A 230686-nucleotide genomic window follows, 5' to 3' on the forward strand; every position below is an offset into this window, starting at 1 on the left:
GGTGCCGGACGACAACGGTGTGCGCCACGATCTGGCTGTCGATTACTGGCGACGGGTGGTCGAGCCGCTCGCGGCGCAGGACGATGGCTTCGCGGCTTGGCTCGTCGATCGCAAACGCTCGCCGGGCACGCTCACCGACCAGTTGGCGCGCCGCCTGAAGAAGCCGATGTCGGCGTTGCGTTGGCCGCCTGCCGTCGACGCCGCCCCGCCATCGCCCGACGACGCCCTGCTCGCGACCTACCGGGCCGCGCGCGAATGCTGGGAGGCGCAAGCCGCGGTCATCGCCGACCTGATGCGCGCCGCGCTGCCGTCGTACAAAAAGAACATCTATCACGAAGGATCGCTCTCCCAGGCGGTTGCCGCGTGGCGCCGTTACCTGTCGGCAGGCGACGTCGGCGCGCCGCTCGGGCAGAAGGCCGAACTGCTCACGAGCGCACGTCTGGCCAAGGACATCAAGAAGGGGGAGACGCCGCCCGATCATCGGTTCTTCGACATGGCGGATGTGCTGGTTCGTGCGCGCGCCGACGCCGACGATCGCTACGCCATGCAATGGCTGCGAATCCTGCGCGACTGGCTGGCGCAGGCGCCCGAGCAACTGGCGCTTCGCAAGCGCGAGTTGCGTGTGGTGTCGTTCGACGACCTGCTCGGCAACATCGCACGTGCACTCATGCAGCATCCGGAGTTGGCCGATGCCCTGCGAGAGCGCTATCCCTGCGCGCTGATCGACGAGTTTCAGGACACCGATCCGTTGCAGTTCGCCATCTTCAGCGCGGTTTACGGAAACGGTGGACACGGCGGACACGATGGACACAGCGGGCACCGTGGACAGCGCACGCCCACCTCGCCCGCGCAGGGGCGTGGACCGATGTTCATGGTGGGCGACCCGAAGCAGGCCATCTACAGTTTCCGCGCGGCCGATCTGCACACTTATCTGTCCGCGCGCCAGAACGCCGATGCCGCCTATACGCTGGCGGTCAATCAGCGTTCGACGCCGGCCATCATCGACGCCGGCAACCGCCTGTTCGGCGCCAACGACCGGGCGTTCGTGCTCGAAGGGCTCGAATATCCGCCGGTACGTCCGGGCGCGCGGCGTCGTCCTCCGCTCACCGACGTGCGGGACGTCGCCGACTTCACGGTCTGGTGGCTGCCCGACGATGACGAGCCGCTGTCGAAGGACGACGCGTTGCAGGCCTGCGCGAAGGCCACCGCTGCCGAGGTGGCGCGCTTGCTGGCCGGTGCCTCGCGCGGGGACGTCCTCGTCGGCGAGCGCCCTCTCGCGCCGGGCGATATTGCCGTGATCGTCCAGACGCACCGCCAGGGGGCGCTGATGAAGGCGCGCCTTGCCGAACACGCCGTGGGTAGCGTGGAACTCACGCAGGATTCCGTATTCGCGAGCGAAGAGGCGGAAACCCTGTTGCGGGTGTTGCGAGCGGTGGAGTCGCCGGGCGATGTTCGTGCGCTGCGCTCGGCGCTGGCGACGGAACTGTTCGGTCTCGACGCCACCGCGTTGTATCGCATGCAGACGAGCGAGGCGTCCGACGCCGAAGCCATTGCGTGGATCGAGCGACTTCAGCGGTATCGTCAGTTATGGGCGGACCGGGGCTTCTCAGCGATGTGGCGCACGCTCATGCGCGAACTTGGACTGGCGGCGCGCCTGGTGGCGCAGCCCGGCGGCGAGCGACGGCTGACCAATTTCATGCACCTGGCCGAGCTGGCGCAGGCGCGCTGGGCCGAGCAGCCGGGCATGCCGGCGTTGCTGCGCTGGCTGGCCTCGCAGCGCAACGCCGGCGGTGGCGAGGAGGCCCAGTTGCGTCTCGAGTCGGACCAGAACCTGGTGCAGATCGTGACCGTGCACAAATCGAAAGGCCTGGAATACGGCGTGGTGTTCTGCCCGTTCCTGTGGGACGGCGCGGTGCGCGACGGCGGTGGTCTCGACGGGCTCGAGTATCACGACGGACCGACGGCAGTGATCGATTTCACCGACGCCGCGGGCAAGGGCTCACCGGCCGCCGCCGCGCTGCGGCAGGAGCAATCGGCGGAGCAGGCGAGGCTGCTTTACGTTGCGTTGACTCGCGCCGTCTACCGCTGCTATCTGGCCGCCGGCATTTACTCGTCGCGGCGCAGCGTGAAGGAAGCGTGCGGCGGCATGCTCAACTGGCTCGCGGCCGGGCAGGGGATCGCGTTCGACGCGTGGATCGCATCGACGATCGATACGGACGAACGGGTGCAAACCATCCGGGCCGCATGGAAGTCCCTGATCGGTGGCCCGCTCGATGTGGTGCCGTTGCCCATCGGCGATGCGCTCGACGCGGCCACGCGTGTCGCACCTTCGATGGCCCCCGAACTCGCCACGCGCACCAGCACACGCGCATTGCGTGAAGCGTGGCGCATCGGCAGCTTCTCGGGCCTGCTGGCCGGGATGCACGCCGGGCCGCAATTGGGGGGCGGTCAACTCAGCGCGCCCGAACGCACGCGTCCCGACTACGACGCGCAGGCCAACGCGGGGCCGACATTTGCCTTGCCCCCGGAAGGCGACGACGTCTGGCCGCCGTCCGATGACATTCTTCGCTTTCCGCGCGGCCCTGCGGCCGGCGAGAGCCTGCACCGGGTATTCGAACTGGCGGATTTCCAGTCGCGTGCGCAGTGGCCTCACGCCGTATCGCGTGCACTGCGGGAGCGTCCACCGGGACGAGGTGCCGAGAGCAACGACACCTGGCGCGCCATGATGATGAACATGCTCGCCGACACGCTTGCCACGTCACTGCGCCCCGGCATGCAGCTCGCCGACGTGTCGCTGGCCGAGCGACTCACCGAAATGGAATTCACCTATCCGGCCGATGCCGTCCCGCTCGAAGCGCTGCGAGGTTTGCTTCGACAGTTCGGCTATCCGGACCTGCCACTCGACGCCACGGTACTGCGCGGCTATCTCAAAGGGTTCATCGACCTGGTGTTTCGCCATGGCGGGCAGTGGTGGATTCTCGACTGGAAGTCGAACTACCTGGGCACCGCCCCGGAAAACTACGGTTCCGAGGGCTTGCGCGAGGCGATGGCCGAGCATGGCTACCATTTGCAGTATCTGCTCTACACACTGGCGTTGCATCGCTATCTGCGGCGCCGTTTGCCCGATTACGACTACGACCGCGACATGGGCGGAAGCCTCTACCTCTTTGTTCGGGGCGTGCGCCCCGACTGGGCCAACGCCCATCTGGCCGGTGACGATGTCCCCGGCGTCTTCTTCGACAAGCCGTCGCTCGACATGGTGAACGCGCTGGATCGTCTATTCGCCGCAGGGGACAACGCCGCGCTGGCGCAGGCGCTGGCGCTGGACGCGCCACCGGCCCCGCTGACGGCCGATGGGGAGGACGCATGAACGAGCTGCGTCGCACCGCCGACACGCCGTCGGGGGCGCAAGCCGACAGCGGTGTCGTGCGTCTCGCGCAAGGTTTCGCACGCCGCATGGCCCTGCTCGCCAAGGGCAACGGCGCCGACGAGGTGACGTGCCGCTATGTCTGGCGTGCCTCGCTTGCCGTAAGCCTCGCGACTGCGGAAGGTCATGTGTGCGTGCCCCTCGGCGACCTGCTCGACACCCAGGCCAGCGGCGAGTTGTTTCCTGGCGACGCCCCTTCGCTGGCCGTCTGGCGAGAGGCCCTTTTCGCCAGTGGTCTGTGCGCGCGGGCAAGCCTTGCGCATGCATTGACGAACCATGCGCCCACAGGCGCGTCGACTGGCGCGTCGACGATCGATGCGCCGGCCGAGGCGTTTCCGCTGTTGCTCGACGAGCGCGATCGTCTCTATCTGGCGCGCTATTACGGCTACGAGGCGCGTCTGGCGACGGCGCTCGGGCGCAAGCTCTCGACGGGGCAGCGCATGGCCGTCACCTCCGAGGACCGCGCTCGCTTGCGACGATACTTCGGCGAGGGGGTGCTGACGGGGGCGGACGGACAACCGGAACCGAACTGGCAGATGGCGGCTGCCGCGCTGGCGCTCCAACGCTCGTTGGTGGTGCTCAGCGGCGGCCCCGGCACCGGCAAGACCACGACAGTGGTCGGTTTGCTAGCCTGCCTGCTGGAGCGCGACGCCGATCTGCGCGTCGCGCTGGCGGCGCCCACGGGCAAGGCCGCGCAACGCATGCAGGAGGCGCTCACCGCGCGCCAGGATCTGCCCGAGACCGTGCGGCAGGCGCTGCCCGAGGCGGCACTCACCCTGCACCGTCTGCTCGGCGTGCTTCCCGAGTCCGCGGATCAGGTCGGACGTCGCTTCCGGCATCATGCGGGCAATCCGCTGCCCTACGATCTGATCGTGGTGGACGAGGCATCGATGATCGACTTGTCGATGGCGACGCAACTGCTGGAAGCCGTGCCGGAGGGCGCCCGTCTGATTCTCCTGGGCGACAAGGACCAGTTGGCGGCCGTGGAGGCCGGGGCGGTCTTCGGCGAACTGAGCGCGCAGCGTGCGTTTTCGCCACAGATGCGTTCGCGTCTGCTCGACGCGCTGGGGTGGCCGAGGGATCGTCCACCGCTCACGGGGCCGTTGGCCGGGCCTGGTGCGCACGGTCAAGGCGGTGTCGACGCAACTGCCGATGATGCCGAAGCGGCGAACACGCAGCACACGCAGCGCGCCCGCGGGCTTGAAGATGCGGTGGTCTGGCTCGAACGCACCTATCGGTTCGGTGCCCACTCGGCCATTGGCCGACTGGCTACCGCCATCAAGGCGGGCAAGGTCATCGAGGCGCGCAAGGAGTGTGTCGCGCCGGACACCGTCCAGATGGCGGAAGTGGTGGATATGACGGAAATGGCGGGAGCGGACAGGGTGACGCTGACCGAGGACGGCGGCATCCAGTTGTCGCCGACGAATCTTCATGCGCTCGCCGACGGGTATTCGGCTTACCTCGACGCGCTGACGCAGGCCTTCGAGACGATCGATCGGCTCGGCGACCCTGCGGCGGCGAGTGCGTCTGACGTCGCCATGGTCGCGCAGCCGGTTTTCGCCGCCTTCGGACAATTCCGCGTGCTGTGCGCCACGCGCGGTGCTCGCCGCGGCGTCGAGTTCCTCGGCGCACAACTGACGGCCGTGCTGGCGCGACGCGCGGGCGTCGCCCTCGGCGCTGGCGGCGGGGCATGGTTTGCAGGGCGTCCGGTACTGGTCACGCAGAACGAGTACGCGTTGAACCTGTTCAACGGCGACATCGGCATAGCCCTGCCGCTCGGTCCGTCCGGTACGCTGCGTGTGGCGTTCGCCACGCCGGACGGCGGCTACCGACTGTACTCGCCGGCAAGCCTGCCCGCACACGAGACCGCGTTCGCGATGACGATTCACAAGTCGCAAGGCTCGGAGTTCGATCGCGTCGCGATCGTCCTGCCCGAGCAGGCGAGCCGTGTGCTCTCGCGGGAATTGATCTACACGGGCGTGACGCGTGCCCGCCGGCAAGCCGCGCTTTATGCGCCGTGGCCGGTCATCGCATCTGCCATCGCGCGGCCGACGCAGCGCGACGGCGGCTTGACCGACCGCTTGCGCGAGGTGTTGGCTACGATGCCGGCTTCGCCGCCGCAATCGCGGCTTCCGTGACGGCGCCCAGGCGCGTGACGAGCAACTGGTCGATCTTGTAGTTGTCGATGTCGACCACTTCGAATTTGTAGCCGGCGGCCTCCGTTGCTTCCGATTTCTTCGGAATGCGCTTGAGTTGATAGATCATGAAGCCGGCGATGGTCTCGAACTCGCCTTCGCCCGGCAATTCGTCAATGCCAAGCGCTTTCTTGACGTCTTCGACCGACGTCACGCCGTCGACGAGCCAGGAGTGCTCGTCGCGCTGCACGATCTGGTCCTCGTCGGCGGGGTGGACCACGTCGCCCATGAGGGCGCCGACGATGTCGTTGAGTGTCACGACACCGACGACGAGGCCGTATTCGTTGATGATGACGGCGAAACCCTCGCGGGTTTCCTTGAAGCGCGCAAGTGCCTCGGACAGGTTCAACGTGTCGGGAATCACCAGCAGCTTCTTGGCATAAAGGCGATCCAGGTTGCGGATGACGCTCGACAGGTCTTCGCTGGCAATGCGCTGGAGCAGATCCTTCGAGTCGACGTAACCGAGCACGTTGTCGATTTCATCGCGGCAGACGAGATACTTCGAATGCGGGCTTTCGGTGATTTTCTGGCGAATGCTGCGCTCGTCCTCTGCGATGGTGAAGTACACCACGTCGTCCCGGAATGTCATCACCGATCCGACCGTGCGCGACTCGAGCTCGAAGACGTTTTCGATCAGATGCAGCTCCTGCTTGCGCAGGACCCCGGCCTGAGCGCCGGCCCCTACCATCGCCGCGATGTCTTCGGACGTGATGTTCTCGATGGCGTGCGTGGGCAGCTTGAAGATGCGCAGGAACAGGTTCGCGACGCCGTTGAAGACGAACACCAGCGGGCGCAGGACCTTCAGGCACAACAGCATCGGATCGATGATGGCCGTGGCGACACGCTCGGGATTGACCATCGCCAGACGCTTCGGAATCAGGTCCGCGAACTGAATGAAGGCGATGGTGATGAACAGGAATGAGCCGATGCCGGAGAGCCGCAAGGCCAGCGCCTGATCCACGAACGGGGAAATCCAGGCAAACAGATAGCCGGTGAGGAAGCTCTCGCCAAGGACGCCGCCGAGCACGGCCACGGCGTTCACACCAATTTGCACGACCGTGAAGAAATTGCCGGGTTGTTCCTTGAGCGCGAGCACCTTCACGGCTTGCTGGTCGCCCTTTTCCATGAGCACCTGGAGTTTGGTGCGCTTGGCGGCGGTCAGCGAGATCTCCGCGGCGGAAAAGAAGGCGCTTGCCAGCACCAACAGAAAGATACTGAAAAGAAAGCCGTAACCACTCATATTGTTTTCCCTGAACGTGCGATGGCGGTACCTGGCCGCGACGCAGGCCGGACCGGTTCGCACGGGGGAGGGTCCGGTGGCAGGGAGACATTTCAAAACAAGGCCCGTGGGGGCCGTCATTTTGAGATGCCTTCGGGCTGGGCGCGCAGTGCGCGTCCGGGGTCGGTCCTGCCGTCTGGCGGGCCGCGTCAGCCGTTCGGGCTGTACCGCTGTCCGATAGCATGCCATAAGTCGGGGCCGTATCGTCAGGCGATCCTGCCGTCATGAGCGGAATGGGACACGCCATGCGTCGCGGACGACGGTCGTGTCCCACGGGCCCCCCGTCATGCGGCACACGCCTTGTCTACTCCCGGGCGGTGGCTTGCACGAGCTGCGAGACACGCCGTACAGAACCGACAATCGGCGCAGCGCCTCTCGTGCATCGTGATGCCTGCCTCGACACGGTGTCGGGGCCGTGGCCACGAACCACGCCTTCTCCGATGAGGACTTCACGATGATGCATGGCATTCAACCCGCAATCCACGCGCCCGGCATGGGCGGTCTGACATCGCTTTCCCCGCTCGCACCCACGGAGTCGGTTTTCCGGGCGGGCGGCGTCGCCGGCACTGCATTGGCGCACGTTGCGAACGCACGTGCGTCGGTGTCCCACCACCCGTGGTCGGTGAACCAGGCTTCGGCCAGGCCGATTCCGGTGGTTGGGAACCACGCGATGCGCCCCGATTTCCAGGCGGTCTCATCCGGCGGCGACGTTGGCGTCGTGACGGCCGGATCAGTGGAATCGATGCAGTCGATGGAATCGGCCGAAGCCGACCCGACGCATGGGGGCGACTCCCTGCTCATGGCACCACGCACCGGCGCCCCGCGTGTTGCGCAGCCGGTACTTTGCCCATCTGCGCTGGCGGCGCTACATGTCTGTGCAAGCCTGCCGTCGCCCAATGCGCGCGGCGCGTCGATCGATGGGCGCCAACATCCGGTCGTCATGCCGGACGGACGCAGCGAACGCGCGCAGCTCTGCCGCGACATCGTCGCGGGCGCCTTGCTCGGTACGGAAGGGCGTAATGGCACCGTGCCGTTCGAGCCCACCCGGGAAACGGTGACGCGAACCGTGGCCGATACCGCGCGTCGCTGGACGGGCAAGCCGTCGCTCGCGGGCAAGAAGGAGTGGACGCAGGCGTGCATGACGTTCGAGGCGCCGGGCGGCTTCATCGGCAGACTCAACGATCGGCTGCATTCGGGAGCGCGGGTTCTGCCAGACGCGCAAAGCACCGAATGGATGCTTCGGGTCGGGTTCGCCGACAGTTTGCCGATGCATCAGGCTCTGGTCCGCGGCGACTTGCCACCGTCCGTTGGCATGGGCACCGACGAATGGGCGCGGCTGGCGCTGGGCGTCGAGCATCTGGGGGCGCGCCACTGGGAGATGCGCCACACCGAAGTGATGGACGCGGCAGTGCTGCCCGCAACGAACACCAAGGCATTCACCGCCCTCGCCACGTCGATGTCGACGCTGCCGGCGCACATCGCCACGCAACGCCTGCGCAACAAGTTCTCGATGTACGGCGTGCCGACGGCACCCGCGCCAGGCACCAGTACCGCGCCATCGGTCGGTTGAGGGGCTTGCACGTGGCAGTCGCGCGGCGCGAATGAAAAAAGCGCCCGGGGTGAAGTGCCCCGGGCGCTTTGCACTGCAACGTCCGCGCCGACGCACAGGGCGTCGGCACGCGGCGAGGCATCAGGTACGACGATAGATCTCGGCGCCGCTCTTGACGAACTCGACGGCCTTGACTTCCATGCCCTGCTTGAGGGCGGCTTCGTCCGTGATGCCTTGCTTGGCCGCGTAATCGCGCACGTCCTGCGTGATCTTCATCGAGCAGAAGTGCGGACCGCACATCGAGCAGAAGTGCGCGACCTTGGCCGAATCCTTCGGCAGCGTTTCGTCGTGGAATTCGCGCGCCTTGTCCGGATCGAGACCCAGGTTGAACTGGTCTTCCCAACGGAATTCGAAACGCGCCTTCGACAGCGCGTTGTCGCGAATCTGCGAACCGGGGTGGCCCTTGGCGAGATCGGCGGCGTGCGCGGCGAGCTTGTACGTGATGATGCCTTCCTTGACGTCGTCCTTGTTCGGCAGACCCAGGTGTTCCTTCGGCGTGACGTAGCACAGCATGGCCGTGCCGTACCAGCCGATGGTCGCCGCACCGATGCCCGACGTGATGTGGTCGTAGCCCGGCGCGATGTCCGTCGTGAGCGGTCCGAGCGTATAGAACGGCGCTTCGTCGCAGTACTCGAGCTGGAGATCCATGTTCTCCTTGATGAGTTGCATCGGCACGTGGCCCGGGCCTTCGATCATCACCTGGACGTCGTGCTTCCACGCGATCTGGGTGAGTTCGCCCAGCGTCTTGAGTTCGGAGAGCTGCGCTTCGTCGTTGGCGTCGTAGATCGAGCCGGGGCGCAGGCCGTCACCCAGCGAGAAGGCGACGTCGTACGCCTTCATAATTTCGCAGATTTCTTCGAAGTGCGTGTACAGGAAGCTTTCCTTGTGATGCGCGAGACACCACTTGGCCATGATCGAGCCGCCGCGGCTGACGATGCCGGTCATGCGGTTGGCCGTCATCGGCACGTAGGCGAGACGCACGCCGGCGTGGATCGTGAAGTAGTCGACGCCTTGCTCGGCCTGCTCGATGAGCGTGTCGCGGAACATTTCCCACGTCAGTTCCTCGGCCTTGCCGTTGACCTTTTCGAGCGCCTGATAGATCGGCACGGTGCCGATGGGCACCGGGCTGTTACGCAGAATCCACTCGCGCGTTTCGTGGATGTGCTTGCCGGTCGACAGATCCATCACCGTGTCGCCGCCCCAGCGGATCGCCCACGTCATCTTGTCGACTTCCTCGCCGATCGACGACGTCACGGCCGAGTTGCCGATGTTCGCGTTGATTTTCACGAGGAAGTTGCGGCCGATGATCATCGGCTCCGATTCCGGGTGGTTGATGTTGTTCGGGATGATGGCGCGCCCGCGTGCGATTTCGCTGCGCACGAACTCCGGCGTGATCTCCGCCGGGATGCTGGCGCCGAAATGCTGGCCGGGATGCTGGCGCGAGAGCAGCTTGGCCAGACGCTCGCCTTGCGGGCCCGTCTGGCGCACGCTTTCGATATATTCCTGACGGCGGAGGTTTTCGCGGATCGCGATGTATTCCATTTCGGGCGTGATGATGCCCTGACGCGCGTAGTGCATCTGCGTCACGTTCTTGCCGGCCTTGGCGCGACGCGGCGTGCGATGCAGGCCCGGGAAGCGCAGCTCCGCGGTCGCGGCGTCGGCGGCGCGCTCGCGGCCGTAGGCCGAGGTCAGGCCCGGTAGCGCTTCGGTGTCGCCGCGCGCTTCGATCCATGCGGCACGCAGGGCCGGCAGGCCGGAGCGGATGTCGATCTTGGCGTTCGGATCGGTGTACGGGCCCGAGGTGTCGTACACGTAGATCGGCGGGTTCTTTTCGCCGCCGAAGCTCGTCGGGGTGTCGGCTTGCGAGATTTCACGCATCGGCACCTGGATGTCCGGGCGCGAGCCTTGCACGTAGATCTTGCGGGAATTCGGCAGCGGTGCGATCGCGGCTTCGTCCACGCGCGCGTTGGCTGAGAGGAACTTCGGGTTGGCGTTCATGCAATGTCTCCTGGCGGGGCACGTGTTGACGCCGACAATTTCGGCGCAAAGCGGCTCAGGAGCATGAACGGGGGCGAGGAATTTCTACGCTCCCTGCGCTGGCATTATCCAGATCAGGTTCTAAGGGTATTTCTCACCCACAACTCACGTTGCAGGACCCCTGCGCTTAGCTTTGCGGCAACGATACACCGACATGCCGGGCGAACACAAGCATGATGTGTCCCGAAAAACGTGAACGGATGATGGTGCAATGCGTCATGCGCGCACGCCCCACGCCAGGTTCGCTGGCGAGCGCACAATGCGGGCCGCGCGGTTCCCCGGACCGGGGATGTCGGCGACTTGGCCGACGTTGGCCTGGCGAATTTATTCGCTTTTGGCTCTTTTGATTCAGGCAGGAGGTGCGTATCGTCAACGATGTGAATGCCGGATCCGAACTGACTTCAATCGAACGGAGGGACCATCCATGCTGCGCCTGAACTACATCAAAGCCGCTCCGCGCCCGTATGAATACCTGAGCACACTGAGCCACTACTTCCACGATTGCGGACTGCCGGACGGCCTCGTCGAACTCGTGTGGCTGCGCGCCTCGCAGCTCAATGGCTGTGCGTACTGCATCGACATGCACGTGACAGACGCGCTGAAAGTCGGCATCGAGCCGCGCCGCGTGCATCTGCTCGATGCCTGGCGGGAGACGGAGCTTTATTCGCCGGCCGAGCGCGCGGCGCTCGCATGGACGGAAGCCGTCACCAACGTGCAGGACGGACACGTGCCAGACGACGTGTTCGCCGAACTGCGCGCGCATTACGATGACAAGGAGATCTCCGACCTGACCTTCGCCGTTGCCACGATCAACGCGTGGAACCGGATGGCCATCGCATTTCGCGCACCGCTGCCAAAGGTGCCGCACGGCGTGCGCTGAACTGCGTCCGAATGCACGTTGGCGGTGCGATGGGCCTGCGCCGGGCCCGGCGCGACTTCCGTTTGCGCACTATCGCCGATCGACCGTGCGTGACCGATGTGCGGGCGAGCCGCGACCGTGTGGCGCAGACTCACTGTGCCAGCCGGACTTCGCGCTGAAACTCGCGCGGCACGAGCCGAAGCACGTCGCGAAAGAAGCGCCGATCGGGGGGCGGAAGCATCGGCAGCACCCTTCCCAGCGAGTGAGCCGCGTGCAACGCCTGCGGGGAGTCGCCGTCCTGGTGCAGCGCGAACCACAACATCTCGAACCACAGGTTGGCGAGCTGCAACGGCTCGAAGCCAACACGCCCCTCTTCGTGATCGGCGAGCGTGGTGGCCAGCACGTCGGTCCAGCGGGTGAATCCCTTGGCGCGCGAAAACGGTGCGCCGAACGGCTGCACGGCGTCGAGAAATGCGTCGACGGCGAGCGGCGTGCTCGCGCGCAACGTTGCAAGATCGGGATCGCGCCGTGCCGGCACGGCACCGCGCGCGATGCGCAATAAAAAAACGGTGTTCCAGACGGAGTTGCCGCCCACGCCGAAGCGGTCGCAGATCCATTCGGACAAGCCAATCCAGCGCAACGCCTGACGCTGCACGTCGGCGGCGGCGAGGCGGCGTCCCGGGTCGATGAGCGCACCCTGCCAGAACAACCAAAGCGTCAGCCCGATGTTGGCCGCAACGTGTTGCGCCAGTTCGATCGAATCGCCTTCGAACGCGGCCTGCAGCGCGTCGGAAAAGGCGGCCAGCGCATCGGCGGCCGATTTGGCGCGCGCCGGCATCGGACCCGGACGGGCGGCGTGCGACTTATGCAGCAATGCCTGCAGATTTCGGCTCTCGAAGCGAATCCGCGGGTTGTAGACGAGACACGGGGCAAGCGTCGTGTCGTCGCCGATGCGTTGCAGATGGGCGAACGCGCCGGCTTCGTCGCGCAACGCGTAGGCTTGCCACGCCTGCACGATCCAGTGCATGGCGCGCAGCGTGGGCGAGCCCGGCGGGTTCGTGCCGAACGTTTCCGCCAGCGTGGTGAGGGTCCGCTTCGTGCGTGCGGCGTCGCCCATGCGGCGCCAGACGATCGTCTCGGCGAGCAGCGCGATGCCTCGCTGCACGTCGTCGACGGCGCAAACCTGCGCGGCATGGAACGAGGGGATGGCGCCCGTGCGCTGACGCCGCACGTCACCCGGCGCGCTTGCTTGCGGTGGCGCGAAGAACACGCCGTCCTGCATGTCGCGCTTGCCCAGCGTCAGGTGATGCCAGAACGCGATGTCCTGCATGACGTAATCGAGGGCGGGGGAGTGTGTATCGGGCGCCGTGTCCTGCGGGAGGCCGAGAAAGGCGGCAATCGCGCGGCGCGGGCTGTCCGGCGCGGCATTGCCAATCGTCACGCGGACCCGCGGAATTTCCCGGGGCGCGAGCCAGAACGGCCCTTTGCCACGCCCGCGCGTGGGCAGCAGACGCGGGTCGGCGTGGCGATCCTCGCCCCAGCCGACCGCGACATGCCAGCGCGCGAAATCCGAAAAAGCGCGACTGATCAGCATGCGCAGATCGCCCGCCGCACCGGACGTCTGTCCGAAGCGGGACTTCAGCGATGCCAGCGAGACGGGCGAATTCTCGTAAAGCGCCGCGTAATACACCCGCATGAGCAGCCAAAGGCTTTGGTAGCGGACCGCCTCGCCATTGATCGTTTGTGGCGCGTCGAGGCGTACGGCGAGGGGGGAGGCGCCAGTGGCGCTGACGTTCGTGTCGGTGGCGGGAATGTCGGGCATGGCGTCGAGTTTCGTCGAATGACGTCGGAGAAGCGCCCGCTTCGCGCCGGGGCGGCGTGCAGCCTGCGCCGCAATCTCACGGTCTTCGGGAGGGGCGCACCGATGATACGGCGGTTACGTCGGTTACGGTAGCTTTGCTTTGCGTCTGTCGAAACCCGCACTAAGCTGCATATGCTCTCGAGAACCGGCGCCTGGCCAGCGTCCTGACAGCATGCCGGCGATGCCCCGGAGGGTCCGCAACGTCCCGCATGTCCGACGAACCTCCCATGAAATCAGGACAACGAAATGAATACGATAATTTCTCGCCGGTGGCGTGCCGGCCTGTGGCGGCGGCTGGTCGGCGCGGTCGTCTTGCCCGCAACGCTCGCCGCCACCCCTGCGGCCTATGCGGCCGACGTGCCGAAAGCCGCGCCGGGGCGCATCACCGAGCGCGCCGACTGGGGCAAGCTGTTCACCGCGGAGGGCGTGAAGGGCACGATCGTGGTGCTCGACGCACGCACGCAAACCTATCAGGCCTACGACGCCGCACGTGCCGAGAAGCGCATGTCGCCGGCGTCGACTTACAAGATATTCAACAGCCTGCTGGCGCTCGACTCCGGGGCGCTGGACAACGAACGCGCGATCATTCCCTGGGATGGCAAGCCGCGACGCATCAAGAACTGGAACGCGGCGATGGACCTGAGGACCGCGTTTCGCGTGTCATGCCTGCCCTGCTATCAGGTCGTCTCGCACAAGATCGGGCGCCGGTACGCGCAGGCGAAGCTGAACGAGGTCGGGTATGGCAACCGCACCATTGGCGGCGCGCCGGACGCCTATTGGGTCGACGACAGTCTGCAGATTTCGGCGCGTGAGCAGGTGGACTTCCTGCAGCGTCTCGCGCGTGGCACGTTGCCGTTCTCTGCGCGCTCGCAGGACATCGTGCGCCAGATGTCGATCGTCGAAGCCACGCCGGACTATGTGCTTCACGGCAAGACGGGCTGGTTCGTCGACAAGAAGCCCGATATCGGCTGGTGGGTAGGGTGGATCGAGCGCGACGGCAACATCGCCAGCGTCGCGATCAACATCGACATGCTGTCGGAGGCGGACGCCCCGAAACGGGCACGCATCGTGAAGTCGGTGCTGAAGGACCTGAAGCTGATCTGATCGCGCGGCGGCGCATCGTGGTCGGGCGTGCCGTTTACCGTTGTCAGGCGCTGCGCTGTGGGAACGCCTTCGGGCGTGACCACCGCGCAACGCCTGGCGAGGATTACAGTGCGCGTCCGTGTTTGAGGGCGGCCGCAATTTCGGCCACGTGCCGGCCTTGCGTGCGGGCGATCTTCAATTCGTTCTCGCTCGGCTGGCGAGAGCCGTCGGCAGCCGCCAGCGTGGTTGCGCCGTACGGCGTGCCTCCGGTGATTTCCGCCATGTTGGTCAGCGCGGGTTCCGTGTAAGGCACGCCCACGATGACCATGCCATGGTGCAGCAACGTGGTGTGGAAGCTCGTGATCGTCGTCTCCTGTCCGCCGTGTTGCGTGGCGGTGCTGGCGAACACGCTGCCGACCTTCCCGGCGAGCGCTCCCTTGGCCCACAAACCGCCGGTCTGGTCGAGGAAGTTACGCATCTGGGCCGTCATGTTGCCGAAGCGCGTGGGTGTGCCGAAGATGATCGCGTCGTAGTCGGGCAGTTGATCGACGCGCGCGACCGGTACGTTCGCAAAGGCTGCCCGTGCCGCTTTCGCGCCGCTCTTTTCCAGCACGTCGTCGGGAACGAGTTCGGGGACCTGCATGACGCTCACTTCCGCACCGGCGACGCCGCGCGCCCCTTCGGCAACGGCTTCGGCCATCTTGTAGATGTGCCCGTACATGCTGTAGAACACCACCAGGATCTTGGCATTGGCCATGGGAATCTCCTTTGGGTCGAGGAAGGCTGGCGTCGCGGGCGACATGCCACGCGAGGCGAGCCGTTCCATCATAGTCGACGCACATGACGAAACGTGAGCGCGACGACGCGCGGCACGGGGCCGGCGTGTTGTCTTCCTGATGCGGACCTGACGCCGGCCGGATGCCAACTCGATCCTGACCTGATGCCGATGCGGTGCTCGCGCCTTGCCCCCACTGCGGGCGCGATGTTGCGACGAGCGGGGAGTTACGCGGGGATCAACGCAGGCGCGAGCCGATGAGGCAACCCAGCGCGAGTGCCGCCATCAATACCGCGACGCTGGCCGATACGCCACCCGCCAGTGCCAGCCCGGTCGCGGCAAGGCCGTGCGCCAGCAGGGCCGCGGGCACGAGCAGCATGGCGCTTACAACGCTCCAGCGCATCACATATCGCCACAGGAACCGACTCACGACGTGCATGCGTGCGTCGAGTTGATGCCGCTGCCAGAACGACAGATCGGCCGCCGCATGGAAGAGCCAAAGCGGGCTGAAGTATTTGATGAACAAGTCCATGACGCCATACGAGAAACACAATGCCCGCCGGGGGCGGGCATGGCGTCGAGGCGCGATGGCGAGACCGTCACGCGCTTTGTGGGGGGGAGTCGACGCCCCACAATTGTAGCAGGCGCTCACTCACAATGCTCGGACGGTTTGCGATTCCCTTGGACTTATTTCGTTGAATATCGATCAATCGTAGGTCAATAGTGCTCTTTATTCGTTATTTGTGGTTATTTTTTTGGTGTCGCCGTCTTCGCTCCGCGTGCGGCCTTGCGGGAAGGGGCCGCGAGCGCGTGTGGCGAGGCGGCCGTGACCTGCTGGATCAGCTCCCACACGGACTGTGCGGCGGGCGAAAGGGTGCGGTTCTTGCGGCGTACGAGCGTGATCGTCCGGTCGATCTGGGGCACGAGCGGCAGGGCGATGAGCCGCCCGTCGTTCTTGGGTCCGGGCATCGTGGGCAGCGCAAGCGCCGGCATGATGCTGATGCCGATGCCCGCCTCGACCATGCGGAACACGGTGATGGCGTGTCCGACTTCCTGCGCCACCTGGCAGTAAGCCCCATGCGCTGCCAGCGCACGGTCGATGAGCGGGCGGCTACCCGACGCATAGTCGAGCAGCACGAGTTTCTCGCCATTGAGCGCTTTCCACTCCACGGTCGTCCGTCCGGCGAACCGATGTGAGCGATCGCACACCACCAGGAATGGCTCGACCATGATCGGCTCGCCGACGAGGTCGTCGGTGCCCTCGGACGCGACGATTACCCCGAAATCGACTTCGCCATGACGCACGCTGTCGGTCGCCAGCGTCTGGACCTGGTCGCGCAGCATCAGCGTGATGTCCGGGAAGCGAGTGGCACAGGCCGAAATACATTCCGGCATGAGATTGGCCGAAATGGTTGGCGCGCTGGCTACGCGAACCCGGCCACGACGCTCCTCGGCCAGGCCGTGCGTGTCGCGAAGGGCGCTTTCCAGCTCGTCGAGCACCCGGGCGAGGGTGGCGGAGAGGCTGGCGCCCACTTCGGTCAGCGTGACTTCCCGCGTGGTACGGTCCACGAGCTTGAGTCCGAGTTCTTGTTCGAGCTCCCGAATACAACGGCTGACGGCCGGCTGAGTCAGGCCAATATCCTCTCCGGCGCGGCTGAAGCTGCCGAGGTCGGCCACTGCGAGGAACACCTTGAGCTGGCGCAGCGAGATATTCATGCGAATTTTGTATGAATAAAATTTTTAAATGAATTTGTATTTTAACTGTCCTTGCGGTCTAATACGTGAAAACCCGTATCGCGAGCGCACACTTCCGGTCACTTCCGATCGCCCGCCGATCGATTGAGACCCGCAGGCGGCGACATGCCGCCGGTGCGTGTCCTGGCGTACGGGCTTTGTCTTTTCAGGCGTATTCGAGATCGACAATGGCCAGACCGCGTTTTCTTCCCGACAATTTCACGTTGATGCTGGTGGCGACCGTCGCGTTGGCCAGCTTTCTGCCGGCGCATGGCGAGGGCGGGGTGGCCTTCAATCTGCTGACCAACGTGGCGATTGCGGCCCTGTTCTTCCTGCACGGCGCGAAGCTCTCGCGTGAAGCCGTGCTCGCCGGCGCCACGCACTGGCGCCTGCACCTGCTGGTGTTTGCCAGCACGTTCGCCATCTTCCCGATCGTCGGTGTGGCGCTCAAGCCGGTGCTCTCCTGGATGGTGACACCCGAGCTATACCTCGGCGTGCTGTTCCTGTGCACGCTGCCGGCAACGGTGCAGTCGGCGATCGCGTTCACGTCCATCGCGCGCGGCAATGTGCCGGCGGCCGTGTGCAGTGCCTCGGCGTCGAGCCTGTTCGGCATTTTCATTACGCCGCTGCTGGTCGGGCTGGTCGTGGTTCATCACGACGGCAACACCGGCGCGTCGCCGTTCGACTCGATCGGCAACATCATGCTCCAGCTGCTCGTGCCGTTCATCGCGGGGCAACTCTCGCGCAAGGCGATCGGCAAATGGGTCGAACGCAATCGCGGGCTGCTCAAGTTCGTCGATCAGGGCTCGATTCTGCTGGTGGTGTACACGGCGTTCAGCGAGGCCGTGAACACGGGGCTTTGGCACCAGATTCCGCCGCTCGCGCTGCTGGGCCTGCTTGGCTGTTGCGCCGTGATCCTCGCGATCATGCTTGCATTCACCACCTTCTCGGCACGCTGGCTTGGCTTCTCGCGAGAAGACGAAATCACGATCGTGTTCTGCGGTTCGAAGAAAAGCCTCGCCAGCGGAATTCCGATGGCCAAGGTGCTGTTCGCGACCGGCCCGCTGGGCGCCATCGTGCTGCCGCTCATGCTGTTTCATCAGATGCAACTGATGGTGTGTGCCGTGTTGGCGCAGCGATACGCAAATCGCCAGCGTGCGGCGCAATCGTCGAAGACGCTCAAGGCCGGCGCCGCCAAGCCGGTCGCGCGCGATGCGAAATCCGACGGCAGCGCCAACGCCGGCGCGGGCCGCTGAGCGTCGTCGCGCCCGCACTACGGCCCGGCAAGGGCCGTTGTCACACGTTGGTCGTGCGCAAGTGCTAGAATTGCGGTTGTTTCGCTTCTTGACGACCACCCCGGTCCGGCGGCGCCCGACGCATCTGTCCCCTGACAGGCCCCTCTCGCGCCAGCCTTGAGCATGGCGCGCAGCGCCCCTTGAATCTTCGCGAGTGAGCTTTGATGCGGATCCTTCCGCGTGGCGGCCCCCGTTTTTTTAAAGAGATGTCCCATCATCATGGCTGATGTAAATGCTGTTCCGACCCCCGGCTTCGATAGCTTTGGGCTGCATGCGGACATCTTGCGGGCCATTGCCGAGCAGGGCTACACCCAGCCGACGCCGATCCAGGCGCAGGCCATCCCGGTGGTGCTGTCCGGTCGTGACGTCATGGGTGCCGCGCAGACGGGGACCGGCAAGACCGCGAGTTTCTCCCTGCCGATCATCCAGCGGCTGCTCCCTGACGCGAACACGAGTGCATCGCCCGCCCGCCATCCGGTGCGCGCGCTGATCCTCACGCCGACGCGCGAACTCGCCGATCAGGTGGCCGACAACGTGCGCTCGTACGCGGGGCACACGCCGCTGCGCAACACCGTGGTGTTCGGCGGCGTCGACATGAACCCGCAGAAGGACACATTGCGCCGCGGTGTGGAAATCCTGATCGCCACGCCGGGACGCCTGCTCGATCACGTCGAGCAAAAGACGGTCAACCTCAGCCAGGTCAAGATGCTCGTGCTCGACGAAGCCGACCGCATGCTCGACATGGGCTTCCTGCCGGACCTGCAACGCATTCTGAACCTGCTGCCCAAGCAGCGTCAGACGCTGCTGTTCTCGGCGACGTTCTCGAACGAGATCAAGAAGCTCGCATCGAGCTATCTCACGAATCCGGTCACGATCGAAGTGGCGCGTCGCAACGCGACGGCCGACAAGGTCGAGCAGACCGTCTATGAGGTCGACGAAGACGACAAGCGTGCCGCCGTGGTGCAGATCCTTGGCGAGCGCGACCTCAAGCAGGTCATCGTGTTCGTCAACAGCAAGATCGGCGCGAGCCGTCTGGCGCGTCAGCTCGAGCGCGATGGCATCGTGACGGCCGCCATTCACGGCGACAAGTCGCAAAACGAGCGCATGCTGGCACTCGAGGCCTTCAAGCAGGGCGGTATCCGCGCACTGGTCGCCACCGACGTGGCCGCACGCGGTCTCGATATTTCCGATCTGCCTGGGGTGATCAACTACGATCTGCCTTACAACGCCGAGGACTACGTGCACCGGATTGGCCGCACGGGCCGTGCGGGGGCGTCGGGCGAAGCGATTTCGCTGTGCGCGCCGGACGAGCGCAAGCAGCTCGTGGAAATCGAAAAGCTGATCAAGCGCGAGCTCAAGCGCGGCCAACTGACACTGGAGCGCCGCAGCCGTTCGCGCGACGACCGAGGCGATCGCTACGAGCGCAGCGACCGGGGCGAGCGCACTGAGCGCACTGAGCGCACCGAGCGCCACAGCCGTCATGAAGGCTTGCGTGTTGGCCGCAGTGGTGGCAGCGGCGCGCCGCGTCGTGTGCGCCCGGAGGACGAATTCTTCTACAAGCCGTACGAGCCGTCGCCGAGCGCATCGGACGCGCAACGCGACAGCAACCGTGCCGCACAAGAGGCCGGCGCTCCGACGGCATTCGGCGCGCTGCCGGAAAAGGCACCGAAGCGGCAGGTCGCCGCCCTGCTCGCGGGGTTCCCCCGCAAGGCAGGCAACTGAGGGCCTGGACGTCGTGTCGGATTGAGCCCCGTCTGCCGCCGATAACAATGAGCCAGCGCGAATGCGCTGGCTTTTTTGTTGGCGGAACGCTGGCGAGGGGGCGGTTACGGGCGGCCTGGCGACTGATCGGGTCGATCGGGCCGATCAGGCCGATCCGGCCGGTTTGCGATTGAATCGTCGGCGCCCGTCACGTGTTGCTGGACAGTGTGGCGACCTGTTGTTCTTCCTGGGCCTATTGGCCCCATCGCTCCCGCCACGCCTGGGTCGCCGCGGCATAGAAGTCCTCGCGGTGCGATAACGTGGCGAGCGAGGGCGGCAGGCCGAGGTGTCGCGCGGCATCCCTGAGCGCTGCGAGCACGGCGTCCGGCGTTTCCAGCGCGAGCGGCGAGGCGCCATTCTGCTTGCTCAGCTTCTCGCCGTCGTCGGCCATCACGAGCGGTACGTGCAGGTAGCGCGGCGTGGGGGCATCGAGACAGGTCTGCAAATAAATCTGACGCGCCGTCGAATCCAGCAAGTCGGCGCCGCGTACGACATCGGTGATGTGCTGCGACTGATCGTCGACGACCACGGCCAACTGGTAAGCCCACTGACCGTCGGCGCGCTTGAGCACGAAGTCGCCGACTTCCGTGGCCAGATTCTGCGACTGCGCGCCCATCCAGCGGTCCTCGAAGTCGATGCGCGCGGCGTCGCCGTCGGGCACGCGCAGACGCCATGCGCGGGCCGTCCTGCCATGTAGGCCGTCGCGGCAGGTTCCCGGGTACGCGAGTGTGGTGTGACGCGCATGCACGCGCGTGAGCGAATCGGCGATTTCGCGGCGCGTGCAGCCGCATGGATAGATCCGTCCGCGGGCCGTGAGCGAGGCCAACGCGGCTTCATAGCGCGCATGGCGTTGGCTTTGCCAGACGATCGGCTCGTCCGAGTGCAGACCCAGACGTTCCAGGGTGCGTAGAATGTCGTCGGCCGCGCCGGGCACGCACCGCGGCTCGTCCAGATCCTCCATGCGCACCATCCAGATGCCGTCATGGGCGCGGGCATCGAGCCAACTGGCCAGCGCGGTGACGAGCGAGCCGCGATGCAGCGGCCCGGTTGGCGAGGGGGCAAAGCGGCCGCGGTATTGGCTGCGCGAGGATCGGCTGTGAGACGCTTCCGGCCCTTCGGGAGCGGCTTGCACATCCCCCACGTCGCAGGTCTCGCGCGCTTCACGCGCCGGATGCCCGTCGTTTCCCCGGGGCGCGGGGCCATCCGGTGAGCACGCGCCGTTCGCCGGCAAACGGTTCACCGATGCGCTCAGGCCGACGCCGCCAGCGACGCGGCGCGCTCGGCCGCCTGCGCCTGGGCATCGGCGCTCGTACGGGTGCCGGCGCACGCCGGACACTGTTCGCCTTCGATGTATTCGGCGCTGCGCTGCGCCTGTTCCGTGACGACGGCACGGCATGCGAAGCACTGTTTCGTCGTGGACGGGGCGAGCTCGGGCGTGAGCGCTGTGCGGTAGTCGAATACGAAGCAGTCGCCCTGATAGTGCGCGCCGCCCACGTCCTCGAAGTACTTGAGAATGCCGCCGTCGAGCTGGTAGGTGTGCTCCAGGCCGATGTCGCGCATGTAGATTGCGGCCTTCTCGCAGCGGATGCCACCCGTGCAGAACGACACGATGGTCTTGCCCTCGAACTCGGCGCGATGCGCGGCGATCACGTCGGGGAATTCCGAGAATTTGGCGAGGCGATAATCGACGGCGTTCTCGAACGTGCCGACATCGACTTCGAAATCGTTGCGCGTATCGAGCATCACGACCGGACGGCCCTCGTCGTCCTGCCCGGCGTCGAGCCAGCGCTTGAGCGTGACGGGGTCGACGCCGGGGGCGCGACCGTCCGCCGGCTTGATGACCGGCATCTTCATCGTGATGATTTCTTTCTTGGGGCGCACGAGCATCCGCCGGAACGGCTGCGTGTCCGAGAGGCTTTCCTTGACCTCGAGATCGGCGAAGCGGGCGTCGGCCCGCAGGCCGGCGAGAAACGCATCGATGGCATTGCGCGCGCCGGCGAGAAACAGATTGATGCCTTCCGGCGCGAGGAGAATGGTGCCCTTCAGGTCGAGTGCCTGGCAGCGTTCGAGCAGGGCCGGACGCAGGGTCGCGATGTCGTCGAGCGTGACGAACTTGTACGCAGCGATATTGACGATGGACATGGCAACGGAATTCGCAGGATGCGTGAAACAATAAAGCGCCATTATCGCCGATTCGGTACACGTTCGTGCTTGATTCAGGGCAAATCGCCCCCGGGTGCCGTCGGCAAGCCGCCGGAGATCGGGACATGGCGCGTCGGCGCGCGTCGCGGGGTGGGGCGCGCTGTTATCGGTGGTCAGGACGCGGTGCGGCGACGAGACCTTGTTGCGCGACCCCCTGTTATTTTGGATAGCGCGCGCGCTCGGCGATTCCTTTATTCGCTCATGCGGCGCGTGGCAGTCCGTCACCCGGCAGACGCGGCGATTTCGGAATTCCGGAAGACGCTGAAGACGGGGAGGGCGCGTTACAATGTCGCCCATGTCAGAACCTCGCTTCGTCCACCTCCGCCTCCATTCCGAATACTCGATCGCCGATGGCATCGTGCGGCTCGATGATGTCGTCAAGGCCGCCGCCAAGGACGGTCAGGGCGCGCTTGCGCTCACCGACCTCGCGAACATGTTCGGCGCCATTCGTTTCTACAAGGGAGCCCGCGGCAAGGGCGTCAAGCCGATCATCGGCTGCGATGCCTGGATCACGAACCCGGCCGACCGCGACAAGCCCTCGCGGCTGCTGCTGCTTGCGCGCGACCGTGAAGGCTACCTGAACCTCTGCCAGTTGCTTTCCCGGGCATGGCTGGGCAACCAGTGGCGCGGGCGGGCGGAAATTGACGCGTCGTGGTTGCAGCCCGACGGTCTGGCGCGCGGTCTGCTGGCGTTGTCAGGCGCGCAGATGGGCGACGTCGGCATGGCGCTGGCGGCGGGCAATCCGGAATTGGCGCTGCAATGCGCCAGGCATTGGGCCGACGTATTCCCGGGCGCGTTCTATATCGAGTTGCAGCGCACGGGCCAGCCGGGCATGGAGGCGTACGTGCAGCAGGCCGTGCAGCTCGCGGCCAGGGCCGGGTTGCCGGTCGTGGCCACGCACCCGATCCAGTTCATGACGGCCGACGATTTCACGGCGCACGAAGCGCGCGTGTGTATTTCGGAAGGCGAGATGCTCGGCAATGCGCGCCGAGTACGGCGCTTCACGCAGGACCAGAGTTTCCGCACGCAGGACGACATGATCGCCGCGTTCGAAGACGTGCCGTCGGCGATCGCCAACACCGTCGAGATCGCCAAGCGCTGCAACCTCACGCTCGAACTGGGCAAGCCGAAGCTGCCGCTGTTCCCGACGCCCGACGGCATGTCGCTCGACGACTACCTCGTACAGTTGTCCAAGGAGGGGCTGGAGAAGCGTCTCGAGCTGCTTTTCCCCGACGAGGCCGAGCGCGACAAGCAGCGTCCCGATTACTACAAGCGGCTCGAATTCGAGACGGGCACCATCATCAAGATGGGCTTTCCCGGCTACTTCCTGATCGTGGCCGACTTCATTCAGTGGGCGAAGAACAACGGCGTGCCGGTGGGGCCGGGTCGCGGCTCCGGCGCGGGCTCGCTCGTTGCCTACGCGCTCGGCATTACCGACCTCGACCCGCTCAAATACAACCTGCTGTTCGAGCGCTTCCTCAACCCGGAACGCGTGTCGATGCCCGACTTCGACATCGACTTCTGCCAGGATGGGCGCGACCGGGTCATTCAGTACGTGAAAGAGAAGTACGGCGCCGACGCCGTTTCGCAGATCGCCACCTTCGGCTCGATGGCAGCCAAGGCCGCGGTACGCGACGTGGGTCGCGTGCTCGATCTGGGCTACAACTTCGTTGACGGCATCTCCAAGCTGATCCCGTTCAAGCCCGGCAAGCACGTCACCATCGACGACGCGCTCAAGGAAGAGCCGCAACTGGCCGAGCGCTATCAGACGGAAGATGAAGTCAAGCAACTGATCGAGCTGGCGCAGCGTGTCGAGGGGCTGACGCGAAACGTCGGCATGCACGCGGGCGGTGTGCTGATCGCCCCGGGCAAGCTGACCGACTTCTGCCCGCTCTACACGCAGGGCGGCGGCGAAGACGCCAGTGGGGTCGTGAGTCAGTACGACAAGGACGACGTGGAAGCGGTCGGCCTCGTGAAGTTCGACTTTCTGGGACTGACCACGCTCACGATCCTGAACTGGGCGGAGCGCTACATCAAGCGATTGCATCCGGAAATGAAGGACTGGTCGCTCGATCAGGTCTCGCTCACCGACCCGGCGGCGTTCAGCATTCTGAAAAAAGCCAATACGGTGGCGGTGTTCCAGCTGGAAAGCCGGGGCATGCAGGGCATGTTGAAGGATGCCCAGCCCGACCGCTTCGAAGACATCATCGCGCTCGTGGCGTTGTACCGTCCGGGCCCGATGGACCTGATTCCGAGCTTCTGTGCGCGAAAGCATGGCCGGGAAAAGGTGGAATACCCGGATCCGCGCGTCGAGCCGGTGCTCCAGGAGACCTACGGCATCATGGTCTATCAGGAGCAGGTGATGCAGATGGCGCAGATCATCGGCGGTTACTCGCTCGGCGGCGCCGACTTGCTGCGTCGTGCGATGGGCAAGAAGAAGGCCGAGGAGATGGCCGAGCACCGCGAGATCTTCGCCAAGGGGGCCGCCGCCAACGGCCTCACGCGTGAAAAGTCGGACGAAATCTTCGACTTGATGGAGAAGTTCGCGGGCTACGGCTTCAACAAGTCGCACGCCGCCGCCTACGCGCTGCTGGCGTATTACACCGCATGGCTCAAGGCACACCATCCTGCCGAATTCATGGCCGCCAACATGAGCTTGGCCATGGACGACACGGACAAGGTCAAGATTCTCTACGAGGACTGCCTGGCGAACGGTCTCGGTGTGTTGCCCCCCGACGTGAACGTCTCGGCCTACCGCTTCGAGCCGGCCGACGCGAAAACCGTGCGCTACGGTCTGGGCGCCATCAAGGGCAGTGGTCAGTCGGCCATCGAGGAAATCCTGCGGGCACGCGAAGGCAAGCCGTTTACCGATCTGTTCGATTTTTGCGCGCGCATCGACCGTCGCGTCGTGAACCGTCGCACCATCGAAGCGTTGATTCGCGCCGGGGCGTTCGACACGATTCACGAAAACCGGGCCCAGTTGATGGCATCGGTGCCGATGGCGATGGAGGCCGCGGAGCAGGCGAGCGCCGCGGCCAATCAGGTCAGCCTGTTCGATCTCGGCGACGAGAGCCTTCAGGCGCCGCTGGAGTTGGCCGACGAGCCGGCCTGGACCGACAAGCGCAAGCTGCAGGAAGAAAAGCAGGCACTCGGCTTCTATCTGTCGGGGCACATGTTCGACTCCTACGTGGAGGAAGTGCGGCGTTTCGTGCGCACGCGGATTCGCGACCTCACGGACGGCCGCGACAAGCTGGTCGCCGGCGTGATCTCCAGCATGCGCACGATGATGACCCAGCGCGGCAAGATGCTGATCGTGCAGCTCGATGACGGCACGTCCACGCTCGAAGTCACGATCTTCAATGAGCAGTTCGAGGCCAACAAGCATTTGTTCAAGGAAGACGAGTTGCTGATCGTCCAGGGCAATGCGCGGCCGGACAGCTTCACGGGCGGGCTGCGTTTCACCACCGAAAGCGTGATGGACCTCGGCCGTGCGCGTGCACGTTTTGCGCGGGCGCTCAAGTTGTCGTTCAACGGCAATGCCGACTGGACGCGCCTGCGCGCCACCCTCCAGCCGCATTGCACGATGTATCGCGTGGCCGCGACGGCCGGGGCGGGCGGTGGTGGTGGCGGCTTCAATGGTGGCGGCGGGTTCAACGGCGGTGGCGGTGGTGGCTTTGGCCGGCGCAACGGTAGCGGCAACGGCGATGGTGACGGCGAAAAGCAGAACGGCCTGCCGGTGCACATCGTGTATCGCCGCCCGGACGCCGAATGCGAGTCGAGGCTGGGCGACGACTGGAAGGTGCAGCCGGGCGACGAGTTGCTCGGCGAACTTCGCCAGTGGCTCACGACCGACTCGGTGCAGATCATCTACTGACACGAGCGGTCCGGCGCCGGAATGCGCGCAGGATCGGCAGCGTTGTGCGGCGCCGCGTTGCGCCGCCGCCGAAAGACACAACAAGGAAACCCCGATGTTCTCCATCATCGTTCCGACGTGGAACAACCTGGCGCTGCTGCAACTTTGCGTGCGCAGTATTCGCCAGAACTCGCGCTACGCCCACCAGATCATCGTGCACGTGAACGATGGTTCCGATGGTTCGCTCGACTGGGTGCGTGCCGAGGGCCTCGAACATACCGCATCGCCCGACAACATCGGTATCTGTTACGCGGTGAACCAGGCGGCGGCGCTTGCGCGCGAGAAGTACATCGTCTATCTGAACGACGACATGTATTGTTGCCCCGGGTGGGATACCGCGCTGATCGAGCGGGCGCAAGCGATGCCGGACACCGCGTTCATGCTGTCGGGCACGATGATCGAGCCGGTGGACACGGGCAATCCGTGTGTGCTGGTACATGACTTCGGCCGAGAGGTCGACACGTTCGACGAAGCCGCGCTGCTTGCCGCCGTGCCGAACTACCGCAAGCCCGACTGGTTTGGCGCCACCTGGCCGCCGACCCTCGTGCATCGCGACTGGTGGTTCCTGGTGGGCGGATACAGCACCGAGCTGAGCCCGGGGATGAGCAGCGACAACGACTTCTCCATGAAGATGTGGGCCGCGGGCGCCCGGCGTTTCGTCGGCGTGGGCGCGAGCCTCGTGTATCACTTCCAGTGCAAGAGCACGGGCAAGGTTGTGAAGAACGACGGACGCACCCAGTTTCTGCGCAAGTGGGGCATGACACAGTCGATCTTCGATCGCTACTACCTGCGTCGCGGCAAGCCGGTTCCGGCCGGCAATGACGGACGCCTGGCCGAGCCCGTCGAGGACGGGAAGTTGCGTTGGGAGCTTTTCCGTTCCCGCGTGAAGCGGGCGTTGGCCAGGTAACGCGCCGGCGCGGACGCGCAGGCCGCGACCGCCGTTCCGCCTGGGACGCGTCAGCTCTCCCCGCGTCGCAGCAGATCGTACTTCAGAAAGGCGCTGCGCGCGTTCATCCGTGCGATGGCGGCGCCGGTCGCGCCATCCAGGAAGCCTCGGCGCAGGAAGTAGGTGCGAACAAAGGCCCATCCACCATTGATCCACGGTTTGAGCGGCGAGACCCGCTTGCCACGCAATGCCATCTCCTTGGCGCCGGCGCGCGCGTAACGCTGGATCTTGTCCTCAACCTGACGCGCTTCCGTGTAGCTGTAGTGCAGCAGATGGTGCGACAGCGTGCCGATCGCACCGTCGACGATCACCCGTTCGTGGACGAGATTGTCGGAGAAGCGTCCGGCTTCGCGGCGGAATAGCCGCAGCACATGGTCGGGATACCAGCCGCAGTGCCGCACCCAGTGGCCCAGAAACTGCGACAGCCGGGGCATGCGGTAGCCGGCACGGGAAGTGTCGCCGAGCGCGGCCGCGATCTCGGTCGCCAACTCGGGCGTTACGCGTTCGTCGGCATCGAGTGAAAGGACCCACGGTTGCGTGGCGTACGACAAGGCCCGATTCTTCTGCGGGCCAAAACCCGGCCAATCAGGCGTGACATACACCTCGGCGCCGGCGGCGCGGGCGATGTCGGCGGTGCCGTCGGTGCTCGCGTTGTCCACCACGACGATCTGCGACGCAAACGATTGCACCGATGCGATGCACTCGGCGATGTTGTGGCGCTCATTGCGCGTGAGGATCGTCACCGTCAGTGGCAGGCGCTGCGCCGCAGCGGCACTCAACGGCGCAGCGGACAATGAGGTTTCGGTCATGAACGCTCACGAAATAGCAATATCGGGGCCGAGGCCCGGACGTGGTGTCGACGCCGGTCGGATCGACGCGTCGCGCGCCTAGGCATTGAGCAGCTCGACGAGGGCTTCGCCATAGCGCTCGATTTTCGCTTCGCCGAGACCGGTAATATCGGCCAGCCCTTCACGATGTCGCGGACGGCGCTGTGCGAGTTCGCGCAGGGTGCGGTCATGCAGGATAACGTAAGCCGGCACCTGCTGTGTCTTGGCCATGTCCTGCCGCCAGGCGCGCAGCGTTTCGAACAGTTTCTGATCGGCAACGTCGAGCTCGATTGCCGGCGCCGAGGCGTAACCGGCAAACCGCCCCTTCTTGCCCACGGCGGCGCGCTGACGTCGCAGCATCAGCGTCGTTTCTCCCTTGAGCACCGGCTTGGCCGCCGCGTTGAGCGTGAGCGCACCGTACTGGCTGCTGTCCGGCTCGATCAGGCCGTGGGCGATCAGTTGGCGGAAGACGGCGCGCCAACCCTGATCGTCGAGTTCACCGCCCACGCCGAATGTCGGCAGCGACTCATGACCGAACATGCGGATTTTGTCGGTACTGCGCCCGCGCAGCAGATCGATGAGGTGACCGGCGCCGAAACGCTGGCCCGTGCGGAGAATCGCCGAGAGGGCCTTTTGAGCGGCGACGGTCCCGTCGAAAACTTCGGGCGGGTTCAGGCAGACGTCGCAGTTGCCGCAAGGCTCGCTCGTCTCGCCGAAATATGACAACAGCACGGTGCGTCGGCAACGCGGCGCCTCGCAATAGCCAAGCAGGGCGTCGAGCTTTTGCCGCTCGATGCGCTTCTGCAGCTCGGGCGCATTCGACTCGTCGATGCGGCTGCGATGGACCACCACGTCGTTCAGCCCGTATGTCATCCAAGCTTCGGCCGGCTCGCCGTCCCGTCCCGCGCGCCCCGTCTCCTGATAGTACGCTTCGAGACTCTTGGGCAGATCCAGATGCGCGACGAAGCGCACGTCCGGCTTGTCGATGCCCATGCCGAAGGCGACCGTGGCCGCCATGACCAGCCCTTCCTCGCGCAGGAACCGCTGCTGGTGCGTGCGTCGGACCTCGGCATCGAGCCCAGCGTGATACGGCAGGGCCGGAATACCCTGAGTCTCGAGCCAGGCTGCCGTCTCCTCCACCTTCTTGCGCGACAGACAGTAGACGATGCCGGCCTCGCCGCGATGCCGCCCGAGAAAGGCGAGCAACTGCTTGCGGGGATTGTCGCGATCGACGATCTCATACCGGATGTTCGGCCGATCGAAACTGGAGACGAAAAGGCGCGCCTCGGTCAGTCCCAGGCGGGTCTGGATCTCGTCGCGCGTCGCGGCATCCGCAGTGGCGGTCAGCGCGATGCGCGGCACGCGCGGATAGCGTTCGTGCAGTGCGGAGAGCTGGATGTACTCCGGGCGGAAGTCGTGGCCCCATTGCGAGACGCAATGCGCTTCGTCGATGGCGAACAGCGCCAGTTGCCCGCGCTCGTCGAGCCGGTCGAGCAGATCGAGAAAGCGCTCGGTCAGCAGGCGCTCGGGCGCGACGTACAGCAGATCGAGCTCGCCGCGTGCGGCGCGGCGCTCGGTATCGAGCGCTTCGTCGAAGCCGAGGCTGGAATTCAGATAGGCGGCGCGCACCCCGGCTTGCAGCAACGCATCGACCTGATCCTGCATGAGTGCGATGAGCGGCGAGACGACGATACCGATACCGGGGCGCAGCAACGCCGGAATCTGATAGCACAGCGACTTGCCGCCGCCGGTGGGCATCAGGACGAGCGCATCGCCCCCGTCGGCCACATGGTCGACGATGGCGGCCTGATCGCCACGGAATGCGTTATAGCCGAATACGGTACGGAGGACTTCGAGTGCGCTTGCCATGGGCGGGAGTATACCGGTTCCCCCCGCACTGCGGCGCGCCAGACGACCCGGATCGCGGGCTCCGCGGCGAATTTTGCGGCGGCGTCCGAGTCTCGCTCGGACACGTCCCGGCGAGACCGGCCGGTACGTTAGAATAGCGGTTTTTCCGCCGTTCCCGACTTACATGAGCGCAACGCACAAGCCCACCGGCCCGATTCTTCGCCGTCTGCTGGGCTATCTCCAGCCCTATTGGCATATGGGCCTGCTGGCCGTTCTTGCCATGGCGCTCGTGGCGGGAACGGAAGCCGCCATCCCGGCCGTTCTCAAGCCGGTGCTCGACAAGGGCTTTTCGGGGGGCGACCCGTGGAAGCTGTGGTACGTGCCTGCCGCGGTCATCGGCCTGGCGGTCATCCGGGGGCTGGCGCAGTATTCGGCCAACTACATGCTCTCCTGGGTGTCGAACCGCGTGCTGCTCGACCTGCGCGTGCGGATGTTCGAGCGTCTGCTGCACGCCCCGGCGGCGTATTTCCAGCGCGAGACGACCAGCACGCTCATCAACGCCATCGTCTACGAAGTCAACCAGGTGCTCGGCGTGCTGACCACGGTGCTCATCACGCTGGTGCGCGACTCGCTCACCGTCGTCGGTCTGCTGGGCTATCTGTTCTATCTGAACTGGCGGCTCACGCTCGTGGTGGCCGTCATTCTGCCGCTCATCGGCTGGCTGGTCGGCAAGATCAACCGTCGTCTGCGCCGCCTGAATCGCGAGCAGCAGACGCTGACCAATGCGCTGTCGTACGTGGTCGAAGAGGCGGTGGGCGGCTACAAGGTCGTGAAGATCCACAACGGCGAAGCCTACGAAAAGTCGCGTTTCGACAAGATGACCGGCACGCTGCGCGGTTACGCCATGCGCGTGACTGTGTCGGGCGGGCTTGCCCAACCGGTCACGCAGGCGCTCGCGTCGCTCGCGCTGGCCATCGTCATCACAGTGGCGATGATCGAATCGTCATCGGGCGAGATGACCGTGGGTGGCTTCACCGCCTTCGTGACAGCGTTGCTGCTGGTGGTCTCGCCGCTCAAGCATCTGATGGACGTCAACCAGCCGCTGCAACGCGGTGTGACGGCCGCCGAGCTGATTTTCGACGTGATGGACGTGGAAGTCGAGCCCACGGGCGGCGATCGCCGGCTCGAGCGCGCCAAGGGGCGCGTGACGTTCGATCAGGTGAGCTTCAATTACGGTGCGGCCGAGCGTCCGACGCTCGACAGGATTTCGCTCGATGTCGCGCCCGGCGAGATGGTGGCGCTGGTGGGGCCGTCCGGCAGCGGCAAGACGACACTGGTCAATCTGGTGCCGCGCTTCTTCGATCCTACCGGCGGGCGCATTCTGCTCGACGATATGCCGCTCGACGAACTACGTCTGGCCGACCTGCGCAGCCAGATCGCGTTCGTGAGCCAGGACGTGGTGCTGTTCAACGACACCATCGCCGCGAACGTGGCCTACGGTCAGGAAATCGATCCGGAGCGCGTGCAGGCGGCGCTGCGGGCGGCCAATCTCGCCGATGCGGTCGCGGCCATGCCCGACGGCGTGCAGACGATGGTGGGCGACAATGGCATGCGCCTATCGGGTGGCCAGCGTCAGCGCCTGGCGATTGCCCGCGCGATCTACAAGGACGCACCGATTCTGATCCTCGACGAAGCGACCTCCGCCCTCGACTCGGAGTCCGAGCGTCACGTGCAGGCGGCGCTCGAGGTACTGATGGAAGGGCGCACCACGCTGGTGATCGCGCACCGTCTGTCGACCATCGAGCGCGCCGATCGCATCGTGGTGCTGGAACATGGCCGCATCGTGGAGCAGGGCTCGCACAACGAACTGGTGGCGCATAATGGCCTTTACGCCCATTTGCACCGTATCCAGTACGCCCAGCAACAGGAAGCCTGAGGGCGTTCCTTGCGTCGCAGGCGCCAGGGACCTGCCCCGCCCGTCAATGAGGAGAACACGATGCGCCAACCACCGATCAGTCGCTTTCCCGTACCGGATCTCGCCGGGCTGCCGGCCGATATCCGGGCGCGCATCGACGAAGTGCAGGAAAAGGCGGGGTTCGTGCCCAATGTATTCCTGACGCTGGCGCATCGCCCCGACGAATTCCGGGCATTTTTCGCCTATCACGATGCCCTCATGCTCAAGGATGGCCATCTGAGCAAGGGCGAGCGCGAAATGATCGTGGTCGCAACCAGCGCGGCGAATCAGTGTCTGTATTGCGTGGTGGCGCATGGCGCGCTGGTGCGCATCTACGAGAAGCAGCCGTTGCTGGCCGACCAGGTGGCGGTCAACTATTTGAAGGCGGACCTCACGCCGCGCCAGAAGGCGATACTCGCGTATGCCATGAAGGTGTGCGAGCGCTCGCACGAAGTAAGCGACGACGATTACGCCACGCTGCGTGCGCACGGTCTTGACGACGAGGACATTTGGGACATCGCCGCGATCACGGCTTTCTTCGGGATGTCCAACCGTCTGGCCAATGCGATTTCGATGCGCCCGAACGACGAATTCTTCCTGATGGGGCGCGTGCCGCGCAGCCGCTGACCCGACTTCCCAACCCATTTCGACACTTATGATCTTTGTGACAGGCGGCGCTGGCTTTATTGGCGCGAACTTCGTTCTGGACTGGCTCTCGCAACACGACGAGCCCGTCGTTACCATCGACAAGCTGACCTACGCCGGCAATCTGGCGAATCTGGCAAGTCTGGAACATGATTCCCGCCACCACTTCGCGCAGGTCGATATTTGCGATCGCGTGGCGCTTGATCGCTTGTATGCCGAGCATCGTCCGCGCGCGGTGCTGCATTTCGCCGCCGAGAGCCACGTTGATCGCTCGATCCACGGCCCGGGCGATTTCGTGCAGACGAACATTGTCGGCACGTTCACGATGCTCGAAGCCGCGCGTGCCTACTGGGGCTCGCTCGCGGGCGAAGCGCGCGACGCCTTTCGTTTCCTGCATGTGTCGACCGACGAAGTCTACGGTTCGCTGAGCCCGACCGATCCGGCCTTCACCGAAACGACGCCGTACGCACCCAACAGTCCGTACTCGGCCTCGAAGGCCGGCTCCGATCATCTGGTGCGCGCGTACCACCACACCTACGGCCTGCCGGTGCTCACGACCAACTGCTCGAACAACTACGGCCCTTACCAGTTCCCCGAGAAGCTGATTCCGCTAGTGATCGCGAATGCCGTCGCGGGCAAACCCCTGCCGATCTACGGCGACGGCAGCAACGTGCGCGACTGGTTGTACGTCGGCGATCATTGCTCGGCGATTCGCGAAGTGCTCGCCAGGGGAGCGCCGGGCGAGGTGTACAACGTGGGGGGCTGGAACGAGCAGAACAATCTGTCGGTGGTGAACCATCTGTGCAAGTTGCTCGACGAACTGTCTCCGCGCGCCGATGGCAAGTCGTACACCGACCAGATCACGTTCGTCACCGACCGCCCCGGCCATGATCGCCGCTACGCCATCGATGCGCGCAAGCTCGAGCGCGAACTGGGTTGGCGCCCGGCCGAGACCTTCGAGACTGGCATGCGCAAGACGGTTCAGTGGTACCTCGCCAATGGCGAGTGGGTGCGCCAGGTGCAATCGGGCGAATATCAGCGCTGGATCGAGACGCACTATCGTAGGAACGACTGAGGCACGTATGGGCATTCAACGCAAAGGCATCATTCTGGCCGGAGGCTCGGGCACGCGCCTGTACCCCGCCACGCTGGCCGTCTCCAAGCAACTGCTGCCGGTGTACGACAAGCCGATGATCTATTACCCGCTCACCACGCTGATGCTGGCGGGGATTCGCGACGTATTGGTCATCTCGACGCCGCAGGACACGCCGCGGTTCGAGCAATTGCTCGGCGATGGCAGCCAGTGGGGGCTGAACCTGCAATATGCCGTGCAGCCGTCGCCGGACGGCCTGGCGCAGGCGTTCCTCATCGGGGCGGACTTCATCGGCCGCGACCCTTGTGCACTGGTGCTTGGCGACAACCTGTTCTACGGGCACGACTTCGCGGGTTTGCTGTCCGCGGCCAACGCACAGCAGGAAGGTGCGTCCGTATTTGCATATCCGGTGCACGATCCCGAGCGCTATGGCGTGGTGACGTTCGACGAGGCCGGCAAGGCGATCGAGCTCGTCGAGAAGCCCAAGGAGCCGAAGTCGCGTTACGCCGTCACGGGGCTTTACTTTTGCGATAACGACGTGATCGACATCGCGCGCGCCATCAAACCGTCCGCGCGAGGTGAGCTGGAGATTACCGACGTCAACAACGAGTACCTGCGCCGCGGCAAGCTCAATGTGCAGATCATGGGGCGGGGTTACGCATGGCTCGACACCGGCACGCATGAATCGATGCTGGAGGCCAGTACCTTCATTCAGACCATTGAAAGCCGTCAGGGTCTCAAGGTCGCCTGTCCGGAAGAGATCGCCTATCGACGTGGGTGGATCTCGGCGTCGGATATCGAAACGCTGGCGCAGCCGCTCGCGAAGACCGGCTACGGCCAGTATCTGCTGGCGATGTTGCGAGAGCGCGTTTTCTGACCGCCCTCACCTTTAGGTCTTTTTATGCAACTGATTGCTACCGCCATTCCCGACGTCAAGGTCGTCGAGCCGAAAGTGTTCGGCGATACCCGGGGCTATTTCTTCGAGAGCTTCAACCAGCGCAACTTCGACACCGCGCTGGGCGAGACGCTCACGTTCGTGCAGGACAACCAGTCGCGGTCGGCGCGCGGCGTGCTGCGCGGGTTGCACTATCAGGTGCAGCAGCCGCAAGGCAAGCTCGTGCGCGTGCTTCAGGGGGAGATCTACGACGTGGCCGTCGACATCCGCGAAGGCTCGCCGACCTTCGGCAAGTGGGTCGCCGAAGTGCTGAGTGCCGAGAACAAGAAGCAGCTGTGGATTCCCGCGGGGTTTGCCCATGGATTCGTCGTGACGTCGGAGACGGCCGAGGTGCTGTACAAGACGACCGACTATTGGGCGCCGCAATTCGAGCGTTGCATCCGCTGGGACGATCCGACGCTGGCGATTCCCTGGCCGCTGGAGGGCATCACGCCGCTCGTCTCCGACAAGGACCGACAGGGCATGCTGTTCGCGGACTACCGGCACGAAGGTTGATGTCGCGACGGGGCGTCGCTTGCCCCGTCAGGTCCTGGTGTCCGATCCGCATCGGCCGCCGTGGTGCTCGCGTCAACCGACCGAGAGCCCGGCGGCCGATTCATTTTTTGGCTACGGAGTGGCGCCGGGGGTGTCGGCGCCGGCGTCTGCCGCCATTGCCGACGTCTCGCCCGTCACCCGAAGTACGCGGACGTGACGCAGCCCGAGCGGGGCGAAGTGCGCGGCGAGTGCGTCGGCGACCGTCTGCGACGCCCGTTCCATGGCGCCATCGGTCGGCTCGGCAGAGTATGCGGGCGGCGCCGGTTCAGGTTGGGTTTCGACGGTCACGTCGGCCTCCAGCCTGTTGTTCAGATAGTGCAGATTGACGTCGCGCAGGGCCAGGCCATTGGCCCGGCACAGGACTTCGGCCGCGCCCACGACCACGGCGCGCGCCGGCCACTCCTGCAAGGCGGTGCCCTTGGCGTCGCTCTCCGGATCGACGTGCACGAGCACGTCGAGAATCTGCGGCTCGCGCATGACGGCGGCGCGAGCCTGTTCGGCGATGTAGTGCCCTTCGGATACCGACAGCCGGGCGTCGACGAGCACGTGCACATCGACGACAATCTCGTCGCCCATGCGTCGCGTGCGCAGCATGTCGAGCGCACGCACGCCGGGTGTGGCGAGCAGACGTTCGCGAATCGTGATGGTGGTGGCGTCATCCACGCCGCGGTCGATGAGATCCTGCAAGGCGTTCCAGCCGAACTTCCAGCCGGTGCGCCCGATCATCAGCCCCACGAGAGCGGCCGCGAGCGGGTCGAGAATGCGATAGCCGGCAAGGTTGCCAAGGATGCCGCACGCGACCACGAGCGACGACAGGGCGTCGGAGCGGGCGTGCCAGGCGTTGGCGACGAGCATTGCCGAGCGCACGCGCTGGGCTGCGCGCAGCATGTAACGAAACAGGCCTTCCTTGCTCACCAGCACGAACACCGCGACCAGCAGGGCAATCATGTGGACTTCCGGAATTTCCTCCGGATGCAGCAAACGCTCGATGCCCCGCCACAACATGCCGGCGCCCACGGCGAGCAGGATCGCGCCGAGAAACAGCGAGGCCGCGTTTTCGTAGCGGCTGTGTCCGTACGGGTGATCGGCGTCCGGCGCGCGCGCGCTGCCACGGGCGGCGGCGAGCACCACGAAATCGGACACGATGTCCGACAGCGAGTGAATCCCGTCGGCGATCAGCGCCTGCGAGCGCGCGAAAATGCCCACGACGATCTGCGCCGCCGTGAGCACCACATTGACCCAGATGCTCACCCAGGTCGAGTGACGTGCAACCGCGTGCTTGTCGAGCGCCTCGCTCGATGCCGCAAGATTGTCGTAGTTCGTGTAAGGCATGGCGTCGGCGCGAACGAGGGATAAGACCCGTTACATCAGAATGATGTCGTACTGCTCCTGGTGGAACGTCGATTCCACTTGCAGCGAGATGGGCTTGCCGATGAAGTCGATGAGCATCGCCAGATGCTGCGACTCCTCTTCGAGGAACAGGTCGACGACTTCCTGCGAGGCGATCAGACGAAACTCGCGCGGGTTGAACTGGCGCGATTCGCGCAGGATTTCGCGCAGGATGTCATAGCACAGCGTACGTGGCGTTTTCACCTGGCCCTTGCCCTGGCACACAGCACATGGCTCGCACAGCACGTGGGCGAGCGATTCTCGCGTGCGCTTGCGCGTCATCTCGACCAGCCCCAATTGCGAGAAGCCATTCACGGTGATGCGGGTGCGGTCCCGGGCGAGCGCCTTCTTCAGCTCGGCAAGCACCGAGTCGCGATGCTCGGCACTTTCCATGTCGATGAAGTCGATGATGATGATCCCGCCCAGGTTGCGCAGCCGCAACTGGCGCGCAATCATCAGCGCCGCTTCGAGGTTCGTCTTGAAGATCGTGTCGTCGAAGTTGCGCGCACCGACGTAGCCGCCGGTGTTCACATCGATGGTCGTCATCGCTTCGGTCTGATCGATCATCAGGTACCCGCCGGACTTCAGGTCGACGCGACGCGACAGCGCCCGCTCGATCTCCGTCTCCACGTTGTACAGATCGAACAGCGGACGCTCCCCGGTGTAGTGCGTCAGCTTGCCGAGCACCGCCGGGGTGTAGGTGGCGGCGAATTCGGCCAGCTTCTGAAACGTCTCGCGCGAGTCGACGAGAATCTTGCCCGTTTCCTCGTGGACGAAATCGCGCAGTACACGCTGCGCCAGGTTCAGGTCCTGGTAGAGCAGCGCCGGCGCGGGCACGCGCGTGCTCTGTTCTCCGATGGTCTGCCACGACTTGCGCAGGTAGGCGATGTCGTTGGCCAGCTCGGCGTCGGCCGCGTCTTCGGCGATCGTGCGCACGATGAAGCCGCCTTTCTCGTCGGCGGGCACCAGCGCCTGGATCTTGCTGCGCAACGCTTCGCGCTCGGCTTCGCTCTCGATACGTTGCGAGATGCCGATGTGCGGCTCCTGCGGCAGGTAGACGAGCGTGCGCCCGGCGATGCTGATCTGCGTCGAGAGGCGAGCGCCCTTGGTGCCGATCGGATCCTTGATGACCTGCACCATGAGCGTCTGGCCCTCGAAAACCGTTTTTTCGATGGGCGGCTGGGGGTGCGGCGTGGACGTATCGTTGTTCGTGCGCGGGTGCCAGATATCGGCCACGTGCAGGAAGGCGGCGCGCTCGAGCCCGATATCGATGAACGCCGATTGCATGCCCGGCAGTACGCGCACGACCTTGCCCAGATAGATGTTGCCGACCAGCCCTCGCGAGAGCGTACGCTCGATGTGCAGTTCCTGCACCGCGCCGAGCTGCATGAGCGCCACACGGGTTTCCTGTGGCGTGATGTTGACCAGAATGTCTTCGTTCATAAGGTGTCGACCGGACTCGAATGGCTTGGCAAATGCAGTACGCGTCAGAAGTCGACGCCCGCCTGGCGCAACAGCGCGGCGGTCTCACACAGCGGCAGTCCCATGATGCCGGAGTAGCTGCCGTCGATTCGCATGACGAATTCCGCGGCCTTGCCCTGGATGCCGTAGGCGCCTGCCTTGCCTTTCGGTTCGCCCGACGCGACGTAGCGCTCGATTTCCTCGCGACGCAACGGTCGGAACCAGACATGCGAGATGTTCAGGGCCTGGTGAATCTGCCCGTGCGCGAACACCGCCACGGCGGTCAGTACGCGATGACGCGTGCCGGACAGGCGGGCGAGCACGGCACGCGCGTCGGCGTCGTCGAAGGGTTTGCCGAGGATGGTGCCGTCGAGGCAGACCGTCGTGTCGGCGCTCAGAAGGGGCGCGGCGGGCAGGCCGGCGCGGGCCAGGCGCGCCACGCCGGCTTCGGCCTTGGCGCGCGTGACGCGCTGCACGTAATCGTCGGGCGGCTCGCCAGGCAGTACGGCTTCAAGCGCTTCGGCGTCTTCGTCGGCCCCGGGCAGCAGCAGTTCGTAGCGAACACCGAGCTGGTGCAGCAGCTCCTGACGGCGGGGACTTTGCGACGCGAGATAGATGTACGGCATGGCGGCTTGGCTTGAATTCGTCCAGCCCGGCACACGAATTCGTTTCGATTCGCAATGGTGTGCCGGGCCGCTGGATGGGCTGGGCGAGGGAACGCCCTATTATGCCGCCTTGCGTCCACGCCCGCCAGCGTGGGGCGGGGGACGCACGAGGGCATTTCTCAGGGCGTTCAGGCGCCTTCGAGGAAGTCGGCGCCGATCAGGTCGATGCGGTCGGTGCAGATGGCGTCGACCCCCCAGGCGGCCAACTCGCGTGCCAGCCCCGGGTCGTTGACCGTGTAGACGAGCATGTGCAGCCCGGCCGCCTTGATTTGCGCGACCCTGGGGCCGTCCAGATGTCGATGGCTGGTGTGCAGGGAGACGGTCGCGAGTCGGCGGGCGTCATCGCGCCAGTGTTCGGGAATCGCCTCGTAGAGCATGCCGCGCGGCAATTCGGGCACGGCCGCAGCCGCGGCTTCGAGCGCTTCATACGAGAACGACGACAGCAGCGGCATCTGTGCCTGTCCATCCCACAGCGCCCGCACGGCTTCGGCGACGCGCTTGCCGGTGTGAGCCTCCCGGCCCGGGCTCGGCTTGATCTCGACGTTCGCGGCGAGTCCCAGCGCGAGACACCGTTTCGCGACCTGCTCGAGGGTGGGCATCGTCTGTCCGGCGAACCGGGCGTCGAACCAACTGCCCGCATCGAGCTTCTCGATCTCGGCGTACGTCATGTGCGCGGCGTCGCCATGGCCGTTGCTGGTCCGGTCGACGGTGTCGTCATGCAGCAGGAACACCACGTCGTCGGCCGAGAGCTTGGCATCGAACTCCACCATGCGCAGGCCGAGCGAGGCGCCCATGTCGAACGCCGCCAGCGTGTTCTCAGGGGCCAGCTTACCGCCGCCGCGGTGCGACACAATGCGCGGATAGGGCCAGTGGGGCCACAAATGCGAGGAGAGGGGCGCGTCGCTCATGCTTCGACTCGCTTGCCCGTGGCCGGATCGAACAGATGCAGCGCCTTGGCGGAGATGGCCAGCGGCACGACCGAGCCCGCCGCCGGGCGCAGTTCGTGCGGCAGGCGTACGGTCACGCTCTGATCGCCCCAGCGGCCATGCACGAGGTTGTCGGCGCCGAGCAGTTCGAGCTGGTCGACCTTGATGCTGGTCTGTGCGGCGAAGGCGCCCAGCCCGTTTTGCTGTTCGGCGGGAATCAGGTGCTCGGGACGCACGCCGAGCACGAGTTCGCGGTTGGCGTGCGCGAGGCTCGTGGGCGGCAGGCGCAGCGACGGGCCGCCACCGTCGACCTGGAAGGTGCGACCTTCCGAGTCGATGCGCCCCTTGAGCAGGTTCATCGCGGGCGAGCCCATGAAGCCGGCCACGAAGAGCGAGGCGGGGCGCTCGTAGACTTCCGTGGGCGTGCCGATCTGCTCGGCGTAGCCCTTGTTCATGACGATCACGCGATCGGCGAGCGTCATGGCTTCGACCTGATCGTGCGTGACGTACAGGCTGGTGGTTTTCAGGCGGGCATGCAGGCGCTGGATTTCAAGACGCATTTGCACGCGCAGTTTGGCGTCGAGATTCGAGAGCGGCTCGTCGAACAGGAACACGGCCGGTTCGCGCACGATGGCGCGCCCCATCGCCACACGCTGGCGCTGACCGCCCGAGAGTTCGCGCGGCTTGCGCGCAAGCAGCGGTTCGAGCTCGAGAATGCGGGCCGCGGCGAGCACACGCTCGTCGATGGTCTTCTTGTCGATGCCGCGAATCTTCAGGCCGTACGACATGTTCTGGCGCACGTCCATATGCGGATAGAGCGCGTAGTTCTGGAACACCATCGCAATGTTGCGATCCTTCGGCTCGAGCTGATTGACGACCTGCGAGCCGATCAGGATGCTGCCCTCGCTCACCGATTCCAGTCCGGCGACCATGCGCAGCAGCGTGGATTTGCCGCAACCCGACGGGCCGACGATGACCACGAACTCGCCGTCCTCGATGTCGATATCGACCCCGTGCAGGACGTAGTTCTTCTGGTCGTAGGTTTTCTTGACGCTATGGAGTTTGAGATTTGCCATGATTACTTTTCCGAATCGACCAGACCGCGCACGAACCACCGCTGCATGAGCAGCACCACCGCGAGCGGGGGCAGCATGGCGAGCAGCGTGGCGCTCATGACGAGTTGCCATTGCGTGGCGGTGTCGCCGCTGCCGATCATGCTCTTGATGCCCACCACGGCCGTCGTCATCGACGGCGCGTTGGTCACGAGAATCGGCCACAGGTACTGATTCCAGCCATAGATGAAGGTGATGACGAACAGCGCCGCGATGTTGGTCTTCGACAGCGGCAGCACCACGTCGACGAAGAAGCGCATCGGACCGGCACCGTCGATGCGCGCGGCTTCGACGAGTTCGTCGGGCAGCGTCATGAAGAACTGCCGGAACAGGAAGGTGGCGGTGGCCGACGCGATGAGCGGCACCGTCAGGCCCACATAACTGTTGATGAGCCCGAGGCTCGAGATCACCTGCACCGTCGGGAAGATGCGCACCTCGACCGGCAGCATCAGCGTGACGAAGATGAGCCAGAAGAACAGATTGCGCAGCGGGAAGCGAAAATACACGATGGCGAAGGCCGACAGGATCGACACCGAGATCTTGCCGATCGTGATGACCAGCGCCATGAGCAGGCTGTTGCCGAGCATCAGCCCGAACGGCATGGCCGCGTCGCCCGTGCCCTGTCCCCAGATGGTCGAGAGGTTCTCGAACAGATGGCTGCTCGGGATGAGCGATAGCGGAACGTTGAAGATTTCCCGCTCGTTCATCGTGGCGGCGACGAACGCCACATAGAGCGGGAAGACGACCAGCAGCACGCCGATGACCAGCATGACGTGGCAGAAGATATCCAGGCCGCGACGGTTCTCGATCATGCGTATTGCACCTTGCGTTCGATGAAACGGAACTGCACGACCGTGAGCACGATGACGATCGCCATCAGCACCACCGACTGGGCAGCCGAGCTGCCGAGGTCGAGCCCCTTGAAGCCTTCCGAGTAGATCTTGTAGATCAGCGTCATCGTCGACTGGCCCGGGCCGCCGCCGGTCGCGGCATCGATCACCGGGAACGTGTCGAAGAACGAGTACACGAGGTTCACCACGAGCAGGAAGAAGGTCGTCGGCGAGATCAGCGGCAGTACCAGACCGAAGAAGCGCCGCACCGGGCCTGCACCGTCGATCGCCGCCGCTTCCACCAGCGAGCGGGGAATGGCCTGCAAGCCGGCGTAGAAGAACAGGAAGTTATAGCTGATCTGCTTCCAGATCGAGGCGAGCACGACGAGGAACATCGCCTGGCCGCCGTTCAGGGCGTGGTTCCACTCGATCCCGAGCTTGGCCAGACCGTACGTGACGAGTCCGATGCTGGGATTGAAGAGGAAGGCCCACAGCACCGCGGCGATCGCGGGTGCCACGGCGTACGGCCAGATGAGCAGCGTCTGGTAGACGCGCTTGCCGCGCGTGACGCGATCGGCCATGGCCGCGAGCAGCAGCGAGATGACGAGCCCGCAGACCGTGACCAGTCCGCTGAAGATCATCGTGGTACGAAACGATGCGAGGTAGAGCGGATCGCCCCACAGCGCGGTGAAGTTGTCCAGGCCGACGAACTGGCTCGACAGGCCGAAGGCGTCCTGCGCCGAGGTGGACTGCCACAGGGCCTCGCCCGCCGGCCACAGGAAGAAGACGACCGTAATGAGGAGCTGCGGGGCGACGAGCGCGTAGGGCAGCCAGCCGGTGCCGAAGCGGGGGCGTTCTCTGGTGTTATGCGCCATAAACGTATCGATCAAAAAAAACCAACCCGGCCCGCGTTGTCGGCGAGCCGGGTGGTGTCATTGTAACGTCGCGAGTTTCGCGGCGATCGCGGGAATCGTCCCTGCGGCACCGGCGTCGTCGCGCGTCAGGGGCGGCTTAGCTGCCCTGCTTCTCGAAGCGGCGCAGGAGGTCGTCGCCACGGCTGACCGCCTTGTCCAGTGCGGCTTTGGGCGTTTGCTTGCCATTCCACACGCCTTCGAGCTCCTCGTCGATGACGGTGCGGATCTGCGGCATGTTACCCAGACGCAGGCCGCGCGTGAACGGCAGGGGCGGCTTGTTGAGCATCTGTTTGATGGCCATGTCGGCGCCCGGGTTCTTCGCGTAGAAGCCCTGCTTCTCGGTCAGTTCATAGGCCGCCTTCGTGACGGGCAGGTAGCCGGTGTCCTGGTGCCACTTCGCCGCCACGGCCGGCGAGGCGAGGTAGTTCAGGAACTTGGCCACGCCCTTGTACTCGGCGGCCGACTTGCCCGCGAGCACCCACAGGCTGGCGCCGCCGATGATGGCGTTCTGCGGTGCGCCCTTCACGTCGGCGTCGTACGGCATCATGCCCACGCCGTAGCTGAACTTCGCGTACTTGGCGATGTTCGCGAGCGCGCCCGACGTCGTCATGGCGATACCGCAATCGCCGCTGTAGAACTTCGAGGTCACCTCATCCTTGCGGCCCACATACGTGAACGAACCTTCCTTGGCCATGTCGGCCAGGAACTGGATGTGTTTGGTCTGCTGCGGGCCGTTGAATTCCAGCTTGGCATCCAGACCGTCGAAGCCATTGTTCTTCGTGGCGAACGGCAGGCCGTGCCACGCGCTGTAGTTCTCGAGCTGCGTCCAGCTCTGCCAGCCCATGGTGAAACCGCACGACAGGCCGGCGGCCTTGAGTTTCTGGGCATCGGTGCGCACGTCGGCCCAGGTCTTCGGCGGCGTGTTCGGGTCGAGGCCCGCCTTCTTGAAGGCGTCCTTGTTGTAGTACAGCACCGGGGTCGAGCTGTTGAACGGCATCGACACGAGGTGGTTGGTCTTGCTGTCGGCGTAGTAGCTGGCCACGGTCGGCACGAAGGCCTTCTCGTCGAACGGCTCGCCGGCGTCCTTCATGACTTGCCAGACTGGCTTCACGGCCTTCTTGGCCTGCATCATGGTGGCGGTGCCGACTTCGTACACCTGAAGAATGGCCGGCGCGTTGCCGGCGCGGAATGCCGCGATACCGGCGGCGAGGCCCTGCTCGTAATTGCCCTTGTAGATCGGGACGATCTTGTAATCGCTCTGCGACGCGTTGAAGTCGTTGGCGATCTGGTTGACGCGTTCGCCGAGGGCCGATTCCATCGAATGCCAGAACTGGATCTCGGTGGCGGCCAGGGCGGACGCGCTCATGCCGAGCATCATTGCGGCGCCAACGCCGGCGAGGGCGAACTTGCGCAGGGAAGGTTGCTTCATGCCAATCTCCGGTGGTTCACGAGAAGTCTTGTTGTTCGCGATGCGAACCTTGTAGCGCCGCGTAGACTAACACGCTGTCATGTTTTTTCCACTCGCAGTGCACAAACGCTGTTGCAACGCCACGTCTGGCGGGGATTGACAACGTTGGGGGACCGGCCTGCCGACGCAGGGTTGCGGGCAGCGGCAAGCGCGGTGCAACGGGGCGTTGCACCGCACAAGACGGTATGACTTATTTCTGTCTTACTGCCGACATCGGGAAGATCGGGGTCGCAGGCGACGCCGAGACGTGCTTAGACCCGGTGATAGGGGTGATTGGCGTTGATGCTCCACGCGCGATACAGCTGCTCGGCGAGGAGTACGCGCACCATGCCGTGGGGCAGGGTGAGGCTGGAGAGCCGGATAAGGGTGTCCGCGCGCGCCTTGAGCGCAGGGTCGAGCCCGTCGGCACCGCCGATCACGAACGCCACGTCGCGCCCGTCCTGCTGCCAGCCGGTGAGCGACTGCGCGAGGCGCATGGTGGTGAGATCCTGCCCGCGCTCGTCCAGGCACACGATACGGCAGCCCCGGGGCAGGGCGGCGTCGATGCGCTGCGCTTCGGCGGCCATGACCGTCTCGGCCGTGCGGGAATTGGAGCGCTGCTCGGGCTTGATTTCCTTGAGTTCGATGCGCAGCTCGGGCGGCATGCGCTTGGCGTACTCGGCGAAGGCGGTCTCGATCCAGCCGGGCATCTTGTGCCCGACCGCGAGAATGAACAGACGCATGACGGCAGGAACCTGGGAGCGGCCTACGCCAGACTTACTTTGCCTTGCGGCGCGTCGACGGGGCGCTCGCTTCGCCGCTCTCGTCGCCCTCGTCATCCTCGTCGTCCGGGGCGTCCACGCTGGCCTTGGCGCCGGCCCGGGTGCCGGCGGCCTTCAGGCGTACCGGCTTCTCGCCCCAGATCTCTTCGAGGTTGTAGTACTGGCGCAGGGCCGGCTGCATGATGTGCACGATGGCGTCGCCCGTGTCGACCAGCACCCATTCGCCCACGTCCTCGCCTTCAATGCTCACGATGTCGCCACCGGCGGCCTTGACCTTGTCGCGCACGCTTGCGGCGAGTGCCTTGGTCTGGCGGTTCGAGGTGCCGCTGGCGATGATCACGCGCTCGAACAGGGCGGTGAGGTGCTCGGTGTTGAACACCTTGATGTCCTGTGCCTTGACGTCCTCGAGGGCGTCGACGATGAGGCGCTGCAGTTTACGAATATCCATAGTGCGTCTATTTGGTGATACAGGGGCGCCGGGTGGCGGTCCGGCGGTTCGATGCGGGGCCGTCAGGCGCGGTACAGGTGTTGCGCGCGAATGTATCGCCACACGGGTTCGGGCAGGTTCGCCGGGGGCGTGGCCGCGTCTCGCGCGTGCGCCAGCGTGGCGCGCAACTCGGTGGCGGAGATGTCGACGGCCAGTGAGTCGTCGATCAGGATGCCGCCGCATGGCGTGGATTGTACCCCGAGCGCGGACTTTTCCCGCGCGGCGAACACCTCGCGCAGTTCGGCGGAGGCGGCGTCGCGGTCGAAACCCGGTCTGGCCGCCGCGCAAACGTGTGCATAGTCGAACAGTTCGCGCCAGGCGTGCCAGGTGTCCAGGCGGACCAGCTGGTCCGAGCCGATGAGCAGCGAGAGCGAGGCTTGCGGCCCGAGTTCCCGGCGCATTTCCCGCAGCGTGTCGACCGTATAGCTGGGACCGGCGCGTTCGATCTCGCGGGTGCTCACGAGCAGCTGCGTAAACGGTCGCGAGTGTTCGAGCTCGGCCGCGAGCTGTTGCGCGGCCAGACGCGTCATCGCCAGCCGGTGCGCCGCGGGCGTGCTGCCCTGCTTTTGCGGCTGCTGCCCGGCAGGCATCAGTACGAGTTCATCGAGGGCAAGCGTACGGGCGAACAGCGCGCCGAGCGCCAGATGGCCGGTGTGAATCGGATCGAACGTGCCGCCGAGCACGCCGATGCGCCGCGGCCGGGCGCCCATGGCCGCAGTGACGGCGCTTGCGGCGCTGGTGGCCGTTGCGGGCGCCGAGGCGGGGGCGTCGGAGGTGGCGGGTGCGGCGTGCGCGTCGCGGGTATGCGGTGCAACGGAAGACGAGACGGTCATGCGTACGCGGCCCTTACACCCACTCGCGGCGCACGAGGAAGTCGGTATAGAGCTGCGCTTCCGGCGTGCCCGGTTCCGGCTTCCAGTCGTAATGCCACTTCACGATCGGGGGCATCGACATGAGGATCGACTCGGTGCGCCCGCCCGATTGCAGGCCGAAGTGCGTGCCACGGTCCCAGACCAGGTTGAATTCGACGTAGCGGCCGCGGCGATGCGCCTGAAAATCGCGCTCGCGCTCGCCGTACGGCATGCCGCGGCGACGTTCGACGATGGGCACATAGGCGTCGAGGAAGGCGTTGCCCACGCTTTGCATCACGGCAAAGCCCGTATCGAAGCCGCCGCCGGAGAAGTCGTCGAAGAAAATGCCGCCGATGCCGCGCGGTTCCTGACGGTGTTTCAGGTAGAAGTACTCGTCGCACCAGGTCTTGAAGCGCGGATACCACTCGGCGCCGAAGGGGTCGAGCGCGTCCTTGCAGGTCTGGTGGAAGTGCTGGCAGTCCTCTTCGAACGGGTAGTACGGCGTGAGGTCCATGCCGCCGCCGAACCAGTACGCGGGTGCTTCACCCGCGGCAGTTGCAATCAGGATCCGCACGTTGAAGTGCACCGTCGGGCAGTATGGATTGCGCGGGTGAAGCACCAGCGAGACGCCGAGGGCTTCGAAGCCGCGCCCCGCAAGTTCAGGGCGCGAGGCGCTGGCGGAGCCCGGCAGCTTGTCGCCGACCACGTGTGAGAAGTTCACGCCGCCGCGCTCGAAGAAGTCGCCGTCGTCGAGCACCCGGGTGCGACCGTCGCCGCGCAGCGCGCCATCGGCCGGACGTTGCCAGTCGTCGGCGAAGAAACGTTTGCCGTCGAGGCGCTCCAGCGTCTCGACGATGCGGTCCTGAAGCCCGAGGAGATAGGTGCGTACCGCGCCCGTATCCGGTGCCGGTGCGGCGTCTTGCGCTGCCATGCTGTGACTTCCCTGAACGTAGTAGTTACCGCGATTGTACCGGCTGCTACCGGTTCGGGGGCAGACCCGCGTGGCGCGCCGTCCGGCCAAATGCCACCCGGATGACCTGCATCAAGCCATCCGGCCGGATCCCGGTCATGCCGGCGAATTGGGCAGCGGCGGGGCCGAAGCCGTGCCGGTCGCCGGTGCGGCGGGCATGGCCTTGGGCATCTCGCCCGGGGGCGGCATGAAGATCTGGCGCGGCGCGGGCACCGGCCAGTGCGCCGTGCCACCGACTTCCGCGATCGCCCGGTTGGTGTCGAAGTACACCTGCCAGTAATCCCGGTTGTGGCAGTAAGGACGCACCGCCAGCACGGGGCCGGACGGATTGAACTCGAGGATGGCCACGTCGACCGCCGGCGTGGGCATCACGTTGGGAATCTGGGCGACCCGCGTCTTGAGCCGCGCCACGGCGTCCTGCACGTCGACCGTATGCGCGAGCTGCGCGGTCAGGTCGACGCGACGAAACGCGTTCGCGTCGAAGACGGTGATGTTGTCGCTGAACACCTTGGTGTTGCCAACGTACACCCGCAAGTTGTCCGCCGTTGTCATCGTGGTCACGAACAGTCCGATTTCGTCGACCACCCCGGTCACGCCGCCCGCGCTGATCATGTCGCCGGTCTTGAACGGACGCAGCACGATCAGGAAGATGCCGGACGCGAAGTTCGACAGCAGGCCGGACCATGCCGCCCCGATGGCGACACCGGCGGCGGCGAGCAACGCGGCGAACGACGTCGTCTCGATGCCGCAGACGCTCAGAATGGAGATGATCAGGGCGATGCGCAGGGCGATGCGCAGCGTCGATTCGGTGTAGCGAACGAGGGTGGGATCGATGGCCCGCCGGGTCATCGCGCCGCGCACGAGGCGCGCCACCACGTTGATGACGATGCCGCCCACGATCCAGATGACGACGGCCATCAGGATCTTCAGGCCGAAAGGCACCAGATAGTCATTGACCAGCTTGTCGAGGTCGAACATGTGAGTCTCCGTCGAGCGAGGGGTCCGTCGGGAAAACTGCATGAATTCCGCCGAGGCTGGCCGGATACGCGGAACGCGGTGTCCACGCGGTGCCAGCGTGCCAAGTTGCCCCTCGCTTGTCAATCATGCCGGCGCGACGATGTGACGGACCCCAAACGACAACGGCCCGGGCGGACGCAAAGTCCCCGGGCCGTTGCCGATGGGCCGGCGCGCGAGCTGACTTCCCGCACCCCGGTCCGTGACGCCGGATTACTCCGGCTTGCGCGCGAGCGCGCGATTGCCGATGTCGTGGCGATACTGCATGCCGTCGAAGTTGATCTGGTTGACGGTCTGGTAGGCCACGCTCTGCGCGCCGCGCACGGTGTCGGACAGGCCGACCACGCACAGCACGCGCCCGCCCGTGACCTTGAGTACGTCGCCGTCGAGTTGGGTGCCCGCGTGGAAGGTCACGCAATCCGCGGTCTCCGCGGGAATCTCGGAGATGCGGTCGCCCTTGCGAGGGGTGTCCGGATAGCCGTGTGCGGCGAGCACGACGCCCAGCGCATAGCGGCGGTCCCAGTCGAGTTCGACCTTGTCGAGCGTGCCTGCGATCGCGTGCTCGACCACCACCGAGAAGTCGCCCTTCAGGCGGGCCATGATCGGCTGCGTTTCCGGGTCGCCCATGCGGCAGTTGAACTCGAGCGTCTTGACGTTGCCGTCGGCGTCGATCATCAGGCCAGCGTACAGGAAGCCGGTGAAGCGGATCCCGTCGGTCTCCATGCCGCGCACGGTCGGCATGATGATCTCGCGCATGACTTTCGCGTGGATTTGCGGCGTGACGATCGGTGCCGGCGAATAGGCACCCATGCCGCCGGTGTTCGGGCCCTGATCGTTGTCGAGCAAACGCTTGTGATCCTGCGACGTGGCCAGCGGCAACACGTTCTTGCCGTCGACCATCACGATGAAGCTGGCTTCCTCGCCCTGCAGGAACTCCTCGATCACCACGCGGGCGCCGGCGTCGCCGAGCTTGTTGTCCGCGAGCATCATGTCCACGGCGTGGTGCGCTTCGTCGAGCGACATCGCCACGACCACGCCCTTGCCGGCGGCGAGGCCGTCGGCCTTGATGACGATCGGCGCACCCTTGGCGTCGATATAGGCGTGCGCGGCGGTGGCGTCGGAAAACGTCTCGTAGTCGGCCGTCGGAATGCCGTGGCGCTTCATGAACGCCTTGGCGAAATCCTTCGACGATTCGAGCTGTGCGGCTTCCTTCGTCGGGCCGAAGATCTTCAGGCCGCGAGCGCGGAAGATATTGACGATACCGGCGGCGAGCGGCGTTTCCGGACCCACGACGGTGAGGGCGATGCCTTCGCGCGCGGCGAACTCGGCCAGCACGTTCGGATCGGAGATCGGCACATTGCGCAGGCGCTCGTCGAGCGCCGTGCCGCCGTTGCCCGGGGCGACGTAGACCAGCTGGATGCGCGGCGATTGCGCGAGCTTCCAGGCCAGCGCGTGTTCGCGGCCACCCGAGCCGACAACCATGATTTTCATCTTATTCCTCGATGACGGCGTTGGTGAACACTTCCTGCACGTCGTCGAGGTTTTCGAGCGCGTCGAGCAGCTTTTGCATCTTCACGGCGTCCTCGCCGGTGAAGACCACTTCGGTTTGCGGTTTCATGGTGACTTCGGCAACTTCGGCCTTCAGGCCGGCCGCTTCGAGCTTGTCCTTGACGGACTGGAAGTCGTTGGGCGGGCAGACCACTTCGAAGCTGCCGTCGTCGTTGGTGATGACGTCGTCGGCGCCGGCGTCGAGTGCCACTTCCATCAGCTTGTCTTCCGGCGTTTCCGGCGAGAACAGGAACTGGCCGCAATGCGTGAAGAGGAAGGCCACCGAGCCGTCGGTGCCCATGTTGCCGCCGAACTTGGAGAAGGCGTGACGCACTTCCGCCACCGTGCGCACGCGGTTGTCCGTCATGGTGTCGACGATCACCGCCGCGCCGTTGATGCCGTAACCTTCGTAGCGGATTTCTTCATAGTTGGCGCCGTCCAGACCGCCCACGCCGCGATCGATCGCGCGCTTGACGTTGTCCTTGGGCATGTTGGCGTCGGCGGCCTTTTCCACGGCCAGACGCAGGCGCGGGTTGCTGTCCGCGTCGCCGCCGCCCAGGCGGGCGGCCACCGTGATTTCCTTGATCAGGCGTGTCCAGACTTTACCGCGCTTGGCATCGGCTGCTGCCTTCTTGTGTTTGATGTTGGCCCATTTGCTATGACCCGCCATGAATTTCTCCGTCGTGCCGCGCTCGGCGGCGATGTGTGCCCTGTCGTTCGAGCGGCAAGCTGCCGCTATAATCGGAGGCAATTTTATCATGCCGCCGCACCGTGCCACGGGTGTTTGCTGCGCCGTGTCACGATCCCCGCCGCGTCTACCGCCGAGGTCTCTCATGCCCAAGAAGCCCGTGCCGTCGCAAGCCTCCGCAAGCGCAGGCATTGTCGACGATCAAGCCGCCCAGGCGGTCCAGGCCACCCCGAACGATCCCGCGGCCGACGCCGGAGACGGCCTCTTCATCGCCCGCAACGACCGGCACGTGCTGCGTCTGCTGCCCGCGATGGGCAACCGCCACGGGCTGATCACCGGTGCCACCGGAACCGGCAAGACCATCACGCTGCAAGTCATGGCGCAGGCATTCTCCGACATCGGCGTGCCGGTCTTTCTCGCGGACGTGAAGGGCGACCTGACCGGCATCACGCAGCCCGGCGTCGAGACGCCCAAGCTCAAGGAGCGCATCGCGAATCTCGGCTTCGACGCGCCCGACTGGCACGGCAGTCCCGCCACGTTGTGGGATGTCTTCGGCGAGCAGGGGCATCCGGTGCGCGCGACCGTCTCCGATCTCGGCCCGCTGCTGCTCGCGCGCCTGCTCGGCCTGAACGAGACGCAGACCGGCGTGCTCAATCTCGTCTTCAAGATTGCCGACGACAACGGCCTGCTGCTGCTCGACAGCAAGGACCTGCGGGCCATGCTCCAGCACGTGGGCGACAACGCCTCGACCTTCACCACCCAGTACGGCAACATCTCGGCCGCGTCGATCGGTGCCATCCAGCGCGGACTGCTCACGCTGGAGCAACAGGGCGCGGACAAGTTCTTCGGCGAGCCGATGCTCAACATCGAAGACTTCATGCAGACGGACGCCCAGGGACGCGGCATCGTCAACATTCTCGCCGCCGACAAGCTGCTGGCCGCGCCGCGTATCTACGCGACGTTCCTGCTGTGGCTGCTCGCGGAGCTGTTCGAGCGTCTGCCCGAAGTGGGCGACCCGGACAAGCCCAAGCTCGTCTTCTTCTTCGACGAGGCACACCTGCTGTTCAACGAGGCGCCCAAGTCGCTGCTCGAACGCATCGAGCAGATGGTGCGCCTGATTCGTTCGAAGGGCGTGGGTGTTTATTTCGTGACGCAAAACCCGGTCGATGTGCCCGATACCGTGCTGGGCCAGTTGGGCAATCGCGTCCAGCATGCGCTGCGCGCCTATTCGCCGCGCGACCAGAAGGCGGTGAAGGTGGCGGCCCAGACGATGCGCGCCAATCCGTCGCTCGATATCGAGACGGTCATCGGCGAGCTTGGCGTGGGCGAGGCGCTGGTGTCGTTGCTCGACGAGAAGGGGCGCCCGGCGGTCACGGAGCGGGCGTTCATTGCGCCGCCGGCCTCGCGCATCGGCCCCATCACGCCGCAGGAGCGGGCGGCGCTGATGGCGGGCTCGCTCGTGGCCGGCGTGTATGAGAACGCCGTGGACCGCGAATCCGCGTACGAGAAGCTCGTCGGTCGCACGCAGGCGCGGCAACCCGAGGGCACGCCGGCGCCACCGTCGCCGGGTGGCGCCGAATCGTCGTCCGGCGGTGGACTGCTCGACGCCATGAAGGACTCGCTCGGCGGCCTGCTGGGCGGGGCGGGCGGCTCGCGACGCAAGGACACCGCCGTCGAAGCCATGGTCAAGAGCACGATGCGCACCGTCGGCAGCCAGTTGGGCCGGGAGATCGTGCGCGGCGTGCTGGGCAGCATTCTGGGCGGCAACCGTCGCCGATAGTCCGATAGTCCGATAGTCCGATAGGGCCGCAACGCAGGAAGGGAATCTCGCCAACTCATGTCGCTGAAATCCTCGATGGCACCGGTGCGCACCGGGGTCGCTCACGATCCGCTGTGGCTGCGCGCCGCGCCGCTCATCTTTCTGTTCCTGTGGTCGGTCGGCTTTACCGTGGCGAAGATCGGACTGGCCTATGCCGATCCGCTGACCTTCCTCGCCTTGCGTTACGGACTGGTGCTCGTGCTGCTCGCGCCGCTGGCGGTCGTCATGCGCCCGCCGCTGCCGAAGACGGCCGCCGCCTGGGGACATCTGGTCGTCATCGGTCTGCTGATCCAGGCGCTGTATTTCAGCATGACGTATCTGGCCTTGCGGCTGGGAGTTTCGGCGGGTAGCGTGGCGCTGATCACGTCGCTGCAGCCGATCCTCGTGGCGCTGGCCGTGCCTTATCTGGTGGGCGAACGCGTGAGCGGGTTGAACTGGATCGGTCTCGGATTGGGACTCGCGGGCGCGGCGCTCGTGATCGTGGCGCGCTCGGCGGTCGAGGCCACCTCCGCGCTGGGGCTGGGGCTCACGTTCGTGGCGCTCGGCGCCATTACCTGCGGCACGCTGTACGAGAAGCGCTTCGGTGTAGGGCAGCACCCCATCACCTCGAATCTCGTGCAGTACGCCGTGGGGTTCGCGGCCACGCTGCCGCTGGCGTGGTGGCTCGAGCCGATGCGCGTCGACTGGACCTGGCAGCTCGGCCTGACGCTCGTCTATCTCGTGATCGGCAATTCCATCGTGGCGATCTCGTTGCTGCTGGCGATGATTCGTCGCGGCGAGGCGTCGCGCGTGTCCGCGCTGTTCTTCCTCGTGCCGCCTTGCGCGGCGCTCGCGGCGTGGGCCATGGTCGGCGAGCACATGCCGCCGCTGGCCTGGGCCGGGATGGTGCTGGCGGCCATCGGCGTGGCGATGGCCACGCGGCGCAGGGCGGGCCGAGGCCAATGAAAAAAGCCCCGGTTCGACCGGGGCTTCTTACGTCCGCTTCAGTTCTTGGTGCCGAACAGGCGATCGCCCGCGTCACCCAGGCCCGGAATGATGTACGCGTGATCGTCCAGGCGCTCGTCGAGCGAGGCGACGTACAGCTTCACGCCGGGATGCGCGTCGTGCAACACCTTGACGCCTTCGGGCGCGGCCACGAGTGCGAGGAAGGCGATGTTCTCTTCGGCCACGCCGCGCTTGCGCAGCACATCCACGGCATGCACGGCCGAATAGCCCGTGGCGACCATCGGATCGCACAGAATGAAACTGCGGTCGGCCACGTCGGGCAGGCGTACCAGATACTCAACCGGACGATGTTGCTCGTCGCGATACACGCCGATGTGGCCGACGCGCGCCGACGGCACCAGATCGAGCAGACCGTCGCTCATGCCGACGCCCGCGCGCAGCACGGGGACGATGGCAAGCTTCTTTCCGGCGATGACGGGGGCGTCCATGGCGACCATCGGCGTGTCGATGCGCTCGGTCGTGAGCGGCAGGTCGCGCGTGATTTCGTATCCCATGAGCAAGGTAATCTCGCGCAGCAGGCCGCGGAACGTGCGCGTCGAGGTTTCCTTGTCGCGCATGTGCGAGAGCTTGTGCTGGATCAGCGGGTGATCGCAGATATAGAGATTGGGGAAGCGGGTGTCTTGTTTCATGGCAGGCAATCGGGGGCAGGGCCGGTGTGGCCCGCATGGCCGCGATTTTAACCGATGCGGATGGCAGCGGCGTGCCCGCGATTCCCTTAGAATCGCGGGGAGATGGCCCGAGGGCCGTATCCGACCAATGCGTGACTTGTCTGGAAGACCGAACATGGATCTGGGAATCAAGGGCCGCACCGCACTCGTGTGCGGCGCGAGCAAGGGCCTGGGGCGCGCCTGTGCGCAGGCGCTGGCCGAGGCGGGTGTGAACCTCGTCATCGTCGCGCGCACGGCTGACGCCCTGAACGCCGCGGCGAACGAGATTCGCGCCGCGACCGGCGTTGACGTGAGCGCGGTGGCCTGCGACATCACCACGCCCGAGGGGCGCGCCCAGGCGCTCGCCGCCTGTCCGCAGCCCGATATTCTCGTGACGAATGCGGGCGGTCCGCCTCCGGGCGACTTCCGCGACTGGCAGCGCGACGACTGGATTCGCGCGCTCGACGCGAACATGCTCACCCCCATCGAACTGATCAAGGCGACCGTGGATGGCATGATCGCGGGCGGTTTCGGGCGCATCGTGAATATCACGTCGTCGGCCGTGAAGGCGCCGATCGACATTCTCGGCCTGTCCAACGGCGCACGCTCGGGGCTGACCGGTTTTGTTGCGGGGCTGGCGCGCACGACCGTCTCGCACAACGTCACCATCAACAATCTGTTGCCGGGTGCGTTCGATACCGACCGTCTCGCGGGCACCATGCGGGCGTGGGCCGACAAGAGCGGGCAGACGGTGGACGAAGCGCGGGCCCGGCGGGCCGCGGCCATTCCGGCGCGCCGTTTCGGGCAGCCGCAGGAGTTCGGCGCGACCTGCGCTTTCCTGTGCAGCGCGCAGGCGGGCTACATTACCGGACAGAACGTGCTGATCGACGGCGGCGCGTATCCGGGCACCTTCTGAACCGTCCTCACCACACCGTGTCTCGACCCAGCGAAGGGATCGCATCAATGACTGTATCGACCGTACCCAAAGTCCGAATCGCGCTCATCGCGCACGACAAGAAGAAGGACGAGATTCTCGCGGTCGCGCGCGACTACGTGGAAGTCCTGCGTCAATGCCAGCTCGTGGCCACGGGCACCACGGGCGGGCGCATCGCCACCGAACTGGGCCTGGAGGTGGAGCGCATGCTCTCGGGGCCGCACGGCGGCGACCTCCAGATCGGCGCGCAACTGGCCGAAGGGCGGGTGGACATGGTGCTGTTCCTGCGCGACCCGATGACGCCACAGCCCCATGAACCCGACATCAACGCGCTGGTGCGCGCGTGCGACGTGCACAACGTGCCGTGCGCGACCAACAGTGCCACGGCGCGGCTGCTGCTCGAACAACTGATCGTGCGTCTGGCGGCGCAGCCGCGGGGCTGACGCGTCGCGACAGGCGGCCTGATAACCCAAGCATCGAAGGAGCGAGGATGACCAAAGCGATTCGCATTGAACAGAATGGTGGGCCGGAAGTGATGAAGTGGGTCGACGTCGAAGTTGGCGACCCCGGTCCGGGCGAGGCGCGCGTGCGTCACAACGCCGTCGGTCTGAATTACATCGACGTCTATTTCCGGACCGGTCTGTATCCGCAGCCGCTGCCTGCCGGCCTCGGCATGGAAGCCGCGGGCGTGGTCGAAGCGGTCGGTGAGGGCGTGACGCATGTCAGGCCGGGCGACCGCGTGGCTTATGCGGGCCGTCCGTGCGGCGCCTATTCGCAGGCGCGCGTCATGCCCGCCGCGCCGCTGGTGCGTGTGCCGGACGCGATCAGCGACGACCAGGCCGCCGCGATGATGCTGCAAGGCATGACCGCGCAGTATCTGCTGCGCCGCACCTACCCGGTCAAGGCGGGCGACACGATCCTGATTCATGCGGCCGCAGGCGGCGTGGGCCTGATCGTCTGTCAGTGGGCTAGGGCGCTCGGCGCGACGGTGATCGGCACCGTCGGCTCCGACGAGAAGGCGGCGCTCGCACGCCGGCATGGCTGCGATCACCCGATCGTGTACACCCGCGAGAACTTTGTCGAGCGGGTCAAGGAAATCACGGGCGGTGAAGGCGTGCCGGTCGTCTACGATTCCATCGGCAAGGACACTTTCATCGGTTCGCTCGACTGCCTGCGTCCGCTGGGCATGATGGTGAACTTCGGCAGCGCCTCCGGGCCCGTGACGCAGATCAACACGGCTGACCTCGTGTCGCGCGGCTCGCTGTTCTTCACGCGTCCGACGCTGTTCAGCTACACGGCCAAACGCGCCGATCTCGAGGCCAGCGCGAACGAGTTGTTCGACGTCGTGGCCCGGGGGGACGTGAAGATCGAGGTCAATCAACGCTATGCGCTGGCCGATGTGGCGCAGGCGCACCGCGATCTCGAAGCGCGCAAGACGACCGGCTCGACGCTGCTCATGCCCTGAGGCCGGGCAGCCATCCCGACGCGCCCGCGGCCGGTAACCCGACCTGGCGGCGGGAGCGCCGGATCGACCCGGCATCGATTCCGGTGTCCGGACTCAGGCGCGTTGCGTGAACACGTGGGCGCGGGCGTCCTCGCGGACATCGAACGGCAGACGGCCGATCAGCCAGTGCACCACCATGCCGATCACGACCACGTCGTCGAGCAAACCGAACACTGGCACGAAATCGGGGATGAGATCGAACGGGCTCAGCAGGTACACGACGAGCAGACCCACGGCGGGCAACAGCCACCATGGACGACGCGGGTCGCGGGCCGCGTGCCAAAGTACGCGGAAGTCGTGGCGGGCGATCTGCCACAGGCGGAGAAAACGCTTCACTTGCAGGCTCCTGATACTCACGTGCCCGCCAGACAGCGACGGGCATTTTTTCGTCCAATGGTGGCGAACCGCGCCCAAATTGGATGAATGTCTTGCATATTGTCGCGATTATACGCGCGGCCTTTCGGTCTCGCCGACGAGGCGCGGCCGCTCAACGCGTGACAACGCATTTCGACATCGCTGCGACGGGACGGTTTCATCGCCGCGTTCAGGGCGAGTTCGGGCGAGTTCGGGCAATCGTCGTCCATCGCCATGCCGCAAGCGGCTTGCCGCGCGATCGGCTTTCCCGGTTGCGGTGGGATCGGGGCGGCGGGATAATTTCCCGGCCGCAGTGGTCAATCCATCTTTCCCCCCTTCGCGGACGCCTTCCAAACGCCATCATGACCGACGCTCAAGACCCGAAATCGCCGCAGCAGCCCCAGAAGCCTGAATCCGAGACGAGCAAGAGCGCAACGCCACAACCGATACATCCGGCCACCGACACCGGCAGCATTGCCGGCGCGTCCGGGGGCACGGCATCGACCTCATCCACGCCATCATCCGACTACGCGACGTCGGCCACACCGGCCTCGCCGCGGGCCACCGCCAAGCCGGTCGCCGGCACGGCGGAAGGCTCGTCGGACATGCCGCCGAATCCCGACACGCTGACGCGCCCGGTCCAGCCCGGTGATGCCCAGGCGCAGCCTTCCCAGCCCGCGGCGGCCCCGTCCGCCAAACCCGTCGCCCAGGCGTCCGCTGCGGAGGTGGCGTCGGATCGCAATCCGATCGGCGCGCCGACGCCGGCATCGGGCGACGACGTCAAGGCGGCCGGCGTCGGCAGCGCGGGCGGTCAGATCGGGGAGGCGGGGGAGACGGGGGGCGCCGCGGGCGGTGGTGGTGTGGAGCCACCGCATCAGCCGTCGTTCGGCTCGGCGCCGCGTCCCGGCAGTCCGGCGTCGATGGGCGGTCAGCCGTCCTACCTTCAGGCGGGGGACTCCCCGTGGTCGGTTCTGCGACGCATCATGTCGGCCCGCTTTCGCGCCTGGTACGACCGTGCGGGCCAGCGCATCACGCAGCGCACGCTGAAGATCGGTATCTCGGCACGCATCTTTCATCCGGAGCCCGGTTCGAAGGGGTTGCGCAGCAAGACGCTGCAATACCTCGAAGAGTCGATCGCGCACTGGGTGATGTCGCGCGACGTGCTGGTGTTCATGATTCCGACGGTCGACACACAAGGCCTGCTTCATCCAAGCCACATTCGCCTGCACGATTACGCGAAGCATCTGGATGGTCTGGTGCTGCAGGGCGGGGCGGACGTCTCGCCGCTGACCTATTCGGAAGTGGCGACGCGTCACGAATGGCAGGGCGACCGCATGCGCGACATGTACGAACTCGAACTGCTGCACGAGTTCGTCGAACAGGGCAAGCCGATTCTCGGCGTGTGCCGGGGGTGCCAGCTCATCAACGTGGCGTTCGGCGGCACGTTGCACCAGGATATTGCGACCGATCTGCCTGAAGCGATTCCGCACGTCACCGAGACGTACGAGCACAACCGTCATACGCTGACGTTCCCCGAGGGATCGTCGCTCGCGCAAATGCTCGCGCCGGTCGATGTGCCGATCGTCAACTCGATCCACCACCAGTCGGTGAAAACGCTCGGGCGCGACCTGAGCGTGGAGGCGGTGTGCGCGGAAGACGGCGTGGTCGAGGCAATCCGCTACCGCAAGGCGCCGTTCGTGATGGGCTTGCAGTGGCACCCGGAGTTTCACCGGGCCGGCGGGCCGGAGTTCCTCGATTGCACGCCGGTACTCGACAACTTCCTGCGTGCGGCGCGCGAGACGCGCTTCTGAGGCGAAGCGAAGAGAAGGGGGGCGACGCTGCCGAGCGCAGGCGTCGCGCCCACGAAAAAAGGGCAGCCCGGAGGCTGCCCTTTTTTGTGTCAGGCGTACCGCGATGTCGCTGCGGTACGCGCGCCGCCTGGCTTAGAAGCGGTGACGGATACCCGTGCCCACAACGGTTTGCGAGCTGGTCGACGACATACCGCCGGCAGCGCCGACACCGGCTGCGAGGCCCGTGCCTTCGTTGTCGGAGATGTGCTGGTACGAACCCGTCAGGTACACATCGGTGCGCTTCGACAGACGGTAGTCGGCTTGCAGCGTAACGGTGTGGAACTTCGGCTTCTTGTCCGTCGAATCCTGCTTGGCCATCGTGTACGTGTACGCGGCCGACAGCGAGACTGCCGGGGTCAGCATGTAGCGACCGTTGACTTCGAAGTTGTCGAACTTCAGACCGTCGTTGTTGAAGCCAACGGCGGTGCTGTTGAAGTTGATGCCCGACAGGCCTTGGAGTTGCGTGTGGGTGTACACCAGGCCGACAGTTGCCGGGCCGAAGGCGTAGTTACCACCGATACCCCAGACGCGTTGCTTCTGCGCGTTGAAGACCGAGTCGCCACCGGCCGACGTATCGACGGCGCCGCTTGCGTTGTTGTTACCCGGATTGCCTTGGCGCTCCAGGTAAGCGGCGGCAACCGTCAGCGGGCCGTTCGCGTAGTTCACGCCGGCGCTGAATGCACGGTTGTTGGCGAAATCGCCGGCCTTGTTCGAGAAGCCATACAGGCCGCCGAAGGTCAGGCCGTTGTAGTTGGCGCTCGAGTACTTGACCGAGTTGTTCACACGGAACGAGTTGTTCGTGTTGTCGTTATCGTACGGGTGCGCTGCGATCGTGCCGCCGAACGACGAACCGTTCAGGGTCAGCGGAGCCAGGTAATCAACCAGCGAGTCGTACTGACGACCGATCGTGACCGAGCCGAACTTGTCGTTCTGCAGGCCGACGAAGGCTTGACGACCGAACATGCGGTTGTTTTGGCCCAGGCTGCCGTTGTTGATCGAGAAACCGTTTTCCAGCACGAAGATGGCCTTGTTACCGCCACCCAGGTCTTCCGAGCCCTTCAGGCCCCAACGGCTGCCGTTGACCAGGCCGCTCGTGGCGCGGAAGTTCTTCGAACCCGAAGCACCGATCGTGTTGGTCGAGTTGCTGGTGTAGGCAACGCCAGCGTCGATCAAGCCGTACAGGGTGACGCTGCTTTGTGCGTGCGCGCCCACCGAGAACGCGCCGATGGCGGCCGCGGCAAGAAGAGTTTTTTTCATGGTTTAAGCTCCAGTAACGTGACACGAATCGCAGAATTCGCGTGAAAACAGAACGCGGCGAAACAGAACATGTCGAGGTGACGGTTTGTCATTCGCGGACCCGATCAGGTATCGGCACTGCTCTGTTGACAGGGGGCAGTGTATGAGTGAGCGCTACTCCCGCCTATTTCAGAATCCGCAAGAATCTATTTCATATCTGAAAAGAATCATGCAAACGTGTCGCAAAGCGTTGTGTGACAAGGGATCGGCTTGATTAAGCGTAGGCGAGAAATGCCGATGCAAGCGAAGTGTGTTGCGCTCGGGACACAGTGAGAGCGACCTGCGAAAGCGCGTCGGAAGCGTTGTCAGTGCTGGATTTGCGCGCGACACGCGTGGGTCCGATTAGTTCCGGCGCTGCGTGATCATGTCGCAGAGGCGGTTCGCGCGGCGGGCGCATCGCACGAAACGTGTCGCGTCGACGTAGGCCTCGTTTTCGACACCTCGTACCTCATCGCTGATGACGATGAAATCGAAAAGCGCACGTGACATGCAAGTGGGCCCCGATGAGCACATCATCGCCTTGCCTCCATCGCGCGTAATGAGTGATGTCTTAGATTTTTGCGCGTGGAAAAACTCGGGCCTCACCGAAAAACCCTTTATTCATGCAGTTTTACGAGACTATTGCGAGTCCTCGAATAATTCATTGCGTCGAATGATGACAATGATTTTCGACGCCAGACCTATACTACGTTCCGCGAGAAGTAGACTTTTGCGTTGAGTGAAAAGTCTCCAAACCTTGGCGCGGCCTCATTGGCCGCGCTTTTTTTTGCCCGCGCTTTTCCCATGCCCCGTGCGACCTTCATTGTCGTCTGGCGTCGCCGCCACCCGACACCTCGACCGTTGCGTCGCCTCTACGCGAAGTGAGCCGCATTGAGGGCGTCGCCGCAATCGCGCACATGCGGAATGCTCAACTGCTTGAGCTTTCGATATAGCGACGCACGACAGAACCCGAGCGTGCGCGCGGCGGCCGAAATATTCCAGCGATGTTGCGCGAGCGCCTGCAGAATGCGCTCCCGCTCGACTTCGCTCTCGTTTCCCTGGCGCGCATCACGGGCCTGACGGTCGTGCACCCCGCCAGGTATTTCGCGCGACATCGCCGAAGCCTCGATTTCGACGCGCGACGAGGTCGCGGGCGCCATCGGTGTACTCCCCGCCGACGTGCCGCGCGACGCCCCAACGAGTTCCGGCGGCAGATCGTTTACACACAACTGGTTTGTGCTCATGACGGCACATGCGTAGCGCAACGCGGCGCGCATTTGGCGCAGGTTTCCCGGCCATGCGTGGGTGAGCAGACAAGACAGCGCTTGCGGTGACACGCGGGCGAGCGCCTGATCGGCGCGCAGTCCGGGCCACTCGTCGCAAAGCATGCGCGCGATCAGCTCCGATTTATCCTCGCGCTCGCGCAGCGTGGGCAGCGTGAGAACGCCGACCGCGATGCGGTAATAAAGATCTTCGCGGAATGTCCCGTTCGCTACGGCGCTGGCCAGATCCTGGTGCGTGGCGCAAATCAGTTGCACGTCGACGGGCACGGGATGGCTCCCGCCCAGCGGCGTGACCTCGCGCTCGGACAGCACCCGCAGCAGGCGCGTCTGCATCGCAAAGGGCATGTCGCCGATCTCATCGAGAAAGAGGGTGCCGCCGTCGGCCTGTTGCAGCTTGCCCTTCATCCCGCCCGGAAGGGCGCCGGAAAATGCGCCGCGCTGATATCCGAACAACTCGCTCTCGACGAGATGCTCCGGCAACGACGCCGTATTGATGGCGACGAATGCCTGCGCGCGCCGCTCGCTGTAGGCATGCAGCGCGCGGGCGAGAAACTCCTTGCCGGTGCCTGTCTCTCCGAGAATCAGTACCGGGATGCCGCGATCGACGAAGCGCTTGCCGCGCGCGAGCAGTTCGCGCATGCGGGCATCGGTGCCGCTCAGATCGTCGATGGCGAGATAGTCGGGGCGCATGCCGCGGGTCGATGCCGAATCGGGCGCGGCGGCGGTGATGGGGGCGGCAGGGGGGACCGGCAGGCGGGCGATGCGTTCGGCGATCGCGGCGATGCTGCTGAACGCGGTATTGGCATTGGCGGCGCCGTGGGGGGCGGCGTGGCCGACAGGTCGAGCGGGGGCGGACGCTACAGCGAGGTGAGCGGGCATGACTTGTCTCCTTCTCGTATCGGTACGAAAGGGCGCCGTCGGTGGCTTGTGGCCTGGCGATTCCTGACGTCTCTTTATATTGCGACCGGCTCGGGTGGCCAATCGCCAATGCAGGATACGACTCGAGAGTCATAACATCCAATACAATATTGATGCGCTATTAATACCTCTGAGGTATCAGATGATCGAGCTGCGTCATTTCCAATATTTCGTGGTGCTCGCGGAGACCCTGCATTTCGGCCGCGCGGCCCAGCAGCTGCACATCTCGCAGCCGCCGTTATCGCGCCAGATTGCCCTCATGGAGGCCGAGCTGGGCGTGCGGTTGTTCGAGCGCACGCGCAGAAGCGTGAGACTCACGCGCGCGGGGGCCCGCTTCTATCAGGATGCAGTGGAAATCCTCAACTCGGTCGACCGCGCGCGGCGCAATGTGGTCGCGGCGAGCCGGGGAGAGGACGGCGCCATCACGGTTGGCTTCATGATGTCCTCGGCGTACAACATTCTGCCGGCGCTTACGCGCACATACGCCGCGGCGTACTCGCGCGTCGACATGAAACTCGCGGAGACGCTGCCGAACCTGTTGGCCGACGCGGTGCGGGCGGGGAAGATCGACGTCGGCATCATGTACCGTCCCGAAGATCTCACAGGGGTGGAGACGGCGACGGTGTTTCGCGAGGAGATGGTGGCGGTATTGCCGCGCACGCACGCCCTGGCGTCGGTCGACGTGCTCGACGCCTCCCAGCTCGCCGAAGAGTCGTTCGTGAGCATTCCGCGCGAGATCGCGCCGCTCGTCTACGACCTGATCGTCGACCATTGCCGCCGCGCGGGCTTTTCGCCGCATATCCGGCTCGAGACCAATCTTCAGCAGACGATTATCAACCTCGTGGGGGAAGGGCTGGGTGTCGCGATGGTGCCGATGTCGATGAGCAGCACGAGCGCGTCGGGCAGTGCGGTCTTCAAGCCCTTGCACAACGCGCCGGTGGCCGAAGTGGCGTTGCTGTGGAGCCGGGACAATCACAACCCGTGCGTCGCCACGTTCGTGGAAAATGCGCGCGAGGTGTGGCGCGAGATGCAGCGCGCGCCGGGGGCGCGGCTGGTGCCCGACCTGCCGGACACCCGCCTGCGCTGAGCGATGGGGGCGAAGTGACGCGCCCGGGCGGCGTCAGATCTCGAGAATACCGGCCGCCACGAAACCGCCGTCGACTGGCAGGATATGACCAGTGACATACGACGAATCTTCCGACGCCAGGAAGCTGACCGCGCCCGCGATCTCACGCGGTTGGCCGTAGCGCCCCAGCGGCGTGGTCTCCGTATAGTGACGGCGCGAGATGTCGGAATGCAGCGCTTGCGTGAGCGGCGTGTCGACCGGACCCGGGGCGATGCCGTTTGCCGTAATGCCGAAGGGGGCGAGTTCGATGGCCATCTGACGGGTGAGACCGATGACCGCCGCCTTCGACGTGCCGTAGGCCGTGCGCCCGGCGCTGGCCAAGATGCCCGCGACCGACGCCAGATTCACGATCCGCCCCCAGCGCTGCTCGCGCATGAGACGCGCGGCGTGCTGACCGCACAGCAGCGTGCCGGTGAGGTTCACATTCATCACCTGATGCCAGTGATCGATCGGATAGTCGAGGAACGGAAACGTCTTGGCGATCCCTGCGTTGTTCACGAGCACGTCGCAGCGCCCGTGACGCTGCGCGACCTGTGCAAAGCCGTCGGCGATCGATTGCGCATCGCCCACATTCATGGTCAGCGCCCACGCGTTGCCACCTGCCGCGCTCAGCTTCGCCGCCGTCTCCGCCGCCGCGCCTTCGTTCAGATCGGCCACCACCACCGTCATGCCGTCCTTGACCAATCGTTCGCAAATGGCGGCGCCAATGCCCATGCCGCCGCCCGTGACCACTGCAACTTTCTCCGTCATGCTATGGACTCCTAAATTTATTGACTTCTACAGCACGGGCCCCGCCGCCAGCTGCGCGGCGGAGCCCGTCGGTAAAAACGTTAGTGAATGTGTCTTACTTCAGGAAACCGATCGAGATCCAGGGGACGAAGACCACGATGAGCAAGGCCACGAGCAGCGCGCCCATATAGGTCCACATCCGGTTGAAGACCTTGTCCGGTGAGGTCTTGCCGATGGCGCATGCGGCGTAGAAGCCCACGCCCAGCGGCGGTGCGAACAGGCCCATGCCCATCGACAGGATCACGACCATGGCGTAGTGCACGTCGTGAATGCCCATCGAACGGGCGACCGGGAAGAGCAGCGGCCCGAACAGCACGATGGCGGGAATGCCCTCGAGCACGCTGCCGAGCACGATGAACACGACCATCGAGATGAGCAGGAAGCCGATCTGCCCGCCCGGCACGCCATGCATCAGGCCGACGAGCTTCGCGGAGAAGCCCGACTGCGTCAGTGCCCATGCCATGGCGGTGGCCATGCCGATGATGAGCAGGATGGCACCGGACAGCGCGGCCGTCTCGGTGAGCAGCGGGTACAGGCGCTTGAAGTCGAGATGCTTCTTGAAGATGTGGACGATCAGGCCGATCACGATCGTGTACGCGATGCCGACGGTCGAGACCTCGGTGGCCGTGGCGGCGCCCTCGATCACGGCCGTGCGAATCAGGATCGGCAGGGCCAGGGCGGGCAGCGCCACGATGAACGTCTTGCCGATCACGCTCCACGGCGCGCGTTTCGCCGCGTGCGGCGCTTCCTTGCGCGAGCGGGCAAAGCAGACGACCACGATGGCGAGCGTGGCGATGACCGCGGGCAGCAGGCCGCCGACGAACAGGGCCGTGATCGACACGCCGCACACCGCACCGATGGTAATCAGCACGAGACTTGGCGGAATCGTCTCGGTCATGGCGCCGGTCGACGAGAGCAGCGCGACGAGGTCTTCCGGCTTGGAGCCGCGGCGTTGCATTTCGGGAAAGAGTGCCGGGGCCACGGCCGCCATGTCGGCAGCCTTTGAGCCGGAGATGCCGGACACGAGGAACATCGCGCCGAGCAGCACGTATTGCAGGCCGCCGCGCACATGCCCGAGCAGCGAGGCCATGAATTCGATCAGGCTGCGGGCGAGACCGCTCATCTCGATGAGCGCGCCGAGCAGCACGAACAGCGGCACCGACAGCAGGATGAGACCGGACATGCCTTCGTCCATGCGGCTCACCACGATCTGCAACGGTGCGTCGGTGACCAGCGCGAGATACGCCAGTGTCGCGGTGCCGAACGCGAAGGCGATGGGAATGCCGCCTGCCACGCAGGCGCCCACGATCAGCACGAAGAACACCAGCAGGTTGTAGTTGCCCATGGCGATGAGCGCCGGGCGCCCGAGCCAGAGTGCCGCACCGAGGGCGGCCACGACCAGCACGCCCAGGCCCAGCTGGCGCATGCTCGAGCAGCGAGCCAGGCGCGATATCGCGGCGATGAGCATCAGACCGGCGCCGACCGGGAGCGCCGCGGCGCGCAGCCCGTCCGGAATTTCCAGTGCCGGTGTGGTGATGTCCATCTGTTCGATGGCATGCGTGTATGCGGGCATGATGATGAGTGCCACGAACACGCAGACCGTGAGCGCGGCCATGGTCTGAAACCATTCGCGCCACGCAACGGGGAGCTTGTTGACGATGGCGGACAAACGCATGTGCTCGCCCCGGTCGAGCGCCAGCACGGCGCCGAGCATCGATAGCCAGATGAACAGGATCTGGGCGAGCTCGTCCGACCACGTGAGCGGATTGTCGAACCCGTAACGCGAGATCACGCCCGCGAGCAGGATGAGTGTCTCCGCCACCACCAGCAGCACGGCAACCGCCTCGGTGACTTTCATCACCGCGCGGTTGACGTGGCAGAAGAGGCGGGCGAGCGCGTGCGTCGGCTCGGCCGTCATCGTCAACGTTTCCATTTACGCGAGCTTCCCGGTGTACTTTTCCAACATGGCCCAAGCCTCATCGCCGAACTTCTTGTGCCATTCGGCATAGAAGCCCGCGCTGCGAAGCTTGTCGCGGAATTGCTCGTTGTTCGGCGCATTGAACACGAGGCCCTTCTGCTTGAGCTCCGCCATCACGCCGTCGTTGAGCTTGCGCACGTCGTCGCGCTGCGCCATGGCGGCAGCGTTCACGTTGGCCGTCACGATCGCCTGCAGATCCTTGGGCAGCTTGTCCCACTTCTGCTTGTTGGCGAGGAACCAGAAGCCGTCCCACATGTGATTCGTCATCGATACGTACTTCTGCACTTCGTAGAGCTTGGCCGTGGTCAGCAATGCCAGCGGGTTTTCCTGCGCTTCGACGATGTGCGTCTGCAGGGCCGAATACACTTCGGCGAAGTTGATCGACGTGGGCGATGCGTCGAACGCCTTGAACATCGACGTCCACAGCGGGCTCGTCGGGACGCGGATCTTCAGGCCCTTGAGATCGGCGGGCGAGTTGATCGGGCGGCTGCTCGTGGTGATCTGTCGATAGCCGTTCTCCCAGATCTTGTCGAAGGCGAACACCGAGGTCTTGGCGATCTGGCCGCGCACGTGCGCACCGAGGTCGCCGTCCATGGCGGCCCACACCTGGCTGTAGTCCTTGAATGCGAAGCCCACGCCGGAGATCTGTGCCGACGGCACGAGCGTGCCGAGAATCAGCGGCGAGAGCGTGAAGTAGTCGATCGCGCCTGCGCGGATCTGGCTCAGCATGTCGCTGTCGCTGCCGAGCTGGTTGTTCGGATAGATCTGGAAGTCGATGCGGCCCTTCGACTGCTCGGCGATCTTCTGCGCCATCTCCTTGGCGCGGATATTCATCGGGTGGCTGACGGGGAGATTGTTCGCGAACTTCAGCGTGAATTCGGCGGCGTGTGCCTGCGTCTGGTACAACCCCGTCGCGGCGGCTGCCGACGTGGCTGCCACGACCTTGATGAAGTGGCGGCGATCCATGGTGCTCATACTGCATGTCTCCTGTTTATTGGTTTGGTGACCGCATCTGAAGCGCGAGGCGCGCCAGCGTGTTGCCTTGCAGCGCCCCGGCCGGCTCGCGTCCTGCGGCGTGCGAGTGGCCTGGCTATCTTACGCAAGTCGAATGCCAGATCGCGCGCCGGGCGGGAAAACCCTTACGTTGTTAAGCATCGGTGAATTCCCTCGCATCGCCGCCACGCGCCACCACGCGCGCCCCGCGCTGTCTCGCTGGCTTTCGCTTGATGGGAACGGCGCGCGGCGCGACCGGTTCGCCCCTCGGCGATGACGAAGCCGCTGGCGTGCGCGACGCGTCGCGGTGCGACAGGTGTCGCATCCGCCGCGCAGTTTGCGACACCTGTCGCAGGCCGGGCATCGTCGCGATGCGACAGGTGTCGCATCGACCGCGCGACATACCCGGCGTGTTGCGGCACAGCAAATTCGCCTCACGCGGGGTGCACTCGAATTCACTTGCCCGGCGGGTGACACGCGCTTTACGCTTGCGTCAATTGCCGGCGCGCCACAAGCGTCGCCGCTGCAAGGAGGACGCAGGGGGCAGGTCGACGCCGCCCGCGCCGCACCGAATGGCGCCCGCATCACGTCAAATCGGGCAGGCGCATTTGTCTGGCATCGAAATTGCTCACCGGAGTCTGGATGACCCCAATTTTCCGGAGAACACTTCATGGTTGCTGCATGCCTTACCGGCTGGGCCCACTCCCAGTTCGGCAAACTCGATAACGTCGATGCCGAAGTTCTGCTGGCCGATGTCGCACAAGCCGCTCTCGACGACGCGGGCCTCGCGCCCGAGCAGATCGACTCGATTCATGTCGGCACCTTCAACGGCGGTTTCCTGTATCAGGACTTCCCGTCCTCGCTCGTCTTCAACCGCATTCCCGGGCTGCGCTTCAAGCCCGCCACGCGTTACGAGAACGCCTGCGCCACGGGTTCGGCCGCGGTGCACGGCGGCTTGCAATCCATCGAGGCCGGCAAGGCGACGCACGTGCTCGTGATCGGCTTCGAGAAGATGACCGAGCTGGCCACCCCGCAAGTCGGTGACGTCCTGCTCAAATGCAGCTACGCGCGGGAAGAGGCGGGCATTCCCGGCGGCTTTGCCGGCGTGTTCGGCACGATCGCGCAAACCTACTTCGAGCGTTACGGCGATCAGTCCGACGCGCTTGCACGCATCGCAGCGAAGAATCATCGCAATGGCTCGGTGAATCCCTACGCGCACATGCGCCGCGACTTCGGCTACGACTTCTGCCGTAACGTCTCGGAGAAGAATCCGTTCGTCGCCGGACCGCTCAAGCGCACCGATTGCTCGATGGTCTCCGACGGGGCCGCCGCGCTGGTGATCTCCTCGGCCGACGTCGCACGCACGATGCCCAAGGCCGTGGGCTTTCGCGCGGCCGTGCAGGTCAACGATTACCTGCCGCTTTCGCGCCGTGACCCGCTGGCCTTCGAGGGCGGTCAGCACGCCTGGCGTCAGGCGCTGGGCGTGGCGGGCGTGTCGCTGAAGGACTTGTCGCTGGTCGAGACGCATGACTGTTTCACCATCGCCGAACTGATCGAGTACGAGGCGATGGGACTCGCGAAGCCCGGCCAGGGGGCCAACGTGATCGCCGAGGGCCTGACGGAGAAGAATGGTCTGCTACCGGTCAACCCGTCGGGCGGCCTCAAGGCCAAGGGACATCCGGTCGGCGCGACGGGCGTGTCGATGCACGTGATGGCGGCCATGCAGCTCACGGGCACCGCCGGCGAGATGCAGATCCCCAACGCGAAGCTTGCGGGCGTGTTCAACATGGGCGGCGCGGCCGTCGCCAATTACGTCAGCATTCTCGAGGCGCGATGAGGCGTAGTCCGGCGCACTGAGGTGCATCGATGCGCATGGGTGTGCATCAGTGCGCATCGCGTCGCAAGCCACATCGAAGTCCATCGACGCACGCCGGACCGTTGGGGGGTGCGAAGCATGTCAGGCAGGTGGCCCGGCGCTGGCCGGGCCCGTCATATCGCAAGACTGAGCCATAAGAAAGTAGAGGAGACGAGCGACATGCTCAAGAAGGTCATGAATCTCGGCCGGCTGCTGGCCGACGTTGCCCGGCGTCACCCGGACGAGCCCGGATTGATCGTCGGCGACAAGGTCACCACTTGGGCGCAGATCGACGCTCGCGTGAACGCGGCCGTCGACGCGCTGCGCAAGTTGGGCGTGGGCAAGGGCGACAAGTTGCTGGTGCACTCGCGCAACAACCTGCCGATTTTCGAGAGCGCGTGGATCGCGTTTCGCCTCGGCGCCGTGTGGGTGCCGACGAACTTCCGCATTACCGCACCCGAGGCGGCGTATCTCGGGCAATCGAGCGGCGCGTGCGTGATGATCTACGACGCCGGCTTCGAGGGACACGTCGACGCCGTGCGTGCCGCGTCGCCCGCCCTGCGTCATGTGATCGCGCTGGGTGCGCCGCGTGCGGGCGAGTTCCATTACGAAACGCTCGTGGCCGCGCATATGGGCGCGGCCGGTTACGAGGCGGAAGTCGAGTACGAGGACCCGCTGTGGTTCTTCTACACGTCCGGCACGACCGGACATCCGAAAGCGGGTGTGCTCTCGCACGGGCAGATGGCGTTCGTCGTCACGAACCATCTGGCCGACCTGATGCCCGGCATCACGTATCGCAGCCGCTCGATGGTCGTCGCACCGCTCTCGCACGGTGCCGGTATCCACGCCATCGTCAACACCGCGCGCGGCGCGGCGAGCGTGCTGCTGCCGGGCGAAAAGATGGACGCGGCGCAGGTGTGGCAGGCGATCGAGCGCCATCGCGTGGACAACATGTTCACGGTGCCCACCATCGTGAAGATGCTCGTGGAGGATCCGGCGGTGGACCAGTACGACCACAGCTCGCTGCGTTTCGTGATCTACGCGGGTGCGCCCATGTATCGCGCCGACCAGAAATACGCGCTGCGGAAGCTGGGGCGTGTGCTGGTGCAGTACTACGGGCTGGGCGAGGTGACCGGCAACATCACTGTGTTGCCGCCGTGGCTGCATGGCGAAGACGACGATGCGCCCGATGCGCGCGTGGGCACGTGCGGCATGCCGCGCACCGGCATGGAGGTGGCGATTCTCGACGAGCGCGGCGAGCGTCAGCCGCCGTTCGCCTCGGGTGAGATCTGCGTGCGCGGTCCCGCCGTCTTCATGGGCTATCACAACAATCCGGATGCGAATGCCAAGGCGTTCAAGGATGACTGGTTCCATACGGGCGACCTGGGCCACGTCGACGCGCAGGGCTTCCTCTACATCACGGGACGCGCGTCCGACATGTACATTTCGGGCGGCTCGAACGTCTATCCGCGCGAAATCGAGGAGGCCCTGCTCACGCATCCGGCCGTGTCGGAGTGTGCGGTGCTCGGCGTGCCCGACCCGAAGTGGGGCGAGAGCGGGCTCGCGGTGGTGGTCGCCCGGGAAGGCATGGCCGCACAGGCCGATGAACTGCTCGGACATCTCGAGGCGCGCATTGCCCGATACAAGTGGCCGCGTCGCTTCGTTTTCTGGAATGCCATGCCCAAGTCGGGCTACGGCAAGATCGTGAAGAAGCAAATCAAGACGATGCTCGAAGAGCAAGGAGACTATCGACTATGAAACCTGCGCTTTCGCGGATCTATCGGCATGCAGGCGTCCCCACGTTACCCCGTGTGGAAGACTGCGTGTTGAGCGGGCAGCACGAACTGCGCGTGACGATCCGGTCTGGTGCGAATCTCGGCGAGTCCCTGCGTGCGGCGTTATCCCGCTATACGTATGGTGGCGGCGTCGGCCGTTTCTGCGCGGGCACCGCGCGAGGACTGCGGTATCACATGATCGAGACCACTGCCGACGCTGAGCGCCCGTTCGGCTACGGGGCGCCGGTCGACGAAACCCGCGAGGTGGATCTGATCGGCGGGGCCATCACGATAGGCCGTACCGCCGATGGCGCCACGCTGCTGCATTGCCATGCCGGGTTTTCCGACCCCGGCGGCGATTTGCACGGCGGCCATCTGATTCTCGATCACACCTGGGCCGGCGAGGAGCCCGTGGTGATTCGTCTGTGTCTGTTCGAACATGGCGGCTACGTGACCGGGGACGATGAGGAAACGCGCTTTCACTTGTTGCGTCCCGCGGCGATGCGACCGGGAGAGCACTCATGAGCGCGGCGCTGGAGGTTCCGGTCGCCATCGAGAACGGCACACTGGGTCGGCTGGTCGTGGCCCGTCTCAAACCCAATCAGGATCTGACCGAAAGCATCGAGGCACTGTGCGCCGAGCATGGCATTGCGCGGGCCATCGTACGCGGCGCGGTCGGCAGCCTGATCGACGCGCGTCTCGCGTTCCGAGCAGGCGACAGTTGGCGCGAGCAGCTGGTGAGCGGCCCGGGGGTGGAAATCCTCAATGTGTTCGGCGAGGTCGACGTGCGCCCCGAAGCCGCCCAGACGCTGCCCATGCTGCACGGCATGGTGGCCGACACCGAAGGCCGCATGTTCGCCGGGCGCTTCGTTCGTGGCGGCAATCTGTCGTTCATCACCATCGAGGTCACGTTGCAGGAGTGGCTGCCTGCCTAGCGCGACGTCGACACCATCGATCGCATGTTTTGACGAGGAGGCTTTTGCCTCCTCTTTTTTATCGTCAGGACGTGCCGAACGGGAACTCTCCCGCACGCGCGGCGACGCTTTTCGGAATTCGGTCGTCAGGCCAGCAGGTGTAATCGTGCCGGACATCCCGAATCGTCTGTCACATCATCCTCAGAAGGAGCGCGTCATGTTTCGTACGATATCGATGATCGTGGGCACACTTGCCGTTTTCGGTCCAACGGCGGCGCACGCGGAGATCAATGCCTGTCCGGCCGTGGCCGACATCCACCAAAGCGTGGGCAACGAGACGATCGTCTACACGGCCAACGCCAACGGCGGCACGTGGCACGGCGAGCAACCGAGAGCCTCCGAGGGCATGCTCGCGCACCTTCGCTTTTCGGGGGCTCGCTTCGATGCCAGGAAGCACAGGGTCATGTGCGACTATGTCGCCGACCCGGCACTCGGGGGTGGTTTGCGCATGAGTCTTTCGGATGCGACCCGCGCCGTGGGCGCTGCATGGGTCGCGTCGTCCGATGTCAGTTCGGGGCCCGCGTGGACTTGTGCGGAGCGCAATCCCGTGAACTGTTCGTTCAGCACGAAGTCGCGGCGGGATCCGGGGCATCGGGGTGATATGCGCCCCGATGCCGGTTGACCGTATTGCGGGGCGTGGTTCAGGCCACGGTCGGCTGGATCAGACCGTCTTCGCGGAACATGTGCTTGATGCCACGTACGGCCTGACGAATGCGCGATTCGTTCTCGATCAGGGCGAAGCGCACATACTCGTCGCCGTACTCGCCGAAGCCGATGCCCGGCGAGACCGAGACCTTGGCCTGGGCGAGCAGTTTCTTGGCGAATTCGAGTGAGCCGAGCGCCCGATACGGTTCGGGAATGCGCGCCCAGATGTACATCGACGCGCGCGGCAGGTCGACGGCCCAGCCCGCTTCCGTGAGCCCCTTGTAGAGCACGTCGCGGCGGCGCTGGTACTGCTCGCGGATCTCCTCGACGCACTGCTGGTCGCCTTCTAGCGCGGCGATGGCGGCGACCTGAACTGGCGTGAACGTGCCGTAGTCGTGATAGCTCTTGATGCGCGCGAGCGCCGCGACCAGCTCGGCGTTGCCGACCATGAAGCCGATGCGCCAGCCGGCCATGTTGTAGCTCTTGGACAGCGTGAAGAATTCGACGGCCACGTCCTTTGCGCCGGGCACTTGCATGATCGACGGCGCCTTGTACCCGTCGTACACGATATCGGCGTACGCGAGGTCGTGCACCACGAGAATGTCGTGCTTGCGCGCGAGGTCGATCACGCGCTCGAAGAATTCCAGCTCGACGCACTGCGCCGTGGGGTTCGACGGGAAGCCGAGAATCACCATCTTGGGCTTCGGATGACTCTCGCGAATGCCGCGCTCCAACTCGGTGAAGAAGTCGATGCCCGGCGTCATCGGCACGGAGCGGATGTTCGCGCCCGCGATGACCGCGCCGTAGATATGGATCGGATACGACGGGTTCGGCACCAGCACCGTGTCGCCCTGATCCAGCGTGGCGAGCATCAGGTGGGCGAGACCTTCCTTCGAGCCGATGGTGACGATGGCTTCGCGCTCGGGGTCGAGCTCGACGTCGTAGCGATCCTTGTACCAGCGTGTGATGGCGCGACGCAGGCGCGGAATGCCGCGCGAGGTCGAATAGCCGTGCGTATCGGGGCGTTGCGCGACCTCGACGAGCTTGCTGACGATATGCGGGGGCGTGGCACCGTCGGGATTGCCCATGGACAGGTCGATGATGTCTTCGCCTCGGCGGCGTGCCGCCATCTTTAGCTCGGCGGTGATGTTGAATACGTACGGGGGAAGGCGATTGATGCGCGAAAAGCTGCGCGAGCTCGGGGAGCTGGACATGGGAATCCTGGAACGTAAGCGCCCGGAACCGTCCGAGCGACGCCGATGTGCTGGCCACACCGTGATGGCGAATGTAGCGCGGCGTGCGTCGCTTAGGCAAGCGATTTCTGCCGTTCGCTTTTCCGGCGGACGAAGGGATGGCGGGAAGCACCTGCCGGGTAGACGTTGGGAGAGCGCAGCAGGCACCACGGGGGCCGACGAAGCTGACGCAGCCGATAAAGCTGATAACGCCGATAAAGGCGATGATGCCAACAAAGTCGAGGAAGGCAAGGAAGCGCCAGGGCGGCAAATTGGCAAAGCGGCGTCGGTTATGATGAGCGCCCGAGCGTTCGAGCAAAGGGGAGGAGGGCGATGCCGTATCTGTATCTGCTGGTAGCGATCGTGGCGGAGGTCATTGCAACGTCGGCTCTGAAAGCGTCGGAGGGATTTACGCGGGTGGGGCCGGTCGCGCTGGTGGTCGTGGGGTACGGCCTGGCGTTCTACATGCTTTCGCTCACGTTGCGCTCGATTCCCGTGGGCATCGCGTACGCGATGTGGTCGGGCCTTGGCATCGTGCTGATCTCGATTGCCTCGCGCGTGCTGTTCGGGCAGAAGCTCGACGCCCCGGCCATGGTTGGCATGGCGCTCATCATCGCGGGCGTGCTGGTCATGAATCTCTGGTCGAAGTCGTCGGCACACTGAGCGGACGCGACGCGCGCAATTTGCCGGAATGGCGAGGACTGGCTGAGTCGTCCGATGCGTCCGACTCGTTCGATTTGTTCGATTTGTTCGATTTGTTCGGATTGCCTAGTGCTTTCGTCCCGCTGACTGGCGGGCGTTCTCACACGTTCGCTTCGGCTTCGGCGAGTACGGCCTTGAGCGCGGAGATGCACAGATCGATGTCGGCGCGCTCGATGACGAGCGGCGGTGCGAGTCGCAGCACGGTCGAGCGTGTCTCCTTCGCGAGCACTCGGCGGTGCAGCAGCCGCAGTGCGAGGTTGTGCGCGTCGGCCAGTGCCGGATCGATCTCGATGCCGACCCAGAGTCCGCGCCCACGAATTTCGCGCACGAGCGGCGAGTGGATCGCATGCAGGCGGACAAGCAGGTACTCCCCCATCTCCGCACTGCGGCCGGGCAGGTCTTCGTCGGCCATCACGTCGAGGGCTTCGAGCGCGACGGTGGCCGCGAGCGCGTTGCCGCCGAATGTCGAACCGTGGCTGCCGGGTTCGAACAGATCGATGATGTCGCGGCGTGCCACGAAGGCCGAGACAGGGAGCAGTCCGCCGCCGAGCGCCTTGCCGAGCATGACGCCGTCGGGCACCACGTCTTCGTGCTGATAAGCGAACCAGCGCCCTGTGCGTCCCAGCCCGGACTGGATTTCGTCGAGGAGCATGAGCACGTTGCGCTCGGTGCACAGCGCGCGCAGGTCACGCAGAAAGCCGTCCGGCGGGATCACGATACCGCCCTCGCCCTGAATCGTTTCGAAGAGCACGGCGCAGGTGTTGGGGGTGATGGCGGCGCGTACGGCGTCGATATCGCCGAAGGGCACGCGCACGAAGCCGGGCGCGAAGGGGCCGAAGTCGGCGCGATAGGAGGGTTCGGAGGAGAACCCCACGACGGTGGTGGTTCGCCCGTGGAAGTTGCCGTCGGCCACGACGATCTCGGCCTTGTCCGCGGGGATGCGCTTGACGCTGTAGCCCCAGCGGCGCGCGGCCTTGATGGCGGTCTCGACGGCCTCGGCGCCGGTATTCATGGGCAGGGCGCCGCCAAGCGTGGTGAGGTCACACAGGCGTTCGAGGAAGGCGCCGAGCCGATCCGTGTAGAACGCCCGGGAAACGACGGCGAGCCGTTGCGCCTGCGCGGTGAGCGCGGCGACCAGACGCGGGTGCGCGTGGCCGTGGCTGACGGCGGAATAGGCGCTCATCATGTCGAGATAACGATTGCCCTCGACGTCCCAGACCCAGACGCCTTTGGCGTGCGAGAGCACGACGGGCAGCGGCGCGTAATTGTGAGCGCCAAAGCGTTGTTCGCGTTCGATTTCGTTCATGAGCGCGCTCCTCCACGTCACCAGTCTAGATGCGAACGCGCTGATACGTAAAGAGGACAACTTCTGCAACGGCGTCGATGAAAATGGCATGCGCGTGCGCTATAATCCGCGATTACCCTTGCGTGACTCGGTCGCGTTGCGCGAAGGGTGCGCCGACAGCGGTATCAGGCCGCCGCCGCACGCGTCATCAAGTCACGCACGCACTGCCCATAGCTCAGTTGGATAGAGCATCGGCCTTCTAAGCCGACGGTCGGGGGTTCGAATCCCTCTGGGCAGGCCAGTATTCACCAGGACACATTGTCGCGTCGGAAATCAGCGCCGAGCGACGGTGCTGGTTTCACATCGTTACTTTCCCGCCATATCCAGCGACGCCACCAGCGCAATTCGCTCGGCGCGCAATTGCTCGTCGTCGCGAAACGCGGTTCCCTGGAGCGCCAGGAACCGAAGCGACTTCAGCCCGATGCAGGCGAATGCCGCGCGCAGGTAAGGCGTGAGGAAGTCGGGCTGCTTCGCATGCTCTCCGGTGAAGACCCCGCCGGATGCGATGCCGACATATACCGGCTTGTCCTGCAGCAGCCCGATCTTCTCGCCCGTGGGCGCGGTGCCGATCGTGCGTCTCACGCGCAACACCTGATCGATCCACGCCTTCAGATTGGACGGCACCGTGAAGTTGTTGACGGGCGTGCCGATGACGAGCGCGTCGGCGTCTTCGACCTCGCGGATCAGTTGCTCCGAGAGTTGCGTCGCGGTCAGTGCCTGCTCGGCGTCGAGCGACGCAGGTGACGACAGGGCATTGGCGTAACTGGCGTCCGCATGCGGGACGGGCTCGCGCCCCAGGTCGCGTCGGATGATGCTTGCCCCGGGGGCGAACGCGAGAAGACGCACCACGATGTCCGCCGACATCTTGCGGCTGTGCGATACGTCTCTCGGGCTGCAGTCGATGTGCAGGATCTTCATGAAGTTGGCGCTTGTCGCAAAAGGTTACTGGCGCATGCCGATCGCCAGGCGGTTGAACGCGCTCATCAAGGCAATCGCAAAAGTAAGATCGGAAATCTCCACGTCGCTGAAGCAGGTTTCGAGCGGCGTGTAATCCTCGTCCGGTGCGTGGGTCTGGTCGACGTGCGTGAGCGATTCCGTCCATGCCAGCGCGGCACGCTCGCGATCCGTGAAGTATTCGCTCACGCGCCATCCGGCGAGACTGTCCAGCTTCGCCTCCGGCATGCCGCTCGAACGCAATGCCTTGGTGTGCATCTCCAGACAATACGCGCAGCCGTTGATTTGGGATATCCGCAACCACACCAGTTCGATCATCTCCTTGCCCAGCGGGCCCTTGAACAAGGCAGTCTTGGTGGCGCCCAGGCCGCGATAGGCGTCGGCGGAAAGCGTGTTGTATGGCAGGCGTTTCGGTGTACTCATGATTAGCTCGGATGTTGCGAGATCTCGGAATTCGAGAGACTCAAGGGAAAAAAGGAAGGTGACAGAGCGGTGCCGGGCTTACAGCGCCTGACGGAAGTGCATGCCCATGGCCAACAGCCCTTGCCGGAAATAGAAGCGTTGCGCGAGCGCATTGCCAAGACCCGTGTCGAGCACGAAGTGCGCACATTCGTGACGGCGCGCCTCGTCGCGCAGCGCGTCCAGTAGCCTGGCACCCAGCCCGTGACTGCGCACGTCGGCAGTGGTGACCAGATCGTCCACGTAAAGGAAGCGTCCGTAGATCGTGTTTTCCTGCAGACGGTAGCCGGCCAACGCCTTGACCTGATCGTCCTGCCAGGCGGCCAGAATCCGGTATCCCTGCCTGGCCTGCCGATGTACCTGGGCGGTGAACGTCACGGCGTCGGTCAAATGCGGGCGCAGCTCCCGCATCACGCCGAAGCCGGCCTCAATGTCCTGATCGCTGTCGAGATGACGCAATTGAAAGGTTGTCATGGGATGTTCCTTGTCGTCGAGCCATTAATGTAGACTTTCGATGGCCTACTCCATAGGTCCAAGAATTGAAGATATTAGTGGGGCATCGATGATGGACTTTCAGCAACTCAAACCGAGTCGGGATCACAGCGGTCCGGTCTATCTGCAGCTGTACCGGCGCTATCGGGAGGCCATCGCCAGCGGCATGCTGGGGCCGGGCGACCGCGTGCCGTCGGTGCGCAGTCTCGCCAGCGCCCTGAACCTTGCACGCGGTACCGTCGAGACGGCCTACCAGATGCTGGCGAGCGAGGGGTATTTCGTGACGCGCGGCGCGGCGGGGACGGTGGTGTCACCGCGGCTCGCGAACCTGCCCGATCCGGCGATTGCCGGTGCGAGGGTGCCGTCCGGGGCCGATGCCTGGCGGGCGCCGCAGGCGGCATCCGGCGACGTCGCACCGTTTCAACTCGGGTTGCCCGCGTTGGACGCGTTTCCGCGCAAGGTATGGGCGCGTCTGGCCGGGCGAAGCGTGCGTGCGCTGGAGACGGCGGCCATGACCGTTCCCGATTCCGCCGGGTACGCGCCGCTCCGGCATGCGATCGCCGGATACCTCGGCATCTCCCGGGGCATCGTTTGCGCCCCGGAGCAGGTTTTCGTGACGCCAGGGTATCGCGGCGCGCTCGATCTGGTATGCCGCGCACTACTCGAGCCCAGGGATGCCGGGTGGTACGAGGATCCGGGGTACCTGTTCGCGCGTGAGTGTCTGACGCGCGCAGGTATGGCGCTGACGCCGGTGCCTGTGGACGACGAGGGGCTGAACGTAAAGACAGGGCAGCAGCGTGCGCCGAAGGCGCGCTTCGCCGTGGTGACGCCAACGCACCAGAGTCCCACCGGGGTGGCGCTGTCGTTGCCGCGGCGACTGGAACTGCTGGCGTGGGCACAAGACTCGCGGGCGTGGATCATCGAGGACGACTACGACAGCGAGTTCCGCTACCACGGTCGCCCGCTACCGGCGCTCAAGAGTCTGGATCAGAACGATCGCGTGCTTTATACGGGCACCTTCAGCAAGGTGCTGTTCCCGGGCCTGCGCCTGGCCTATCTTGTGGTGCCGCGGTCGCAGATCGCCAGGTTTCGGGATATCGTCGTCCACATGCCGGGCCCCGGCGCGATTCTGCTGCAGGGCATGGTCGCCGATTTCATGGAACAGGGACACTTTGCCCGGCACTTGCGCAAGATGCGCAGCCTGTACGCGCAACGCCGGGGCTATCTCGTCGACGCATTGGCGCAAACCTTTGGCGAGCGCCTGCTCGTGCAACCGCAGGCCGGCGGGATTCATGTGCTGGCGCATCTGGCGCGAGGCGAGAACGACAGCGCACTGGCCGCGGCGGCACGCGCACGCGGGCTGGCGGTGCAGGCGTTGAGCGACTGGCGGGCACGGCGGGGCGGCAAGGGCGGCCTGCTGATGGGTTTCGCCAATTTTGCATCGGACGCCGCGGCGCTTGCCGCAGTCACGCGGCTGGCCGCCGCACTGCCCGGCGACTGAGTCCCGCGCCAAGCAATCGTCCGCGTCTCGGGAGGCGACGCGACATGCCCGGCACCGACGCCCCTTCGCTATGCGCGGTCGCCGAGTACCGTGGCGCGCGTGAAGGCTTCGATGTTGTCCAGCAGGGCGTCCAGCCCTTCGCCCGCCCGTTTGACATCGCCGGCCGCAATCGCTTCGGCGACTTCCGCGTGCAAACGCGCCATGGTCGGCAGGTCTGCCGCTTCCTTGTAGTGGTAGTACCAGAAGCGGCGCGACAGACCATGCATCAGGCGCATGGCGCCTTCGGCGAATTCGTTGCGCGCGGCCACCAGGCAAAGTTCGTTGAACTCGCGATCGGCGCGCACGAACTCCACGTCCTTGCCGCTTCGCGCCGAGCTCCTGAAGGCCTTGGCGAGGCGCGTGAAATGTGCGCGCTGCTCGACGGTCGCCTTCTTCGCCGCGCTTCTCGCGATGAGGCGCTCCACCTCCCGACGCGTCTCGAGCAATCGCAGTTGCTTGGCCACGTCCATCGGCGGCACCAGCAGTCCGCGCTGCGGCAACACCACGATCAAATGCTCTCGCGCCAGCCGCTGGATCGCCTCGCGAATCGGCGTACGGCCGAACCCCGTCATTTCGCTCAACTGCAATTCCGAAAGCGTGGAGCCCGGTGCGAGCCGCAGCGTCACGATGGCCTCTTCGATCCACTCGTACGCCATGTCGACCATTCGGCCACGCGGAATGACATCCGTTCGGGCGCCCGAAGCCGCCATCACTTCCGATTTTTCTGTGCGTTGCGTCGTTTTTCTTGTGGCCATTTGGTCAAAGCCGAGAACAAATATTAATTGTATATCACCTGCTTCCGGCGCCGTTTCCGCCTGCGATCGCGCGCGTTCGGCCTTCATTTCGGCCACGCAGGGGGCGGATATTGCGCCGCCTGCGTCTCGTCTTCCCCCTGGAATGCCTTGCATGCCCTCCGGGATTTCCCCGGGGGGAAGGCGACTTGTTCACGTCATCTGATGTGCTATTACTAATCAACTAATATATTACTAGCGTGGGGCACGCAGGCAATGGACATTCGACGTGTAGGGAATCCCGATGGTTTTCCGGTGGTGGCCTTGCACGGCATACAGGGAACGAGCGACGCTTGGACGCCTTTGGCGACCGCGCTCGGCGATACCTTCCTGTTCATCCTGCCCAACATGCCCGGTCGTGGTCGCGCGGGCTATCCCGCATCGCCCGACGAATGCCGCGCGGACGCCTTCGCACGGCGGGCGAGTGAAGTCATCGAGCGTGAAGTCGGAGATCGTCCCTTTGCCCTTGCGGGCTGGAGCATGGGGGTGTCGGTCATTTTCGAGTTGCTCACGCGTCTGGCGGGTGGTGCTGCCCGCCATGCGCCGCCGATGGCCACGGTGCTGATGTCCGGTACGGCGCAACTCGACGAGGTGGCGTGGTTCGGTGCGTCCGACGAGGCCGCCCTTCTCGACGAGATCCGGCAACGCGAGCGGCGATTGGGGCTCACGCAGGCGGCGCACCCCGAAGTCGTTGCGTGGACCTGGCGCGCGTTGCGACCGGTCTCGCATCTCGCGAATCTGGTTCACGTCACCATGCCCACGCTGATCGTGCATGGCAGCGACGATGAGGATTGTCCCGTCGCCCACGCCCGGCGAATGCAGGCCGGCATGCGCCACGCCACGTTGCAGGTGATACCCGGCGCGCGTCATTCGCTGCTGACACAGAACACACAGCAGGTCGGCGCGGCGATGCGGGCATTTCTGAGCGCACACGGCGCTACCCCGCGACCGGCGATTCAACACGAGGAGAATTCATGAGAATCGAAGACTGCATCCATTTCTGCGCGCCATCGCGGCTCGTCATCGAACTGGGCTATCGCCACAAGCTTCCCCGCTTGCTCCAGACGCTGGGCTACCGGCGCGGCGTGCTCGTCACCGACGCGTTTTTCGAGCACAAGACGCCATGGGTATCCGATTACGTGGCTGCGTGTGCGCGTCTCGGGATTCACGTCGACGTCTACGCCGCGGGGGCGCCTGATCCCACGACCGACCTGTGCGATCGCGCGAGCGCCGAACTTCGCGGCATGCTCGGTACCCAACTGCCTGATCACGTCGTCTCGCTCGGTGGCGGCAGCAACATCGATCTGGCCAAGGCGCTGTGCCTGACACTGGCCTCGGGGCGACCGATACGCGACTACGGCGCCGGCGTGCCCACCGACGCGCCGGTCATCGACCATATCTCGATGCCGACCACCGCGGGGACCGGCTCCGAGCTAACGCCGGGCACGATTCTGTTCGATCCCGAAACCGGCATCAAAACGGCGGTCATGGACAACCGGCTGCGCCCGGTGATTGCCGTCATCGACCCCGAACTGACATTCACCTGTCCGCCGAGGGTCACGGCAGAGTCCGGCCTCGACGCGCTGACTCACGCGCTCGAATCGTTCGTCACGCTCGATTCGAGCCGCTTCGACCGTGCCGGCAGCGTCGACCCCGGTTACAGCGGACGCAATGGCCTGACCATGATCTTCGCGCGCGAGTCCATCCGCCTGGCCGCGAAATATCTCGTGCGCTGCTATGAGAACGGCGGCGATGTCGAGGCGCGGGTGGGCATGTGTTACGCAAGCGTCTACGCCGCGATGTCGTACGGCAGCGCGGGGCTCAACGCCGTACACGGCATTGCCTACGGGGTGGCCGCACTCACACACAAGTCGCACGGTGCCACGAACGCCGTGGTCCTGCCCTATGTGATCGACGCACTCACGCACAGCCGGCGCGCCGAGTTGCTCGAAGTCGCGCGCCTGTTCGGCATCGATACCTCCGACGAGGACCAGGCGGTTCGCGCGCTGCCACGCGCGCTGCGCGATCTCGTCGGCAGGCTCGGCATTCCCACCGACCTCGATGCCTTTGGTGTTGCACAGGCATCTCTGGATCATCTGCTGGCCGACTCGCTTGGCGTGACTCGGCTGGCCAAGGCATTCCCTGTCGGGAATATCGAAGCGAGCTATGCGCAAATTATCGACAACGCATGGCGAGGAGCGCTTCGAGACGAGAAGGCGGAGAGGCTCTCGGCTGCCTGAGCACGCCGGGGCGAGGCCTTGCGCCTGGCGCCGGCGTGGCGGGTCAGCCGCGCAAAGACACCAATCGATACTCGGCCGGACCACCGGTCGCTTTGCGCCTCGAAGTCTAATATGTTAGCTGATCATTAGCAGCCTGCATTGGAGGAGACACAAGCATGGACATGTCAGCAGCCGCATCGCGGCTGGGCGTTGGTGTCGTCGCGCGTCTTGAGCGACTACCGATGACCCGTTATCAACGAACACTTTTCTCGATCATCGCCACGGCGTGGTTCTTCGATTCGATGGACCTTGGTCTGATGACGTTCGTTCTCGGCTCGATCAAGGCGGAGTTCGGGTTGTCCGCGTCACAGGCGGGGCTACTCGCCAGCTCGAGCTTTCTGGGGATGTTCGTGGGGGCGGCCACAGCCGGGCTGCTGGCGGACAAGTTCGGGCGCAAGCCGATCTTCCAGGTGAGCATGATTTTCTGGGGCGTGGGCAGTCTGATGTGCGGCTTCGCCCACAATGTCGAGTCACTGATGCTCTATCGCGTGGTGCTCGGCTTCGGCATGGGCATGGAGTTTCCCATCGGCCTGTCGATGGTCTCGGAAATCGTGCCCGCTCGCAGTCGCGGCAAGTACGTGGCGATTCTCGAGGGGTTCTGGCCGATCGGCTTCATTGCGGCAGGGGCCTTCGCGTACTTCATGCTGCCCGTGATCGGCTGGCGCGGCATATTCATCGCCCTGGCCGTGCCGGCGGCTTTCGTTTTCGTCGTCCGCAGAATGGTTCCGGAGTCGCCTCGTTGGCTCGAAGATACCGGGCGGATGAAAGAGGCGGCCGACGTGATGCGCCACATCGAGGCAAAGGTGGAGCACGCGTACGGCCGCAAGTTGCCCGAGCCGAGCATGGCCGCCACCGCGCCGCGTCTGTCGTCCGGACGCAAGGCGCTCCTCGCGGAGATCTGGACCGGCGTCTACGCGAAGCGGACCTTCATGCTGTGGACCACGTGGTTCTTCGCGCTGCTCGGCTACTACGGACTCACGACATGGCTGGGCGCGCTGCTCCAGCAAGCGGGATACGAAATCACCAAGTCCGTGCTCTATACGGTCTACATCTCGCTTGCCGGCATTCCCGGATTCCTCTTCTCGGCATGGTTGCTCGAAAAGTGGGGACGAAAACCCACCTGCGCACTGATGCTGCTCGGCAGCGCCGTATCCGCCTATCTGTACGGGCAGGCCGCGGGCACACGCGCACCGATCGAGCAGTTGATCGCGGCGGGGCTGATGATGCAGTTCTTCCTCTTTGGCATGTGGTCCGTTCTCTACGCCTACACACCGGAACTGTACCCGACGCGGACGCGGGCAACCGGGTCGGGGTTCGCCTCGTCCATCGGACGCGTTGGCTCGCTGGCAGGTCCGTTCGCGATCGGCGTGCTGCTCCCGAGCTGGGGGCAAACCGGCGTGTTCACGATGGGGGCCGTGTCCTTCGTGATTGCCGCACTCGCGGTGATCGTGCTTGGCGTCGAAACCAAGGGCCGCGCGCTGGAGGATGTGTCGCACTGAAGTAGCGCAGACGCCCCGACGCGACGCGTACCGCCGACACCCATGTCGGCGCGTGCAGCGACATGGGCGTCGGCGGGGCGCAGGGCTTGCCGTCGCCTGCGGCGCCGTTACCCGCTCGCCATCGAAGCACCGCCGAAACATCGATCGCCCGGACGCGTCGCGCATTCCGAATGCCGCCAGACGCGTCCCCCCTTCCCGAAGACATCCGCGCACGAGTTTGTTGACATTTGTGCTTGGCTAACTAACATATTAGTTGTGTATTTGATGGGATCGCAGCATTCGGACACCGGAGACAAACCATGATTACCGAGCGTCAATTGAAGTTCAGGGAGCAGTACAAGTCGAACATCAGCCCGATGTACAACGGCCTGTTGCATATCGTCGTGATGTATATCGTCGCGATCGGTGCGGTGTGGTACGCCGTGAGCCAGTTGCGCCAGCCGACGTGGGAGTGGTTCCTGATCATCCCCGTGTTCCTCGCCGGCAACTTTGCCGAGTGGTTCATGCACCGTTTCGTGATGCATCGCCGCGTGGATGTCTGGGGCCTTCGCGAGATCTACAACCGGCACACGCGGCAGCACCATCAGTACTTCACCGACCAGTTGTCGACGATCGACACGACGCGCGAATTCCGGATCGTGTTCTTTCCGTGGCGCGTGCTGGCCACGCTTGGCGTGGGGGGCGGCGTGCTCGGGTATGCGACTTCACTCGTCCTGAACGCCAACGCCGGCTGGATGGTGTTCCTCACGATGGTGGGGCAGTACGTGATCTACGAAACCTTTCATTATTGCTGCCACTGCCACGAGAACTGGTTCGTGCGCAACATGCCGTTCATCAACACGATTCGTCGTCATCATACGGCGCATCACAACATGGGCATCATGATGAAGTACAACATGAACCTGACGTTCCCGATCGCCGACTGGTACATGGGAAGCAGCGATCTGCGCCGCGGCCTGCTGGGCCATCTTTTCAACGGCTACAGCGACAAGCACGTCAAGGAAGAGCTCAGGCCGATCATCGCGAAGTTCCGGGACGACCATTCGCGCGTCACGCTCGACGGCCCGATCCTCACGGACGACGAGAAGCGCGCCATGACCGCGATCTGACGGCGCCGAGGCGAGGAGCCCGCGGCGGCGCTACTCGGGCAGGGTGGGGATCTGGCATTCCACATGGTGGGCCACGAAAACGATCCGCACGGCGAGTTGGCGGCATTGCACAGTCCCAAGTGGCGTGGGCAAGCGCAGCAGTTGCACCGTCCGGACCGGACGCCACGGTGGTCGCATTGTCGATGGATCGAGCGAGAGGTGCGGTGCGCCGCACGCGTGCCCCTGGCTTATCATGTGCGTTTTCGATTGTGCCCACCGCCATGCATGTCCTCGTCGATGCCGACGCCTGTCCTGCCGTCATCAAGGAAATTCTCTTTCGCGCCGCCAGGCGCGAGGAAATTCCGGTCACGCTGGTCGCCAACCAGTTTCTGCGCACGCCGCCGTCGCCCTTCATCCGTGCGGTTCAGGTGCCGGCGGGATTCGACGTGGCCGATGCACGCATCGTCGAGATGGCGGTGACGGGCGATCTGGTCGTGACGGCCGATATACCGCTGGCCGCCGCGGTGATCGAGAAGGGCGCCAACGCGCTCGATCCGCGCGGCAACTGGTTCACGCCGGAGAACATCCGGGAGCGCCTGTCGGTGCGCGACATGATGGAGCAATTGCGCAACGCCGGCATCGAGACGGGGGGACCCGCGCCGTTCAGCGCGCGCGACGGCAAGGCGTTCGCCGGGCAACTCGACCGCTTCCTCGTGCGCCTGCGCACGTCGGCGGCCGGCGGACCCCGCGTACCCTGAGCGTCAAATTTCCTGCGAGCTGGCCCGCAACAATTCGGCGAATCGCGCCTCGCACCAGCGCATGACGTCGTTGGGCTCCCGCCCAAAACGCCAGAGCATGCGGACCGGCAATTGCGGCAGTCCCACATCGTCGCAGCGAAGTTCGTGAAGATCCTCGTATTCCGCAATGTCGATGGGCAGGATCGCCCAGCCGAGCTTGTCGACCACCATGCTTGCGATCACGTAGGAGCTGTCCGCCCGCCAGATGGACGGACTCAGCTGCAACGGCGTGAAGTCGTCCATCTGCATCAGAATCTGCCGATATTTGGCGAGATCGCCGCGCGTGACCTGATCGCGAAAGGCCAGCGGATGATCGCCCGCGACGAACACCCCCTGCACGGCCGAGCCCACGTACTTGTGGCCCAACGCCGAGGAAATCGCCCCGCGATCGACGTGAAAGCCGATATCCGCGCGTTGCTTCTCCACATACTCGGCCACTTCGGTCGAGGTGCCATTGAGCAAGGTGAGTTCCAGATACGCGAACTGATAGGCGAGATCGCGTACCAGCTCGCTCACGGCCTGATAGGGCAGCGCCTCGTCGAGCGCGAGCGAGAGCTGCGGCTGTTCGCCAAAGGCCAGGGCATTGGCGCGATGGTTCAGGCCCTCGGCCTGTCGCAACAACTCCTTCGCCTCGAGCAGCATCACCTCGCCCTGATCGGTGAGGCGCGCATTACGGCGGCTGCGGTCGAATAGCTCGAAGCCCAGATCGGCTTCGAGCAACGAAATCGCCGTGCTCACCGCTGACTGTGCCTTGCCCAGCCGTCGCGCGGCAGCCGATATCGATCCCTCCTCCGCCGCCGCCACAAAGTAGCGCAATTGTTCAATTGTCCAGTTCATTTATCCATTTTATAGATGGGTTCCAACTTTTTCTAACATCAATTTCGCGTCAGAATCGCGTTCTCCAGAATAAAACGCCAGATTGAAACGCCAGCATAGGCGAGGCGGCAGACGACCGGATCCCCCGGTCCGGAGGTTCCGGGCATGGACCTTCGTGCATCGCGCAGCTGCCACCCACGGCGCTCAAGGAGCGATGCGGGCCCCCGGTTTCCCTCATCGGTGGCATTCGCCATTCGTCGACGCCGCGCACCGAACGCGGACTCGACATGCCGACCGGATGTCGTCAATCCAACGCTATTACATGTCATCGAAAATCGACTACCGAAGCCGCTTCGGAATGCGAACTGGCGCGTGCGCCAGCCTGATCGTCAGTGGGCTCGTGCTCGCCGCCTGTTCGGACCGCGGTGGCAAGCACGATGCCGACGCCGCGCAGCAAGCCGTGGTGCGCACCGTGGAGCGGCACGCCGAGCCGCTCACGACGCTGCAGCCGGGCCGTCTGGAAGCCTATCGCAGTGCCGATGTGCGCGCGCGCGCCAGCGGCGTCGTCATGGAGCGTCGTTACCAGGAAGGGCAGACGGTCGCCAAGGGCGACGTGCTCTTTCGCATCGATCCGCAACCGCTCTCGGCGGCGCTCGACGCCGCGCGTGGCGCGCTCGCCAAGGCGCAGGCCGAGCACGATTCGGCACGCGACAAGGTGGAGCGCTATCGCGGCCTGCTCGAAGCGCGTGCCATCAGCGCACGCGAGGACGCCGAGTCCCGTGCGGCCGAGGCGCGTACGCGCGCCGAAGTGCTCGCCGCGCGTGCCGAGGTGCGCAAGGCGGAGCTCAATCTTGGCTATACGAAGGTCGAGTCGCCCATTGCGGGGCGCGTGCGTCGGGCCGAAGTTACCGAAGGCGCGCTCGTCGGCGTCGATTCGCCCACGCTGCTCACCCGTGTGGAGCAGATCGATCCCATCTATGTGAACTTCTCGCAGCCGGCCGCCGAGGTGTACGCCATGACGCGCGATCTGCGCGCCGGCAAGCTGCGGCATGGCAACGACGCCGCCGCGCCGGAGGTGCATGTCACGCTTCCGGACGGGCGCGAGTACGCATTGCCCGGCAAGCTGCGTTTCACGGACCTGGCCGTCGATCCCGGCACGGACACCATCGCCATGCGCGCGCTGTTGCCGAACCCGGACGGCGTGCTGCTGCCTGGCGCGTTCGTGCAGGTACGCATGCAGGGGGCGGTCAACCCGAACGTCGTGCGCGTGCCCCGCGAATCGCTGACTCGCACGGTCGACGGCGCCGTGGTGCGCGTGGTCGATGCACAGGGCAGGGTTCACGACACGAAGGTGCGCGCCGAAGCGATCGACGGGCGCGAGTGGCTGGTGACGGACGGCCTCAAGGGTGGCGAGCAGGTGATCGTGCAGAACGTTGCGCAGTTCTCCGACGGCATGCAGGTCAAGGTAAAGCCCGAGGTCGCCTCGGCCGAGGCCGATAAGTCCGATAAATCGGGTAGGGCTGGCAAAGTCGATACCCCCGGACCGCAGGACAACGCCAAAACGGCGACGCCCGCGCGCGCCGGACCGGCCTCCCATGCGGAGACGCAATAATCATGGCTCGCTTCTTTATCGATCGCCCGGTCTTCGCCTGGGTGATTTCCCTGCTGATCACGCTCGTCGGCATACTCGCGATCCGGGCGCTGCCTGTCGCGCAATATCCGGACATCGCGCCGCCAATGGTCAGCGTGTGGAGCAGCTACCCCGGTGCATCGGCGAAAGTCGTCGAGGATTCCGTCACGGCGATCATCGAGCGCCAGATGAACGGTGCGCCCGGCCTCATGTATACGTCGGCCACCAGCGGCAACGGCGAGTCGTCGGTGAACCTGACCTTCCGCCAGGGCACGAGCCTCGATCTGGCGGCCGTGGAGGTGCAGAACCGGCTCAAGACGGTCGAGTCGCGTCTGCCGGAGGTCGTGCGTCGCTACGGCGTGAAGGTCGAGCGCGCGGCTGACAACATTCACATGATCGTGACGCTGTCGTCGCGCAATCCCGCCATCGGCGAGTTCGACCTGGGCGAGATTGCCGCCTCGCAGGTCATGAACCAGCTCAAGCGCGTGCCGGGCGTGGGGCAGGTGCAGTTCTGGGGCACGGAAAAGGCCATTCGTATCTGGCCCGATCCGGCTCGGCTCGTGGCGCTCGACCTCACGGCCTCCGACATCGTCTCCAAGGTGCGCGCCTACAACGCCCGGGTGACGATCGGCGACATCGGCTCAGGCGCGACGCCGGCGTCGGCGCCGATCAACGCGAACGTCGTCTCCGACAGCACGCTCTCCACGCCGGAAGCGTTCGCGGACATTCCGCTGCGTGTGCGCGCCGACGGCTCGGCCATCCGGCTGGGCGACGTTGCCCGCGTGGAGCTGGGGGCGTCGGACTACAACTACTCGGCGCGCGTGGACGGCCTGCCGGCCACCGCGATGGGGATCAAGCTCGCCGCCGGCTCGAACGCCGTCGAAGTCATGAAGGCGGTTCGCAAGGTGATGGACGAGCAGGCGAGCCTGTTCCCGGCGGGCGTGGCGTACCAGATGCCTTACGAGACGGCCTCGTTCGTGAAGGTGTCGATCCAGAAGGTGCTCAAGACGCTGCTCGAAGCGGTGGTGCTGGTTTTCCTTGTGATGTACCTGTTCATGCAGAACCTGCGCGCCACGCTGATTCCGACACTGGTGGTACCCGTCGCCTTGCTGGGCACCTTCGGCGTCCTGCTCGGGCTCGGCTACTCGATCAATACGCTGACGATGTTCGGCATGGTGCTGGCCATCGGCATTCTGGTCGACGATGCCATCGTCGTGGTCGAGAACACCGAGCGAATCATGGTCGAGGAGGGGCTCTCGCCGTATGCGGCCACCGTCAAGGCGATGTCGCAGATCAGCGGGGCCATCGTCGGGATCACGGTGGTACTCGTCACGGTGTTCGTGCCGATGGCGTTCTTCTCGGGCGCGGTGGGCAACATCTACCGTCAGTTCGCGCTCACGCTCGCGGTGTCGATCGGCTTCTCCGCGTTCCTCGCGCTGTCGCTCACGCCGGCGTTGTGCGCCACGCTGCTGCGCCCGGTCGCGCACGACCACCACGACAAGCGCGGCTTCTTCGGCTGGTTCAACCGCACGTTCGCGTTGGGCACCGAGCGTTACACGCGCACGGTCGGCAACACACTGCGGCGCCCGTGGCGCGCGCTGGTCGTGTACGGGCTCGTGCTGATCGCCGTGCCGCTCGCGTTCCTGCGCCTGCCGTCGGCCTTCATTCCGGAAGAGGACACGGGCAGCTTCATGGTGATGGCCTCGGAGCCGCAGGGCGCCACGCTGCCCGAGGCGATGACCGCGCTCAAGCGCATCGAGCAATACCTGATGCGGCATGAACCGGTCAAGCACGTGTTCCTGCTGGGCGGCTGGAACGAGTTCGGCGCGGGTCCCGGCGGCGGCATGTTGTACGTCACGCTCAAGGACTGGCACGAGCGCACCTCGAAGCACGACGGCGTGAATGCCATCGTCGAGCGCGTCAACGAGAGATTCACCGGCCAGCCCGATCGCATGATGATCGCGATGAACAGTCCGGCGCTGCCGGAGCTGGGGTCGTCCAACGGCTTCAACCTGCGACTGCAGGACCGCGCCGGCGTGGGCAAGGACACGTTTATCGCCGCCCGCGACGATTTGCTGCAAAGGGCCGCGCGCGACCCTGTACTCAGGAACGTGATTTTCGCGGGGCAGGGCGACGTGCCGCAGATCGACGTGGCGATCGATCGCCGCAAGATGGAAGCGCTCAAGGTCGGCATGGACGATGTGAACACCACGCTCGCGACGATGTTCGGTTCGGACTACGTGGGTGACTTCATGCTTGGCGCGGAGAACCGTCGTGTGATCGTGCAGGCCGAAGGGCGCCAGCGTGTGTCTCCCGAGGACGTTGGCAACCTGCGTGTGCGCAACGCCGCTGGTGAAATGGTGCCGCTCTCGTCGTTCGTCTCGCTCAAGTGGAAGCTCGGCGCTCCGCAGCTCAAGCGCTACAACGGCTATCCGTCGTTCACGATTCAGGGTGAGGCGGCGCCCGGCAGGAGCAGCGGCGAGGCGATGGCCCGTATGGAACAACTGATGGCCGACCTGCCCAAGGGGATCGGCTACGAGTGGAGCGGCCAATCGCTCGAGGAGCGGGTCTCCGGCGCGCAGGCGCCGTTGCTGTTCGCCTTGTCGGTACTGGTCGTGTTCCTGGCGCTCGCCGCATTGTACGAGAGCTGGGCGATCCCGGCGGCCGTCATCATGGTGGTGCCGCTCGGGGTGATCGGCGCGCTCGGCGCGGTAAGTCTGCTCGGCATGCCCAACGACATCTACTTCAAGGTCGGGTTGATCGCGACGATCGGTCTGTCGGCGAAGAACGCGATCCTGATCGTGGAGGTCGCCAACGATCTGACCCGGCAGGGCATGACATGGCTCGACGCCGCGGTGGAAGCCGCACGGTTGCGTTTGCGCCCGATCGTGATGACGTCGCTCGCGTTCGGCTTTGGCGTGGTGCCGCTGGCCATCGCCACGGGGCCGGCGTCGGGCGCGCAACGCGCGATCGGTGTGGCGGTGCTCGGCGGGATCGTGACGGCCACGGTGCTCGCGATCTTCCTCGTGCCTTTGTTCTTCCTGTTGGTCGGTCGCTTCGTTCGCCCGCGGCGCCGGCCGCCAATGGACCGTGACGCGCGTCACGACCGTCAGGGGGCGTCGCCTGCCGATGCGCCCGTCGTCGAGAGGAAAGTATGACGAAGCTTCGTCCCCGCATGCGCGGTATCGCCTTCGCCGGCGTCGCCCTGTTCGCCTTGCTCGGCGGATGCACGCTGGCGCCGACCCATGAGCGTCCGTCCGCGCCCATGCCGAGCACTTACGGCGCGGCGCTGTCGGGGCAGGAGATGCCCGTGTCGCTGGCCGAGCCGCTGGCGGCCGATGCGGACTGGGCGCAGGTATTTACCGACCCGGGTCTGCGGGCGCTCATTCGCAAGGCGCTCGAACAGAACCGCGACCTGCGTCTCGCATCGCTGCGCGTGCAGGAGGCGCGCGCGCTGTACGGCATCGAGGCGGCCAATCTGCTGCCGAGCGTGCAGGCCGGCGGCGCGTTCTCCCGTCAGCGCTACTCCGGCTCGGCCGGTCTGCCCGAGGGCGGCAGCAGCACGCCGCGAGGGTATGTGGCCAATGACGTGCGCGCGAACGTCGGCGTGAGCGCGTTCGAACTCGATTTCTTCGGCCGCGTGCGCAGTCTGCGCGATGCCGCGTTGCAGGAATACCTGTCGAGCGAGGAGGCGCGGCGGTCGGCGCAGGTGAGTCTGGTCGCAGAAGTGGCCACGGCTTATATCGGACTGGTCGCGAGTAGCGAGCAGATCGCTTATGCGCGCGACGTGCTGGCCGCGCGCGAGGCGGGTATTCGCGTGATTCGCCTGCGTGCGCAGCGCGGTCTGGTCGACGATCTGGAACTGAATACCGAGGCGACTCAGGTTGAGGTCGCGCGTGCGGCAGTGGCCGAGCGCGAGCGTCAGCGCAGCGAGATCGTGCGCGCGTTGCAGGTACTCACGGGCGATGTCGGCACGAAACCGGTGGCCGCCGCGACACTCGACGACGCGTTTGTCGTGCCGGTCGCGGCGGGACTGCCGTCGTCGCTGCTGGCACGTCGTCCGGACATTCGCCGTGCGGAGGCGCAACTGCGTGCCGCCAATGCCAATATCGGCGCGGCGCGCGCGGCGTTCTTTCCGTCGATCCGGTTGACGACGGACATCGGCACGGCCAGCGCGAGTTTCTCCGATCTGTTCGGCGCGGGGACGGGCGTCTGGTCGTTCATGCCGCAGATCACCGTTCCGATCTTCCAGGGCGGGCGCAACGCCCAGGGCTTGGACCTGGCTAACGTACGCAAGGAAATGGCCGTGGTGTCGTACGAGCGTGCCATCCAGACCGCGTTCGCCGAGGTGGACGATGCGCTGGCCGCACGGCAGTGGCTTTCGCGACAGTTCCAGGCGCAAAAGCGTGTGTCGGATGGTGAGCGGGAGCGTCTGCGGCTGGCCGAGCGTCGCTATGCGAACGGAGTGGCCAGCTACCTCGAACTGCTCGACGCGCAGCGCAGCGAGTTTCATGCGGCACAGCAACTCATCGACGTGAAGCAGCGCGTGCTCGTCAACCATGTTGCGTTGTACCGGGCGCTGGGTGGCGGCTGGACGCCGGCGGACGGTGCCTCCTGAGATCGTTCGGGCTCCCTGGCGTCGCGGTTGAATCTCGATGCCGGGGTCAGGTTGTGGATCGCGTTCGCGGCGCAGGCGCTGTCGGCGCGAGACGCCGCAGCGCCAGCGCCGCAATCGCGATCAGCAGGCCGATGACGAGCGAGACCCACAGGATGGCGGCGTCGCCCCAATGCTCGCGCGCCACCGAATATCCCCATGGCGCCGCAGCCGATACGGCGAACGCCGGCGTGAGCAGGGTGCCCAGCGCCCGCGCGTAGGCGTCGTGCGAGAAGAGCTCCAGCGGCAGGCTCGCGCGCAGCAGCGTGGCCAGGCCGTTCAGTGCGCCATACAGGAAGATGAACGCGCCCACGGCCGCCACCCACGACAGCCCGGCCAGACCCAGCGCGAAGCACAGCGGCAGGCCGCAGCCGACGACGACGTTGAGTTTGACGGCGCTGGCCTGACGCGGCTGGAGCCACTCCAGCGTGCGGGCGCACACCTGCCCGATGCCCCATAACGCCGCGAGTCCGACCGGCAGGCCTCGCGCGCCCAGCAGCGCCGTCAGATGCGCGGCCAGTCCCGACGACAGAATGGCAACGAGCGCCATGATCGCGCCATAGAGCAGCGCCGGGACCCGGGGCAGCGTCGCGCGCGGACCTTCGGCAGAGTGGACTGCCAATGCGCGCGGCGGGGTGGGCGGCAGGCTGCGCAGCAGCGTCCAGGCGACGAGGCCGATCGCGCCATACACAAGCACGCCGGTGCGCCAACCCCATGTGTCGCCCAGCCAGTTGCCTAGCGGCCAGAACACGGTCGTGGCCAGTCCGCCCATCAGCGTGATCTGCGTCATCGGCCGTCGCGCGGACGCGCCATGGATCGACGCGAGCGTCGCAAACGCCGCGTCGTACAGCGACAGGCGCATGCCCACGCCCAGCAGGCACCACGCAGCGTAGAACTGCACGAGCGTGTTGCTTGTGGCGAGGATGACACAGCCCGCCGAGCAGATGAGCGTGCCCGCGCACATCACCCGGCGCCCGCCCAGACGATCGAGCCACCGGCCGGAGAGCGGCGAGACCGCCGCCATGACGAGCATGGCCAGCGACGGACCGGCGAAGACCCATGTCTGGGGCCAGCCGGAGGCGCGCGCGATGCGCCATGCGAAGGCGCCGGGCAGGTAGAAGCTCACGCCCCAGTTGATCAGTTGCGCAAGGCCGAGGGTGATGACGGTGGGCATGGGGAAACGGGGGAGGGGGAGCGAGAGGGGGAGGCGGGCGCGCGGCCCAGGGGCGAGGACACATTCTGCATGGTGCGCCTCCGCCATCCCTTGGTAAAGTCTTGGCATCTTATTCGCGCCATAAGGAAAACTTTGAGATGCGACGCCTGAACCTGGACCAGCTTCACACGTTTGCCGAGGTGGTCGACGCGGGGAGCTTCTCCGCCGCCGCCGCCCGCCTGGACTTGTCGCAGCCGGCCGTGAGCCTGCAAGTCCGGCAGTTGGAGCAGCGTCTTGGCGTGCGGCTCATCGAGCGTGTCGGCAAACGGCTCAAGCCGACGTCGGCGGGGATGGCGCTGCTCGAACATGCCCGGCGCATCGACGCGGCGGTCGACGACGCCATGCAGGCCGTATCGAGCCACGCGCGCGGCGTGGCGGGCGAGGTGGCGATCGGCACTGGCGCGACGGCGTGCATTCACCTGCTGCCGCCCATGCTGCGGGCCATGCGCAAGCGTCACCCGAAACTCGACATTCGTGTGAGCACCGGCAACACCGATGGCGTGGTGAGCGCCGTGACCGAGAACCGGCTCGATATCGGGCTGGTCACGTTGCCCGCCGCCGGGCGCAGCCTGCACATTACCCCGGTGCTCGACGACGCGTTCGTGGCAATCGCCCCGGCGGGCGACGCTGACTGGGTCGACGAGGCCTCGCCCCACACACTGGCCGCCAGGCCGATGGTGGCGTTCGAGGCGGGCAGTAGCACGCGCCTGCTGATCGATGAATGGTTTCTGCGCCAGGGGCTGCGCGTGCGGCCGGTGATGGCGCTCGGCAGCATCGAGGCGATCAAGGAAATGGTGGCGGCGGGCCTGGGATACAGCATTGTTCCCCGCATGTCGGTGAGTTCCGCCCATTACCGACGTGGATTGCGTATATCGACACTGGCCCCGGGCCTTTCGCGAACGTTGGCGATTGTCGTGCGGCAGGACAAGCCGCTCACGCCGGGATTACGAAAAGTCCTGTCGGCGCTGGAGGGATTGGGCGGCCCGGCATGATACACAATGCGCAATTGATTCGCAGTCCACGAGAAAAGCGATTGTTGTTTTATTGGGCAAAATTACTGCCCGCAAAAACCAAAGCTGGGACTACAATGCGCGGATATTGGCAATTCGCCGGCAATTATAGAGAACGTGCAATTCGCAATGCATCACAATATTCATCGATATGAGGGGCTGCTCGGAGCACGCTCGGTGGAGGCGCTGGACGCCGAGTTCCAGAAGCTGACGCATGCGCTGGGTTATGACGCGTTGTTCTATGCGCCTTTATTACCGAGGCGCGAAAGGGAGGCGGCGGCCTTTCAGATCGAAGACCAACGTATTAGCGCGCAGGGAATGCCGAGTCGCCATATCTTCACGACGTTTCCCGCTTCTTGGATCGAGCGCTATCAAAGCGCGGGATATGCGGAGGTCGATCCCATTCTCGTCGCGGCGAACCTGTCGCCGCTGCCGATTCTCTGGCGCACGTTTTTACAGCAGAAACGGCCGCATCCCATTTTCGCGGACGCGCGTGCGCATGGCCTGAGCTGCGGCGTGTCGATCCCGATCTACGGGGCCGCCGGCGAGCGCGCGATTTTCAGCGCGGCGACGGCCCGGTCGCCCGAGGAGTCGGCGGAGCACGAAGCGCGCATGGTCGGCGAGATCTATCTGAGCGCGGTGTACTTCCATCAGGCGATCCAGCAGCTCGACATGCAGTGGGTGGCAAGCCGTAGCACCGGCAAGCTCAGTCCGCGCGAGATCGAAAGCCTGTTGTGGGCTGCGCGCGGCAAGACGGCATGGGAGATCGGTCTTATCCTCAAGATCTCGGAGCATACCGTCACGTTTCATATCAATAACGCCAAGCGCAAACTCGGGGCCGTGAATCGGCATCAGGCCATTGCCGCGGCGATCAGCAGCGGTTTGATTTCTCCCTGAGCTGATCCCGATTCGAGCCTGTTTTGATCCGGCTTTGTTCCTGATTCGTTCCCGATTCGTTCCCGATTCGTTCCCGATTCGCCGCGGGCTTTTCCCCGATTTCTTCGCGATTGCCTTATTCCCGTGAGTGTTTTTTAACGCTGGCTCACGGGGGCGGTTCGCTTGGATTCGCTGGTAATTGCGCGCGCGCGTCGTTCGACGATTTCCGGTAACAGCGCAAAACATTCCGTCGCTTTTCAGGCGGACGATTTGCTCGATCGTCGAGGGATCGCTGTGCTTTCGCGTGGTCCGGAAGACCGACGTCCTGTCGGCGATGCGTCTTTTTCGGGACATTCCGCATCCCGTTCCGGTCGATTGCCCGACGTTTCCGAAACAGTGTGTTGCCGCTTTAGGGCTGGTTCATTACCTAGGGAAAACTATAATTTACTCATGGCGGAAACTGATTAGCGGTTTTCGTGTCCATGAGCGACGTACTAACGATAAAAGGAGTTTTCCATGAAAAAGAACCTGTTGACTGCCGTCGCGCTGGTTGGCCTGACGATGGCTGCCGGCTCGACCTTTGCCGCCGAGCAGATGCAGACGGGCGGCGTGACGCGCGAACATGTACGCGCCGAACTGCAAGCCGCACGTGAGCTGGGCCTCTCGCCGGTCACGGAATTCAATTTCCCGTACACCTACGAACAATCCCTGCAGTTGCAAAAACTGACGGCGAAGATCGAAGCGCAGAATCAGGGCGCACCGAAGGCACCCGTCGCCGACTGAGCGGGGCACGGAATTGCTATTGCGGCTATCGGGCCAGTCCCGAATGTTCGTGAAGTTGCTTGTCGTTCCCGCAGTCCCTGTTGTTTTCGCCGTTTCCGCAGTTCCTGGATTCGGCGCCGGCCCGCCCGATTCACCATCGAATCCCGCCCGAGCCGCGCGATTCCAGTCTTCGACGCCGTACCGCGTCACTGTCCACAGCCCCGCCCGAGAATTCGTTCCCGACGGGGCTTGTGCATTTCCGGACTACTCCTTCGCCGCGGTCTTCGTCGTATGCGCGCCGGTATTGGCGCTCGACTGCCATCCGCCGCCGAGCGCGAGGAACAGGTTGACCTGATCCATTGCCAACTGGGTTTCCGATGCCGCCAGGGCCGCTTGCGCGCCGGCGTACGTGCGCTCGGCGTCGAGACTGGTCAGGTATGGCGCGCGGCCGGCCCGATAGAGCCTGCGATTCTGGTCGGCCGCGGCGCGCGACTTGTCGCGGGCGTCGCGCAACGCGTCGTCGCGTTGCAGTTCCCGGCTGTAGGCCGAGAGCGAAGTTTGCGTTTCCTGCAATGCCTTGAGGACCACACCGTCGAAGTGGGCGAGCGCGGCGTTCGCGCCGGCTTCCATGCCCTTGATGTGCGATCGCACGCCGTTGGTCGGCAACGACCATGTGATCATTGGTCCGACGGACCATTGTTCCGTGCGCGCCTGACCGAAGTGCTCCAGCATGCCGCTGGCGCCGACCGAGGCGCCGATCCGGATCGACGGATAGAGATCCGCGGTCGCCACGCCGATCCTGGCCGTGGCCGACGCCAGTTCCCGCTCGGCCTGGCGCACATCGGGGCGGCGCTTGAGCAGTGCGGTGCCGTCGCCGACCGGCAGCGGTTGGCGCAATTTCGGGATGTGTCGACATTGCGTGGCGCTGGCGTCGATCGTGCCGGGCACTTTGCCGAGCATCACCGCGAGGCGATAGGTCGCCGCATCGTGCTGCGCCTGAAAGCGCGGCAGCGTGGCGCGCAGCATGTCGGCCTGCGCCTGGGCGCGCAACAGATCCGTCGGCTGTTCCCGACCGGCGTCGACGAGCTTGCGCGTGATTTCCACGCTTTTTTCCTGCAGCGCCAGCTGTTCGCGGGCGATGTCGTATTCGTGATTGGCGGCGCACCCCTGCACGTAAGCGCGCACGGTCTCCGCCGCCACGCTCACGCGGGCGACGTCCAATGCCGCCTGACTGGCTTCGGCCGCCGCGAGGGCGGCCTCATCGGCGCGCGCGAGCTTGCCGAAAAAGTCGATCTGATACGAGACGGACAAGGCCGCCGCCGCCAGATTGATGACCGGCAACTTCTCTTCCTGCAGGAAGCTCTCCCCCGAGAGCTGCGCGCGGGCGGCGTTGGCTTCCACGCCGCCCTGCGGCAGATTCTCCGACGCCACTTCGTGATACATCGCCACGGCGCGCTGCACGTTGGCGACGGCGACCCGCACCTGCGTGTTCGCCGCGAGCGCTTCCTTGACGAGCGCATCGAGTCGCGCGTCGTCGTAGAGTTGCCACCAGTCGTCGGGCACGGCGCCGATCGAGACGCCGCGTTGCGTGCCACCGACGAGCGGGCCGTTCGCTTCAGGCGCGCGCATCACCGACGTCTGCGGCAGGTGGTAGTCGGGGCCGACGGTTGTGCAGCCGGCCACGAGCGCCGCGGTCACCGCGCTCGTCAGCAATATCCGCGGACTCATTGACCGGCCCCGGTGCGGGTGCCCGCCAGCGTGGTGGCAGTGCCGTCGTTCCGCGCCGCCTTGCCCCCGGTCTTCGCGGTGCCGGTGCCCCCTTCCACGATAGTCACGGTCGCCGTGCGCCCGGCCACGAGGCGCATGTCGGCCGGTACGTCGTCGAGGGCAATGCGCACCGGAATGCGCTGCGCGAGGCGTACCCAGTTGAAGGTCGGGTTGATGTTGGGCAGCATCGACGCGCCGCTCGTGCGGTCGCGGTCTTCGATGCCGGCGACGATGCTCTGCACGTGACCGTGCAACACCTTGTGCTCGCCCATGAGGCGAATTTCCACGCGGTCGCCGATGTGAATGCCGCGCATCTTGGTTTCTTCGAAATAGCCTTCGACGTGCAGCGAGTTGGCGTCGACCATCGACAGCACGGGGCGGCCGGTCGTGACGTAGTCGCCCACGCGCGGCAGCCGGTCGTTCAGATAGCCATCGGCCGGCGCGACCACGCGCGTGCGCTCGAGATTGAGCTTCGCGAGCCGTACCGCCGCTTCGGCCTGTGCCACGGCGGCTTCGCCCGATTCGACCTTGGCCTGGCCGGCCTCCACGACCTCCTTGGCCACGACTTCCGCCAACTGATGGTTGCGTGCGTTTTCGCGGCGGGCCTGGGCGAGCGTGGCACGTTTGGCGGCCACATTCGCTTCGGCCTGTTGCAAGGCAAGCGTATAGCGGTCACGGTCGATCACGAACAGCAGGTCGCCGCGGCGCACAGACTGGTTGTCCTTGACTTCGACATCCGTGATGAGGCCGGAGACGTCGGGCGCCACCTGCACGATGTCGGCGCGGATGCGACCGTCGCGAGTCCAGGGGGCGACCGTGTAGTAGTCCCACAGGTGCAGCAGCACGAAGATCGCGACGCAGGAAACTGCGAGCGTCAGAACGACGGGGCCGAGAGAGCGAAGTTTCAGTTTCATGGATGGAAGGCGCGCGCGATGGCCACAATGCCGCCCAGCGCGATGATGTACACAGCAAGGTTGAATAACGAACGGTGCCAGACCAGCTTGTAGAAGCCGATGCGCGCCAGTACGAAACGAAGCGCGCCGGTCAGCACGAACGCCACGACCATCAGGGCCAGCAGCGTCGGCACGAAAACGCCATAGATATCGATCTCTCCGCTCATTGAGCACTCCCCGGGCGCGGCGCCGGGAACAACGCGACGTGGATGTCCATGAGCGAGGCGCGCGCGCTGCGCGAGGCCTGGTCGCTGTGGGCCACCAACGAGCGCACCGCGCCCAGCAGTTTGTCGCGCAGCGTCGTGTCGGGCTCGCTCACGTTGTCGTCGAGCCGCGCCTGATAGAAGCGCGCCACGTCGGTGAGCACGGCCTGCACGGCGTCGCGCTGCGATGGATTGAGGTGCGGCAGCTCGCGCTGCAGCGCCAGTGCGGAGAGTTCGACGCGCACTTCGGTAAAGCCGTCGCTCGACGTTTCGCTCTCGCTCGCGGCCAGGCGCGGCACGAGTTGCCCGAGACGATCGAGCAGGCGGGCGCGCAGGCGGCCGTGCTCGGCGACGGAGCGACCCACCGCGTTCTTCGCGATGTCGCGCCAGCTCGAGTGGATCAGCCGTCGCATGGCCACGCGCGTGCCAAACGGGCGCGTCTGCAACGTCCAGAGCAACGCGAACAGCACGCCTGCCAGACCGGCGACGTTGCCGTTGAGGAATCCCTGGAAGTCCGCGCTGTATCCGCCCTGGATGCCCACGAAGGTCGCCGTGTTCACCGCCACGAGCATGGCCACCATGGTGAAGCGCGGCTGCGGAATCAACGTTCCCAGCAACAGGAATGGCGGCGCGAACAGCGCCACGAGCAGGCCGAAGTCGTGGGCGTTCGTCAGGATGAAGAACACGTACACGGCGGCGAACACCACGCACACGGCCGTCGCCCAGAAGAATGAGCGGATGAACGGTGCCGGCTCGTCCAGCGCGGCGAAGAAGCAGCAGGCGACGGCGCCGAGCGAAACGGCGGCGGCGCCGTCGTTCCAGCCCGTGTAGATCCAGGCCATGCCCATGAGAAACGTGCACAGCGCGGCGGAAATCGTCGAGAAGAGCAACAGCCCGTGGTCGTAATGCCGCGCGCCGCCGAGTTCCCAGTGTTGGAAGGCGGGCGACCACGGGGCGGTGGCACCCTCGGCGCCGGGGGTATCGTGTTGGCCGAAGCGGCGTTGCAGCGTGGCGCAGTCCTGCCAGAGCTGAACGAGCGAGCGCAGACGGTCTTCGGTGGCCGAGACCAGCGCGCCGTACCAGTCCGACGCCTCGCCCGCGGACCTTGCCGGGCTGAGCAGGTGGGCCGGAGCAGGCGACGGCGCGCCCAGGCGCAACCACGCCACGACGTCGGCCATCTTGGCTTCGAGCGCTTGCGGCGCGCCTTGTGGATGCTGCCGCAGCGCATGCACGAGCGACGCCACGGTCGAGAGCACCGGCATCATCATCGTCATGCGCCCGCGCAATTCCTGCGCGTCGCGCACGCGCTCGGAAGTGTCGGCGTCGTACGAGAGCTGGCTGATCAACTGGTCGAGCGCGAGAATGTCCGCCGCCATGCGGTGGCGGCTCATGTGACGCGCGGCTTTGCCGTCGGGATCGGCCGAGAGCATGTCCGTGGTCCAGCGCGCGGCGTCGGTCAGCCAGCGCGCGGAGCGGTCGTGCAATACCCTGGCCACGCTGGTGGGCAGCACGATCGCGCCGACCACGCTCGCGCAGACGATGCCGAGAATGATCTCTTCGGCGCGCGCCACGGCGATGTCGAAGATGCCGCTCGGGGTGCTCACGGCGGGCAGGGCGATCAGTGGGAGTGTGTACGACGCGAGCAGGAAAACGTAGCTGCGCGGCGAGCGGTGGAGCAGCGAAATGTAAAGCAGCGTGCCGGTCCACAGGCCGACGGCCGCCATCAACAGCTCAGGCGTGTTGACGAGCGCGGGAACGAAAACAATGGCGGCGGCCGCGCCGAGCAGCGTGCCGAGCACGCGGTACAGCGCCTTGGAGCGCGTGGCCCCCGTGAGCGGGTGCGACACGATGTAGACGGTGGCCATCGCCCAATAGGGGCGCGGTAGTCCCAGCGCGAGCGCGATGTACAGCGCCAGCATCGAGGCGCTGAACGCCTTGATGGAGAAAATCCAGTCGCGTGAAGAGGGCCAATTGAGCACGGTTTACTTCTTGGGAGGCGCCATGGCGAGGATCGACCCGTCGGGTCCCGCCGCGCTGGAGAGGGCTTCGAACACGCGTAACACCGCCTCGAAATCCTCGCGCGGGATGCTCGCGAACACCTTCGCGCGCAATTGGCTGAGTTCGATTTCGAGCTTTTCGGCGAGCGCCTCGCCGGCCTGCGTCAGTCGCAGCGCATTGGCGCGGCGGTCGCTGATGTCGACTTCGCGCAGCACCAGCCCGGCCGCGCACAACTGGTCGAGCAGCCGCACCAGCGATGCACCCTCGAGCCCGACGTACTCGGCGAGCTCGACCTGACGCACCCCCTGGCCGAGCCGGCGGATGAACAGCAACGGGCCCGCGCTCGCCGCGGAAATCCCGTATTCGACGATCGCGCCCTGCGACAACTGGCGCCACTGTTTGCCTGCCAGCAGCAGATGGCTGGTGAAGACAAAACGGAGCGATTCTAGGGAGGTCATGGCGAAAGATTATATGTTAACTAATAATTAGGATGCTAGTTAATGGCGCATTGCGCCAGACGGCGGAGTCGTTGGAAAGCGAGGCGGGGCGGGGGTTTGCGGGAATTGAGAAACCGCGTGTGCGTGGGGGCGAGGCGTGATTTCGGCCCGTGCGCGCCGGTTTTATTTTCGAGGGTCGGCGCGTCACGTCCCGAAATCGGACGCTGCCTCGCTAGCGTTCATCCGCGTCTTCGTCTGCTTCGTCGGGCGTCGCCGAGGCATCCGCCGAGCCCGTGGGGCCCGCCGCCTCGTCGATGCGCTTCATGTTCTCGAGCAGTTTGAGAAGGTAGTGAAGTGTGTGCGTCATGTCGCCGGTCGAGAACTCGTCGAGCGCCTGGCCGTAGTAGCCGTGAATGCGCGGCACGGCTTCGCGGTGCCATACCTTGTGCCCTCGCTCGGTCATGGTCACGCGCCGCGAGCGGCGGTCTCGTCCGTCCGGGGTGCTCACGACATGTCCGTCGCGCTCCATGCGGCTGATCAGGCCCGACAGATTCTGACGGCTCACCATCAGGTACCGCGCAAGCTCCCCCACGCTCATGCCATCGGGCACCTCTGGGCGCGACAGTGCGCCGAGCACCGCCCATTGCTGTGTCGTCAGGCCCAGGCTTTCCACGGCACGGGTACCGGTTTTATGCAACATGTTGGCGCATTGATATAACCGGAAGAACAACCGGTTAGCCAATTCCATTCGCGTAATTTCCAGATTTTTATTAGGGTATTCCATATCGTTGTCTCCGCTTTCTCATGCTTGCGCATCACCGACGTCGTGACTAGTATACGTCAATATATTGACGTAATTTGATCGGCGGGCCGGGATCTGCGAGATGACCAAGGATACCGCGCCCCGCCAGCACTCTGGAGGCGAGACATGCAGCGGTTCGAAGGCAAGACCGTCATCGTGACGGGCGGCGGGGGCGGGATCGGCGGGGCAACGTGCCGGCGACTCGGGAGCGAGGGGGCGGCCGTGGCGGTGTTCGACCGCGATCGCGCCGCCGCCGAACGTGTCGCGGGCGACATCGTGGCAGCCGGCGGCCGCGCGCAGGCATTTGCCTGCGACATCACGTTGCGCGAACAGGTGGATGCGGCCGTCGCCGCCGCGTCGTCGGCATTGGGTCCGGTCGACGTGCTCGTCAACAACGCCGGGTGGGACATCTTCAAGCCGTTCATCAAGACGACGCCGCCGGAGTGGGAGCGCCTGATCGCCATCAATCTCGTGGGCGCCCTGCACATGCACCATGCGGTGCTGCCGCAGATGGTGGAGCGCCGCGGTGGCCGGATCGTGAACATCGCCTCTGACGCCGCGCGCGCCGGATCGTCGGGCGAAGCCGTGTATGCGGCATGCAAGGGGGGGCTGGTGGCGTTCTCGAAGACGCTCGCCCGCGAGCATGCCCGTCACGGCATCACCGTCAACGTCGTCTGTCCGGGGCCGACCGATACGGCCCTCTTCGCCGACTACAAGGAAGGTGCGGGCAATCCGGAGAAGTTGGTCGAAGCGTTCACGCGGGCGATTCCGCTCGGCCGCATCGGCCAGCCCGAGGATCTGCCGGGGGCGATCGCGTTCTTCGCGAGCGACGACGCCGCGTTCGTCACGGGCCAGGTGCTCAGTGTGTCCGGCGGCCTGACGATGAACGGCTGACGCGCTCCTGCCCGGGGTATTGGACCGACGCCCGACCGACATTCGAACGACTTACCGGCGATCTCTGGACGATGACACGACGATCGCCCGGCGACATGCCATCGACATCACGATCGCCATGCGCTCTCGCGCATGGCGGCAAGGAGCGAGACGATGCAGTACGAAGACATTCTGTATGAAGTGCGCAACGGCGCGGCCTGGATCACGATCAACCGTCCCGAGAAGATGAACGCTTTTCGCGGGCGCACCTGCGACGAACTGATTCACGCGATCAACCGGGCGGGTTACGACCGCGAGATCGCGAGCATCGTGCTGGCCGGGGCGGGTGACAAGGCGTTTTGCACCGGCGGCGATCAATCGGCGCATGAAGGTCAGTACGACGGACGCGGCACCATCGGCCTGCCGATGGAGGAGTTGCATAACGCGATTCGCGATGTGCCGAAGCCGGTCATCGCGCGCGTGCAGGGTTATGCCATCGGGGGCGGCAATGTGATCTGCACGCTGTGTGATTTCACGATCGCGTCGGAGCGGGCGGTATTCGGTCAGGTCGGCCCCAAGGTCGGGTCGGTCGACCCCGGTTTCGGCACGGCATTTCTCGCCCGTGTGGTCGGCGAGAAGAAGGCGCGCGAGATCTGGTATCTGTGCCGCCGCTATCCGGCCGGCGAGGCGCTGGCGATGGGCCTGGTGAACACTGTCGTGCCCCACGATCAGCTCGACGCCGAGGTGCAGAAGTGGTGCGACGAGATTCTCGAGCGCAGCCCGACGGCCATCGCGATCGCAAAGCGCTCGTTCAACATGGACACCGCGCAGCAAGCCGGCATTGCGGGCATGGGCATGTACGCCCTCAAACTCTATTACGAGACGGAAGAGTCGCGCGAAGGCGTGCGCGCGTTCCAGGAAAAGCGCAAACCCGACTTCCGCAAATACGCAAAGTAAGCGAGGCAGACGCGATGCACAATCCGTATCTCGACGACGACCTCGTCGCGCTGGCCGAGCACACGCAGCGCTTCGCGCAGGCGCGCATCGCGCCCGGCTTTCTCGAACGCGACCGCACCCGGGTGCTCGACCGCGCCATCATGCGCGAGATGGGCGAGCTTGGCCTGATCGCACCGGAACTGCCAGAAGCGTACGGCGGGCAGGGCATGGGGCGGCTCGCCGCGGGGGTGATTCACGAAGCCGTCGCCCGTGCCGATCTGAGTCTGTCGTATATCAATCTGCTGGCGTCGCTCAACGGTCAGATTCTTGCCGAGCACGGGCAGCCGGAGATCGTGGCGCCCTGGCTTCACAAGCTCACCCGCGGACAGACGCTGCTTGCCATCGCCCTCACGGAGCCGCGCGGCGGCTCGGACGCCGCCAACCTGCGCATGCGCGCCGAGTTCGACGGCACCCACTATGTGCTCAACGGCGAGAAGACATCCATCTCCGCGGCCGATCAGGCCGATGCCGCCGTGGTCTTCGCGCGCACGGGCGATGTGGCATCGGGTGCTCGCGGTATTTCCGCGTTTCTCGTGCCGCTCGATTTGCCGGGCGTGACGCGCCAGCGGTTCGATTGCCACGGACAGCGCGCCATCGGGCGCGGCGCGCTGTTCTTCGAGAACGTGAAAGTGCCCGCCGACCACGTGCTCGGCGCGCCCGGCGAGGGCTTCGTGCAGGTGATGCAGGGCTTCGACTTCTCGCGCGCGCTCATTGGCCTGCAGGTGCTGGCCGTCGCGCGCGCCTCGCTTGACGAGACATGGGAATACGTCGCGCAGCGCGAAGCGTTCGGCAAACCGCTCTCGGCCTTCCAGGGGGTGTCGCATCCGCTGGCGGACTTCGACACGCAGGTCGAGGCGGCCCGTCTGCTGTGCCTGCAGACATTGTGGCTCAAGGATCGTGGCCTGCCGCACAGCGCCGAGGCCGCGATGTGCAAGTGGTGGGGGCCGAAGCTCGCCTACGATGCGATCCATCAGTGCCTGCTCATGTTTGGCCATGGCGGCTACGACCGGGGCTTGATGGAGCAACGGTTGCGCGACGTGCTTGGCTTTCAGATCGGCGACGGTACGGCGCAGATCATGAAGACGATCATCGCCCGGACCCGCGCGGGCCGGCAGGCGGTGCCCGTCTGAGGGCGCGAGCGGCCCGTTGCCGCTCGTCGCCAGTCGTTGCGGCGACGGCGCGGTACGACAGCAGGTGCAGGACAGGCAGGCGCAAGACCATAACAACGTGAGCGTTGCGACAGCACAGGAGACGATGCGATGGAATTCGATGCGGTGTTGCTTCCCCCGAGGCGAGAGCAGAGCGTGGCGCGCGGCTGGTGGCCCGAGCGGACGATCAACGATGCGCTCGAGGCCGCGCTTGCGGCCACGCCGGACAAAGTGGCGCTCACGGCCGTCTCGACGGCCAACGGCGAGACGACGCAACTGACCTATGCCGCGCTTGCCGACGCCGCCGAGCGTCTGGCGCTCGGCCTGTGGCGACGCGGCGTGCGGCGCGACGACGTCGTTGCCTGCCAGTTGCCCAACGGCTGGCCGTTCGCGGTGAGCTATCTCGCCTGCGCCCGCATCGGCGCCGTGCTCAACCCGCTCATGCATATCTTTCGCGAGCGCGAACTCTCGTTCATGCTGCGTCACGGCGAAGCGAAGGTGTTCATCGTGCCGCATATGTTCCGAGGCTTCGATCACGCCGCCATGGCGCGTGCGCTGCAGGCCGACCTGCCGGCGCTGGAACACGTGATCGTGGTCGGGGACGCCGCCTCGCCCGATGGCTTCGATGCCGTGCTCATGGCCGGCGAGCCCGCGGCCACCGACGACGAGCGCGCCGGGATGCAAGCTTCGCGCGCGCGGCCCGACGACGTGATGCAACTGATGTACACGTCGGGAACCACGGGCGAGCCCAAGGGGGTGATGCACAGCGCGAACACCACGTTCTCGAACATTGGGGCCTATGCGGAGCGCATGCGGCTCGGTCGCGACGACGTCGTGCTGATGGGTTCGCCGCTCGCGCACCAGACCGGCTTCATGTACGGCCTGATGATGCCGATCGTGCTCGGGGCCAGCGCCGTCATGCTCGACGTGTGGGACCCCGCCACGGCGGTCCGCCTGATCCGCACGTATGACGTGACGTTCACGATGGCGTCGACGCCGTTTCTTGCCGACCTGACCAAGGCGGTCGCGGCCGGTGGCGCCACGGTGCCGACGCTGCGGGCGTTTCTCTGCGCGGGCGCGCCGATTCCGGGCCCGGTGGTCGAGCAGGCGCGCAAGGTGCTCGGTGCGAAGATCGTGTCGGCATGGGGCATGACGGAAAACGGGGCGGTCACGCTCACGCGCCTGGAGGATGACGACACGCGGGCGTCGACCACGGACGGCTGTCCGCTGCCGGGCGTGGAACTGCGCGTGGTCGATGCGCAGGGGCGGGAGTTGCCCCAGGGCGAAACCGGACGTTTGCTGGTGCGGTCGTGCTCGAACTTCGGCGGGTACCTGAAACGCCCGCAGTGGAACGGCACCGACGCCGAGGGCTGGTTCGACACCGGCGACATGGCCTGGCTCGACCCCAGCGGCTACGTGCGCATCGCCGGGCGCAGCAAGGACGTGATCATCCGGGGCGGCGAGAACATTCCGGTCGTCGAGATCGAGGCGCTGCTTTACCGGCACCCGGCGGTGGCGACGGTGGCTATCGTCGCCTATCCGGACGAGCGGCTCGGCGAGCGCGCGTGCGCGGTGGTGGTGCCGCGCCCGGGGCAGTCGATCGACTTGCCGGCGATCACCGATTTCCTGGCGTCGCACAAGGTCGCACGACAATACTGGCCCGAACGGATCGAAGTGCGCGACACGCTGCCGACGACGCCCACGGGTAAGATACAGAAATTCAAATTGCGCGAGATGCTGCACACGGGCGCGTGAGGACGCGCGTGCGCAGGCGCTGCATTCTTCAAGGATCGAAGATCGATGACATCGAAAGGACTGGATAGCGAATCGTTCGAGCTGCTGCTCGCCGCCGTGCAGCGTTTCATTCGGGAACGGCTGGTGCCGGCCGAGAACGACGTGGAGGAGCACGACGAAGTGCCCGCCGCGATCGTCGACGAGATGAAGGCGATGGGTCTGTTCGGCCTGTCGATCCCGGAGGAATTCGGTGGCATTGGCCTGTCGATGGCGCAGGAGGTGCGCGTGGCCTACGAGTTCGGGCAGACGTCGCTGGCGTTTCGCTCGGTGTTCGGCACCAACGTGGGCATCGGTTCGCAGGGCATTCTGATGGACGGCACCGACGCGCAAAAGCGCGAGCTGCTGCCGCGCGTGGCCAGCGGCGAGCTGATCATGTCTTTCGCGTTGACCGAGCCGGATGCCGGTTCCGACCCGGCCGCGCTCAAGACGCGCGCCGTGCTCGATGGCGACACCTATGTGATCGACGGTGTGAAGCGCTATATCACCAATGCGCCCCGCGCCGGGGCGTTCACGCTCATGGCCCGCACCGGCGGCGAGGGCGCGGGGGGCATCTCGGCGTTCATCGTGCCCGCCGACACGCCAGGGCTCTCGCTGGGCAAGCCCGACAAGAAGATGGGGCAGCGCGGCACGAAGACCTGCGACGTGGTGCTGCAGGGCGCGCGCGTACCCGCCGCGAACATCATCGGGGGCGAGGCGGGCAAGGGCTTCAAGACGGCCATGAAGGTGCTCGACCGGGGCCGTCTGCATGTGGCGGCGCTGGCCTGCGGCATGGCGCAGCGCATTCTTGACGAATCGGTCGCGTATGCGCGCGAGCGCAAGCAGTTCGGCCAGCGCATCGGCGATTTCCAGCTGGTGCAGGCAATGCTCGCCGACAGCCAGGCCGAGTTGTATGCCGGTTGGTCGATGGTGCAGGACTGTGCCCTGCGATACGACGCCAAACCCGCAGGCAGGCGCGACGCCGACGTCAGCACGCGGGCGTCGTGCGCCAAGCTCTTCTGCACGGAGATGGTGGGGCGCGTGGCCGACCGGGGCGTGCAGGTCCACGGCGGCGCGGGCTACATCAACGAGTACAAGGTCGAGCGCTTCTATCGCGACGTGCGTTTGCTGCGTCTTTACGAAGGCACGACGCAGATTCAGCAGTTGATCATCGGTCGCGCCCTGATGCAGGACGACTGACCGGCCCCCCCTCTGTGCCGAACGGCGGCGCGCGCCTGCCTCATCGTGGTGCGCGTACGCCGGGCTCCGTAGCGCGTTGCACTGCTGCGGTGCAGCAGATTTCGCACGCCTTTCGGGCATTTCCCATAGACAATTCTCCTGTTCTGCCTTGTCCTGCAACGCGCTGCGCGGGATCGGTCATCGCCTGGCACGCTTGTTGCGTTAGCGTCTAGGCCAGCGGCAAAGGCGTCGCAGGCAACGAATTCCGGTGCGACGTCAGGCGTGTCAGCTTGCGACGCACCCACAGGACAACGGCGTCCCTCCGTGCTGCGGCACGGTCGGACGCCGTTTTGTTTTTCGGGCGCTGCAAGCGCAGCAACAGGAGAAGACAGCATGGGCAAGCCTCGTCTGGTCGTCATCGGCAACGGCATGGCCGGCATTCGCACGCTCGAGGAGCTGCTCGAGATCGCGCCGAACCAGTACGACATCACCGTGTTCGGTGCCGAGCCACATCCGAACTACAACCGCATCCTGCTCTCGCCCGTGCTTGCGGGCGAGCAGTCGTTTGCCGACATCGTGCTCAATCCGCTCGACTGGTATGCGCAAAAGGGCATTACGCTGCATCTGGGCAAGGAGGTCACGCAGATCGACCGCCCGCGGCGCGTGGTGCGCTGCGCGGACGGTACCGAAGCCCCGTACGACCGACTGCTGATCGCGACCGGCTCCAGTCCGTTCATCCTGCCGGTGCCGGGCAAGGATCTGGCGGGCGTGATCAGCTATCGCGATATCCGCGACACGGAGATCATGATCGAGACGGCGCGCATGAAGCGCCATGCGGTCGTGATCGGCGGCGGCCTGCTCGGACTCGAGGCGGCCAACGGCCTGAAGCTGCGCGGCATGGACGTGACGGTCGTGCATCTGGCCGACACACTGCTCGAGCGCCAGCTCGACAGCACGGCGGGCAAACTGTTGCAGCAATCGCTCGAAGCCCGCGGCCTCGCTTTCCGGCTTTCGCACCAGACGTCGGCCATTCTCGGCGACGACAACGGCCACGTGCGTGCCGTGCAGTTCGCGAGCGGCGACGAAATCCCGGCCGATCTCGTGGTGATGGCCGCCGGCATCCGACCGAATACCTCGCTGGCCGAAGCCGCCGGGCTGCACTGCTCGCGCGGCATTGTCGTGTCCGACACGCTGCAAACCTACGATCCGCGCATCTATGCCGTGGGCGAATGCGTGAGTCACCGAGGCGTGGCGTACGGTCTCGTCGCGCCGTTGTTCGAACAGGCCAAGGTGTGCGCGAATCACCTCGCGCTCATGGGCATCGGCAGCTATCGCGGCTCGGTGATGTCGACCAAGCTCAAGGTCACCGGCATCGATCTGTTCTCGGCGGGCGACTTCCTGGGCGGCGAAGGCACGGAGGAGATCGTGCTGTCGGACCCGGCGAGCGGCGTGTACAAAAAACTCGTGATCCGCGACGACAAGCTGGTGGGCGCGTGCCTGTATGGCGACACCGCCGACGGCGCCTGGTACTTCAAGCTGCTGCGTGAGGGCCGCGCGCTGGGCGAGTTGCGCGAGCGCATCATGTTCGGCGAATCGAGCGTGGGCGACGTCGGTACGCAGGGACAGAACCGCGCGTCGGCCATGGCGGACACCGACGAGGTCTGCGGCTGCAATGGCGTGTGCAAGGGCACCATCGTGAAGGCCATCACCGAGAAGGGGCTCTTCACGCTCGACGAAGTGAAGAAGCACACCAAGGCGGCCAGTTCGTGCGGTTCGTGCGCCGGGCTGTGCGAGCAGATCCTGATGAGCACGCTGGGGTCGACCTACGACGCGGCGCCCAAGGAGAAGGCCGTGTGCGGCTGCACGGACCTCTCGCATGCCGACGTGCGCCGCGCCGTGCGCGAGCACCGGCTCACCACGCACCGCGCCGCGTTCGACTTTCTCGAATGGCGCACGCCGAACGGCTGCGCCACGTGCCGCCCGGCACTGAACTATTACATGTTGAGCACGTGGCCGAAGGAAGCCGTCGACGATCCGCAAAGCCGTTTCGTGAACGAGCGCGTGCACGCCAATATCCAGAAGGACAACACGTTCTCGGTCGTGCCGCAGATGAAGGGCGGCGTGACGAACCCCGGCGAGCTGCGTCGCATTGCCGACGTGGCGGACAAGTACCGGATTCCGATGGTCAAGGTCACCGGCGGCCAGCGCATCGATCTGCTCGGCGTGAAGAAGGAAGACCTCGTCAATGTCTGGCGCGATCTCGGCATGCCGTCGGGGCACGCCTACGGCAAGTCCATCCGCACGGTGAAGACCTGCGTGGGCAGCGAGTTCTGCCGCTTCGGCACGCAGAACAGCACGCAGATGGGGATCGACCTGGAGACGATGCTCGCGAACATGTGGTCGCCCCACAAGGTCAAGCTGGCGGTATCGGGCTGTCCGCGCAACTGCGCCGAGGCGGGCATCAAGGATGTGGGCGTGATTGCCGTCGATTCGGGATGGGAACTCTACGTGGGCGGCAACGGCGGCATCAAGACCGAAGTCGCGCAATTCCTCGTCAAGGTGAAGACGGCCGAGGAGGTCAAGGAGTACACCGGAGCGTTCCTCCAGCTTTACCGCGAGGAGGCCTATTACCTCGACCGCACCGTGCACTACCTCGCGCGCGTGGGACTCGACTACGTGAAGCAACGCGTGGTGAACGACGCAGCCAACCGTCGTGCACTCTACGAGCGCTTGCTGTTCGCGCTCGACGGTCTGCCCGATCCGTGGAAGGCCCGCATCGACGGTGCGCAGGCCAACGAATATCGACCGCTCGCGGCGCAGGGCGCGCGATCGGAAACCGAACCGGCGACGGTCTGAGGAGACTTCCATGACGCAATCCCGAACGATCTGGCTGCATGTGTGCGACATGGGCGCGATTCCGCGCCTCGGTACGCGGGTGCTCTCGCACGAGAGCGGCGATATTGCCCTGTTTCGCACCGAGAGCGACAAGGTGTTCGCGCTGCGCGACCGTTGTCCGCACAAGGGCGGGGCGCTCTCGCTGGGCATCGTGCACGGCGAGAAGGTGACGTGCCCGTTGCATGCCTGGAACATCGATCTGGCCACCGGAGAAGCCTGCGCCCCGGACGTGGGCTGCGCACAGCGCTTTGCCGTGCGCGTCGAGGCGGGCGAAGTGTATGTGTCGCTCGACGCGCAGGCCGGCGGGGCCGCCGACGCGACGGCGCTTGCCGCCGTCGTCTGAAGCCGCTGTCCCTGTTCGCGCTGCCCGCGCGCTCGTCGCACGAATTCCGGAGTCCTCATGACAACCCTCACGCAAACCACCTGCTGCTATTGCGGCGTCGGTTGCGGCATGCTCGTCGAGAGCGATGGTGAGCGCATCGTCGGGGTGCGGGGCGACCCCTCGCATCCGGCCAATCACGGACGACTGTGCAGCAAGGGCATGACCTTGCCGCTCACCGCCAGTTCGCTCGCCGGGCGCGTGCTCACCCCGGCGTTGCGCGCGACGCGCGACGCCGCTCGCGCGCCCACCTCGTGGGACGATGCGCTGGCGACCGTGGCGTCGCGCTTCGCCGACGTCATTCGTCGTCACGGTCCGCACGCCGTGGCGTTCTATGTCTCGGGCCAGTTGCTCACCGAGGATTACTACGTCTTCAACAAACTGGCCAAGGGGCTGGTGCGTACCAACAACATCGATACGAACTCGCGCCTGTGCATGTCGAGCGCGGTGAGTGCCTACAAGATGGCGTTCGGCGCCGACGGCCCGCCAACGTGCTACGACGATCTGGAAGCTGCGCGGACCGTGCTTTTCGCGGGCAGCAACATGGCGCATGCGCATCCGGTGCTGTTTCGCCGCCTGGAGGCGGCCAAGGCGGCCGACCCGTCGATTCGCTGGATCGTGGTGGACCCGCGCCGCACCGACACCGCGTCGATGGCCGATCTGCACCTGCCCATCGTGCCGGGCACCGACGTGGCGCTGTTTCACGGCATGCTGCATCACCTCATCTGGGAGGGACGGGTGGATCGCGCGTTCGTCGACGCGCATACCGAGGGATTCGAGGCGCTCAAGCAGGTGCTGCGCGCCTATCCGCCGCAACTGGCGGCCGACATCTGCGGCATCGAGGAAGCCACGCTACGGCAGGCGGCGGACTGGTTCGGCGAGAGCCCGGCGGCGCTCTCGCTTTATTGCATGGGGCTGAATCAGTCGAGTCACGGCACCGAGAAGAACCTCGCGCTCATTCATCTGCACCTGGCGACGGGGCAGATCGGACGCGCGGGCGCCGGGCCGTTTTCGCTCACCGGCCAGCCCAATGCCATGGGCGGGCGCGAGGTCGGCGGTCTGGCCACGATGCTCGCCGCGCATCGCGAGATCGGCAATCCGGCGCATCGTGCCGAACTGGAACGGCTTTGGGGCGTACAGGGGTTGTCGGAGACACCGGGGCTGCCGGCCGTCGAGATGTTCGACGCGGTACGCGACGGGCGCATCAAGGCAATCTGGATCGCCTGTACGAATCCAGTGCATTCGATGCCCGACAGCGCGCGCGTGCGCGAGGCGCTCGCGGCGGCGGAGTTCGTCGTGGTGCAGGAAGCCTTTCATCAGACCGACACCGTGCCTTATGCCGACGTGCTGTTACCCGCCAGCACCTGGGGCGAGAAGGCCGGCACGGTCACGAATTCGGAGCGCCGCATCTCGCGCGTTCGCGCCGCCGTGCCGGCGCCCGGCTCGGCGCGGGCGGACTGGTGGATCGCCAGCGAAGTCGCCCGTCGCCTCGCGCCGGCACTCGGCGTGAGTGCCGAACCGTTCACGTTCGCGTCGACGCAGGAAATCTTCGACGAGCATCGCGCACTCACCGTGGGGCGCGATCTCGACATCGGGGGGCTGGACTACGCGCGGCTCGAACGGCAGGGGCCGCAGCAGTGGCCGTTTCCGGCAGGCGCCGAGCGCGGCGCCGCGCGGCGCTATGAGGACGGCGTGTTTGCCACCGCCGACGGGCGGGCGCGGTTTCACGCGTTCGACTATCGGCCGGTGGCCGAGCCGATCAATGCCCGCTACCCGCTGCGGCTCATCACCGGGCGCCTGCGCGATCAGTGGCACGGCATGAGCCGGACCGGGCGCGCCGGTGCGCTGTTCGAGCATGCGCCGGAGCCCACGCTCACGATGCATCCTGCCGACGCGTCGCGTCGCGGCCTGCGCGCGGGCGATCACGTGCGGCTGGCGAGTCGGCGCGGCGAGCGGGTGCTGGTACTGGCCGTGAGCGATGACGTGAGCTCGGGTACCGTGTTCGTACCGATGCACTGGAGCGCCCAGTTCCTCGGCGGCGGGGGCGTGAACGACACGACGCTCGGCAGCGTCGACAACTATTCGAAGCAGCCGGAACTCAAGCACGCCGCCGTGCGCGTCGATCCGCTGGCGCTGCCGTGGCGCGTGGCGGCGGTGCGCCGTGGCGACGCGCTGGAACTTCACGCGGCGGTGCAGCCGTTGCTGGCCGCGCGACGGTTTGCTACGGTGCGTCTTGAGGGCGACGACCGGATCGTCGTTGTCGCCGCCGACGAGCAGCCCGACGCCGATTGGCTCGAACAGTTGCACACGGCGCTCGCGTTGCCGCGCGACGCGTCGTTGCTGGAATACCGCGACGTGCGTCGCGCGATGACCAAGCGCGTGGCCTGGCGCGACACGTGGATCGATGGCGTGCTGGTCGCGGGCACGGAAGCGGATGTGACGGCGTCGACGTCGTTGCTCGCAAGGGTTGGCGACAGCGAGCCGTGGCCGCGGGCGCGTCATGCCGTTTTTGTGGCGGACAGCGGACCGGCCGCACCGAGGGATCGCACCGTGTGCCAATGTCAGGCGGTGAGCGCGTCGCGGATCGACGCCGCGATCGTGGCGGGGGCGGACGTGGCCCAGCTCAAGGCGACACTCGGCTGCGGCACCGTATGCGGCTCGTGCGTGCCGGAGTTGCAGCGCATGTGCGCCGCGCGCGGCCGGGCAACGTCGATGTCGACGAACGCGGCATGAGCCGGCCCGCGTGTCCGGTGGCGCGATTCACGCCCGTCGTCACGCCGGCGACCCCCGCGGTGACGTCGGGCGACAGACAGACCATGGAAGTATTGAGGGAGAACGATCATGAAGCACGGCAAGGTGACCTTGGTGAGCGCCGGACCTGGCGCGCTGGATCTGCTCACGCTGCGCGCGGCACGCGTGCTCGGGGAGGCCGATGTGCTGCTCGTCGACGATCTGGCCAATCCGGAGATCGCCACGCTCGCGCCGCGGGCGCGGGTGATTGCGGTGGGCAAGCGCGGCGGTTGCCGCTCGACACCGCAGGCGTTCATCGAACGGCTCATGTGCCGCATGGCTCGTCGCGGCGCGCATGTGGTGCGCGTCAAGGGCGGAGACGCGTTGATGTTCGGACGTGCGGGCGAGGAAATGGCGGCATTGCGGCATGCGGGCGTGCCGGTGGAGATCGTCAACGGCGTATCGTCGGCCTTCGCCGCCGCGGCGGGGCTGGGGATGTCGCTCACGCACCGCGATCACTGCGCGGGCGTGACGTTCGTCACCGCGCACCGGCAGGACGGCAGCGCCCCGAACTGGGCCGCGCTGGCGGCCACCGGCACGACGCTGGCGATCTACATGGGCGTGACGCGGATCGAGGCGCTGACCGGCACGTTGATGGAACACCTCGCACCGACGACGCCCGCGGCTGCGGTGCAATGGGCGGGCACGCCGCGGGAGCGGCGGCTCGTCACGTCGCTGGGGCGGCTCGCGGCCAACGTGCGCGCCTCGGGATTCGGCAGTCCGGCCATCTTGCTCGTGGGCGGCGCGGTGAGCGAGGCGGTCGTGATGACCGATGACGCGCCGCGCGCCGACCCGGCCGACCGGGCGCATACCGTGCACAGTGCGGCGCCGGTTGCCGATCTGGCCGTGGCGGCGTAACCATGCTGCGTGTGTTGCTCGTTACCGATACCGACAAGCCGATCGGCGAATTGCGCGCGGCGCTCGCGCGGCTCGGCTGCGAGATGCTGGCCGAAGTCGCCAAGCCGCAGGCGTTGCCGCGCGTGGTCGAGAGCGAGCGTCCGGACGTGGTCATCATCGATACCGAGTCGCCGTCTCGCGACACGCTGGAGCAACTGGCCGTGATGAATGCCGAAGCGCCGCGCCCGGTGTTGATGTTCGCGGCCGACGGCAATCAGTCGCTCATTCGCGCGGCGGTCGATGCCGGGGTGACGGCGTATTCGGTCGAAGGACTGGCCGCCGAGCGCCTGGCGCCGATTCTTGAAGTCGCGCTCGCGCGCTTCGCCCATGAGGAGAAGCTGCGCGCACGGCTGGCCAAGGCCGAGAGCGAACTGGCCGACCGCAAGCTGATCGACCGCGCCAAGCGTCTGCTCATGGACCGGCGCAGGATTTCCGAGCAGGAGGCGTACGCCATTCTGCGCAAACGGGCGATGGATCAGGGCGAGAAGCTCGTCGAGGTGGCGCGCCAACTCGTTTCGATTGCCGAATTACTGGGATAGACACTGCTCATGTCGACGTCATCATGGTTGGCCAGCGCCGCGAAGGTACCCGACGGTGTGCCGGAGAAGCGTCATTTGCGCGTGGGTTTCGTCGCGCTCTCCGATGCCGCGCCGCTGGTCGTGGCGAAGCGTCTCGAACTGGGACATGAACACGGACTGACGCTGGAGTTGAGTCGCGAGTCGTCGTGGGCGGCCGTGCGCGACAAGCTCATCACCGGCGAGCTGGATGCGGCGCATTCCCTCTACGGCCTTGTGTACGGCGTGCAACTGGGTATCGGGGGCCTGCGCGAGGACATGGCGGTGCTGATGGTGCTCAATCGCAATGGGCAGGCCGTGACGGTAACGCCGTCGCTTGCCGAAGCGATGGCCGGCACCGGCGACTTGCGCGCGGCGCTTGCTTCGCTGGGGCGCAAGCCTGTTTTCGCGCAGACGTTTCCGACGGGCACGCACGCGATGTTCCTCAATTATTGGTTCGCGGCGCAAGGCATCGATCCGCTCGCCGAGGTGTCGCGCCTGGTGATTCCGCCCGCCCACATGGTCGCGGCGATGGAGGAGGGCGGCCTGGACGGCTTTTGCTGTGGCGAGCCGTGGCACGCGGTCGCGCAGGCCCGCGGCCTGGGACGCACCGTCGCCGTGTCGAGCGATATCTGGCCGAACCATCCGGAGAAGGTGCTGGCGTGTCGGCGCGATTTCGTTACGCGCTACCCCGGCACGGCGCAGGCGCTGGTGCGCACGCTGCTCAGCGCCTGCCGCTGGCTGGACATGCCCGGTCACCGTGCGGAAGCGGCGGGCTGGCTCGCCGAACCGGTCTGGGTGGGCGCACCGCGTGACCTGATCGCCGCACGTTTGCTCGGGGACTTCGGGCGCTTGCCGGGACGTCATGCGCTGTTGCCCGTGAGCTTTTTCGACAAGGGGGCGGTCAATTTCCCGCACCCGTCGGACGGGATGTGGTTCGTGGCGCAGTACCGGCGCTGGGGAATGGTCGGAGACGAGGCTCTGACGCACGCCGCGCAGACCGCGTCCGCCGTCAGTCAGACGGCGCTGTACGAGGCGGCGGCACTTGCCGAAGGCGTGCCGGTCGTGTCGATGCCTTCAAGCGAGCGGCTTTGCGACGGCCGGGTGTGGGATGCGGCCGCCGCGTCGGACTTGCGCGCCTATGTGGAAGGGTTCGGGATTCGGGCGCGATGACGACCCTGAGCGCGGCATTACTGCGCCACGACGTTGCAGTCGCCGGTGTGCGCCTGGCAGGCACGCAGCGCGCGTTCGTGATGACGGTGGTGCAGGTTCAGGTGGTACACGAGCGCAAGCAGCACGACCTGGCGCGACACATTCGCCAGCACCGGTTCGAGACCCGCCGCGCGGGCGAGCGAGCGCCGCAGGACAGGGTGCAGGCAAGCAAGCGCCAGGATCGCGAACGACCCGGGCACCGCGAGAAACGCCGCTAGCGCAATCTTCTTTTTCATGACCGTCGGATGTGGTGAGCGCGCGTCGACGACGCGACTTCCGGAGACGGTTGGGGTTCGGAACGCAAACCGGCGCACGCGCGTGCGCCGGTTTCGTCGTTTTGGCGGGCGTCTCCCCCCGTCTCGCTGCATGGGTCTCAGTGTAGGGACGGGGGGCGTCTCGATAAACGCGGGAAAACGAAAGCCTCTGTTGCGCAAAGTGCGGAGAATCACGCCAAGCCGGCTGCTCAAGGCCGCAGCGTCGCTCGCGAAGCCGTCCCGACACTCGCCCGGAACCGAAGTGCCCCCGCCGGGGTTGAAATCCCTAATGGATGGGCGGGCGTCGCACAGGCGATACTGCCCGCATGGGCTGCGTTTGGCGCGCCCATGTGTCGGATAATGGGCGTCTTGCCCCCCGTTTCTTTCACCCCAGCGCTGTCCCTGTCATGGCCGCGGAGATTCAGATCCTCATTCGTACGGAGTGCCCGCCCGGTGCCTGCACCTGCGAGCGCGACGGCCTTCTGCAAGACCCGCAAGGGGATCGTCGCATTCTCATGCTCACACAGGCCGAGGAGAAGCGGCTCATCGCGCGGATCGAGGCCATCGAGACTTACGATGAGCTCAAGCGCATCGTCGAGCGCATTCACGCGCAACTGGGCGTGCGGCTGCACATCGCGCCGGGAGACAACGAAGTCAAGACTGTCAGCGGGTTCGACATCCATCTGGACGATCACCCGGGCCTGTGCCGCAAGACCCGGGCGGCGATTCCCGCCGCCGTTCGCCGGTGCCTGAAGTCGCATCCGAGCATTGCATACGCCATTCTGGACGCCCACGACCTTTTCGGCATCTGACCGCAGGCGTTTCGCGGCGTGGCGGAAAGCCCATCGCGCGCGTCACGCGTTCATCTTCCCCTGGCGTGCTCGCCTCGCAAGGTCATGACCGCACTGTCGATGCGCGCGACCGCCTTGCCGTCCTCTCGCCGGATGTCGCACTGGTAGTGCGACACGGTCCGCCCCCGATGCGTGGCATACGCATGCGCGAGCAACCGGGCGTTCCAGACAGGACGCAGGAACGTCGCCTTCAGATCGATGCTGGTGAACGACTCGCCTTCGGCCATCAATGTCGAGTGCGCCGTGCCGATGGCCGCGTCGGCCAGCTCGCAAAGCAGTCCGCCATGTACGGTGCCTTGCTGGTTCCCGTGGCGTTCCGCGCGCGCCTGCAACGCGATGACGGCGCTCGCTTCGCCGACCTCCACGATCTGGAATTGCAGGAGTTCGGAGATGGGCGTCGGATAACGCATGTGCGTGCGCTCGCCGTCGCGAAGCGTGCCTGCCAACTGGCGTTGAAGGTAGGTCAGTACCGGGAGCGGTGGGGCGGAGTCGGACATGAGAGACCTCGGGTGGCGTTTGCTGCGCCCAGTGTCGTCGCCTAGAATCGGACAATCAAGAAATTGTCCTAGGTGCAATCGTGGCCAATACCTCCGCGCTTTCCGCCGCTTCGCCTGCTTCTTCCGCTGCGCCCGCGCCGCTCTCGTCGAGTGGCTCACGTATGTCGTCATCGCGGCTACCGGCGATCGTCGAGCGGCTCGCGCACGACATTCGCATCGGCGTGCTCCCGCCGGGCACGGCGCTACCCACGCATCGCAAGCTCGCCGCGCAGTACGGTATCGCGATCGCCTCGGCAACCAAGGTCTACGCCAAGCTGCAGGGCCTCGGGCTGGTGATCGGCGAAGTCGGTCGCGGCACCTTCGTGCGCGATCGTCCGCCGCAGCGCGAATGGGACGGCGATGACGAAGCGCGGCTCAGCTCGAACGCCGTCGACCTGTCGTTCAATCATCCATGCTGGCCGGAGCAGGCCGAGCTGCTGCGCGCCACGTTGCGAGAGCTTGCCACCTCGGGAGATTTGAGCGCGCTGATGCACCAGCAGCCACCAGGCGGACGCCTCCACGAGCGAGAGATCGTCGCCCGCTATCTGCAGGAGCAGCGCGGCGTGGTCGCCGACGCGGGCCAGATATTCCTGGTCGGTGGCGCGCAACAGGGACTCGACGTCGCCATTCGCAGCACGCTCCGGCCGAACGACGCTGTGGCGGTAGACGCGCTCACCTATCCCGGCTTCAAGATGGCCGCCGCCGTGGCGGGCGTGACGCTCAAGCCTGTGGCGCTTGTCGCCGATGGCCCCGACTTAGACGCGCTCGAGTCGCAATGTCGACGTGGTGCGGTTCGGGCCATCTATGCAATGCCGACGATGCACAACCCGCTTGGCTGGGTGCTGAATCCGGCGCAGCGACGCCGGCTGGTGGAGATCGCGCGACGACATGAATGCGCGATCATCGAGGACGCGACCTATGCATATCTCGTCGACGATGCGGCGCCGTCCATCTTCTCGCTGGCGCCTGAGCGAACGTGGTACGTGGGCAGCGTCTCGAAGAGCGTGGCGACGGGGCTGCGATTCGGCTACGTCGTGGCGCCACAGCACAAGGCAGCCGACGTCAAACGGGTGGTGCGAGCGAGTTTCTGGAGCCAGTCGAGCGTGGTCACGGCGATTGCGACGCGCTGGCTGGTCAGCGGCGAGGTGGTGCGGCAGGAAGCGCGCCAGCGCGAAGACGCGCGTCGCCGGCAGGCCGTGGCGCGCCGGGTGCTGCGCGGGATGGACCTGGTCGCCCATCCCGCATCGATGTTTCTGTGGTTGCCGCTGCCCGAGGGCTTGCGAATGGACCGGGTGGCCAGCGCGCTTGCCGCGCGCGGTGTCGCCGTCTCGAAGGCGCAAGCGTATGCCACCACCCGTCATGCACCGCACGCGCTGCGGCTCGGGCTGAGCTCGATGCCTTTCTCGCAGGTCGAAGGTGTGCTCGCGCAAGTGCGCGACGTGATCGAGCGACTGCCCATCTGAGCGTCGGCAATGCCCGTCTCAACGCATGCCTTGCATAAGTTGCGAGTCGCAACTATATTGGTTGCGTATCGCAACTGATGGGCTTCGGGAGGCTCCACCATGGATATCATCGACTTGCCTGGCCAACCGCGCGAAGCGGAAATCCTGGCGCTGCGGGACTTTTCGCGTCGGCTGGTTCGCGAACTCGGTTTCATGCGCACGACACTGGCCGACAGTGATCTCGCGCCGTCGGCGGTGCACGCGATCATCGAGATCGGCGCGGCGCCGGGGATCAGTGCCAAAGACCTCGGCAATCTGCTGCGTCTGGACAAATCGAATACGAGCCGTCAGGTCGCCAAGCTCGAAGCTGCCGGCCTCGTGCGCCGTACCACGGCGAGCGGCGACGCGCGAACCTCGCAGCTTCAGCTCACCGAGGCCGGGCAAAGGCTTCGGCGAAAGATCGATCGGTATGCAACGGATCAGGTCTCGAGCGCGCTGCGGCGTATCGTGCCCGCTGACCAGGAAACCCTGGCTCGCTCGCTCGCGCTATACGCGGACGCCCTGGCGCAGGATAACCGGGCAAAGGGTTCGGCGCCGCCGGCGCCGACCGGGCAGATCGTCGAAGGCTATCGGCCGGGATGTATCGGCGACATCGCCAGTCTGCACGGGCGTTTCTACGCCGAACACTGGGGCTTCGGTGCATTCTTCGAGAAGCGGGTAGCGACGGAGCTTGCCGAGTTTGCCGGCAATCTGCCCGCGGACGGCAAGCGGCTCTGGCTCCACGTCGAGAACGGGCGCACGCTCGCGTCGCTCGCCATCGACGGCGAACCCGGGACGGGCAAGGCTCACTTGCGCTGGTTCATCGTCGACGATTCGCTGCGAGGCACGGGTGTCGGGCGGCATTTGTTGACTCAGGCGATGGCCTTTGTCGATGCGCAGTTTCACGAGACTTGCCTCTGGACGTTCAAGGGGCTCGACGCCGCGCGCCATCTTTATGAATCATTCGGCTTCCGGCTCGCAAGCGAGGCCGAGGGCGAGCAGTGGGGCAGCAGGGTCGTCGAACAGAAGTTCATCCGTGCCAAGGCGTGATTGGCGTGGCAATGCGGTGCGCGTGTGACGCGATTTATTTCAGCGCCACGCGGGTCGACACGATGCCCACCATGATTTGCGTGTCGATGCCACTGCGCGTGCGTGAGTTATGGAGATCGGCCTGTCGGCGCGGGGCCCGCGAAGCTGCGGTGTCAGGGTGTTGCGACGATGAAGTGCGCCTGTATCTTGCCTTCGATGCGCCCGTCGCCGTGACGCTCGGCGATGACGGCTGTGGCGCGCGCGAGCGCGGCGGAAAATCGGCTGGGGTCTCGCGCGTCTATCTCGTCGCGAAGACGGGTACCGAAACAGTACGCCGCCGCGACCTCGTGCGCCGACGCCGCCACGCTGGTCTTCGCGCGTGTCTCGACGTCGACTGTCGAGAATCCGGCCAGATGCAGCGCCTGCCGGATGCGCTCGACGTCGAAATGCCCGTGCGGGGTGCGGGCGAGGAAGCGGGGCGGGTCCTCGGGAAAGATTTCCGCCACGGCCTGCGTCACCTCGTGGGCGAATGCGTTCTCTTCGATTCGATCCCAGACGCTGAACAGAAAGCGGCCGCCTGGCCGGAGCGTGCGCCGTGCCTCGGCGTATCCCCGCACCGCGTCGGGAAAGAACATGGCGCCGAACTGGCAAACCACGACGTCGAACGCCTCGTCGTCGAACGGCAGGGCAAGCGCATCGGCCTGCTTCCACTCGAGGCGCGCATCACCCCGTTGACGGGCCGCGGCGAATTCGAGCATCGGCGCGTTCAGATCGGTCACGACGTAATGCGCGTCGGCACCCAGTTTCGGGGCGAGCGCTCGCGTGAGCGCACCGGTGCCCGCGGCGGTCTCCAGCACGCTGCCCGGCGATGACTCGGCAACCCGTGCCGCCATGTCGGCCGCGTAGGCGTCAAAGATCAACGGCACCATCAGTGTGTCGTAGCACTCGGGAAGCGAGCCGGCAAAGACGTTGTCGCGATCGGTCATGATGCGCTCCCGGAGTGGATATGCCACCGACGTTTCTGATATGGATTCTAGGCCGGTGCACGACGAACCGGTCGCGCAGAATGACGAAAGCCCGTCGACCTTGCGATCGACGGGCTTTCCAATTTGGTTGCGGGGACAGGATTTGAACCTGTGACCTTCGGGTTATGAGCCCGACGAGCTGCCAGACTGCTCCACCCCGCGTCTGAGAAGAGAGATAATACGAGTATTCCGCGCATTGTGTCAAGCATTTATGACATTAACTTTATGGCGTGCGCAAAATTCATGCGTAACGCGTGCATTTTCGCAGCGTCCCGTGCGTGCCTGTTGTGCGTGTCCGCTTCCCTTGCCGGAGCCCCTCGTTTAGTATTTGTGTTACCAACCAGTTAATTAAGCCTCTCCATGACGACCGATCCCCAGGCAACGCGCGTCACCCGTAACCGCGATCGCACGCGTGCCCAGATTCTCGCCGCGGCGCGCGATGAATTCTCGCTGCGCGGCTACGAAGGTGCTCGCGTGGAAGCCATCGCCGAGCGCGCGGGCTCCAACAAGCGCATGCTGTATTACTACTTCAAGAACAAGGACGAGCTCTTTCTCGCCGTGATGGAGGACACGTATCGCGGCATTCGTGACGCGGAAGCCGAGCTGCGCCTGCTCGACCTGCCCCCCATCGACGCCATACGCGCGCTCGTCACGTTTACCTGGGAGTATTACCTCGCACACCCCGAGTTTCTCTCGCTGCTCAACAGCGAAAACCTTTACCACGCCCAGCATTTGCGCCGGTCGACCGACATCCGCTCGCTAAACTCGCCGCTCATCGATACGCTCGGCGAAATCCTCACGCGCGGGCATCGCGAGAAGCTCTTTCGCGGCGGCGTCGATCCGCTCCAGCTCTATATCTCCATCGCCGCGCTCGGCTACTTCTATCTCTCGAACAACGCCACGCTGTGCACCGTCTTCGGGCGCGATCTCTCGACCCCGAAGGCACGACTCGAGCGCCTCCAGCACATGATCGACATGGTCTTGGGGTATCTACTGATCAGCTGACTTTTCGCATTTTTCCCCGTTGACAGCCCCATGTCGCCTGCCTAAGATAATTAACCAGTTGGTAACAAAAAGAAGGGAAGGCGAAAGCCGTGCAAGCGAAACACCGTGCATAGACCGCACGCCGGCGATGTTCGGGCCAGGGGCCCGGGCACGACTGGCGTGTACCTCGCCAAGGATGGAGACAACTCATGGCGCAAGCGACACCGCTGGTTCGTAAGGTATTCGAGTCTCGGGCGTTCAGGCCCATTGCCCTGATCGCCATCATCGTCATCGGCTGGGAGCTGGCCATTCAGCTCTTTCACATCAAGCCGTATCTCGTGCCCGATCCGCTCGTCGTCATCCGGCAACTGGTCACCGATTTCCCGAAGCTCTGGCAGGACACGCTGATCACCACTTATGCCACGGTCGGCGGTTTCGTGCTGTCCGCGCTGATCGGCGTGCCCCTGGCCATGCTCATCGCGTACTCGCGGCTCGTGGAGAGCTACGTCTATCCGTTGCTCGTGTTTTCTCAATCAATCCCGAAGATCGCCATCGCGCCGCTGCTCGTCGTGTGGTTCGGGTTCGGCATCGTGCCCAAGATCGTGACCGCCTTCCTGCTCGGCTTCTTCCCGGTCGTCGTCTCGACGGTGATGGGTTTCAAGTCGGTCGACCGCGACATGATCGACCTGGTGCGCTCGATGAAGGCAAGCCGCTTGCAGACCTTTCTCAAGATCAGCCTGCCGTTCGCCATGCCGAGCATCTTCAGCGGCCTGAAGGTCTCCGTGACGCTGGCGGTCGTGGGTGCCGTGGTCGGTGAATTCGTCGGGGCCAACTCTGGCATCGGCTACGTGCTGCAGGTTGCCAACGGCAACTTCGACCTGCCGCTGATGTTCGCGGCACTCATCCTGCTCTCGCTCGTCGGCGTGGTGCTTTTCGTGCTCGTCGACGTGGTTGAGCGCCTGATGATTCCCTGGCACGCCTCGCATCGCGACGACTACTACGTCAGTACCTGATTCGCTTCACCGAATTGCGCCGTGGCGCGAAGGCTATCCCGTCGCACGGTCCGGGCGGGTGGCCCCGGCGACACCGTCGACGCGACACACGGCTCATCGCATCCCCCGTTAGAAGAACGACATTAGGAGACTGGCATGATTCGAATGGAAGCGCGGCGCGCGGACGTGTCGCGGCGGGTGTCTACGCTATCGTCGGTATCGGGTGAAAGACCGAAGGCGGTCCGCCTGGCCCGGCCGCCCGGAATGGCTCGCGTCGTTCGCGCGATGGCGACGTTTGCGGCCGGCGCCGCGCTGGCCCTGGGCATGGCGTCGGCGGCCCAGGCCCGCGACAAGGTCACGCTGATGCTCAACTGGTACACGTACGGTGAGCACGCACCGTTCTATCTCGGCGTCGAGCGCGGATACTTCGCCGCGGAGAACATCGATCTAGATATCCAGGAAGGGCGCGGGTCCGCCGTCACGGTGCAGGCGGTCGCAGCCGGGTCGACCACGCTCGGCTATGCCGACGTGAGCACGATGATCAAGGCGGCCGCCAAGGGCGCACCGGTCGTGACCGTGGGTGTGATGCTGCAAAAGAGCCCGGCCTCGGTCATGGGCTTCGCCGAGAAGAACATCGTGAAGCCGGCCGACATCAAGGGCCGCACGGTGGCCATGACGCCCGGCGATTCGCTCTCGCAGCTCTGGCCTGTCTACCTGAAGGCGAACCATCTGAGCGACGACGATTACAAGCCAGTGTCGGGCGACGCCACGACCAAGCGCAATGCCGTGGTCAACGGCCGTGCCGATCTGCTGCTCGGCAACGTGAACGACCAGAAGCCGATCATCGAGGAGATTACCGGCAAGCCCGTGCGCGCCTTGCTCTTCGCTGACTCGGGCGTCAACCCGCTCAATGGCGGCATCATCGCGCGCAAGGACATGCTCAAGTCGAACCCCGATCTGCTGCGCCGGTTCCTGCGTGCCGCGACCAGGTCGGTGCAGGCCGCCACGCAGTCGCCGCAGGACGCCGTGAACGCCATGCTCAAGATCAATCCGAAGGCGGGCAAGCCGGAGACGCTCGCCAAGAGCTGGAACGCCACGATCCCGCTGCTGCATACGGCCAGCACGCAGAACCTGCCGCCGCTGCGCTTCGATCCCAGGGACATGGCCGCCACGCTCGATCTGATGGTCCGTTATGGCGGCGTGGACGCGGCCACGGCGGGCAAGCCCGAAGACTACTACTCGCTGGAGTTCCTGCCGAAATGAACCGCCCAGTGGAACGCGTGGTGACGGATTGGCCGGCGTCGCCGGACGTCGCGCCGGTGCAGGTGCCGGCGCCGATGATTCGCTTCGATGGCATCGCCAAGACGTACGAGACCAAGGAGGGCGCCGTGCGCTCGCTCAATCCGGTCTCGCTCGACGTGGCGCCCGGCGAGTTCGTGTCGATCGTCGGCCCGAGCGGCTGCGGCAAGAGCACGCTGCTGAAGATCGCCGCCGGGCTGCTGCCCGCCACCGAGGGACGGCTCGTCGTCAACGGCAAGGCCGTGGACGGGCCGCCGGACGACATCGGCATGGTCTTCCAGAGTGCGGTGCTGCTGGCCTGGCGCGACGTCCTGTCGAACATCATGTTGCAGATCGAGGTGCGCAAGCTCGATCGCGCGAAGTATCTGCCCCGTGCCAAGGCGCTCATCGAGATGGCGGGACTCACGGACTTCGCGCACAAGCTGCCATGGCAACTGTCGGGTGGCATGCAGCAACGCGCCGCGATTTGCCGCGCACTCGTGCACGACCCGCAGATCCTGCTCATGGACGAGCCGTTCGGCGCGCTCGACGCCATGACGCGCGAAAAGATGAACCTGGAATTGCAGCGCATCTGGCTGTCGACCGGCAAGACGGTGCTGCTCATCACGCACAGTATTCCGGAAGCGGTGTTTCTGTCGGATCGCGTGGTGGTGATGTCGGAGCGCCCGGGCAGCATCGCGGCGATCTATGACGTGAACCTGCCGCGTCCGCGTGGGCTCGACGTCATGGGCGATCCGGAATTTGCCCGACTCACGCGCACGATCCGCTCGCATTTCTACGCGCAAGGAAATCTCGACGAGTGATGTCGGCGGGCGGCGCCCGCTTCGCTTCGGTCGCCCTCGGGCGACCCCGGATTCAACCCGTGATCTTTTTTGGGACTGACGTATGTCAGCGGTAACGCTCACCCTAACGTTTTGCGATCTGTTCGAGCGCGATGTCGCGCTGCGGCTGCCGTTTCGCTTCGGCGTGCTCACCCTGCGCCACGCGACGCAGGCGTTCGTGCGCGTCGGCGTGCGTCTGGCCGACGGGCGCGAGGCCGTCGGCGCGGCCGCCGAACTCATGGTGCCGAAGTGGTTCGATAAGTCGCCTGCGCTGTCGGAGTCGCAGAACATCGAGCAACTGCGCGATTCGTTGCGGCTCGCGCGTCGCCTGGCGCTGGCCGACAACGCGCCGGCGACACCGTTCGGACGCTTCGAGCGGCAGTATCCCGCGCAACTTCGCGAAGCGGCGGCGCGTGAGGTGAATCCGCTGGTAGCGTCGTTCGGCCTCGCACAGATCGACAAGGCGGTGCTCGACGGGGTCTGTCGGGCGCTGGGCGTGTCGTTCTTCGAGGCCATGCGGCGCAACGTGCCGGGCCTGCGAGCCAGCCCGCTGGTTCCCGACCTGGATGGCTTCGACTTCGATGCCATGCTCGCGGATCTTCGGCCCGCGCGCACGCTCGCGCTGCGCCACACGGTCGGCATGGCGGACCGGCTGACCGACGACGTATACGCCGCGAAGGGCGCTGGCGATGGCAGCGATGTTGCCGAGACGCTTCCCGTCGACGGCCTGCCAGCCACGCTCGAAGCCGTGGTGCGCGCTTACCGTCCGCGCGAGTTCAAGCTCAAGCTCGGCGGCGACGCCGGGCAGGACCGGGAACGTCTGGGCGCGATCGCCGCGTTGCTCGCCCGGCAATGCCCGGACTACCGGGTCACGCTCGACGGCAACGAACAGTACAGCGACGCCGCGACATTCCTCGCGTTCTGGCAGGCGTTGCAAATCGACCCACGATCGGCCGATCTTGCACGCCGAGTGCGTTACGTGGAGCAACCGCTCGCGCGCGGTGTGGCGTTGCGGCACCCGTTAGGCCCGCTCGCCAGCGCCGTGCCGATGATGATCGACGAGTCGGACGACACGCTCGATGCGTTCGCCGTCGCTCGCGATCTCGGCTATCGCGCGGTGTCGAGCAAGAGTTGCAAGGGGCTGTACAAGTCCATCGTCAATCGCGCGCGCTGCGAACAGTGGAATGCGCAGGCGGGTGTGCGCCGCTACTTCATGACGGCCGAAGACCTGACCTGCCAGGCCGGGCTGGCCGTGCAGCAGGACCTGGCACTGGCCGCGCTGATCGGGGTGACGCACGTCGAACGTAACGGGCATCACTATGTGGCGGGCATGCCGGGGGCAGACGCGGCGGAACAGCGTGCCTTCGCGCAGGCGCACCCGACGCTGTATGCCTGGGATGCCCGGGCCGCTGCCCTGCGCCTGCGCGTCACGCAGGGGGACATCTCGCTCGCGGATTTGCACGGCGAGGGATTTGCTTCGCGCGCCATGCCTGACTGGCGCGCACTGCGGGAGATGCCGCCGCACTGAACCATGATGGCGTCGCGGGCAAGCGGTGCGACGCTTTCATAACAATTAGTTATACGAAATATTTGGCAGGGTATTCCGACCGGCGGTTTCGATGACCGGCCCCGGAGGATTTCGAATCATTCCGAATCAGGTGGCATCGACGACGAATCGATAGGGCATCGCTACAAGGGAAGTCACAGGAGATTACGCAATGGCAACGCTTAGAATCGGCATCATCATGCACGGCGTGACCGGGCGCATGGGCATGAATCAGCATCTGATCCGCTCCATCGTGGAGATTCGCAAACAGGGCGGCGTGACGCTCGCCAATGGCGACCGGCTGTTGCCGGACCCGATTCTGGTCGGCCGCAACGCCGAGAGAATCGCGGCCCTCGCGCGTCAGTACGGTATCGAGCGTTGGAGCGTGGACCTCGACAAGGCGCTCGCCAACCCCGACGACACGGTGTTCTTCGACGCGGCAACGACGCAGGCGCGTCCCGCGCTGCTCAAGCGCGCCGTGCAGGCGGGCAAGCACATCTACTGCGAGAAGCCGGTCGCCACCAACCTCGCCGAAGCGCTGGATCTTTACCGGGCGGCGCGGGCCGCCGGCGTGAAGCATGGCGTGGTGCAGGACAAGCTCTGGCTGCCGGGGCTGCGCAAGCTGCAACTGCTCAACGATGCGGGATTCTTCGGACAGGTGCTGTCCGTGCGCGGCGAGTTCGGCTACTGGGTGTTCGAGGGCGATCTGCAACCGACCCAGCGGCCGTCGTGGAATTATCGCAGCGAGGACGGCGGCGGCATCATCCTCGATATGCTCTGTCATTGGCGCTATGTGCTGGACAACGTCTTCGGCAAGGTCCGGAGCGTGTCGTGCCTGGGCGCCACGCACATCCCGCAGCGCTGGGACGAGCAGGGCAAGCCGTATCGCGCCACCGCCGACGACGCGGCCTATGCCACGTTCGAGCTCGAGAACGGCGTGATCGTGCAACTGAACAGTTCATGGTGCGTGCGCGTGCGTCGAGACGACCTCGTGACGTTCCAGGTTGACGGCACGCACGGCTCGGCGGTCGCCGGACTGACCGACTGCTGGACCCAGTCGCGCGTGAATACGCCCAAGCCGGTGTGGAATCCGGACGTGCGCCAGACGCACGATTTCTTCGACGACTGGGTGAAGGTGCCCGACACGACGGTCTACGACAATGCGTTCAAGGTGCAGTGGGAACTCTTCCTGCGCCACGTGGCTGGCGAGGGCGAGTTCCGTTGGAACCTGCTCGAAGGTGCGAAGGGCGTGCAGCTCGTCGAACTGGGGCTGCAAAGCTGGAAGGAGCGCCGCTGGCTCGACGTGCCGGAACTCACCGGTCGCGAAGGAGCGTAAGTCATGGCACCCACGCTCAAGTTGGTCGATCGCGACGGGCAGCTCGTGCCGTTTACCGTGCGCACGGAACGCACGTGGCGGCCGAGCCCGTCGCCGAGGATGAATCGCATCGCCTACTCCGCCGCGCACGTGGTCGCCGACCCCCGCTCGAGCGCCGATCCGTGGCTGACGGCGGCGCTCGATTGGGAGGCGACGCTGGCTTATCGGGAGCGCCTGTTTTCGTTGGGGCTCGGTGTGGCCGAGGCGATGGACACGGCGCAGCGCGGCATGGGGCTCGACTGGCCGACGTCGCTCGAATTGATCCGGCGCAGCGTGGCACAGGCGAAGGGGCATCCGGGGGCGCGCATCGCCTGCGGCGCCGGCACTGATCATCTGGCGCCGGCGCCGGGCCTCACGCTCGATGACGTGATCCGCGCCTACGAGGAGCAGGTCGAGGCCGTAGAGGCGGCGGGCGGCCGCATCATTCTGATGGCCAGCCGCGCGCTCGCGGCACTCGCGAAAGGGCCGGACGATTATCTGCGCGTGTACGAGCGGATTCTGCGTCAGGTGCGCGAGCCGGTGATTTTGCACTGGCTCGGCGAAATGTTCGATCCGGCACTTGCGGGCTATTGGGGACATGAAGATACCGATCGGGCCATGGACGTCTGTCTGCAAGCGATCGCGGCACAGCCCGAAAAGGTTGATGGCATCAAGATATCGTTGCTCGACAAGGACAAGGAAATTGCGATGCGGCGCCGTCTGCCCAAGGGGGTACGTATGTATACGGGCGACGATTTCAACTACGCGGAACTGATCGCGGGCGATGCCCAGGGGCATTCGGACGCCTTGCTCGGGATTTTCGATGCCATCGCGCCCGCAGCGTCGGCCGCGCTCGACGCACTCGGTCGGGGCGACCGCGCAACGTTCGATGCCATTCTGGCGCCGACCGTGCCGTTGTCGCGCCACATCTTCGCGGCACCCACGCGTTTCTACAAGTCGGGGGTGGTGTTCATGGCCTGGATCAATGGACATCAGGATCACTTCGCCATGATCGGCGGGCAGCAAAGTGCGCGCAGTCTCTGGCACTACTGCGAGCTGTTCCGGCTGGCGACCGCCGCGCAATTGATCGAAGACCCTGCGCTGGCCACCTATCGCATGAAGTTGTGGCTCGCCGTGAACGGGGTGGAAGCATGAGCGACGCGACGCGAGGGAATGGGCTCACGGCGGCGACGTCGGTCGCGCCGTATGTGCCGCCGCCGGCGCACAAGCTGTCGATCAATACCGCGACGGTGCGCCAGCAGTGGAAGCTCGACGCCATCATCGACGGCATTGCCCGGCATGGCATTCGCGGGATTTCGCCCTGGCGCGACCAGGTGGCCGAGCTGGGACTGGCCGAAACGGCGCGCCGCATTCGCTCGCACGACCTGACCGTGACCGGCTATTGCCGCGGAGGGATGTTTCCCGCGGCGGACGCCGCAGGGCGACTGGCGGCGCGCGACGACAACCGGCGAGCGGTGGACGAAGCGTTGAGCCTGGGAGCGCAGTGTCTGGTGCTGGTCGTGGGCGGCCTGCCCGCGGGATCGAAGGACATCGCGGGCGCGCGTGATCAGGTGCGCGACGGTATCGCGGCGCTGCTCGATTACTCGCGCGGTGCGGGGATGCCGCTCGCCATCGAACCGCTGCACCCGATGTATGCCGCCGATCGTGCCTGCGTGAATTCGCTGGCACACGCCAACGATCTTTGCGACGAACTCGGCGACGACGGGCTGGGCATCGCCGTCGATCTCTATCACGTGTGGTGGGACCCGCAACTCGCGGCGCAGATCGCGCGTGCGGGGAAGAAGCGATTGCTCGCGTTTCACATCTGCGACTGGCTCGTGCCGACGTGCGACCTGTTGCTCGATCGGGGCATGATGGGCGACGGAGTGATCGATATTCCCGCCGCGCGCGCGCTGGTGGAGGCGCAAGGGTATGCCGGTATGCACGAGGTCGAGATATTTTCGTCGCATGACTGGTGGAAACGCCCGCCCGACGAGGTGCTCGAGACCTGCAGGGCGCGCCATCTGACGTGTTGCTGAGGATAGCGCGACGGCAAGCGGATACCGCACGATGCGGGAACCGCTTGCCGGCGGCTTTCCTGTCGGCTCGGCTATTTGCTTACCTGCTTGATCGCTTCCGCGCCTCTGGTTTCGGGGCGTGCAGGTATACGGGCATCCCCGATCGACGCTGGACCGCTCACCAGCTCACCAGCTCACCAGCGTATGGTGACCCCCGCCTGCACCGAGTGCGCGAGCGACGTGGGGTTCAGGCCGCGCTTGTAGCCCACGTCCAGATCGAGGTCTTTCGTCGGGCTGTAGATGGCGCCCACCAGCGCGTAGGCAGGCTTCGTCTGCGTGGAGGTGTCTGTGTTGGTGGCAATGCCGATGTCGGCGGCAAGCCGCAACTCGTCCGTCACGCTGAAGAGCACGGCCGTGGACGCGTTCCACAGATTCCGACGGTTGCCGATGCTGTTGTTGTTCCACGTGTAGCCCGCATTGGCCAGGAACGTCCAGCGATCCAGGTTGTATTGCATCAGCAGGTTCGCGCCGGTCGTCGCGCGGCCATTGCCCAGATTCCGCTCCTGGCTCGCCGTGGGCAACGTGACGAAGGGCTTCAGGCCGAGGCTCCATTGCGCCGTCTCGATGAAGCGCCATTTCGCCTGCAACGTCAGATCGGTCAAGCCGCTGGTCCAGCCGTCGCCGTCAGGGCGGGTTCGCTGGTAAGGTGCCTGGAGCGCTAGGTCGAGATTGGGCAGCACGCCGTAAGTAAGCGTGTTCGTCCACTGTTGTTGCCGGGCCGTGGGCAGCGTCAGCCACTCGCTGTTCAGTTCGAGCTGCCAGTTGCCGGTGTCCTGCGTACCGGTGTCGTCCGTGACCAGCGGGTTCGCGGCCTGGGCGGCGAGCGGTGCGAGGGCGGCGATTGTCACGATCGCCGCCGGAATCACATACTTCTTCATCGAAAGCTCCTGCGCAGACGTCCGCCTCGATGCGAACGCCGGGAAATCCGTCGGGCGGATCGTACGGGCCGTCCATGACAACGTCAACCAGATATCGCCCGTCGCCCTGCGAGTGTGGCGATCGTGGGATTTTCACGCGGCGGCATTGCGCTTTCACAGGCGCTGTGATCTGTCTCGAGGCGAGCCGGGAGCGGGCAGGTGGGCGCGGTGGTAGACTTCGCCCCCTTTTTTTGTGCAGACGCGCAGGTCGGACCGGCCTCGCGTCGATGGCCGTCCTTCATGCAATCCAGAAGTCATCTCATTTTCGGTATCGGCGCGACGTGGCTCATGCATCGCACCGGGTGGGCCGCCAGCGTCCACGCGTGGCCGTTGACGCTCGTCGGTGCGCTGCTGCCCGATATCGATCACCCAAAAAGCCTGCTGGGGCGGCGCATCGCGCCCGTTTCGTTCGCGATCTCCGGGGTGTTCGGTCACCGCGGTATGACGCATTCGCTGCTGCTGCCGCTGCTCATGCTGGCGGCATGCGTGTATCACTGGGGACGGATACCCCCCTGGATGCTCGCGCTATGTGCGGGATATCTGTCGCATTTGCTCGCGGACTGGTTGACCCCGTCCGGTGTGCCGCTTTGCTGGCCGCTGCGAACGCGCTTTCGTTCGCCGCTCTATGTGACCACGGGCTCCGCCGCCGAGGGATGTGTGGCCGCGGCTCTCGCATTCGCCATGTGGCGTTGGTGGTGAGCGCTGGAGGGGGCGTCCTTTGGGTCGGCGGGGATAGGCTGGGGGAGTCGGGGGACGTCGGAGAGTCGGGGGAGTCGGGGAGTCGCGGCCCGACGTTCAGCGCCAGACGAGCGGTGGTTCGTCCATCAGCGCGACCTGCTCGCGCAACTCCAGAATGCGATCCTGCCAGTAGCGTTGTGTGTTGAACCACGGGAAAGCTGCGGGGAACGCGGGGTCGTCCCAGCGGCGGGCCAACCAGGCGCTGTAGTGCAACAGGCGAAGCGTTCGCAGTGCTTCGGTCAGGTGGAGTTCACGGGGATTGAATTCCGCAAAGTCCTCGTAGCCGGAAAGCACTTCGTCAAGCTGGACGGTCATCTCCGCACGGGTGCCCGAGAGCAGCATCCACAAGTCCTGCATGGCGGGCGCCATGCATGTGTCGTCGAAGTCGACAAAATGCGGGCCTGCGTCCGTCCATAACACATTGCCTCCGTGGCAGTCGCCATGCACGCGCAGCAGTTTCACGTCTCCCGCCCGTTCGTAGGCGCGGGCTACGCCGTCGAGCGCCAAGTCGGCGATGGCGCGCCATGCGTCCCGCAGGTCGCGTGGGATGAAGTCGCTTGACCACAGGTAATCGATCGGCGCGCGGCCGTAGCTGACGATGTCCAGCGTCAGGCGGTGAGCGAAGGGCTGCACGGCACCCACGGCGTGGATGCGGCCGAGGAAGCGTCCGAGCCAGTTCAGCGTGTCCGGATCCTGCAACTCGGGGGCGCGTCCGCCGCGACGCGGAAAGAGGGCGAAGCGAAAGCCATCGAAACGATGCAAGGTGCGTCCCCCGATGACGAGCGGCGCGACCACGGGAATTTCATTGTCGGCGAGCGTTTGGGTGAAGGCATGCTCTTCCAGAATGGCCTCGTCGGTCCAGCGCTCCGGACGATAGAACTTGGCGATCAGCGGCGGGCCGTCTTCCATCCCTACCTGATAGACGCGGTTCTCGTAACTATTGAGCGCGAGCAGACGCCCATCGCTGAAACTTCCCAGTTGCTCGACGGCGGCAATGACAGTGTCGGGCAGCAAGGCGGAGAAGGGATGGGCATGGCCGTCGCCGGCGTGCGGGAGTTCGGTGTTCATGTTCGCTATTGTGCCAAAGGCGTTGACGGCGGCGTGGGCTTTGGGGCGCCCCGTGTGTATATATATGTGGGCCGCCCCTGATGTTTGCGTCAGAGCGCACCTGAAATTGCAGCCCCGTAAAAATAGTTTCACAAAAGGCTTGCGCGGTTGGGCGAACGTGACTAATATCTCGTCTCTCGCAACGACGGCGACGCAGCGAAAGCGGTGAAGCGGTTGGGGCGACGGGCTGGAAAGCCCGGTGGTTGGTGGTTTTCGAGCAGGCGCGTCGCTACGGCGGCGAGCGAAGAAAGCGAAAAAAACTGTTGACGACGACGAGAAGCTGCGACATAATCTCACTTCTCTGCTGCTGATGCAGCGACGCAAAAAACGAAGCGACGGCGCGGTAAGTTGGCGACGAAGCGAAGTGCGATGCGATTGATCTTTAAAAATTGAACAACCGATAAGTGTGGGCACTCGATGAATAGTGCGTCTGCTTCGGCAGATTAGCTTTAAATTTATTGAGGCTCACATAGTAATAGGTAAGTTAAGTAATTAACTTGTCAGCATACTTTGAGAGCGACCGGTTCTAGCGATTTATCGCGAAAAACCGAAAACAGTAACAGGTTTAAACTGAAGAGTTTGATCCTGGCTCAGATTGAACGCTGGCGGCATGCCTTACACATGCAAGTCGAACGGCAGCACGGGTGCTTGCACCTGGTGGCGAGTGGCGAACGGGTGAGTAATACATCGGAACGTACCTTGTAGTGGGGGATAGCTCGGCGAAAGCCGGATTAATACCGCATACGCTCTGAGGAGGAAAGCGGGGGACCTTCGGGCCTCGCGCTACAAGAGCGGCCGATGTCAGATTAGCTAGTTGGTGGGGTAAAAGCTCACCAAGGCGACGATCTGTAGCTGGTCTGAGAGGACGACCAGCCACACTGGGACTGAGACACGGCCCAGACTCCTACGGGAGGCAGCAGTGGGGAATTTTGGACAATGGGCGAAAGCCTGATCCAGCAATGCCGCGTGTGTGAAGAAGGCCTTCGGGTTGTAAAGCACTTTTGTCCGGAAAGAAATCCTCTGGGTTAATACCTCGGGGGATGACGGTACCGGAAGAATAAGCACCGGCTAACTACGTGCCAGCAGCCGCGGTAATACGTAGGGTGCAAGCGTTAATCGGAATTACTGGGCGTAAAGCGTGCGCAGGCGGTTTTGTAAGACGGATGTGAAATCCCCGGGCTTAACCTGGGAACTGCATTCGTGACTGCAAGGCTAGAGTATGGCAGAGGGGGGTAGAATTCCACGTGTAGCAGTGAAATGCGTAGAGATGTGGAGGAATACCGATGGCGAAGGCAGCCCCCTGGGCCAATACTGACGCTCATGCACGAAAGCGTGGGGAGCAAACAGGATTAGATACCCTGGTAGTCCACGCCCTAAACGATGTCAACTAGTTGTTGGGGATTCATTTCCTTAGTAACGTAGCTAACGCGTGAAGTTGACCGCCTGGGGAGTACGGTCGCAAGATTAAAACTCAAAGGAATTGACGGGGACCCGCACAAGCGGTGGATGATGTGGATTAATTCGATGCAACGCGAAAAACCTTACCTACCCTTGACATGTACGGAATCCTGCTGAGAGGTGGGAGTGCTCGAAAGAGAACCGTAACACAGGTGCTGCATGGCTGTCGTCAGCTCGTGTCGTGAGATGTTGGGTTAAGTCCCGCAACGAGCGCAACCCTTGTCCTTAGTTGCTACGCAAGAGCACTCTAAGGAGACTGCCGGTGACAAACCGGAGGAAGGTGGGGATGACGTCAAGTCCTCATGGCCCTTATGGGTAGGGCTTCACACGTCATACAATGGTCGGTACAGAGGGCTGCCAAACCGCGAGGTGGAGCTAACCCCAGAAAACCGATCGTAGTCCGGATCGCAGTCTGCAACTCGACTGCGTGAAGCTGGAATCGCTAGTAATCGCGGATCAGCATGTCGCGGTGAATACGTTCCCGGGTCTTGTACACACCGCCCGTCACACCATGGGAGTGGGTTTTGCCAGAAGTAGGTAGCCTAACCGTAAGGAGGGCGCTTACCACGGCAGGATTCATGACTGGGGTGAAGTCGTAACAAGGTAGCCGTAGGGGAACCTGCGGCTGGATCACCTCCTTTCTAGAGCATGCACTGGAAGTTGAGTGTTCACGCTTATCGGTTGTTGACTGCGTAGATCTAAGTCGGGTCTGTAGCTCAGGTGGTTAGAGCACCGTCTTGATAAGGCGGGGGTCGAAGGTTCAAGTCCTTCCAGACCCACCAAGCTTAACCACCGCCTGACCAAGTCGGCTGGTAAATGAGGCTTGATAGGGGGCATAGCTCAGCTGGGAGAGCACCTGCTTTGCAAGCAGGGGGTCGTCGGTTCGATCCCGTCTGCCTCCACCAAAACCTTAGATCACATCGATGTCAGTCAAAAGTGTTTTACGTCTGCAGTAACTCTGTAGTAAATCCACGTGAACGTTTTTGAATGACAGCAATGTCATGCAGTATTTGTTCTTTAACAATTTGGAAGAAGAAGTAGTACAACGGAAGCGCGTTAGAGATGGCGCGTGGAAATTGTACGGGTTGTGATTGTATCAACCAGTATTTAAGTGATCGAAAGATGACTTGGAATACGGCACAACGCGAAAACTCAGCCTATAAAGGATGTGTCGAGAGACGCACTCGTTATAGGGTCAAGCGAATAAGTGCATGTGGTGGATGCCTTGGCGATTACAGGCGATGAAGGACGCGATAGCCTGCGAAAAGTTGTGGGGAGCTGGCAAATAAGCATTGATCCACAAATGTCCGAATGGGGAAACCCGGCCTTTTAGGTCATCCTGGACTGAATACATAGGTCCAGTGAAGCGAACGCGGCGAACTGAAACATCTAAGTAGCTGCAGGAAAAGAAATCAACCGAGATTCCCAAAGTAGTGGCGAGCGAAATGGGACCAGCCTTCAAGATTTAGCACCGGTGTTATCAAAACGGAATGGAAAGTCCGGCCATAGTGGGTGATAGCCCCGTATGAGAAAACCCTGGTGTGGAACTAAGCTTGAGAAAAGTAGGGCGGGACACGTGAAATCCTGTCTGAAGATGGGGGGACCATCCTCCAAGGCTAAATACTCGTAATCGACCGATAGTGAACCAGTACCGTGAGGGAAAGGCGAAAAGAACCCCGGGAGGGGAGTGAAATAGATCCTGAAACCGCATGCATACAAACAGTCGGAGCCTCGTAAGGGGTGACGGCGTACCTTTTGTATAATGGGTCAGCGACTTACATTCAGTGGCGAGCTTAACCGAATAGGGAAGGCGTAGCGAAAGCGAGTCCGAATAGGGCGTTCAGTCGCTGGGTGTAGACCCGAAACCAAGTGATCTATCCATGGCCAGGTTGAAGGTGCGGTAACACGTACTGGAGGACCGAACCCACTAACGTTGAAAAGTTAGGGGATGAGCTGTGGATAGGGGTGAAAGGCTAAACAAACTTGGAAATAGCTGGTTCTCTCCGAAAACTATTTAGGTAGTGCCTCGTGTATCACCTTCGGGGGTAGAGCACTGTCATGGTTGAGGGGTCCATTGCGGATTACCTCGCCATAGCAAACTCCGAATACCGAAGAGTGCAATCACGGGAGACAGACATCGGGTGCTAACGTCCGGTGTCAAGAGGGAAACAACCCAGACCGCCAGCTAAGGTCCCTAAATATTGCTAAGTGGGAAACGAAGTGGGAAGGCTAAAACAGTCAGGAGGTTGGCTTAGAAGCAGCCACCCTTTAAAGAAAGCGTAATAGCTCACTGATCGAGTCGTCCTGCGCGGAAGATGTAACGGGGCTAAGCAATATACCGAAGCTGCGGATGCGAGCTTGCTCGCATGGTAGGAGAGCGTTCTGTAAGCCTGTGAAGGTGACTTGTAAAGGTTGCTGGAGGTATCAGAAGTGCGAATGCTGACATGAGTAGCGATAAAGGGGGTGAAAGGCCCCCTCGCCGTAAGCCCAAGGTTTCCTACGCAACGTTCATCGGCGTAGGGTGAGTCGGCCCCTAAGGCGAGGCAGAGATGCGTAGCTGATGGGAAGCAGGTTAATATTCCTGCACCGTCGTATGATGCGATGGGGGGACGGATCGCGGAAGGTTGTCCGGGTGTTGGAAGTCCCGGTCCCTGCAGTGGAGAAGGCGCTTAGGCAAATCCGGGCGCGTAATTCAAGGCTGTGGGGCGAGCGAACTTGTTCGCGAAGCAATTGGAAGTGGTTCCAAGAAAAGCCTCTAAGCTTCAGTCATACGAGACCGTACCGCAAACCGACACAGGTGGGCGAGATGAGTATTCTAAGGCGCTTGAGAGAACTCGGGAGAAGGAACTCGGCAAATTGGTACCGTAACTTCGGGATAAGGTACGCCCTTGTAGCTTGACTGGCCTGCGCCAGGAGGGTGAAGGGGTTGCAATAAACTGGTGGCTGCGACTGTTTAATAAAAACACAGCACTCTGCAAACACGAAAGTGGACGTATAGGGTGTGACGCCTGCCCGGTGCCGGAAGATTAAATGATGGGGTGCAAGCTCTTGATTGAAGTCCCGGTAAACGGCGGCCGTAACTATAACGGTCCTAAGGTAGCGAAATTCCTTGTCGGGTAAGTTCCGACCTGCACGAATGGCGTAACGATGGCCACACTGTCTCCTCCCGAGACTCAGCGAAGTTGAAGTGTTTGTGATGATGCAATCTACCCGCGGCTAGACGGAAAGACCCCATGAACCTTTACTGTAGCTTTGCATTGGACTTTGAACCGGTCTGTGTAGGATAGGTGGGAGGCTTTGAAGCAGGAACGCTAGTTTCTGTGGAGCCGTCCTTGAAATACCACCCTGGCTTGTTTGAGGTTCTAACCTAGGTCCGTAATCCGGATCGGGGACAGTGCATGGTAGGCAGTTTGACTGGGGCGGTCTCCTCCCAAAGTGTAACGGAGGAGTACGAAGGTACGCTAGGTACGGTCGGAAATCGTGCTGATAGTGCAATGGCAAAAGCGTGCTTAACTGCGAGACTGACAAGTCGAGCAGGTGCGAAAGCAGGTCATAGTGATCCGGTGGTTCTGTATGGAAGGGCCATCGCTCAACGGATAAAAGGTACTCTGGGGATAACAGGCTGATACCGCCCAAGAGTTCATATCGACGGCGGTGTTTGGCACCTCGATGTCGGCTCATCTCATCCTGGGGCTGTAGCCGGTCCCAAGGGTATGGCTGTTCGCCATTTAAAGAGGTACGTGAGCTGGGTTTAAAACGTCGTGAGACAGTTTGGTCCCTATCTGCCGTGGGCGTTGGAAGTTTGAAGGGGGCTGCTCCTAGTACGAGAGGACCGGAGTGGACGAACCTCTGGTGTACCGGTTGTCACGCCAGTGGCATCGCCGGGTAGCTATGTTCGGAAGAGATAACCGCTGAAAGCATCTAAGCGGGAAACTCGCCTTAAGATGAGACTTCCCTGGGAACTCGATTCCCCTTAAGGGTCGTTCAAGACCAGGACGTTGATAGGTCAGGTGTGGAAGCGCAGTAATGCGTTAAGCTAACTGATACTAATTGCCCGTGAGGCTTGATCCTATAACCAGTGTGTTTTTCCTGGTGTGAGTATCGCTGTGCCGATACACTCGCAACCCAACATTGTTGTACTACGCTTCTTCCGAATTGGTTTTGTTGCACACACCGTGCAGCAGAACATACAAGTTATGCCTGATGACCATAGCGAGTTGGAACCACCCCTTCCCATCCCGAACAGGACCGTGAAACGACTCCACGCCGATGATAGTGCGGATACCCGTGTGAAAGTAGGTAATCGTCAGGCTCCCCCTAAAAACCCCTTGCTACACAGTAGCAAGGGGTTTTTGCTTTGTATCCGCGATTTGTGTGGCCAGTGTCTGGAGATTCAAAGCAAAAAGCCGATCGATGTCATGGCGCACGATGTTGGACAACGATTGCGAAACTGCAACCTATCTCATTTGCACCAATAGATAACGCGCTGCTCGTTTGAACAGCGCGTTCCGGTTCGCGTGGGATATTCGTTGCCCGCCAATATCGGGAATGCGTCAGCGATATTCAAATCGGCGCTTTTGGGTATTCATGACCCGAACGGCCATCAACATCCCGCAAACGCCGGTAACCGTTCGCGATCAAGCGGTTGCCGACGCTGGGCGCGGTCAATTTGTCGAGATCAAACCCGCGGGAACCAACGGTCGATTCGATCACGCCGGTTCGGTCGCCGGGAATACCGGTTCACCCAGATTCAGCATCAGGCGATTCGCCCAAGCGAAAATGGCAATGGAGTGAATCAGGTCAAGCATCTCCGCGTCCGTCAAACCAACGTCACGCAGCGCCTGCAATTGCTCGGGCCGTACGTCGCCGGGCTTTTCCGTCAACGCAATCGAGAATTGCGCGATGGCTTTCTCCCGCTCGGTCGTCCCCGCCGTACGTGGATCGTCGAACACTTCACGAATCACATCGTTTCGCTTGGCCAACTGCTCGAAACGCTGTGCATGCACCGACGCGCAATACACACACCCATTGATGCGCGAGACGACCGTCGTAGACAGCTCGCGTTCAGCGCGCGGCATGCCGCCTGGTGCGTACATGATGGCGTTGAACGCGGCCGAGCGCTGACGAAGGATTTCCGGTTGATGCACGAGAAAGAGGTAGTAATCCGACGTCTTCGCCTTGGGGTGGCTCTCTTCGAGTACCGCGACCTGTTCCGGCGTCGCGTTCTCGAGCGCGACGACATCGAGCCATGCGTCCCAATCGAGCGACTCGTTGGTGAAGCCGTGAGAACGGATGATGTCGCTCATGCTGCCACCTCCTGCGGTGCGAGTTGTTTGAGGGCCTCAAGGCCCGCGACGAGACGCGTCTGATACGACAGGAACGCAATCAACTGCGCCAGCGCGACCACGGCTGGCGTGCTCAGTCCAGCGGCCGGCAGCTTCAGCAACGCGGCCTTGTCGCCCTCGACAGGGTTCTCGATCAGCGTGCGCGTGAACGCCAGCATTGCGCGCAGACGCGGCTCGGCCACATCCTCCGGCTGTCCGGATGCCGCTGCCTCGAGCTGCGCGGCATCGACCGAGTGCTTGCCCAGTTCGGCACGATAGTGCTCGACGAGCGCGGGTGCGGGCGTCAGTCGCGTGGCATACAACGCAACGAGCAGACGCTCGACCACGGAAATGCCTTCGAGCGCGGGATCGAACAATCCGTCGTAGCTGCCCTGCGTGGCCACGGCGACCTTGTCGCGCGCATGACGCAACGTATGCGTCGCGGAACCGGGGGCCAGGCCGGCGACGCGGTCGACCAGATCGTTGGCGAGATCGTATGAGGTAGGGGCGGTCATGATTGTCCTTTTGAGTGGGCACGCGCGGCCACGGCCTGCGCGAGGAAAGCCAGCACGGCAGTCCACGAACGCTCGTCGGCAAGCGCATTCGCATCCGGCTCGCCGCCGCCGGTGCTGATCTTGCCCGACACGGGGTGCGCGTAGACGAGTTGCGTCGTGGGCACGTACGGGAACACGATGGCGTGCCCGGCGTTCTCGAAATCGAAATGTTCGACGGGGTACGGATGCGAATGTGCCGAGAGTCGCTGCGTCACCATGCGCGAATACCGGCTCGAAGGCCATGAGCCGTCATCCTGCGCCGACAGCAGCATGACCGGCCCCCGGATCCTCTCGACCGGGATGCTGGCACGCGCGACCGCCGCCGGATCGTCCAGCGCCGTGAGCATGGCCCGCGTGTGGCGATGAGGCGGCGGTCCTTCGTCGAAGGGCGCCCACGACGCCGCGCGATTGTTCTCCCAGATGTGCGGCAGCGGCTTGCCGTCGAGCAGCCAGGTCGGCCCTTCGCGTCCGATGGCCGGATCGCACGCATTCTGCGCGCTATGGATCAGGGCGCTCGGCACGTAGCCGATGACGGCGGAGACAGCCTCGGGGAAGGTCGCACCGAGCAGCAGCACCAGCTCGCCACCGCGCGACTGCCCCGAGAGCGCGACGAAGTCGTGCGCCGGACGCACCGTGCGGCGCAGCCATGCCATGCCCTTTTCGAAATACTCGAGCGGCGTATTGGAGATGTAGTCGGGCAGTCCCGGCGCCTTGAAGTAGCCGAGCGCAAACGCGGCGTAACCGTGCGACGCATACAGCGCGGCGCGGGGTTCGTTGATGCCGCCACCAGACCCGTTGAGGACCATCACGGCCGGGTGTGGTCCGTCGCCAGGGGGCAGGTAGAGCGCGCCGACCAGACCATCTTCGCGCACTTCGCGACGGGTCACCCCCTCGGCGGCGAGCCGCTGCGTGAATGACACGGACGACGACCCGACAGACGGCGTCGCCCCCCGATCGGCATCCGAGCCTGAGCCCGCATGCGCCACCACCGTCGTGACGAGCGGTGCTGCGACCGGCTGGGGAAACACCTCGCGGCTCTTGCCGTCTTCCGGCACCTGCGACCAGATGAGGCCCATCGGCGACACGCCACGATAGCTGCCGCCGACCGGCGCGTCGCGCGCGACGTCGACGACGCCGTCGGCATCGGCCACGAAGGTCGCCTGAGCATGCCAGACCACGCCGCCCGCCCGCGCGGTGCGCGCGGTGAGCGTGACATGGGCCCCGGGCACCGCACCGCGCACCACGAGGTGACGGGGCACATCGATCAGTGCGTCGGCCGGCGTTGCCGTGAGAATGAGCGATGACGTCATGACGCGATGCACCGGCTCACTTGGCGACCTTGGTCACTTGCATCGCGACGGTGCGATCGCTCGTGAACGGCGTCACCTTCAGGCCCTTGCGCGCGGCCCAGATGTTTTGATAGTGGTACAGCGGGATCACGCCGACGTCGTCCGATACGAGCTTGACCGACTGGCGCAGAATCGCTTCGCGCTTGCCCTCGTCGAATTCCGAGGTTGACGTGTCGAGCGCCTTGTCCACGGCCGGATTGCTGTAGTGACCCCAGTTCGATGCCCCGAGCCCTTTCTTGGCGTCGACGGTGGCGAGCACGTTCACGAGCGCGTAGCTGGCTTCACCGGTTCCGTTACCCCAGGCGAGCATCGACATGGCGTACTCATTCTTGTTCGCGCGGCCCGAGTACACGGCCCACGGCACCACTTCCACCTGCGTCTTCACACCGATGCGCGTCCAGAACTGCGCCACGGCCTGCGCCGTTTCCGGGCCCTGCGGATAGCGGTCGTTCGGCACGTGCATGGTCAGCTTGAAACCCTCGGGGAAGCCGGCTTCAGCGAGCAGCTTCCTGGCCTGCGCGGCATCGAACGGAATGTCCTTCACCTCGGGGTTGTAGCCGAACGTGTCCTTCGGCATCCACTGGTTGGCCACGCTCGCCGTACCCTGCATGATGCGCGTGACGATGGCATCGCGATTGATCGCGAGCGAGAGCGCGCGGCGCACGCGCACGTCGAGCAGCGGGTTCTTCGCGAGCGGCTTGCCGGCATTGTCCGTGATGTACGGGTTGCTGCCTTCGCGGAAGCTCGGTTGCAGCAGCATCACGCGCAGGCCCGGGTACGGGTAGACGGTCACGTTCGGCGACTTCTTCAGGCGCGGGATGTCGGAGGCCGACACCTTGTCGATCACGTCGACGTCGCCCGCGAGCAGGGCCGCCGTGCGCGCGGCGCCGTTGTTGACGTAGCGGTAGTCGACTTTTTCCCACTCCGACTTGCCCGCCCAGTAGTTGTCGTTACGCACCATCTCCACGCGGTCGCCCGGCGTGTACGAGACATACTTGAACGGACCGGTGCCGATCATGGCGCGTCCCGCGTTGTAGTCGTCGGTGTTGGATTTTTCGCCTACATGCTTGCTCACGATATGCACCGACGCCAGATTGAGCGGCAGATCCGGATTCGGAATCCTGGTCTTCACCACGAGCGTGAGCGGGTCTGGCGCGCTCATTGTGTCGATGGTACGCAGGTAGCCGGCGAAGGTCGCCACGCTGCCCGGCACATTGCGCGCACGCGTGTACGAGTAGATGACGTCGGCGGCGGTAAACGGCTGGCCGTCGTGCCACTTCACGTTGGGGCGCAGCTTGAACTCCCACGTCTTCGCGTCGAGCGCCTTCCACGACACCGCCAGCCCCGGTTGCAGCTTGTTCCACTTGTTCTCGACGAGCAGATCCCAGAAATGCAGATCCACCGAGCGGTCACCGGCGTGATTGTTCAGTTGCGGATCGAGCGACGACAGCGGGTCGGCGAACGCGATGCGCAGCGTCTGGGAAGACTGGGCCGAAGCCGCAGCGCTCGTGACGAGCAGCGCGGCAGCCAGCGAGGGCAACAAGAAGCGTTTCATTATTGGCAATCCTGGTCGTGGAGGAGGGACAGAGGAAGCACGCGCGACGATGTCGACCGACACGTGCGCGCACCGGAATTTCAGGTGTCGTTCAGGTGACAGGCGCTGACGTGGTTGATGGCCACGCCACGCAGCGTCGGGACCTCGGTGCGGCACCGCGGCATGGCGTGCGGGCATCGCGGATGAAAATGACAGCCGCCCGGCGGCGCGATCGGGCTCGGGATTTCGCCGCGAATGGCCGAAAACGTCTTGTGACGCACGTCGATGCGCGGAATTTCGGCGAGCAACGCCTGTGTGTACGGGTGATTCGGTCGGCGGAAGACCTCCGCGACCGGCGCACTTTCGACCACGCGCCCGAGATACATGATCACCACGCGATCGGACAGGTGCTCGACCACGCCGAGGTCGTGGCTGATGAAGACGTACGTCAGCTTCAACTGTTCGCGCAGGTCCATGAACAGATTCAGGATTTGCGCCTGGATCGAGACGTCGAGGGCTGCAACGGCCTCGTCGCACACCAGCAGGTCCGGGTTCACGGCCAGCGCCCGGGCGATGCCGATGCGCTGGCGCTGACCGCCGCTGAACTGATGCGCATAGCGATGGCGCATGGCGGGATCGAGTCCAGCGCGCTGCAACTGGGCGCTCACGTAGTCGTCGAAGCCCGCGCGATCGGTGAGGCCGTGCACGAGGGCGCCCTCGCCGACGATGCGGTCCACGCGCAGTCGCGGGTTCAGGCTGGCGTACGGATCCTGAAAGATCATCTGGATCTTCAGCCGTGCGTCGCGTCGCTCGCGCTCGGAGAGCGAGTCGGCCGCGCGTCCGTGAATCTGGACTTCGCCCGACGATGGCTTGAGCAGGCCCGCGAGCATGCGTCCGAGCGTGGACTTGCCGCAGCCCGATTCCCCGACGAGCCCGACGACTTCGCCCGGCTTCACGATGAGGTCGACGTGATCGACGGCCCGCACGACAGTCGGCGGATGCGCGAGTCCGGCGCGCTCGAGCACCCGCGCGACGGGGCCGACGCGGCGCTCGCCGAAGCGTTTGCTCACCCCGTGCAGCGACACGATGGGCGCGGGCAGCGTGGCGCTCGGGCGAGGCGTGTTGCCGTAGCCGGCGTTGGTCGTCTGACTTTGCGGCAGCGGCGTACTCATACCATCTCCTTTTGCAGCGCGGCGCCCGGATGGAAGCAGCGTACGAGACGCCCCGGCAGTATCTGTGTCATCTCGGGACGCTCGGCGCACGCCGCGCTCGCATGCGCGCATCGCGACGCAAAGGCGCATCCGGCCGGCATGGCAAGGAGGTTCGGCGTCATGCCGGGAATCTGGCGCAAACGCTGGCCGCGTTTGTTCAGGCTGGGCAGGCTGCCGATGAGGCCCGCGGTGTAGGGGTGCTGCGGAGCGTCGAGCACGGCGTCGACCGCGCCCTGCTCGACGATGCGTCCCGCGTACATCACGGCGAGCGTATCGGCCAGCCCGGCGACCACCGACAGATCGTGCGTGATCCAGATGAGCGCCGTGCCGTGCTGGCGCGCGAGCTTTTGGACTTCGGAGAGAATCTGCGCCTGGATAGTCACGTCCAGCGCCGTGGTCGGTTCGTCGGCGATGATCAGATCGGGGCGATGCAACATGGCGATGGCGATCGCCACCCGCTGGCGCATGCCACCCGAGAGCTGGTGGGGATAGGCGCGCAGACGCTCGTCGGGGCTCGGAATGCCCATCATGCCGAGCGTGTCTCGCGCGAGCTCGCGTGCCTGCGCCTTCGATACTTTCTGGTGAGCGCGCACGGCCTCGATCATTTGCGCGTCGACGCGCAGCACCGGGTTGAGCGTCATCATGGGGTCCTGGAAGATCATCGCGATGCGATTGCCTTGCAGGTGACGCAACTCGGCGGGCGCCATTTTCGTGAGGTCGCGGCCCTGGAACAGGACTTCGCCACCCACGATGCGCCCCGGAGCGTCGACCAGTCCCATGATCGAGAAGCCGGTCACCGACTTGCCCGAGCCCGACTCGCCCACGAGGCCCATGATGTGGCCCGGCGTCAACGAGAACGACACGTCGTCGACAGCGGGCAATGTGCCCGCGCGCGTGACGAACTGCGTGCGCAGATTGCGCACTTCGAGCGTCAGTGGGGACGACGCGGCGGAAGACGGGGAAGACACGGCGCCGCTCATTTCTGCAACCTTGGATTGAATACGTCGCGCAGGCGATCGCCCACGAGATTGATGGCGACGACCGTCACGAGCAGTGCGAGGCCGGGATAGAGACTGATCCAGTATTCGCCCGAGAGCATCGTCTGGTAGCCGTTGGCGATGAGCAGGCCGAGCGACGGCTCGGTGATCGGCACGCCCAGACCGAGGAACGACAGCGTGGCCTCGAGCGTGATGGCGCGCGCGACCTGCAGCGAACCCACCACGATGAGCGGCGGCAGGCAGTTCGGCAGGATATGCCCGAGCACGATGCGCCAGTCCGGAATCGCCTGGCAGCGCGCGGCCTCCACGTATTCGCGGCGCGACTCCACGAGCGCCTGGGCGCGTGCGGTGCGCGCGAAGTAGGCCCATTCGAGCACCACGAGCGTGAGCACCACGTTGCCGATACCCTTGCCCACGTAGGCGAGGATCATCAGCGCCACGAGGATCGACGGGAACGAGAGCAGCAGATCGACCAGACGCATGATGAAGGCGTCGACACGGCCGCCCGCGTAGGCGGCCACGAGCCCGAGGACCGTGCCGAGCATGCCCGCGATCAGCGCCGAGCCGACGCCCACGCCCAGGCTGATGCGCAGACCGTAAATGATGCCTGAGAGCAGGTCTCGGCCCTGACCGTCGGTGCCGAGCCAGTAGGTATAGGTGCCCAGGCCGTTGACCGTGGCCGGCGCAAGGCGCGCGTCCATCACGTCGAGTTGCATCAGGTCGTAGGGGTTCTGCGGCGTGATCCACGGGGCGGCGAGCGCGGCCGCGATGAGCACGACGAGCACCACCAGGCCGAGCACGGCGCTCCGGGAGCGAAGGAATTCGCGCAGACCCTGCTGCCAGGGCGATTCGCGGCGCATCGGCAAGGATTCCGGTGCCAGCGCAGGTGCGCCTTGCGCGCCATGGGATTGCGGATTGAGCGACATCAGGCGGCGGCCTCCACGCGCACTCGCGGATCGAGCCATTTGTAGAGCACGTCCACGATCAGATTGAGCGACACGAACAGGCACACCACGACGATGAGATACGCCACGATCACGGGGCGATCGAGCGAGTTGATGCTGTCGAGAATGAGCTTGCCCGCGCCGGGCCAGGCGAACACGCTTTCGGTCACCACGGCGAAGGCGATCGTCGAGCCGAACTCCAGGCCGATCACCGTCACCAGCGGAATCAGCGTGTTGCGCAGCACGTGCACGAGCACCACGCGCAGCGGCGACAGGCCCTTGGCGCGCGCGAATTTCACGAAGTCCTGCGGCAGCACTTCGGTCACTCCGGCGCGGGTGAGGCGCAGCACGAGCGAAATCTTGAACAGCGACAGATTGAGCGCGGGCAAAATCAGGTGACGCAGCCCGTCGGCCGTGAGAAACGACCACTCGACACCGAATACGCTCACCGTCTCGCCCCGGCCGCTCGCGGGCAACACGCCCAGATGCACCGAGAAAAACATGATGAGCATGAGGCCGACCCAGAACGTGGGCAGCGAAAACCCCACGATGCTGCCGGTCATGAGCAGCTTCGAGATCGGGTTGCGCGGATAAAGGCCGGCAAACAGGCCGAGCGGAATCCCGATGCACACCGCGAGCATGAGGGCGGCGAAGGCGAGCTCCAGCGTGGCGGGCAGGCGTTGCAGAATCAGCTGGATGGCCGGCACGTTATAGACGAAGCTGTTGCCGAGCTCGCCATGCAGCGCGCCGCCGAGGAACGACAGGTACTGGCGCCACAGCGGCTGGTCGAGGCCCAGTTGCGCGATGATGCGCGCGCGATCGACCTGATCGACGTCCTGACCGATCAGGATGTCGACCGGGTTGCCGATCGCGTGCAGACCGATGAAGACGATCAGCGTCATCACCCACACCACGAACACCGCCTGGAGCAGGCGGCGCAGAATCCACGCCGTCATGCGATGCGCTCCTCGCCGTTCGCGGCGTTGTCGGGCGCACTCGGCGGCGCGGGCGGCGGCGCGGGGGTCCACTCGTCACCATAGACCTCCGGCTCGGCATACGCCTGCATGTTGGCGTAGTGATACGCGACGTCTTCCCGATAGAAGGTGCCGGCCAGCCCCTGGGCCAGACGCTTCGCGCCTTCGCTCACGGCCGGGATGTCGCCCGAGACCGCGCCATGCGAGAGTGTCGCGGGCGCACAGAAGCAGTGGATGCGCTCGAGGCCCGGGCATGCGCCGGGCGTCTTTTCCAGAAACTCGAACGTTGGGCCGAGGTCGGGCGAGTCGAACAGTTCGGCGTCTTCGTCGCCTGGCGCGGGCGAATAGCGGTCGCCCCACTTGCGCACGAACCTGGCGAACGGCGCGAATTCCGGACGCCCTTCGATATCGATGCGAAAGCCCGTGGCGAACACGAGGAAGTCCAGCACGAAGGTGCCCTTGGCGGTGCGTACGTGCAGGGCGTCGCCGGCCGGCGCGACGTCGAGAATCGGCGCGCCGAGGTTGAAGCGCGCGTTGTCGTGACGTGAGACGCGCAAGGTGCTGCCGCGCGGGGGCGGGACCTGCTGCGCGTTGACGTAGTGACGGATGCGCCACTTCCAGTCGTCCGGCAGATTGACGTGACCATGCGTGAGGCCCGGGTTGCCGGCCCCCTTGCCCTTGTTGACGCGCGGAATGTCGGCGCGGCGAATGAGCATGTCGACACTGGCCGCGCCGGCTTCGAGCGCGGTGGCTGCGCTGTCCATGGCCGATGCGCCGGCGCCGATCACGCCGACACGCTTGCCGCGCAGCGTCGCGTAGTCCAGCACGTCCGACGAATGCGCCCAGAAGCGGCGCGGCAGGTCACGCGCGAAGCCGGGCACGCTCGGGCCGCCCAGGCCGTCGCGGCCGGTTGCCAGCACTACATGGCGCGCGTAGACCGTCGAATCGCCTTCGGCCGATGTGACCGACAGCGCTACCAGGCCGTCGCTGCCACGCGGCGCGACGGACGTGATGCGATGCTCATTACGCACGTCGATGTCGAGCACGTCGCGATACCAGCGAAGGTAATCCATCCATTGCAGGCGCGGGATCTTGTCGAGCGCCTCCCAGGCGTCGAGACCGAACTGGGCCTCGAACCAGGCGCGGAACGTGAGCGCGGGCAGGCCGAGCGCAGGGCCGGTGAGTTGCTTGGGCGAGCGTAGCGTTTCCATGCGGGCGGTGGTCGCCCATGGGCCTTCGAAGCCTCGCGGCGACTGGTCGAAGATCACGGCGCCTACCCCGAGATGCGTGAGCGAGGCCGCGGCCGCCAGACCCGCCATGCCGCCACCGATGATGGCCACGTCCAGCACGGACTGGCCGTGGAAGATGCGTTCGGGCACCCAGCGCCTGGCGGGCAGTTCGAGCCAGGCGAGGTCCTGACGCAGACGCGCTTCGAGCGCGGGCAGGCCGGTGGCGGATGTCGGGGACAAGGTCATGACGACGAGGCTTCCTTGGGAGCGGGCAGATCGCCGTAAAGCGACTGCAGGACTTGGGCGTGTTCGGTGGCGGCGTGTTGCACGAAATCGGGCAGCAGCGCTCGGGCGGCGTCAGCCAGGGCCTGCACGAAGGCGAGCGCGGCAGGCGAAGGTTCGCGCGCATCGCGTGTGATGACGCCGAAGAAGAACGGGATATCGGCATCGATCGGACGCACGGCCACGCCGGCGAGCGGCAGGCCGTAGGCGGTCACCGGCTCGAGCACCGCGATGCCGAGCCCCGCGCGCACGGCCGTCATGGCATTGATCGACGCGTTGGTCTCGATGAGACCGACGGGTGCCACACCGGCCAGAGAGAACGCCTGGTCCAGGCGGCGGCGCAGGCGGTAGGGATTCTGCATCGTGATGATGCGCCGTCCGGCGCATTCGGCCAGCGGCAGGCGGTCGTGGCGCGCCAGCGGGTCGTCGTTGCGCACGGCGGCCACGCAGGCCGACTGCCCTATCCAGTGCACCACGATGCCGCGATGTTCCAGGGGCAGGCTCGTCACGCCGATGTCGGCGGCGCCGGTCAGCACCGCGTGCACGACCTGTTCGGGCGAGGTGCTCCGCATCTGGATCTGAGCACTGTCATGCGCGAGTCCGGGCAGGGCGAGGGCGGCGGGCACCAGACCCGCCGCAAGCGCCGAGGTCGCGGCGATGTGCAGCGGACGCGACTGTCCACGGGCGATTTCGTCGGCGCGTGCGCGAATCTGCTGGAGGCCGGCGAGCACGTGCTCGACGTCTTCGAACAACAGGAAACCTTGCTCGGTCGGCGTGACGCGCGGGCCGCTGCGCGTGAACAGCGCATAGCCGATCTCGGCTTCGAGCTCCTGAATCATGCGGGTGATGGCGGGTTGCGAGCGCCCGAGCAGACGCCCGGCCGCGGTGATGCTGCCGGTCGACATGACTGCCGCGAAGGCTTCGAGTTGGCGTAGTTCCATCTGGCTCGTTGTAGGCAAGGGCGGCCGTCGCGAACGCCGCGCGGTGCCGAATCATCGACGACGCCCGGTTCGCCGATGTCGCAATCTCTGGTGTATTCAGATTGCGTATTCTTTGACCGTAAGCATGCGTCTTGCAAATACTTAATATTTATATGCTCATTCCTCGCGGTGCAAAGGCGGGTTTTGCCTAGGTGACGCGGGGGAGAAATAAAACACGCCGCCGGGAGCGCGGCACGCGAGGAGCGCGCTCAGGCGAGCCAGGGGGGAGCGAGGAAAGCCCGGACGGGCGGGCGCACGGGAAAGGCCTGGATGGGACGGACTGTGGGGCCGACAGCGGCCTTCGGGTCAGTGTGCGTCGAAGGGAAGGCGCAGTTGTGCCGGATCTTCCGGACACGGCTGGCGGCGACGCTGCAACGCCATACTGCGTGGTTTTGGCGCGACGGCTTCGGGGGGATCGTCCGGACTCAGCCGAAAGGTCGGCCGGATGAGGCGCAGGACAACCAGCGGCGCGAGCGGTTTGCGCGTCGCCGGTGCGCGTGCTTCGCCGTTTCGGCCGGCATCTTCATTTCCCGTGCCCGCGCTCGCCGCCGCGCTTCCTGCCGCGCGCTCAATCATGCTCTCAACCGCGCCCTCAACGGCGCCCTCAACAGCAGCGCCTCCCGAGACACCCCCGGTCGTTCCGACCGGTCGCCCGCTGCGTGCGCGGCGATTGTCGACACTCCCGGGCTTCCCGGCGAAGTGACCCGTCGCCGAAGCGGCAAGACGTCTGCCGAGCAGCCGGTAGATGTCGGGGTCGAAGCCGGTCACGGCCGGCATGCGTTCGAGCAGACCGTCGAGGGCGTCGGCGGATGTCACGCTGCCCAGATACTGCCAACGGTCGATGACGTGATAGGCCGTCTCGGCCGCGTGTTCGCCGGGGCCATGCTCTTCGATGGCGATGGGGCCGTCGTACGGCCACGTTTCCAGTTGCAGCGTGGCGAGCGCCTCGCGGACGCGCTCGTTGTGCGCCTCAAGCGACGCCTCGCCCACGCAGACGCCATCGCATCGCTTGACCTGATAGCCGAAGCAGGGGCGTCCGGGCGCGATCTTCTCGAGTCCGAGTTGCGCGCAGCAAAGGCGGTGCTCGTCGGCCAGTGCACGAAGGGCGCTCTCCGCGCGAGTGCGAGATGAAAACGTACCGAACAACGCCTGGGCATCGGCGAAGTCGACGGTCTTCGCGCTCACCAGTCGCGGCGTATCGGTGTCGGGCGGGAATTGCCAGCTGTAGAGGCTGGATGCGCGACGAAGCATGCGGTTGTGCACCGGTTGCAACTGCTTGACGAGCTGCGATTCGAGCAGCAATGCCCCCAGTTCCCCCACTGTCGGCCGGGCTTCCACGCGACGGATCTCCTGCGAGATCCGCAGGTCTTTCGCGACCTGGTGATCGCTGGAGAAATGCGAGCGTACCCGCGCGCGAATGTCGACGCTCTTGCCGACGTAGAGAAGCGTATCGCCTTCGCCGTAGAAGAGATACACGCCAGGGCGGCTCGGCAGCGCGTCGATGGCTTCGTCCGGCAACTGGGGAGGTTGGCTCGATCGCTTCGTGACGCGCTGGACGGCCTGCTCGATCAGCTCGGGGGCGTAGATCGTGTGGAGCTTCTGCCAGAACTGCCAGAGCAGTTCGGCGTCGGCAAGTGCGCGGTGGCGACCCATCGGTGTGAGGCCGAATCGGGCGATGAGGGCATCGAGCCCGTGACGGGCGGCCGAAGGGAACAGAAGGCGAGACAAGCGCACCGTGCAAAGGACGTCGGCCTGAAATGCAATGCCTGCGCGCTTGAATTCGTTCTTGAGAAAACCGTAATCGAAGCGGGCGTTGTGCGCGACGAACAGCTTGCCGTGAAGGCGTTCGGCGAGCCCCTGCGCCAACGTGGCGAAAGACGGCTGGCCACGCACCATTTCGTTGGTGATACCCGTGAGTTGCTGGATGAAGGGCGGAATTGGCTCGGCCGGATCGAGCAGGGTGCTCCACTGCTCGATTCCATGCGGGCCGACTTCGACGACGCCGATCTCCGTGATGCGATCCTCCAGCGCATTGCCGCCCGTTGTCTCGAGATCGACGAAGACCATCGCTGCGGGCAGCGAGCGCGCCAGCGCATCCGGATCCGGCGCCTCGCGGAAGGAATCGTTAGCCTCGTCGACCGCGAAATCTTGCACTTGCCTGACCCTCGTTAGCCTGGTTGCGTTCGTCCATGTCGCACGCGCCGCTCACGACGCGTTGCACGAGGGGTTGCCGGAGCGCGCGGCGGCAGACAGCACGGAGGCCCCGGCGCGCAGCGGTGCGTCGTCGTCCGCCGGATCGTCGCCGGCGAACGCCGCGACGATGGCGCGGAAAACGGCCGGTGCCGGCGCATCCGGCCATTGCAGGTCCACGTGGGCATCGAGCGGCGGCAGATCGCCGTCGCGGCGCAGTGCCTCATCGCCAGGCAGGCGCAACAAACGCGCGAGTACCCACGGTTCGTGCCGTGCATGCAGGCCGATGTCGGCCTCCGCCTCGTCGGCGATCGCGAGCAGCGTTCGCCAGTCCAGCGTCATCGCCGGTTCGGCGTCGGAGGCGGCACCGTTCTCGCCCACGTCCGGCGATTCATGCTGTGCGTTGGCGCGATGTTGCGCGTAGCGCACCGCGATTTCGCGCACGATGCCGGCAAGGTCGCGCTCGGCGGCGCTCAGCGCCAGTTGGTCCCAGTCGATGATTTCCATAAGACGTTCCTCGAATGGGCTACATAATACTGTATAAATTCACAGTTCGCGAGTCACGATGCGACACGCCGGCGGTGGCTTGCACCTCGCGTCGTGCAGGCTCGCTCACTGGCGCGCGGCGTGTAATACTCTGCGCCGTGACGCGCTTTCATCCCGCCAGGAGTTTCCAAACGATGCTGACCCTGTACACGTTCGGCCCGGCATTTGGGCTCCCCGACGCGAGCCCGTTCGTCGTCAAGGCCGAGATGCTCCTGAAGCTCGCGGGGCTGCCGTACCAGACGGATCGCGGCGGATTTCGGCGCGCGCCCAAAGGCAAACTGCCCTACATCGACGACGATGGCGAAATCGTGGCGGACTCGACGCTGATCCGGCTGCATATCGAGCGCAAGTACGGGTTCGATTTCGACGCGGCGCTCACGCCCGCGCAGCGTGGCGCTGCGTGGATGTTCGAAAAGGCGCTGGAGGATCACTTCTATTGGCACGTGGTGCAGGCGCGCTGGTGCGACGACGCGAACTTCGCCAAGGGGCCCGCCGCGTTCTTCAAGGCGGTGCCGTGGCCGGTGCGTCCGCTGGCCCAGGCATTCATTCGTCGCAAGATCCGCAATACGCTGCACGGTCAGGGCACGGGCCGCTTCACGCCGCCGGAACAGGCGCAGTTGCTCCGGCGCGGCACCCAGGCCGCGGCGCAACTGTTGGGCGACAAACCTTACTTTTTCGGCAGCACGCCGTGCGGTGCGGACGCCACGGCGTTCGGCTTCATCGCCGCCGCGGCATCCCCGCACTTCGACATGACATTGCGCGACGAAATCGCCATGCACCCGAATCTGATGGATTACGTGAAGCGATTGCGTCGGGAATTCTTCCCCGTCGTGGAGGACGCCGTGCGCGCCTGACGGCGTGGCGCGGCCTCGCCAGGTACGATCGACCCCGAGCCCGCCGGGGGCGTCACGGCCGTCGGGTTCAACCGGCTTCGGGCGCGGTCTCGTCGCTCGGCAACACGTCGGAGAGCACGAGGTTGCGCCCTGAGATCTTGGCGGCGTACAGGGCCCGGTCCGCCCGTGCGCAAAAGGCCTCGAGGCTTTCATGTGCGTGCCACGTCGCGACGCCACCGCTCAGCGTGTAATGGCATACGCCGAAGGGACCCGCCACCAGATGCCGGCTTGCCTGCGTGCGCAAGCGTTCGGCGATGCGAATGGCGCCGTGCGTATCGGTGCCCGGCAGCAGTACCGCGAATTCCTCGCCTCCCAGACGCCCGAACACATCGCCTTCGCGCAGGGCGTCGCGCACCAGCTTCACGAATTCGCGCAGCACCGTGTCGCCACCTGCGTGGCCATGCGTGTCGTTGATCTGCTTGAAGTGATCGAGATCGATCACCACGATCGACAGCGGCAGGCTGCGCGAGAGCGCCCTCGCCATTTCCTGACGTGCCAGCAGGTCAAAGTGCTTGCGTGAGAGCGCGCCTGTCAGGTAGTCGCGATTGGCGGCCTCCTCGGCGGTGGCGAGCATGGCATCGTGAATCATCAGCACCGAGCCCATCGTCATGGCCGGCATGACGATCGAGCCGATGACGAGCATGACGGCATTGAATGCGGTTTGCGCGAACAGATCGGGGCCGGGCGCGGGCGTGAGCCCGAACACCAGGCCGCGCACGATGTGCCCGAGCGCGAACGCGGTGGCCAGTCCGGCCGTCAGCCAATAGTGGTAAGGCGGGCGGCGCGGCGGCACATGCCGGAGGATCATGACGGCGATGGCCAGCAGGATCGACGCATGGAAGGCCGAGACCGCCACCACGCGGACCTGCGGACTGTCGAAGCCGTAGCGCCAGAGCACCATCACCGCGCAAAGCCCGGCAAGCAAAGCCGCCAGGACCCGCCAGTGCGGTGGCCGACCAAGGAAACGAGCGCACCCGGCGTAATAGAGGAGCAGCCCCCCTGCCAGCGCCACGTTGGCCGTGGGAATCGAGAGAAAATCGGGCACCACGCCGCGCAGCGCGAACAATGGAAGGGAGACGAGCACGGCGAGGTTGGCCAGGCACCATTCGCGTACACCTGCCACGCGTGAACGTAGCAGCGAGCCCACGATCAGCAACATCATGAAGCTGAGCAGTGAAGTGATCGCAAGCAAAGAGGTCGTCAACATGGCGATGACCGGCGGGGGGAACAGACATTTGATGAGCATTGTAGTGTACGCCGGTGCGCGCGTTGCAAGCGTGCGCCGATGTGCGTCAATGCGCTTCGCCAGCTTTCGCTGCCCGTCGAACGACGCCATGCCCCAGTAGAATGTGCCCGACCGATTTTTCCCGATTCAAGGAGTTCGCGCCAATGCCGACGTTCCACCCCGATGCGTTTCCCCGGTTTCGACTTCGCGCCGCAAGGCGTGGGCTGGTGCTCGCCCTCGTCGCGGGGGGCAACCTGATTGCCGCCTCAGCGCACGCGCAGCAAGAGCCGATGCTGCGTCGCTCGGCCCAGCCACCTCTGTTCTCCAGTCCCGCGAGCAACGTGTCCGCGCCTGCGGTCGACATCAATCGCGACGTCCGACCCGCACTTGAGGCCGCCAACCTCTGGCTCGGCCTGACGGACGTCAACCGCGCCCAGCAAAGCTGGGAGCAAGCCGCGCCAGTGTTCCAGCAGTCGGTGACGGCCGAGCGCTGGGCGCAAAGCCTGCAATCGGCGCGCACGCCGCTAGGCAAGGTCAAGACACGTAAAACCCGCGACGCGATCTTCACGCGCCACCTTTCGGGACAGCCGGACGGCGAATACGTGGTGATTCAGTACGAGACGTCGTTCGAAAACAAGGCCGACGCGCACGAGATGGTGACGATGGTGTTCGGCATCGACGGCCGCTGGCGGGTCGCCGGTTATCAGGTGCGCTGACCGGGCGAACGACGGTGTCCGTCGCGGCGCCGGGGTGTGCGGGTGTGAATGGATGCGACCGGACGCGACCGGCCGCATCAGCGCGGCAGCGCCGGCTCCACGATGTCTCGCGTGGTCTCGACGTGGGCGCGCGCGACGTCTTCGGCGCGATCCTCGTCACCGGCGCGCAGCGCGGCGAGCAGTTCCCGGTGCTGGGCGTTGGTCGCGCGCAGTTGCCCGTCGGAGAACATGACCGGCACACGCAGCGCCCAATAGTAGAACTGCGTGCGTTCATGGAATTGCGCCAGCACCGCGCTGTCGGCGGCCGCCATGATCCGGTCGTGGAACTCGCTGTTCAGGCGATTGAGCGCGAGCCGCGGCGTATCGCTGTCCGGCTCCATTTGCTCGATGAGCGCGGCAAGTGCGTCGCACGCCGAGGGGGTGATCTTGCGCGCGGCCAGTCGGGCCGCTTCGGCTTCGATGGCTTCCCGACCTTCGAAGATGGCGCGAACGGACAGGTGGTCGGCGCCCTGGACCTCCCAACCGCGGTTGCGGGCGATGAGTCCCTCGCCTTGCAGAATGAGCAGGGCTTCCCGAACCGGCGTGCGGCCCACGCCCAGTCGTTGGATCAGGTCGTCCTCGATCAGGCGCTGCCCCGGTCTGAGCTCCGAGGCGAGAATCATGCTGCGGATCTTCGTCCGTACTTCACCAGTGATCAGGTTGCTGGGCGCTTTCATCTGAGGCTTGTCTTCCGTTGTTCGGTGCACGCGCCGCGTGCGTCGACGAGATCGCCACGGGCCGGCCCGGCGTCTCGTGGGCGGGGCGTGTGATCGTCTCCTCCGGCGTACGCCGCCGCCATGGCGGAGCGGATTCTACCGAGATTCGTATTCGTTCCCGGAATCTGTTCCCAATACGTCAACGTTCACGGGAGCATGCGTGCGACGCGCCGCGGAAGGGCGAATTTTGCGCAATTCTTTCGGTTTCCGAAGCGAGGGCTCCCCAATGGGGTCGTTTGCGTTCGGCGAACGGTACCCGAACCCGCGCCGTAGCAGGTTCGCGCTCACTTACATGATGAGGGGATGCCCATTGCCCCGGCGTTGCGGGTACCGAAACATAGGCTTGCCATAACCGACGAACGTGGCCGAAGCCGGGAAGGAGCAGAAAGGCATAACCATGTTTTTAATATGGTTAATCGGGCGTCGGCGTCGAGCTAGCGATCGAGGCACCAGATATTGGCGTCGCCCGTGGCAACGAGCCGCATGCACGTGGAAACGCATACGGCCCACTTTCAATTCGATAATTGCTGAATAAGAAATAAACGATTATTGAATGTCATATTTATCATCAAAGTGCGCACTAATAAAATTTAACTGTCGACGATGAAACAAGCATCGCCCCTTTCAATAGACAGGAGAAACATCATGAAGCGCACTCTTATTACCTCTGCCCTGATTTCCGCCATGTTGGCCGTGTCGGCCGGTTCGGCTTTCGCCAGCGATGCCTTCGACGGTCCCTCGGAGTTCTCGTGGGTGCCGCAAACCAGCATGCTGACCCGTGCCCAGGTTCGCGACGAACTGATCCAGGCACAAAAGGCGGGTCTGGTCGTTCAACACGATACCGTGTATCCGAAGGCCGCCCCCGGCGCACAATCGGCAACCGCTGCCGCGCCGATCACCGCGGGTGCCGTGGGTGGCCTGCAACGCGCGGGCACGACCTACTTCGGCAACTAAACGTCTCACCGGCGCGTCCGGTTTCCCCCGGCACGCCTCATGCATCTCGGCGTTGATGCAGGCCCATGACCCACCGGGCCGCATTGCGCCAGCGCGCTCGCGGGTGAGCGGTCGCATGAAGCTCACCGAGGCTCCGCCTTCCACGCAATCAATGAGTACATCGGTCAACGCCTCGACGCAGGCAAGCGCCTGGGCGCCGTCGAGCCGATGCAGCGAGGCCTCGAAACGGGGGACCGGGGAGGCCGGGTGCGACGAGTTCGGGAACGACATCAGGAGGCTCTCCTTGCCGGGACGAAGGGCAGCGTGACGAGTCCGACGAGATAACGCGCCGTCGACTTCGCGGGATTGTGGAACCCGATCGGCTGGTCGAGCCGCATGGCGAGGCAGTCGCCCGCCTCCAGGCGCCAGCTGGCGTCGCCCAGCGAGATCTCGATGGTGCCCTCGATGACCCAGATCTGTTGCCAGACCTCGTTGTCTCGTACGCTGGTGTCATAGGCGACGCGCTCGCCCGGGGGAAACTGCACCTCGACGAACTGCAGCGGCGACGGTTGGGCGGGCGAGAGGTTGCGTCTCACGTAGCCCGAGTCGGGGTCGGTCCACACCGGCTGGTCGGCGCGGCGGGCCAGCGGCGAGGGCGGGGCGTCTTCCTCGACGCGCGCCTCGAACATGGACGCGAGCGTGACGCCGAGTGCCGAGGCGAGCTTGTCCAGCACGTTGGCGGTCGGGCTGGTCTGGGCGCGCTCGATGAGCGAAATGCTCGAGCGACTCACCCCGCTGCGCTCGGCCAGCGCGTCCAGAGAATAGCCGTGTTCGCTGCGCAGTTCGCGCACACGACGGGCAATGCGTTCGTTGATATCCATGCCTTCCAGTTTACTGGAAATTTATTTCCACTAAAATGGATGGCATCGTACCCGGATGTCATCACGCGACATCGGGCAACATCGGGCTTCACCGTTCACGCCGTCGACGACGGCATCTCGCTTGCGGGCATTTCCATGACTTCCTCGTTGAATTCCTCGATCGTCGTTCGCGATGCCACCGACGCCGATCTTCCCGTGATCCGCGACATTTACAACGACGCCGTCGAGCACACCACGGCCATCTGGAACGAAGTGCTCGTCGACGTGGAGAATCGACGCGAGTGGCTCGCCGCGCGCGTCGCGCGCGGATTTCCGGTCATCGTCGCCGAGCGGGACGGCAAGGTGCTCGGCTATGCGTCGTTTGGCGACTGGCGCGCGTTCGACGGCTATCGCCATACCGTGGAGCACTCGATCTACATCGACAAACACGCGCGCGGGGGCGGCCTGGGCGAGACACTCATGCGCGCGCTGATCGAACGCGCCCGCGCTCGGAAGGTTCACGTGATGATCGCGAGCATCGAAGCGCGGAACGCGCCTTCGATCAAGCTGCACGAAAAGCTTGGCTTTCGGATCGTCGGCACCTTCAGCGAAGTCGGCATCAAGTTCGGACGCTGGCTCGATCTGACGTGCATGGAACTGCGTATCGACTGATGGTGCGGTAGCTCGCACCGCATCATCATCGCGTGCCGCTGTGTCCCGGCGGATACAGCGGCATTTCTCCTCTCGCATAGGCGTTATCACGCCGATCGAATACGGCTCGCGCACCCCGGTCACGCGGCCCGCCGCACGGCGCCCGGGGCGTGCGTTCTCACGCAGTGCACCACGTCCAATCTTGTCAATCCGGAACTCGGCGTGTAGCCTTGAAACGTCCGGTGTCACTCATGAAGCGTGTTCTCATAGAACCTCACGAGCGCATCACGGCAGGTGAATGTCACGCGTTATGAATGGGTACCGTGCGTCGGCGACGTCGTTCCGACGGAGTCCTGAGGAATTGGCCCCGTGATCGTTGCCGTGCTGTTTTGAGCGCGTTGGCTCCGCGCGAGCCCCGCAATCGTGCTTCGTGACGTGACGGTCCCCCAAAAACAAGACGGACGGAACGCTTATGCCGCGCATGCCAAGAAAACACTGTCCTCCTGCGGCTGTGTCGAGCGAAGACGCTCGTCCCGATGCCGCTTCAGCCACCTTCGCATCTTCCCCCGACTGCGCAGCACCCGAAACCTCGCCCGATACGGCGCCGGGCATGGCTCTGACACGTCGCGGTTTTCTCAAGGCCTCGGTGATCGCGGGCATTTCGGTGTACATTGCGCCGCTGGGCAGCCGGGCGTTCGCCGCGCTGTTCGAGGAGAAGAACCTGACGCCCGTGGCATGGGACGCCGCCAAGGGACAGGCCCGGTTCCGTATCGACGGCACGGCGAAGGTCACTGGCGCGAAGATCTTCGCGCGCGATGTCCGTGCGCGCGATATGCCGGGCTGGCCCGCGCAGCAGGCCCATGCGTTCGTGCTGCGCGTCACGCGCGCCGACCGCCCCTACCTCGGCTTCGATCTCTCGCGGCTCGACGACGGCCTGCAACCGGATCGCATCGTGACGGCCGAGGATCTCGTTCGCGACGGCGTGGCGTTCCCCGAATTCTATGGCGACGACATGCTGTTGCCGGCGGGCAAGACGCCCGCCTATCTCGGTCACGCGGTGGCGATCCTGATCTATCGCGACTTCACGCGCTTCCGATTCGCCAAGGACAGGCTCAAGTTCCACGACGAAATCATTCGCTACGGCGACGTGACCGGCCCGCTGGAGCGTGACCCGTGGGGCAGCTTCCGATATGTTCGCGTGGGCGGCAACACGGCCTATGACGACGACGTGTATTCGAGCCTGAAGGATGCGCCCATTTTCCCGAGCATGATGCGCAAGCACTTGCCGGTTTGGCCGGACGGCAACGATCACGGCAAGCTCGACGAGCAGGGAATGGCCCACGCCGGCACGATCGACGCGTCGCTGCGCAATCCGCCGGCCAACTGGCTGGTGATGTCGCGCGAATACCGTACGCAGTCGATCGACACCGCGGCGCTCGAGCCCGATAACGCGAACTGCTGGTACGACAGCGCCACGCAGACGCTGCACATGGTCGTGCCGACGCAATCGCCGTCGGAAGTCTCGGAGAACGCGGCGGCCATGGCCGCCAAGGGGCGCTTTCCCGTGAAGCGCCTGATCGTGTACCCGTGCTACACGGTGGGGTACGGATCGAAGGACCACTACAACATGCCGTTCTACGGTCTGGCGGCGGCGCTCTACGGCGACGGCCTGCCCGTGCGGCTCGCCAACGACCGCTACGAGCAGTTCCAGACATCGCTCAAGCGTCACGCTTTTACCATGCGCTATCGCATGGGCGTGGACAAGCAGAGCGGCATGCTCCAGGCGTTCGCCGCCGATATGGAGTGCAATGGCGGCGGCCGGATGAATTTCTCGCCGTCGGTGGCGATGGTCGGCGCCACGGCGGCGCAATCGATCTACTACTTCCCGAAGAGCGATCTGGCGAGCGTGGCGATTGCCTCGCGCGCGATCGATGCGGGTTCCGCGCGCGGCTACGGCACTTTGCAGTCGATGGCCGCCACGGAAATGATGATCGACGAGATGGCCGCGCAGTTGGGCGTCGATCCGATCGATTTCCGTCTGAAGAATGCATTGCGCTCGGGCATGAAGAATACGCAGGGCGCGATTCCGGCGGGCGCGGTGCGGGTTGACGAGGTACTCGAGCGGGCGAAGGCGCATCCGCTGTGGACGCAACGCGACAAGAAGAAGGCCGAGTACGAGGCCGCGCACCCGGGCCGCCGTTATGGCGTGGGCTTCGCCTGCGTGCAAAAGGACTTCGGCACCGGCGCGGAGACGTCGTTCGCGCGCGTGGAATTCGACGAGGCGGGCCGCATCTCGCTGCATCACACTGCTGCCGAGATCGGCACGGGGACCTCCACGTCGCAGGCCGTGGCCGTGGCGAAGTGGCTCGGCATGCCGGCCACGGACGTCCATATCGCCATCACCGACTGGCCGGAGTTACCGGTCGTGACCAGCGGCGATCCGTATCTCATGTCGCAGGCCGATCAGGACCGGCTTGCCGCGAATCCGCGCTGGTCGCCTGGATACGCGTCGCCCTCGAGCGCGACGAATTCCGCGTTCTATTTCACGCACAGCACGCGCGAGGCGGCGCGTCTGGTATTCCTGCAGGGGCTGTGGCCGGCGGCGCTGTCGATCTGGCGTCGTGGGCTCGGCGGCGGTCAGGCCGCACCGCTCGTGGTGCGTGCCGAAGATGCGCGCTGGGTGGAGGGCAAGCTCTCGGCCGCCGGTCTCGAAGCGTTGCCGATGGCCCTGCTCGCCAGGACCGCGCATGCGCTGGGGCTGGTGACGGGGGCAACGGTGCACGTGTTCAACCGCTGGCAGTGGGCCGAAGCTGACTGGGATCTGGGCGACGGTACAATTCAGCGCCTGCCGGTCGACGGCATCTCGTTACGCTACGGCAAGGGCGGCGCGAATGCCGCCGCGGTGGCGGCGCAGCCCCCCGCTACGCAGACCCCCGCGGCCAAAGGCGCGCATCGCAGCGGCAATGCCCCCGCGAAATCCGCAACCTCCGCGGTCGCTGCGGCCGCCGCGGCGGGATCGCATGGCGCGAGGGGGGCGCCGCCCGCCAACGCCGGTTCGGCGGGCCAGCAGGTCGCGGCGCCCACGCCCGGTACCGGCTATCGCACACTGGACCGCAAGCGTGTGTACTACCCGCCGGTCCAGCGCAACAACGCGGCCGTGACTTACTACAGCGCAGTGGGCACGCTCGTGGAGTTGTCCGTGCACGAGGCCTCGGGCAAGGTCGAGTTGCTCGCGCATCATTCGATCATGGAGTGTGGCAATCAGATTTCGCCGCAGCTTGTGTCCGGGCAACTGCAGGGCGGCCTCGCCATGGGCATCGGCCACGCGTTGCACGAATACCTGCCGCTCTACGAAGACGGCCCCGGCAACGGCACGTGGAACTTCAACCGCTACCACTTGCCGCGCGCGGTCGACGTCGCCGTATGGACGCAAACGGGGGAAGTGCTGCCCCCGATTACCGAAACCGATGTGCCCAAGGGCATTGCCGAAGTGGTGATGATTCCCGTGGTGGGCGCGATCGTGAATGGCCTGGCCCATGCGATCGGCCATCGATTTACAGACTTGCCGGTGACGCCGGAGAAGATCCAGGAGGTACTGGCATGACGGACACAGCAACCCGCGCGAGCAGCGCAACCGGCGCACCCCAGACTGCGTCGGACGCCGTGAGCGCTGCCGGCGCTGCCAGCGCCGCACCCCTTCCGACCGGCCACGCGAGCGCTGCATCGGCGCCGTCGGCACCGGCCTCGGCGAGTGCCGCCGCAGCCCCGGCCGCAGCGCCCGCGAGCGGCACGAAGCCTTGGGAGACGCTGCCCGTGACCGTGAAGGTCAACGGCGTGACGCACGGTCCCACGGACGTACCCGCGGGCCTCATGATGATCGACTATCTGCACGAAACGCTGGGGCTGACCGGCTCGCGCCTGGGGTGCGGGCAAGGGATCTGCCACGCTTGCGTGGTGATCGTCGATCATGCGGACGGCAGCAGCGAGACCGTGCGGACGTGCATCACCGGCGCGAACTATTTCGACGGCAAGACTGTGCGCACGGTGGAGGGGCACGCCACGCGCGACGCCGACGGCAAGCTCGCGCTGGCCCCGATCCAGCAGGCGTTCCTCGATCATTTCAGCTTCCAGTGCGGCTATTGCACGCCGGGCTTCGTCAACGCGGCCACGGTGCTTATCGAGCGGCTCAAGCGCAATCCGGTCGCGCGCGCCGATCTCGAAGCGGCGATCACCGAAGGTCTCAACGACCAGATCTGCCGGTGCACGGGATACGTGCGCTACTACGAGGCCGTGCGCGAGGTCGTTCTCAAGACGCCCGGCTGCGTCAAGGATGCAAAATGAGGCGCGAGATGAGGGGATACGCCATGAGCCTGAATCGCGTCACGCGCTGGGGCGCCCGCGCCGCGTGGCTGACGTCGGTGTTGCTCGTTGCCGCGTGCAACGACTCGAACGTGCCCAAGCCGCCCGGGCCCGCGCAACCGCCCAGGCCGAAGACATCGATGATGCCCTCGCTCGTCACGAGCGCGATGGCCGCCGATGCACCGAATGCGTCCGCGGCGTCCTCCGCTGCATCGGCACCGGCACCGGCGGCGGCATCCACGCCTTCCACGGCTTCCACACCGGTGTCGCCTGCGGTGGCAGCGCCCGCCGCGAGCGCATCGCCGGAGACGATCGCGCGCGGCCGATACCTCGCGCGCGCGGCCGACTGCGCGGCGTGCCACACCAGCGCGGACGGTGCGCCGTTCGCGGGCGGCGTGCCGCTCAAGTCGCCGTTCGGCACGTTCTACGGCACCAACATCACGCCGGACAAGACGAACGGCATTGGCGGCTGGACGTCGGACGATTTCTACCGGGCGCTTCATGACGGCAAGGCCCCGGACAAGCCGTTGTATCCGGCCATGCCATACACGTCGTACAGGCAGATGTCGCGCGCCGACAGCGACGCCATTTACGCGTACCTGATGTCGGTGAAGCCGGCGGCCGTACCCAATCGCCCGCATGCGCTGTCGTTCCCTTACACCCTTCGTTTCGGCATGCGTGTGTGGGACTGGATGTTTCTCAAGGACACCTTGCCCGATGCGTCGAAGGGGCAGTCGGCGGACTGGCTTCGCGGGCGTTACCTCGCCAATGCGCTGGGCCATTGCGCGGAGTGCCACACACCGCGCGGCACGTTCGGCCAGCTCGACAGTGCCAAGCCGCTGGGCGGCGCCTCGCTCGCGCGCATCGCCGCGCCCGACCTGACGCCGGAAGCGCTGGCCGCTCGCGGCTGGACGGTGAAGGACCTGCAGACGTTCTTCGGCACGGGTATCGCGCCGCAGGGCTCGGCGTTCGGGGAGATGTACCCGGTCGTGCATCTGAGCACGCAGTACCTTACGCCCGACGACCTGCGCGCGCTCTCGACGTATCTGCTCGGCGACGCGCCACCCGCGCCCCGACCATTGCCGGACCATCCCGACACCGGCAAATTGATGGCCGGACGCAACCTGTATCTTGCCGTCTGCGCCGGTTGCCACGCGGCCGACGGCACGGGAAAGCCACACGTGGCGGTGTCGATGCAGGGGAATTCGACGGTACGACAAAAGGATCCGCACAACCTGATCGTGACGATTCTCGACGGGATCGCGCCGCAGAAATTCCCGGGCCTCGAAGCGATGCAGGACATGCCCGGCTTCGACAAGCGGCTGACCGATGCGCAGATCGCGGAATTGAGCAACTATCTTCGCGTGGCCTACGGTGGTCAGGCGGGCGACGTCAATTCCGAGATCGTCAGGCAGTTGCGCCAGAAGTAACCGGTCGCCGCCCCGTGCGAAGACATGGCGCATAATGACGCGCCATGTCACGCACACAACGTCTCTTCTCCCTGATGCAACTGCTGCGCCGCCACCAATACCCGGTGGCGGGCGCCGCGCTGGCCGACTCGCTTGGCGTGAGCCTGCGCACGCTGTACCGGGACATTGCCACGCTGCAGGCGCAGGGGGCGGACATCGAGGGTGCGCCCGGGCTGGGCTACGTGCTCAAGCCCGGGTTCATGCTCCCGCCGCTGATGTTCTCGGAAGAGGAGATCGAGGCGATCGTGCTCGGCTCGCGTTGGGTTGCCAGGCGTACCGACGGCGCACTCGCCGACGCGGCCGCCAACGCCCTGGCGAAGATTGCGGCGGTGCTGCCCTCGGATCTGCGCGCGTCGCTCGAGGCGTCGACCCTGCTGATCGGCCCGGGCGATCCGCTTCCGCCCATGATCGTCGACCTGACGGTCATTCGCGAGGCCATTCGCGCCGAGCGCAAACTCCATCTTGCCTATCGCGACGAAGCCGGACGGTTGTCCGAGCGCATCGTCTGGCCTTTTGCACTCGGCTTCTTCGAGCGTGTGCGCATGATCGTTGCCTGGTGCGAACTGCGCGACGGCTTCCGGCATTTTCGCGCCGACCGCATCGAGGCCATGACGGTGACCGCCTCGCGCTACCCTCGCGGGCGTCGCGCCCTGCTCAAATCATGGCGCGAGACAATCGGCAACACGTGATGCCGCGCCCTGTGGAACGCCGTTGCCGGCGTTTCGCGGCTGAGTTCGGATGCTGACAAAATCTGACAGTATCTCCTCGTACGATAGCGCTCATGACAACGCACGACGGCCCGGGAAGTTCGGTCTGCCATCGATGCGACGTGTCATTCCAACCTATCGACAGGAGCTACTCATGCTGCACCCGAACATGGTCAATCTGTATGTTGCGAGTCCCCCGAGAGCGCGGCGTTCTACGCCGATCTGTTCGACCTCGAGCCGGTCGAGGCGTCGCCCGGGTTCGCATTGTTCGTGTTTCCCTCGGGGCTGAAGCTCGGACTGTGGGCGCGCTTCGCGGTGCAGCCCACGGTGATTGCCCCGCCCGGCGGCAGCGAGGTCGTGATTCCGGTGGCGTCCAACGCCCACGTGGACGCCACGTGGGAGGACTGGAGCGCGCGCGGCCTCACCATTTTGCAAGTGCCCACCACCATGGACTTCGGACGCACGTTCGTCGCGTCCGACCCCGACGGTCACCGCATCCGCGTGTACAAGCTCGCGAACGCCTGACGGGGTCACTTCGCCGAGGCGGTTTTCACGAGGACGGGGGCATCACGGTACTGCATCGGGAACAGCCGGGCAAGGTCCTTCACCTTCGGCAGATCGTTGATCACGATGTAGGGATACGTCGGGTGCTCCGTGAGGAAGTCCTGGTGGTACGCCTCGGCGGGATAAAAGCCCGTGTACTTCTCGACCTTCGTCGCAATCGGCTTGCTGTAGGCATGCGCTGCGTTCAGTTGCGCGATGTAGGCCTCGGCGACGCGTCGTTGCGCATCGCTCATCGGGAACACGGCGGAGCGATATTGCGTGCCGGTGTCCGGACCCTGGCGGTTCACTTCGGTGGGATTGTGGGCGACGGAGAAGTAGATCTGCAACAGCTTGCCGTACGAAACCTGCTGCGGATCGAACGTCACCTGCACCGATTCGGCATGCCCCGTCGCGCCGCCGCTGACGGTCTCGTAGTTGGCCGTTTTCGCAGTGCCGCCCGCGTAGCCGGACTCTGCCTTCGTCACGCCTTTCACGTGCTGGAACACGCCCTGCACACCCCAGAAGCAGCCCCCGGCGAACACTGCCGTCTCGGTATGGGCGCCGCTCGGCGGCTCGTCGATCCTGGGCGCGGCGATCTCGACGGCGGATTCGGCTCCGCCAAAGGCATACGCACCGACCTGCCACGCCAGCACCCCGGCCGCCACGGCCGCGGCGCCGAGCAGGGCGCGTCTCACGCGCGACGTCGGATGCGAGCTGGAAGTCACGCCGGAATCCGGCGCTGCGGACAAACGAGTCTGTGATTCGTACGGTTTCATCTGAAAGCTCCCGGCGTGCGATGACGCCTCGGTCAAGGGTGGGAATCGAGGCGGCGCGGGGTTACGCGAGCGATACCCTTGCGCCGCGTGTTGCGTCAACCGAACGTGAAGGCGTAGGCCGACACCCCCGGGTCGAGGAATTCGATGCTGAACGTGCGATCGCGTACGTCGCCCGACTGGCGCACGAGCTGGTACAGGCGCTGCGATGTCACGACACCGGTGCCATCGGCGGCAACGTCGGTGCCGTGGGCATCGCCTGGCGCTTCGCCGTCGACCGTGACGCGAAAGCGTACGGGTTTGTCGTGGGCATCCGGGCCGAGCACGAGGTGCAGGTCGCGTGCATGGAAACGGTAGACGATGCGTGCCCCGGCTTGCGTGGCCGTGGCCTGTTCCGGCCCGACGCGCCAGTCGCCGGCCAGCCCCCAGCGGTTGAGTTGCGGCATCGCCGGCGCGCGGTACGCACTGGCCTGGTCGCGCACGGCGCCGCCCGGTGAGGCGAAGTTTTCGGCGCGCGCATAACCGACATAGGTTTCGGGCGAACGGACGTCACGCATATCGGCGGCTTGTTGAACGCCGCCCGCGTTCACATCGGCCACGCCGTCGGCGACCTGCTTCGCGCCGGCTTCGCGCAGCAGTTGCTGGATGACCCGCTCCGACTCGGCGTAGTTGCCCTCGCCGAAGTGGTGATAGCGCACGCGTCCCTGTGCGTCGATGAAATAGTGGGCCGGCCAGTACTGGTTGTTGAAGCCGCGCCAGATGGCGTAGTTGTTGTCGATCGCCACGGGGTAGGTGACGCCAAGGTCCTTCACGGCCTTTTTCACGTTGCCGATGTCGCGCTCGAAGGCGAATTCGGGCGCATGCACGCCGATCACGACGAGTCCCTGATCGCGATACTTCTCGGCCCATGCCTTGACATAAGGCAGCGTGCGCAGGCAGTTGATGCAGGAATACGTCCAGAAGTCGATCAGCACAACCTTGCCGCGAAGCGCCTGCGCCGAGAGCGGCGCCGAATTGAGCCATTGCACGGCGCCGTCGAGCGACGGCAACGTGCCTTCGACCGGCAACGTCACCGGTTCGGCGGCGACGGTGCGGACCATCGCATTGCTGGCGGCGTTGCGCTGAGTACCCAGCCGCTCGACGAGCTTTTGCTCGATGCCGCCGGTCGACGCTGTGGAAATCCGGGCCAGCACGCCGGTATCGAGGCCGAGCGCGATGGCCGCGACGCCGGCGAGCATGAGGCCGCCGAGCGCGCGGCGAATCCATTCGCCCGCGCCGAGCGAGCGCTTCATGGCCGAGAAAACCCGGCCGCCAACGAGCAGGGCCAGGGCAAGCGACGTCGCGGCACCGGCCGCGTACGCGACGAGCAGCAGCGTGGTGCCGACGCTGGCCCCCTGCAGGGCGGCGCCGGTAAGCACGAGACCGAGGATCGGGCCCGCGCACGGCGCCCAGAGCAGCCCCGTCGCTATGCCCAGCAGGAACGACGCGCCGGGGCGGGGGCCGTGCCCGGCGCCAGCGCGCGAAGCATCGCCTTCATGCGCCGACTGCGAAAGACGGTCGCCCAGCGTCACCAGCGGGTGGGTGAGCCGTTCGGAGAGCTTCGGGAAAAGCAACGTTGCACCGAAAAGCGCAACGAGGGCGAGCGCGAGCCAGCGCCCGTATTGGTTCGCCTGCACGACCCAGCTGCCGCCCACGGCGGCGAGCGTGGCCACCAGTGCGAACATCAGCACCATGCCCGCGAGCATGGGCAACACGCTGCGCGAAAATGACTGGCCGGCACGCGAGAAGACAAAGGGCAGCACCGGCAGAATGCACGGACTGACGATCGTCAGAATCCCGCCGAAGTAGGCAAGGATGAGCAGCGTCATGAAGCGCTCCTGATGCCTCGCCCGAACACGGGCGAAGCGGCGGTTGTCGGGGCGGAAACCGGCCGTCGCGGGCCTGCCTCCGGGGGAATGCCCGGTGTGAGGGGGCGATTAGGCGGACTGCGGCAGGAACGTCATCGCCAGCCCGTTCATGCAGTAGCGCAGTCCGGTCGGCTTCGGTCCGTCGTCGAATACATGGCCGAGATGGCCGCCACAGCGCCGGCAGTGCACTTCGGTGCGCACCATGCCGAAGGTCGTGTCGGTTCGTGTGCCGACGGCATGATCGAGCGGCGTCCAGAAGCTCGGCCAGCCGGTGTGGCTGTCGAACTTGGTGCGTGACGAGAACAGCGGCAGGGCGCAGCCGGCGCAGGCAAAGGTTCCGGCCCGGTGCTCGTCGTTGAGCGGGCTCGAATAGGGGCGTTCGGTACCTTCGCGGCGCAGGATGTCGTACTGCGCGGGCGTCAGGCGTCGGCGCCATTCCGCGTCGCTGTAGGCCACTTCGAAGTGCTCCTCGGTGCGCCCGGCGTCGCCGGCGAGCGCCGGACGCACGAGGCGCGGCACCAGCCCGGCGGCCACGGCGGCCGCGGCGGCGCCTGCGCTGAGCAGGAATAGCCGGCGCGACGGCGCCGGGTGCGCGAGGCTCGCGCCGTCGCGGGGCGCGCCTGGCGTCCCGCCATCCGTGGCGGGTCGACGCGGGTCTGGGGTGGGCAATCGCATGATGTCCTCCGGTGAATATGGGTCGATCCGGCACGGAGCCGCCCCGTCGCCATGAATGCAGGGGAGCCTGGCGGCGGTGCGGCGTCAAGGTGTTGCACAGTCCGGTGGTGCGCCGGATCGATGACTGAAGGGTAGTGCGCGGGCGATGGCGAAGTCCTCACGTAAAATTAAACAATTCGTGATACCTCGCGGTGCGCGATCTGCGCACAATGGGGCACCAAGCCCACTTTTTCCGGGAGTTGTTCCCCTGATGGAATCGCCGCGCCGTGTCCTGCTCGTCGAAGACGACGTGCATATTGCCGATCTGCTTACGCTGCACTTGCGTGACGAGCGCTTCGACGTCGTGCATTGCGCCGACGGCGATGAAGGCCTGCGCCGTCTCTCGGAAGGCAACTGGGACGCTCTCATCCTCGATCTCATGCTGCCCGGTGTCGACGGCCTGGAGATCTGCCGCCGTGCGCGCCAGATGACGCGCTACACGCCGATCATCATCACCAGTGCGCGTTCGAGCGAAGTGCATCGCATTCTCGGGCTGGAACTCGGGGCCGACGACTATCTGGCCAAGCCGTTCTCCGTGCTCGAGCTGGTGGCGCGCGTCAAGGCGCTCATGCGACGCGTCGATGCGCTCGCACGCAATGCGCGCATGGAGGCGGGCAGCCTGGCGATTGCCGGACTGTTCATCGATCCGATCGCGCGCGAGGCATCGCTCGGCGGCAAGCTGCTCGATCTCACGCCGCGCGAGTTCGATCTGCTCTATTTCTTCGCGCGCCAGCCGGGCAAGGTCTTCTCGCGCATGGATCTGCTCAATGCCGTGTGGGGGTATCAGCACGAGGGCTATGAACATACGGTCAACACGCACATCAACCGGCTGCGCGCCAAGATCGAAGCCGACCCCGCCCAGCCGGCCCGGATCCTCACGGTCTGGGGACGCGGCTACAAGTTCGCCAGCGACACCGGGCCCGAGGGCCCGGGCGCCGACGTGGGAGCGGCATGATGCGCCGCTGGAATCTCACGCTCACGCAACGGCTTTCCGTGGTGTTCGCCGTGCTGTTGCTGGTATGCAGCGGCACGTCGGCCTGGATGCAGGTACGCGCTAATCGCATGCACGAGGCCGAGGTCATTCAGGGACTCTCGCGCGGGCTTGCCGAGCACATCGCGGCGAATACGCAACTGATGGATGCCAACGGCATGAAACCCGATGCGGTGCGTCGGCTGTTCGGGCAGTTGATGGTCGTCAACCCCAGTGTCGAGGTTTACTTGCTCGACGCGCAGGGCCGCATCACCGGGCACGCGGCACCGGAAGGGCATCTGCGCCGCATGGACGTCGATCTTGCGCCCATTCATCGCCTGCTCGACGGCGAGGCGTTGCCCATCTATGGAGACGACCCGCGCAACGCCGACGTGCGAAAGGTGTTCAGCGCCGCGCCCTTGCGCGTGGACGGTCGCGAAGTCGGCTACGTCTACGTGGTGCTGCTCGGCGAGGCGCATGACCGGTTTGCCGCGCGCGGCGCCACCAGTGCGGCGCTCAACACGGCCCTGTGGTCGATCGGGCTGGTGGCGGCGCTGTGTCTGCTCGCCGGTCTCGCGGCGTTCGCGCTGATTACGCGCCCGCTGCGGCGGCTCACGGACACCGTCCGCGACTTCGATATCGATGCGGCACCCGTGGCGTTGCCCGTCGTCTCGGTCGACGAACTGGCGTCGCGGCAGGCGCGTCCGAACGACGAGATCGTGGTGCTGGAGCGGGCGTTCCGGCAGATGGTCGAGCGGCTCGGGACACAATGGCGCACGCTCACGCGTCAGGATCAGGAGCGGCGCGAGCTCATCGCCAATATCTCGCACGACCTGCGCACGCCACTGTCCTCGCTGCACGGCTATCTGGAAACGCTCTCGCTCAAGGACGCCACGCTCACCGCCGACGAGCGGCGGCGCTATCTCGGCATCGCCCTCGACCAAAGCCGCAAGGTCGGCGCGCTGGCCCAGTCGCTTTTTGAGCTGGCACGTCTGGAGCATGGTTTCGTGCAGCCCGAGGCTGAACCGTTCTCGGTGACCGATTTGATTCAGGACGTCTTTCAGAAATTTGAATTGAGTGCGGAATCGCGCGGTGTGGCGCTGCGAGCGGAACTCGCCCCGCAAATTCCGGCTGCGCGTGCCGACCTGGGCCTGATCGAGCGCGTGTTCACCAACCTGCTCGACAACGCGCTGCGTTATACCCCGGCGGGCGGTGAGATCACGGTGACGGTGGCGCCCGTGGGGGCCGACATCGAGGTGCTGGTGAGCGATACCGGTCCGGGCATTCCGCAGAGCGCGCGCGAAGGGCTCTTCGAGCGGCCATTTACGGTGGGGGGCGCCCGCCGCGAGGGCGGGCTGGGACTGCGGATCGTGCACCGCATTCTGCAACTGCACGACCGGCGCATCACCCTGGTGGACACCGCGGGCAATGGCGGGCAGGGCGCGACGTTCCGCTTTACCTTGCCGACGTGAGATTGTCTGCGGGCGCCTTGCCCGCGTTCGCCGCCTTTGCCTCGTTTGCCTCATTTGCCCCGTTTGCACCGTTTGCACCGTTTGCCGGCCTTGTCGCCTCGGCCGGTGCCGATACCGCCGGCGCCGCTGCGATGTCCGGCGGGTCAGGCGTGTGAGGCGTCGCGTCGAAGTACGTCAGCTTGCGCACGAAGACATTGGCGAACGGATCCACCCGCGCCGCCTTCTCTCCCGGCGCCGCGGGCGAGGTGATCACCACCCGCTGGATATTGCCGCGGCTGTCGTACTTGTAGTGATATTCCGACACGTGGCGCTCGCCGGTGGCGGCGTCGGTGCGCGTCACGCGGATCAGTTCGTGGCGTGGCGAGTACTCCGAGACCTCGTTGTCCCAGGCCAGGGCGAGCCACTTGCCGTCGATGAAGGCGGCCGCGCCGTTGTCGCGCACGATGCGGCTGCCGTCCGGCTTACGCTCGACGCTCGCGAACGTTCGATACGAGACGACCTTCGGTGCCGGGCGGACCTTGCCGTCGGCCGTCACGACCTGACGCGCCTCGTTCGGCGCCTCCCACTGACGCGAGAGCGCGAAGCACTCGTCGTCGAACAGGCGCGCCTGCAGGCTGCCGGCGCGGCGGTGATGCGCCCCGTTGGCCGACGCGATGATGCGACGCGTCCATTCGAGCCGACCGTCGCTCTCCTGACGCACCTGTTCCTTCCAGACACCACGCCGCGCGGCGCCTTTCACGAGCCAGGTGTCGGCGTTCTGCCAGTCGACCGGCGCGCCGTCGATGCTGCGCAGACGGCCCTGCGCGTCGTAGGCATAGTGCCCGCGGTCGGTGCTCGAGAGCAGGTGGCCCTGCGTGTCGAAATCCATGACGAAACGATTGCCGTTGTCGAGCGGGCCAACCTTGCCGGTCACGCGGTCGTAGCTCGCGATGAAGCGGGTTTCCTCGATGCGGCGAACGCGTGCGGGAATGCCGCCGAAGTTGCGCATCAGGTCATCTTCTTCGCGCAGCGACGTCTGGACGCACCAGGGGAGCGGCGTCGCCTGAGGGGCGGCGGCGGGTTCGCGGGGCGCCGCGGACACCGTCGGGGAGGCGGCGGCCGGTGGCACGCTTGCCGACGCGCGCCCGGACTGAGGGCCCGCGCAGCCAGCGAGCGCCGCGCCCAGCAAGGCGAGTGCCAGGGCGCCGCGCAGCGCACTGCCGCAGCGCAAGCGCCGGGCGGGCGACGCGGGACGATCGGGGGGCGCGGACGAGGCTGGCGACGCGGACGGAACGGACGAAACCGTTGAAACGGATGAAACGGATGAAACGGACATCATCGCAAGAGGTTGCCTGAGATATTTCCCCCGATTGTACCGGCTCCACGTGGCGGCTCCGCCGAACGCCGGTCGACTCACTGCCAGAACGCCCAGGCAACGGCGGTGATCACAACGATGCACACGACGTTCAGGCCAAGCCCGGCGCGGACCATGGCGCGTTGCGGCACCCAACCCGTACCGAAGACGATGGCGTTGGGGGGCGTGGCCACGGGCAGCATGAAGGCGCAGGAGGCGCCGATGCCGATCACCAGCGTCAGCAGCGCTTCGGGAAACCCCAAAGACACCGAAATGGCGGCGAATATCGGCACGAGAATCGCCGCGCTGGCGGTATTGCTCGTGAGCTCCGTGAGAAAGACGATGAAGGCGGTGGTAATGAGCAGCACCACGAGCGTGGGGCTTGTCGCGAAGGCGCCCGACACCCCTTGGGCCAGGATGACGCTTGCGCCGGAGTCGCGCAGCACCACGCTCAGCGTGAGGCCGCCGCCGAACAGGAGCAGCACTCCCCAGTCGGTATGGGCCTGAATCTGCTTCCAACTGGCCACACCCGACGTCGCGATCAGTATGGCGGCGAGCAGGGCAATGAGCGTGTCGAGTTGCTTCACGCCGCCGAGCCACGCGGCGATCGGCTGGCTGAAGATCCAGCCGATCACGGTGAAGCCGAAGATGCCGACCGCCGCGATGCGCGGTCCGGTCCATGTCATCGGTTCGGCCGTCGTGTCCACCGCCTGGTCCAGGCGCGGCCGCAGCACCAGATAGAGCGTGGCAACCATGAGCGGCAGCAGCACGGCCACAAGCGGTACGCCGAACCGGGCCCATGCGAGGAAGTCGATCCCCAGATGCGTGGCCACCATGGCGTTGGGCACACTGCCGACCACCGTGCCAAGGCCACCGATATTGGCGCTGTAGGCGATACCGAGCAGCAAAAAGGTGACGGTACGGTGATCCCGGCGCGTGTCGAGCTGCGTCAGGATGCCCAGCGCGAGCGGCAGCATCATCGATGTGGTGGACGTGTTGTTGACCCACATCGAAAGCAGGGCGGTGGCGCCGAACAACATGATCGCGGCCCGGCCCATGCGCCCACCCGCCAGATGGAGCAGCCGGTTCGCGAGAAACCGGTCGAGCCCCTGAATCCGCATGGCCGTGGCCAGGGCGAAGCCGCCGAAGAACAGAAATACGATCGGATGCGCGAACGCGCCCAGGGCGGTCGGCACGTCGAGAATGCCGAGCAGCACCGCCAGCACCGGCACCATCAACGCCGTGGCCGTCAGATGAACCGCTTCGGACAGCCACAGCACCGCGACGAAAGCGGCAAGCGCCAGTGCGCGATTGGTCTTCTCTTCGAAGGGAAGCAGACGGATGAGTGCCAGCATAAGCGCGGCATTGGCGAGCAGCACCCAGGCGTCGCGGGCAGACATGGCCCAACTCCGGGTGAGCGTTTCGGTGGGGTGATTCATCTCCTGATACCTCAATCTACGTAGATTTTCGTTGGCATGCTTGGATGCCGAACGAATCGAGGCGGTGCCGTCAGAAATATCCCAATGTTGGGTGAGGCGGTATTGGCGTTGCGTGCATTGCACATCCCTGGCGTTGCCGGCACTCAGGGAGCTCACGGAATTTCTGGCGATTCAGGAGCGAAGGAACGACCGGCGTCATGAGAAATATTTTATTCGGACTGCGACTTTAGTCCAATGCGCCGACGTACTTTCGCGGATAGCCTGCCTCCATCAATTAATCGAATAGGTTGGGGCAAACGTGAATCACACATTCCGCGTGGTGTGGAATTTCAGTCTGGGATTGTTTCAGGTCGTGTCGGAGACGGGGCGCGCGCGCACACGTGGCGGCGGCAATCGCTCGAAGCGTGCCAGAAGTGCGGCGGTGGCCGGCGCCATCCTGTTAAGTGCCTCGGCGGCGTCGCCTGGGGCGTACGGGCAGGCTGTGGGCGGCAGCGGTGGTGACGGGCTCGGGGCCGGTGCCGTTGGCGCGGGCGGTGCGGGCGCGAGCGGCGGCGCAATCCACGGCGGTGATGGACAAGGCGGCGTGGCAGGCGGTGGGGGCGGCGGGGGTGGGCGCAACGGCGGCAGCGGTGGTGCGGGTGGCAGCGATGCGCTCGGCAACGCCGGAGGCGCCGGGGGCGTGTTCACCGGTGGTGTGGCCGGTACGGGCGCAGACGGCACCGGCAATGCCGGAGGCGGGGGCGGTGCGTCTGCGGCAGATGCCGCCCCGGATGTGCGGGGTTTGCAGAGCGGTGAGCAATATGTCGCCGCGGGCGCCGGGGGAGACGGTGGAATTGGTGGTTTCAGTGCGTCGGGAGGCGGTGGCGGAGGCGGTGGTGGCGCCGGGGGCAACGCCCTGCGAATCGTGGGGGACGTTGCGGTGTCGTCCGGAGCAACATTTGTCGGCTACGGCGGCGCGGGAGGCCGCGGAGGCCTCGGCGGGAGCGGCGGCAATGGCGGGGACGGTGGAACGGGGGCCTATGTCGTTGGCGCTCGCCGGATTGATCTGTCGACATCGGGCGCGTTTTCGGCGTTCATCGGTGGGGCAGGCGGCGGCGGTGGCGCGGGGTTGGTGCAGGGCAAGGCCGGCGTCGGCGGGGACGGATTCAAGGCTGAGGACGGCATCACGCTGGTACTGGGCCCAGGCGACAGCACCCCGAGCACCGCCATGGTTGGGGGCGACGGCGGGAACGGCGCGATCGGCGGCAGCGTGTTGAATGGTATGGGAGGGATCGCGGGATCCGGACTTGTGCTTGGCGACGCCGCCGTTGTGTCTGGCGCACTGAGTGCGGCAGGCGGCGCTGGTGGCAGCGGCGCCGATGGGCAAATTGGCGTCGAGGCGCCCGGGCAACATGACGGCATGTCGGGCGCCTCGGGAGGACGCGGGGGAGACGGCGTACGCGTTGGCGCGAAGGCGACAATTTCCCTTGACGATCCCATCACGGCACTCGTGGGCGGCAGCGGTGGACATGGTGGCAGCGGGGGAATTGGCGAATCTCATACGACGGCGGCCGGCGGCGTCGGCGAGCCGGCAGGTAAGGGCGGTGCGGGCGGCGCGGGCGGCAGCGGGGGCGCGGCGCTTCGCGCCGGTGACGCTGGGTCGGTCAGCACCCATGGTTCGATCGCTGGAGGCGCGGGTGGCAACGGTGGTGCCGGCGGTGGCGCAGGCACCGGCGCCGTCACCATCGATCCGTCGGATGACACGCCAAGTCGTATCGGAGATGGCGGCGTCGGCGTGCCCGGGGGCGCTGGCGGCGCGGGCGGCGCGGGCGGGGCGGCCGTACAGATCGGCGACCGGACGACGATGCTCGGCATGGGTTCAGTCACCGGCGGGGCCGGCGGCACGGGCGGCAACGGCGGCGCTGGCGGTGTCGGCATCGTTTTTCACATGGACCAAGGGTCAATGGTCGGGGTTAGCGGTCACAGCGGTGATGGCGGCGCGGGTGGCGCGGGGGGCGATGGTGGCGCTGGCCTCGCTGCCGGCGCGGCGGCGACGCTGACCAACCGATCGACGGTCAATGGCGGTGTCGGCGCGAATGGGGGGGCCGGAGCGCAGGGCGGGTTCGGCATACCCGTATCGGCGGGCGGTGAGGGGATTGTCGGCGGCAGTGGGGGAAAGGGAGGGCGCGGCGGCGATGGCGGCGCGGCCGTCGTGCTGCTTGGCACTGGCGCGTCGCTCGCCAACGAGGCGACGGTTCAGGGCGGCGCCGGCGGCGCGGGCGGGATTGGCGGCGCCAACGGTGGCGGGGATCCTGCGACGAGCGGGCAGGTCGGCGTTGGAGGCGCCGGTGGTGCGGGTGGGGCGGGCGTGATGGCGGGGGCTGGCAGCAGGATCACGAACGGCATAGCGAACCCGGTGACGGCCGTTACTCCGGACAGCATCACCGGCGGCGCCGGTGGGCAAGGCGGGAACGCGGGCTCGGAAACCTCGGCCCAAATCGGTGCAACCGGCATCGGGGGCGCAGGCGGTGTCGGCGGTGATGGCGTGAATCTCTCGGGACAGGGCGCGACGCTGTTCAATGGTGGGAACATTGTGGGTGGCGCGGGTGGAGAAGGTGGCGCGGCCAGCGGTCTGACGGCCCAAAGTCCGGGCGCCGGCGGGCGCGGCGGCAGCGGTATTGCGCTCTCGAACGGGGCCAGCGCGACCAATGTCGGCGCGGTATCCGGCGGTGTCGGCGGCAGAGGCGGGGCGCCCACCGTGGGAATGTCCGCCGGCCAGACGGCGAGCGGTGGAGATGGCGCAACGCTCTCGACGGGGGCCATGCTGACGAATGGCGGAACCATTGTCGGCGGCACGGGGACGTTTTCGGCGTTGGGGCCGACCGAGCCCGGAAGCCAGGGCGGCGCGGGGGTGCGGTTGGATACGGGCGCCACGCTGGTCAACGCGCCAGGAGGGACAATCACCGGCGGGCTGAGCCCGACGCAGGAAGGCGTGGCTGGCGTCATCGTCGGCCGGGGCGCCACGGTGAACAACGCCGGTCTGATTGCAGGCGGGGCGAGTTTCAGCTTCAGCGGTGCGGCGCAGGGCGGCGTTGGGTTGCTCGCGACCGGCGGCGGCACCGTGAACCTCAGTGGCACCATTACCGGTGGAACCGACACGTATGGGAATCACCCCGGCAACGCCGTACGGATGATCGGCGGCGGCAATATGCTGAAGCTCGAAAGCGGTTACACGCTGAATGGTCTCGCGGTGAGCCAGAGTGGCGGCGCTGCTGCCCCGGACATTCTCGCACTCGGCGGGAGCGCCGACGACACGTTCGACGTCAGTCAGATCGGCAATGCGTTCATCGGCTTTGGCGCTTACGCGAAGCGCGACGCCAGTACCTGGACGCTCACGGGCGCGACTTCAGCCGTTACGCCCTGGTCGGTCGATGCGGGGCGGCTTACCGTGACCCAGGACGCAAGCCTCGGCGCCACGTCGGGCGCGCTCACGCTCAATGGCGGGGCGTTTCATGTGGCGGGCACGGGGTACACGTCGACGTCGCGCACGCTCGTGCTCGGTCCGCAGGGCGGGGAGATCAACATCGAGGCGGCGTCGAACACCTTTTCGGTGAACGAGGCGATGACGGGCGGCGGAGGCGTCACGAAGGCGGGGCAGGGAACGTTGAGCCTTGCCGCGCCAAACCGCTATACCGGGGCGACGCGCGTGAAGGAGGGCACGCTGCAACTCACCTCGAACGCATCGATTGCGAGTTCGTCCGGCGTCGAGATTGCGCCCGGCGCGCTGTTCGATATCGCGAGCGCGGGCGCGCAAACGGTCGGCGCGTTGAGCGGCGGCGGGCGTGTCAGCCTCGGCGCCTCGACACTGACGTCGGATTCGGCACTCGACAGTGTCTTCTCCGGCACCCTTGACGGCAGTGGCGGGCTTACGAAGAACGGCTCGGGCCTGCTGATTCTCAATGGCGTCAATACCTACACGGGCCCGACGACGGTGAACGGCGGCACGCTGGAAGTCGGCGATCTGAATACGCCGACGGCGAGCCTCGTCAGTGAAGTGCAGGTGAATGCCGCCGGTACATTGCGTGGTCATGGCACGATTGCGGGCAACGTGCGCAATGCCGGCACGGTACGCCCGGGTGGCTCCATCGGCACGCTCACGATCAACGGCAATTTCTCGCAATCCCCGTCGGGTACGCTGGCGTTCGATGTCAGTCCGTCAGCGGCGTCGCAATTGGTCGTGAACGGCACGGCGACGCTTGCCGGCACGCTTCAAGTGCTCTTCGGGCCGGGCACCTACTCGGCAACGTCCTATCGGCTTCTCACGGCAAACACCGTCGTGGGCGCGTTCGCGAATGTTGTGTCGAATGTGCCGGATGGATTTGTCCTGGACGTCGCGTCGTTGGCGAACGGTACGGTCGCGTCGCTGGGTGCGGTTGTCATTGCCCCGACCCATGCCACGCTTTTCGGCGCGGTCGCGAGCGCGGCGATGCGTGAGACGCAACGAACCAACGAAGCCCTGCTGGCGCGCGTCGGGTCGTCGTGCAATCTTCCTGTTGCAGGTCGCACGGATTGCGCGGGCCCCGGCACGGCCGGCTGGGTTGCGCTCACCGGCCAGAATGCCAGGATCGATGGCGAGCGCGGCATTCCCTCGTACGACAGCCGCACGTTCGGATTCCTGGCGGGCCTGGAGACGCGCGCAGGCGACTGGACGGTTGGCGTGGCCGCGGGCTACACGCACGACGACGTCTCCGAGTCGACCGGCACGAAGGGCACCATCGACGCGGTACGCCTCGCAGCGTACGGTGGACGGTGGTTTGGGCCGGTCAATGTGGGAGCCACGGCAGGCTATGCGTACGACTTCATTTCCACCACGCGCGGTTTCGGTGCGCTCGGCAAAGCGCAGGCGGACGGGAATGCGCAGGAGTTCCATGCGGGATTGCAGGGCAGCCTTCCGCTCCCCGTTGGCCCGTTGATCGTCACGCCGCGCGTGGGCGCGCGTTACGCGTATTACCGCGGCCAGAGTCTGTCGGAGACGGGACCGAGCAGCCAGAATCTCGGTGTCAGCCGTATCGATCTGCGCAGTTTGCAGCCGTATGTCGGGGTGTCGCTTGGTTTGCCACTGGCCTCGCCGTCAGGGCGCGCGGCGATGATCGAAGCGCGCGTCGGCTATGCCTATGAGACGTTGAATGCCGGGCGCGACGTTGCCGTGACGGCCGCCGACGGCACCGGTTTCGTGATCGCGGGAATCTCGCCATCGCGCGGCATGCTGACGGCGGGCGTCGGCGCGAAGCTGCCGCTGGGCAAGACGCTCGATCTCGACGTAAACCTCGACGCCTTGCTCGGCACCGGCAATACGTCGGCGCAAGCGGCTCGAGTGGGGCTCACTTATCGCTTCTGAGGGGGCGGCGGCGGCTTGCGCGACCCGCTGCCGATCTGCCTCGACGGCGCACTGCGCTCAAAGTCACAACGGGTTACTGGGGCGCGTAGCTCTTTGCGGCTTCGGTCGAGATGCGCGAGGCGGCTTCGCGCAGCAGTTCGAGCAGCTTTTCGTGATTCATGAATTCGAGGCGCCGGATCGGGATCACCAGTGCAAGCGCACCGACGGCGAGCGCCGATTGGCCGAGGATCGGCACCGCGATGGCCCCCACATCGGCTTCGAGTTCGCCTTTCGAGATGTAGTAGCCAGCCTTGCGCGTCTCGTGCAGCCGCGCGATGAACTCGTCGGCCGACCTGCCCATGCCTGCCGCGGCAATGCTCTCCGCATGCTTGTTGTACAGCCGCGTGAGCTTGCCCTTTGGCATGGTCGAGAGAATGACCTTGGGCGCGCCGCCAAGAAACAACGGCCGTGGCCGCCCGCGTCCGTAGGCCAGATGCAGGCCGTCGGGGCCCGACTCGCGATGTGTATCGACGATCTCGTCGTCGAAGATGCGCGTCATCACGGAGTCGCACCCCGTCTGCGCCGACAGTTCGCGCATCAACGGCTGACCGACTCGCAGCAGCGGGTCGATGCTGCGCAGCTGATAGTCGAGCTTGATGATGCGTGGGCCGAGTTCATAGCTGCCATCGCCAAGGCGCAACAGCAACCCCGATCCGACCAACTCGCGCAGGTAGCGATAGCCGGTCGGCACCGAGCAACCGAGGTGATGGCAGATCGCTTCGGTCGACCATGTCGGGGCCTCGACGGTGAACATGTCGAGAATGGACAGCATTTTGGTAAGACTGGACATCGCGGGTCGTTTTGAATGAGGTGCACCCTGAGCCGGGCACGAATTTCCATATTCTAACCAACGAGCGACCAATACCGTACCGCGAGCGCTGAAAAGCATCTCGACTTTCAAATGGCGATATCGACTGCCGGTTCATACGGGCGCCTCGGAATCGGTCAGGACTGCGGCCAGCAGCACGATCTTGCCGGCCACATCGCCCTCTTCCAGACGTTGATGCGCCTGCGCGGCCTGCCCCAGCGGCAGCGTGCACGAGATCACCGGCCGTATTTGCGTCCCCAGACGGGGCCAGACTTTGTCGGCCAGCGCGGCGGCGATGACCGCCTTTTCGGCCAGAGGCAAGGGCCGCAACAGCGAGCCCGTAACGACCCCCTCTTTCTGCATGAGCGCGCGAAGCGGGAATTGCATGTCCGAGCTGCCGCCCGGCGACAGGTGAACGATCCGGCCGCGCCGTGCCAGCGCCACAATATTCGCCTTTGCGTGGACAACGCCGGCCATGTCGAGGACCACGTCGACACCTCGCTGTCCGGTGACTTCAAGCGTGCGCCGGGCGAAGTCCTCCGTGCGGTAATTGAACGCGGCGCGCGCGCCGAACGATCGCGCCATCGCGCATTTCTCGTCGGTGCCGCACGTCGCATAGACCTCGTGTCCAAACGCACTCAGTAGCTGAATGGCAACGCTGCCGACGCCGCTGGTGCCGCCATGAATCAGTACGCGCTCGCTCGCCTGCAGGCGCGCCACGTTAAAGAAGTTATGCCATGTCGTGAATAGCGCCTCGGGCAGTGCGCTCGCCTCGATCATTGTCATCCCGTGCGGGACCGGCAGCGTCAGCGCTTCGTCGGCGACGGCATAGCTGGCATAACCGCCCCCATCGATCAGCGCGCAGACGGCATCGCCAGGCTTGCGATGCGACACATGCTCACCGACGGCAACGATGCGACCGGCCACCTCGAGTCCCGGAATATCGCTGTGACGGCCATCCGGGCCGCGCCGGCGCTGATTCACGTCGTGACGATTCACGCCGGCGGCCGCAACTTCGATCAACACCTGCTGCGGTCCGCAGGTCGGCACCGGTTCAAGTCGCGGCTGGAGCACCTCGGGGCCACCGGCCGCGGTGATCGCCATGGCGAGCAGCCGATCCGCATTGCCTGACGTGACGCCGTTCATTGCATCCCCATCCGTTCCGCCATACGCGCCTGCCACGTTGCACGTGGCTCAAACCCCGGCAGTTGCCGCGCATGGGCTTCCACCGCCGCCATCAGCACGTCGTCGGGTTGCGAGAAGTCCACCGGCACGCGCATGGGTTGACTGACATACCACGGCGTGTCGATGAACAGCTCAAGACGATTGCCCTCAGGGTCCCGCGCATAAATCGACACGGCGTTGCCGTGCGTGATCGGATGAATATCGGTCGCACCGGCATCGGTCAGCCGGGCGTAAAGGCCCTTGAGGGTCGCCAGACTGTCGGCACGCAGGGAGATCTGGTTGATCACGTTGAAGCCCGACGTGTCCGGTCGCCCCGTGGCCAGCACGATCTGGTGATGCTCCTGGGGGTCGCGGCTCAGAAAGATCAGTTCCAGATCGCCTGACGGGCCGGTCAGTTTGCCCGAGTCGGTAATCGTGAACTCGAGCAATTCCGTATAGAAGCGCGCCATGCGCTGGATGTCGCACACGTAGAACCCGACGTGGCTGAAGCTCAAACCTTTACGCATCGACTCATCCTTTAAAATTATCTAATTGTGATAATAATGCAAATTATGTTTGACAGTAAAGTGTCATGGATCTATATTTTGTCCAATAGTGATATTCAAGAAAAATCAATGGGAGGCGAGGGTGGTAGACGTCGTGGTCATCGGTCTTGGCCCGGTCGGCGCAACGCTGGCCAATTTGTTGGGGCGCGCGGGAATATCGGTGGTGGTACTCGAACGGGAGCCTGCGGTGTATCCGCTGCCCCGCGCGGTGCATTTCGATGCCGAGTGCATGCGGGTGTTCGATGCCATTGGCGTCGCCCCGGCGCTGGCGGAGCATTGCCGGGTGTCGCCCGGTATGAAGTTCGTGAATGCCGATGGCAAGTTGCTGGTCGATTGGCAGCGTCCCGAAGGGATCGGGCCGCAGGGCTGGAACAGTAGTTATCGCTTCCATCAACCGGATCTCGAACGCATTCTGCGCGAGCGTCTGGCGACGCATGCGTGCGTCGACGTGCGTCTGCGCAGCGAAGTGTTCGCGCTCGATGAGCACGCCGATCACGTGCAGGTGCGCTATGAAGACCTGTCATGCGGCGCGTTGCGCGAGGTCCGGGCGCGTTACGTGATCGGCGCGGATGGCGCGCGCTCACTCGTGCGTCGCATGATCGGCAGCGAAATGGTCGATCTGGGCTTGCATGAGCGCTGGCTGGTCTTCGACGCGCTACTCAAGCGCGACTGGAACGTGCTTGGGGAACACAGCGTGCAGTTCTGCGACCCAGCCCGGCCCGCGACCTATGTGCGCGGCGTGGACAACCGGCGCCGATGGGAAATCATGCTGCGTCCGGGTGAGGACGCCGCGCGATTCGCTCAGGCGGAGAACGTCTGGTCGATGCTGAAGAAGTGGATTACCCCCGACGACGCCGATCTCGAACGCGCCGTCGTCTACACCTTTCATGCGGTGATTGCGCAGCGATGGCGGCAGGGACGTCTGATGCTGGCCGGCGACGCCGCCCATCAGACACCGCCGTTCCTCGGTCAGGGCATGTGCGCCGGCATTCGCGACGCGAGCAATCTCGCATGGAAGCTGGTGGCGATTCTGCGGCACGGCGCTTCCGATGCGTTGCTCGACACCTATCAGCAGGAACGCTACCCGCACGTCTCGGAGTTCATCACGCTGGCGGTCGAACTGGGGCGCATCATCCAGGCGGTCGATCAGGACGCCGCCGCGCGGCGCGACGAGATGTTCGCCAACGGCCCCCGTCGTCTTCAGAGCCTGAGTCCGCGACTGGGCGCGAGTGCGCTGCTCCTACAGGAGGCCGAAGGCGGCGCGATCTCGCGGCAACCGACATTGGCCGACGGCCGACGCATGGACGACGCGGCAGGAAACGACTTCCTGTTGCTCACGCGAGGCGGCGCCTTCTCCGCGGCGCAGTGCGAAGCCGCCCGCGCGGCGTTCCCGTGGCCGCTGCGATGGATCGAGGACGCCAGCGAGTCGACACGCCAATGGCTCGACACGCTCGATGCCGATGCTGTGCTGATTCGTCCGGATCGCTATGTCGCCGGCGTTGCCCGAGGGGGCGACGCGTTGCGCAATCTGACGGCATCCGTCGGGGCCGCACTCGGCGTGGCTGAAGCCCCGGTGGCCGCCTGAGCGAGGGCGGTCCGCAAAACACAACCGATTTGTATTGGCTCAACAATGTTTTCTCTGGAGACTCATTCATGAAATTCGTCAGTTTCACGCGGCAGGGCAAGGCCGGTTTTGGTGTGGTGCGCAATGAAGGTGTGGTAGATCTCGGCGCACGTCTGGGCCTCGTCGACCTCGGCGCCGCATTGCGTGCCCATGGCATCGACACGCTGAAGGATCTCGCGCAAAAGCACGACGCCGATTTCGCACTCGCCTCGATCGACGCTTATCGACCGGCCGTGGCCGATCCCGACAAGGTGCTGTGCGCCGGCCTGAACTATGACGAACACGTGCGCGAAACCAGGCGCGAGCGCACCGAGCGCCCGACCATATTCATGCGCTACGCCGAATCGCAGCTCGGTCACGAGCAACCGATTCTGCTGCCGCCCGAGTCGGAGCGTCTGGACTACGAGGGCGAGATCGCCGTGGTGATCGGTCGCGCCGGACGTCGCATCAGCGAGGAAGATGCCTTCTCCCATATCGCGGGCTTCGCCTGCTACAACGACGGCAGCATTCGCGACTGGCAAACCCACACCTCGCAGTGGGGGCCGGGAAAGAATTTTCAGGCAACCGGCGCCTTCGGCCCGACGCTGGTGTCCGCCGACGAGATCGGCGAGAACGAAGCGCTCACACTCGAGACGCGTTTGAACGGACAGGTCGTGCAGCACGCCACCACCGACATGCTGATCTTTTCGATCCCGACGCTGATTGCCTACTGCTCGACCTTCACCAGATTGCAGCCGGGCGACGTGATCGTGACCGGCACGCCGGGCGGTGTCGGTGCGAAGCGTAATCCGCCGCTGTTCATGAAGGACGGCGATGTGGTCGAAGTGGAAGTCAGCAAGCTCGGCATTCTGCGCAACCCGATTCGTGCCGAGGGCAGCGCCACGAATCAGTGACGAGACAGTGGAGGAGACATCAATAATGAACAAGACAAGCATTCTGATCGCGGCCGGGGTCATGGCCGCGGCACTGAGCGGCCTCGTGCATGCCGACATCAAGGTCGGTGTGATTCTGTCGACCACCGGGCCAGCGGCGTCGCTCGGCACGCTGGAGAAGAGCGGCGTCATGCTGGGGCCGGACACCTTGGGAGGACAGAAAGTCAAGTACATCTATCTCGACGACGCGTCCGACCCGAGTCTTGCCGTGCGAAGCCTGCATAAGCTCATCAGCGAAGAGCACGTCGATGTGGTGATCGGACCGACGACGACGCCGAGCGCTGTGGCGGTCATTCCATTGCTGGCCGAATCGGGAACGCCGGGCATCACGCAAGGGCCGACCAACTCGCTGGTGCAGCCGGTCGATGCGCAACGACGCTGGAATTTCAAGACGACGACCAACGACGAACATGAAGGCACGCCGCTGTTCGATCACATGAAGGCCAAGCAGACGAAAACGCTGGCGTTCATCGGCTTTACCGACTCCTACGGCGATCAATGGTTGAAATTGACCGAGCGCTTTGCCAAGGATCGTGGGATTCAGGTGGTGTCGCAGGAACGCTATGCCCGCACCGACTCGACGGTCACGTCCCAGGTCGTCAAGATGCTCTCGAAACAGCCCGACGCTGTGCTGATCGCCGGGTCGGGTGGCGCCGCAGCGACACCGTTGCTCGAATTGCGCACTCGCGGCTACAAGGGCGACATCTATGTGACGCTGGGTGCGACGTTCGGCGACTTTCTGCGACTCTCGGGCGCGGCCGCCGATGGCATTTTCGCTCCGTACGCGGCGGTGATGGGGGTCGATCAGGTTCCCGATACCTATGCCGCCAAGAAGAGTGCCGCGGAATTCGTGCGGGCTTACGACGCGAAGTACGGCGGCAACACGAGCAACATCTTCTCCGCGGGCGCGTGGGACGCCAACAAGCTGATCGCGAACGCGGTGCCAGAGGCGCTGAAGAAGGCTTCACCTGGCACGCCGCAGTTCCGTGCCGCGCTGCGCGATGCCATCGAGGCGACAAAGGATCTGGCCGGCGCGCGTGGCGTCTACAACATGAGCGCGACGGATCACACCGGTCTCGACATTAGCTCCCTGATGCTCGGCCAGCGTCAGAAGGGCCGTTGGGTGCTCGCCAAATAAGCCGCACCGGCATTGGCGACGGCGATGTCGCGCGTCGTCGGTGCCGGCTTCGCGTCGTTCCGTCGTCGTTTTTCGTCACTGGCATTGCCGCCCGCTCACGTGTGGCGACGGGTGCTGTCTCACCCCTCTCGGTCGAGAGGGCGATTCCTCTGTCTTCGCGTGCGCGGCTTTGTCTGCGCATGCCTCAATTCGCATGGACCTCTCGATCGTAGTTTTGCTCGCGCAGGACGGCATCACCACGGGTGCGATTTATGCCTTGTTGGCATTGGCGCTAGTGTTGGTGTTCTCCGTCACCCGCGTCATCTTCATTCCGCAGGGCGAGTTCGTGTCGTATGGCGCGCTCACGCTGGCGGCACTGCAAACCCAGAAGTTTCCGCTCACGAGCTGGTTGCTCGTGGCGATGGGCGTATGCACGTTCATCGTGGAGACGGCGAGCGTGTTGCGTCACAGCGAGCGCCGCAAGCTGGCCGGGCGGCTGGTGCCGGTGTTCGCGGGCAAATATCTGGTGTTTCCGATCGCCGTGTTCTTCGTCGTCCAGGCGCTGGCACCGATGACACTGCCGATGCTCGTGCAGATCGCCATCACGCTGTTGCTGGTCGTGCCGATGGGTCCGATGCTCTATCGCCTGGCGTATCAGCCCCTGGCCGAAGCCAGCACGTTGTTGCTGCTGATCGTCTCGGTCGGCGTGCACTTCGCGCTCACGGGCCTGGGCCTGGTGATGTTCGGGGCGGAGGGCTCGCGCACGCAGGCGTTCTCCGACGCGAGCTTCAACATCGGTTCGGTGATGGTGTCGGGGCAGAGCCTGTGGGTGGTGGGCGTGTCGGTGGTGATGATCCTGGCGCTGTACTTCTACTTCGACCGTTCGCTCTCGGGCAAGGCCCTGCGTGCGACGGCGGTCAATCGTCTTGGCGCGCGGCTGGTGGGTATCGGCACCGTGCAGGCGGGGCGTCTGGCGTTCACGCTGGCCGCGGTGCTGGGCGTGCTGTGCGGCATTCTGATCGCGCCGATCACGACCATCTATTACGAATCGGGCTTCCTGATCGGCCTGAAGGGCTTCGTGGGGGCGATCATCGGGGGGCTGGTGAGTTACCCGGTCGCGGCGCTGGGCGCCATTCTGGTGGGCCTGCTGGAGTCGTACTCGTCGTTCTGGGCGAGTGCGTACAAGGAGGTCATCGTCTTCACGCTGATCCTTCCGGTGCTGCTGTGGCTGTCGCTCACGAGCAAGCACGTGGAAGAAGACGAGGAATAAGCCGGGGCGGACCACAGAATGAAAAACAAATACTTCCTGATTTTCCTGGTGGTGCTGGCAGCGTTGCCGGTACTGCCGGCTCCCGTGCGTTTGCCCGAATACTGGGTGACGCTGCTCAACTACATTGGCCTGTACAGCATCGTGGCGATCGGGCTGGTGCTGCTCACGGGCGTGGCCGGCATGACCTCGTTCGGGCAGGCCGCGTTCGTGGGGCTCGGGGCGTATGCCACGGCCTACCTGACGACCGCGTACGGGGCGTCGCCGTGGCTTGGCCTGATCGTGGGGATCGTGATCACCGCGGCTGCCGCGCTCGTCATCGGCGCGATCACCATGCGACTGTCCGGGCACTTCCTGCCGCTGGGCACGATCGCGTGGGGCCTGTCGCTGTACTACCTGTTCGGCAACCTCGAGTTTCTAGGCAAATACGACGGCCTGAACGACATTCCGACCATCAGCCTGTTCGGCGTCGAGCTGGCGAGCGGTCGCCAGATGTTCTATCTGATCTGGGTGGTGGTCGTGCTCGCGGTCGTGTCGGTCAAGAACCTGCTCGATTCGCGCTCCGGGCGAGCCATTCGCGCGCTCAAGGGCGGCGGGGTGATGGCCGAGGCCATGGGGGTGAACACCGCGTGGATGAAGGTCGTGGTGTTCGTCTACGCGGCCGTGCTCGCGGCGATCTCCGGCTGGTTGTACGCGCACCTGCAGCGCGCCGTGAACCCCACGCCCTTCAACCTGAACCACGGCATCGAGTACCTGTTCATGGCCGTCGTCGGTGGCGTCTCGCACGTGTGGGGCGCGGTGCTGGGCGCGGCGATCCTGACGGTGCTCAAGGACTACCTGCAGAACATCCTGCCGGTGCTGCTGGGGGCCAACGGCAACTTCGAGACCATCGTCTTCGGCATCCTGCTCGTGTTGCTGCTGCAGTACGCGCGTGATGGCGTGTGGCCGTTCTTCGGCAAGATCTTCCCGGCGCGACGCGTGGCGAAGGCGCCGGAACAGGCCGAGCCGCTGGGCCACCGCGCCAAGCCGGCGGTGGGCGAAGTGGTGCTCAAGCTCGAGAAGGCGCGCAAGGAATTCGGTGGACTCGTCGCGGTGAACGACGTGTCGTTCGAGGTCAGGGCGGGCGAGATCGTGGGCCTGATCGGCCCGAACGGCGCGGGCAAGTCCACGACCTTCAACCTGGTCACTGGCGTGCTGCAAGCCACGCGAGGCGAGATCTCGTTCCTTGGCGAGCGCATCGATCGTCTGCCCTCGCGCGAGATCGTCAAGCGGGGGATCGGCCGTACGTTCCAGCACGTGCGGCTGATGCCGCAGATGAGCGTGCTTGAGAACGTGGCCATCGGCGCGTACCTGCGCGACGGGAACGGCCTGCGTCGCCGCCCGCAGGGCGGGGTGTGGTCGAGCGTGCTGCGACTCGATCGCCGTGAAGAGGCGATGCTGCTGCATGAGGCGAAGCAACAGATCGAGCGGGTGGGTCTGGGCGCGCACATGTACGACGAGGCGGGCAGTCTGGCGCTGGGCCAGCAGCGCATTCTGGAGATCGCGCGTGCGCTGGCGTGCGACCCGACGCTGCTGCTGCTCGACGAGCCGGCCGCGGGGTTGCGCTACAAAGAAAAGCAGGCGCTGGGCGACCTGCTCAGGAAGCTCAAGGACGAGGGGATGAGCGTGCTGCTGGTGGAGCACGACATGGACTTCGTGATGAACCTGACCGATCACCTGGTGGTGATGGAATTCGGCACCAAGATTGCCGAGGGTCTGCCGGAAGACGTGCAGAAGAACCCGGCGGTGCTCGAGGCGTACCTTGGAGGAGTGGAGTGATGGCAGACGCGATTCTTGAGGTCAAGGACCTCGCCGTCGCATACGGCAAAGTCGAGGCGGTGCATGGGGCGCATCTGCGCGTGCAGGCGGGGCAGATCGTCACCGTGATCGGTCCGAATGGCGCGGGCAAGTCGTCGATGCTCAACGCCATCATGGGCGCGCTGCCGCACAACGGGTCGAGCAAGGGAAGCGTGATGTATCTCGGGCACGAGATGTCGGCGCTGACGATCGAAGCGCGCGTATCGCGCGGCATGTGTCTGGTGCCGGAGAAGCGCGAACTGTTCTCGACGATGACCGTCGAGGACAACCTGCTGCTGGGCGCATATCGACGCAAGAAGGCGGGGGAGAAGCACTTCCTCGACCAGATGGAAGTGGTTTATGAGCTGTTCCCGCGCCTGAAGGAGCGTCGTGTGCAGCAGGCCGGGACGCTGTCTGGCGGGGAGCGCCAGATGCTGGCGGTGGGCCGGGCACTGATGGCCAAGCCGCAGCTGCTCATGCTGGACGAGCCGAGCCTGGGCCTCGCGCCGCTGATCGTGAAAGAAATCTTCCACATCATCAGCGACCTGCGCAAGACCGGCGTGGCAACCCTGCTCATCGAACAGAACGCCCGTGCCGCATTGCAGGTGGCGGACTACGGGTACGTGATCGAAACCGGTGAGCTGGCCCTGGAAGGTCCGGCGCAAGCGCTTGCGAGCAATCCCAAGGTCATTGAAACGTATCTGGGGCTGGCCAGGAAAGCCACTGCCGACGCTTGATAAACCACCTACCGACAAAAAGACAAGCAGCCAGGCTGAGGGAGGAAACCGGAGACAAGGAGATCTCGGGAGGCAACTAAAAAATAAGTAGTAATACTAATAAATAATGTTTGGAGACAACCAATGAAGCGTCTGATACTTGCCGCCGCGATGGCGAGCACGGTAGTGGTAAGTGTTGCCAACGCGCAATCGAATGTTCAACTCTATGGCCTGCTCGATACTGGCGTGGAATACCTGACACACGCCACGCCACAAGGCGGGACGCTGGTGCGCGTTCCGACGAATACCGCCACATTGCCCTCGCGCTGGGGAATGCGTGGCACGGAAGATCTCGGTAACGGATTGCAGGCGCTATGGACACTGGAAAGCGGGTTCGCGCTGAACAACGGCACATCGGCACAGGGCGGCCGTCTGTTCGGGCGCCAATCCTTCGTCGGTCTCGGAGGCAAGTGGGGAACGATCACGATCGGGCGCCAGTACGGTATGACGTACCTGTCGCTGCTCGATTCCGACGTGATCGGACCGGCGATCTACAGCATGGGTTCATACGACAGCTTCATTCCAAACCCGCGTAACGACAATAGCCTTGCGTATAAGGGCGTGTTCAATGGCCTGACGGTCGGTGCGGAGTACTCGACCGGTCGCGATTCGACGAGCTGTGCCGGCCAGACCGCAGGCAACTTTCTCGCGTGTCGCGAAATCTCGGCGATGCTCAAGTACAACGCGGCCAAATGGGGCGCGGCTGTAGCCTTCGATGAACAGCGTGGGGGCGCGGGCTCCGCGCCGGCGACGATCGCACCGACAGCCAGTTACGCGATGGCCCGCGCAAGCAGCCGCGACCGCCGGCTGGTCGCCAACGGCTATTTTGTGCTCGGACCGGTCAAGGTCGGTGGCGGATGGATCGGGCGATGGATTCACTCCGACGTGACGAGCGTGTCGTCAAACCTGTTCTATCTTGGCGCGTCATACGCAGTCAGTGTGCCGCTGCAGGTGGATGCGCAAGTCGTCTACTACAACAGCAAGGACGCCAGCGTCCATTCGATCATGTATGTTGCCCGTGCAACTTACAGCCTCTCAAAACGCACTGCCGTGTACGCCCAGACCGGTTTCCTGACGAACGGCGCGCAAAGTAACTTCTCGGTTAGCGGCGCGACCGTCGTGCCCGCGTCTCCGGCCATGGGTGGCAACCAGTTGGGGGTGATGTTGGGCGTTCGTCACACATTCTGACCTCGCCTCGGGAATCGCGTGCCGGTGCCCCGCGCCCGGCGCGCGGCGTCTGTCGCCGGCCGGGCGCTCCGGGACGACGCGAAGCCGAACCCGCACGAAAGCGACCGTCGACATCGTCGTCGTTCGTCGCATCGCCAGTCGTTATCGCCTACACCCGGCGAGGGTGACGGCTGCGGCTGCCTCGTATGTCATTGATTTCACAAGTTTTGTCTCGGTCGTCGATCTGGCGAGCCCCGCGTTGAGTGATCAACATTCAGAATTCGCCTCCAGCCCAGGCCCGCTCGCCCAATTTTTACCTCCGGGAAAACCCCGCGTCTTGAAATCGTAAAACCCCGTCCCTATAATTAGCACTCGTTGGCGCAGAGTGCTAACGCCATGAATTCATAGCATATGCAAACGATTGCATATTTGTTTTGACGATCTCATTGAGAGAAAGAGGAGCTTGTAATGAACCTTCGTCCCTTGCATGACCGCGTTATTGTCAAGCGCCTGGACAACGAAACGAAGACCGCATCGGGCATCGTGATCCCGGACGCCGCTGCCGAGAAGCCGGACCAGGGTGAAATCCTGGCCGTCGGCCCGGGCAAGCGTGACGATCAAGGCAAGGCGATCGCACTCGACGTGAAGGTGGGCGACCGCGTTCTGTTCGGCAAGTATGCCGGCCAAAGCGTGAAGGTCGATGGCCAGGAACTGCTGGTCATGCGCGAAGAAGACATCATGGCCGTCGTGGCCGCCTAAGTCTGTCTCCCCCAGGACATCTACGTAAAGTATTCAAGGAGTTATTGCAATGGCAGCTAAAGAAGTCGTTTTCGGCGATGCCGCTCGTGCCAAGATGGTCGAGGGTGTCAACATCCTCGCCAACGCCGTCAAGGTGACCCTGGGCCCGAAGGGCCGTAATGTCGTGCTCGAGCGCAGCTTCGGCGGCCCGACCGTGACCAAGGACGGTGTGTCGGTCGCCAAGGAAATCGAACTCAAGGACAAGCTCCAGAACATGGGCGCGCAAATGGTCAAGGAAGTGGCTTCCAAGACCAGCGACAACGCCGGTGACGGTACCACCACCGCCACGGTGCTCGCCCAGTCGATCGTCCGCGAAGGCATGAAGTTCGTCGCCGCCGGCATGAACCCGATGGACCTCAAGCGCGGTATCGACAAGGCCGTCACCGCCGCCATCGACGAACTGCGCAAGATCAGCAAGCCCTGCACCACCAACAAGGAAATCGCTCAGGTCGGTTCGATCTCGGCCAACAGCGACACCTCGATCGGTGACTACATCGCCGCCGCCATGGACAAGGTCGGCAAGGAAGGCGTGATCACCGTCGAAGACGGCAAGTCGCTCCAGGACGAACTGGACGTCGTCGAAGGCATGCAATTCGACCGCGGCTACCTCTCGCCGTACTTCATCAACACCCCGGAAAAGCAAGTCGCGATCCTGGAGAACCCGTTCGTCCTGCTGTTCGACAAGAAGATCTCGAACATCCGTGACCTGCTGCCGGTGCTCGAGCAAGTCGCCAAGGCCGGCCGTCCGCTGCTGATCATCGCCGAAGACGTCGAAGGCGAAGCCCTCGCAACGCTGGTGGTCAACAACATCCGCGGCATCCTGAAGACCTGCGCCGTCAAGGCCCCGGGCTTCGGCGACCGTCGCAAGGCCATGCTGGAAGACATCGCCATCCTCACGGGCGGCCAGGTCATCGCCGAGGAAATCGGTCTGACGCTGGAAAAGGCGACGCTCAACGAACTGGGCCAGGCCAAGCGCATCGAAATCGGCAAGGAAAACACCATCATCATCGATGGCGCCGGTGAAGCCGCGAACATCGAAGCGCGCGTCAAGCAGATCCGCGCTCAGATCGAAGAAGCGTCGAGCGACTACGACCGTGAAAAGCTGCAAGAGCGCGTGGCCAAGCTGGCCGGCGGTGTTGCCGTGATCAAGGTCGGCGCCGCGACCGAAGTCGAAATGAAGGAAAAGAAGGCACGCGTGGAAGACGCGCTGCACGCCACCCGCGCTGCCGTGGAAGAAGGCATCGTCCCGGGCGGCGGTGTCGCTCTGCTGCGTGCTCGCGTTGCCGTGTCGGGCATCAAGGGTGCCAACCCCGACCAGGACGCCGGTATCAAGATCGTCCTGCGCGCCATGGAAGAGCCGCTGCGCCAGATCGTCACGAACGGTGGCGAAGAAGCCAGCGTCGTGGTGGCCAAGGTCGTGGAAGGCAAGGGTAACTTCGGCTACAACGCTTCGACCGGCGAGTACGGCGACCTGGTGGAAATGGGTGTCGTGGACCCGACGAAGGTCACCCGCACGGCACTGCAAAACGCCGCTTCGGTGTCGGGCCTGATGCTCACCACCGACTGCGCCGTCGCCGAACTGCCGAAGGAAGATGCACCGATGCCTGGCGGCATGGGTGACATGGGCGGCATGGGCGGCATGGGCATGGGCATGTAAGTCTCGCGAGAGACGGCTTGACCGGGCGCCGCGAGGCGCCCACTGCCCGGTCGCAGGGCCCCGTGGTCTCGATCACGCCGGCCCGCGCCAAAACGGCAACGAGTTCTTCGGGACTCGTTGCCGTTTTTTTTCGCCTACCGAGCCGGTCGGGTTGGCGTGCCGGGCGTTGCGGTATCCATACCCGCGCCGCCGATTGCCGGTGGCACCTGCGGCGTCGTGGCGGCGATCTGCGCCTGCATCCACTGCCAGAACGCGTGAATGGAACGCTCCCGCGGATGGTTCTCACGCCAACTGACGTAATACTCGAGGCTGGGCGGCACCTGAATGTCGCCGATCTGCACCAGTTCCCCGGACGCGAGTGCGTCTCGCACCAGCAAGCTGCGTGTGGTGGCAACGCCTTGCCCCGCGAGCGCCGCGCGCAGCAGCAATCCCGAATCGTCGAAGATCGGTCCACGCGTGGGCTCGTGCGGCGGCAAGCCGGCCGCAACCTGCCAGTCTCGCCACGAGCGATAGGAAAAGCGCAGCATGGGCAGCTTTGACATATCGGCGAGCGTGAAATCGGGCACGCGCGCGATCAGCGCCGGATGGCACACCGCGATGACGTGGTCGTCGAGCAGCTTGCGCGTGACGAACCCCGGCTTCTCCACCCGCTGATGCCAGATACCCACGTCGACCGAATAGGGGTCGGGCGCCGGGATATCGGCATGGATCCGGACCACCAGATCGATATTCGGGTGTTGCTCGCTGAAGCATCCCAGTCGGGGAATGAGCCATTGTGCGGCAAGGTCGGTCATGACGCTGACTTCGAGCCGTACCGTCGCGAGCGACACGTCGGGGACCGTGCCGGCCCGGGCCTCCGTCATCGCTTCGTCGAGTTCCGACATCCCGATGCGCACGCGTTCGGCCAGCCGTGCGCCGACACTGGTCGGGATCATGCGCGCGCCGACGCGACGAAACAAGGCCGTGCCGAGCTGCTGCTCGAGCGAACGCATGTGATGACTCACAGCACTGTGCGTCAAATTCAATTCTTCGGCGGCCCGGGTAAAGCTCCGGTGACGTGCCGCCGCCTCAAGCGCACGCAGGGATTGGAGGGGGGGAAGGTGTTGGAACATGATGTCAAATTCTACTCACAATACGAGCGCAAAGGTTTCGTTGGCCTCATCGCCGCGTTGCGCCGACAATGCCTACCCAAGCAATTCAGCAAGGTATTGTTCATGTCGAAAGCCCTCCGGATTTTCGTGCTGTTCGCCTGCGGCTACTTCGTCTCGTATGTGTACCGCGGCGTGAACATCGGGTTCGCCCCCTTCATGACGCGCGAACTTGGCCTCTCGTCCGCCGATCTCGGCCTGTTGACCAGCCTCTACTTCCTCGGATTCGCCGGCGCGCAACTGCCCGCGGGCGTGCTGCTCGACAAATTCGGGCCCCGCCGGGTCGCCTCGCTCGTGCTGCTGCTGGCGGCCGCCGGCGCCGCCATGTTCGGGTTGGCGCAAGGCGTGGGCGCGCTCATGGTGGGACGTCTGCTGATTGGTGTGGGCGTCTCGGTGTGTCTTGGCAGTGCGTTCAAGGCGCTGGCGCTATGGTTTCCGGTCGCGCGCCTGCCGTTGCTCAATGGCCTGGTGATGGCCGTGGGGGGCATGGGCGGAGTGGTCGTCGGCACGCCGCTGACATGGCTGCTCGGCCTGACCGACTGGCGGATGGTGTCGTTCGGCTTGGCGGCGCTGACGGTGTTCATGTCGGCGGCGCTCTGGTTCGGCGCTCCCGAGAAGCCGGGTTCACACGCACAGGGCGGGCTGACCGAGGCGCTGCAGGGCGTGCGGCAGGTACTTGGCAGTGCCATGTTCTGGAAGGTGACGTCGCTGTCAGGAATGACGCAAGGCGTGTTCTACGCGATGCAGTCGCTGTGGATGGCGCCGTTCATGCGCGATGTCGAAGGCATGGGTGAGGCGCAGGCGGCCTCGCTGGTGTCCGTTGTCGGGCTCGCCATGATGGCCGGCAGCGTCGGCTTCGGCGCGGCGGCCCGTTCGCTGGAGCGACGGGGCCTGAGCGTTTTCGCATTCTCCGGCGTGGGCATGGTGTTGTTCGTCGTCGTGCAGGTGCTGCTCATGCTGCGCACGCCCATTCCCCCGATGTGGCTCTGGGCGGCCTACGGGATCTTCGGCGGCACGGGCATTCTGTCGTACGCGGTGCTCGCCGAACACTTCCACGGCACGCTGATCGGACGCGTGAACACTTCGCTCACGCTCGTCGTCTTCGTGCTGATCTTCCTGTGTCAGGTGGGGGTGGGGGCCGTACTCGGCGCTTACACCGCTCACAGCGCGCAAGCTCACTTCTCGGCATGGACGGCGCTCGTCGTACTGCAGATTCTCGGCGCCGTGTGGTACTTCTGGCCGCAGCGCCAACGCGTGCGCGAGGTCGCCGCGGCCTGATGCCGCCATTGCTGTCTCTCTCGGGACAGGGCCCCGAACCGGGCCGCTCGAAAACGCCGAAGCCGCGCCCGGCATAGCGCCGCAACCGAGGTCGTGGACGCCGGCCGCTGGGCGGCCTTGCCCAATCACTTTCCGGTTTCGAGCACCCGCAACCACGCGCTCAGGCCTGCCTCGATGTCGGAGAGCGTCGCATCGGGCAGGGGCGCGAGCATGCGATGCTCGTTGGCCACATGGGCCTCGACGGCACGTTCGATCAACGCGAATCCAGCATCCGTCAATTGAACCAGGGTGCTGCGCGCGTCGTCCGGGTTCGGCACGCGCGCGATCCAGCCCCGGGCTTCCAGGCGCTGCAATCGGTGCGTCATCGTGCCCGACGTCACCATCAGCGTGGAAAACAGCGCCGTCGGCGCCAGCCGATAAGGCGCGCCCGAGCGACGCAACGTTGCCAACATGTCGAATTCCCAGCCGCTCATGTCGAACGTCGCGAACGTGGCGTCGAGTTGCTGCTGCACCAGCGCCGCACATCGTTTGAGCCGTCCGATGACGCCCATCGGCGAGACGTCGAGATCGGGGCGCTCCCGGTGCCATTGCGCGAGGATGGCGTCGACGGCGTCGCCGTGACGCGCATGCGCCGACGATGCCGGGGCCGCCTCCTGCCCGGAAGGCGCGGCTTGCGTGACCCTGGTTGCTCGATTGCCCGTGGACCGATTCGTCATGCGTGACTCCAGTTATCTTGACTTCAAGGCAAAATGATAGCAAACTCCATTTATCTTGAATTGAAGATAAATGGCGATGACAACTTCCGCGACCACTTTGCCCTCGGGCGTGCGCTGGGCTGACGTTCTGCTGACGGCGTTTGCCCCGATGATCTGGGGATCGACCTACATCGTGACGACGCAGGTGCTGCCGCCCGATCGTCCCTTTACGGCGGCGCTGATTCGCGTGCTGCCGTCGGGCCTGCTCCTGTTGCTTTGCACTCGCCGTTTGCCGGCGCCGCGCGACTGGGGGCGTTTGCTGGTGCTTTCCGCGCTGAACATCGGCGCGTTCCAGGCGCTGCTGTTCGTCGCCGCCTATCGTTTGCCGGGTGGGTTGGCCGCCGTCGTCGGCGCGATTCAGCCGTTGCTGGTCATGGCGCTGGCATGGGGCGTGGAGCAGCGGCGCCCATTGGGGGCGACGGTCTGGGCGGCGGTGGCCGGCGTCGTCGGCATGGGCATTCTGCTGCTCTCGCCGGGAACGATCTTCGAGCCGGTGGGCATCCTGGCGGCACTGGCCGGCGCGGCGAGCATGGCGACGGGAACCTATCTCACGCGCCGGTGGCGTCTGGACATGCCCGTGCTGGCGCTCACGGGCTGGCAACTGATGTTGGGAGGGCTGATGCTCGCGCCCGTGGCCTGGTTCGCCGACGCGCCGCTGCCGGGCATCACGCTGTGGCAGGCCCTGGGGTACCTGTACCTGTCGATGGCGGGCGCCTTGCTGGCCTACGCACTGTGGTTTCGCGGCATTGCGCGGCTGACGCCCGTGGCGGTGTCGTCGCTCGGTCTGCTCAGCCCGTTGACGGCGGTCGTGCTCGGCTGGGTCCTGCTGGGGCAGGCGATCCGGGGCTTCGCGTTCGTCGGGCTGGCGATGGTCTTCGCGAGCATTCTCGCCGTGCAGTGGACGGCATCCCGACGCGCCTGAACGCGGCGCGCGCCAGCGCTCAGTTGCTTTCGAGATCCTGCGCCACCCAGTCGCCCGACTTGCCGCCGTGCTTTTCCAGCACGCGCACATCGGTGATGGTCATCCCCCGATCCACCGCCTTGCACATGTCGTAAATGGTCAGCAGTCCCACCTGCACGGCCGTCAATGCTTCCATCTCGACGCCCGTGCGACCGACGGTCTCGACCTGGGCACGGCAGTGAACGGCGTTGGCACCGTCGTCGATCAGGAATTCCACGCTGACGCGCGTGAGGGCGAGCGGATGGCACAGCGGAATCAGATCGGCCGTGCGCTTCGCGCCCTGAATGGCGGCGATGCGGGCGATGCCGAGCACGTCGCCTTTCTTTGCCGAGCCGGTGCGAATCAGTGCCAGCGTTTCCGGCTTCATCCGGATGGTGCCGCGCGCGACGGCGATGCGATGCGTGCTGTCCTTGCCGCCGACATCAACCATGTGGGCCTGTCCGGCGCTGTCGAAATGGGTGAGTTCTGCCATGAGTCGATGCTGAAAGAGGTCTGTCGCCACTGCCCTCGAAAAGGCTGACGGATGCCCGTGTCGCGAGCCTGAAGGCGGTCGTGTCTTGTCGTATTGGGAACGTTTGCGCCGTGGCGCGGAACGTCCATGTCTGGCTGCTATCATAGCAGCAGCCTCGAGTGATCAGCGCCACGCGGCGCCCATTTGCCATGACGCGTTCGTCACGTTCGTTCCGCGCCTTCATCCGCATGTTCAGCATGTCTCGCATGATCCCCGTGCTTCGTCTGTCGCGGTGCCGCGCATGAGCGTCATGCCGCCACGCGCTCGCAGCGCCTCCCGTGTCCGATGGCCTCGCGCCGTCGCATGCGGCATGTTGCCCGTGATGACGGCGGTCACGTTCGCCGCCGCTGTCGTGCCGACGCAAGTCGCCGCGCAGGCGCTTCCCACGCTGGGCCAGAGTTCCGCATCCGATCTGTCGCCCGCCATGGAGCGCAAGCTCGGCGAGCGCGTGATGCGCGAAATTCGCGCCGATCCGGATTACCTGTCCGACCTGTTGCTGTCCGATTACGTGAATGGCCTCGGCGGCAAGCTCGTGTCCGCCACGCGCAAGGTCGGCCTGGACGCGAGCCAAAGCTTCGAGTTTTTCGTGGTGCGCGACCCGGCGATCAACGCGTTCTCGCTCCCCGGCGGTTTCATCGGCATCAACACCGGACTGATCGTCGCCACACGCACCGAATCGGAGCTCGCCTCGGTCGTCGGCCACGAGACGGGGCACGTGCTGCAACATCACATCGCGCGAATGCTCGGCCAGCAGGCGCAGAACTCGTGGATCGCGCTGGGCGGCCTGCTGCTCGGCCTGCTCGCCGGGGTGGGCGCGCGCAGTTCGGATCTCGGCATGGGCATCGCGATGGGCGGACAGGGACTGGCCGTCGATCGGCAATTGCGTTTCTCGCGCGACGCGGAACGCGAGGCCGACCGAGTCGGTTTCCAGTTGTTGCAGGCGGCCGGCTTCGATACCTATGCCATGCCGACGTTCTTCGAGCGATTGCAGCGCGCGGACGCGATCAACGAAGCCGGCGTGCCCGAATACGTGCGCACCCACCCACTGACGACGGACCGTATTGCCGACATGCTCAACCGTTCGCGCAACGCGGGTTATCGTCAACCGGAACAATCGCCCGAATACCAGTTCGTGCGCGCGCGTTCGCTGGTACTGCAGCAGAAGTCGGCGAGCGACTACGCCACGATCGCCGACGCGCAACGCACCGCCATCCGCACGCAGACCGCGCCGAGCGTGGCGGGCGCCTGGTACGCGGTCGCCCTCGCCGAGTACAAGCAAAATCGCTGGGCGCCCGCCCGCGAAGCGCTGGAGAACGCCCGCGCGGCCTTTGGCGGCAGCGGTCCCGGCACCCCGAGTCTGGCGGTGCTCGCGTCGGACATCGCGCGTGCGTCGGGCCGGCCGGACGACGCGCTGCGCATCGCGGTGCAGGCACGCACGGCATTTCCGCTATCGCAGGCGGCGGACATGGCATATGCCGATGCGCTGGTGGCTGCTCACCGGATTCCGGACGCGACGAAGTTCCTGCAGGCGCAAGTGGAGCGTTATCGCAGCGAGCCGATCTGGTGGCGCGCCCTGGCCGGCGCGTGGGCGGCGGGCGGCAAGCGCGCCCGACAGCACGAAGCGCTCGCGGAGCAGTACGCGTTGCAGGGGCAATGGATGGCGGCGGTGAGTCAATTGAAGCTCGCCCGCGATGCCGGCGACGCCGACTTCTACGAACTTTCGACCATCGACGCCCGATTGCACGAGTTCCAGCGCCGGTACAAGGAAGACAAGGAAGAAGAGAAGGACTTCAACAAGCAGTTCGGGTGAGCGGCGCCAGCATCGCGAAATGCATGCCGCCGCCCGACGCACCTCGCGCGCGATGTCGCCCGGGCACGCTCAGTCGCCCGGCGTGGCCGACGCTTGCGGATCTCGCTCGAAGCCATACGTCTGTGGCAACGTGCCCGCACGAACCGTCGCGAACGGCAGCGAGTCGCCGTTGCGCCAATGCAGGCGCACCGCCGCCCTGGCATCGGCCGTATCGTCGGCGGTCTCGGCCAGTTCGAACGCCTGCGGCAAGTCCGACACTTGCGTGAGAAGATCGATATCGTGATCGTGCAGCAGCGCCAGCGGCGCATTCGGCATGTCAGCACCCTCCGCGCGAACGGCGCCCGCGAATGCCACGTTGCCGTCTTCGTCGAGCAGGCACGCGCTGGGGACGAACGATCGGCCCAACTGATCGGTCAGCACCGGCGCGCCGCGGCCTTCATGGGCTGCGGCGTCCCATGTGAGACGCACGACGAACGGCGCATAGGCCAGCGACACATAGACGCGTTGCGGCCCGTTCTGGAAGTACCAACGCCCGGCGTCGTCGCAGGCGTAATTGCGGGCGATGAATGCCAGCAGCGCTTCGTGACGAATCGGGTCGCCCGCGGCACCCGCCGCCTGCGCCGCATCGTCGCGCATGCGCCACTGCCCGCGACGATCGAGCGCCAGCCAGCCGTAGCAGTGCGGTACGTTGGGCCACTTGGCCATTGCCTGTCGAACGATTTCATCCATGGGACATCCTCGCGGGGCGCACGCGCCTAGGCCGCATTCGGCAAGAATTGACGGAAATACTCGACGACCGTGTGCGGCATCCACGTCATGCCGCCCGGGAACGGCCCGCTCATGAAACCGACGTGCCCGCCATGCGCGGGTTGCAGCAGGTGCACGAAGCGTCCGACGTCGTCTTCGCCGGGCAACGCGCTCGCGGGCTGGAACGGGTCGTTGCGCGCATTGATGACGAGCGTCGGGACCTCGATGGCCGGCAGGATCGGCTTGCTCGAGGCACGAGTGTAGTAGTCGAACGCACTGTGATAGCCGTGCAGCGGTGCCGTGACCACGTGATCGAATTCGCCGAGGTCACGCGCCGCCAGCATGCGCTCGCGATCGTAAAGGCCCGGATATTGATCGAGCTTGGCAAGTGCCTTCTTCTTGAGCGTGCCCAGAAAATTGCGCGTGTACACCATGTTGAAGCCGTGCGAGAGCGCGAGCCCCCCCGCGCGCAGGTCGAGCGGCGCGGAAATGGCGCAGGCGGCGCTGACGATGCCAGTGGCGTGCGCCTCGCGCTCGCCAAGCCAGCGCAGCAGGACATTGCCGCCCAGCGATACGCCTGCCGCGAAGATCGGGCCCGATGTGCTCGCGCGCAAACGTTGCAGCATCCAGTCGATCTCGGTGCTGTCGCCCGAGTGGTAGAAGCGCGGCGCGCGGTTCATGCGCCCGCTGCAACTGCGAAAGTGCGGTATCACGCCACGCCAGCCCTGCGCTTCGACTTCGCGCATCAACGTTCTGGCGTAGTGGCTGCCCGAGCCGCCTTCCAGTCCATGAAACAGCACGACGAGCGGTGTCGCAACGAGCGCGCCAGGCGCCGGCGGCGCCTTTTCCGAGGCGGGCGGGCCAACCAGCCAGTCGACGTCGACGAAATCGCCGTCGGGCGTGTCCCACGTCTCGCGCCGGAACTCGACGACCGGGCGGCGTCCGAGCAAGGCAGGGTAGATCGTCTGGCTGTGCCCGTCGGGCAGCCAACGCGGCGAGCGGAAATCCAGGGGAAGAAATGCCGCCGGGCGTGCCGTCATCGCGACTCCGGCCGGTTCAGTGCAGCCCGTCCGGACGCGCGTGCATCATCAGGCTGAACTGCTCGACGGCATGCGGCGGCAACGGGCTGGAGTGGATGTGGGCGAAGCGCCAGTCGCCTTGCTCATGCACCAGTACGTAGGTGGTATGAATGAGCTGGGCGGTGGTCTGTCCGGCGTCTTCCTTGCCCACGCGCATGGCTTCGGTGGCCGTGTGCACGACCGTGCCGACGGTGTCGTACTCGGTCGTGTCGAGCGAATCGATCAGCACCACGCTCTGCGTGAATTGGGCCACCAGGCCGCTGCGGATCTGCTCGAGGCCGTCCCAGCGGGTGCCGTCGGCGCGAATGTAGCTGACGAAATCCTCGTTCGCCCAGAGCGACATCGCACGATCCGTCTGCCCGCGGCGCAGCGCGTCATAAAAGGCCGTGATGGTTTCACTGGCGGCATCGAACAGGCGGACGAAACGTGGCATGAGGATTTACCGTTGAAGGTGACCGGATCGGGCTGAAGGCCGCACCACGCTGGATGGCATCAGCGCTGCGTGAGCAGGATGTTGCGAAGGTTCGCGAACACGTGCTCGGGCATCAACTCGTTGAGGCAACGCGTGTGGCCCAGCGGACATTCGCGGGCGAAACACGGGCTGCATTCCAATTGTAGCCACAGGACGTGCGCCTGGTCTGACAACGGCGGCGTGTGGCGCGGATCGGACGAGCCGAACAGGGCGATCTGCGGGCGACGCAAGGCCGCGCTCACATGCATGAGCCCCGAGTCGTTGCTTACCACGGCATTGGCACGCGCGAGCAGCGCACAGGCCTCGGCAAGCGAGGTCTGCCCGCAGAGATTGCGCACGAACGGGGCGTCTGCCGCGATTTGCTGGGCCAGCGCGCCGTCCTTTCCCGAGCCGAGCGCGATGATCTGCGCGTACGGGAACGAGCGGCGAACCAGTTGCGCCAGTTGCGCGAAGTGGCCGGTCGGCCAGCGTTTGGCGGGGCCGAACTCGGCGCCCGGACAGAACACGACGAGCGGTACGCGCAAATCGAGGCCGAAACGCGCGAAAACGCGGGCCGACTCGTTCAGATCGGTCTCGATGCGCGGCGTCGGCAGCGTTTCGGGCAGCTTGGCCCCCGGTGCGAACGCGAGCGCCGCGTAATGCCGCACCATCGGCGGGCGTTCGTCCTTGCGCGGATTGGCGTGACGCACGTTGAGCAGGCCGTAGCGCTGCTCGCCCTTGTAGCCGATGCGCAACGGGATGCGCGCCAGCCACGGAATCAGGGCCGACTTCAGCGAGTTCGGCAACACGTAGGCGGCGTCGTAACCCTCGTCGGCGAGCACGCTCGCGAGCCGGTAGCGCTCGAGCGGCTGCAACTTGCCGTGCGCGAGGTCGGTGGCGACGACGCGCGAAATCTCCGGCATGCGCTCCAGAACCGGGGCGACCCAGCCCGGCGCGATCGCGTCGATGGTCAGACGCGGATGCAGACGCTTGAGCAGGGTGAACAACGGCTGCGCCATCAGCGCGTCCCCAATCCAGTTGGGGGCGATCACCAAGGCTTTATGCATTGGGCGGAGACTCTAAACGTTAAGCGTGGCGATGAAACTGACGCACGACCGGCCAGTGCTCCGCGACAGCGGCGGATGGCACCGGGAACCGGCCGAGGCAGGGCGCTGCGGGCTCAGTGGTGACCCTTGAGCACGACACCGGCCTTCAGGCGATAGCGCGTGCCGCAGTACGGGCAGGCGGCTTCGCCGTGGGTGACATCGATGAAAACGCGCGGGTGGGCGCTCCAGGCTTCCATCTTCGGATTCGGGCAATGGACCGGGAGATCTTCGGCGCCGACTTCGACGACCGGCATTTGTTTGACTTCGCTCATGGGGTTCAGACCGTGATGGATATTCGGAACTCTGGGGATTGCGCGACCATGACAGGCGCAAAGCGCATGCCCGACCGTTCACCAAAAGACGCTATTGTAAAGCAGGCGCCGCCCTTTGCGGATGGCGCACCGCGCTTGGCGCCTCGCGGCAGGCCGCGTGCGACAGGCAAGTTACCGTGCGCGTGGCGCGCACGCGACACCGCGGCGCAGGCCCCGGCAAAAAGCGTGGGAAATCGGACGATATCGGGCGATATCGGACGTCAGCGTAGTAAACGAATATTTAACATGACTATAATGGTGCGTCGCCCGCCGCCAACGATGAATACAGTCAGGAGACTCTCCGGCAACCCCTGGCGGGCGCTGTGACCGACAGCGGTCATCTTGGGCGTGCCGGGCGCCGTCGGGACCGCTTCGCCCCGCCTTGCCACACCCTGCGCCGCTTGCCGCGGCGCTCGCCCCCAACCGACCATGCCAACGCTTCGTTTGCCAGCCGCCGAACGTGATGGGTTCGCGGCAGGTTTTCGCATCATTTCGCCACTTCTGCTAGCCATCTTCTCCTGGGGGCTCGTGACCGGGGTCGCCATGAGCAAGTCGGTCCTCACGGTACCCCAGGCCATCGGCATGAGCCTGATGCTCTATGCGGGCTCCGCGCAACTCGCGTCGCTGCCACTCTTTGCCGCGGGCATGCCCCTGTGGACCATTCTGCTCACGGTCGGCATCGTCAATCTGCGCTTCGTGATCTTCAGCGCCGGGCTACAGCCGCATTTCTCGTATTTGTCGTTGCCGCGCCGCATCGCGCTCGGCTACGTCAACGGCGATCTCGGCTTCGTGATGTTCATGAACCAGAATTTTGCGAGCGGTTACGTCCCGGGCAAGGAGGGGACGTATTACGGCATCACCCTCAGCAACTGGGCCGTCTGGCATGTGTCGTCGATCCTCGGCATCATGCTCGGCTCCCTCGTGCCCGATAGCTGGGGCCTGGGCTTTGCCGGCACGCTCGCGCTCATTCCCATGATGGTTCACACGATCACGAGCCGTTCCACGATGCTCGCCGTCGCGCTTGCGTCGGTGATCGGCGTGCTCGCATTCGACCTGCCATACCGGCTCAATCTTGTGCTCGGCGTGCTCGGCGCACTTGCGGCCGGCATGGTGTGCGACGACCTTGCGGCGCGCCATGCGAAGCGTCTGGCATCGACCAGGACCGCGAGCGGGGCGACCGGCATCGAAGTCGGCCCGCGCGACGACGCGCGGACGGTGGCGCCCGCCAGCGTGTCGGCCGTCGCGCCCACGGCGGCATCCAGCGTGGTGCCCGCCGATATCCCCTCGGGCAGGTCAGCGGTGGGGGCGAGCGCAACACATGTCGCGGATGCGCCGCGTCGCGACGAGGAGCGCTCATGAGCACCTTCGAAATCTGGTTCGCCTTCGTGGCGATGACGGCGATCACGATCGTCACACGCACCTTCTTTCTGTTGGCGGGCGAGCGTGTGACGTTGCCGCAACGACTCCAGCGCGCGTTGCGCTATGCCCCGGCAGCCGCGTTGGCGGTGATCGTGGTGCCCGAGGTGCTGCTGCTCGATCACCAGTTCGCGGTGCATCTGGGCAATCACAAGCTGGCGGCGGCGATCGCGGCCACGGCCTGGTTCGTCTGGCGGCGCAACATGATCGAAATGATTGTCGTCGGCATGGCCGTCTACACGCTTGGCCGGCTGTTTCTGTAGGCGGAACCCCGGAACCCCGAAATGGGCAACCCGGCGGTCGGATCAGTTAAAATGCATGTTTTTCCCACCATATATTCCGGATTCTCATGGCTTCCGTCGTACGTCTGACCGATTTGATCGCCCAGGGCCAGCTCGCTGGCAAACGTGTCTTCATCCGCGCCGACTTGAACGTGCCGCAGGACGACGAGGGCCGCATCACGGAAGACACGCGTATCCGCGCTTCGGTGCCGGCCATCCAGATGGCGCTCGACGCGGGCGCCGCGGTAATGGTGACGTCGCACCTGGGCCGTCCGACCGAAGGCGAATTCAAGCCCGCCGACTCGCTCGCCCCGGTCGCCGGCCGACTCTCGGAATTGCTCGGTCGTGACGTGAAGCTCGTGGCCAACTGGGTCGACGGCGGTTTCGACGTGGTGCCGGGCACCGTGGTGCTGTTGGAGAACTGCCGCGTCAACAAGGGCGAGAAGAAGGACAACGACGAACTGGCGCAGAAGATGGCCAGGCTGTGCGACGTCTACGTGAACGACGCGTTCGGCACGGCCCACCGCGCCGAGGCGACCACGCACGGTATCGCCAAGTACGCACCGGTCGCCTGCGCGGGCCCGCTGCTGGCCGCCGAGCTCGAAGCGCTGGGCAAGGCGCTGAACGCGCCGGCGCGTCCGCTCGTGGCAATCGTCGCGGGCTCGAAGGTCTCGACCAAGCTCACCATTCTCAAGTCGCTCGCCGACAAGGTCGATCACCTGATCGTGGGCGGCGGCATCGCCAATACGTTCATGCTGGCCGCCGGTCTGCCGATCGGCAAGTCGCTCGCCGAGGCGGATCTGGTGGGCGAGGCGAAGGCCATCATCGACGCCATGGCCGCACGCGGCGCCACTGTGCCGATTCCGACGGATGTCGTGTGCGCCAAGGAATTCAGCGCCACGGCCGAAGCGACCGTGAAGGCTGCTGCGGACGTGGCGGCCGACGACATGATTCTGGACATCGGGCCGCAAACGGCGGCCAAGCTCGCCGAGCAACTGGGCGGCGCCGGCACGATCGTGTGGAACGGGCCGGTCGGCGTGTTCGAATTCGATCAGTTCGGCCACGGCACCGAGACCCTGGCGCGTGCCATTGCGGCAGCCAAGGGCTTCTCGATCGCCGGTGGCGGCGACACGCTCGCGGCCATCGCCAAATACGGCATTGCCGACGACGTCAGCTACATCTCGACGGGCGGCGGCGCTTTCCTCGAATTCCTCGAGGGCAAGACGCTGCCGGCGGTCGATGTCCTGCAACAACGCGCCGCCGGCGCCCACTGATCGCGCAAACCCAGGTGGAGCGGGGCTCGCCGCCAGGTTCGATGGTCCGGAAAGCATTCGTGGACGGCCGTTTTGACCCGTTCATTGCGAACGTCAGAGATCGAATCAATCGATTTCGTACGGACAATACGAACTTTTTGGTTAACCTGCGGCGGGCTAAATGCGTTACAAACCTCTAAGCGCCAGCAATGTCGAACGCGCTGCTACCAAAGAGGATGAAGAGATGGATGTAATGAACCGCTCCACCAAGATCGTCGCCACCATCGGTCCGGCATCGAGCACGCCGGAAGTGCTCTCGCGCATGATCGCTGCAGGCGTCGACGTCGTTCGCCTGAATTTCTCGCACGGCAAGGCACAGGATCACATCGAGCGCGCCGAGATGGTGCGCGCGGCCGCGAAGGCCGCCGGCCGCGAAGTGGCCATCATGGCCGATTTGCAGGGTCCGAAGATCCGCGTCGGCAAGTTCGAAAACGGCAAGACCACGCTGGAAGCTGGCGCGAAGTTCATTCTTGACGCCGAATGCGAGCTCGGCAACGACGAGCGCGTCGGCCTGGACTACAAGGAACTGCCGCGCGACGTGAGCACGGGCGACGTGCTGCTGCTCAACGACGGCCTCATCGTGCTGATCGTCGATCGGGTGCTCGGCAGCGAGATTCACACGACCGTGAAGGTCGGCGGCGATCTGTCGAACAACAAGGGCATCAACCGCCAGGGCGGCGGGTTGACGGCGCCGGCGCTGACCGCGAAGGACATGGAAGACATCAAGACCGCGATGGCGCTGGGCGCCGATTACGTCGCGGTCTCCTTCCCGAAGAACGCCACGGACATGGAAATGGCGCGGCGCCTGGCGAACGTGGCGGGCGAGCCGTATGGCATCAAGCCGCTCATGATCGCCAAGATCGAGCGCGCCGAAGCGATTCCGGCGCTCGAAGAGATCCTGGCGGCCTCGGACTGCATCATGGTCGCGCGTGGCGACCTGGCCATCGAAGTCGGCAATGCGGCGGTGCCGGCGCTTCAGAAGCGCATGATCCGCATGGCGCGCGAGATGAACAAGACGACCATCACGGCCACGCAGATGATGGAGTCGATGATCCACAACCCGGTGCCGACGCGCGCCGAGGTGTCGGACGTGGCCAACGCCGTGCTCGACGGGACCGACGCGGTGATGCTCTCGGCCGAGAGCGCGGCGGGCAAGTATCCGGTCGAAACCATCGAGACGATGGCGACGATCTGCGTCGAGGCGGAGCGTTCGGAGACGGTGGAACTCGATCGCGACTGGCTGGACCAAACTTTTACGCGCATCGACCAGACGATTGCCGCCGGCGCGCTGTTTACCGCGTATCATCTTGGCGCGAAAGCGATCGTGGCGCTGACCGAATCGGGCGCGACCGCATTGTGGCTGTCCCGTCACAAGATTCACGTGCCGATTTTCGCGCTGACCTCGCAGCTCGGCAGTCACCGCAAGATGGCGCTGTACCGCAACGTGTATGCGATGCGCGCCGATGCGACGCTCGACCGCGATCACGCGCTCAAGCAGGCGGAGCAACTGCTGCTCTCGAGCGGGGTGGTCAAGCGCGGCGACACGATCGTGCTGACGGTGGGCGAGCCGATGGGGCAACCCGGCGGCACCAATACGTTGAAGATTGTCCAGGTGGGCCACGCATGATGCGTTGGGCCGCGCCGGGCGCGGCGAGGCGATTGCGCCCCGCCGCCGCCCGCGCGCCGTCGTCATGGGGGCGCCTCTGGATCGAAGAAAGATTTGCTTAGTTTTGTGATTCCAAGGAGAACATCATGCCCCTAGTCTCTATGCGACAGCTGCTGGACCACGCCGCCGAAAACGGCTACGGTCTGCCGGCCTTCAACGTCAACAATCTCGAGCAGGTTTCCGCGATCATGGCCGCCGCCGACGAAGTCGGCGCGCCGGTCATCATGCAGGCCTCGGCCGGTGCCCGCAAGTACGCCGGTGAGGCGTTCCTGCGTCACCTGATCTCGGCGGCCGTGGAAGCCTATCCGCACATCCCGGTGGTGATGCACCAGGATCACGGCCAGTCGCCGGCAGTGTGCATGGCCGCCATCAAGAGCGGTTTCTCGAGCGTGATGATGGACGGCTCGCTCGAAGCCGACGGCAAGTCGGTGGCGAGCTACGAGTACAACGTCGAAGTGTCGAAGAAGGTCGTGGAGTTCTCGCACTACATCGGCGTGACGGTGGAAGCCGAGCTGGGCGTGCTGGGTTCGCTCGAAACGATGAAGGGCGACAAGGAAGACGGTCACGGCGCCGACGGCACGATGACGCGCGAGCAACTGCTGACCGATCCGGATCAGGCCGCCGATTTCGTGCACCAGACCCAATGCGACGCGCTGGCGATCGCCATCGGCACCTCGCACGGCGCCTACAAATTCAGCCGCAAGCCGACCGGCGACATTCTCGCCATCGACCGCATCAAGGAAATCCACCGCCGCATTCCGAACACCCACCTGGTGATGCACGGTTCGTCGTCGGTGCCGCAGGAGCTGCTCGCCGAGATCCGCGAATTCGGCGGCGACATGAAGGAAACGTACGGCGTGCCGGTCGAAGAGATCGTCGAAGGCATCAAGCATGGCGTGCGCAAGATCAACATCGACACCGACATTCGCCTGGCCATGACGGGCGCGATCCGTCGTTACCTGTTCGAAAACCCGAGCAAGTTCGATCCGCGCGACTACCTCAAGCCGGCGCGCGAAGCCGCGAAGCTGGTTTGCAAGGCGCGCTATCTGTCGTTCGGCTGCGAAGGCCAGGCCGGCAAGATCAAGCCGATCGCACTCGAAAAGATGGCCGAGAAGTACAAGAGCGGCGATCTCGCGCAGATCGTGAAGTAATCCAGGGCGTCACGCGACGCACGGCGGCCGTCAGGTCGCAGGCCCGGCTCTCGCCAGCACTCGCTGGAACAGAAGCCGGGCTTTTTCTTTGGGCATCGGCAACTGGAACTTGCCGCCCAGTTCCGGGCGGATCGTGGCGGTGAGCATTTCCACGCCGTCGACGATCAGCGTCACGATGCAAAGCCACAACGGTGCCCGTATTCCGGAAGTCCGGGGCGGCGCGTCATGGCAGTCTCCGAAGCCTCCTTTTTTCACCTGCCCGCCGCGCGGCGGGCCACCCGGAGGTATCGATGCCCTTGAAATGCTTGCCCACGACTTTCACCCGGTGTCTCGGACTGTCACAACCCGGTGACTCGTCGCCATCCTCGGGGACTTCCTCGCGCATGGCGCGGGAAATGACGCGCGCCGGGCACGTGCTGCCGGACTCGGACGAGCCCGGTACGTCGCAATCGCCTATTTATGCGCGCGTGCGAAAGCCCACGCGGCTGCCCGCGTGCGCTGCGCGGGACCCGGCGGTGGCGTGCGGCGAGGCGGGCGCGTCGAGCGAGATCCCCAACCCGATCCGGCTTTGGGGGCAGTACGATCCCGCCCCCGACTGGGCGGCGCCGACCGATGCACAGGGTTGGGCCGACTTCTACAAGGTCAACACGGCCAAGCTCATCGACATCGACGGCAGATGCACGCGCTATGGCCTGATCGAACTGGGCGGATTCCGGTTCATCGTCGGCCCGACGGCCGCGTCGCGGGAGGCGGGCGCGCTCACGGCCATCCTCAAGGCGCACACCCAGATCGGTGCCGTGTTCTCCGTCGAGCCGTGGACGCCACCTGCGGATTCGCTGTCCGGCGCCCGAGGAGAGACCGGAAAATCCGATCGCCGTTCGGGCTACCAGGAGAAGCCCATCGGCGCTTACATCGCCCGCATTCAGCGCGCAAGCGATCCGGCCCGGACCGGCGCGGCGGCGCCATCATCGTCATCGTCCGGCGCGAGGCCGGTGAGTCTGGCGGGCGGACTGTCTCACGTGAAATTCATGGAGTTCGAGGGGATGGCGCATCACAATACGGTGATCGCGGGCCGCACCCTGTGGGAGGCCGGGCGCGGCGTGGCCGAATTCATGCGTCAGAATCCCGGCAAGATCGCGCTCGTCTGCTCGACGAACGGCATTGCGCGTCCCAGCGCGGTCATCGCCAGCGCCGCATTGCAGCTCACGAACGGGGACGCCGCGCTCCGGGCTGCGATCTCCGACGCGGTCGTCACGCAACGCTCGGAAGAAAGTGCACGTCACATCGACGCTGCCTCGGACAGCTTCGACAACATTGCCGAACTGGCCTCGCTCATCGCCATGCTGCGCAGGCCGGGCAGGGGAGACGAAGCCCAGGAGCGCAAGGTTTACCTGCTCATGCAGCGTCTCGAGACGCTCATGACCAAGCCGAACGCCGACGTTACCTGGCGCAGCCGCGAGGGGCGCTGCAAAGTGGCAGACATTTTCGAGGCGCATTTCGAACACGTGGCGCCATTGCTGGCTTCGGCGGGTCTGCCGATCGGCACGGCGCTGCTGTGGCTTGGCGGGGAGATGCGCGTGAGCGGTGTGCTCAGATTCCTCACGCCTGGCTACGTCGAGCGGCATCTCGACCGGATCTCGCTGCAGCCCATCGATCCGGAGGATCCGAACGCCGTGCGCCTGGTCTCGCTCGATGACCGCGACCTCGTCTGCGACAACAAATACTACGACGTCGCGTCGGTGGCGGATTGGTATCGGCAGTGCAAGCGGTCGGGGCGGGCCGACGGCATGACGAATCCGATCTCGCGCGTGCCCGTCATCGCGCTGCTCGTCCGGGCGTCGGAAAGGGCGCGGCTCGCGCCGCAGTTCCTGCCGTCGTCCGTCTGATCTTTTCGGATTTCACGGGGCAGCTCGCGCCCTGAACCCTGCCCGGCATCCCGCCGGGCCGACATCTTCGTGAAACGGCCCCCAACGCGCGTATAATTACGCCTTTGCCCTTCCTGATATTGGGTCCCGCCGTGACTACCCCCGCCCTGAACGCCCTGTACGAATCCTCCCTCAAGAGCCTGCCGCTGCTCTCGCGCGGCAAAGTGCGCGACAACTACGCCGTTGGCGACGACAAGCTGCTGATCGTGACGACGGACCGCCTCTCGGCGTTCGACGTGATCATGGGCGAGCCGATTCCGGGCAAGGGCCGCGTGCTCAACCAGATGGCGAACTTCTGGTTCGACAAGCTCTCGCATGTGGTGCCGAACCATCTCACTGGCGTGTCACCCGAGTCGGTCGTCGCCGCCGACGAAGTTGCACAGGTTGCCGGCCGCGCGGTGGTCGTCAAGCGCCTGAAGCCGATTCTCGTGGAAGCCGTGGTGCGTGGCTATCTGGCCGGCAGCGGCTGGAAGGACTACCAGGCCACGGGTGCCGTGTGCGGCGTGAAGCTGCCGGCCGGCCTGCAGAACGCGCAGCAACTGCCCGAGCCGATCTTCACCCCGGCCGCCAAGGCCGAGCTGGGCGAGCACGACGAGAACATCAGCTTCGACGACATGATCGGTCGTGTGGGCCGCGAGCTGGCCGAGCAGATCCGTGACATCTCGATCCGCCTGTACAAGGAAGCGGCCGCCTACGCGGCCACGCGCGGCATCATCATCGCCGACACGAAGTTCGAATTCGGCCTGGACGACGAAGGCAAGCTGCATTTGATGGACGAAGCGCTGACGGCCGATTCGTCGCGCTTCTGGCCGGCCGATTCGTACGCCGTGGGCAGCAATCCGCCGTCGTTCGACAAGCAGTTCGTGCGCGACTGGCTCGAAACGCAGCCGTGGGGCAAGACGCCGCCGGCGCCGAAACTGCCCGACGAGGTCGTGCAGAAGACGGCCGCCAAGTACCGCGAGGCGCTCGAGCGCCTGACCGGCCAGCAACTGGCCTGAGCGGAGCATCGGCAAGATGAGCGAGAAACAAGCCTTGGCCCCGCGCGTGGGCGTGGTGATGGGGTCCAACTCGGACTGGGAAGTGATGAAGAACGCGGCCGCCATCCTGGCCGAGTTCGGCGTGCCGTATGAGGCACAGGTCGTCTCGGCGCACCGCATGCCCGACGACATGTTCCGCTACGCCGAAGCGGCGCGCGAGCGCGGCCTCGTCGCGATCATCGCCGGCGCGGGCGGTGCGGCCCACCTGCCGGGCATGATCGCCGCCAAGACGACGGTGCCGGTGCTCGGCGTGCCGGTGCCGAGTAAATACCTGCGCGGCGAGGATTCGCTGCTCTCGATCGTCCAGATGCCCAAGGGCGTGCCGGTCGCGACCTTCGCCATTGGCGAGGCGGGCGCGGCCAACGCCGCCTTGTTCGCGGTCTCGATGCTCGCGGCCGACGACAAGGCGCTCTCGGACAAGCTCGACGCGTTTCGCGCGAAGCAGACCGAAGCGGCGCGCGGCATGACGCTGCCGGCACTGTAAAAGAAAAGATCGTCCCCGCTACTGTCAGCGCCTCACTCAAGATGAATTCTGCCTCCGCTGCGCCCATCCTTCCCGGCCAATGGCTGGGCATGCTGGGCGGCGGCCAACTCGGCCGCATGTTCTGTTTCGCCGCTCAGTCGATGGGCTACAAGGTCTGCGTGCTCGATCCGGACCCGCGTTGCCCGGCCGGCGCCGTGGCCGACCGCCTGATCGTTGCCGACTATCGCGACGAGGCGGCGCTGGCCGAGCTGGCCGCGCTGTGTCCGGCCGTCTCGACCGAGTTCGAGAACGTGCCGTCGCAGTCGCTCGACTACCTCGCGCAAACCACGACGGTGAGCCCTGCCGGGCGCTGCGTGGCGATCGCGCAGGACCGCGTTGCGGAGAAGCGTTTCATCGAGCGTTGCGGTGTGCCGGTGGCCCCGCATCTCGTCATCGAATCGAACGACGCACTCGCCGCCATTGGCGACGTCGCCATTTCGAGCGTGCTGCCCGGTATTCTGAAGACGGCTCGCATGGGTTACGACGGCAAGGGCCAGGTGCGCGTGAATACGCCTGCCGAAGCGCGCGACGCCTACGCCGCGCTGGGCGGCGTGCCGTGCGTGCTGGAAAAGCGCCTGGCGCTGGCCTTCGAAGTGTCGGTGCTGAGCGCGCGTGGCGCCGACGGCACGGTGGCCACCTATCCGCTCGCCCAGAACGTGCACATCGACGGCATCCTCGCGACCACGACGGTGCCGGCGCCCGACGCCGCCCCGGCGCTCGCCGACGCGGCGCGTGCGGCCGCGGCCACGATCGCGTCGCAGATGGACTATGTCGGCGTGCTGTGCGTCGAGTTCTTCATTCTCCAGGACGGTTCGCTCGTAGCCAACGAAATGGCGCCGCGCCCGCACAACAGCGGTCACTACACGATCGATGCCTGCGCCGCGAGCCAGTTCGAGCAGCAGGTGCGCGCGATGGCCGGCCTGCCGCTCGGCGAGACGCGTCAGCATTCGCCGGCGGTGATGCTCAACGTGCTCGGCGACGTGTGGTTCACGGGCGACGCCAAGGATCAGCCGCGCACACCCGCATGGCACGACGTGGTGGCGTTGCCGTCGGCACGCCTGCATCTGTACGGCAAGGAAGACGCGCGCGTGGGCCGCAAGATGGGGCACATCACGTTCGCCGGTGCCTCGCTGGACGAAGCCCGCGCGGCGTGCAGGAAGGCCGCGGCGAGCCTGAACATCGCGCTGGAAGACTGAGCCATGACGACCGCTTCGCCGCCGCAAGCGCCGCGCATCGTCATGCCGTCGGACGACGCCATCGAGCGGGCGGCCGAACAACTCGCCGCCGGCGAGCTGGTCGCGTTCCCGACAGAGACGGTCTACGGCCTGGGCGGCGACGCGGAGAATCCGGCGGCGGTGGCGGCGATCTATGCCGCGAAGGGCCGGCCGGCCAATCATCCCGTCATCGTGCACTTTTCGCCGGACGGCGATCCGGGCTACTGGAGCGACGACGTCACGCCTGCGGCACGCAAGCTGATGGATGCGTTCTGGCCGGGCCCGCTCACGCTGATTCTCAAGCGCGCTCCGCATATTCCCGACGCCGTCTCCGGTGGCCAGGATTCGGTGGGGCTGCGTTGCCCGTCGCACCCCGTGGCCCAGGCACTGCTGCGCGCATTCGAGCGGATCAAGGGCGGGCAGGGCGGCGTGGCGGCGCCGTCGGCCAATCGCTTCGGGCAGGTCAGCCCGACGGCTGCGCAACACGTGCGCGACGAATTCGCCGGATTGCCGGGCGTGACGGTGCATGTGCTCGACGGCGGCGAGGCGGCCGTCGGGATCGAATCGACCATCGTGGACCTGTCGCGCGGATTTCCGGCATTGCTGCGTCCCGGACACATCACGCCGGAGCAGATCGCCGAAGTGCTGGGCGAGATGCCGCGTCTGCCGGGGCAAGATGTCGACGCACCGCGTGCATCGGGCACGCTCAAGGCACATTACGCGCCCCGTACGCCGCTCTATCTGTGCGACGCGGCGCAGTTCGCGCCGGCGCTGGCGGTGCGTCCGCAGGGTGAGCGGGTGGCCGTGGCGGCGTTCGCGCCCACGCTCGCCGCATTGCCTGCCGACGTTGTCGCGTCGAAGGACGTTGTGCGGATCGTGCTGCCGGCAACGCCCGCGGCGCTGGCCACCGATCTGTACGCGATGTTGCGCCGCCTCGATCGCGCCGACGTCACGCACATTCTGTTCGAGCGCCTGCCCGACACGCCCGCGTGGGCCGCTGTGGGCGACCGCCTCGGGCGCGCCGCGGCGGCGTTCGAGCGCGCATAAGGCGAATCACGCGAATCACGCGTATCGCTCGAACGCGGCATACCTGTGCTGCCTGTCGCAGGGCGGCGTCCGCCACCATGTCACAACGCCGACGTCCACCCCACGACATCGCCCTGCGCTGATCCACGCCGCCTCGCCGGCGTGGGGGCGTCAAAGCCCTTTTCGCGAAGCGCCGGCCGCGCCGTCCTGGCTCACCCCTGCGACGTCACCCAGCTGTCCGAGGCCTCCCGCCGCTGCCGCATCCGCCAGCCCCCGAGCATTCGCCGGGGCACTTGACGTCTGCGCCGCTTGCCAGGCATGGCGCCACTCGGGCGGTCCGAAAAGCGCCATGGCCTTGTTGCGCCAGCCGGGCATCGTGACGACATCGCGCGCCATCGTGCGCCACTCGTGAAACGTCAGCGTGATCGGGTTGTGCGTGTGAATCGGGTCGACGATCCCGTACTCGCAGGGCTCGGCCTCGCTCTCCGGGACGTATGAGCCGAACATCCGGTCCCAGATGACGAGCACACCCGCGTAGTTGCGGTCGATGTAACGCGGATTGCGTGCGTGGTGAGCGCGATGGATCGACGGCGTATTGAGTACGTACTCGAGCCACCCCAGCTTCGGAATCGCCTGCGTGTGGACGAAGAACTGGAACGCGAGATTGAGCAGCACCACGCCAACGATCTGCGTGGGGGTGAAGCCGATGAGTGCCATGGGCGTCCAGAACAGCCACATGCCCGCCACCGGGTACATCAGGCTCTGCCGGAACGCCGTCGACAGATTGAGCCGTTCGGACGAGTGATGCACCACGTGCGCGGCCCACAGCCAGCGAATGCGATGGCTGGCACGATGGAACACGTAGTACAGAAAGTCCTGCACGACGAAGAGCAGCAGGAAGCCCAGCCAGCCGCCGGGCATCGTATAGAGGCGGTAGTGATCGTAAAGCCATGCATAGAAAGGCACGACCAGCAGCCATGCCAGTTTGTCGGCGCCCTGATGCATGAGTGCGAGCGTGGCGTTGCTCACGGTGTCCTTCAGGCTGTACATGCCGGGGCGGCGGCGCCAGTACCAGGCTTCGATGCCGATGCACAGCACGAATACCGGGGCGAGCGCCAGCAGGATCAACTCGACGTTCATGACCTCGCGTCTCCTCACGATTGGGTCATCTGAACCGGCGCCCCTTGCGTCTCGCTTGTCGTGATTCCCTGGCGAAGGTGGCACCGATGGAACGTCTATTCTGACGCGAATGCGCCCGGAGAACGCGCGCGTTAGAGGGAAACGTCAAATGTGGCGTCGGGCGCGTTCGCCATGCGCGCGGACGTTCAGGGCGCGTGCTGGTACACCCAGGAGATGAGGGCGTCGTTGAAGCCGCGTGCGTTGCTCGCGCGCGGGTCGTTGACCAGCGAGACAACGACGTAGGTGTTGCCCGTGCGCGTGCCGACGTAGCCGGCCACGGCGGTCACGTCGTCCAGCGTGCCGGTCTTGATGTGGGCGTTGCCGGCCACGTCGCGATTCGTAAGACGGTTGCGCATGGTGCCGTCCACCCCCACGGTCGGCATCGACTCGACAAGCACTTGCCCGGTCGGGCTGTTGATGCCGTGTTGCAGCAGTGTCGCGAGTTCGGACGCGCTGATGCGCTCGATGCGCGACAGGCCCGAGCCGTTCTCGATGACGAGTCCGGGCATGGCGAAATCGTTCCTGTCGAGCCAGCGATCGAGGACGTCGCGCGAGCGGGCGATGCTCGCGGGGTGTTTGTAGTTATCGGCGGCGAGCCCGAGCGTGAGGAACAGTTGGCGCGCCATCACGTTATTGCTGAACTTGTTCATGTCGTGAACGACGTCGGCCAGCGTCTGACCTCGGTGGGTGACGAGCAAACGGGCGCCCGGGGGCACGGTGCCGGTGCGCACATTGCCGTTGAACTGTCCGCCCGACGCCTGCCATAGCGCGCGAAAGCCGCCAAGGAAGAAGCGGTCGCGATCGGGCGCCGCCACGTTCCAGCCCTTGTCCTCGCAAGACGCCGGGTAATTGCCGGAGAAGCGCGCCACGTAGGCACCGTCCGCGGTTGTGCTGAGCGTCGGGTGGATGCGCGTGAGCCAGTCGCCGCAATTGCCCGCGGGCGACGACGCCATGTCGTTCGCCACTTGCAGATTCGCCAGCGGCGGCAGCACGTTCACGTCGACCGTACCGTTCGCGTTGCCCGCGAAGCTGAACGACATCGCCTTGAAGGAATACAGGAGCGGATCGGGCGCGACGTTGTAGGGGCGGTCGTCCTCGCCATCGATCGCACCCGTCGCGCCGATGTCCGAACTGTAGGCCGAGCGGTCGAGCACGATGTCGCCATTGATGTTGGTCACGCCGGCGTTGCGCAGCTCGGCCACGAACTTCTCCATCTCTTCGGGCACGAGCTTCGGATCGCCCGTGCCCTTGAAATACAGGTTGCCGTCGAGCGTGCGTCCGTCCGACGTACCGTCGGTGAAGGCCTGCGTGCGCCAGCGATAGTCCGGGCCCAGCGTATCGAGCGCGGCAATGGTGGTGACAAGTTTCATCGTCGAGGCCGGGTTGCGCGGCACGCCGGGGTTCATGGCGAGCAGGGGCGCCGCAATGCGGCCTCGCGTTTGCAGCGGATTGTCGACCTTCGCGACGATAACGCTCACGTTTGCGGCGGGCACCTTGCTCGCTGCAAGCGCGCGTGCCAGTTCGGGCGGCAGCGGCGTTGCGTGCGCGGCGGTGGCAGGCACCTTGGGCATCTTCGCGTGCTTGAGCGGCTTTGCATATACGGGCGCGCTCGTCATGACCGCACTCGTCGCGAGCAGCAGCGCGAGCGCCAGGGCGGTGCGACCGGTGCCGCTCATGCGAGCTAGGCGAGGACGGCCGCGGAGCGTACTCGCCTCGCGAAGCGCGTGCGTCTGGCGCTCGGGCGTCGCACTGTGCGGCATCGCGTGCGCGGATGGGACAGCCGCATGATGCGCATGGTGCGCATGGGGGACATCGGATGCATTGGGCGCGAGCAACGCGAAGGGTGTGCGGCTGTGCAGGCGTGAGGCGCGCATGGCGGGCGAGATTCTCCAATGTTGCGTGCTGCGTCCCGCCACACGGGAGTCGGGCCGCCGCGCAGGATGGGGGCGGGCGGCTCGGACGGCACTGTGCGGACGCAGCGGCGAAGCGATGAGGTGAGTCACTGCGCCGCGATGTGCGTCTGACATGCGCGGCGCCATGCGTGCCATTGTAAGACGGTCATGCAACGAACTGTCGCTACAATGAGTCGAAATCCCTTGAGTGTCACGCATAGGCAACAATCGGCGGGGCGGCGATGACCGCGTGTTCCCCGGATCCGACAGGCCTTCAGAGTGCGGACGACAGACGCTACCGGTGCCCGACCCATGCGAATCCTGTTGGTGGAAGACGATACGATGATTGCCGCTGCCGTGGTGAAAGGACTGCGGCAGGACGGTTGGACGGTCGATCACGTCGGCGACGGCCAGCGTGCACTCGACGCGCTCTCGATCGAAGCGTACGACGCGCTGCTGCTCGATCTCGGCTTGCCGCGTCGCGACGGCATCGACGTGCTGCGCACCTTGCGCGCGCGTGGCCAGACGCTGCCGGTGCTCATCGCCACGGCGCGCGATGCCGTGGCCGACCGGGTGAAGGGGCTCGACGCCGGCGCCGACGACTATCTCGTCAAGCCTTTCGATCTCGACGAACTCGCGGCGCGCCTGCGCGCGCTGGTGCGCCGCCAGGCCGGGCGCAGCGAGCCGCTGCTGCGCCATGGTGCCATCGTGCTCGATCCGGCGACCCGGCAGGTGACTTGCGCGGGCGCGCCCGTCGTGCTCTCCGCACGCGAATACGCGGTGCTCGAAGCGCTGCTCAACCGGCCAGGCGCGGTATTGTCGAAGGGGCAGCTCGAAGAGCGTATTTACGGATGGGGGGAAGAAGTGGCGAGCAATGCGGTCGAGGTGCATATCCATGGACTGCGCAAGAAGCTGGGCGCCGATGCCATTCGCACGGTCCGCGGCGTCGGTTACATGATGCCCGCCGCATCCGTTGACGGCGCGTCGAGCGCGGGGTCGGACTGATGGGCTCCATTCGCCGCCGCCTGCTGGCCGGGCTGCTCGTCACGCTGTCGATCGCGTTGCTGCTCGCGGGCATCGCGATCTTTCGGCAGGCGCGCACCGAAGCCAATGCGCTGTTCGATTTCCAGCTACAGCAGATGGCGCTGTCGCTGCCCGCCGAGCCTTTCTCCAGCGTGCCGGGCGAGAACAATGGCTCGGATGGCCTGGTGATCCAGATCTGGAGTCGCAACGGCATCGAGCTGTACTACTCGCATCCGCGCACGCCGTTGCCGCGCCGCGCCGAACTCGGCTTCACGACGGTGCAGACGCCCAAGGGCGACTGGCGCGTGTATTCGGCGCTGGTCGGCGACAACGTGGTGCAACTGGCCCAACCGATGGTCATTCGCGACTCGCTCGCCGTGTCGATGGCGCTGCGCACCCTGTTGCCGCTGGTGGTCGCGATGCCGTTGCTCGGGTTGCTCGTGTGGCTGGTCGTCGGACGCGGCCTCAAGCCGTTGCGCCGGGTGGCGAAGGCGCTCGACGCCCGCGCCCCCGGTGCACTCGAAGCGTTGCCCGAGACCGGGTTGCCGGACGAGGTGCGTCCGCTGGTGCAGGCGCTCAACAGCCTGCTTGGCCGACTCGACGACGCGCTACGGCAGCAGAAGGCCTTCGTGGCCGACGCCGCGCATGAACTGCGCACCCCGCTGGCCGCGCTGCAACTGCAGGTCCAACTGCTCGATCGCGCGCACACGGACGCCGAGCGGGCCGAAGCCATGCGCGATTTGCACGACGGCGTGCGACGCGCGTCGCACATGGTCGCGCAATTGCTCACCCTGGCGCGTCAGGCCCCTGATACCGCGCGTGCGGCCACGGCGTTCGCCGACGTACCGCTCGCCCCGCTGTTGCGCGATGTCGTCGCGCATCATGCCGCGCTGGCGGTCGCACGGGGTATCGATCTCGGGCTCGACGCCCCGCAGGCGCTGGCGGACCTCAGCCACGTGCGCGGCGATGCCGACGCCTTGCAGACGCTTTTCGGCAATCTCGTCGACAACGCGTTGAAGTACACGCCGCACGGCGGCCACGTCGATGTACGGCTGGTGTCCGCCGCGCCCGGCGCGGGGACCGTCGTCGAGGTCGAGGATAACGGTCCGGGCATCGCGCCGTCGGAACGTGAGCGGGTTTTCGACCGGTTCTTCCGGGGTGGTGCGGCGTCGGCCCAGGAGGCTGCGCCGCCGAGTGGGGCGCAGCCATCCGACGCGAGCGACGCGTCGCACCCTGCCATGGGTGCCTCGCCGCCCGTGGAGGGTAGCGGTTTGGGCCTGGCCATCGTGCGCAACATCGCACAGGCACACGGTGCGCGCGTGGAACTGCTCGACGCGCGCACCGGACACGGACTGCGCGTGCGCGTGAGTTTCGGCGCGGCAGCGTCGGCCGTGCCCCCGGCGCTATGACACCGCAGCCATGACAGCCCCGCCGCGCCGCGCGGAGACGTCTGTCATGCAACGTTTGCCCCGCTCACGTGCAAGCGGGCGACGCCGCCGACGTCTGCTCGCTCACGTCCGCTTGCGCATGCCGACGCCTCTCCACGCCTCTCCACGCTTATCCGCGCTGCACCGCCGTCACCTTGTCGTTCTCGATGGTCAGCGTGCGGCGATCCGGGCGGTAGTCGCGCGTCGTCGGCATGGGCTTGCCGTCCTGCATGCCGATCCGCCACGGGCATCCGCGCAGCATCGACTTCACCTGCGCGAGCGACTTGCCCATGAGCATCTTGTCATCGGGCCGATCTGCCGTGCACGCCTGCGTCGCGTCGCCCCGTGCGTTGCCCGGCATGGCGTCGGCGGCCGGGCCTTGCGTGCCCACGCCGTTGCCATTGCCCTCGGCGGCGAAAGCGGCGATCGAAAACGTCAGGCACAGGGCCATGCCCGCGCACCCGATCCCGCGGGCGACGTGACGCAAGGCTGCCGTGCGATAGTCCGGGACCGGTTTGTCGTTCGTATGCATCGTGAAACCTCCTGTCGACGAAGAACGTGCGGTGCGGAATTGCACCACGAGGTCACCGTAGACAGCGGTAGGCGTCCAAGGCAAGTCGAACCACGCGAAGGGCGCCTTCAAACACCCGCCGCCGTAACTCAAGATGCACAATCGGACGTCGTTCGGTATTCAATGGGTGACATCCTGCATGGCCCTGCCGTTGGAGGACGATGTTGCGAGGCGCGGGCGGCGGCAGGCATTTTCGGTCTTAAGGTTGCCTTAAGGGAGCTTCTCTACGATCTGAGTCATGTCAAACGCAGTCGTCGGTAAGGAGAGACTCATGAGGACCTCGAAGCTCACTCGTACGTTGGTTGCCAGCGCGGTACTCGTCGCCTTGACGGGCGGGTACGTGGCCGGTCGCCAGCATTGGCAGGCCCCGCTGGCCTCGGAAATGGTCAGCGACGCCAACGCCGCCAATCCTGCCGCGGCCCCCGCCACGGTGGCCGCCAATACCCCGAACACCGCGCCGCGCATGCTGGTGCCGGACTTCTCGCAACTGGCGGAACAATACGGACCGGCCGTAGTCAACATCAGTGTGACGCACGATGCGAAACCTTCGGCCGCGCGCGGCTCGGCGTCGAGCCAGATGCAGATGCCCCCGGGCATGGATCAGAACGATCCGCTGTTCCAGTTTTTCCGCCACTTCTACGGCGCGCCGGGCAATGACGGCGGCGACGGTGGCGACGACAGCGCCAGTGCGATGACACGCAGTCTCGGTTCGGGCTTCATCGTGAGTCCGGACGGCTATATCCTGACCAATGCCCACGTAGTCGACGATGCGAGCCAGGTAACGGTGAAGCTCAACGACAAGCGCGAATACAAGGCGAAGGTCGTGGGCAGCGACAAGGCCAGCGATGTGGCGTTGCTCAAGATCGCCGCGACGAATCTGCCGACCGTGAAGATCGGCGATCCGTCGAAGACGAAGGCCGGTGAATGGGTGGTGGCCATCGGCTCGCCGTATGGCTTCGACAATACGGTGACGGCGGGTATCGTGTCGGCCAAGGCACGGGCGCTGCCGGACGAGAACTATACGCCGTTCATTCAGACGGACGTGCCGGTCAACCCGGGTAACTCGGGCGGTCCGCTGTTCAATCTGAACGGCGAAGTGATCGGCATCAACTCGATGATTTATTCGCGCACGGGCGGCTTCCAGGGGCTGTCGTTCGCGATTCCGATCGACATGGCGATGAAGGTGAAGTCGCAGCTCCAGCAGTACGGCAAGGTGAGCCGCGGGCGCATCGGCGTGGCGATTCAGGAAGTGAACCAGTCGTTGGCGAAGTCCTTTGGCCTGCCCAAGCCCACGGGGGCTCTGGTGTCGTCGATCGACAAGCATGGTCCTGCGGCGAAGTCGGACCTCAAGCCGGGCGACGTAATCCTGGCGGTCAATGGCACGACCATCGACGACTCGGTGCAGTTGCCGGAGAAGATCGCCGACATGCGTCCCGGACAGAAGGCGACGCTCACGGTCTGGCGCAACGGTGCGAAGCAGGACGTGAGCGTGACGGTCGGTGCGCTCAACGAAAAGAAGGACGTGGCGAGCAACGACGATTCGGCCACGCACGGGCGGCTCGGACTCGCGGTGCGCGAACTCTCTCCCGAGGAGAAGCGCGCGGCGCAGGTGACGAACGGCCTGCTGGTGGCGCGTGCGGGCGGTCCCGCCGCACAGGCCGGGGTGGAGCCGGGCGACATCATCCTGTCGCTCAACGGCACGCCGGTGACGAGCGCCTCGCAACTGAGCGACAAGCTCAAGAAGGCTGGCAATAATGTCGCGTTGCTTGTGCAGCGCGACGGGCAACAGATTTTCATCCCGGTCGACCTCGGCTGACAGTCGGGCGAGGCGCCGCACGGGATGCCACGCACTACCTTGTGTGCCGGTGCATTGTCACCGGCAAGTTCCGGCATCGTGATTTCATGAAACGGGAGGTCGAACATGTGGCAAGCATGGCAACGCTGGTCGGTGGCAGCCGCCACCGCCGCAACACTGGCAGCAACGATGGGCGGCATATCGGTCGCTCACGCGCAGGGCGGCATGTTGCCGCCATCGATGCAGCAGGGCAGCGTCACGTACGTCTCGGGCGGTATCGACAGCGACGAGTCGGGGGCTTTCAAGCGCGAAGCGTCGCACTGGCCGCTGTCCATCGAGATGGCGGCCCGTGGTGATGGCGCGAACGAATACGTGGCCGACGCGCAGGTGCAGATCCTGCGCGGCGGCAGCACCGTGCTCGATACACGCGCGAAAGGGCCGTTCATGCTGGTGAAGTTGCCCGAGGGCGACTACACCGTGAAGGCGACCCACAACGGCAAGCCAATGACCAAGGACGTGAAGGTGTCTCCGAAGGGGCACGCCTCCGCGGTATTCCTGTGGCCGCACGACTGATGTGCCGATCGGTCGGGCACGCGAGGTGCCACGGGTGACGAAGTAACCCAGGCAGTACCACTCCGCAACGAGTGAGCGAGTTGCGCCGCCATGTTTATCGTGGCGGCGCTTTTTTTTGCGCAAACGCCGCGACACACGCAGGCGAATTCACATCGCGCCCGGATTGCGCCGATTCCCAAGGCGTCGTCGTAATGGCGCTCGCGTTACCAGTTCCGCTGGCACACGTGCGCGCAGCCTGGCTGCTTTCCCTTTCCAATCGCGCCAGGCGCGACATTCGTCAACTTTCCATCATGACTCGTCATCGGCGGCGGGGGATTCTGCGCTCCGAAGTCGCCGAGATAAGAGGACGCGTTCGCCAGTGAGCTCGATGCAGACCCGATCGACCGATTCGACAAGCGAACCGCGACGTTGATTTTCGAGCTTGATGGAGCGTGTGATGAACAAAACCTATCGTCTCGTTTTCAGCCGCAGGACAAACGCCTGGGTCGCCGTCGCCGAAATTTGCACGGGGCAGGGCAAGGCCGGCGGATCCCGGCGCGGGGCGTCATTGAAGCGGGCGAGTGTATTGCTCTGTGGGGGCGCGGCGCTATGCCTGGCGTCGCTCCCGGCACCCGCGCGGGCGAAGGCCGCCGACGGCAAGGCGCCCTGTCGTATCGACTGGAGCCTCGTCGCTCACGGATACGGCGCTGTCTCGGCCTGGGGGGATGAATGTCCCGGTCGTGGACATCATGCCGCGATGGTCGCCTTGAGGGGGGGCACGTTGGCTGCGACATATCACGACGACGCGTCGGGCGAGGGGGCTCGGGCGGGGACTGCGAGTCGGAACGATCCACGCAATACCGAGATCGGCTCGGGAGCGGTGGCGACGGGACAGGGCGCGATGGCGATCGGGGCGCAATCGAAGGCTGCCGGCGAGTACAGCATGACCCTTGGGGCGTGGAGCAAAGCTTCGGGCAAGTATGCCGCTGCCATCGGCTATGCCGCCACCGCATCACCCATTGGATCGGTGGCCATTGGCGATTGGGCGGTGGCCGACGAGGCGGTCGGTACACCGAGCGCCACGATCAACGGTCAGACGTATGCATTTGCTGGCGGTGCGCCCATGGCAACGATGAGTATCGGCTCAAACAGAGGCTTGCGCACCATCACCCGTGTCGCGGCGGGCAGGATCAGTTCGTCGAGCACCGATGCGACGAACGGCTCCCAGTTGAACGCAACGAACGTCGCGCTCTCGAGGATCGGCACCGATATCTCCGGCTTCAAGGCGTCGATGTCGACGGGAATGAGTTCGATTTCGTCCAGCCTGAGTTCGGTGGCTTCCGGCATCAGTTCGCTCTCGACGGGCAGTGCTCGCGATCTCGAGAATGCCGTGAAGTATGACAACGCATCGCGGGAGTCCGTGTCCTTGGGCAATGCTGTATCGGCAAAGCCGGTCAAGCTGACGAATCTGGCGGACGGCAGGGACGCAAGCGATGCCGTGACGGTCAGGCAACTCAGCGTGGCCTACCGAGGCTTGACGTCGCTATCCACGAGTACCGCTTCGCTGAGCGACGGCGTGATGTCGCTGTCCACAGGGCTGAGCCATGTCACTTCACTTGTGGCGGATACGGAAAACGTCATTCGATACGACGACGAATCGCAGGAGTCCGTGACATTCGGAAACCTGCTTTCCGTGAAACCGGTGAAGCTGACCAACGTGGCCGACGGCGCGCGCCTGAACGACGCCGTGACGGTCCGGCAACTGAGCCAGACAAACAGCGGCGTTGCATCGCTTTCGACCGGGGCGGTCGCGACCAACAAGAGTGTGAACTCGCTCTCCACCGGGCTCAGAAAGATGGTTGGCCTGACGGCCGGCATCGAGACGTCGGTGCAGTACGACGACGACACGCAGGGAGTGGTGACGTTTGGGAGCCGCGTGTCGGCGCGGCCCGTGATTCTGACCAACGTCGCGGAGGGCGTCAACGCGACCGACGCGGTCAATGTCCGTCAGATGAGTGCGACAAACAGCCGCGTCGGCTCGCTCTCTACCGGGATGGCGGCGCTGTCGAAAAACGTGGGATCGCTCTCGACCGGCGCTGTCTCGCTAGGGCAGGGGTTAACGTCGCTCTCGACGGGAGCGACGGCCCTCTCGGATCGTGTGACGTCCCTGTCCACGGGTTTGAGCAAGGCAACGGCACTCGCCACCGACGTCGAGCGCTTTGTGCAGTACGACACCACGCAACGTGCGCGTCTGACGCTGGGGGGGACATCGGCGCGCGCACCGGTGAAGCTGGGCAACGTTGCGGATGGAGAGACGCCGCGAGATGCCGTCAATTTCGGTCAGTTGGGTGAGGTGAGTCGCCATGTTGAATCCCTCTCGACGGGGGCAGTTGTGTTGGGGCAGGGCGTGACATCGCTTTCGACGGGGGCGGTCTCGCTGGGGCAGGGTTTGACGTCGCTTTCAACGGGAGCGGTCGTGTTGGGGCAGGGCGTGACGTCGCTTTCGACGGGAGCGGTCGTGTTGGGGCAGGGATTGACGTCGCTCTCGACGGGGGCAGTCTCGTTGTCACAGGGCGTGACGTCGCTCTCGACGGGGCTGAGCACTGTTGCCGCGCTTACGGCTGACATTTCCAGCTTCGCGAAATACGACAGCGACAGGCGCGACATGCTGACGTTGGGCGGAAAGAACCCGACGGCCCCGGTCGCCCTGACCAACCTTGCCGACGGCGTGCGGAATTCGGATGCGGTCACCGTCAGACAGTTGGGGGTGACCAACAGCAATGTGATGCGGCTCTCGACGAGCATGGCGACGTTCGAGATCGGCGTGGGTTCGCTTTCAACGGGTGTGAAATCGATCGGCGGCACGGTCGAATCGCTGGTCTCGGAAATGGAAATCGCTGTGCAGTACGACAACGCGACGAAGACCAAGCTCCGGCTTGGCGGTCTGTCGAGAACGCCCGTCTCGTTGGGCAATGTCGCCGACGGGACCCGACCGAACGACGCCGTGAACGCGGCCCAGCTGGGAACCACGAACAGCACTGTGGCGTCGCTCTCGACGACCCTCTCCGGCCTCGTTGCTCCGGGCGCGGTGGTGCGGTCCGCCAACGGTCGAAGTCACCGAACCCTGGTCGCCGGTGGCGTGGCAGCCACTGGAGAACACAACCAGGACGGTGCGGTCACGCTGGCCAACGTGGCCGACGGCGAACGCGCCGGCGACGCCGTCAACTTCGCGCAATTGAGCGCCACGAACAGACACGTCGGTTCGATCTCGACGAGTATCGACAAACGGGTGGGGGCGCTTTCGACGCGGCTGAACAAGATCGAGCGTCTTTCCCAGGGCACCGGCAATGGCGTGCAATACGACGACGGCTCCCATTCGAAGATAACGCTCGGCAACATAGTCACTTCGACGCCAGTCACGCTGACCAACGTGGCGGACGGCAAGAATCCGAGTGACGCCGTGACCTTTCGTCAACTGAGCACGACCAGAAGCAGCGTGGGCGTGCTCTGGAAGCGCATTGGCACGACGGACGAACAGGTGGGCTCGCTGTCTACCGGCATGACCAAGGCTGAAAAGCGGCTGACGATGCTCGAGGCAAATGCCGAGGACTATGTCGGCTACGATGGGCAGACCCGCGACACACTCACGCTTGGCGACACGGTTTCCAGGCGCTCCGTGCGGGTGCGAAACGTTTCCAAAGGCGTTGAGTTGGGCGATGCCGTCAATTTCGCCCAGTTGAGCGAGACCAATCGCACCGTGGGGACGCTTTCCACGGGGTTGGTGCGCTCGGAACGCAAACTGAGGTCCCTCGCCGTCGATATCGAAAACAGCGCGCGATATGACGACGCCTCGCGCGGGATGTTGACGCTCGGTGGCACGGGCGCGTCCTCGCCGGTGGCGCTCGCGAACGTCGCCGACGGCACTCACCCGACCGACGCCGTCAATTTCCGGCAATTGAGCGAGACCAACCGCAATGTGACATCGCTCTCGACGGGGTTGAAGCAGATGGCGTCCGTCACGCCGGGGGACAGCCGTGCCGTGGTGTACGACGATTTGCGACGCGAGCGGGTGAAGCTGGGCGGAGCCGCGGCATCCAAGCCCGTCGCGTTGACCAACCTCGCCGCGGGCGTCGCGTCGACCGATGCCGTCAATGTCAGTCAGTTGCAAATGACCGACAGTCGCGTGATGTCGCTCTCGACGTCGGCGTCGACGGGCATCGGCGACATGTTGATCGCGATGAATTCGCTCGCCTCCCGCCTCAGCGCCTCTGTCGGCAGTCAGAGGCCCCCCACGGACGGCGACTCGGGCGGGGCCCTGAAGCAGACTGCGGAACCCGCGTCGAAGCAGGCGTCCTATGTCAGCGTGAACGACGGTGGCTCGTCGAAGGGCAACGCTCGCGGCGAAGGGGCGTCGGGATCCGGCGCGATGGCCATCGGGGTGGACGCGAGCGCGGTCGGTCAGGGCAGCGCCGCGCTCGGCGCAAGGGCGGCGACGCCGGGCGCGAACGCCGTGGCGATCGGCCATGCGGCCTCGGCCAAGGAAGCTGACGCGGTCGCGATGGGCGCGGGCGCGGTGGCCTCCGGCGCCGGTGCGGTGGCCATCGGGGCGAATGCCGTCGCGCAGGATCCGGGCACGGTGTCGTTCGGTGCTCCCGGCAGCGAGCGGCGACTCACGAACCTCGCGCCCGGCAGGCGCGCGACAGACGCGGCGACCGTGGGCCAGCTCGCGGGGGTGCAGGCAGGCGTCAATCAGGTCGCCAGGCGCGCCTATTCGGGCATCGCGGCGGCAACGGCACTCGCGATGATTCCGGAGGTGGACCCCGGCAGGCGCGTGGCACTCGGTGTCGGCTCGGCCACGTTCCAGGGGCAGGCCGCGGTGTCGATCGGCGCGTCGGTGCGCTTTACGGACAATCTCAAGGCGCGCCTGGGCGCGGGAATCAGCCGCCAGGGCAACACCTACGCCGCCGGCGTCTCGTACCAATGGTGACGCGCCCGACATCCCCCGCGCGTGCGACGCCAGCGACACGCGGCATGCGGCCGGCGGCCGAGGCGACATGGGGAGGCTGCCGATGAGCGCCATTCGATCCAGACACGCGGCCGGTCGCCGGCCGGCCGTCGGCATCTCGCTGTTCGCGCGAGATGCGCAGCAGATATGGGAGAACGGCATCCATCAGAACGTGGCCTTCCTGGCCATGATGCTAAAGGCCTGCGACCGCATCGGCCCCGTGTATTTCCTCAACGGCGGCGACGCCGGATCGCTTCCTCCCGGGCTTCAGTTGCACGACCTTGGGGTGCCGCTGGTCGCCCCGGCCGATGTCACGCACGAACTCGACGTCGTGATCCAGATGGGGGCGCAGTTGCCGCGAGAATGGCTCCGGCGGATGAAGGCGCTCGGTGCGCGGCTCATCGCCTGCTTCGTGGGCAACACCTACAGCGAGTTGTGCGAGACGCCGATCTTCGGCAAGCCTTCGGGGCATCTGTTCAACGGCAGTCCGTTCGACGAGGCGTGGATCCTGCGCAAATCGCAGTCCATCGATGCCGCGATCCTGCGTACGGTCATGCGAATTCCCGTCGTCACGATCCCGCATCTCTGGTCGCCGTACTTCATCGAGCGGCGCTGTCGCGAACTCGCCTCGCACGGCCTGCATTTCGGCTATCGGCCACGTGAGGGAAAGTGGCGTCTGTCGATTGCCGAGCCGAACATCTCGGTGGTCAAGAGCTGCCAGTATCCGATGCTCGCGGCCGACGCCTTCCATCGGCGACATCCCGGGGCGGTGGAGAAGCTCACCGTGGTCAACACCACGAACGTGCGCGAGCATCCGACGTTCGTCTATTTCGCCAACCGCCTCGATCTGGTGCGGCAACACAAGGCGGCATTCACCGATCGCATCGATCTTCCGTTGCTGCTCGCGCAGCATACCGATGCCGTGATCTCGCACCAATGGGAGAACGCGCAGAACTACCTCTACTACGACACCCTGTATGGAGGCTATCCCTTGATCCACAACACGCGAATGCTCGGCGACGCGGGCTACTACTACCCATCGTTCGACGCCGTTGCCGGTGCGGCGGCCCTTCGTGACGCCTGGGTACATCACGATGCCAGCCTCGCCGATTACCGCAGGCGCGCCGACGCGGTGCTGCGCGCGGTGTCGATCGACAACCCGGACAACTGGCAGGTCATCGCTGGCCGGCTGCTTGCGCCGACGGGCAGCGAGGGAGGCGTCGATGTCTGAGCGATCGAACCGCGCCGCGATGGACCGGCGCCTTGTGGTCGGCGTGTCGCTCTTCGTCAAGGGAAGCGGACAGTCGTTGTGGGAGAACGGCATCTTCCAGAACTGCCTGCTGCTGGTGATGCTGCTGCGCCGTTCGCCGTACGTGGCCGACGCCGTGATGGTCAACGGCGGCAACGCCGCGACGCCATCGCCCGACCTCATGCTGGAGGCCACGAACATCCCCCTGATCACGCTCGAG

The 230686-nt window shown here is 65.4% G+C and carries 188 protein-coding genes, 4 tRNA genes, 3 rRNA genes, 2 pseudogenes and 1 riboswitch (2 of these 198 running past the window's edge); of the genes and pseudogenes, 109 read left to right on the forward strand and 88 right to left on the reverse strand.

Features of this window, described 5'->3' with window-relative positions; translation table 11 throughout:
- Positions 1 to 3370, forward strand: the 3' portion of a protein-coding gene (gene recB, locus LV28_RS29790; protein WP_069106821.1) for an exodeoxyribonuclease V subunit beta. The gene continues 518 nt to the left of window position 1, outside the view; the window shows 3370 of its 3888 coding nt (coding positions 519–3888); its start codon lies off the left edge, out of view; the stop codon is at positions 3368 to 3370.
- Positions 3367 to 5565, forward strand: coding sequence for an exodeoxyribonuclease V subunit alpha (recD, locus tag LV28_RS29795; RefSeq protein ID WP_048806431.1), 2199 nt, complete (start codon positions 3367 to 3369; stop codon positions 5563 to 5565). The genes recB and recD overlap by 4 nt, the downstream gene beginning before the upstream one ends.
- On the opposite strand, the gene paeA is transcribed toward recD, so the two are convergent.
- On the reverse strand, positions 5525 to 6862 hold the full coding sequence (gene paeA, locus LV28_RS29800; RefSeq protein ID WP_023594639.1) for a polyamine export protein PaeA: 1338 nt from the start codon (positions 6860 to 6862) through the stop codon (positions 5525 to 5527). The two genes, recD and paeA, sit on opposite strands and share 41 nt — an antisense overlap.
- Positions 6863 to 7316: 454 nt before the next feature.
- Here paeA and LV28_RS29805 point away from each other — a divergent pair, with 454 nt between their 5' ends.
- Positions 7317 to 8471, forward strand: coding sequence for a hypothetical protein (locus LV28_RS29805; protein WP_038618495.1), 1155 nt, complete (start codon positions 7317 to 7319; stop codon positions 8469 to 8471).
- Positions 8472 to 8591: 120 nt separating this feature from the next.
- Here the strand turns inward: LV28_RS29805 and thiC are convergent, their stop codons facing one another.
- On the reverse strand, positions 8592 to 10508 hold the full coding sequence (gene thiC / locus LV28_RS29810; RefSeq protein WP_023594641.1) for a phosphomethylpyrimidine synthase ThiC: 1917 nt from the start codon (positions 10506 to 10508) through the stop codon (positions 8592 to 8594).
- Between the two features lie 73 nt (positions 10509 to 10581).
- A riboswitch (TPP riboswitch) is annotated at positions 10582 to 10680 on the reverse strand.
- 291 nt (positions 10681 to 10971) lie between these two features.
- Here thiC and LV28_RS29815 point away from each other — a divergent pair.
- Positions 10972 to 11427: a carboxymuconolactone decarboxylase family protein gene (locus LV28_RS29815; protein WP_023594642.1), complete on the forward strand. Its 456-nt coding sequence runs from the start codon at positions 10972 to 10974 to the stop codon at positions 11425 to 11427.
- A gap of 130 nt (positions 11428 to 11557) precedes the next feature.
- On the opposite strand, the gene LV28_RS29820 is transcribed toward LV28_RS29815, so the two are convergent.
- Positions 11558 to 13228, reverse strand: coding sequence for a hypothetical protein (locus LV28_RS29820; RefSeq protein WP_048806430.1), 1671 nt, complete (start codon positions 13226 to 13228; stop codon positions 11558 to 11560).
- 285 nt (positions 13229 to 13513) lie between these two features.
- Here LV28_RS29820 and LV28_RS29825 point away from each other — a divergent pair, with 285 nt between their 5' ends.
- On the forward strand, positions 13514 to 14371 hold the full coding sequence (locus tag LV28_RS29825) for an OXA-62 family carbapenem-hydrolyzing class D beta-lactamase OXA-151 (RefSeq protein ID WP_048806429.1): 858 nt from the start codon (positions 13514 to 13516) through the stop codon (positions 14369 to 14371).
- A gap of 103 nt (positions 14372 to 14474) precedes the next feature.
- Here the strand turns inward: LV28_RS29825 and wrbA are convergent, their stop codons facing one another.
- The 3 genes from wrbA to LV28_RS29840 form a co-directional block, all read right to left on the reverse strand.
- Positions 14475 to 15107, reverse strand: a complete 633-nt coding sequence (gene wrbA / locus LV28_RS29830) for an NAD(P)H:quinone oxidoreductase (RefSeq protein WP_038618492.1) — start codon at positions 15105 to 15107, stop codon at positions 14475 to 14477.
- Between the two features lie 256 nt (positions 15108 to 15363).
- Positions 15364 to 15657, reverse strand: coding sequence for a hypothetical protein (locus LV28_RS29835; protein ID WP_023594646.1), 294 nt, complete (start codon positions 15655 to 15657; stop codon positions 15364 to 15366).
- 215 nt (positions 15658 to 15872) lie between these two features.
- Positions 15873 to 16841, reverse strand: coding sequence for a LysR family transcriptional regulator (locus LV28_RS29840; RefSeq protein WP_048806428.1), 969 nt, complete (start codon positions 16839 to 16841; stop codon positions 15873 to 15875).
- Between the two features lie 206 nt (positions 16842 to 17047).
- Here LV28_RS29840 and LV28_RS29845 point away from each other — a divergent pair, with 206 nt between their 5' ends.
- Together LV28_RS29845 and LV28_RS29850 are read left to right on the forward strand one after the other, a co-directional pair.
- Entirely contained in the window at positions 17048 to 18115 is a 1068-nt protein-coding gene (locus LV28_RS29845) for a bile acid:sodium symporter family protein (RefSeq protein WP_023872074.1), read from the forward strand.
- A gap of 258 nt (positions 18116 to 18373) precedes the next feature.
- Positions 18374 to 19876: a DEAD/DEAH box helicase gene (locus LV28_RS29850; RefSeq protein WP_038618489.1), complete on the forward strand. Its 1503-nt coding sequence runs from the start codon at positions 18374 to 18376 to the stop codon at positions 19874 to 19876.
- Positions 19877 to 20108: 232 nt separating this feature from the next.
- Here the strand turns inward: LV28_RS29850 and gluQRS are convergent, their stop codons facing one another.
- Together gluQRS and LV28_RS29860 are read right to left on the reverse strand one after the other, a co-directional pair.
- Positions 20109 to 21047, reverse strand: coding sequence for a tRNA glutamyl-Q(34) synthetase GluQRS (gene gluQRS, locus LV28_RS29855; protein ID WP_048806711.1), 939 nt, complete (start codon positions 21045 to 21047; stop codon positions 20109 to 20111).
- Between the two features lie 116 nt (positions 21048 to 21163).
- Entirely contained in the window at positions 21164 to 22057 is an 894-nt protein-coding gene (locus LV28_RS29860; protein ID WP_031627107.1) for a sulfurtransferase, read from the reverse strand.
- Between the two features lie 346 nt (positions 22058 to 22403).
- On the opposite strand from LV28_RS29860, the gene dnaE reads away from it, so the two are divergent.
- The gene (dnaE, locus tag LV28_RS29865; protein WP_023594652.1) at positions 22404 to 25991 is read left to right on the forward strand and encodes a DNA polymerase III subunit alpha; all 3588 of its coding nucleotides are present in this window, start codon (positions 22404 to 22406) and stop codon (positions 25989 to 25991) included.
- 94 nt (positions 25992 to 26085) lie between these two features.
- Positions 26086 to 26937 carry a glycosyltransferase family 2 protein gene (locus LV28_RS29870; protein WP_023872069.1) on the forward strand — a complete coding sequence of 284 codons (852 nt, stop codon included), beginning with the start codon at positions 26086 to 26088 and terminating at the stop codon, positions 26935 to 26937.
- Positions 26938 to 26987: 50 nt separating this feature from the next.
- Here LV28_RS29870 and LV28_RS29875 read toward each other — a convergent pair whose 3' ends face one another.
- Positions 26988 to 27785: a glycosyltransferase family 2 protein gene (locus LV28_RS29875; protein ID WP_369798643.1), complete on the reverse strand. Its 798-nt coding sequence runs from the start codon at positions 27783 to 27785 to the stop codon at positions 26988 to 26990.
- 78 nt (positions 27786 to 27863) lie between these two features.
- Positions 27864 to 29672 carry a DNA helicase RecQ gene (gene recQ / locus LV28_RS29880; protein WP_023594655.1) on the reverse strand — a complete coding sequence of 603 codons (1809 nt, stop codon included), beginning with the start codon at positions 29670 to 29672 and terminating at the stop codon, positions 27864 to 27866.
- Positions 29673 to 29835: 163 nt separating this feature from the next.
- On the opposite strand from recQ, the gene msbA reads away from it, so the two are divergent.
- From msbA to rfbC, 5 genes are read left to right on the forward strand one after another with little or no spacing between them, the layout of a single operon-like run.
- Positions 29836 to 31587, forward strand: a complete 1752-nt coding sequence (gene msbA / locus LV28_RS29885) for a lipid A export permease/ATP-binding protein MsbA (protein ID WP_038618485.1) — start codon at positions 29836 to 29838, stop codon at positions 31585 to 31587.
- 60 nt (positions 31588 to 31647) lie between these two features.
- On the forward strand, positions 31648 to 32232 hold the full coding sequence (locus LV28_RS29890; protein WP_023594657.1) for a peroxidase-related enzyme: 585 nt from the start codon (positions 31648 to 31650) through the stop codon (positions 32230 to 32232).
- Between the two features lie 28 nt (positions 32233 to 32260).
- Positions 32261 to 33325 carry a dTDP-glucose 4,6-dehydratase gene (rfbB, locus tag LV28_RS29895; RefSeq protein ID WP_025250407.1) on the forward strand — a complete coding sequence of 355 codons (1065 nt, stop codon included), beginning with the start codon at positions 32261 to 32263 and terminating at the stop codon, positions 33323 to 33325.
- A 13-nt stretch (positions 33326 to 33338) separates the two neighbouring features.
- On the forward strand, positions 33339 to 34220 hold the full coding sequence (gene rfbA, locus LV28_RS29900; protein ID WP_023872064.1) for a glucose-1-phosphate thymidylyltransferase RfbA: 882 nt from the start codon (positions 33339 to 33341) through the stop codon (positions 34218 to 34220).
- Positions 34221 to 34244: 24 nt separating this feature from the next.
- Entirely contained in the window at positions 34245 to 34793 is a 549-nt protein-coding gene (rfbC, locus tag LV28_RS29905) for a dTDP-4-dehydrorhamnose 3,5-epimerase (RefSeq protein WP_023594660.1), read from the forward strand.
- Positions 34794 to 34904: 111 nt separating this feature from the next.
- Here rfbC and LV28_RS29910 read toward each other — a convergent pair whose 3' ends face one another.
- From LV28_RS29910 to LV28_RS29980, 15 genes are all read right to left on the reverse strand, one after another.
- Positions 34905 to 36164 carry a cation diffusion facilitator family transporter gene (locus LV28_RS29910; RefSeq protein ID WP_023594661.1) on the reverse strand — a complete coding sequence of 420 codons (1260 nt, stop codon included), beginning with the start codon at positions 36162 to 36164 and terminating at the stop codon, positions 34905 to 34907.
- Positions 36165 to 36194: 30 nt separating this feature from the next.
- Positions 36195 to 37664 carry a ribonuclease G gene (gene rng / locus LV28_RS29915; RefSeq protein ID WP_023872062.1) on the reverse strand — a complete coding sequence of 490 codons (1470 nt, stop codon included), beginning with the start codon at positions 37662 to 37664 and terminating at the stop codon, positions 36195 to 36197.
- 44 nt (positions 37665 to 37708) lie between these two features.
- Complete coding sequence (locus LV28_RS29920) at positions 37709 to 38308, reverse strand: Maf family protein (RefSeq protein WP_038618480.1); 600 nt, start codon at positions 38306 to 38308, stop codon at positions 37709 to 37711.
- A 167-nt stretch (positions 38309 to 38475) separates the two neighbouring features.
- The gene (ugpQ, locus tag LV28_RS29925) at positions 38476 to 39255 is read right to left on the reverse strand and encodes a glycerophosphodiester phosphodiesterase (RefSeq protein ID WP_038618477.1); all 780 of its coding nucleotides are present in this window, start codon (positions 39253 to 39255) and stop codon (positions 38476 to 38478) included.
- On the reverse strand, positions 39252 to 40349 hold the full coding sequence (locus LV28_RS29930; protein WP_023594663.1) for a sn-glycerol-3-phosphate import ATP-binding protein UgpC: 1098 nt from the start codon (positions 40347 to 40349) through the stop codon (positions 39252 to 39254). The genes ugpQ and LV28_RS29930 overlap by 4 nt, the downstream gene beginning before the upstream one ends.
- A 2-nt stretch (positions 40350 to 40351) precedes the next feature.
- The gene (gene ugpE / locus LV28_RS29935) at positions 40352 to 41197 is read right to left on the reverse strand and encodes a sn-glycerol-3-phosphate ABC transporter permease UgpE (protein ID WP_023594664.1); all 846 of its coding nucleotides are present in this window, start codon (positions 41195 to 41197) and stop codon (positions 40352 to 40354) included.
- On the reverse strand, positions 41194 to 42090 hold the full coding sequence (gene ugpA / locus LV28_RS29940) for a sn-glycerol-3-phosphate ABC transporter permease UgpA (protein WP_023594665.1): 897 nt from the start codon (positions 42088 to 42090) through the stop codon (positions 41194 to 41196). Before ugpA ends, ugpE begins: the two co-directional genes overlap by 4 nt.
- 136 nt (positions 42091 to 42226) lie before the next feature.
- Entirely contained in the window at positions 42227 to 43558 is a 1332-nt protein-coding gene (gene ugpB, locus LV28_RS29945; protein ID WP_023594666.1) for a sn-glycerol-3-phosphate ABC transporter substrate-binding protein UgpB, read from the reverse strand.
- Between the two features lie 290 nt (positions 43559 to 43848).
- The gene (gene rlmH / locus LV28_RS29950) at positions 43849 to 44319 is read right to left on the reverse strand and encodes a 23S rRNA (pseudouridine(1915)-N(3))-methyltransferase RlmH (RefSeq protein WP_038618473.1); all 471 of its coding nucleotides are present in this window, start codon (positions 44317 to 44319) and stop codon (positions 43849 to 43851) included.
- 34 nt (positions 44320 to 44353) lie between these two features.
- Entirely contained in the window at positions 44354 to 44806 is a 453-nt protein-coding gene (gene rsfS, locus LV28_RS29955; protein ID WP_023594668.1) for a ribosome silencing factor, read from the reverse strand.
- Between the two features lie 62 nt (positions 44807 to 44868).
- Positions 44869 to 45678 carry a nicotinate-nucleotide adenylyltransferase gene (locus tag LV28_RS29960; protein ID WP_081326821.1) on the reverse strand — a complete coding sequence of 270 codons (810 nt, stop codon included), beginning with the start codon at positions 45676 to 45678 and terminating at the stop codon, positions 44869 to 44871.
- A 13-nt stretch (positions 45679 to 45691) separates the two neighbouring features.
- Entirely contained in the window at positions 45692 to 46627 is a 936-nt protein-coding gene (gene hemF, locus LV28_RS29965) for an oxygen-dependent coproporphyrinogen oxidase (protein ID WP_023594670.1), read from the reverse strand.
- Positions 46628 to 46762: 135 nt separating this feature from the next.
- Positions 46763 to 47644 carry a mechanosensitive ion channel family protein gene (locus LV28_RS29970; RefSeq protein ID WP_023594671.1) on the reverse strand — a complete coding sequence of 294 codons (882 nt, stop codon included), beginning with the start codon at positions 47642 to 47644 and terminating at the stop codon, positions 46763 to 46765.
- A 249-nt stretch (positions 47645 to 47893) separates the two neighbouring features.
- Positions 47894 to 49171, reverse strand: coding sequence for a phosphoribosylamine--glycine ligase (gene purD, locus LV28_RS29975; RefSeq protein WP_038618470.1), 1278 nt, complete (start codon positions 49169 to 49171; stop codon positions 47894 to 47896).
- A 1-nt stretch (position 49172) separates the two neighbouring features.
- Positions 49173 to 49898 carry a YebC/PmpR family DNA-binding transcriptional regulator gene (locus LV28_RS29980; RefSeq protein WP_023594673.1) on the reverse strand — a complete coding sequence of 242 codons (726 nt, stop codon included), beginning with the start codon at positions 49896 to 49898 and terminating at the stop codon, positions 49173 to 49175.
- A 328-nt stretch (positions 49899 to 50226) separates the two neighbouring features.
- Here LV28_RS29980 and LV28_RS29985 point away from each other — a divergent pair, with 328 nt between their 5' ends.
- Both LV28_RS29985 and LV28_RS29990 read left to right on the forward strand, forming a co-directional pair.
- Positions 50227 to 51696 carry a helicase HerA-like domain-containing protein gene (locus tag LV28_RS29985; RefSeq protein ID WP_048806710.1) on the forward strand — a complete coding sequence of 490 codons (1470 nt, stop codon included), beginning with the start codon at positions 50227 to 50229 and terminating at the stop codon, positions 51694 to 51696.
- 57 nt (positions 51697 to 51753) lie between these two features.
- Positions 51754 to 52680 (forward strand): DMT family transporter, encoded by a 927-nt coding sequence (locus LV28_RS29990; protein ID WP_081326823.1) that lies wholly within the window; start codon positions 51754 to 51756, stop codon positions 52678 to 52680.
- A 38-nt stretch (positions 52681 to 52718) separates the two neighbouring features.
- On the opposite strand, the gene upp is transcribed toward LV28_RS29990, so the two are convergent.
- Positions 52719 to 53369, reverse strand: a complete 651-nt coding sequence (gene upp, locus LV28_RS29995; protein WP_023594676.1) for a uracil phosphoribosyltransferase — start codon at positions 53367 to 53369, stop codon at positions 52719 to 52721.
- A gap of 154 nt (positions 53370 to 53523) precedes the next feature.
- Here upp and LV28_RS30000 point away from each other — a divergent pair, with 154 nt between their 5' ends.
- From LV28_RS30000 to LV28_RS30010, 3 genes are read left to right on the forward strand one after another with little or no spacing between them, the layout of a single operon-like run.
- Complete coding sequence (locus tag LV28_RS30000) at positions 53524 to 54303, forward strand: SDR family oxidoreductase (RefSeq protein ID WP_023594677.1); 780 nt, start codon at positions 53524 to 53526, stop codon at positions 54301 to 54303.
- 47 nt (positions 54304 to 54350) lie between these two features.
- Positions 54351 to 54764 (forward strand): methylglyoxal synthase, encoded by a 414-nt coding sequence (locus LV28_RS30005; RefSeq protein ID WP_023594678.1) that lies wholly within the window; start codon positions 54351 to 54353, stop codon positions 54762 to 54764.
- A gap of 47 nt (positions 54765 to 54811) precedes the next feature.
- Positions 54812 to 55786 (forward strand): quinone oxidoreductase family protein, encoded by a 975-nt coding sequence (locus tag LV28_RS30010; RefSeq protein ID WP_023594679.1) that lies wholly within the window; start codon positions 54812 to 54814, stop codon positions 55784 to 55786.
- Positions 55787 to 55879: 93 nt separating this feature from the next.
- On the opposite strand, the gene LV28_RS30015 is transcribed toward LV28_RS30010, so the two are convergent.
- Both LV28_RS30015 and LV28_RS30020 read right to left on the reverse strand, forming a co-directional pair.
- Complete coding sequence (locus LV28_RS30015) at positions 55880 to 56161, reverse strand: YkvA family protein (protein ID WP_023594680.1); 282 nt, start codon at positions 56159 to 56161, stop codon at positions 55880 to 55882.
- A 17-nt stretch (positions 56162 to 56178) separates the two neighbouring features.
- A complete protein-coding gene (locus LV28_RS30020; protein ID WP_038618467.1) occupies positions 56179 to 56415 on the reverse strand; it encodes a hypothetical protein in 237 nt (78 codons plus the stop codon).
- 126 nt (positions 56416 to 56541) lie between these two features.
- Between LV28_RS30020 and LV28_RS30025 the strand changes: the two genes are divergently transcribed.
- Positions 56542 to 57990: a gamma-glutamyl-gamma-aminobutyrate hydrolase family protein gene (locus LV28_RS30025; protein WP_048806427.1), complete on the forward strand. Its 1449-nt coding sequence runs from the start codon at positions 56542 to 56544 to the stop codon at positions 57988 to 57990.
- 132 nt (positions 57991 to 58122) lie between these two features.
- On the opposite strand, the gene LV28_RS30030 is transcribed toward LV28_RS30025, so the two are convergent.
- Both LV28_RS30030 and LV28_RS30035 read right to left on the reverse strand, forming a co-directional pair.
- Positions 58123 to 59286: a porin gene (locus LV28_RS30030; protein WP_023594682.1), complete on the reverse strand. Its 1164-nt coding sequence runs from the start codon at positions 59284 to 59286 to the stop codon at positions 58123 to 58125.
- Between the two features lie 890 nt (positions 59287 to 60176).
- On the reverse strand, positions 60177 to 61277 hold the full coding sequence (locus LV28_RS30035) for a sigma-54-dependent Fis family transcriptional regulator (protein WP_028730844.1): 1101 nt from the start codon (positions 61275 to 61277) through the stop codon (positions 60177 to 60179).
- A gap of 370 nt (positions 61278 to 61647) precedes the next feature.
- Here LV28_RS30035 and LV28_RS30040 point away from each other — a divergent pair, with 370 nt between their 5' ends.
- Positions 61648 to 62592, forward strand: a complete 945-nt coding sequence (locus LV28_RS30040) for a LysR family transcriptional regulator (RefSeq protein WP_023594685.1) — start codon at positions 61648 to 61650, stop codon at positions 62590 to 62592.
- A gap of 33 nt (positions 62593 to 62625) precedes the next feature.
- Here LV28_RS30040 and LV28_RS30045 read toward each other — a convergent pair whose 3' ends face one another.
- The 3 genes from LV28_RS30045 to LV28_RS30055 form a co-directional block, all read right to left on the reverse strand.
- Positions 62626 to 63381, reverse strand: a complete 756-nt coding sequence (locus LV28_RS30045) for an SDR family NAD(P)-dependent oxidoreductase (RefSeq protein WP_023594686.1) — start codon at positions 63379 to 63381, stop codon at positions 62626 to 62628.
- 94 nt (positions 63382 to 63475) lie between these two features.
- Positions 63476 to 65338, reverse strand: coding sequence for a TRAP transporter large permease (locus tag LV28_RS30050; RefSeq protein ID WP_048806709.1), 1863 nt, complete (start codon positions 65336 to 65338; stop codon positions 63476 to 63478).
- A gap of 15 nt (positions 65339 to 65353) precedes the next feature.
- Entirely contained in the window at positions 65354 to 66373 is a 1020-nt protein-coding gene (locus tag LV28_RS30055) for a TRAP transporter substrate-binding protein (RefSeq protein WP_038618464.1), read from the reverse strand.
- 688 nt (positions 66374 to 67061) lie between these two features.
- On the opposite strand from LV28_RS30055, the gene LV28_RS30065 reads away from it, so the two are divergent.
- From LV28_RS30065 to LV28_RS30085, 5 genes are all read left to right on the forward strand, one after another.
- Positions 67062 to 68228: an acetyl-CoA acetyltransferase gene (locus LV28_RS30065; protein WP_038618458.1), complete on the forward strand. Its 1167-nt coding sequence runs from the start codon at positions 67062 to 67064 to the stop codon at positions 68226 to 68228.
- Between the two features lie 165 nt (positions 68229 to 68393).
- Complete coding sequence (locus tag LV28_RS30070) at positions 68394 to 70004, forward strand: acyl-CoA synthetase (protein WP_369798644.1); 1611 nt, start codon at positions 68394 to 68396, stop codon at positions 70002 to 70004.
- The gene (locus LV28_RS30075) at positions 70001 to 70546 is read left to right on the forward strand and encodes a PPC domain-containing DNA-binding protein (RefSeq protein WP_038618455.1); all 546 of its coding nucleotides are present in this window, start codon (positions 70001 to 70003) and stop codon (positions 70544 to 70546) included. Before LV28_RS30070 ends, LV28_RS30075 begins: the two co-directional genes overlap by 4 nt.
- Entirely contained in the window at positions 70543 to 70956 is a 414-nt protein-coding gene (locus tag LV28_RS30080; protein WP_028730939.1) for a PPC domain-containing DNA-binding protein, read from the forward strand. The genes LV28_RS30075 and LV28_RS30080 overlap by 4 nt, the downstream gene beginning before the upstream one ends.
- A 196-nt stretch (positions 70957 to 71152) precedes the next feature.
- Complete coding sequence (locus LV28_RS30085; RefSeq protein ID WP_024788753.1) at positions 71153 to 71617, forward strand: DUF3757 domain-containing protein; 465 nt, start codon at positions 71153 to 71155, stop codon at positions 71615 to 71617.
- A 19-nt stretch (positions 71618 to 71636) separates the two neighbouring features.
- On the opposite strand, the gene alaC is transcribed toward LV28_RS30085, so the two are convergent.
- Positions 71637 to 72854, reverse strand: coding sequence for an alanine transaminase (gene alaC, locus LV28_RS30090; protein ID WP_023594695.1), 1218 nt, complete (start codon positions 72852 to 72854; stop codon positions 71637 to 71639).
- A gap of 351 nt (positions 72855 to 73205) precedes the next feature.
- Between alaC and LV28_RS30095 the strand changes: the two genes are divergently transcribed.
- Positions 73206 to 73535 (forward strand): DMT family transporter, encoded by a 330-nt coding sequence (locus LV28_RS30095; RefSeq protein WP_023594696.1) that lies wholly within the window; start codon positions 73206 to 73208, stop codon positions 73533 to 73535.
- A 139-nt stretch (positions 73536 to 73674) separates the two neighbouring features.
- Here LV28_RS30095 and rocD read toward each other — a convergent pair whose 3' ends face one another.
- A complete protein-coding gene (gene rocD, locus LV28_RS30100; protein ID WP_038618451.1) occupies positions 73675 to 74880 on the reverse strand; it encodes an ornithine--oxo-acid transaminase in 1206 nt (401 codons plus the stop codon).
- A 203-nt stretch (positions 74881 to 75083) separates the two neighbouring features.
- On the opposite strand from rocD, the gene LV28_RS30105 reads away from it, so the two are divergent.
- A tRNA-Arg gene (locus tag LV28_RS30105) sits at positions 75084 to 75160 on the forward strand.
- Between the two features lie 65 nt (positions 75161 to 75225).
- On the opposite strand, the gene LV28_RS30110 is transcribed toward LV28_RS30105, so the two are convergent.
- The 3 genes from LV28_RS30110 to LV28_RS30120 form a co-directional block, all read right to left on the reverse strand.
- Positions 75226 to 75837, reverse strand: a complete 612-nt coding sequence (locus tag LV28_RS30110; RefSeq protein WP_038618448.1) for an FMN-dependent NADH-azoreductase — start codon at positions 75835 to 75837, stop codon at positions 75226 to 75228.
- Between the two features lie 24 nt (positions 75838 to 75861).
- Positions 75862 to 76296 carry a carboxymuconolactone decarboxylase family protein gene (locus tag LV28_RS30115; RefSeq protein ID WP_038618445.1) on the reverse strand — a complete coding sequence of 145 codons (435 nt, stop codon included), beginning with the start codon at positions 76294 to 76296 and terminating at the stop codon, positions 75862 to 75864.
- Positions 76297 to 76374: 78 nt separating this feature from the next.
- On the reverse strand, positions 76375 to 76806 hold the full coding sequence (locus tag LV28_RS30120) for a GNAT family N-acetyltransferase (RefSeq protein ID WP_023594779.1): 432 nt from the start codon (positions 76804 to 76806) through the stop codon (positions 76375 to 76377).
- Between the two features lie 91 nt (positions 76807 to 76897).
- On the opposite strand from LV28_RS30120, the gene pdxR reads away from it, so the two are divergent.
- Positions 76898 to 78325: a MocR-like pyridoxine biosynthesis transcription factor PdxR gene (pdxR, locus tag LV28_RS30125; protein WP_038618442.1), complete on the forward strand. Its 1428-nt coding sequence runs from the start codon at positions 76898 to 76900 to the stop codon at positions 78323 to 78325.
- Between the two features lie 68 nt (positions 78326 to 78393).
- On the opposite strand, the gene LV28_RS30130 is transcribed toward pdxR, so the two are convergent.
- On the reverse strand, positions 78394 to 79074 hold the full coding sequence (locus LV28_RS30130) for a GntR family transcriptional regulator (protein WP_024788759.1): 681 nt from the start codon (positions 79072 to 79074) through the stop codon (positions 78394 to 78396).
- 297 nt (positions 79075 to 79371) lie between these two features.
- On the opposite strand from LV28_RS30130, the gene LV28_RS30135 reads away from it, so the two are divergent.
- The 5 genes from LV28_RS30135 to LV28_RS30155 all read left to right on the forward strand — a co-directional run bounded on the left by LV28_RS30135 (position 79372) and on the right by LV28_RS30155 (position 84779).
- Positions 79372 to 80133 carry an alpha/beta fold hydrolase gene (locus tag LV28_RS30135; RefSeq protein WP_025250423.1) on the forward strand — a complete coding sequence of 254 codons (762 nt, stop codon included), beginning with the start codon at positions 79372 to 79374 and terminating at the stop codon, positions 80131 to 80133.
- Positions 80130 to 81395, forward strand: a complete 1266-nt coding sequence (locus LV28_RS30140) for an iron-containing alcohol dehydrogenase (protein WP_038618439.1) — start codon at positions 80130 to 80132, stop codon at positions 81393 to 81395. The genes LV28_RS30135 and LV28_RS30140 overlap by 4 nt, the downstream gene beginning before the upstream one ends.
- Before the next feature lie 155 nt (positions 81396 to 81550).
- Positions 81551 to 82933, forward strand: coding sequence for an MFS transporter (locus tag LV28_RS30145; RefSeq protein WP_025250424.1), 1383 nt, complete (start codon positions 81551 to 81553; stop codon positions 82931 to 82933).
- Positions 82934 to 83232: 299 nt separating this feature from the next.
- The gene (locus LV28_RS30150) at positions 83233 to 84042 is read left to right on the forward strand and encodes a hypothetical protein (protein ID WP_023594785.1); all 810 of its coding nucleotides are present in this window, start codon (positions 83233 to 83235) and stop codon (positions 84040 to 84042) included.
- Between the two features lie 260 nt (positions 84043 to 84302).
- Positions 84303 to 84779 carry a YaiI/YqxD family protein gene (locus LV28_RS30155; RefSeq protein ID WP_023872028.1) on the forward strand — a complete coding sequence of 159 codons (477 nt, stop codon included), beginning with the start codon at positions 84303 to 84305 and terminating at the stop codon, positions 84777 to 84779.
- A gap of 3 nt (positions 84780 to 84782) precedes the next feature.
- Here LV28_RS30155 and LV28_RS30160 read toward each other — a convergent pair whose 3' ends face one another.
- Entirely contained in the window at positions 84783 to 85655 is an 873-nt protein-coding gene (locus tag LV28_RS30160; RefSeq protein WP_023594787.1) for a LysR family transcriptional regulator, read from the reverse strand.
- Positions 85656 to 85956: 301 nt separating this feature from the next.
- Between LV28_RS30160 and LV28_RS30165 the strand changes: the two genes are divergently transcribed.
- Genes LV28_RS30165 through LV28_RS30175 form a run of 3 tightly spaced genes read left to right on the forward strand, consistent with a single transcriptional unit; the run spans position 85957 to position 91882 of the window.
- Positions 85957 to 87246 (forward strand): efflux RND transporter periplasmic adaptor subunit, encoded by a 1290-nt coding sequence (locus tag LV28_RS30165; protein ID WP_081326824.1) that lies wholly within the window; start codon positions 85957 to 85959, stop codon positions 87244 to 87246.
- Positions 87247 to 87248: 2 nt separating this feature from the next.
- Complete coding sequence (locus LV28_RS30170; protein ID WP_169834576.1) at positions 87249 to 90422, forward strand: multidrug efflux RND transporter permease subunit; 3174 nt, start codon at positions 87249 to 87251, stop codon at positions 90420 to 90422.
- On the forward strand, positions 90419 to 91882 hold the full coding sequence (locus LV28_RS30175; protein WP_023594790.1) for an efflux transporter outer membrane subunit: 1464 nt from the start codon (positions 90419 to 90421) through the stop codon (positions 91880 to 91882). The genes LV28_RS30170 and LV28_RS30175 overlap by 4 nt, the downstream gene beginning before the upstream one ends.
- Positions 91883 to 91928: 46 nt before the next feature.
- Here the strand turns inward: LV28_RS30175 and LV28_RS30180 are convergent, their stop codons facing one another.
- Positions 91929 to 93092, reverse strand: coding sequence for an MFS transporter (locus tag LV28_RS30180; protein WP_038618435.1), 1164 nt, complete (start codon positions 93090 to 93092; stop codon positions 91929 to 91931).
- 137 nt (positions 93093 to 93229) lie between these two features.
- Between LV28_RS30180 and LV28_RS30185 the strand changes: the two genes are divergently transcribed.
- The 3 genes from LV28_RS30185 (at position 93230) to LV28_RS30195 (ending at position 95800) form a co-directional block, all read left to right on the forward strand.
- Complete coding sequence (locus LV28_RS30185; RefSeq protein ID WP_038618433.1) at positions 93230 to 94123, forward strand: LysR family transcriptional regulator; 894 nt, start codon at positions 93230 to 93232, stop codon at positions 94121 to 94123.
- Positions 94124 to 94318: 195 nt separating this feature from the next.
- Positions 94319 to 95038 carry a LuxR family transcriptional regulator gene (locus LV28_RS30190; RefSeq protein WP_158516344.1) on the forward strand — a complete coding sequence of 240 codons (720 nt, stop codon included), beginning with the start codon at positions 94319 to 94321 and terminating at the stop codon, positions 95036 to 95038.
- 495 nt (positions 95039 to 95533) lie between these two features.
- Entirely contained in the window at positions 95534 to 95800 is a 267-nt protein-coding gene (locus tag LV28_RS30195; protein ID WP_023594794.1) for a DUF4148 domain-containing protein, read from the forward strand.
- A gap of 243 nt (positions 95801 to 96043) precedes the next feature.
- Here LV28_RS30195 and LV28_RS30200 read toward each other — a convergent pair whose 3' ends face one another.
- The 6 genes from LV28_RS30200 to LV28_RS30225 form a co-directional block, all read right to left on the reverse strand.
- Positions 96044 to 97507 (reverse strand): efflux transporter outer membrane subunit, encoded by a 1464-nt coding sequence (locus LV28_RS30200; protein ID WP_038618429.1) that lies wholly within the window; start codon positions 97505 to 97507, stop codon positions 96044 to 96046.
- The gene (locus tag LV28_RS30205) at positions 97504 to 98460 is read right to left on the reverse strand and encodes an efflux RND transporter periplasmic adaptor subunit (RefSeq protein WP_023594796.1); all 957 of its coding nucleotides are present in this window, start codon (positions 98458 to 98460) and stop codon (positions 97504 to 97506) included. The genes LV28_RS30200 and LV28_RS30205 overlap by 4 nt, the downstream gene beginning before the upstream one ends.
- Positions 98457 to 98666: a DUF1656 domain-containing protein gene (locus LV28_RS30210; protein ID WP_023594797.1), complete on the reverse strand. Its 210-nt coding sequence runs from the start codon at positions 98664 to 98666 to the stop codon at positions 98457 to 98459. The genes LV28_RS30205 and LV28_RS30210 overlap by 4 nt, the downstream gene beginning before the upstream one ends.
- A complete protein-coding gene (locus LV28_RS30215) occupies positions 98663 to 100681 on the reverse strand; it encodes an FUSC family protein (RefSeq protein ID WP_023594798.1) in 2019 nt (672 codons plus the stop codon). Before LV28_RS30215 ends, LV28_RS30210 begins: the two co-directional genes overlap by 4 nt.
- Before the next feature lie 3 nt (positions 100682 to 100684).
- Positions 100685 to 101158: a MarR family winged helix-turn-helix transcriptional regulator gene (locus tag LV28_RS30220; protein WP_023594799.1), complete on the reverse strand. Its 474-nt coding sequence runs from the start codon at positions 101156 to 101158 to the stop codon at positions 100685 to 100687.
- A gap of 211 nt (positions 101159 to 101369) precedes the next feature.
- The gene (locus LV28_RS30225) at positions 101370 to 101885 is read right to left on the reverse strand and encodes a MarR family winged helix-turn-helix transcriptional regulator (RefSeq protein ID WP_023594800.1); all 516 of its coding nucleotides are present in this window, start codon (positions 101883 to 101885) and stop codon (positions 101370 to 101372) included.
- Between the two features lie 180 nt (positions 101886 to 102065).
- Between LV28_RS30225 and badH the strand changes: the two genes are divergently transcribed.
- From badH to LV28_RS30280, 11 genes are all read left to right on the forward strand, one after another.
- The gene (gene badH / locus LV28_RS30230; RefSeq protein WP_038618426.1) at positions 102066 to 102833 is read left to right on the forward strand and encodes a 2-hydroxycyclohexanecarboxyl-CoA dehydrogenase; all 768 of its coding nucleotides are present in this window, start codon (positions 102066 to 102068) and stop codon (positions 102831 to 102833) included.
- A 153-nt stretch (positions 102834 to 102986) separates the two neighbouring features.
- A complete protein-coding gene (gene badI / locus LV28_RS30235; RefSeq protein WP_023594802.1) occupies positions 102987 to 103769 on the forward strand; it encodes a 2-ketocyclohexanecarboxyl-CoA hydrolase in 783 nt (260 codons plus the stop codon).
- A 14-nt stretch (positions 103770 to 103783) separates the two neighbouring features.
- Positions 103784 to 104938 (forward strand): cyclohexanecarboxyl-CoA dehydrogenase, encoded by a 1155-nt coding sequence (gene aliB, locus LV28_RS30240; protein ID WP_023594803.1) that lies wholly within the window; start codon positions 103784 to 103786, stop codon positions 104936 to 104938.
- A 129-nt stretch (positions 104939 to 105067) separates the two neighbouring features.
- Positions 105068 to 106711 carry a cyclohexanecarboxylate-CoA ligase gene (aliA, locus tag LV28_RS30245; RefSeq protein ID WP_038618423.1) on the forward strand — a complete coding sequence of 548 codons (1644 nt, stop codon included), beginning with the start codon at positions 105068 to 105070 and terminating at the stop codon, positions 106709 to 106711.
- A gap of 45 nt (positions 106712 to 106756) precedes the next feature.
- Entirely contained in the window at positions 106757 to 107926 is a 1170-nt protein-coding gene (locus LV28_RS30250) for an acyl-CoA dehydrogenase family protein (RefSeq protein ID WP_023594805.1), read from the forward strand.
- A gap of 372 nt (positions 107927 to 108298) precedes the next feature.
- Positions 108299 to 110761, forward strand: a complete 2463-nt coding sequence (nirB, locus tag LV28_RS30255) for a nitrite reductase large subunit NirB (RefSeq protein WP_023594806.1) — start codon at positions 108299 to 108301, stop codon at positions 110759 to 110761.
- Between the two features lie 10 nt (positions 110762 to 110771).
- On the forward strand, positions 110772 to 111143 hold the full coding sequence (gene nirD / locus LV28_RS30260) for a nitrite reductase small subunit NirD (RefSeq protein WP_023872018.1): 372 nt from the start codon (positions 110772 to 110774) through the stop codon (positions 111141 to 111143).
- 57 nt (positions 111144 to 111200) lie between these two features.
- Positions 111201 to 113912 (forward strand): nitrate reductase, encoded by a 2712-nt coding sequence (locus LV28_RS30265; protein ID WP_038618419.1) that lies wholly within the window; start codon positions 111201 to 111203, stop codon positions 113910 to 113912.
- Positions 113913 to 114020: 108 nt separating this feature from the next.
- Positions 114021 to 114827 carry a uroporphyrinogen-III C-methyltransferase gene (gene cobA / locus LV28_RS30270; RefSeq protein WP_048806424.1) on the forward strand — a complete coding sequence of 269 codons (807 nt, stop codon included), beginning with the start codon at positions 114021 to 114023 and terminating at the stop codon, positions 114825 to 114827.
- Positions 114828 to 114829: 2 nt separating this feature from the next.
- Positions 114830 to 115405 carry an ANTAR domain-containing response regulator gene (locus LV28_RS30275; RefSeq protein ID WP_023594810.1) on the forward strand — a complete coding sequence of 192 codons (576 nt, stop codon included), beginning with the start codon at positions 114830 to 114832 and terminating at the stop codon, positions 115403 to 115405.
- A gap of 9 nt (positions 115406 to 115414) precedes the next feature.
- Entirely contained in the window at positions 115415 to 116593 is a 1179-nt protein-coding gene (locus LV28_RS30280) for a CmpA/NrtA family ABC transporter substrate-binding protein (RefSeq protein WP_048806423.1), read from the forward strand.
- 17 nt (positions 116594 to 116610) lie between these two features.
- Here the strand turns inward: LV28_RS30280 and LV28_RS30285 are convergent, their stop codons facing one another.
- Complete coding sequence (locus LV28_RS30285; protein WP_038618416.1) at positions 116611 to 116868, reverse strand: hypothetical protein; 258 nt, start codon at positions 116866 to 116868, stop codon at positions 116611 to 116613.
- A 425-nt stretch (positions 116869 to 117293) separates the two neighbouring features.
- Here LV28_RS30285 and LV28_RS30290 point away from each other — a divergent pair, with 425 nt between their 5' ends.
- Entirely contained in the window at positions 117294 to 117698 is a 405-nt protein-coding gene (locus tag LV28_RS30290) for a hypothetical protein (RefSeq protein ID WP_023594813.1), read from the forward strand.
- A gap of 50 nt (positions 117699 to 117748) precedes the next feature.
- Here LV28_RS30290 and LV28_RS30295 read toward each other — a convergent pair whose 3' ends face one another.
- Positions 117749 to 118234: a PaaI family thioesterase gene (locus tag LV28_RS30295; protein WP_023594814.1), complete on the reverse strand. Its 486-nt coding sequence runs from the start codon at positions 118232 to 118234 to the stop codon at positions 117749 to 117751.
- A gap of 161 nt (positions 118235 to 118395) precedes the next feature.
- Here LV28_RS30295 and LV28_RS30300 point away from each other — a divergent pair, with 161 nt between their 5' ends.
- Both LV28_RS30300 and LV28_RS30305 read left to right on the forward strand, forming a co-directional pair.
- Positions 118396 to 119736, forward strand: coding sequence for an aminotransferase-like domain-containing protein (locus tag LV28_RS30300; protein ID WP_038618413.1), 1341 nt, complete (start codon positions 118396 to 118398; stop codon positions 119734 to 119736).
- A 99-nt stretch (positions 119737 to 119835) separates the two neighbouring features.
- Positions 119836 to 120804, forward strand: coding sequence for a bifunctional helix-turn-helix transcriptional regulator/GNAT family N-acetyltransferase (locus tag LV28_RS30305; protein WP_038618410.1), 969 nt, complete (start codon positions 119836 to 119838; stop codon positions 120802 to 120804).
- A 152-nt stretch (positions 120805 to 120956) separates the two neighbouring features.
- Here LV28_RS30305 and LV28_RS30310 read toward each other — a convergent pair whose 3' ends face one another.
- Together LV28_RS30310 and LV28_RS30315 are read right to left on the reverse strand one after the other, a co-directional pair.
- The gene (locus tag LV28_RS30310) at positions 120957 to 121769 is read right to left on the reverse strand and encodes a class I SAM-dependent methyltransferase (RefSeq protein WP_023594817.1); all 813 of its coding nucleotides are present in this window, start codon (positions 121767 to 121769) and stop codon (positions 120957 to 120959) included.
- A 124-nt stretch (positions 121770 to 121893) separates the two neighbouring features.
- Positions 121894 to 121970 (reverse strand) — tRNA-Met (locus LV28_RS30315).
- 198 nt (positions 121971 to 122168) lie between these two features.
- Between LV28_RS30315 and LV28_RS30320 the strand changes: the two genes are divergently transcribed.
- The 8 genes from LV28_RS30320 to LV28_RS30355 all read left to right on the forward strand — a co-directional run bounded on the left by LV28_RS30320 (position 122169) and on the right by LV28_RS30355 (position 130843).
- The gene (locus tag LV28_RS30320) at positions 122169 to 122813 is read left to right on the forward strand and encodes a TetR/AcrR family transcriptional regulator (RefSeq protein ID WP_023594818.1); all 645 of its coding nucleotides are present in this window, start codon (positions 122169 to 122171) and stop codon (positions 122811 to 122813) included.
- Positions 122814 to 123001: 188 nt separating this feature from the next.
- Positions 123002 to 123805, forward strand: coding sequence for an ABC transporter permease (locus tag LV28_RS30325; RefSeq protein WP_023594819.1), 804 nt, complete (start codon positions 123002 to 123004; stop codon positions 123803 to 123805).
- A 243-nt stretch (positions 123806 to 124048) separates the two neighbouring features.
- On the forward strand, positions 124049 to 125047 hold the full coding sequence (locus LV28_RS30330; RefSeq protein WP_038618406.1) for an ABC transporter substrate-binding protein: 999 nt from the start codon (positions 124049 to 124051) through the stop codon (positions 125045 to 125047).
- A gap of 74 nt (positions 125048 to 125121) precedes the next feature.
- Entirely contained in the window at positions 125122 to 125886 is a 765-nt protein-coding gene (locus tag LV28_RS30335) for an ABC transporter ATP-binding protein (protein WP_029754739.1), read from the forward strand.
- An 82-nt stretch (positions 125887 to 125968) separates the two neighbouring features.
- Positions 125969 to 127432 (forward strand): enolase-like domain-containing protein, encoded by a 1464-nt coding sequence (locus LV28_RS30340; RefSeq protein ID WP_038618403.1) that lies wholly within the window; start codon positions 125969 to 125971, stop codon positions 127430 to 127432.
- 190 nt (positions 127433 to 127622) lie between these two features.
- A complete protein-coding gene (locus LV28_RS30345; RefSeq protein ID WP_023594823.1) occupies positions 127623 to 128786 on the forward strand; it encodes a Gfo/Idh/MocA family protein in 1164 nt (387 codons plus the stop codon).
- Between the two features lie 3 nt (positions 128787 to 128789).
- Positions 128790 to 129959 (forward strand): dihydrodipicolinate synthase family protein, encoded by a 1170-nt coding sequence (locus LV28_RS30350; RefSeq protein WP_025250434.1) that lies wholly within the window; start codon positions 128790 to 128792, stop codon positions 129957 to 129959.
- Positions 129956 to 130843: a sugar phosphate isomerase/epimerase family protein gene (locus LV28_RS30355; RefSeq protein WP_023594825.1), complete on the forward strand. Its 888-nt coding sequence runs from the start codon at positions 129956 to 129958 to the stop codon at positions 130841 to 130843. Before LV28_RS30350 ends, LV28_RS30355 begins: the two co-directional genes overlap by 4 nt.
- Positions 130844 to 131016: 173 nt before the next feature.
- On the opposite strand, the gene LV28_RS30360 is transcribed toward LV28_RS30355, so the two are convergent.
- Entirely contained in the window at positions 131017 to 131760 is a 744-nt protein-coding gene (locus LV28_RS30360) for a transporter (RefSeq protein ID WP_038618398.1), read from the reverse strand.
- 279 nt (positions 131761 to 132039) lie between these two features.
- Between LV28_RS30360 and LV28_RS30365 the strand changes: the two genes are divergently transcribed.
- Entirely contained in the window at positions 132040 to 132498 is a 459-nt protein-coding gene (locus LV28_RS30365) for a metal-dependent hydrolase (RefSeq protein ID WP_023594827.1), read from the forward strand.
- 96 nt (positions 132499 to 132594) lie between these two features.
- On the opposite strand, the gene LV28_RS30370 is transcribed toward LV28_RS30365, so the two are convergent.
- Positions 132595 to 133605, reverse strand: a complete 1011-nt coding sequence (locus LV28_RS30370) for a serine/threonine protein kinase (RefSeq protein ID WP_023594828.1) — start codon at positions 133603 to 133605, stop codon at positions 132595 to 132597.
- Positions 133606 to 134211: 606 nt separating this feature from the next.
- Between LV28_RS30370 and LV28_RS30375 the strand changes: the two genes are divergently transcribed.
- The 5 genes from LV28_RS30375 to rrf all read left to right on the forward strand — a co-directional run bounded on the left by LV28_RS30375 (position 134212) and on the right by rrf (position 139414).
- Positions 134212 to 135743: ribosomal RNA gene (locus tag LV28_RS30375) — 16S ribosomal RNA — on the forward strand.
- Between the two features lie 64 nt (positions 135744 to 135807).
- A tRNA-Ile gene (locus LV28_RS30380) sits at positions 135808 to 135884 on the forward strand.
- Positions 135885 to 135931: 47 nt separating this feature from the next.
- A tRNA-Ala gene (locus LV28_RS30385) sits at positions 135932 to 136007 on the forward strand.
- Positions 136008 to 136295: 288 nt separating this feature from the next.
- Positions 136296 to 139173, forward strand: a 23S ribosomal RNA gene (locus LV28_RS30390).
- A gap of 128 nt (positions 139174 to 139301) precedes the next feature.
- A 5S ribosomal RNA gene (gene rrf, locus LV28_RS30395) occupies positions 139302 to 139414 on the forward strand.
- The 16S, 23S and 5S rRNA genes sit together here with 2 tRNA genes alongside, the layout of an rRNA operon.
- 397 nt (positions 139415 to 139811) lie before the next feature.
- On the opposite strand, the gene LV28_RS30400 is transcribed toward rrf, so the two are convergent.
- The 11 genes and pseudogenes from LV28_RS30400 to LV28_RS30455 all read right to left on the reverse strand — a co-directional run bounded on the left by LV28_RS30400 (position 139812) and on the right by LV28_RS30455 (position 153178).
- Positions 139812 to 140408: a peroxidase-related enzyme gene (locus tag LV28_RS30400; RefSeq protein ID WP_038618395.1), complete on the reverse strand. Its 597-nt coding sequence runs from the start codon at positions 140406 to 140408 to the stop codon at positions 139812 to 139814.
- Positions 140405 to 142290: pseudogene (locus tag LV28_RS30410) on the reverse strand (acyl-CoA thioester hydrolase/BAAT C-terminal domain-containing protein). The gene LV28_RS30400 and the pseudogene LV28_RS30410 overlap by 4 nt, the downstream one beginning before the upstream one ends.
- A 16-nt stretch (positions 142291 to 142306) precedes the next feature.
- Positions 142307 to 143884: an ABC transporter substrate-binding protein gene (locus LV28_RS30415; protein ID WP_023594830.1), complete on the reverse strand. Its 1578-nt coding sequence runs from the start codon at positions 143882 to 143884 to the stop codon at positions 142307 to 142309.
- An 80-nt stretch (positions 143885 to 143964) separates the two neighbouring features.
- Positions 143965 to 144963: an ABC transporter ATP-binding protein gene (locus LV28_RS30420; RefSeq protein ID WP_038621431.1), complete on the reverse strand. Its 999-nt coding sequence runs from the start codon at positions 144961 to 144963 to the stop codon at positions 143965 to 143967.
- Positions 144964 to 145031: 68 nt separating this feature from the next.
- Complete coding sequence (locus tag LV28_RS30425) at positions 145032 to 146042, reverse strand: ABC transporter ATP-binding protein (RefSeq protein ID WP_371328140.1); 1011 nt, start codon at positions 146040 to 146042, stop codon at positions 145032 to 145034.
- A gap of 8 nt (positions 146043 to 146050) precedes the next feature.
- Complete coding sequence (locus tag LV28_RS30430) at positions 146051 to 146932, reverse strand: ABC transporter permease (protein WP_023872000.1); 882 nt, start codon at positions 146930 to 146932, stop codon at positions 146051 to 146053.
- 65 nt (positions 146933 to 146997) lie between these two features.
- Positions 146998 to 147972 carry an ABC transporter permease gene (locus LV28_RS30435; protein ID WP_023594834.1) on the reverse strand — a complete coding sequence of 325 codons (975 nt, stop codon included), beginning with the start codon at positions 147970 to 147972 and terminating at the stop codon, positions 146998 to 147000.
- Positions 147969 to 149465, reverse strand: a complete 1497-nt coding sequence (locus LV28_RS30440; protein WP_038618386.1) for a flavin-containing monooxygenase — start codon at positions 149463 to 149465, stop codon at positions 147969 to 147971. The genes LV28_RS30435 and LV28_RS30440 overlap by 4 nt, the downstream gene beginning before the upstream one ends.
- On the reverse strand, positions 149462 to 150442 hold the full coding sequence (locus tag LV28_RS30445; RefSeq protein WP_023871997.1) for a LysR family transcriptional regulator: 981 nt from the start codon (positions 150440 to 150442) through the stop codon (positions 149462 to 149464). The genes LV28_RS30440 and LV28_RS30445 overlap by 4 nt, the downstream gene beginning before the upstream one ends.
- 345 nt (positions 150443 to 150787) lie before the next feature.
- A complete protein-coding gene (locus LV28_RS30450) occupies positions 150788 to 152635 on the reverse strand; it encodes a 3'-5' exonuclease family protein (RefSeq protein ID WP_048806422.1) in 1848 nt (615 codons plus the stop codon).
- A 51-nt stretch (positions 152636 to 152686) separates the two neighbouring features.
- Entirely contained in the window at positions 152687 to 153178 is a 492-nt protein-coding gene (locus tag LV28_RS30455; protein WP_024788871.1) for a DUF2471 family protein, read from the reverse strand.
- A 173-nt stretch (positions 153179 to 153351) separates the two neighbouring features.
- Here LV28_RS30455 and LV28_RS30460 point away from each other — a divergent pair, with 173 nt between their 5' ends.
- The gene (locus tag LV28_RS30460) at positions 153352 to 154071 is read left to right on the forward strand and encodes a glutathione S-transferase C-terminal domain-containing protein (RefSeq protein WP_023871994.1); all 720 of its coding nucleotides are present in this window, start codon (positions 153352 to 153354) and stop codon (positions 154069 to 154071) included.
- A 67-nt stretch (positions 154072 to 154138) separates the two neighbouring features.
- Here the strand turns inward: LV28_RS30460 and LV28_RS30465 are convergent, their stop codons facing one another.
- On the reverse strand, positions 154139 to 155317 hold the full coding sequence (locus tag LV28_RS30465; RefSeq protein ID WP_023871993.1) for a GGDEF domain-containing protein: 1179 nt from the start codon (positions 155315 to 155317) through the stop codon (positions 154139 to 154141).
- A gap of 182 nt (positions 155318 to 155499) precedes the next feature.
- On the opposite strand from LV28_RS30465, the gene LV28_RS30470 reads away from it, so the two are divergent.
- Positions 155500 to 156051 (forward strand): DUF4019 domain-containing protein, encoded by a 552-nt coding sequence (locus tag LV28_RS30470; protein ID WP_023594841.1) that lies wholly within the window; start codon positions 155500 to 155502, stop codon positions 156049 to 156051.
- A gap of 77 nt (positions 156052 to 156128) precedes the next feature.
- Here LV28_RS30470 and LV28_RS30475 read toward each other — a convergent pair whose 3' ends face one another.
- The gene (locus LV28_RS30475; protein ID WP_023871991.1) at positions 156129 to 156767 is read right to left on the reverse strand and encodes a GntR family transcriptional regulator; all 639 of its coding nucleotides are present in this window, start codon (positions 156765 to 156767) and stop codon (positions 156129 to 156131) included.
- A 684-nt stretch (positions 156768 to 157451) separates the two neighbouring features.
- Here LV28_RS30475 and LV28_RS30480 point away from each other — a divergent pair.
- On the forward strand, positions 157452 to 157760 hold the full coding sequence (locus LV28_RS30480; protein WP_058371628.1) for a DUF4148 domain-containing protein: 309 nt from the start codon (positions 157452 to 157454) through the stop codon (positions 157758 to 157760).
- Positions 157761 to 157844: 84 nt separating this feature from the next.
- Here the strand turns inward: LV28_RS30480 and LV28_RS49265 are convergent.
- Positions 157845 to 158030, reverse strand: a pseudogene (locus LV28_RS49265) (GNAT family N-acetyltransferase); the annotation flags it as partial.
- The gene (locus tag LV28_RS30485) at positions 158030 to 158620 is read right to left on the reverse strand and encodes a helix-turn-helix domain-containing protein (RefSeq protein ID WP_023594844.1); all 591 of its coding nucleotides are present in this window, start codon (positions 158618 to 158620) and stop codon (positions 158030 to 158032) included. The gene LV28_RS30485 and the pseudogene LV28_RS49265, both read right to left, overlap by 1 nt.
- Positions 158621 to 158755: 135 nt before the next feature.
- Between LV28_RS30485 and LV28_RS30490 the strand changes: the two genes are divergently transcribed.
- The 6 genes from LV28_RS30490 (at position 158756) to LV28_RS30515 (ending at position 166310) form a co-directional block, all read left to right on the forward strand.
- Positions 158756 to 159271: a GNAT family N-acetyltransferase gene (locus tag LV28_RS30490; protein ID WP_029754745.1), complete on the forward strand. Its 516-nt coding sequence runs from the start codon at positions 158756 to 158758 to the stop codon at positions 159269 to 159271.
- 589 nt (positions 159272 to 159860) lie between these two features.
- The gene (locus LV28_RS30495; protein ID WP_023594846.1) at positions 159861 to 162854 is read left to right on the forward strand and encodes a xanthine dehydrogenase family protein molybdopterin-binding subunit; all 2994 of its coding nucleotides are present in this window, start codon (positions 159861 to 159863) and stop codon (positions 162852 to 162854) included.
- Positions 162851 to 163591: a (2Fe-2S)-binding protein gene (locus tag LV28_RS30500; protein ID WP_023594847.1), complete on the forward strand. Its 741-nt coding sequence runs from the start codon at positions 162851 to 162853 to the stop codon at positions 163589 to 163591. The genes LV28_RS30495 and LV28_RS30500 overlap by 4 nt, the downstream gene beginning before the upstream one ends.
- A gap of 185 nt (positions 163592 to 163776) precedes the next feature.
- Positions 163777 to 165039, forward strand: a complete 1263-nt coding sequence (locus LV28_RS30505) for a c-type cytochrome (RefSeq protein ID WP_038621426.1) — start codon at positions 163777 to 163779, stop codon at positions 165037 to 165039.
- A gap of 44 nt (positions 165040 to 165083) precedes the next feature.
- Positions 165084 to 165767: a helix-turn-helix transcriptional regulator gene (locus LV28_RS30510; protein ID WP_023594850.1), complete on the forward strand. Its 684-nt coding sequence runs from the start codon at positions 165084 to 165086 to the stop codon at positions 165765 to 165767.
- A 240-nt stretch (positions 165768 to 166007) separates the two neighbouring features.
- Entirely contained in the window at positions 166008 to 166310 is a 303-nt protein-coding gene (locus LV28_RS30515; protein WP_231113315.1) for a VOC family protein, read from the forward strand.
- A gap of 5 nt (positions 166311 to 166315) precedes the next feature.
- Here the strand turns inward: LV28_RS30515 and msrA are convergent, their stop codons facing one another.
- From msrA to msrB, 3 genes are all read right to left on the reverse strand, one after another.
- Positions 166316 to 167104 carry a peptide-methionine (S)-S-oxide reductase MsrA gene (gene msrA / locus LV28_RS30520; RefSeq protein ID WP_081326827.1) on the reverse strand — a complete coding sequence of 263 codons (789 nt, stop codon included), beginning with the start codon at positions 167102 to 167104 and terminating at the stop codon, positions 166316 to 166318.
- A 95-nt stretch (positions 167105 to 167199) separates the two neighbouring features.
- Positions 167200 to 168969 (reverse strand): cytochrome c biogenesis protein DipZ, encoded by a 1770-nt coding sequence (locus LV28_RS30525; protein WP_038618378.1) that lies wholly within the window; start codon positions 168967 to 168969, stop codon positions 167200 to 167202.
- Positions 168970 to 169077: 108 nt separating this feature from the next.
- On the reverse strand, positions 169078 to 169683 hold the full coding sequence (msrB, locus tag LV28_RS30530) for a peptide-methionine (R)-S-oxide reductase MsrB (protein WP_023594854.1): 606 nt from the start codon (positions 169681 to 169683) through the stop codon (positions 169078 to 169080).
- Positions 169684 to 169933: 250 nt separating this feature from the next.
- On the opposite strand from msrB, the gene LV28_RS30535 reads away from it, so the two are divergent.
- Together LV28_RS30535 and LV28_RS30540 are read left to right on the forward strand one after the other, a co-directional pair.
- Positions 169934 to 170677, forward strand: a complete 744-nt coding sequence (locus tag LV28_RS30535) for a response regulator transcription factor (RefSeq protein ID WP_023594855.1) — start codon at positions 169934 to 169936, stop codon at positions 170675 to 170677.
- The gene (locus LV28_RS30540) at positions 170674 to 172164 is read left to right on the forward strand and encodes a sensor histidine kinase (protein ID WP_024788876.1); all 1491 of its coding nucleotides are present in this window, start codon (positions 170674 to 170676) and stop codon (positions 172162 to 172164) included. The genes LV28_RS30535 and LV28_RS30540 overlap by 4 nt, the downstream gene beginning before the upstream one ends.
- Here the strand turns inward: LV28_RS30540 and LV28_RS30545 are convergent.
- Both LV28_RS30545 and LV28_RS30550 read right to left on the reverse strand, forming a co-directional pair.
- On the reverse strand, positions 172148 to 173374 hold the full coding sequence (locus LV28_RS30545) for a hypothetical protein (protein WP_038618375.1): 1227 nt from the start codon (positions 173372 to 173374) through the stop codon (positions 172148 to 172150). The genes LV28_RS30540 and LV28_RS30545 overlap by 17 nt on opposite strands.
- A gap of 182 nt (positions 173375 to 173556) precedes the next feature.
- The gene (locus LV28_RS30550) at positions 173557 to 174897 is read right to left on the reverse strand and encodes a DASS family sodium-coupled anion symporter (protein ID WP_255315176.1); all 1341 of its coding nucleotides are present in this window, start codon (positions 174895 to 174897) and stop codon (positions 173557 to 173559) included.
- 337 nt (positions 174898 to 175234) lie between these two features.
- On the opposite strand from LV28_RS30550, the gene LV28_RS48655 reads away from it, so the two are divergent.
- Positions 175235 to 180313, forward strand: coding sequence for an autotransporter-associated beta strand repeat-containing protein (locus LV28_RS48655; protein WP_058371629.1), 5079 nt, complete (start codon positions 175235 to 175237; stop codon positions 180311 to 180313).
- 73 nt (positions 180314 to 180386) lie between these two features.
- Here LV28_RS48655 and LV28_RS30560 read toward each other — a convergent pair whose 3' ends face one another.
- The 3 genes from LV28_RS30560 to LV28_RS30570 form a co-directional block, all read right to left on the reverse strand.
- The gene (locus tag LV28_RS30560; RefSeq protein WP_023871978.1) at positions 180387 to 181142 is read right to left on the reverse strand and encodes an IclR family transcriptional regulator; all 756 of its coding nucleotides are present in this window, start codon (positions 181140 to 181142) and stop codon (positions 180387 to 180389) included.
- Positions 181143 to 181274: 132 nt separating this feature from the next.
- The gene (locus LV28_RS30565; RefSeq protein ID WP_038618366.1) at positions 181275 to 182306 is read right to left on the reverse strand and encodes an NAD(P)H-quinone oxidoreductase; all 1032 of its coding nucleotides are present in this window, start codon (positions 182304 to 182306) and stop codon (positions 181275 to 181277) included.
- On the reverse strand, positions 182303 to 182851 hold the full coding sequence (locus LV28_RS30570; RefSeq protein ID WP_023594862.1) for a VOC family protein: 549 nt from the start codon (positions 182849 to 182851) through the stop codon (positions 182303 to 182305). The genes LV28_RS30565 and LV28_RS30570 overlap by 4 nt, the downstream gene beginning before the upstream one ends.
- A 121-nt stretch (positions 182852 to 182972) precedes the next feature.
- Between LV28_RS30570 and mhpA the strand changes: the two genes are divergently transcribed.
- The 9 genes from mhpA (at position 182973) to groL (ending at position 194064) form a co-directional block, all read left to right on the forward strand.
- On the forward strand, positions 182973 to 184475 hold the full coding sequence (gene mhpA / locus LV28_RS30575) for a bifunctional 3-(3-hydroxy-phenyl)propionate/3-hydroxycinnamic acid hydroxylase MhpA (RefSeq protein ID WP_023594863.1): 1503 nt from the start codon (positions 182973 to 182975) through the stop codon (positions 184473 to 184475).
- Positions 184476 to 184543: 68 nt separating this feature from the next.
- Complete coding sequence (locus LV28_RS30580) at positions 184544 to 185407, forward strand: fumarylacetoacetate hydrolase family protein (protein ID WP_023871975.1); 864 nt, start codon at positions 184544 to 184546, stop codon at positions 185405 to 185407.
- 25 nt (positions 185408 to 185432) lie between these two features.
- Positions 185433 to 186584: an ABC transporter substrate-binding protein gene (locus LV28_RS30585; protein WP_023594865.1), complete on the forward strand. Its 1152-nt coding sequence runs from the start codon at positions 185433 to 185435 to the stop codon at positions 186582 to 186584.
- A 193-nt stretch (positions 186585 to 186777) separates the two neighbouring features.
- Positions 186778 to 187833, forward strand: coding sequence for a branched-chain amino acid ABC transporter permease (locus LV28_RS30590; protein ID WP_023594866.1), 1056 nt, complete (start codon positions 186778 to 186780; stop codon positions 187831 to 187833).
- A gap of 18 nt (positions 187834 to 187851) precedes the next feature.
- Positions 187852 to 189648, forward strand: a complete 1797-nt coding sequence (locus LV28_RS30595; RefSeq protein ID WP_038618362.1) for a branched-chain amino acid ABC transporter ATP-binding protein/permease — start codon at positions 187852 to 187854, stop codon at positions 189646 to 189648.
- On the forward strand, positions 189648 to 190403 hold the full coding sequence (locus tag LV28_RS30600; RefSeq protein ID WP_023594868.1) for an ABC transporter ATP-binding protein: 756 nt from the start codon (positions 189648 to 189650) through the stop codon (positions 190401 to 190403). The genes LV28_RS30595 and LV28_RS30600 overlap by 1 nt, the downstream gene beginning before the upstream one ends.
- A gap of 123 nt (positions 190404 to 190526) precedes the next feature.
- Positions 190527 to 191630, forward strand: coding sequence for a porin (locus LV28_RS30605; protein ID WP_023594869.1), 1104 nt, complete (start codon positions 190527 to 190529; stop codon positions 191628 to 191630).
- Between the two features lie 447 nt (positions 191631 to 192077).
- The gene (groES, locus tag LV28_RS30610; protein WP_023594870.1) at positions 192078 to 192368 is read left to right on the forward strand and encodes a co-chaperone GroES; all 291 of its coding nucleotides are present in this window, start codon (positions 192078 to 192080) and stop codon (positions 192366 to 192368) included.
- A gap of 49 nt (positions 192369 to 192417) precedes the next feature.
- Entirely contained in the window at positions 192418 to 194064 is a 1647-nt protein-coding gene (groL, locus tag LV28_RS30615) for a chaperonin GroEL (RefSeq protein WP_023594871.1), read from the forward strand.
- Positions 194065 to 194198: 134 nt separating this feature from the next.
- On the opposite strand, the gene LV28_RS30620 is transcribed toward groL, so the two are convergent.
- Entirely contained in the window at positions 194199 to 195176 is a 978-nt protein-coding gene (locus LV28_RS30620) for a LysR substrate-binding domain-containing protein (RefSeq protein WP_048806420.1), read from the reverse strand.
- A 102-nt stretch (positions 195177 to 195278) separates the two neighbouring features.
- Here LV28_RS30620 and LV28_RS30625 point away from each other — a divergent pair, with 102 nt between their 5' ends.
- On the forward strand, positions 195279 to 196490 hold the full coding sequence (locus LV28_RS30625) for an MFS transporter (protein WP_038618359.1): 1212 nt from the start codon (positions 195279 to 195281) through the stop codon (positions 196488 to 196490).
- A gap of 125 nt (positions 196491 to 196615) precedes the next feature.
- Here the strand turns inward: LV28_RS30625 and LV28_RS30630 are convergent, their stop codons facing one another.
- Positions 196616 to 197206, reverse strand: coding sequence for a MarR family winged helix-turn-helix transcriptional regulator (locus tag LV28_RS30630; RefSeq protein WP_023594874.1), 591 nt, complete (start codon positions 197204 to 197206; stop codon positions 196616 to 196618).
- Positions 197207 to 197282: 76 nt separating this feature from the next.
- On the opposite strand from LV28_RS30630, the gene LV28_RS30635 reads away from it, so the two are divergent.
- On the forward strand, positions 197283 to 198167 hold the full coding sequence (locus LV28_RS30635; RefSeq protein ID WP_371328141.1) for an EamA family transporter: 885 nt from the start codon (positions 197283 to 197285) through the stop codon (positions 198165 to 198167).
- A gap of 19 nt (positions 198168 to 198186) precedes the next feature.
- Here the strand turns inward: LV28_RS30635 and moaC are convergent, their stop codons facing one another.
- Positions 198187 to 198678, reverse strand: a complete 492-nt coding sequence (moaC, locus tag LV28_RS30640) for a cyclic pyranopterin monophosphate synthase MoaC (protein ID WP_038618356.1) — start codon at positions 198676 to 198678, stop codon at positions 198187 to 198189.
- 349 nt (positions 198679 to 199027) lie between these two features.
- Between moaC and LV28_RS30645 the strand changes: the two genes are divergently transcribed.
- Complete coding sequence (locus tag LV28_RS30645; RefSeq protein ID WP_023594877.1) at positions 199028 to 200527, forward strand: M48 family metalloprotease; 1500 nt, start codon at positions 199028 to 199030, stop codon at positions 200525 to 200527.
- A gap of 69 nt (positions 200528 to 200596) precedes the next feature.
- Here LV28_RS30645 and LV28_RS30650 read toward each other — a convergent pair whose 3' ends face one another.
- The 5 genes from LV28_RS30650 to LV28_RS30670 all read right to left on the reverse strand — a co-directional run bounded on the left by LV28_RS30650 (position 200597) and on the right by LV28_RS30670 (position 204182).
- Complete coding sequence (locus LV28_RS30650) at positions 200597 to 201256, reverse strand: DUF2946 family protein (protein WP_023871968.1); 660 nt, start codon at positions 201254 to 201256, stop codon at positions 200597 to 200599.
- A gap of 26 nt (positions 201257 to 201282) precedes the next feature.
- A complete protein-coding gene (locus LV28_RS30655; RefSeq protein WP_023594879.1) occupies positions 201283 to 202314 on the reverse strand; it encodes a YheT family hydrolase in 1032 nt (343 codons plus the stop codon).
- A gap of 16 nt (positions 202315 to 202330) precedes the next feature.
- Positions 202331 to 202786 (reverse strand): nuclear transport factor 2 family protein, encoded by a 456-nt coding sequence (locus tag LV28_RS30660; RefSeq protein ID WP_023594880.1) that lies wholly within the window; start codon positions 202784 to 202786, stop codon positions 202331 to 202333.
- A gap of 59 nt (positions 202787 to 202845) precedes the next feature.
- Positions 202846 to 203871: a lipopolysaccharide heptosyltransferase II gene (gene waaF / locus LV28_RS30665; protein WP_023871966.1), complete on the reverse strand. Its 1026-nt coding sequence runs from the start codon at positions 203869 to 203871 to the stop codon at positions 202846 to 202848.
- A 113-nt stretch (positions 203872 to 203984) separates the two neighbouring features.
- Positions 203985 to 204182, reverse strand: coding sequence for a zinc-finger domain-containing protein (locus LV28_RS30670; RefSeq protein ID WP_023594882.1), 198 nt, complete (start codon positions 204180 to 204182; stop codon positions 203985 to 203987).
- Between the two features lie 582 nt (positions 204183 to 204764).
- On the opposite strand from LV28_RS30670, the gene LV28_RS30675 reads away from it, so the two are divergent.
- The 5 genes from LV28_RS30675 to fba all read left to right on the forward strand — a co-directional run bounded on the left by LV28_RS30675 (position 204765) and on the right by fba (position 210048).
- Positions 204765 to 205580 carry an AzlC family ABC transporter permease gene (locus LV28_RS30675; protein WP_369798660.1) on the forward strand — a complete coding sequence of 272 codons (816 nt, stop codon included), beginning with the start codon at positions 204765 to 204767 and terminating at the stop codon, positions 205578 to 205580.
- Positions 205577 to 205900, forward strand: coding sequence for an AzlD domain-containing protein (locus LV28_RS30680; RefSeq protein ID WP_023594884.1), 324 nt, complete (start codon positions 205577 to 205579; stop codon positions 205898 to 205900). The genes LV28_RS30675 and LV28_RS30680 overlap by 4 nt, the downstream gene beginning before the upstream one ends.
- A gap of 86 nt (positions 205901 to 205986) precedes the next feature.
- A complete protein-coding gene (locus LV28_RS30685; protein WP_038618353.1) occupies positions 205987 to 207192 on the forward strand; it encodes a phosphoglycerate kinase in 1206 nt (401 codons plus the stop codon).
- A 232-nt stretch (positions 207193 to 207424) separates the two neighbouring features.
- Complete coding sequence (gene pyk, locus LV28_RS30690) at positions 207425 to 208858, forward strand: pyruvate kinase (protein ID WP_023594886.1); 1434 nt, start codon at positions 207425 to 207427, stop codon at positions 208856 to 208858.
- A gap of 125 nt (positions 208859 to 208983) precedes the next feature.
- A complete protein-coding gene (gene fba, locus LV28_RS30695) occupies positions 208984 to 210048 on the forward strand; it encodes a class II fructose-bisphosphate aldolase (RefSeq protein ID WP_023594887.1) in 1065 nt (354 codons plus the stop codon).
- Between the two features lie 30 nt (positions 210049 to 210078).
- On the opposite strand, the gene LV28_RS48660 is transcribed toward fba, so the two are convergent.
- On the reverse strand, positions 210079 to 210222 hold the full coding sequence (locus LV28_RS48660; protein ID WP_155252875.1) for a hypothetical protein: 144 nt from the start codon (positions 210220 to 210222) through the stop codon (positions 210079 to 210081).
- A gap of 221 nt (positions 210223 to 210443) precedes the next feature.
- On the opposite strand from LV28_RS48660, the gene LV28_RS30700 reads away from it, so the two are divergent.
- From LV28_RS30700 to LV28_RS30720, 5 genes are all read left to right on the forward strand, one after another.
- Positions 210444 to 211934: a hypothetical protein gene (locus LV28_RS30700; protein ID WP_025250457.1), complete on the forward strand. Its 1491-nt coding sequence runs from the start codon at positions 210444 to 210446 to the stop codon at positions 211932 to 211934.
- 146 nt (positions 211935 to 212080) lie between these two features.
- A complete protein-coding gene (locus tag LV28_RS30705) occupies positions 212081 to 212971 on the forward strand; it encodes a phosphoribosylaminoimidazolesuccinocarboxamide synthase (RefSeq protein WP_023871964.1) in 891 nt (296 codons plus the stop codon).
- 16 nt (positions 212972 to 212987) lie between these two features.
- Positions 212988 to 213494: a 5-(carboxyamino)imidazole ribonucleotide mutase gene (purE, locus tag LV28_RS30710; RefSeq protein WP_023594891.1), complete on the forward strand. Its 507-nt coding sequence runs from the start codon at positions 212988 to 212990 to the stop codon at positions 213492 to 213494.
- A gap of 41 nt (positions 213495 to 213535) precedes the next feature.
- Complete coding sequence (locus LV28_RS30715) at positions 213536 to 214729, forward strand: 5-(carboxyamino)imidazole ribonucleotide synthase (RefSeq protein ID WP_023871963.1); 1194 nt, start codon at positions 213536 to 213538, stop codon at positions 214727 to 214729.
- 3 nt (positions 214730 to 214732) lie between these two features.
- Positions 214733 to 215794, forward strand: a complete 1062-nt coding sequence (locus tag LV28_RS30720) for an L-threonylcarbamoyladenylate synthase (RefSeq protein WP_023594893.1) — start codon at positions 214733 to 214735, stop codon at positions 215792 to 215794.
- A gap of 150 nt (positions 215795 to 215944) precedes the next feature.
- On the opposite strand, the gene LV28_RS30725 is transcribed toward LV28_RS30720, so the two are convergent.
- Positions 215945 to 216913, reverse strand: coding sequence for a sterol desaturase family protein (locus LV28_RS30725; RefSeq protein ID WP_023594894.1), 969 nt, complete (start codon positions 216911 to 216913; stop codon positions 215945 to 215947).
- A 185-nt stretch (positions 216914 to 217098) separates the two neighbouring features.
- Positions 217099 to 218628 carry a D-alanyl-D-alanine carboxypeptidase/D-alanyl-D-alanine endopeptidase gene (gene dacB / locus LV28_RS30730; RefSeq protein ID WP_038618350.1) on the reverse strand — a complete coding sequence of 510 codons (1530 nt, stop codon included), beginning with the start codon at positions 218626 to 218628 and terminating at the stop codon, positions 217099 to 217101.
- Between the two features lie 528 nt (positions 218629 to 219156).
- Here dacB and LV28_RS30735 point away from each other — a divergent pair.
- The gene (locus LV28_RS30735; RefSeq protein WP_038618347.1) at positions 219157 to 219849 is read left to right on the forward strand and encodes a response regulator; all 693 of its coding nucleotides are present in this window, start codon (positions 219157 to 219159) and stop codon (positions 219847 to 219849) included.
- Complete coding sequence (locus tag LV28_RS30740; RefSeq protein WP_038618344.1) at positions 219849 to 221276, forward strand: ATP-binding protein; 1428 nt, start codon at positions 219849 to 219851, stop codon at positions 221274 to 221276. Before LV28_RS30735 ends, LV28_RS30740 begins: the two co-directional genes overlap by 1 nt.
- A gap of 148 nt (positions 221277 to 221424) precedes the next feature.
- Here the strand turns inward: LV28_RS30740 and LV28_RS30745 are convergent, their stop codons facing one another.
- Positions 221425 to 221826, reverse strand: a complete 402-nt coding sequence (locus tag LV28_RS30745) for a hypothetical protein (protein WP_023871958.1) — start codon at positions 221824 to 221826, stop codon at positions 221425 to 221427.
- Between the two features lie 310 nt (positions 221827 to 222136).
- Here LV28_RS30745 and LV28_RS30750 point away from each other — a divergent pair, with 310 nt between their 5' ends.
- The 5 genes from LV28_RS30750 to LV28_RS30770 form a co-directional block, all read left to right on the forward strand.
- Positions 222137 to 223681, forward strand: a complete 1545-nt coding sequence (locus tag LV28_RS30750) for a DegQ family serine endoprotease (protein WP_038618341.1) — start codon at positions 222137 to 222139, stop codon at positions 223679 to 223681.
- A gap of 105 nt (positions 223682 to 223786) precedes the next feature.
- The gene (locus LV28_RS30755) at positions 223787 to 224233 is read left to right on the forward strand and encodes a carboxypeptidase regulatory-like domain-containing protein (protein ID WP_023594901.1); all 447 of its coding nucleotides are present in this window, start codon (positions 223787 to 223789) and stop codon (positions 224231 to 224233) included.
- Between the two features lie 436 nt (positions 224234 to 224669).
- On the forward strand, positions 224670 to 229199 hold the full coding sequence (locus tag LV28_RS30760; RefSeq protein WP_160117958.1) for a YadA-like family protein: 4530 nt from the start codon (positions 224670 to 224672) through the stop codon (positions 229197 to 229199).
- An 82-nt stretch (positions 229200 to 229281) separates the two neighbouring features.
- Complete coding sequence (locus tag LV28_RS30765; RefSeq protein ID WP_023594904.1) at positions 229282 to 230448, forward strand: DUF2827 domain-containing protein; 1167 nt, start codon at positions 229282 to 229284, stop codon at positions 230446 to 230448.
- A protein-coding gene (locus LV28_RS30770; RefSeq protein ID WP_023594905.1) for a DUF2827 domain-containing protein crosses the window boundary here: on the forward strand, positions 230441 to 230686 show its start. 912 nt of this gene lie beyond the right edge of the window; the window shows 246 of its 1158 coding nt (coding positions 1–246); it begins with the start codon at positions 230441 to 230443; the stop codon falls past the right edge of the window. Before LV28_RS30765 ends, LV28_RS30770 begins: the two co-directional genes overlap by 8 nt.

The sequence above is a fragment of the Pandoraea pnomenusa genome, from assembly GCF_000767615.3.
GTDB classification, from domain to species: Bacteria; Pseudomonadota; Gammaproteobacteria; order Burkholderiales; family Burkholderiaceae; genus Pandoraea; species Pandoraea pnomenusa.

Excerpts from the sequence above, each read along its gene's own strand:
- LV28_RS30180 (WP_038618435.1), bottom strand. The coding sequence starts at position 93,092 with ATGCCCACCGTCATCACCCTCGGCCTTGCGCAACTGATCAACTGGGGC.
- LV28_RS30055 (WP_038618464.1), bottom strand. The coding sequence starts at position 66,373 with ATGAGCACCATGGATCGCCGCCACTTCATCAAGGTCGTGGCAGCCACG.
- LV28_RS30345 (WP_023594823.1), top strand. The coding sequence starts at position 127,623 with ATGGCAACGCTTAGAATCGGCATCATCATGCACGGCGTGACCGGGCGC.
- LV28_RS30115 (WP_038618445.1), bottom strand. The coding sequence starts at position 76,296 with ATGAGTACACCGAAACGCCTGCCATACAACACGCTTTCCGCCGACGCC.
- rfbB (WP_025250407.1), top strand. The coding sequence starts at position 32,261 with ATGATCTTTGTGACAGGCGGCGCTGGCTTTATTGGCGCGAACTTCGTT.
- LV28_RS30220 (WP_023594799.1), bottom strand. The coding sequence starts at position 101,158 with ATGACCTCCCTAGAATCGCTCCGTTTTGTCTTCACCAGCCATCTGCTG.
- LV28_RS29815 (WP_023594642.1), top strand. The coding sequence starts at position 10,972 with ATGCTGCGCCTGAACTACATCAAAGCCGCTCCGCGCCCGTATGAATAC.
- rfbC (WP_023594660.1), top strand. The coding sequence starts at position 34,245 with ATGCAACTGATTGCTACCGCCATTCCCGACGTCAAGGTCGTCGAGCCG.
- purD (WP_038618470.1), bottom strand. The coding sequence starts at position 49,171 with ATGAAAATCATGGTTGTCGGCTCGGGTGGCCGCGAACACGCGCTGGCC.
- LV28_RS30275 (WP_023594810.1), top strand. The coding sequence starts at position 114,830 with ATGCTGCGTGTGTTGCTCGTTACCGATACCGACAAGCCGATCGGCGAA.
- LV28_RS30135 (WP_025250423.1), top strand. The coding sequence starts at position 79,372 with ATGGACATTCGACGTGTAGGGAATCCCGATGGTTTTCCGGTGGTGGCC.
- LV28_RS30655 (WP_023594879.1), bottom strand. The coding sequence starts at position 202,314 with ATGACGGCACGCCCGGCGGCATTTCTTCCCCTGGATTTCCGCTCGCCG.
- LV28_RS30250 (WP_023594805.1), top strand. The coding sequence starts at position 106,757 with ATGACATCGAAAGGACTGGATAGCGAATCGTTCGAGCTGCTGCTCGCC.
- ugpB (WP_023594666.1), bottom strand. The coding sequence starts at position 43,558 with ATGAAGCAACCTTCCCTGCGCAAGTTCGCCCTCGCCGGCGTTGGCGCC.
- LV28_RS30445 (WP_023871997.1), bottom strand. The coding sequence starts at position 150,442 with ATGGAACTACGCCAACTCGAAGCCTTCGCGGCAGTCATGTCGACCGGC.
- LV28_RS29910 (WP_023594661.1), bottom strand. The coding sequence starts at position 36,164 with ATGCCTTACACGAACTACGACAATCTTGCGGCATCGAGCGAGGCGCTC.
- LV28_RS30280 (WP_048806423.1), top strand. The coding sequence starts at position 115,415 with ATGTCGACGTCATCATGGTTGGCCAGCGCCGCGAAGGTACCCGACGGT.
- LV28_RS30035 (WP_028730844.1), bottom strand. The coding sequence starts at position 61,277 with ATGCGCCCCGACTATCTCGCCATCGACGATCTGAGCGGCACCGATGCC.
- LV28_RS30740 (WP_038618344.1), top strand. The coding sequence starts at position 219,849 with ATGGGCTCCATTCGCCGCCGCCTGCTGGCCGGGCTGCTCGTCACGCTG.
- LV28_RS30485 (WP_023594844.1), bottom strand. The coding sequence starts at position 158,620 with ATGGATATCAACGAACGCATTGCCCGTCGTGTGCGCGAACTGCGCAGC.
- LV28_RS30195 (WP_023594794.1), top strand. The coding sequence starts at position 95,534 with ATGAAAAAGAACCTGTTGACTGCCGTCGCGCTGGTTGGCCTGACGATG.
- aliA (WP_038618423.1), top strand. The coding sequence starts at position 105,068 with ATGGAATTCGATGCGGTGTTGCTTCCCCCGAGGCGAGAGCAGAGCGTG.
- nirD (WP_023872018.1), top strand. The coding sequence starts at position 110,772 with ATGACGCAATCCCGAACGATCTGGCTGCATGTGTGCGACATGGGCGCG.
- LV28_RS29985 (WP_048806710.1), top strand. The coding sequence starts at position 50,227 with ATGGGCAACCGCCACGGGCTGATCACCGGTGCCACCGGAACCGGCAAG.
- LV28_RS30370 (WP_023594828.1), bottom strand. The coding sequence starts at position 133,605 with ATGAACACCGAACTCCCGCACGCCGGCGACGGCCATGCCCATCCCTTC.
- LV28_RS30660 (WP_023594880.1), bottom strand. The coding sequence starts at position 202,786 with ATGCCACGTTTCGTCCGCCTGTTCGATGCCGCCAGTGAAACCATCACG.
- LV28_RS30745 (WP_023871958.1), bottom strand. The coding sequence starts at position 221,826 with ATGCATACGAACGACAAACCGGTCCCGGACTATCGCACGGCAGCCTTG.
- LV28_RS30470 (WP_023594841.1), top strand. The coding sequence starts at position 155,500 with ATGCCGACGTTCCACCCCGATGCGTTTCCCCGGTTTCGACTTCGCGCC.
- LV28_RS30760 (WP_160117958.1), top strand. The coding sequence starts at position 224,670 with ATGAACAAAACCTATCGTCTCGTTTTCAGCCGCAGGACAAACGCCTGG.
- msrB (WP_023594854.1), bottom strand. The coding sequence starts at position 169,683 with ATGCGATTGCCCACCCCAGACCCGCGTCGACCCGCCACGGATGGCGGG.
- LV28_RS30590 (WP_023594866.1), top strand. The coding sequence starts at position 186,778 with ATGGACCTCTCGATCGTAGTTTTGCTCGCGCAGGACGGCATCACCACG.
- LV28_RS30205 (WP_023594796.1), bottom strand. The coding sequence starts at position 98,460 with ATGAAACTGAAACTTCGCTCTCTCGGCCCCGTCGTTCTGACGCTCGCA.
- LV28_RS30130 (WP_024788759.1), bottom strand. The coding sequence starts at position 79,074 with ATGGCGGCTTCGGGCGCCCGAACGGATGTCATTCCGCGTGGCCGAATG.
- pdxR (WP_038618442.1), top strand. The coding sequence starts at position 76,898 with ATGGACTTTCAGCAACTCAAACCGAGTCGGGATCACAGCGGTCCGGTC.
- LV28_RS29820 (WP_048806430.1), bottom strand. The coding sequence starts at position 13,228 with ATGCCCGACATTCCCGCCACCGACACGAACGTCAGCGCCACTGGCGCC.
- ugpQ (WP_038618477.1), bottom strand. The coding sequence starts at position 39,255 with ATGAGCGACGCGCCCCTCTCCTCGCATTTGTGGCCCCACTGGCCCTAT.
- LV28_RS29930 (WP_023594663.1), bottom strand. The coding sequence starts at position 40,349 with ATGGCAAATCTCAAACTCCATAGCGTCAAGAAAACCTACGACCAGAAG.
- LV28_RS30620 (WP_048806420.1), bottom strand. The coding sequence starts at position 195,176 with ATGTTCCAACACCTTCCCCCCCTCCAATCCCTGCGTGCGCTTGAGGCG.
- groES (WP_023594870.1), top strand. The coding sequence starts at position 192,078 with ATGAACCTTCGTCCCTTGCATGACCGCGTTATTGTCAAGCGCCTGGAC.
- LV28_RS30290 (WP_023594813.1), top strand. The coding sequence starts at position 117,294 with ATGGCCGCGGAGATTCAGATCCTCATTCGTACGGAGTGCCCGCCCGGT.
- moaC (WP_038618356.1), bottom strand. The coding sequence starts at position 198,678 with ATGGCAGAACTCACCCATTTCGACAGCGCCGGACAGGCCCACATGGTT.
- LV28_RS30320 (WP_023594818.1), top strand. The coding sequence starts at position 122,169 with ATGACGACCGATCCCCAGGCAACGCGCGTCACCCGTAACCGCGATCGC.
- LV28_RS30430 (WP_023872000.1), bottom strand. The coding sequence starts at position 146,932 with ATGCGCCGCGAATCGCCCTGGCAGCAGGGTCTGCGCGAATTCCTTCGC.
- LV28_RS30110 (WP_038618448.1), bottom strand. The coding sequence starts at position 75,837 with ATGAAGATCCTGCACATCGACTGCAGCCCGAGAGACGTATCGCACAGC.
- LV28_RS29970 (WP_023594671.1), bottom strand. The coding sequence starts at position 47,644 with ATGTTCGACCTCGACAAGCTGGTCAATGACTATCTGGTGCCTTTCGGC.
- thiC (WP_023594641.1), bottom strand. The coding sequence starts at position 10,508 with ATGAACGCCAACCCGAAGTTCCTCTCAGCCAACGCGCGCGTGGACGAA.
- LV28_RS30475 (WP_023871991.1), bottom strand. The coding sequence starts at position 156,767 with ATGAAAGCGCCCAGCAACCTGATCACTGGTGAAGTACGGACGAAGATC.
- LV28_RS30150 (WP_023594785.1), top strand. The coding sequence starts at position 83,233 with ATGATTACCGAGCGTCAATTGAAGTTCAGGGAGCAGTACAAGTCGAAC.
- LV28_RS29980 (WP_023594673.1), bottom strand. The coding sequence starts at position 49,898 with ATGGCGGGTCATAGCAAATGGGCCAACATCAAACACAAGAAGGCAGCA.
- LV28_RS30360 (WP_038618398.1), bottom strand. The coding sequence starts at position 131,760 with ATGAAGAAGTATGTGATTCCGGCGGCGATCGTGACAATCGCCGCCCTC.
- LV28_RS30325 (WP_023594819.1), top strand. The coding sequence starts at position 123,002 with ATGGCGCAAGCGACACCGCTGGTTCGTAAGGTATTCGAGTCTCGGGCG.
- LV28_RS29825 (WP_048806429.1), top strand. The coding sequence starts at position 13,514 with ATGAATACGATAATTTCTCGCCGGTGGCGTGCCGGCCTGTGGCGGCGG.
- LV28_RS30725 (WP_023594894.1), bottom strand. The coding sequence starts at position 216,913 with ATGAACGTCGAGTTGATCCTGCTGGCGCTCGCCCCGGTATTCGTGCTG.
- LV28_RS30085 (WP_024788753.1), top strand. The coding sequence starts at position 71,153 with ATGTTTCGTACGATATCGATGATCGTGGGCACACTTGCCGTTTTCGGT.
- LV28_RS30765 (WP_023594904.1), top strand. The coding sequence starts at position 229,282 with ATGAGCGCCATTCGATCCAGACACGCGGCCGGTCGCCGGCCGGCCGTC.
- alaC (WP_023594695.1), bottom strand. The coding sequence starts at position 72,854 with ATGTCCAGCTCCCCGAGCTCGCGCAGCTTTTCGCGCATCAATCGCCTT.
- LV28_RS30465 (WP_023871993.1), bottom strand. The coding sequence starts at position 155,317 with ATGTTGACGACCTCTTTGCTTGCGATCACTTCACTGCTCAGCTTCATG.
- LV28_RS30155 (WP_023872028.1), top strand. The coding sequence starts at position 84,303 with ATGCATGTCCTCGTCGATGCCGACGCCTGTCCTGCCGTCATCAAGGAA.
- LV28_RS30200 (WP_038618429.1), bottom strand. The coding sequence starts at position 97,507 with ATGAGTCCGCGGATATTGCTGACGAGCGCGGTGACCGCGGCGCTCGTG.
- LV28_RS29840 (WP_048806428.1), bottom strand. The coding sequence starts at position 16,841 with ATGAATATCTCGCTGCGCCAGCTCAAGGTGTTCCTCGCAGTGGCCGAC.
- LV28_RS30525 (WP_038618378.1), bottom strand. The coding sequence starts at position 168,969 with ATGACGCTGCTCATCCTTGCCTACTTCGGCGGGATTCTGACGATCGTC.
- LV28_RS30005 (WP_023594678.1), top strand. The coding sequence starts at position 54,351 with ATGACTGTATCGACCGTACCCAAAGTCCGAATCGCGCTCATCGCGCAC.
- LV28_RS30490 (WP_029754745.1), top strand. The coding sequence starts at position 158,756 with ATGACTTCCTCGTTGAATTCCTCGATCGTCGTTCGCGATGCCACCGAC.
- LV28_RS30460 (WP_023871994.1), top strand. The coding sequence starts at position 153,352 with ATGCTGACCCTGTACACGTTCGGCCCGGCATTTGGGCTCCCCGACGCG.
- LV28_RS30720 (WP_023594893.1), top strand. The coding sequence starts at position 214,733 with ATGACGACCGCTTCGCCGCCGCAAGCGCCGCGCATCGTCATGCCGTCG.
- LV28_RS29850 (WP_038618489.1), top strand. The coding sequence starts at position 18,374 with ATGGCTGATGTAAATGCTGTTCCGACCCCCGGCTTCGATAGCTTTGGG.
- LV28_RS30265 (WP_038618419.1), top strand. The coding sequence starts at position 111,201 with ATGACAACCCTCACGCAAACCACCTGCTGCTATTGCGGCGTCGGTTGC.
- LV28_RS30685 (WP_038618353.1), top strand. The coding sequence starts at position 205,987 with ATGGCTTCCGTCGTACGTCTGACCGATTTGATCGCCCAGGGCCAGCTC.
- LV28_RS30330 (WP_038618406.1), top strand. The coding sequence starts at position 124,049 with ATGGCTCGCGTCGTTCGCGCGATGGCGACGTTTGCGGCCGGCGCCGCG.
- LV28_RS30310 (WP_023594817.1), bottom strand. The coding sequence starts at position 121,769 with ATGACCGATCGCGACAACGTCTTTGCCGGCTCGCTTCCCGAGTGCTAC.
- LV28_RS30355 (WP_023594825.1), top strand. The coding sequence starts at position 129,956 with ATGAGCGACGCGACGCGAGGGAATGGGCTCACGGCGGCGACGTCGGTC.
- LV28_RS30755 (WP_023594901.1), top strand. The coding sequence starts at position 223,787 with ATGTGGCAAGCATGGCAACGCTGGTCGGTGGCAGCCGCCACCGCCGCA.
- ugpE (WP_023594664.1), bottom strand. The coding sequence starts at position 41,197 with ATGATCGAGAACCGTCGCGGCCTGGATATCTTCTGCCACGTCATGCTG.
- wrbA (WP_038618492.1), bottom strand. The coding sequence starts at position 15,107 with ATGGCCAATGCCAAGATCCTGGTGGTGTTCTACAGCATGTACGGGCAC.
- LV28_RS30045 (WP_023594686.1), bottom strand. The coding sequence starts at position 63,381 with ATGACGGAGAAAGTTGCAGTGGTCACGGGCGGCGGCATGGGCATTGGC.
- aliB (WP_023594803.1), top strand. The coding sequence starts at position 103,784 with ATGCACAATCCGTATCTCGACGACGACCTCGTCGCGCTGGCCGAGCAC.
- LV28_RS30645 (WP_023594877.1), top strand. The coding sequence starts at position 199,028 with ATGTTGCCCGTGATGACGGCGGTCACGTTCGCCGCCGCTGTCGTGCCG.
- LV28_RS29875 (WP_369798643.1), bottom strand. The coding sequence starts at position 27,785 with ATGACCGAAACCTCATTGTCCGCTGCGCCGTTGAGTGCCGCTGCGGCG.
- LV28_RS30075 (WP_038618455.1), top strand. The coding sequence starts at position 70,001 with ATGAAACCTGCGCTTTCGCGGATCTATCGGCATGCAGGCGTCCCCACG.
- LV28_RS30535 (WP_023594855.1), top strand. The coding sequence starts at position 169,934 with ATGGAATCGCCGCGCCGTGTCCTGCTCGTCGAAGACGACGTGCATATT.
- LV28_RS30700 (WP_025250457.1), top strand. The coding sequence starts at position 210,444 with ATGACGCGCGCCGGGCACGTGCTGCCGGACTCGGACGAGCCCGGTACG.
- waaF (WP_023871966.1), bottom strand. The coding sequence starts at position 203,871 with ATGCATAAAGCCTTGGTGATCGCCCCCAACTGGATTGGGGACGCGCTG.
- cobA (WP_048806424.1), top strand. The coding sequence starts at position 114,021 with ATGAAGCACGGCAAGGTGACCTTGGTGAGCGCCGGACCTGGCGCGCTG.
- LV28_RS30510 (WP_023594850.1), top strand. The coding sequence starts at position 165,084 with ATGTCACGCACACAACGTCTCTTCTCCCTGATGCAACTGCTGCGCCGC.
- LV28_RS29860 (WP_031627107.1), bottom strand. The coding sequence starts at position 22,057 with ATGTCCATCGTCAATATCGCTGCGTACAAGTTCGTCACGCTCGACGAC.
- LV28_RS30305 (WP_038618410.1), top strand. The coding sequence starts at position 119,836 with ATGGATATCATCGACTTGCCTGGCCAACCGCGCGAAGCGGAAATCCTG.
- dacB (WP_038618350.1), bottom strand. The coding sequence starts at position 218,628 with ATGAGCGGCACCGGTCGCACCGCCCTGGCGCTCGCGCTGCTGCTCGCG.
- LV28_RS30550 (WP_255315176.1), bottom strand. The coding sequence starts at position 174,897 with ATGTCTGCCCGCGACGCCTGGGTGCTGCTCGCCAATGCCGCGCTTATG.
- LV28_RS30750 (WP_038618341.1), top strand. The coding sequence starts at position 222,137 with ATGAGGACCTCGAAGCTCACTCGTACGTTGGTTGCCAGCGCGGTACTC.
- LV28_RS30165 (WP_081326824.1), top strand. The coding sequence starts at position 85,957 with ATGTCATCGAAAATCGACTACCGAAGCCGCTTCGGAATGCGAACTGGC.
- rsfS (WP_023594668.1), bottom strand. The coding sequence starts at position 44,806 with ATGGATATTCGTAAACTGCAGCGCCTCATCGTCGACGCCCTCGAGGAC.
- LV28_RS30365 (WP_023594827.1), top strand. The coding sequence starts at position 132,040 with ATGCAATCCAGAAGTCATCTCATTTTCGGTATCGGCGCGACGTGGCTC.
- rng (WP_023872062.1), bottom strand. The coding sequence starts at position 37,664 with ATGAACGAAGACATTCTGGTCAACATCACGCCACAGGAAACCCGTGTG.
- LV28_RS30480 (WP_058371628.1), top strand. The coding sequence starts at position 157,452 with ATGAAGCGCACTCTTATTACCTCTGCCCTGATTTCCGCCATGTTGGCC.
- LV28_RS30505 (WP_038621426.1), top strand. The coding sequence starts at position 163,777 with ATGGCCGCCGATGCACCGAATGCGTCCGCGGCGTCCTCCGCTGCATCG.
- groL (WP_023594871.1), top strand. The coding sequence starts at position 192,418 with ATGGCAGCTAAAGAAGTCGTTTTCGGCGATGCCGCTCGTGCCAAGATG.
- fba (WP_023594887.1), top strand. The coding sequence starts at position 208,984 with ATGCCCCTAGTCTCTATGCGACAGCTGCTGGACCACGCCGCCGAAAAC.
- LV28_RS30455 (WP_024788871.1), bottom strand. The coding sequence starts at position 153,178 with ATGGAAATCATCGACTGGGACCAACTGGCGCTGAGCGCCGCCGAGCGC.
- LV28_RS30650 (WP_023871968.1), bottom strand. The coding sequence starts at position 201,256 with ATGGATGAAATCGTTCGACAGGCAATGGCCAAGTGGCCCAACGTACCG.
- LV28_RS30185 (WP_038618433.1), top strand. The coding sequence starts at position 93,230 with ATGCGACGCCTGAACCTGGACCAGCTTCACACGTTTGCCGAGGTGGTC.
- LV28_RS30335 (WP_029754739.1), top strand. The coding sequence starts at position 125,122 with ATGATTCGCTTCGATGGCATCGCCAAGACGTACGAGACCAAGGAGGGC.
- LV28_RS30500 (WP_023594847.1), top strand. The coding sequence starts at position 162,851 with ATGACGGACACAGCAACCCGCGCGAGCAGCGCAACCGGCGCACCCCAG.
- LV28_RS30300 (WP_038618413.1), top strand. The coding sequence starts at position 118,396 with ATGTCGTCATCGCGGCTACCGGCGATCGTCGAGCGGCTCGCGCACGAC.
- LV28_RS29845 (WP_023872074.1), top strand. The coding sequence starts at position 17,048 with ATGGCCAGACCGCGTTTTCTTCCCGACAATTTCACGTTGATGCTGGTG.
- LV28_RS30020 (WP_038618467.1), bottom strand. The coding sequence starts at position 56,415 with ATGGCGATGGACGACGATTGCCCGAACTCGCCCGAACTCGCCCTGAAC.
- LV28_RS30435 (WP_023594834.1), bottom strand. The coding sequence starts at position 147,972 with ATGACGGCGTGGATTCTGCGCCGCCTGCTCCAGGCGGTGTTCGTGGTG.
- upp (WP_023594676.1), bottom strand. The coding sequence starts at position 53,369 with ATGAAACAAGACACCCGCTTCCCCAATCTCTATATCTGCGATCACCCG.
- LV28_RS30565 (WP_038618366.1), bottom strand. The coding sequence starts at position 182,306 with ATGAACGGCGTCACGTCAGGCAATGCGGATCGGCTGCTCGCCATGGCG.
- LV28_RS30495 (WP_023594846.1), top strand. The coding sequence starts at position 159,861 with ATGGCTCTGACACGTCGCGGTTTTCTCAAGGCCTCGGTGATCGCGGGC.
- rlmH (WP_038618473.1), bottom strand. The coding sequence starts at position 44,319 with ATGCGTCTGTTCATTCTCGCGGTCGGGCACAAGATGCCCGGCTGGATC.
- pyk (WP_023594886.1), top strand. The coding sequence starts at position 207,425 with ATGAACCGCTCCACCAAGATCGTCGCCACCATCGGTCCGGCATCGAGC.
- LV28_RS30715 (WP_023871963.1), top strand. The coding sequence starts at position 213,536 with ATGAATTCTGCCTCCGCTGCGCCCATCCTTCCCGGCCAATGGCTGGGC.
- badI (WP_023594802.1), top strand. The coding sequence starts at position 102,987 with ATGCAGTACGAAGACATTCTGTATGAAGTGCGCAACGGCGCGGCCTGG.
- LV28_RS30210 (WP_023594797.1), bottom strand. The coding sequence starts at position 98,666 with ATGAGCGGAGAGATCGATATCTATGGCGTTTTCGTGCCGACGCTGCTG.
- LV28_RS30560 (WP_023871978.1), bottom strand. The coding sequence starts at position 181,142 with ATGTCCAGTCTTACCAAAATGCTGTCCATTCTCGACATGTTCACCGTC.
- LV28_RS30350 (WP_025250434.1), top strand. The coding sequence starts at position 128,790 with ATGGCACCCACGCTCAAGTTGGTCGATCGCGACGGGCAGCTCGTGCCG.
- LV28_RS30605 (WP_023594869.1), top strand. The coding sequence starts at position 190,527 with ATGAAGCGTCTGATACTTGCCGCCGCGATGGCGAGCACGGTAGTGGTA.
- LV28_RS30400 (WP_038618395.1), bottom strand. The coding sequence starts at position 140,408 with ATGAGCGACATCATCCGTTCTCACGGCTTCACCAACGAGTCGCTCGAT.
- nirB (WP_023594806.1), top strand. The coding sequence starts at position 108,299 with ATGGGCAAGCCTCGTCTGGTCGTCATCGGCAACGGCATGGCCGGCATT.
- msbA (WP_038618485.1), top strand. The coding sequence starts at position 29,836 with ATGAGCGCAACGCACAAGCCCACCGGCCCGATTCTTCGCCGTCTGCTG.
- LV28_RS30080 (WP_028730939.1), top strand. The coding sequence starts at position 70,543 with ATGAGCGCGGCGCTGGAGGTTCCGGTCGCCATCGAGAACGGCACACTG.
- LV28_RS30175 (WP_023594790.1), top strand. The coding sequence starts at position 90,419 with ATGACGAAGCTTCGTCCCCGCATGCGCGGTATCGCCTTCGCCGGCGTC.
- LV28_RS30635 (WP_371328141.1), top strand. The coding sequence starts at position 197,283 with ATGACAACTTCCGCGACCACTTTGCCCTCGGGCGTGCGCTGGGCTGAC.
- LV28_RS30595 (WP_038618362.1), top strand. The coding sequence starts at position 187,852 with ATGAAAAACAAATACTTCCTGATTTTCCTGGTGGTGCTGGCAGCGTTG.
- LV28_RS29835 (WP_023594646.1), bottom strand. The coding sequence starts at position 15,657 with ATGGACTTGTTCATCAAATACTTCAGCCCGCTTTGGCTCTTCCATGCG.
- LV28_RS30680 (WP_023594884.1), top strand. The coding sequence starts at position 205,577 with ATGAGCACCTTCGAAATCTGGTTCGCCTTCGTGGCGATGACGGCGATC.
- LV28_RS30050 (WP_048806709.1), bottom strand. The coding sequence starts at position 65,338 with ATGACGGCCGAGCCGACGCACGCGCTCGCCCGCCTCTTCTGCCACGTC.
- LV28_RS30625 (WP_038618359.1), top strand. The coding sequence starts at position 195,279 with ATGTCGAAAGCCCTCCGGATTTTCGTGCTGTTCGCCTGCGGCTACTTC.
- LV28_RS29990 (WP_081326823.1), top strand. The coding sequence starts at position 51,754 with ATGTCGCTGAAATCCTCGATGGCACCGGTGCGCACCGGGGTCGCTCAC.
- LV28_RS29920 (WP_038618480.1), bottom strand. The coding sequence starts at position 38,308 with ATGCCGTACATCTATCTCGCGTCGCAAAGTCCCCGCCGTCAGGAGCTG.
- hemF (WP_023594670.1), bottom strand. The coding sequence starts at position 46,627 with ATGGCAGCGCAAGACGCCGCACCGGCACCGGATACGGGCGCGGTACGC.
- LV28_RS30170 (WP_169834576.1), top strand. The coding sequence starts at position 87,249 with ATGGCTCGCTTCTTTATCGATCGCCCGGTCTTCGCCTGGGTGATTTCC.
- LV28_RS30285 (WP_038618416.1), bottom strand. The coding sequence starts at position 116,868 with ATGAAAAAGAAGATTGCGCTAGCGGCGTTTCTCGCGGTGCCCGGGTCG.
- ugpA (WP_023594665.1), bottom strand. The coding sequence starts at position 42,090 with ATGGCGCATAACACCAGAGAACGCCCCCGCTTCGGCACCGGCTGGCTG.
- LV28_RS30580 (WP_023871975.1), top strand. The coding sequence starts at position 184,544 with ATGAAATTCGTCAGTTTCACGCGGCAGGGCAAGGCCGGTTTTGGTGTG.
- recQ (WP_023594655.1), bottom strand. The coding sequence starts at position 29,672 with ATGGCAAGCGCACTCGAAGTCCTCCGTACCGTATTCGGCTATAACGCA.
- LV28_RS30120 (WP_023594779.1), bottom strand. The coding sequence starts at position 76,806 with ATGACAACCTTTCAATTGCGTCATCTCGACAGCGATCAGGACATTGAG.
- LV28_RS30415 (WP_023594830.1), bottom strand. The coding sequence starts at position 143,884 with ATGAAACGCTTCTTGTTGCCCTCGCTGGCTGCCGCGCTGCTCGTCACG.
- LV28_RS30675 (WP_369798660.1), top strand. The coding sequence starts at position 204,765 with ATGAGCAAGTCGGTCCTCACGGTACCCCAGGCCATCGGCATGAGCCTG.
- LV28_RS30670 (WP_023594882.1), bottom strand. The coding sequence starts at position 204,182 with ATGAGCGAAGTCAAACAAATGCCGGTCGTCGAAGTCGGCGCCGAAGAT.
- LV28_RS30540 (WP_024788876.1), top strand. The coding sequence starts at position 170,674 with ATGATGCGCCGCTGGAATCTCACGCTCACGCAACGGCTTTCCGTGGTG.
- LV28_RS29960 (WP_081326821.1), bottom strand. The coding sequence starts at position 45,678 with ATGACCGTCTCGTCTTCCGTTGCACCGCATACCCGCGACGCGCACGCC.
- badH (WP_038618426.1), top strand. The coding sequence starts at position 102,066 with ATGCAGCGGTTCGAAGGCAAGACCGTCATCGTGACGGGCGGCGGGGGC.
- LV28_RS30585 (WP_023594865.1), top strand. The coding sequence starts at position 185,433 with ATGAACAAGACAAGCATTCTGATCGCGGCCGGGGTCATGGCCGCGGCA.
- recD (WP_048806431.1), top strand. The coding sequence starts at position 3,367 with ATGAACGAGCTGCGTCGCACCGCCGACACGCCGTCGGGGGCGCAAGCC.
- LV28_RS30225 (WP_023594800.1), bottom strand. The coding sequence starts at position 101,885 with ATGGAATTGGCTAACCGGTTGTTCTTCCGGTTATATCAATGCGCCAAC.
- LV28_RS30735 (WP_038618347.1), top strand. The coding sequence starts at position 219,157 with ATGCGAATCCTGTTGGTGGAAGACGATACGATGATTGCCGCTGCCGTG.
- LV28_RS30010 (WP_023594679.1), top strand. The coding sequence starts at position 54,812 with ATGACCAAAGCGATTCGCATTGAACAGAATGGTGGGCCGGAAGTGATG.
- LV28_RS29870 (WP_023872069.1), top strand. The coding sequence starts at position 26,086 with ATGTTCTCCATCATCGTTCCGACGTGGAACAACCTGGCGCTGCTGCAA.
- LV28_RS30040 (WP_023594685.1), top strand. The coding sequence starts at position 61,648 with ATGATCGAGCTGCGTCATTTCCAATATTTCGTGGTGCTCGCGGAGACC.
- paeA (WP_023594639.1), bottom strand. The coding sequence starts at position 6,862 with ATGAGTGGTTACGGCTTTCTTTTCAGTATCTTTCTGTTGGTGCTGGCA.
- LV28_RS30600 (WP_023594868.1), top strand. The coding sequence starts at position 189,648 with ATGGCAGACGCGATTCTTGAGGTCAAGGACCTCGCCGTCGCATACGGC.
- purE (WP_023594891.1), top strand. The coding sequence starts at position 212,988 with ATGAGCGAGAAACAAGCCTTGGCCCCGCGCGTGGGCGTGGTGATGGGG.
- LV28_RS30030 (WP_023594682.1), bottom strand. The coding sequence starts at position 59,286 with ATGAAAAAAACTCTTCTTGCCGCGGCCGCCATCGGCGCGTTCTCGGTG.
- msrA (WP_081326827.1), bottom strand. The coding sequence starts at position 167,104 with ATGAAACCGTACGAATCACAGACTCGTTTGTCCGCAGCGCCGGATTCC.
- LV28_RS30000 (WP_023594677.1), top strand. The coding sequence starts at position 53,524 with ATGGATCTGGGAATCAAGGGCCGCACCGCACTCGTGTGCGGCGCGAGC.
- LV28_RS30025 (WP_048806427.1), top strand. The coding sequence starts at position 56,542 with ATGACCGACGCTCAAGACCCGAAATCGCCGCAGCAGCCCCAGAAGCCT.
- LV28_RS30570 (WP_023594862.1), bottom strand. The coding sequence starts at position 182,851 with ATGCGTAAAGGTTTGAGCTTCAGCCACGTCGGGTTCTACGTGTGCGAC.
- LV28_RS30095 (WP_023594696.1), top strand. The coding sequence starts at position 73,206 with ATGCCGTATCTGTATCTGCTGGTAGCGATCGTGGCGGAGGTCATTGCA.
- LV28_RS30440 (WP_038618386.1), bottom strand. The coding sequence starts at position 149,465 with ATGACCTTGTCCCCGACATCCGCCACCGGCCTGCCCGCGCTCGAAGCG.
- rocD (WP_038618451.1), bottom strand. The coding sequence starts at position 74,880 with ATGAACGAAATCGAACGCGAACAACGCTTTGGCGCTCACAATTACGCG.
- dnaE (WP_023594652.1), top strand. The coding sequence starts at position 22,404 with ATGTCGCCCATGTCAGAACCTCGCTTCGTCCACCTCCGCCTCCATTCC.
- LV28_RS30340 (WP_038618403.1), top strand. The coding sequence starts at position 125,969 with ATGTCAGCGGTAACGCTCACCCTAACGTTTTGCGATCTGTTCGAGCGC.
- LV28_RS29890 (WP_023594657.1), top strand. The coding sequence starts at position 31,648 with ATGCGCCAACCACCGATCAGTCGCTTTCCCGTACCGGATCTCGCCGGG.
- LV28_RS30145 (WP_025250424.1), top strand. The coding sequence starts at position 81,551 with ATGGACATGTCAGCAGCCGCATCGCGGCTGGGCGTTGGTGTCGTCGCG.
- LV28_RS30065 (WP_038618458.1), top strand. The coding sequence starts at position 67,062 with ATGGTTGCTGCATGCCTTACCGGCTGGGCCCACTCCCAGTTCGGCAAA.
- LV28_RS30295 (WP_023594814.1), bottom strand. The coding sequence starts at position 118,234 with ATGTCCGACTCCGCCCCACCGCTCCCGGTACTGACCTACCTTCAACGC.
- LV28_RS30630 (WP_023594874.1), bottom strand. The coding sequence starts at position 197,206 with ATGACGAATCGGTCCACGGGCAATCGAGCAACCAGGGTCACGCAAGCC.
- LV28_RS30140 (WP_038618439.1), top strand. The coding sequence starts at position 80,130 with ATGAGAATCGAAGACTGCATCCATTTCTGCGCGCCATCGCGGCTCGTC.
- LV28_RS30160 (WP_023594787.1), bottom strand. The coding sequence starts at position 85,655 with ATGAACTGGACAATTGAACAATTGCGCTACTTTGTGGCGGCGGCGGAG.